Raw genomic sequence first — 221,581 nt, forward strand, 5'->3', positions numbered from 1 at the left:
GCGCTCGGCTTCGTCGATCAGGAGATTTTTGCGCCGGGTATTCAGCCCAAATCCGGCAAGCATGTCGCCTGAATGGCCGGCAACGGCGCGACGCGCAGGATCCTAGTCTTCCCTGATCGCGTAGCCGGCGCCGCGAATGGTACGGATGACATCCGGCATGCGGCCATTGTTGACGGCCTTGCGCAGCCGCCCGACATGCACGTCGACGGTTCGCTCGTCGATGTAGATCGTCTCGCCCCAGACATTGTCGAGCAGCTGGCTGCGCGAGAACACGCGGCCGGGATGCCGCATCATGAATTCGAGCAGCCGGAACTCGGTCGGTCCGAGCCTGATCTCGCTCTTCTTGCGGTAGACACGGTGCGACTCGCGGTCGAGCACGATGTCGCCGACCTTGAGCACGCTGGACAGCACTTCCGGCTTGGCCCGGCGCAGCAGCGCCTTCACGCGCGCCATGAACTCCGGCGTCGAGAATGGCTTGACCAGATAGTCGTCGGCGCCGGTGGACAGGCCGCGCACGCGATCGCTTTCCTCACCGCGCGCGGTCAGCATGATGATCGGCAGCCGCTCGGTTTCGGGCCGCACTCTAAGCCGCCGGCAGAGCTCGATGCCGGAAACAGCGGGCACCATCCAGTCGAGCACCAGGAGATCGGGCACGTTTTCCTGCAGGCGGATCTCGGCCTCGTCGCCGCGTGTCACCACCTCGACGTGATAGCCTTCGGATTCGAGGTTGTAGCGGAGGAGCACGCCTAGCGGCTCCTCGTCCTCCACGACCATGATGCGTGGCGCGATCATCGGCAGTTCACCCTCATCAGGCCGGCATGGCCATCGCCGTCTCGTCCTGCTTCGGACGATTGGCGGGCAGTTGCTGGCCGGTCAGCACATAATACGCATTTTCGGCGATGTTGGTGACATGATCGCCGATGCGCTCAAGATTCTTGGCGCAGAACAAGAGATGCGTGCAGGCGGTGATGTTGCGAGGGTCTTCCATCATGTAGGTCAAGAGCTCACGAAACACGGACGTGTATTTGACGTCGATGCGCTCGTCGTCATTCCTGAGTTTTGCAAGCGCTGCCGCATCGGTGGCGGCATATTCCTCGACGACGCCTTGCACCTGGATCAGCACCAGCTGCGCCATGGCGTCGATGGAGTGCGAGAGGTCGCGCGGCGTGACGCTCAAGCCCACGGTGCCGACGCGTTTGGCGATGTTCTTGGCGAGGTCGCCGATGCGCTCGAGGTCGCCGGCCATGCGGATCGAGCCGACCACGGCGCGCAGATCGTTGGCCATCGGCTGGCGCTTGGCGATCAGCGTGATGGCGCGGTCGTCCAGTTCGCGCTGGCGCGCATCCATGATGGCGTCGTCGGAAACGACACGCTGTGCCAGCGCATTGTCCGAATTGAGCAGCGCCCTGGTCGAGCCGCTGACCATCGAGCCTGCCAGATCGCCCATGTCGCGGATCAGCTTGCTGATCTGCCCGAGCTCTTCATCGAAGGAGGCGACGGTATGTTCACCCATGATCTTGGTCCTCGTGCCTGAAAATTCACCCGCCGGACGGCTCAGCCGAAGCGGCCGGTAATGTAGTCCTGGGTGCGCTTGTCGTCGGGGTTGGTGAACATCTTGTCGGTGGCGCCCTCCTCGACGAGATAGCCGAGATGGAACATCGCCGTGCGCTGCGACACGCGCGCCGCCTGCTGCATCGAGTGGGTGACGATGACGATCGTGTAGTTCTGGCGCAGTTCGTCGATCAGCTCCTCGACACGGGCGGTGGCGATCGGATCGAGCGCCGAGCAGGGCTCGTCCATCAGGATCACCTCCGGCGACACGGCGATGGCGCGCGCGATGCACAGGCGCTGCTGCTGGCCGCCGGACAGGCCGGTGCCGGGCTCCTGCAGGCGGTCCTTGACTTCGTTCCAGATCGCCGCCTTCTTCAGGCTCTGCTCGACGATCTGGTCCATGTCGGACTTGCGCTTGGCCAGCCCATGGATGCGCGGGCCGTAGGCGACGTTCTCGTAGATCGACTTCGGGAACGGGTTGGGTTTCTGGAACACCATGCCGACGCGGGCGCGCAGTTCGACGACATCGATGTTCTTGTCGTAGATGTCGTCTTCATCGAGCGTGATCTTGCCGGTCACCCGCGCCAAATCGATGGTGTCGTTCATGCGGTTGAGGCAGCGCAGGAAGGTCGACTTGCCGCAGCCGGACGGGCCGATCAGCGCCGTCACCTGGTTCTGACGCACGTCGAGATTGACGTCGAACAACGCCTGCTTCTCGCCGTAGAAGACGCCGACCTTGTCGCCGCGCATCTTGATGACTTCGTTCGACTTGGCGTTCATTTTGTCGCCCACTGCATTCTCAAGGGACTGTTCGGTCATGATGTTCATACCAAATTGCCTTTTTTCTACCAGCGCCGCTCGAAGCGGCGCCGGAGCACGATCGCGGTGATGTTCATGGCCATGAGGAAGACGAGCAGGATGATGATGGCGCCGGACATGCGCTCGACAAAAGCGCGCTCAGCCTCGTTTGCCCACATATAGATCTGAACCGGCAGCGCGGTCGCCGGATCGAAAGGCGTCGTCGGATAATCGGCGACGAAAGCGACCATGCCGATCAAGAGCAGCGGTGCTGTCTCGCCGAGCGCACGCGCTAGGCCGATGATGGTGCCGGTAAGGATGCCTGGGGCGGCAAGCGGCAGGATGTGATGGAACACCATCTGCATCTTGGAGGCGCCGAGACCTAGGGCCGCCGAGCGGATAGACGGCGGCACCGCGGCGAGGGCGGCGCGCGTGGCGATGATTATGGTCGGCAATGTCATCAAGGTCAGCACCAGGCCGCCGACGAAGGAAGCCGAGCGCGGCATGCCGAGGAAGTTGATGAACACGGCAAGGCCAAGCAGACCGAAGACGATCGACGGCACCGCCGCGAGATTGTTGATGTTGACTTCGATCAGGTCCGTAAAGCGGTTCTTCTTGGCGAACTCCTCCAGATAGATGGAGGCGGCGACGCCGATCGGCAGCGCCAGCAACAGCACGATCACCATCATGTAGAACGAGCCGATGATCGCCACGCCCATGCCCGACGTTTCGGGCCGGCTGGAGGCGCCATAGGTGAACAGGCCGGTGTTGAAATGCTCGGCCATCACGCCGTCGGCTTTAAGCTTGTTCATCCAGTCGATCTGCTGGTTGGACACCTTGCGGCGCGCTTCATCGACGCCGAGGTCGATCTGGCCCTTGAAGGCCGAGTCGAGGTTCGCGGCAGCCAGGATGTCGACGTCACGCGTCCTGCCGATCACCGACGGATCGGCGGAGACGATGTCGCGCAGATGGACGCGGGCGCCTTCCGACAGGAAGCCCTTGAGCTTCAGCATCATCGGCTTGTTGGCCGGATCGATGCCGAGCTTGGCCACCAGCGCGTTTTCGGCGAGCTTGGGATAGTTCGCCTTGATCAGCACGGTAGGGTCGGTCGCGCGCTTGCCGGAGGGATCGATCACCTTCTCGTCGAAGGTGACCGGCAGCGTCACCGTCGTCTGCCAGAAGGCGGTGTAGCCTTTCGAGACGATGGTGATCAGCATGATGGCCAGGAACGCCAGGCCCACCGAGATCGCAATCACGCCATAGATGCGGAACCGGCGTTCGGCGGCATAGCGCGCCTTCAGCCCGATGTCGCGGCGCGGTCGCGCGACGGCGCCCGCCATCGTGTCCAGGGGGATGTCGGTCATTCGTACTGCTCCCGGTACTTGCGCACGATGTAGAGGGCGACGATGTTCATCACCAGCGTCAGCGCGAACAGCGTCAGGCCGAGCGCGAAGGCGACCAGCGTCTGCGGCGAGTTGAACTCGAGGTCGCCGGTCAGCTGGTTGACGATCTTGACGGTGATGGTCGTCATCGCCTCGAACGGATTGGCCGTCAGATTGGCGGCGACGCCCGCCGCCAGCACGACGATCATCGTCTCGCCGATGGCGCGCGACGCCGTCAACAGGATGGCGCCGACGATGCCGGGCAGTGCCGCCGGCAGGATCACCCGCTTGATCGTCTCGGAGCGGGTGGCGCCGAGGCCGAGCGAGCCGTCACGCATTGCGCGCGGCACCGCGGTGATGATGTCGTCGGACAAAGAGGACACGACCGGGATCAGCATGACGCCCATCACCAGACCGGCGGTGAAGATGCTCTGGCCCTGGATGAAGGGCGAGCCGCCGGTGAGTGCCGCCGACAGGTCGCGCAAGAACGGTCCGAGCGTGACAACGGCGAAGATGCCGTAGACGATGGTCGGAATGCCGGCCAGCAGTTCCAACGCCGGCTTGACCACCGAGCGCACACCGCGCGAGGCATATTCGGACATGTAGACCGCCGACATCAGCCCGACCGGCACTGCGACCAGAAGCGCGACGGCGGCGATGTAGAGCGTGCCGGCGAGTAGCGGGATCAGGCCGAACTGACCCTGGCTGCCGCCGGAACCGGCGGCGGCGAAACGCGGATCCCACACCGTGCCGAAGAAGAAGCTCATCGGCGATACGCTCTCGAAGAAGGTGATCGTCTGGAACAGCATCGACAGCACGATGCCGACCGTGGTCAGGATGGCGATGGTCGAGGCCGCAAGCAGCCCCCACAGCATCAGCTTCTCGACATTGTTGCGCGCCCTGGCGCGCGGCGCGATCTGCCTCAGCGCATAGAAGGCGCCGGCGACCGACAGCGCGAAGGTCAGCACGGCGCCGAACAGGCCGAGCCGGTCCTGGACCTGGTTCGCCTCGACCGCGATCGGGATCATATAGTCCTGTGTGTCGCTGGCCAGTGCCACGCCCTTGGCGGCGAGCAGCGGCTGCAATTCGGCGAAAGTAGCGGGAAGTGCGGTATCGCCATCGAGCCGGCGCAGGCCCTTGGCCAGGCTCTTCACCAGGCTGGCGTCGAGCGCTTCGCTGGCCACCTTTGTGTCGGCGGTGCGCTCGGGCAAAGCGGCATGGATGTGCCGGTCGAGATAGAAGGAAGAGCCGATATCCCAGACGGCGAGCAGCAGGACGGCAGGCAGGACCGCGAGCAGAAAGGCCCACCAGCCATGATAATGCGCGCGCGAATGCGGCTTGACCTTGCCGGTATCCTGCGCCGCTGCGCGCTGGCGGCCGATCACAAAAGCGACCACGCCTATGGCGATGACTATGGCGAGTACGAGCAAGGACGACATCACCCACCCCAGGGAAAATTCAGATCGCCGCCACCGTTGCGGCAAGCGGCGAAATCAGGGCGCGGATTTGGTCCGCGCCCTGATCCGGTCGGTTGATTACATCGTCTTTCCGGCGGCGAAGGCGTCGCGCTGGCCCTGACGTTCGGCGTCGGGAGCGGAAACCAGGCCGTACTGGGCGAGCGGGCTTTCCGGGCCGATCATCTGGTCATCAAGGAAGAACTCGACATATTCCTTGAGGCCGGGAACGACGCCCAGATGCGCCTTCTTGACGTAGAAGAACAACGGCCGCGACACGGGGTACGTGCCATCGGCGATGGTCTGCGTCGAAGGCACGATGCCTTCCACGGTAGCGACCTTCAGCTTGTCGGCATTGTTCTCGTAGAAGGCGAGGCCGAACACGCCAACGCCGGTCTTGTTGGAGTCGATGCGGGCCAGCGTCTCGGTGTAGTCGCCATCGATGTCGACAGCCTTGCCGTCCTTGCGGATGGCGATGCAGGTCTTGCCGATTTCCTTGTCGTCGGCGATGCCGGCAGCCTTCAAAGCGGCCTTGTCGCAGCCGGCGTCGAGCAGCTTGGTCTCGAACACTTCACGGGTGCCGTGCTTCTCACCCGGGATATAGGCGGCGATATCCCAGTCGGGCAGCTTCGGATTGACCTGGTTCCACTTGGTGTTCGGGTTGTCGACCAGCTTGCCGTCGACCACCAGCTTGGCGGCGAGCGCCTTGTAGATGTCGGCGGGAACCAGCGCCCAGTCCGGACCCTTGATGTCGGTGGCAAAGACGATGCCGTCATAGCCGATGCGGACTTCCTGGACGTCCTTGACGCCGGCGTCGGCGCAGGACTTCAGCTCGTCCTTCTTGATCGGGCGCGAGGAGTTGGCGATATCGATCGTGTCTTCGCCGACGCCCTTGCAGAACTCCTTGATGCCGGCGCCGCTGCCGCCGGACTCGACCACCGGGGTCTTGAAGTTGGTGAAGGTTTCGCCGAACTGCTCGGCGACGATCTTGGCGTAAGGCAGCACGGTCGACGAACCGGCGACCTGGATCTGGTCACGCGCAGCGGCGACACCGGACGATGCGGCGAACGCTACCGCCACGGCCGATGCCGTAACGAGGAATTTCTTCATGTGGCCTGCTCCTGTTCGGAAGATGGTCTCTTGGCGCCCTCTTCAAACCGGCGCCCGCTGAGGCCAATAGCCTTCGATTATTACAGTCGCATGACAGTTTCGTGTCAGCCCGGTAACGTCGCACAGACGTCTTGTGGGCTGCACCCTTTAAGCCGGTTTGTGGGAATGGAAGTTGCCGCTGGAATCAGACGCTTGCGCAATTCGTGCTGGCATCAAGTCCCGGCACACCGCAGGCCGCGTTGCCGAGAAAGAAAAACCGGACGGGAGCGCGTTGCCCGTGACCAGAGCGAATCTTGGCCGAGCCATCGCCAAAAACAGGTCCGTTGGGGTAGATTCGACGCTGTTTCTTGTCGGCGGTCGCTTGCTCCCGCCCGTAACTGAATGAGCGGTTTCGTTGCGACCATTGTCCTGACTGGGCGCCAGCTTTGATATGGTGCGATCGCACCATATCCTTGGCTGTTGCGGCGCGGCCGAATCCCGGCGGCGCCGCAGGTTGCTATCCAGCGTCTCGTTGGGCTTCGCCTGATATGCCGACCCAGCGCTCGACCTTTTCGAGCAGCGCCCTGGGGCTGATCGGCTTGGGCAGATAGTCGTCCATGCCGGCTTCCAGGCAGCGCTCACGGTCGCCCTTCAAGGCATGCGCGGTGACGCCGACGATCGGGATATGCATACCCGTATGTTCTTCCAGCCGGCGAATTGCGGCGGTGGCCTCGAGCCCGTTCATCTCCGGCATCGAGACGTCCATCAGGATCATGCGCGGATTAAGCCGGCCGAAGGCGTCGAGCGCCTTGCGGCCGTTGCCGACGATTTCGAAACTGTAGCCGGTTTCGCCGATTATCTGGGTGAACACCATCTGGTTCACCTCATTGTCCTCGGCAACGAGAATGTCGAGCCGGCGTTCATCCCCGGCGGCCCGGGCGCGGGCACGAACCGGCGGCGGTTGCAGCAAGGCGCGTTCCGATGCAGCGAGCGGCGGCTTTGCCGGCGACGGTTCGTTCCTGCCGCCGCCGGAACCGCTGCTTGCCGCCGGCAGCACACGGCCGTCCGTGATATTGTGATGGTGCCGCTGGATGGTGGCGACCAGCGTTTCCAGAAGCACCGAGGAACGCGCCGGCTTGATCAGCTGGGCGTCGATGCCGAGATCGCGATAGCTGGTGTTGGCGAGCGACTGGTCGACCGAGGTCAGCATGATGATCGGCGTGTCGGCCAGCCCTGCGGTGTTGCGCACGACGCGCGCCATTTCGGCGCCGCTCATCCCCGGCATCTGATAATCGAGCACGACGCAGTCGACCGGCACGCCGTAGGCAGCCGCGGCGACCAGCACCTTGAGCCCTTCGGGTCCGCTTTCGGCGGCGCAGGAATCGAAGGTCCATGACGCCATCTGCTCGCTCAGGATCGATCGGTTGACGGCATTGTCGTCGACGATCAGCACCCGTGAGCCGGTCACGTCGACCGGCATGATCCGCCGTCCGGTCTGTTCCTCGGCCCTGGGCAATGTCACGGTGAACCAGAAGGTCGAGCCCTTGCCTTCGGCGCTCTCGACACCGATCTCGCCGCCCATCAACTCGACCAGCCGCGAGGTGATGGCGAGCCCGAGCCCTGTGCCTTCGTGGCGTCTGGTCGACGAGGTGTCGGCCTGACTGAATTTTTCGAAGACGAGCTTTAATTTCTGCTGCGGAATGCCGATGCCGGTGTCGGTGACCGAAACGGTAAGCTTTGTCCCCGTCGGCCCCCTTTGTCCGGTCACGTCGACCAGCACGTGGCCTTCGTCGGTAAACTTCACCGCGTTGCCGACCAGATTGGTGACGATCTGCCTGACGCGACCGACATCGCCGACGAACAGGCTTTCCAGGCCCGGCTCGACGCGCACGATGAGCTCGAGGTCCTTCTCCTTGGCGCGCGTCGATATCAGCGTCGCCACATCCTCGATCGCTTCGGGCAGGTTGAAGGGCGCAGGGTCGAGCACCAGCTGTCCGGCATCGATCTTGGAGAAGTCCAGTATGTCGTTGATGATGGTCAAGAGCGCGTTACCCGACTTGACGATGATATCGGTGAACGTCTTCTGCTTGGGATCGAGGTCGGATTTGGCCAGCAACTCGGCCATGCCGAGTACGCCGTTCATCGGCGTGCGGATCTCGTGGCTCATATTGGCCAGGAATTCCGACTTGGCGCGGTCGGCCAGTACGGCGCGCTGGCGCGCCTCGCGCAGTTCGGCCTCGCGCAGCTTCAGTTCGGTGATGTCGGTGGTCGACCCAATCAGATAGAGCGAACCGTCGGACGCGATCATCGCGCCCTTGCGGGCGAACTGGTGGCGCACGCTGCCGTCGGCAAGCGTCACCGTTTCCTCGATCTCCTGTGTATCGCCTGTGCGCAGCACGGCGAGATCGCTGTTGACGAAGGCTTCGCCGTCCTCGCCGAAAATCTCGATGTCCGTCTTGCCGATCGCGTCTTCCCTGCGGAGGCCGGTGAGGTCGCACCAGCCCTTGTTGACGTAGAACTGCCTGAGGTCGGAGCGCTTGGCGTAGATCGACACCGGCACGTTGTCGATGAGATTGCGGAACACCTCGTTCTCGCGCATGCTCTCTTCCAACGCCTGCTCGCGCGCCTTGACGTCGGTGATGTCGGTGCTGGAGCCGACCAGGTGCACCGACCCATCGAGCGCCACCAGCCGGCTCTTGCGCGTCATCAATTGCCGCACCGTGCCGTCGCGATGGGTAACGGGCTCCTCGATCTCGCGGCCGCGGCCGGTGACGACGACCTCGGTGTCGTCATGGGTGTAGGTTTCGGCGTCGTCGATGCCGAAAAGCTGGAGATCGGTCCGGCCGATGACCTCCTCCTTGGGGATGCCGGTCAGCGCGCACCAGGCTTTGTTGACGAATTCCATGCTCAGATCCTGCGCCTTGATGAAGGCGGCGACCGGCAGTTCGTCCATGACGTGACGGAACAGGTCGATCTGGCGCATGCTTTCCTGCAGCGCCTTTTCGCGGCTCTTGATCTCCGAGATGTCGACGCGCACGCCGATAAAGGTGCCGTCCTCGGTGCGCATATCGTAGACCTGATACCAGCGGCCGTCCGCATTGAGGCGCTCATAGGACGAGTTGGGCAGGTGATAGCGGGCGAGGATGGCATTGAGCCAGACATCGGGGTCGCCTTCATAGAGCCTGTCGATTTCTGGATCGCCGCTCGATCGGAAATAGCCGACCGAATGTCCGAGTTCCAGGGCCGCGCGGAAGCTGCGGCCAGGCTGCCATGCCGGTTTCAGCTCCGGCAGCGTGTCCTGCAGCTTGCGGTTTGCAAAGACGAACTTGTCGTCGCGGTCATAGATGATGACGGCCGCCGGCAGCGACTCCAGCACCGTGGTGAGGTTCTTGCGGGCGTCCTCGGCTTCGGTCTCGCGGCGCTTCATGTCGGAGATGTCGAACAGGAAACCGGCGACATAGTTGCGGCCGCTGGGCATGCCGACGCGGTTCTTGCGCACGATGCGCGAGCGGCTGGCGCCCTCGGCGTCGAAAGTCTCCTCGACCTCGTAGGGCGTGCCGGTCGCCAGCACGGCGCGTTCGCTGTCTTCGAATTGCGCGGCGTCCTTTTGCTTGAGGAAGTCGCCGCCGGGCCTGCCCAGCATCGCTTGCGGGCTCTGTCCGAACAGTGCCGAAAACGCCTCATTGACGAAGACGAAACGCAGATTGTCGTCCTTGACGAAGATCGGGTCCTTGACGCCGTTGATCACCGCCTCGGCCAGCCGCGATTTCTCCAGCGCTAGGGCGAGTTCAGCCTCGCGATCTTTCATGTTGGTGACGTCGACATAGGAGATCAGCCTTTTGCCGCCGGCGAGCGGCGCCAGCGATGCAATCAGCGTACGGCCGTCATTGCGTGGCAATTGCCTGGAGCCCACCAGGCCGGCCGAGATTTCTGCTTCGCGCTCGGCGATGTGGCCCTGCCACTCGGCATCGTCAGCACCGTAAGGGTCCATATCGCGGCTGGCCTGCATCAGTTCGCGGAAGCCGCAGCCGATGCCGGCGCGTCGGGGATCGATTTCCCAGAAATCATAGAAGGCGCGGTTGATCACCTCCGCGCGCATCTCCGCATCGAGGACGAGCACGCCGATCGGCATCTGGTCGACCATCGTGCGAAGATTGGCGAAGGTCTCCGTAATTTTGGCGTTGGCACTCTCGATCTCGGCGTCGCGACGCTTGAGCTCGGAGACGTCGTAGTAGGTCAACAGCCGCTTGCCGCCGGACAACGCCGTCACGGAGAACATCATCGTCCTGCCATTGGCATGGAGAAATTCGCGTGGCGCAACCGAGCCGGCGCTGATCTCCTCGATGCGGGTGGCTAGGTAGTGCTGCCACTGCTGTTCATCGAGATCGCCGTAGATGCCGTTGCGGCGGTTGAGTTCCATCAACAGGCTGAACGGCGCGCCGACCGTGACGGCGCCGTCGGGAATCCTGGAGAGCTCGCGATAGGCCTTGTTGACGATGAGCGTGTCGAACTTCGCGTCAAGCACCACGACGCCCATATGCATGGCATCCATCGTCCGCTCGAGATCGGCGAGGTGCTGCGTAGCCTCGCCGGCCGGCGGATCGCTCTCGTCCTGCCGCAGTTCGTCCAGCGCACCGGCCAGTGCCGTGACGTTGCGGCCGATGCCGCGATAGCCGATGAATTCGCCTTCGCCGTCGAACCGCGGGGAACCGGTGATCGAAACCCAGCGGCAGCCGGGACGGCCGCCCTTCAACTCGTAAACAAAGTCGCGAAACGGCCGATGCGCCTGCAGGTCCTCCAGATGCCCGGCGGCGTGCTTATTGCCGTGCACCATCTGCTTGAGGAAATCGAAGCGGAAACGGCCAAGAATGCTGGCGGGATCGATGCCGGTGGCGGCCTGGTAGTTCTCCGAAAGCCAGGAAAAGCGCAGCTCGGCGTCGGTCTCCCAGACCCAGTCGGCGCCGGCCCCGACCAGTTCGCGCAGCGCTTCGGGCGAACCCCCGACGGACGTATCCTCGCCGTTCACCACCCCTTTTCGGGAACCGCGTCCGCCGCGTGTTCCAACAGTCCCGTCAGCCATCCCGTTCCCACCCCGAAAGCCAAGGCCGAACCCCCTCAGCGGTTCGCCGGCGGAATGTGCCCGAGAAGCATTAATGATCCGCTAACCATAACCAATCCAGACTGCGGCCAGAGCCACATTGCCCTGCGGTATTCCGCCGGTTGTCGGCGGAACCCCGGCCGGGCTATAAGTCGGCGGGGGTGTTGCTGATGACCGGTTGGATCGTGCCTTGTTTCCTGTGCATGGCGCTGCTTGCGGGCAGCGGCTGCGCACGCAGCTATGACGGCACGGTGGTGATCCCGAAGCCGCTCGATATCAGGCGGGTCTGGGATCGCGATCCGTCGCAGACTGAGGCCAGCCGGATGCAGGCGGCAGCCGGTGTGTTTCCGACGCCGCCGCCGCAGGAGCCCTACCGGCCCGCGGCACGCAGGCACACGACACAAATAGCTGCGCCAAGGCGGCACGTCAGGTCCAGCCCTCCCAGCATGGCTTCCGAACCGGCCAATCCGCTCACCTGCAAGAATGTCAGCGAACCCGGCAAACGCTACAGGATGGTTTGCGAATAGCTGGTACTAGTGCAATTCCAGGAAAAGTGTGAAACGGTTTTCCGTCCGGAATTGCGTAAAACAAAGACATAGAGCGGTTCGCCGTTTCGGTGAAACGGTGAAACGCTCTAGGCGCAGGTTACTCCGCCGGGAAGAAAGCCGGCCCGACCACCCTGACCGGCCGCGAGCCGGCCAATGGCTCGACCGATTGTCGCTGGGCGGCGCCCCTGGCCTCTGCAGCGTCTGCGCCAGGCTGGAGAAGTTGCGCCACGGTGCCAAGATCCGGCTTCGCTGACGGCAAAGGAATGATCGCGTTGGCCATATTGGCTGGCGTCACCGTGCGCGCTCTCAGTTCGGCAACGCGCCGGTGATAGCGCTTGAGGTCGCAGGCCCTGAAGTTCGCATCATCGCGATATTTGAAGGCCGTCGGCAGGTCCTTGTAGGATGTGCGCGTATCGAGCGCGACCATCTCTTCGGTTTCAAGGCTTGGGTCACTGAGCATGTACAGGTCGACGCCGGCATCGTCGCAGATGTAGCGGCACTGATCGACCATCTCCTTGACATCGCCGCCTTGCACGAACTGCGATTTCGGCGCCGGGAAGAAATAGCCGTCGGAGAGACGAACGCAAAACAGCATCGAATTGCTGCCGATCATGGCACCAGCCGGACGCTGTCTTTGTTGCCCGGCGGCGGGCCTGCAGCCGAGCGCGACGAGCCTGGCCTGCAGTCCGGACGTATCCCGGCGCGAAATCGCGGCGCCGGCGATCTGGCGTTGCACCCGAGTGTATTATGCCGGTTCCTGTAAATTCGCTATTACACTTTTGTTTCAAGATGAGACGAAGCCAAGCTCGGGCGAGCCAGGCCGCCCGCAACCATCGATCCCGCGTTATCGGCCCTTGCGGATGAAACCTTTCTCCGGTGTCTCGCGTTGTGTGGGGCAAAGGAGACGAAGATGTCTATTCACTTCACTGTCTCTGGCCTGACCAGGAACCTGTTCCACTCGCTGGGGCTGGACCATGAGCGGGCGCCGAGAGCGCTCGATCCCGAACAGAGCCTGTTGCTGGAATGCTATCTGGCCGGACAGATTCCGGAATCCGCCTGGGCCGACTACGTCTTCGAGACGCCGGAACTGCAGCGGCATGTCGATATCAGACGCCCGCACAACTGATCAGAGCAACTTCAGGAAAAGTGTGAGTCGTTTTTCCGGGAAAAGCGCGTAGCGCTTTCCCCTGGGAATTGCGTCAAGACAACGAGAGAGGGGGTCGCCGTTTCTGTGAAAACGGTGAAACGCTCGCCCGCTCGCCTACTGCTTGGGCGAAGCGAATTGCACGGTGAAGACATTGCCCGCGACGCCTTGCGCCAGCGTCGGCGAGAAGCTCAACGGGAGGCACTTTTGCAGGGCAGTGGTTGCGGCGTCGACGAACGGCTTCCTGGTATCGGCATCGCCATCGACCTTGATCGCCGTCGGCCGCGGCGGACCGATCAGCGTGCCGTCGCGCTTGAAGCTGAAGCTCAAGGTGACGCTGGCATTTCCAACACCCGCCGGCGGCGTCCAGCACGCCTGGATGGCATCGCCGACCTCCGCCATCGTGTCGAGCGGCGCGGCATTGCACGGGTAGCCTCCGACCAACACAACACCGGCAATCGCAAACACTCTCGCTACGCCCTTCGTCGCAAAGCTCCTCGTGTGTCGTCCGCCGACCATGATGGTAGGGTCGAAGCAGACGATGGCAATATGCCTGATGCCAGACTTTACGGCATGAGACGCGCCTGATGGCGCATCGGCGAAAAGCAAAAGGCCGGCATTGCGCCGACCTTTCCCTTCACCCTTGCGCCAGTACATCCGTGGTCGCGCGGTGCCTTCAATAGACAGCGTTTTGGTTAATGAATCCTTAGCGTTGCGCGTTGGCCTGCGACTTCACATAGGCGATGTAGCCGCGCACGTCGCCGGCCGGCTCGGCATAGGCCTGGCCGAGTTTCTTCTCCATCGCAGCGACATACTCCATGGCCCATTTGGGCAGCGCATAGTCGATGACGGCCAGGAACTCCAGCGTCGATGCCAGGCGTATGTCGGCGATCGACGGGTGCTTGCCGCCGATGAACGGCTTGCCGTCCCTGAAGAAGGAGTGAAACACCTCCAGCGGCTCGGCAATCGCCGCCATGGCGGCCTTCTGCGCCTCGGACTTCTTCTCCGGATGAGCGTCGCTATGGCCGACCTCGCCGGCATAGTGCGGGAAACCCAGCGCCGGATAGGTGGCGCGCGCCACATACGGGTAGAGCGTGCCGATCAGGTAGAACATGGCGCTGTCGACCATCGCCCGCTTGGCCGGCGCCTTGGGATAGAATTTCTCCAGCCCGTGCTTGTTGGCGAGATACTGCATGATGGCACAGCTCTCCCACAGCACGCCGCGCGGCAGCCCCTTGTCCTCGATCATCGGCGTCAGATGCGCCGGATTGCGCGCCATATATTCGGGCGAGCGCGTGTGGCCCCAGGCGTCGGTCTCGGCGGCGTCGAACCCGGCCGCACGGGCAAACACCCGGACGGTCATGTTGTTGACGCTCGGCTTCAGCATCGAGAGCTTCAGCGCCGGTTTTTTCGCCGCCTTGACCTTCGGCGCGGATTTCTTGGCAGCCGGCTTTGTCGCGGCTTTCGCGGCCGGCTTTGCGGCTGCCTTCGGCGCGGCCTTTACGGCCGCCTTTGCGGCCGGCTTCGCAGCCGCTTTCGCCGCAGGCTTGGCCGTTGATTTCCCGGCGCTCTTGATCACTGTCTTTGCCATTATGGTCCTCCCCTTTTGCTGGCCGTCAGTATGGATTCTTCGGCGTCCGGTCGTCCGACAAGGTCGCGCGCGACCACTCGACCAGCGTCTGGATCGCGTCGGCAAGGTGCACTTCGGCGATGTTGTAGTCGCCGCGCGCAACGCGCAGCTTGTGCGCCTGCATCAGCACGTCGGCATGGGTGAAACCTGCCGGCGGATCGAAGCGATAGGAGGCGAGTTCGATCAAGAGGCCGAGCGGATCCTCGAAATAGATCGAATCCATGAAGCCGCGATCCTTGACGCCGCTGTGCTTGATGGCGCGTTCGTCGAGCCGGGCGACCGCCTGCAGGAAAGTGACGCGCGACACCGAGAACGCAATATGATGGACGCAGCCCGGTTCGGTGGGCGTGCGCCGCTTGACCGGCGTGCGGCTCTCGTCGGTGAAGACGGTGATCAACCTGCCGTCGCCGGGATCGAAATAGAGATGACTTTCGCTTGGCTTGTCGAGGTTGGGCTGCTCGAAGATGAACGGCATGCCGAGCACGCCCTCCCAGAAATCGATCGAAGTCTGGCGCCCGGCGCCGACGAGGGTGATGTGATGGACGCCCTGCGACTGCAGTTTCTGCATCGGTCTCCTCCTCGCCGACCCTCGCCTATGTTCCCCGGCGTCTTGCGCGCCGCAACGCCCTTTGGCGAGGCTTCGTACATGATGCTAGTGCAATTGGCAGCGCCGCGCCAGAAGCTCGCGGAGACTGCCGGCGCTGGATGGTGAAAGGGGTTTGAGTTGCATGACCTGAGGCTATGCAACGGCTCTGAGATCGGCTTCCGCCAGCGTTCCCAGGCCCGCGCATTCGGCGCATGCCATCGTCTGCCCGGGACAGCCGGCCCGGTGCGTGCCTTGCGGGCAGCAATGCCCTTTCGACTCACGCCATTTCAAGCAATCGAAAACCTGCCCGCTGCCGTGACAGCACGGGCATATCATTTTTGCCGAATTCATGCCTGCTATGCCAAACCAAATCCGCGTTGCCGCAGATGCTATCCCCGCACCGCAAGTAACAGAGATCGCTACGCTTTCAAGCGTCGCGGCCTGACTTAAATTGGGTGTATTCGGGTGCGCGGACTTGCCGAATTTCGCTGATGCGCCGACCCTCGCGGTCACACGCGATCCGCGCGGCTGCTGCCCGAAATTTTCGATGATGCGGAAGGAAAGTCGTTGCTTGGTACGCCCAAGGGGAATCGAACCCCTGTTCCCGCCGTGAGAGGGCGGTGTCCTGACCGCTAGACGATGGGCGCGTTCAAGAACCGGCGATATAGGCTGACGGTTTGGAAAAAGCAACTGGGCTTCGAACGGCCGGACCGCTTCTGTGCAATCTCGGTTTGCGGACTTAGCGTTTCGGCTCGATCAGGTCCCACAGATTGCCGTAGAGATCGGCGAAAACCGCCACGGTGCCGTACGGCTCATGGCGTGGCGTTTCATGGAAATCGACGCCGTTTTCCAGCATCGTCGCATGGTCCCTGGCAAAATCGTCGGTTTCGAGAAACAAAACCACGCGGCCGCCGGTCTGGTCGCCGACGCGGCTTTTCTGCACATCGTCCAACGCTTCCGCCAAAAGCAGCCGGGGGCCTTGCCCGGCCGACGGCGTCACCGTCACCCAGTGCTTGCCGTCACCGAGATCGATGTTGTCGCAGAGCGCAAAGCCAAGCTTGCCGACATACCAGGCAATCGCCTCGTCATAATCGGCGACGACGAGCGTAACGGTTGCTATGCGGCGATGGTCGGCAAACCCGGTCATTGTTTCGGCCCGCTCATTTGTTGCGGATGGCGAAGCGGCCGATGATACGGCGCTCGGCGATGTCGTAGACGAAGATGGTGCGGCTGCCGTCGCTGAGCTCGGCGTCGATTGAAATTCGATTGCCCGACAGAGCCTGGCTGATCACCTTGGCTCCGACCGGGAGCACTATGTCGGCCGCGAGCGGCTCGCCGGGCGGAATTGGAATGTCGTTGGCGAGCGGCGGGTTCGCGGGCGGCGCTTTGCGCGATTTGTAGACAATGGCCGCGATCACCACCATAAGGGCCAGCAAAAGCAGGCCGAGATTGATGGCCATGAAGCGGATGAGCCTGCCGCGCACCTTTTCGATCTCGGGATCGAGCGGCTTTTCTTCTTCATCGGCAACGGGCCGGGCCATGGCAGAACTTTCCGGAACTTTTTCGATGAGCGCTCATAACGAAGAGACCCCTGAATTGATAGAGGCTGGACAATTCATAGAGGCGGCGCCGACCGTGCTCGAAGCCGGCGCGGAAGCGGCCGGCCAGCGCCTCGACCAATGGCTGGCGAGCGCCCTCGGGCCTGACATGTCGCGCAGCCGGGTGCAGATGCTGATCCGGCAAGGTGCCGTTTCGATCGACGGCAAGCCGGTCGACGAGACCAAGCGCAAAATGAGTGCCGGCGAGCGCGTATCGGTCGTCATGCCCGAGCCCGAACCGGCCGAACCGCAAGGCGAGCCCATCGCGCTCGACGTGCTTTATGAGGACGAAGAGCTGATCGTCATCAACAAGCCGGCCGGCCTCGTCGTCCATCCCGGCGCCGGCAACTGGACCGGCACGCTGGTCAATGCCCTGATCCACCACTGCGGCGACAGTCTTTCAGGCATTGGCGGCGTCAGGCGGCCGGGCATCGTCCATCGGCTGGACAAGGAAACCAGCGGCGTCATGGTGGTGGCCAAGACCGACCGCGCCCACAAGGCGCTGTCGGAGGCCTTTGCCGACCACGGCCGCACCGGCGACCTCGAACGTGCCTATTTGGCGCTGGTCTGGGGAATCCCGTCGCGGCCGACCGGAACGGTCGACGCGCCGCTTGGCCGTGCCGCCGACCGCGTGCGCCGCGCCGTCGTGCCGGAAGGCCGTGACGATGCCCGCCACGCCGTGACCCATTTCACCGTCAAGGAGCGTTTCGGCGAGGGCCAGCAGGCGTTCGCCACCGCCAGCCTGGTCGAATGCCGGCTGGAAACCGGCCGCACCCACCAGATCCGCGTCCACATGGCCCATATCGGCCATCCCGTCATCGGCGACCCCGATTACGGCCAGGCCTTCCGCACCAAGGCCAACCGGCTGCCCGAACTGCTGAAGGGTCAGGTCAAGGCATTTTCCAGGCAAGCTTTGCATGCCTGGCTTCTTGCATTTCGGCACCCGGCTACCCATTTACCGATGAGGTTCGAGGCGCCGATACCGGAGGACATGGAGGAACTCGTCGGCGGCTTCCGCAAACTCTGAACCCGAGCAATTCCAGGAAAAGTGTGAAACGGTTTTCCGTCCGGAATTGCGTCTAAACAAGCCAGCTAAAACCTGAGCGGCATTGTTCACTTCAGCGTGACACACTGTTTCGTGTTGAACAAATGCCTGTCTTTTCTGGTTTTGTTCCTATATAAATCAGTTGCCGCGGGCGAGCCTTTTGGTGCTCGCGTCACATGCCCGCCGCGTTTCGGGGGCATCACTCCAATAGAGAGGGGGCGCAATCATGGCCCAGTCACTACCCAGTATTGTTTCCGGCGAAGGCGGCCTCAGCCGCTACCTGGAAGAAATCCGCCGCTTTCCGATGCTTCAGCCGCAGGAAGAGTACATGCTCGCCAAGCGCTACGCCGAGCATGAAGACACCAGCGCTGCGCACAAGCTCGTCACCAGCCATCTTCGGCTCGTCGCTAAGATCGCCATGGGCTATCGCGGCTACGGCCTGCCGATCGGCGAAGTGATCTCGGAAGGCAATGTCGGCCTGATGCAGGCCGTCAAGAAATTCGAACCCGAGCGTGGCTTCCGCCTCGCGACCTACGCCATGTGGTGGATCAAGGCCTCGATCCAGGAGTACATCCTGCGCTCGTGGAGCCTGGTCAAGATGGGCACGACCGCCAATCAGAAGCGCCTGTTCTTCAACCTGCGCAAGGTGAAGGGCAAGATCCAGGCGCTGGACGATGGCGACCTCAAGCCCGACCAGATCACCGAGATCGCCACCAGGCTGAACGTGTCGGAAGCCGAAGTCGTGTCGATGAACCGCCGCCTGTCCGGCGACGCGTCGCTGAACGCGCCGATCCGCGCCAGCGAAGGTGAATCCGGCGAATGGCAGGACTGGCTGGTCGATGACCACGAAAGCCAGGAAGACATGCTGATCGAGCAGGACGAGCTGGAAAACCGCCGCGGCATGCTGTCGGGCGCTCTGGCCGTGCTCAACGATCGTGAGCGGCGCATCTTCGAGGCCCGCCGCCTCGCCGAGGAGCCGCTGACGCTGGAAGAACTGTCGTCCGAGTTCGACATCAGCCGCGAGCGCGTGCGCCAGATCGAGGTGCGCGCCTTCGAGAAGGTGCAGGACGCGGTCAAGGCCGCCGCCAAGCGCCAGATGCAGGCGCTGCGCACGATCGAGGCGCAGCCGGCGGCCTAAGGCTGGGTTCGGTTAAGGAACAGAAGGCGGCGTCGGGAAACCGGCGCCGCCTTTTTTGTTTTGTCGTCCGTCGGCGGTTAGCGAAAGTCGGACAACAGCTGATCTCCCCCCTTGAGGGGGAGATGTCCGGCAGGACAGAGGGGGGCGTGACGGATCGCAGCTTGCGATTTTAACTATCCCCAACCTGGAATTGTTCGAGCACACAGCCAAAGGTCAGCGGGACAGCACCCCCCTCTGCCCTGCCGGGCATCTCCCCCGCAAGGGGGGAGATCGGCAGCTTCGCCACTGCCCTCTCAAAGCCCATCAAGCGGAAACTTCAGATACCGCCTCCCATTGGCCTCCGGTTCCGGCAGCCGTCCACCATTCATGTTGACCTGCAGCGCATGCAGGATCAGCCGCGGCATCGGCAGTGTCTTGTCGCGCGCTTCGCGCAAGTCGACGAACTCGGCTTCGCTGCGCGCCGCAACGAGGTGGATATTCTTTGCCCTCTGCTCGGCGACCGTGCTCTCCCAGCACGGCTCGCGCCCGCCGGCCTGATAGTCGTGGCCGACGAACACCCGCGTATCGTCCGGCAGCGCCAGAATGCCCTCAATCGAATGCCACAGCCGCGCGGCACTGCCGCCGGGAAAGTCCGTCCTTGCCGAGCCGCTGTCGGGCATGAACAGCGTGTCGTGGACGAAGGCTGCGTCGCCAATGACATAGGTGATCGAGGCGAGCGTGTGGCCGGGCGAGAACAGCACCTTGACCGGCAGGTTGCCGATCATGAACGTTTCGCCTTCCCCAAACAGCCGGTCCCACTGCGAGCCGTCTGCGGGGAAATCCGGCCAGTTGTAGATCGCCTTCCACAGCGCCTGGACTTCGATGATCCTGTCGCCGATCGCCGTCGGCGCGCCGGTCTTTTCCCGGAGATAGTGCGCCGCCGAGAAATGATCGGCATGCGGATGGGTGTCCAGGATCCACTCGAGCTCCAGCCCGTTTTCGCGGATAAAATCCAGCAAGGCGTCGGCATTCTTCGTCGCCGTCGCGCCGGATTTTTCGTCAAGATCGAGGATCGGGTCGATGACGGCGCAGCGTCTCGTCACCGGGTCGGTGACGACATACTGGATGGCGCCGGTCGGCTTGTCGTAGAAGCCGGCGACCTCAGGTTTGGCCGAAGCGATGTCCAATGTCCGGCCCCCCTGCCCCTTGCCCGACAGGAACCGTTTTCTCCGTCGGGTTGAACAAGAGCATGGTCATCTGGCAAAGCGCGCCGGTCAAGCACGCCTTGCCACAAATAGGACTGAAGCCCCAAATAGCTCCGACGGAGAAAACCTAGGCTGACGGCTGCTTGGTCTTCCTGAGATAGGGCAGGATCGTCTCGAAAGCGCCAAAACGCTTGACCGCATCTTCGTTCGAAACCGCGGCGGTGATGATCACATCCTCGCCCTGCTTCCAGTTGGCCGGCGTCGCCACCTGGTGCTTGGCCGTCAGCTGCATGGAATCGACCGCGCGCAGGATCTCGTCGAAGTTGCGGCCCGTCGTCATTGGGTAAGTCAGCACCAGCTTGATCTTCTTGTCCGGCCCGATGACATAGACCGAGCGCACCGTGGCGTTGTCGGCCGGCGTGCGGCCTTCCGACGTCTCGCCGGCGCCCGCCGGCAGCATGTCATAAAGCTTGGCCACCTTGAGGTCCTTGTCGCCAATCAGCGGGTAGTTCACCGTCTGGCCGGTCGCCGTCTTGATGTCGGCCTGCCACTTGTCGTGGCTCGCAACGGGATCGACGGAAATGCCGATGACCTTGACGTTGCGCTTCTTGAACTCGCCTTCGAGCCCCGCCATCGTGCCCAGCTCGGTGGTGCAGACCGGGGTGAAATTCTTCGGATGGCTGAACAGGATCGCCCAGCCGTCGCCGATCCAGTCATGAAACTTGATCGGCCCTTGCGTGGTCTCGGCGGTGAAGTCAGGCGCGATGTCGTTGATACGAAGGCTCATGGCATTATTTCCCCAGCAACAGATTTCGTCAGGAGCGGCCGTGGACGGCGTCAACGCTCCGGCATTCCCGCATCTTAGCGCAAAAATCGCGGCTGCAGGACAATAGAAAACTATTATTGGCGACGGAACGAGCACTTTCGTTCTACGGACCGACGTTGGGCCGACAATCTTTCGTTTGTGCGGGAAAGGCTCAGGCCTTGTTGACCGCCAGCGACGTGGCCAGGTCTTCCATGCGCTGGGCGAGCGCGCCGAGCGCGCTGGTCAGCACAGTGTCGTTCTTGTCGGCCTTGGTCAGCGCTTCGTCGCGCGTCTTGCGCAGCGTCTGCACTTCGGTCTCCATGCCCTTGACCCGCTTCTGCAGCTCCGAAAGCTCGTCCATCACCATGATGCCGGCCATCACCGTCAGCCGCTGGTCGCCGATCTCGCCGAACGAATCCTTCAGATGCGAGACATAACGGTCGAACCGCTCGGCGAGGTCGATCAGGTGCTCTTCCTGACCCTCGTCGCAAGCCATGCGATACTGCTTGCCGTCGATGGAAACCGTGACCTGTGCCATGGCCTGCAGCTCCTACCTGTCCAGCACCGCGCGGATGGTTTCCATGGCGGTCACCAAGCGGCGCGACACTTCCTTGTTGGCATCTTCCAGCCGTTCGGCGCGGGCTTCGGAATTGTCGAGTTCCTGCGCCAGCCGTGAACGGTCGGCGTTCATGCGCTGCACCTCAGCCTCGGCTTCGGAATAGTCGCGCTCGTGCTCGAGCTTGGCCGCGACGGCGTTTTCCAGCCCCTCGATGGCCTTGCCCAGCCTGTGGATGACTTCCTTGAGTGTGGTTTCGCCGGTCATGGCCTTCGTCCTGTGCCCTGCCCATCACCGAATCGCTTCGCGTTCAGAACGCGTTAACAAGGAAACATTAGGCACCGGGTGAAGGCAACGTCAACAAAGCTCTCGCGACTGTCCCCCGCTAACGCTAATGTAGGTCGCCCCATAAGGTCTCAAAGCCATCACAAGACCGGCAAATGTGCAGCCGATTTGTTGACTAAAAGCCCGTGGCTGCTATGTGTCGCGCACTCTTTCCTGGGCTCTGCCAAGCCCACAAATCCCCACCCCGGAGGTACCATGACGTCGCGTGAACAACATGACCGGATGGCCAATGCGATCCGTTTTCTCTCCATGGACGCCGTCGAGAAGTCCCAGTCCGGCCATCCCGGCCTGCCCATGGGCTGCGCCGACATCGCCACAGTGCTGTTCACCCGCTTTCTGAAATATGATCCGAAGAACCCCCATTGGCCGGACCGAGACCGCTTCATCCTGTCGGCCGGCCACGGTTCTATGCTGCTCTACTCGCTGCTGCATCTGACCGGTTACGAGGACATGACCCTCGACCAGATCAAGCATTTCCGCCAGCTGGGTTCCAAGACTGCCGGCCATCCCGAATACGGCCATGCCACCGGCATCGAGACGACGACCGGCCCGCTCGGCCAGGGTCTCGCCAATTCGGTCGGCTTCGCGCTCGGCGAGCGCATCATGAACGCCGCCTTCGGCAATGACCTCGTCGACCACTACACCTATGTCCTGGCCGGCGACGGCTGCCTGATGGAAGGGGTTTCGCAGGAAGCCATCGCGCTGGCCGGGCACCTCAAGCTCAACAAGCTGATTGTCTTCTGGGACAACAACAACATCTCGATCGACGGTCCGGTTTCGCTTGCAGACAACACCGACCAGGTCGCCCGCTTCCAGGCCTCGGGCTGGAACGCCAGCCACATTGACGGCACCGACCCCGAGGCAATCGCCTACGCCATCGAAGCCGCCCGCCATTCCGACAAGCCGACGATGATTGCCTGCAAGACGACCATCGGCTTCGGCGCCCCGACCAAGGCCGGCACCAACAAGGCGCACGGTTCGCCGCTCGGCGCCGACGAGATCGCAGGCGCGCGGAAATTCTTCAACTGGGACTCGCCGCCCTTCGAAATTCCGGCCGACATTCTCGACGCCTGGCGCACCGCCGGCAAGGCCGGCGTCAAGCCGCGCACCGACTGGGAAGGCCGCCTGGCCAAGGCCAAGCCTGAGTTGAAGGCCGAGTTCGAGCGCCGCCTTGCCGGCAAGCTGCCGTCGAATTTCGATGCCGTCATTGCCGACTACAAGAAGAAGCTGTCGGCCGACAAGCCGAAGGTCGCCACCCGCAAATCGTCGGAAATGGCGCTGGAAGTCATCAATGGCGCGGTGCCGGAAACCATCGGCGGCTCTGCCGACCTCACCGGCTCCAACAACACCAAGACCAGCCAGACCAAGAACATCACGCCGGACGATTACGGCCAGCGCTATGTCCACTACGGCATCCGCGAGCATGGCATGGCGGCCGCCCTCAACGGCCTGACGCTGCATGGCGGCCTCATCGCCTATGGTGGCACCTTCATGTGCTTCTCCGACTATGCCCGTCCGTCGATGCGGCTGGCGTCGCTGATGGGCATCCGCTCGATCTTCGTCATGACCCATGATTCGATCGGTTTGGGCGAAGACGGCCCGACCCACCAGCCGGTCGAGCACCTGGCGGCGCTCCGCGCCATCCCCAACCACAATGTCTTCCGCCCGGCCGACGCGGTGGAAACCGCCGAATGCTGGCAGATCGCCATTGAATCGGAAAAGACCCCGTCCACCCTGGCGCTGACCCGTCAGAACCTGCCGACGGTGCGCACCGAGCACTCGGCCAGGAACCTCAGCAGCCAGGGCGCCTATGAACTGGCCGCGGCGAGCGGCGAAGCGGCGGTGACGATCTTCGCCACCGGCTCCGAGGTCGAGATCGCGCTCGGCGCCCGTGATTTGCTTGAAAAGCATGGGCACCCGACCCGCGTCGTCTCGGTGCCTTGCTTCGAACTGTTCGACCAGCAGAGCGACGCCTACCGCAAGGAGACGATCGGCAACGCGCCGATCAAGATGGCGATCGAGGCCGGCATCCGCCAGGGCTGGGATCACCTGATCGGCTCCGACGGCATCTTCATCGGCATGACCGGCTTCGGCGCTTCCGGCACCATCGAGCAGCTCTACCCGCATTTCGGCATCACCGCCGAAGCCGCGGCCAAGGCTGCGGAAGCCCGCCTGCACGGCAAGTAAGATCAGGGTCAGTCCCGCGCACCTCCAAGGCGGATTCGCGGGGCTGGACTACCTAATCGATTTAAATTCGGCCTTCTGCGGCTGGATTCTTGTGCCATCCGCCGCTATGAAGCTGCGGACCCATCTGCCGCCTCCAGCTCCCAGGGAGAGTAAAATGACCGTCAGAGTTGCCATCAACGGATTTGGCCGCATCGGCCGCAACATCCTGCGCGCCATCCATGAATCCGGCCGCAAGGATATCGACGTGGTCGCCGTCAACGACCTCGGCCCGGTTGAGACCAACGCGCATCTGCTGCGCTATGACAGCGTGCACGGCCGCTTCCCGCACGAAGTGTCGGTCTCGGGCGACCAGATCACCGTCGGCAAGGAGACCTTCAAGGTCACCGCGATCAAGGACCCGGCGCAACTGCCGTGGAAGGAACTCGGCATCGACATCGCGCTCGAATGCACCGGCATCTTCACCGCCCGCGACAAGGCTGCCGCGCATTTGACCGCCGGCGCCAAGCGCGTCGTGGTCTCCGCGCCTGCCGAAGGTGCTGACCTCACCGTCGTCTACGGCATCAACCACGACAAGCTGACCAAGGACCACATCGTCATCTCGAATGCGTCCTGCACCACCAACTGCCTGGCGCCGCTGGCCGCAGTGCTGCACGAGACCGTCGGCATCGAAAAGGGCATGATGACGACGATCCACTCCTACACCGGCGACCAGCCGACGCTGGACACCATGCACAAGGATCTCTACCGCGGCCGCGCGGCTGCCCTGTCGCAGATCCCGACCTCGACCGGTGCGGCCAAGGCGATCGGCCTGGTGCTGCCCGACCTCAAGGGCAAGCTCGACGGCATCTCGATCCGCGTGCCGACCCCCAACGTCTCGGTTGTCGACTTCAAGTTCATCGCCAAGCGCGCCACCACCGTGCAGGAGATCAACGAAGCGGTGATCGCCGCCTCCAACGGCAAGTTGAAGGGCATTCTCGGCGTCACCCATCACCCGAATGTGTCGATCGACTTCAACCACGATCCGCGCTCGTCGATCCTGGCGCTCGACCAGACCAAGGTCATGGACGGCAACTTCGTTTCGGTGCTGTCCTGGTACGACAATGAGTGGGGCTTCTCTAACCGCATGGCCGACACCTCGGTCGCCTTTGGCAAGACCATCGCCTGACCTGAAGGCATCGTCTCGCAGCTTCGAACGCCCGGCTTGTCCGGGCGTTTTTCGTCAGGGCGGCGGGCAAGGCGCGCCAAGCCGCCAAACGCCGGAAAATCAGCGGCATCAGGCAAAAAGCCATCCTTGCGCCTTGCACCGGCCATGCCTTCGCCCCACTCTCCCGTGAATCGGTAGAAAGAGGAATTCGAGGGGCAAATCACGGATGGAGCATGCGATCTATCTCGTCACGCTGGTCGGCACAGCGCTAGTCGTCGCCGCAGCGTTCTCGAGCCTGATCGCCTTCCGCTTCGGCGCCCCTTTGCTGCTGCTCTTCCTCTGCATCGGCCTCGCCAGCGGCGTCGATGGTCTCGGCATCGAATTCGACAATGCGCGCGTGGCATATTTTGCCGGCTCGCTGGCGCTGGCGGTCATCCTGTTCGATTCCGGTTTCGGCACGCCGCTCAACGCGCTGCGCCAGGCGGCCGGACCGGCGGTGTCGCTGGCGACCTTCGGCGTAATCCTGACCACTGGCCTGTTCGGCGCCGCCGCCTATTACCTGCTCGACCTCAGCTGGCTGGAATCCTTCCTGCTCGGCGCCGCGGTCGCCTCGACCGATGCGGCGGCCGTCTTCTTCCTGCTACGCGCCGGCGAGATCAATCTGCGCGAACGCGTGCGCGCGACACTGGAAGTCGAATCCGGCACCAACGACCCGATCGCCATCTTCCTGACCATCACGCTGGTCGAGATCATCGCCGCCCACGCCAATCCCGAGACCCATGTGCTGGTCACCGACCTGATCCTCGGCTTCCTGCTCAATATGGGGCTCGGCGCCGTCGTCGGCGTGCTTGGCGGGCTCGGCATCGTGCGCCTCGTCGACCGGCTCAACCTTGACCATGGCTTGCTGCCGATCTTCGTGCTGACCCTGTCACTGATGGTGTTCGCCGCGGCCGGCGCCATTGGCGGCTCTGGCTTCCTGGCGGTCTATCTCGCCGGGCTCATTGCCGGCAACTCCGACATCCGCGCCGTCACCATCCTGAAGCGCTTCCAGGACGGCATGTCGTGGCTGGCACAGATCATCATGTTCCTGATCCTCGGCCTGTTCGCGACACCCTCGCAGTTTCCGGCGATCATGGTGCCGGCGGTGCTGCTCGGCCTATTCCTGATGTTTGTCGCGCGCCCTGTCGCCGTCTGGCTCTGCCTGATCCCGTTCCGCCTGCCGCGTCCCGAGATCGCCTTCGTCTCCTGGGTCGGCCTGCGCGGCGCCGTGTCCATCCTGCTTGCCATCACCCCGCTGCTCGGCGGACTGGAGAACGGCCGCACCATCTTCAACGTCGCCTTCATCATCGTGCTGGTATCGCTGGTGGTGCAGGGCTGGTCGGTCGGTCCGCTGGCGCGCCGGCTCGGCCTGATCGTGCCGGCGAGGCTCGGGCCGCTCGACAAGGTCGAACTCGAACTGCCGGGCTCCGCCCATCACGAACTGCTCGCCTACCGCGTGGCGCCCGGCAGCCCGGTGGCGCGCGGCGAGCGTATCCCGCGCTGGGCACGGCCCTCGTTGGTGCTGCGCGACGGCCGCTCGATGCGTTTCCAGGACATGGGCCGGCTCGCGGCCGGCGACCAGGTTTATATCTTCGTGCCCGACCGCTATCCGCGCCTGCTTGACAAGCTGTTTGCCAGCCGCGCCGTAGTCGACCGCGAGGATGCCGACTTCTTCGGCGCCTTCGCCGTCGATCCCGCCCGCTCGGCCGCAGAGCTCGAGGCCGCATACACACCGGGATTGAGCGAAGCCGAGCAGAAGCTCACCGTCGGCGCGCTGGTGACGGCAAGGCTTGGCGGCCATGCCGAATATGCCGACCGGGTGCTGATCGGCCCGATCGAATTGATCGTCCGCGACGTCGACGACAAGGGCAAGATCACCGGTCTCGGCCTCTCCTTCGAGCCGACCGCGCCGGTGGCGCGGGTTCCGGTGTTCCTGAGCGCCGGCGAGATCGGCGATCGTGTCTCCGCCTTCATCCGCAACTGGCGCAAGCCGACCGAGACGCAGACTGCAGAGGCGACAGCCAATGAGAAGGCCCTTGAGCCGACGGCGGAAAAGATAACGACAGAAGGCTGACAAGCGATCGGTTCACGCTGACGTCCCGCATCATCACGACAGCCTTCGCCTTGATCTCAAAATTTAGCTCGCACCCCGGCTCAAGCCTTGCATCGTCATCGATGCGAGGTATGGTCCCGGCGATTTTCCACGGAAAGGAACCCGCATGGCCGCCTTCAAGACACTCGACGATATCGGCAATATCAGCGGCAAGCGCGTGCTGGTGCGCGTCGACCTCAACGTGCCCGTCGCCGACGGCAAGGTCACCGACGCCACCCGCATCGAACGCATCGCGCCGACCATCGCCGAGCTGTCCGGCAAGGGCGCCAAGGTCATCCTGCTCGCGCATTTCGGCCGCCCGAAGGATGGTCCCTCGCCCGAATTCTCGCTGGAGCCGATCGCCAAGGCTGCCGCGGAGGTGCTTGGCCGCCCCGTCGGCTTTGCCGGCGACTGCGTCGGCGACACGGCGGGCAGTGCGGTCGCCGCCATGAACAAGGGCGATGTGCTGCTGCTGGAAAACACCCGCTTCCACAAGACCGAGGAGAAGAACGACCCGGCCTTTACAGAGCGGCTCGCCGCCAATGGCGATATCTTCGTCAACGACGCCTTTTCCGCCGCCCACCGGGCGCACTCCTCGACCGAAGGCCTGGCGCGGCTGTTGCCGTCCTATGCCGGCCGCACCATGCAGGCCGAGCTCGAGGCGCTGGAGAAGGGGCTCGGCAATCCGGTCCGCCCTGTCGTCGCCATTGTCGGTGGCGCCAAGGTGTCGACCAAGATCGACCTGTTGATGAACCTGGTGAAGAAGGTCGACGCGCTGGTCATCGGCGGCGGCATGGCCAACACTTTTCTCGCCGCGCGTGGCACCGCTGTCGGCAAGTCGCTGTGCGAGCATGACCTTGCCGCGACCGCCAAGCAGATCATGATCGAGGCCGCCGAGGCAGGCTGCGCCATCATCCTGCCTGTCGACGGTGTCGTCGCCAAGGAATTCAAGGCGGGTGCGGCCAGCGAGACCGTTGCCATTTCGGATGTCCCGGCTGACGGCATGATCCTCGATCTCGGCGAAAAGACCGTGAAGACGATCGGTGAATGGATCGACCGCGCCGCGACGCTGGTCTGGAACGGCCCGCTCGGCGCCTTCGAGATCGAGCCTTTCGACCACGCCACGGTGGCGGCGGCCAGGCACGCGGCGGCCCGCACCAGGGCCGGCAAGCTGGTCTCGGTCGCCGGTGGCGGCGATACGGTGGCCGCCCTCAACCATGCCGGCGTCGCCGACGACTTCACCTATGTCTCGACCGCCGGCGGCGCTTTCCTCGAATGGATGGAAGGCAAGCCGCTGCCCGGCGTCGACGTGCTGAAGAAACAAGCCTGACCGGATCGGGGGCGCAAAAACGGACGCCAGGAACTTTCAATCGATTCGAGCTTTCCGATCCCATTCCTTTGGCGGTAGACTTCCGTTACGCGCGGAACGTACCCCCTTAGGAGAAGAAAAATGAGCGAACGTCTCGAAGACATTGCCGCCGCGATGGTGGCCGGCGGCAAGGGCCTGCTGGCCGCCGATGAGAGCTCCGGCACCATCAAGAAGCGCTTCGACGTTATCGGCGTCGAATCGACGGCCGACAGCCGCCGCGACTACCGCGAGATGATGTTCCGCGCCAAGGACGCGATGACGAAGTACATCTCCGGCGTCATTCTCTACGACGAGACCATCCGTCAGAAGGCTGCCGACGGCACGCCTCTGGTCGACATCATCAAGGCGGCGGGCGCCATCCCCGGCATCAAGGTCGATGCCGGCGCCAAGCCACTCGCCGGCTTTCCCGGCGATACCGTTACCGAAGGCCTCGACGGCTTGCGCGAGCGGCTCGCAGATTATTACAAGCTCGGCGCCCGCTTCGCCAAATGGCGCGCGGTGATCGACATCGACACCGGCAAGGGCGTGCCCTCGGTCAATTCGATTGCCTCCAACGCCCATGCGCTGGCCCGCTATGCCGCACTGTGCCAGGAGGCCGGCATCGTGCCGATCGTCGAGCCGGAAGTGCTGATGGACGGCGCGCACGACATCGACACCTGCTACGACATCTCGAAGGCAACGCTGATCAAGCTCTATGACGAGCTGCATGCGGCGCGCGTTTTGCTGGGAGGCACCATCCTGAAGCCGAACATGGTGCTGGCCGGCAGGAAGTCGGGCAAGGTGAGCAGCCCCGAAGAGGTCGCGGAAAAGACCATAAAACTGTTCCGCGAAACCGTACCGGCAGCGGTGCCGGGCATCGCCTTCCTTTCGGGCGGGCAGTCGGACGAGGAGGCTACCGCCAACCTCAACGCCATCAACGCCATCGGCCCGCATCCGTGGAAGCTGACCTTCTCCTATGGCCGCGCCTTGCAGGCCGCCCCGCAAAAGGCCTGGAGCGGCAAGGCATCGAACGTCGCCGCCGGCCAGGCCGCCTTCACCCATCGTGCCCACATGAACCATCTGGCGGCGCTGGGACAATGGACGGCGAGCCTCGAACAGGCCGCCTGAGCGCAGTTCTCCCGTTGTCATACAACCCGGGCCGATGCGCCCGGGTTTGTTTATGCAAAGCCCGGCTTGGACGGAGTTCGTCCATCCTTATCTCCTTTTCGGCAAAAGCTGACGGCGATGTCGGTTTCTGCCCACCCCAAACGTCCTTGGGTGAACAGACAGGGAGAACTTCATGACTCGCAGCAAGGTGGTTTCGCGTGAAGACTGGTTTGAGGCGCACAAGGCGCATCTGGCGCGCGAGAAGGAATTGACACGGTTTCGTGAGCGCATCGCCGCCGAGCGGCGTGAACTGCCCTGGATGAAAATCCGCAAGGACTATGTCTTCGAGACCGAGCAGGGTCCGAAGAACCTGGCCGGACTGTTCGGCGCCAACAGCCAACTGATCGTCTACCACTTCATGATGACGCCAGGATCGAACCACCGCTGCGAAGGATGCTCCTTCCTTGCCGACCATATAGACGGCGCCGATCAGCATCTCAGGCACCACGACGTGTCGCTGGTGGTGGTTGCGCGCGCGCCGCTGGCGGAACTGCTGCCTTACAAGCAGCGTATGGGCTGGAAATTCGACTGGGTGTCGTCCTACGCCTCGGATTTCAACTTCGACATGCAGGTCTCCTTCACCGACAAGCAGATCGCGGCCGGCGACACCACCTACAATTTCGAGACGCGTCCGCGCACGTCAAAGGACCTTCCCGGCACCAGTGTTTTCTACAAGGACGAGAACGGCGACATATTCCTTACCTTTATGTCGCGCGCCCGCGGCGGCGAGGCCCAGATCGGCACTTACGACTATCTCGACATGACACCGAAGGGCCGCGGCGAAAATGGCCCTTATCATAGCCTGATGGACTGGGTGCGGCTGCATGAGGAATATCAGGACAAGCAGGCGGATAAGCCGAACTGCTGCGACTAGAAGCGCGTTCACCTGCGCCCAAACATGCGCTAAGGCTGCCGTTAACCTCTAACGGTATTGCCATGCGCTTCCCGGCCCTTCTTACCTGGCTCGCCTACCCCGTCTATGTCTGGCAGGGCCTCGGCGTGCGCCGCCGCACCACCCGCATGCTGCCGGCACAAGGGCCGGTCATGCACGAAATATCGGGCAAGGCGCCGGCCATCTCGCTGCTGGTGCTGGGCGATTCCTCGGCCGCTTCCGTCGGCATCGGCAATTCCGAGAACGGGCTTGCCGCGCAGCTTGCCGTCATGATCGCGCAACGAACCGGCCTTGCCGTGCGCTGGCGCGCCGCTGGCTTCAACTCGGCAACGTCGGGCCAGATCCGCGACCATGTGCTGCCCAATCTGTCGGCCGATCCGTGGACGCATATCGTGCTCGCCATCGGCACCAACGACACCAAGAATTTCCACTCGGTACCGCGCTTCAAGAAGGAGTTCGGTGGCCTGCTCTACGCCTCGCGTGCCAAATGGCCGGAGGCGCGCGTGGTGTGGTCGCCGGTGCTGGAGTTCACCCGCGCGCCGGCCATGCCGCCGCTGCTCGGCAAGATTCTCGAAATCCGCGCTACCGCAATGAACCGCATGGGCGAGCGCCTCTGTTTCGAGCGCGGCGCCGTGCCGGCGCCACGGCTGCCGATCACCAACCCGGAGGCCGGCTTTGCCTCCGATGGCTTTCATGCCTCGGAAGCCGGTTACCGCGCCTGGGCCGAACATCTGGTCGGATGGGTGCTCGCCGATTGACCTGAGGGGGCACAAGCTCGGACTGGTGGGCTTCAGAGAACTGACATGAGTATTTCCAAATACTGTTGATTGCAGCCTGCTTCCAATGGATCTGAGCCAGAATATCATCCAGCAGCAATGGATGAGCTACGGCCTGGATTCCGAAACCGGCAACGACACCTGCACGCTGACCGGCAACCGCGCCGAATCGAGCAAGCATGTCATTCCGGCCGGCCCGGCCAGCGCCACGCCTTTTATTGCGGCGAACCTGCCGGAATTCATGACGACGCGCGGTGGCGATTACTTCTTCGTGCCCAGCCTCAACGCCATCCGGATGATTGCCATGGGAACGGTGGACCCGACCTGACCCTCAAGGCTATGTCCAGTGCCCCAGCGCACCCGCCAGCGCGATGGCCGCCATGGCGATCAGGGCCAGCTTCCAGAAATCGCCGCGCCGCTTCAGGCCCGGCCAGCCGAGCGGCTTGATCAGCTGAATGGCCATCATGCCGATGATGACGAGCGCGAGGAGTTTCGACATGCCCGCCTTTGAGCAGCATCGCGACAGGCTGTCAAAGCGGTTCTTGCATGGTCTCGGTCGACTTGGCCATTCCTGACAAAAGGCTCGTTTCCGAACCGACCGCCAAGCACCTCGCAGCTTTCTTCAACGACCTGACATGCTCCTGACAGACTGCTGTCAGGAGGGGTATGCAATAGTGTCTCCATCAGAGAAGAGGAGATGGTCATGAACAGCTTTGGTATTTTGAACAGCGTACAGCACTATGTCGGCAAGATCCGCACGATGCGCAATGAAGTTCGTACCCAGCGCTTCCTGAACTCCTTGCCCGCGGACATCCGCAAGGACATTGGCTGGCCGGATATGTATGAGGGTCACAGCCGCATTCGCGAGATCTGAGGCGTTTTACATGACAATGCTTGGATGCGAACCCCGCAACGCCCGGATCATTGACATGGCACCCCGGGCGGCGACCCCTCGGGCTGGCGCAAAAACTTTGGCGCCTGCTACGGACAATGCTGAAGGCTCCTGACAGAATGCTGTCAGGAGCACCATGCCATAAACGTGTCAGGAGACATGAATGGTGAAAAGCTGGAACGACAGGCTGAACACGCCGGGCGTCAACGGCGTGAAGCCGACGCCACGCACAATGGGCGACGTCGTCGAGGGCCAGCCGATGCTGGTGCCGACGCCCCGTCAGGTCGATGATTTCATCCGCACGATCCCCAACGGCCTCGAGATGGATGTACGCGCCTTGCGCACCGCGCTCGCCATCGAGCATGGGGCGCAAGTGACATGTCCGGTCACCATCGGTTATCATCTGCGAACCGTCGCCGAAGCCGCCAATGAGGATCTCGAACGCGGCATGACGCTGAACGATATCACGCCGTACTGGCGTGTGCTCGACGTGAACACGCCGACAACGAAGAAGTTGTCCTTCGGCGCGGAATTCGTCGCCGTGCAGCGCAAGCGCGAAGGACTTAAACCATAATGCGTGTCGCCCAAAAGTGCGCAGCGGTTTTTGGGAGAACGACAAGCATAAAACAGGACATGGATGTCACCCGGAACCGGTTTCGGGACCATGACATTCATAGACAAGCAGCCGAGGGACCATACGATGCGACGTGCCGACAGGCTCTTTCAGATCGTGCAGCACCTGCGTGGCGGCCGGCTGGTCACCGCCCAGAAGCTCGGCACATGGCTCGAGGTTTCCGAGCGGACCATCTACCGCGACATCGCCGATTTGCAGTCGACCGGAGTGCCGATCGACGGCGAGGCCGGCGTCGGCTACATGATGAGGGAGGGTTTCGACCTTCCGCCGCTGATGTTCACGCGTGACGAAATCGTCGCGCTGGTCGCCGGCGCCCGCATGGTGCGGGCCTTTGGCGGCGCGGCTATGGCGCGTGCGGCCGACGAGGCGCTGGTCAAGATCGGCGCCGTCCTGCCCGACGCCGAGAAGGACCGCATCGCCCGCACCGAGATCCACACGCCGATGTGGGTGGTGAGCGACGCCGCGCGTGAGGCGATCGACGTGATCGAGCGCGCTGTCGAGAAGCGACAGGTGCTGACCATCGACTACCGCGACGAGGCCGGCCGCGGCACCGGGCGTGACATCCGTCCGCTCGGTCTGTGGTTCTGGGGCAAGGTATGGACGCTGGTTGCCTGGTGCGAGATGCGCGACGATTTCCGCGCCTTCCGCATCGACCGCATCGCCTCAGTGGTCATCGCCGGCCGCATCTTCAAGCCTGAGCGCGGCAAGCAGCTTGCCGACTTCTACCGCGCGGTCGAGCGCAGCGAGGATTATGGCATGACGCCGGACCGGGCGGCGCGCAGCTGAGATTTCGACAATCAGTTAAAAAGCCCGCTCGAAGCGGGCTTTTTTGTTGAACTGTCGCAAACCTCACTCGTCGTCCGCATCTTCCTTCTTGGACTTGAGCGCCGAAAGCTTGGCGAACACGGCGTTGGCGTCCAGTTCGGCATCCTCGTCCTTCGGCTTCTCCGGCGCCGGCACCAGGCGCTCGGTCACGGCAGCCGGCAGCAGCGTGTCGCCGACAGGCTGCGCCTGCTCGCGGCCGCGCGAGGCGCGGTTGACTTCCATGTCGAGGTCGATCTGCGAAGCGAGACCCAGCGTCACCGGGTCCATCGGCTGCAGATTGGCCGAATTCCAGTGCTTGCGCTCGCGGATCTGTTCGATCGTCGACTTGGTCGTGCCGACCAGGCGCGAAATCTGCGCGTCCTTCAATTCCGGATGGTTGCGGACCAGCCACAGGATGGCGTTGGGCCGGTCCTGGCGCTTCGACAACGGCGTGTAGCGGGGACCCTTGCGCTTGGATTCCGGCACCCGCACCTTGGGGTCGGACAGTTTCAGGCGCTGGTTCGGATCCTTCTCGGCGCGCGCGATCTCGTCGCGGGTCAGCTGTCCGGTCATGATCGGGTCCATGCCCTTGATGCCTTGCGCCGATTCGCCGTCGGCGATCGCCTTGACCTCGAGCGGATGCAACCCGCAGAACTGCGCGATCTGCTCGAAGGACAGCGCGGTGTTGTCGACCAGCCAGACGGCGGTCGCCTTGGGCATCAGCAGCGTATTGGCCATTTCAAAAATCCTTCTCGTTCGCCCGCGTTCCCGCGCGGGCGGTGGTTTAGAGCCACCAAAATGGGAAATTCGCGGCCTGTATAACCGCTCCGCTGCCGTTTCGCAATGTTTTTGGCGCAGGGCGCAGCCGTCGGACACCGGACAGCGGGGGAGGCCAGGAGGACCTCGGCTCCGGCGACCATTGATGCGGAGTTGTACAGGGGGTCCAAAACGACAAAACCCGCCGGACAGGGTCCAGCGGGCTCGGAACCGGCGACGGGATACCGTCTGCGGCGGCTCTTGCTTCTGCCGCGTGGTCAGGCCTCACTGGCCGACCATGCTTCGAATTAGATGGCCTTGCGGGCAATCCTCTCGATGTCGCCGCGGCTGATGCCGAGGTCGCTGAGCTGACGGGCGTTGAGCTTGTTCAGCTCGCGCACGGTTTCGTTGTACATACGCCAGTTACGGAAAGCGCGGATCGGGTTCATGGTTGTCCTCCAGTTGTTGGATCAAATCGTTTCGATGACGCTTAGATAGGCAGTGCTGCCCACGAATTGAACAGACGTCTTTGCATAGCCGCAATGCAAATGCTGCATTGCAGCATTAAGCTTCTGTTCATCTTGCCGACAGGCTGAGCGCGGAGGATGAGCGAGATTCAGGTCAGGCCGAGCCGAGAATGGCGGCTCCCGAGAACCGGCCTACGCCGGCCGTAGCCTTAACTGCCGCAACCCCTCATGGGGGCTTCGGCCGGCGGAGGCGGGAAGCGCAGGGAGCCGCCATTCGCAGGCCGGCCTCACCTGACTCTCGCCCATCTACCCGACGTCGAGAACGATCTTGCCTATATGCTCGCCCTCTTCCATGCGCTCATGCGCCCGCCATGCGTCGGTCAGCGGGAAGATCATGTCCATCACCGGCGCTACCTTGCGGGTGCCGAGCAGCGGCCACACCTGTGCTTCCAGTGCGGCGGCGAGCGCCGCCTTGAACTCGACCGTGCGAGGCCGCAGCGTCGAGCCGGTGTGGGTCAGCCGCTTGACCATGATTTTCGAGAAATCGGCGCTCGCCATCGCGCCGGCCTGGACGGCGATCTGGACGATCCTGCCCTCGACCGCGGCGGCCTCGTAGTTGCGCGCGATATAGTCGCCACCGACCATGTCGAGTATGACGTCTGCCCCGTTGCCGCCGGTCGCATCCTTGACCGCCGCGACGAAATCCTCCTCGCGGTAGTTGATCGCCCGGTCGGCGCCGAGCTTCAGGCATGCGTCGCATTTCTCCTTCGAGCCGGCGGTGGTGACGACATACGCGCCGAAGGCCGACGCCAGCTGGATCGCCGTGGTGCCGATGCCCGATGAGCCGCCATGGACCAGCAGCGTCTCACCCTTTTTCAAGCCGCCGCGCTCGAACACATTGTGCCAGACGGTGAAATAGTTTTCCGGAACCGCGGCCGCCTCAGTGTGGGTGAAGCCGGCGGGCAGCGGCAGCACGCTGCCGGCATGAACCTTGACATATTCGGCATAACCGCCCCCCGGCGTCAGCGCGCAGACCCGGTCGCCGATACGCCAGCGCGATATCTCGTCGCCAAGGGCGGCCACTTCGCCCGATGCTTCGAGGCCGGGCAGGTCGGAAGCGCCGGGCGGCGCCGGATAGGCGCCCTTGCGCTGCTGCACGTCGGGGCGGTTGACGCCGGCCGCACGCACCCGGATCAGGATTTCGCCGGGACCAGGCACCGGCACGTCGCGCGTTTCCGGTTTCAGCACCCGCGGCCCGCCCGGTTGCGAGATTGCGATGGCCGTCATCGTGGCTGGAATTTTATGTCCGCTCGCCATGAAATTTCCCGTCTCGGTCCGCCGGTCTGTCGCCGGCTGCCAGCTTCTTGCCGGCTGTTTGCATCTGCGCCCCTGCCCTATGTATGCTGATTGCCGGATCAGGCAAATGGCCAAATCAGCCCAATACTGAATAGGGAGGAGCGACGATGGCGATCTTCGACGACGAACCCAAAAAGAAAGCCCGCCCGCATGAGATCGGACAGGATCTGTCGCTGCTTTCGGTCGGTGACCTTACCGAACGGATCAGCATCCTGCGCGACGAGATTGCCCGGCTCGAAGCCGAGCTCCAGACCAAGGGCAGCACCAAATCGGCGGCCGAAGCCCTGTTTCGCCGCGGCTAGTTTTCGCGTTAGTTTCGGCGTTGAGCATCCGCCGCCGAAAAGCCCGAATGCGCCTGTCTTCAGACCCCGCCACCGAATCTCCAGACGGATCAAACAATGTTTGCAAGCTACAGGCCGATCCTCTCGCTGCTTCGCGGCACCGCTTTCCTGCTCGCGGCTTCGGGACTGCACGGCCTGTTGTTGCCGTTGCGAGGTCAACTCGAAGGGTTTTCGACCGCATCGCTCGGTCTGATGGGCACGGCCTGGGCCGGTGGCTTCGTCACCGGCTGCTTCTTCGCACCGCGCCTGGTGCGCCGCGCCGGCCACGTCCGGGCGTTCGGCGCCTTTGCCGCTTCGGGCGCCATCGTGGCGTTGCTTACCGGCCTGATCATCGACGAATATGTCTGGATCCTGCTGCGTGCCTTCACCGGCTTCACCATGGCCGGCGCCTTCATGGTCATCGAAAGCTGGCTGAACGAGAAGGCCACCAACGAGAACCGCGGCACCGTCTTCGGCCTCTACATGATGGTCACCTATGCCTCGATCATGGGCGGCCAGATGATCGTTGCCAGCGGCGACGTCAGATCGGCGTCGCTGTTCATGATCACCGGCATATTGTTCTGCCTATCACTGATCCCGACCGCGGTGTCGTCGGCTTCGTCTCCCAAGCCGCTGCAGGACGTCAAGCTCGACGTCAAAGGCCTCTACGCCAACTCGCCGGTGTCGGCGATCGCCTGCCTGTTGGTCGGCATCGCCAATGGCGCCTGGGGCACGCTTGGCGCCGTCTACGGCGCCCGTATCGGCATCTCCACCGCCCAGATCGCACTGATGATGAGCCTTGTCGTTATTGCCGGCGCGGCCATGCAGCTTCCGGCCGGACGCCTCTCCGACAAGACCGACCGCCGTTTCGTGCTGGCGGGCGCGGCTTTCGGCGCCGCACTGTTCGCCATCCTGATCTTCCTGTTCGAACCGCGTTCCGCCGTCCTCGTCATTGTCTTCGCCGCCACCTACGGCGCCTTTGCCTACACGCTCTATTCGATCGCCGTGGCGCATGCCAACGACCACGCCCGATCGGAGGATTTCGTCAAGGTCTCGGGCGGCCTGCTGCTTCTGTATGGCTTCGGAACCATGATCGGGCCCTTGCTGGCTGCCGCCCTGATGGGCTGGCTCCGCCCCGAAGGCCTGTTCCTGGCCACCGCGCTGGCGCATCTCAGCCTCGCCGCCTACACGCTGCTGCGCATCAGCCGCCGCGCGCCGGTGCCGATCGAAGACCGCGATGCCTTCAAGACCCAGCCGGCCGATCGCTCGGTCACCCCTGAAGCACTGCGGCTCAGAAAAGCGGAAGCCGACGGTTGAGATTTGAAAAGCTTTGCCCCACAAGTATAGGCATGATCTTTTCTGACGCCTTCATGGCGATTGCCGACCCCAACCGGCGCTATCTTCTGGAAGAGCTCCGGCGTGGCCCGAAAACCGTCAACGAACTGGCTTCGGGCCTGCCAGTCTCCCGCCCGGCCGTGTCCCAGCATTTGAAAGTGTTGCTGGACGCCGGTCTGGTTCAGGCCAGGGCCGAGGGCACGAGGCGGGTCTATACAGTCAGCAGTGCCGGCTTCCTCAAGCTCAATATTTGGCTTGATCAGTTCTGGGAAGCATAGGCCGAGATTCCAGCTCGCCTCCCTGGCTTTCAAGTGTCCGTTGCCAGCGCCTTGCCCAGCGCATCGAGCAGGAATCCGGTACCATGCTCGCGCGATGACGGTGTGTCGTGCCTATCGAGAAACGCGCCCTGCTCGGTCAGCACCAGACGCGTGCCCGTGCCTTCCGGGCGAAGCTCAATTGTCGCCAGCGAAACCGAGATTCTGACATCACCGAACAGCATGTCGTAGTTGTAGACGATGCGCTGGTTGGGCACGATGTCCTGATAGGTGGCGGTATAGGTGTGGATCGGCCCGTCCTTCGGCCCGCCGGCATTGACCTCCTGGCCGCCGACGCGAAAATCCATTTCGTGCCTGTGGGTCATCGGGTTGTCGGGGTCGGCGAACCAGCGCCGCTTAGCGGCCGGATCGCTGAGCGCGAAATAGACTTTCGCCGGTGCAACTGGATAGAGGCGCTCGAGGACGAAGGTGGAGTGGACGACGGATCGTTCGGCCATGTCAGGTCCTCTTGGTCAGCTTGATGGTTTCTGCGCGACGAAGACGCCGTCGCGATAGGACGCGCCGAAATAGACTTCGACGGCGCGCAACCTGTCGTCATGGAACAGATGCAGTTCGGTGTTGCGGAAGGTCTTTCCGTCCGCCGTCTCGCAGCGATAGAGGACAAAGGCGGCGTCCTCGTCCTCGCATATCCGCTCGATGACGATCGAGCTGAAGGCCGGGCTGTCCGGCCAGCAGCGCTCGAAATAGGTCGCACGGTCGATGGCGTCGTCATAGGGGCTGGTGAAGGTGAAATCGTCGGCGAGCACCGCCGCGACGGCAGCCTTGTTATTCGCCTGGTAGGCGGAAAAATAGCCGCGGATCAACTCCGCTCTGCTTTTGCCGGGCATGGTCATTTCTCCTCTGCTTCAGGTCATTCGGTCCCGGCGAGAAAATCGCCGAGCCGGTCGAGCCGACGCTCCCATGTCAGCCGCCGTTCGTTGATCCAGTGTTCTGCGCTGCGCAGCGCCTGCGGCGCGATCTGGCAGGTGCGCACGCGGCCGAGCTTTTCCGAGCGCACCAGCCCGCTTGCTTCGAGCACGTTGAGATGCTGGACGACGGCCGACAGCGACATCGCCAGCGGTTCGGCCAACTGGCTGACCGAGGCCGGCCCACGCGACAGCCGTTCGACCATGCTGCGCCTGGCCGGGTCTGCGAGCGCCTGGAACATCAGGTCGAGCTGGGCGGGATCGTGCAGCATCGCGATCAGCCGTTATTGTAGGGAAAGAACTTGAAGTAGGGCTGCGCCTCCTCGACCACCCGGGCGAAGGACGGCCGCTTGAGCAGGCGGTCGTGGTAGTGTTTCACGGCCGGATAGCTGTCGCCGAATGGCTCGACCTTGTTGGCGTAGAACAGCGCCGGCGAGGCCGCGCAGTCGGCCATGGTGAAGGTGGGCCCGGCCGCCCAGAGCTTCGAGCGCATCTCCTCCTCGATGATCGCATAGGCGTTGCGCAGTTGCGCGCGCGCCTCATCGACCCCGAACGGATCGGTCTTGTCCTGCGGGCGCAACCTGTCGCCGACGATCTTCTGCATCGGCGCCTGCACGTAGAAATCGTAGAAACGGTCGGCCTGGCGGACCTGGAGAGCAAGGTCGGCCTCGGCCGGGATGAGTTCGACCGGCCCGGGATAATGCGCCGCCAGATATTCGATGACGATGGTCGATTCCAGCACCGTGCGATTGCGTGCATCGTCACGCAGCGCCGGCATCTTGCCGGTCGGCGACACCTTCAGGAATGCTGCCCGCGACTGCTCGTCGCCGAGGTCGACGATAACCGGCGTGAAGGGCGTGTCGTTCTCGTAGAACGCAATCAGCGGTTTCCAGCAGAACGATGCCAGCGGATGGAAATGGAAGGTCAGGGACATTTTTTGCTCGTCTGTTTGTGGTTCGCCGATGCTGGAGCGGTGCCAGCCTGCGCCGACACTGAAGCAATTACTTAACTATTTCCGTGAGGCGAATGTGTCAAGGTTCCAGACTGCCTTCAGGGTTTGGTATGCGTGACGATGGCGGCAACGATCGTGCCCCAGTCGTCGGGATGCAGTTCGTGGCCATCGCCTTCGACGCGGACAAGCCGCCCGCCAACAGCGTCGGCAAGGGCTGCGCCATGCTCGACCGGAAAGATCGGATCCGATGTCCCGTGAATGACGAGCAGCGGAACCTTGATCTCGCGCAGGCGTCCTTTCAGATCCTCGCCGCCCTTCAGCATGAAATGGTTGGTCGCGCTCAGGAAGCCGCCGGATCGGTCGTAGTCCCGTTCGACGAACGCCCGCATCGCCTTCTCGTCGAACGGATGCGCGGTGCTGGCGATCGCACGCACGTCCTTGACGACGAAGCCGATCACCTGGTCGCGGTTCGACCAGTCGACCTTGGCGCCACCGGCCGAGTGCTCCATATAGGCTTCGGTCGCCCCCGGCAGCTGCGATGTGTCGATCACCACCGGCGAACCGCTGATCACCGTCAGCGAGATGACACGCGAGGGATGTTTCAACACCAGTCGTTGCGCGATCATGCCGCCCATCGACATCCCGACCACATGCGCCTTTCCTATGCCATAGCTGTCGAGGACGCGCACCGCATCGTCCGCCATGTGGTCGAACGTATACGGCGGCTCGCCCGGCGCATATTTGGTCAACAGGCCGGTATCGCGGTTGTCGTAGCGGATCACGAAGCGGCCTTCGCCGGCGAGTTTTTTGCAGAGCGCCTCCGGCCACCACAGCATCGAGGCCATGGCGCCCATGATCAGCAGAACGGCTGGATCGCCGGGATCGCCGAACGTCTGGGAGGCTATTTCGGGTGCCTCGGCGTTTGTCATGGAACTCTCCTCGCTCCGGCCATCAAACTGATTGCGTTTTGCAATCGATTGCACGATAATAAAACTGATACGATAATGCAACTGGTTTTTTGAGGAGAGTCGGATGAAAACCGAACACCGCTCGGGATGCCCGATCAATCTGTCGCTGGAAGTGTTCGGCGATCGCTGGAGCCTGATCATCCTGCGAGACATGATTTTTGGCGGCAAACGCCACTTTCGCGAACTGCTCAACGGCTCGCTCGAGGGCATCGCTTCCAACATCCTGGCCGACCGGCTGAAGCGGCTGATGGAACTCGGCATGCTGACCAAGGCCGACGACCCCTCGCACAAGCAGAAGGCGATCTACAGCCTGACCGAGATGGCCATCACGCTGGTGCCGATCATGGCGCATCTCGGCGCTTGGGGCCGCGTCTGGCTGCCGGTGAGCGAGGAGCTTTCGATCCGCGCCGAACTGCTGGAGAAAGGCGGGCCGCCAATGTGGGAGCAGTTCATGGACGAGTTGCGCCACGACCATCTGGGCACGCCTGTCGCCACACCCGCGCAGCCTTCCGTCCGCGCTACATTGCAGGCCGGATATGAGGCGGTGGTCGCCCGCAAGGCGTCGAGCGGCATCCAGGCCCCGGCCGCTTGACCAACTTATTTCCCCATTATCACGCCGGCTCTGCTATCAAGGGGCTGAAAAACATAATTTATGGGATGGATAACGCTCTTGGTCGAGAACTCTAAGGATACTGCCCGCGCCCGGGCGGATATGCGTTTCAAGAAGCAGGAAGAGGCCGCCACGGTGCGGCAAAAGGCGATGGCGGAGTATGTCGCCGAGGCCGACGCCCGCCAGGCCAAGACCAACAAGCTCCGGGCATTGCGCCTTGCCAAGGAAGCGGAAGACCTCGCCAACGCCCCCGCCGCTCCGGTCAAGAAAGCGGCCCGAGCCAAGAAAAAATAGCGCGGTCTTCTTCATCGACATCCGATCTGATGCCGGCGGGATCGTATCCGCCATGTGCCACGATCCGCAAAAGCCCGCCATTCCGCTTTCCCGCGCGAAGCAATTTCAACCGCAACCGGGATTTCGCATCCCGCATGTCAGGTCGATGATTGACGCGTTTTGATCAGGAGACAGCCATGACCGCACTGACCCTCGAAAAAGCCAAGCACATCATCGACGCCGCCTTCGCCAAGGGCGCCGAGATGAAGCTCAAACCGCTCGGCGTTTCCGTGCTGGATGCCGGCGCGCATCTCGTCGCCTTCCAGCGTCAGGACGGCGCCTCGTTCCTGCGCCCGCAAATGTCGGCCGGCAAGGCCTATGGGGCGCTGGCCATCGGCATGGGCTCGCGCCGTGTCGAGGCTTTCGCCAAGGAGCGGCCGCATCTCGTCGCCGGCATTTCCGACGTCTCGGGTGGACGCGTGTTGCCGGTCGTCGGCGGCGTGCTGATCCGCGACAAGGCAGGCCCCGTCATCGGCGCCGTCGGAATTTCGGGAGATACGTCGGACAATGACGAAGCCGCCGCCATCGCTGGCATCGAAGCGGCGGGCTTCACCGCCGATCCGGGCTGAGGGGGAGCTTCGTCATCCCAGGGCGAAGCAGGAGCGAAACTCCGTCGCGAAGACCCTGGGATCCATGCCGCGACCTTTGCCGCAAGTGTAAGCGGAGCAGAATTCTGAACCGTTGCAACGCCTTAGCTTCACGGAATGGATCCCAGGGTCTGCGCCGCGTCGCTTCGCTCCTTGCTTCGCCCCAGGATGACGACCAGAAAGAGCAGCCACGCCAATCGCGAACGGATGCGACCATCCAACGAAGGCGGCTAGTTCAAATTTATGTCTCTACTCGCCGACCGCATCGACACCGAAAACCCGGCCAGCACATCGAACAGGGCGATCACCATCAGCGTGAAGAAGACGGAGTGCGCCGCGCCCTTCACCAGCAGGAATTCGACCAGGAACGCCACGAAGACCAGCGTCGACAACAGATGGTCCATGATCGAGGCGTTCGTGGTGCGCACCGACTTCACCATTTCGAGGAACAGGAAGATCAGCCCGATCACCACCATCAGGTCGCCGAGCGTCATCGAGAACACCCCGCCCGACATCATGCTGAACGAGAAGATCTCGGTCGCCCACGGATCGTCGCCGCTGCCGAATATTCCGAGGAGTCCGAGATTGTAGGCCACGAAGGGCACGATCAGCAGCGGGATGGCACCGAACATCAGGCGTCTCCTCTAGCAATTCCAGGAAAGCGGTTTCCCAAGGAATTGCCTAAACAATGGGGGCACCTTCTGTAGAATGCCCCGCAGGCACGCCGTCAAGATTTTTCGCTAGCGCCCGCAAACACGGAAAAAGACCGCGCGAAACAACCCTGTCAGCCACAGTTGCCCCGGCTGACCACCGACACGCCGGATTCAGCGCTTGAACTGGCCTGTCCGCACGGCGGCGCCGATAGCGTTGAGGATGAAAAGGCCGGCGGTCATCGAGGTGATCTCGTTGACGTCGCGCGCCGGCGCGATCTCGACGATGTCGATGCCGACGACACGTCCCTTGGCGAACAGCCCCTTGATCAGTTCGATCGTCTGCCGGTAGCTGATGCCGCCAGGCGCCGGCCCTTCGACCGCCGGCATGACAGCGGGATCGAGACCGTCGGCATCGATGGTCAGGTAATAGCGGCCACGGTCCGGGATGCGCTTGAGCAGCGCCGCCGTACCGATATCCTGCCATTCATTGGCGGTGACGATGTTGGAGCCGTAGGCGCGGGCCGCCTCGACCTCCTCGAGCCGGGCGCTGCCCTGGCCGCGGATGCCGAGCTGGAAAATCCCGGCTATATGCGCCATCTCCGAAGCGCGGCGGATGGGGCTGGAATAGCCTTCCCTGACCCCGTTGACATTGTCGCGCCAGTCGAGATGGGCATCGATCTGAACCAGGGTGATCGGCCCTTCGCCGTCAAGCGCCCGCAGGATCGGGATCGGAATGCCGTGATCGCCGCCAATGGTGATCGGCAAGGCGCCGGCGACGCGGATCTTTCGGATCGCCGCTTCGGCCAACCTGTAGTGGCCGCCGGCGGCATCGCCGGCGACATCGCCGACATCGACCACCTTGACGTCCTGCCCGTCGAACAGGGTTCCGCCAATGTCGAAATCATAGCGGTCGAGCCCGAGGCTGATGCGCTGCGAGGCGCGCCGCACCGCCGTCGGCGCGTTGGTCTGGTCGTTGACCAACTCGTCGATCGTGTAGGGACTGCCGTAAGGCATGCCGATGATGGCGACATCCGCCTTCAGCGCATCGAGGTCCTCGACCAGCGGGAAGTTCATGAAGGTCTGGAAGATATCGCGCGGTGCTGTGGTGAGCTTGGTCATGCGGTCCCTCTGAAGCCGGCCGATCATCGCGCGGAAGCGCCGCGACAAGGCATCACTCAATACAGCACCGCCGCCGCAGCTTGTATCGCCACGGACGCCCGGTCTTTGGCATAGTTGGCGGCGCGACGCGCACCAAACGCAAAAAAACCGGCCAATGGCCGGTTCTTTTGGCATTCAAACCCTTCGAAAGCTGGTCTCAGCTTTCCTTGGGCGTCAGCACCTGGCGACCGCGATACATGCCGGTCTTCAGGTCGATATGGTGCGGGCGGCGCATTTCGCCGGAATTCTTGTCCTCGACATAGGTCGGGGCCTTGAGAGCGTCAGCCGAGCGGCGCATGCCGCGCTTGGACGGAGAGGTTTTTCGTTTCGGAACGGCCATGGATATGCTCCACTACATGGTCAAAATGCCCCGATAGCCCTCGTGAAAGGGCCGCGTCAGGGCCATAATCTGAGAAAGTCGGGTGCCTATACACGCCCTGCGCCGTTTTGGCCAGCACCGTGGCGATTTTTTTTGAGCCGGCAGCGGTTCGACCTAATCAAGACAACCGACATACGCGCCCGAACGGCCGGCGCGGCGTTCGATCAGCGACGCCAGCCGCCGCAGACCCGGACCGGGCTTGGCCGGATTGCGGGCGATCGGATTGGGCAGCGAGACGGCCAGCAATGCCGCCTGCCGCCGCGACAGCTGTTTGGCCGAAACGCCGAAATGGTGCTGCGCCGCCGCCTCGATGCCGTAAATGCCCGGCCCCCATTCGGCGATGTTGAGGTAGATCTCCATGATCCGCCGTTTCGACATCACCGCGTCGAAATAGACGGCCAGCGGCAGTTCGACCACCTTGCGCACCGAGCCCAGCGGCCGCGACCACAGGAAAAGGTTCTTCACCGTCTGCATGGTGATGGTCGAGGCGCCGCGCGTCGCCTCGCCGGCCAGCGCATCGTCGACGACGCCGCGCAATTCGCCGAGATCGATGCCGCGATGGAAGCAGAATTGCCCGTCCTCCGACATGATCACCGAATTGGCCAGCACCGGGGACACATCGTCGATCGACACCCAGCGCCGGTCGTAACCGGAGAAGGTCGCGAGGTCTTTGACCATCAAGGTCGATATCGGATGCACGAAGGACGGCAGATAGAGGAAGGTCAGCACAATGGGTATCGCCGCCAGCACGACGGCGACGACCAGGCCGCGCCGTGCCAGGCGCTTCAGACCGGCGCGGTTCACGCGCCTTGGTCGCGCCATCTCAAACCCTTCGGTTTCATGATCGACGATCGGTTCCGTCAAGCCGCCCCCACCCGCGCCACTCTCCCGCCTCCGGCATAATGGCGCGAGGCTTCTTGCGCAACGTCTGAGTGTCGGCTACCGCTCCCGGCCATGACGAAAGACGAGCAATTGGCCTTTGAGGCCGCACTTCTGGGGCGGGCGGCGGCGATCGAGGCCGGGCTCAGGCTGCTGCTCGACGGCCGCACGCTTGCCGGCGAGATCGCCCGACCGGAGCGTCTGATGGCGGCCATGCGCCATGGCGTGCTGAACGGCGGCAAGCGGCTGCGCCCCTTCCTGGTCATGGAAAGTGCCGCCCTTTTTGGCGCCGATGGCGAGGCGGCGATGCGCGTGGCGGCGGCGCTCGAATGCGTGCATTGCTATTCGCTGATCCATGACGATCTGCCTGCCATGGACGACGACGATCTGCGCCGCGGCCAGCCGACCGTGCACAAGGCCTTCGATGAAGCTACCGCCATACTTGCCGGCGATGCGCTTCTGACGCTTGCCTTCGATGTCCTCGCCGATGAGGCGACGGCGCTGCCGGCGGAGCGCAGGGCGGCGCTGGTGCTGGCGCTGGCGCGCGCCGCCGGCACGGGGGGCATGGTCGGCGGGCAGACGCTCGATCTCGAAGCCGAGCGCAACAGGCCGGACGAAGCCGGCATTATCCGGCTGCAGGCGATGAAAACCGGCGCGCTGATCCGCTTCGCCTGCGAAGCCGGCGCGATCATTGCCGGCGCCGCACCGCAGGACCGCGACCGGCTGGCCGAATTCGGCTCGGCGGTCGGGCTTGCCTTCCAGCTTGCCGACGACCTGCTCGACCTGACCGCCGATGCCAGCCAGATGGGCAAGGCGACCGGCAAGGACGCAGCCGCCGGCAAGGCGACGCTGGTGGCGCTGCATGGCGCGAACTGGGCGCGCAGCCAGCTCCATGGGCTGGTCAAGCAGGCCCATGAATTGCTCGAGCCTTACGGCGGACAGGCAGCCTTGCTGAAGGCAGCGGCAAGCTTCGTTGCAATCCGCAACAACTGAGGTTTGGGCGATCGGATGCCGAACCGTTTTCGGAATTTGTCGGCCTTGCGCTGCCTTGCTTTGGTGTCTCTCAAATGCCCCAAAGCAACTGGGCGCGCTATCTGACCTTGACGACGACCTTGCCCTTGGCGCGTCCTGTTTCGACGTAAGCCAGCGCCTCATTGGTCGCTTCAAAAGGAAAGACCCTGTCGACGACCGGGCGAATCGCCCCATCTTCGATGAGGGACGTGATTTTGCTCAGTTGCTCACCTTGCGCCGACATGAACAGGAACGAAAATCCCACGCCCCGGCGCTTGGCTTTGGTCCTGATACCACGGCTCAGCAGCCGCAGCAGCAGCCTTAGCACCACGTTCAGTCCCTGTTTCCTGGCAAATTCGGGATCCGGAGGACCGGAAATCGAGATGAGCTTCCCACCCGGTTTCAGCACAGTCAGGGATTTCTCAAGCGTCTTGGCGTCCTGGCTGTTCAGGACGACGTCGTAGCCCGACAGGATTTTCTCGAAGTCGTCCTTCCTGTAGTCGACGACGACATCGGCGCCGAGATCCCTGACCAGATCGTTGCTTGCCGCGCCCGCTGTTGTCGCAACGATCGCGCCGAGGTGCTTTGCCAACTGGATGGCGAATGTCCCCACGCCGCCGGAGCCAGCCTGGATGAAGATCTTCTGGCCTGTCTTCAGACCCGCCCTCTCGATGAGAGCCTGCCAGGCGGTCAGACCGACCAGCGGGATCGAGGCCGCCTCTTCCATGCTGAGGTTCGCCGGCTTCAGCGCCACGTCGGCTTCATCGATTGCGATGAATTCGGCGAATGTCCCGATCCGGCCGTCGCGCGGCCGCGCATAGACGGCGTCGCTGGGTTTGAATTTGCGGACTTTCGAGCCCACCCTGACAACCCTCCCGGCAACGTCGTGACCGAGGATGAAGGGCCGGCGATAGGGAAGGACGAGTTTGAATTCGCCGGTCCTGATTTTGGAATCCAGCAGGTTCACCCCGGCGGCATGGACCTCGACCAGGACGTCATTGTCCAACAGCTCCGGCTCCGGCATCTCGGCCAGCCGCAAAATGCCTTTCTTGTTATATTTATCGACAACGAATGCCTTCATGGCAGTGACTTTCTGAGAGTGTCCGTTGGTGTGCCGTTTGTGTGTGAAATTCTCCGTCCCACCGTTGTTCAGACCGGCAGGCGGAACTGCTTGCGCAAGGTCTTGTCGAACATCCCCGCGGGGGCGAAGCGGCGCAGCAGGCTGACCTGGCGCGCTGCCTTCCCTGCGGTATAGCGCCGTCGCGGACGGGCGTCGGTCGCTGCCTTGACGACCACATCCGCCACCACTTCCGGCCGATCGGCTTTGGGCATCACATCGGCAAGCAGCGCCTTGAGACCGGCGCGCGCCTGATCGTAGTCCTTCAACAGGGAATCCGGCTCGATGCCGTTCTGGTCGAAGACGGTGCGCACGAATGCCGGCTCGATGACCGAGACGCGAATGTTGAAGGCGCGAACCTCATGATCGAGCGATTCCGAATAGCCCTCCAGCGCGTGCTTGACCGCCGAGTAGTGCGCTGAGTATGGCGCAGGCACCAATCCTAGAATCGAGCCGATGTTGACGATGCGCCCTTGGCCGCGGCGCCGCATCGACGGCAACACCGCATTGGTCATGCGCATGACGCCGAACAGATTGACGTCGAACAGAACCTGCACCTGTGCGACCGAAGATTCCTCGGCGCCGCCAAGCAGGCCGACACCGGCATTGTTCACCAGCAGATCGATACGACCGGTCTGGGCCAGCACGGTTGCAACGAGGGCGCTGACGGACTCCCCGTCGGTCACGTCGCAGGTCAGCATGGACACCTTAGCCGGGCCGTTGCCGGCCTTGCTGCGGCTTGTCCCGAAGACGGTATACCCCGCCCGCGCCAAGGCCTCGGCAGTGGCGCGGCCGATGCCCGAAGAGGCTCCGGTCACGACTGCGGTTCTTCCCGAAAGGGTACTCATTTGATACTCCACAGACATGAGGGCTAGCTTTTTGCCGTTGATTGAGTTATGATCGTAATATCACATTACACCTATAATGCAATAGCAGAAAGGAAGAGCGCCATGCGCTACGAAAAGGGCCGAAAGGAAGCCTCTCGCGATCGCATCGTCGAGGTCGCAGCCCAGCGTTTTCGCGGTGACGGCATCGCCGCGTCCGGACTGGCAGCCATCATGGGCGACGCCGGACTGACGAACGGAGCCTTCTATCCGCATTTCCAGTCCAAGGCGGAGCTTGTGCGTGAAAGCCTTGTAGCGGCACTGGAGAGCCAGTCGCAGCAACTGCAGGAGGTATTGGCAGCCGGTGGTCCGGAGATGGGCATAGCGGCGTATCTGTCAGCTGAGCACCGGGACAATCCGGGAGCCGGCTGCGCGTCGGCCGCCCTGTTGCCGGAACTCGCGCGTCAGCCGCCCGAAACGCGCCAAGTCTATACCGAACGCTTGCTGGTTCTGGTGCGCCAGTTGTCTGCAGTACTTCCGCAGACCAAGGACCCGGAAGCCGCCGCCCTGGGCGTTTTTGCGACCCTCATAGGCACGCTTCAGCTGGCCCGCGCGGCAGCGGGGACGGAATTGTCGGATCGCATCCTTGCGGCAGGAGCAGACGCCGCGCGCAGCCTGATCCAGCCACGTGACGGCGAGAAGGCATCCTAGAGGTCGGTGGCGGCAGCGGCAAAGGGCCCTGACATCGTCCTGCGGGTCGCACACAGGAAAGGCCGGCCTTTGGAGCCAGGCCGAACCGCTATTTCGCCCGATTCAATCTCAGGTCTAGTGCAGATGCCTGAGCTTGTCGGGATTGCGCATGACATAGACGGCCGCGATCTTGCCGTCCTCGATGTCAAGCGCGGTGGTCTGCAATTCGCCATCGGCCTCCCGCGTGACGAACCCCGGCAGGCCATTGACGAAGCCGACGCGCACCAGCGTCGAGCGATTGTCGCGCAGCCAGGCCGCGACTTGCGCGTATTGCTTCATGACGGCGTCGAAGCCCAGCACCGGCGCCAAAGCCGCCGGACGCTTGCCGCCGCCATCGGCATGAGCGCTGACATCTTCCGTCAGCAGCGCGCCGAGCGCCTGCATGTCGCCGCTGCGCGATGCCGCGTAAAAGGCTTCGGCGATCTCCAGGCCACGCTGCTTCTCCACCTTGAAGCGGGGCCGCGCCTCGCGGACATGGCCCCGTGCGCGAGCGGCAAGCTGGCGGCAGGCGGCTGAATCGCGCTCGATGGCGGTCGCGACCTCCTCGAATTCCAGCCCGAACACATCGTGCAGGAGAAAGGCCGCCCGCTCGAGCGGCGAAAGCCGCTCCAGCGCCAACATCAGCGGCAAGGTGACATCTTCAAGATCGTCCTCTTCGACGATCGGCTCGGGCAGCCAAGGGCCGATATAGGTCTCGCGCTGGCGCCGCGTGGATTTGAGCTGGTCAAGGCAAAGCCGCGTCACCGTGCGGCGCAGGAACGCTTCTGGCTCACGAACCTGCGAGCGGTCGGTCCCCATCCAGCGGATGAAGGCATCCTGCACGACATCCTCGGCGTCGCTCACCGAGCCCAGCATGCGATAGGCGACCCGCATCAGCTTCGGACGCAGCGGGCCGAAGCCCGCTGCCGCGTCGTCGGGTGCCGTCGCCGTCATCAGGCCGCCTTGGCGCTGGCGCGTATCGTTGCTGCGTCGGTGTAGAGCCCGAAGCCAACGGCGATGCGGTTCCAGCCATTGATGATGTTGATCAAAACGGTGAGCTTCACCTGCTCCTCCTCGGTGAAATGCGCCTTAAGATCATCATAGGCGCTTTCGCGGTCCTGTCCTTCCGAGAGGCGCGTCAGCGCATCGGTCCAGCCGAGCGCAGCACGCTCGCGGTCGCTGTAGCAGGGCGCTTCGCGCCAGGCCGGCAGCAGATAGATGCGCTGCTCGGTCTCGCCATTCTCGCGCGCTTCGGTGGCATGCAGATTGATGCAGTTGGCGCAGCCATTGATCTGCGACGCCCGAAGCTTCACCAGCTCGTTGAGGCTGTGCTCGAGCCCGGCGGCGACGGAGAGTTCGGTCGATGCGCGCTGCCACTGCTTGATCAGCGCAGGGGCGGCGGCGAAGAGGTCGATTTTGGCAGTCATGATTGCAGTCCTTGTGTTGGGTACGCCATCATGACGAGGCAGGTCCGGCCGGTGTGACATTCAGGCTGGATTTTTTCGAAGGTGCTTTCCCGGCGCGTTCAATCGTCTTTGATCAGCACGATCTTCGCCGGATCGAAATCGATCCCGACCATCGTCCCTTCCGCCACGGCGGGTGTGACATCAGGCGATGTCGCGAACAGTTCGACCGCCGGATCGCTGATCGCGATCCGGTATTCCATGTGGTCGCCGAGATACGAGCTCTTGACCACCTGGCCCTTCATGGTGCCGGCTGGCTGGCCGGGCAAGATTCGCACGGCATTCGGGCGCACAGCGAGCATCGCCGGTCCCGGAGCGTTACCGCGACCCGGCATGTCGAGCAGCAAGGGTCCGACCTTGACCCTTGCACTGGTCGCATTGCTGGAAAGCACCTCGACGTCGAGCAGATTGGCGTCGCCCATGAAGTCGGCGATGAAACGGTTGGTCGGCTCGTTGTAGAGGTCGCGCGGCGTGCCGTCCTGGGCGACGCGAGCGGCGTTCATGACGATGATGCGGTCGGAGACGGCGAGCGCCTCTTCCTGGTCATGCGTGACATAGACCATGGTCAGTGCCAGATCCTGCTGCAGGCCGCGGATTTCGTCGCGCACCCGCCGGCGCAGCTTGGCGTCGAGATTGGACAGCGGCTCGTCGAACAACAGCACCTTCGGCTCCAGCACGATGGCGCGCGCCACCGCGACGCGCTGCTGCTGGCCGCCGGACAATTCGCTCGGCTGGCGCTTCTCGTAGCCGGACAGGCCGACAAGCGACAGCTTTTCGGCGGCGCGCTCGGCTGCCTGCGCCTTGCCAAGCCCCATAGCCCGCAAGCCGTAGCTGACATTCTCCATCACGTTCATGTGCGGGAACAGCGCATAGGACTGGAACACCATGGAGACATCTCGCTCGGCGGCGGACCGCAAGGTGACGTCCTTGTCGTCGATCAGGATGCGCCCGGTGCTGGTCTGTTCCAGCCCGGCGATCAGCCTGAGCGTCGTCGTCTTGCCGCAACCCGAGGGCCCGAGCAGCGTCACCAGGCTGGCCGGCGCGATGTCGAAGCTGACATTGTCGACGGCGATCACCGCGCCGTATTTCTTGGTGACGCCCTCGAACCGCACGGCCGGCCTGTCCGTGACAACCGGGGCAGCAGTCTTCGCCGTCTGATCCACGCCGCTTCTCCCCATCAGATTGCTGCCACCACGGCTTCCGCCCCAGGCCGGCGCCGGCCGAGCCGGCGTTCGCCGACCAGCAGCTGGATGCCGATGAGGATGACCATCATGACGACGATCATCACCGCCGAATAGACAATCGCGATGCCGTATTCGCCGACATCTGCGCGCCCGACAATGTAGACCGTGGCGAGATTGAACCGGCCGCTCGCCAGGAAGATGACGGCGCTGACCGCCGTCACCGCGCGCACGAAACTGTAGATCATCGCGGTCACGATCGCCGGCTTCAGGATCGGCAGGATCACCCGCCGCAAGGTGGCGAAGGATCGCGCCCCAAGCGTCAGCGATGCCTCGTCCAGGCTCTTGTCGATCTGTCCGAGATTGGCGAGCCCGGCACGGATCGCCACCGGCATGTTGCGGAAGATGAAGGAGATGACGATGATCAGCCCGGTGCCGGTCAACTGCACCGGCGGCACGTTGAAGGCAAGGATATAGCTGACGCCGATCACCGTGCCGGGAATGGCGAAACTCATCATGGCCAGGAATTCGAACATGGTGCGCCCGGCGAAACGCTGCCGGTCGAGCAGATAGGCCGTCAGGATGCCGAGCGCCGCGGTGAACGGCATGGCCACCAGCGCCAGGCCGATGGTCATCAGCAGCGACGGCCAGGCCGAGCCGCTGAAAAACCAGCCATTGACGCCTTTCTCGATCGAAAAGGCGGTGAGGAAATATTCGAGCGTCGGCGTGTTGTCGCGCCCGATCGATTGCACGAAACCGCCGCCCAGGATGATGCCGTAGACCACGATGGTCAGAACCAGCCACGGAACGACGGCGGCGTAGCAGCCGATCCGCAAGGCCTTGGGCAGCGTCGCCGGTACACCGCCATCGCCCTTGCCTGCGACTGTGACGTAGCTGCGGCTGCCGATCCAGCGGCGCTGGATGACGAAGGCTGCCAGCGTGAACATCAACAGCACGATCGCCAGCACCGCCGCGCGGCCCTGGTCGTGCGCCGCGCCAACCACCGCGAAGAATATATCGGTCGACAGCACGTTGAAATTGCCTCCCAGCACCAGCGGATTGGCGAAATCGGCCATGCTCTCGATGAACGAGATCAGGAAGGCGCTGGCCAGGCCCGGCCGGATCAACGGCCAGGTGACGGTGCGAAACGTCCGCCAGCGACTGGCGCGCAAGGTCTGCGACGCTTCCTCCATGCTTGGGCTGACCCCTTGCAGCACGCCGACCAGAACCAGGAAGGCGATCGGCGTGAAGGCCAGCACCTGCGCGATGGTGATGCCGGCCATGCCATAGATCCAGCGGCTGCGCGGAATGCCGAGATGCACCGACATGAGGTTGGTGACGATGCCGGCGCGGCCGAACAGCAGGATCAGCGCCAGGCCGATGACGAAGGGCGGCGTGATGATCGGCAGGATGGACAGGCCGCGCAGCAACCATTTGGCCGGCAGCTTGGTGCGTAGCGCGATCAGCGCCAGCGCTAGGCCGAGCGCCGTGCAGAAAAAGCCGACGAGGACTGCGATCGCCACCGTGTTCCACGCCACGCCGCAGGAGCCCTCGCCATAGAGGCAGCGCAGGCTCCATATGTTGGCGCTGAAGATCTTTTCGAAGAACAGCGCCGGCACGAGATTGCCGTCATTGTCCTTGATGGCCGAGGTGAGGATCGACAGCAGCGGATAGGCGACGAACAGGATCAGCGAAGCAATCACGATTGAGAGCGAGCCGACGACGAAACGGTCGCCCTTGCACCAGCCGCGCGCGGCGAGCGCCTCGGCGATGAACATCAGCATCGCCACGGCATAGAGCGCAGCGCCCCAGCCGAGCCCCGGCTGTATCGGTCCCGGCGTGCCGGCGATCCGGGTAAGCAAGCCAAATCCCCAGCCCGAATGGATGATGGAAAAGCCTTCGATGGCCAGCCACAGCAGGCCCGCCGCGCCTGCAACCGCCAGGCTCTTGGGGTTGTTGCGCGCCACCAGCCAGCTCGCCAGCAGAAGCGGCAGGACAAGCGGCAACAGCCAGGGCCGGCCACCGAGCGCCAGCATGATGGCCGGCGTCGCATCCGCCGGCTGTGCCAGCCACTCGAACGACAGGAAGCCGCCTTCGACCTTGTACCAAGGCAAGAGCACGAAGCTCGCCCACGCGGCCATCACCCAGGCGAGCGCGCTGCGTCCAGGAGCGGAACTGACCATGGAACCGGCCGCGGCCATTCAATGTCTTTCTGTGCCAAAGGATGGTGCGCCGGCTGCCGCGAGGGGCAGCCGGCGATCAGATGCTAGAGTGAGCGCGAAAGAACGCGCTCAGCCGCCATTGCGGACCTCATCGGTGAACTTCTTCAACAGCCGCTTGCGTTCGGCCGACGAGCCGTATTTGGCGAAGTCGTAGTCGATCAGCTTGATCTTCGAGAGGTCCGGCGCCTCGGGCGGCACCGGCGTGGCGGTGTTCGACGGGATCTGGAAGCTGCCGTTCGGCGCCGCGAGCTTCTGCGCTTCCGGGCTCAGCGCCCAGTCGTAGAATTTCTGCGCCTCTTCGACATGCTTGGCGCCCGTCACGATGCTCATCGAGCCGATCTCGAAGCCGGTGCCCTCGCAAGGCGAAACCACCTTCACCGCCGGGTTCTGCTTGGCCGCGTTGATGACGTCGTGCTGGAAGGAGATGCCGATCAGCGTCTCGCCCTTGCCGACGGCGAGCGCCGGCGCGGCCCCTGCCTTGGTGTATTCGGCGATGTTCTTGTTGAGCTGCTTGAGATAGTCGAATGCCTTGTCCTCGCCCATCAGCTGGACGATGGTGGCAAGCATGGTCCAGGCGGTGCCCGATGAATTCGGATCGGCCATCTCGATCTCGCCCTGGAATTCCGGCTTGACCAGATCGGCCCAGCACGCCGGCGCGGTCAGCCCGCGCTGCTTCAGATCTTCCTCATTGTAGCCATAGCCGAGCGCACCGAGATAAATGCCGACCGTGCGGTTCTTCGACCTGTCGGCCTGCTTCAGCGCCCAGTCGCGCAAGTTTGCCAGTTGCGGCGACTTGTATTCCTGGGTGAGGCCCTCTTCCGCCGCCTGCAGATGCGGGTCGCCGGTGCCGCCCCACCAGATATCGGCTTGCGGATTGTCCTTCTCGGCCCGGAGGCGGGCGTAGATTTCGCCGGCGCTCATGCGGGTCATGTCGACGCTGACGCCCGTCTCCTTCTGGTAGGTGGTCGCCATCGCCCGGCACCAGGCCTCGTCGACGGCGCAATACATTGTGAGGCTGCGGTCGGCCGCCTGGGCGGCACCCGCCAATCCGAACATGGCCAGCGCCGCGCCAAGGCCAAGCCAGGCGGCGCGCAAGCCTTGCTTACTGTCAAATGTCTTCATCGATATTCCTCCCTGTCTTCTCACTGGAAACGATCTACCCGTCGTCGAGCGGCACTCCGATCACCTGGGACAATGTCGCCGCGACACCGGGTGCTGCCGCAAGCACGGGATTGCCCTTCGCCATGCCGTCGCCGTCGAGGAACCGGTTCACACGGCCGCCGGCCTCCTCCACCAGCAGCAATCCGGCCAGGCAGTCCCACGAATTGATGTGCAGCTCGGCATAGGCATCCGAGCGGCCGTCGGCCACATAGGCCAGCCCAAGCGCTCCGGAGCCGGAGCGCCGCACATTGGCGCCGAGTGCCCAGACAAGGCTCACCTTGTCCAGATAGTCGCGATTGGGAATCCTGGGCGACCAGCCGAACTCGACAAAGGCGCGGTCGAACGCTTGCGTCGGCGACACATGGATCGGCGCGCCATTGCGCGTCGCGCCGTGCCCGCGACGGGCAAAGTACGTTTCGCCGATGGCCGGATTGGCAATGCCGCCGATCTCGCTGCGGCCGTCCTCGACGAAAGCTATCGAAATGCAGAAATGCGGAATACCGCGCATGAAATTGGCGGTGCCGTCGATGGGGTCGACGACCCACATGCGGGCAGAGCCGATGCCACCGCCTTCCTCGCCCAAAAACCCGTCCTGCGGAAAAGCCTCTGCCAGCGTCGCGCGGATGTGCTCCTCGACCTTGCCGTCGGTTTCAGTGAGAAAATCCTGCGGGCCTTTCATCGCCACCGGCTGGACGGCGCCCTGCCGGGCATAGCCTTCCATCGCCAGTTGCCCGGCCGTGACAAGCAGTTTCCGGCAGACCTCGGCACGCCTGTCCATCTCGGCCTCGGACAGCCGGTCCGCCTTCGGATGCGCCGCCGCCCTGCTCATGCAGCCGGTCCGGACAATCGCGCCCTCAATGCCGTCTTCGGCGAAATGGACAGGGTATTCCTCCGATGCCACTCTTGAGCCGGCTTGTATTGCACGGCTGTGCAAAGCTGTTGCATTCGGCCATGCCTGTCAAGTGCGGTGGGTGGCAATGGCAGAAGAGTTGCATTACATTGCACTGGCGTGCAAAGAATCACGAAAACAGCAGCGAGAGCGTTCGCTTGACGGTTCCGAGAATCCGCACCGGTTTTTCCAGCGCCCAGCAGGTTGCCGACCTCGCCGGGGTTTCACGTTCGGCGGTGTCACGTACCTTCACGCCCGGCGCTTCCGTTTCCGGGGAAACCCGCGAGCGGGTGATGCTGGCCGCCGAGCAACTCGGCTATCACGTCAACCATCTGGCTCGCGGCCTGATGCGGGCCTCGACCGGCATTGTCTGCCTCATCGTTGCCGATGGCGACACGCCCTATCATGCCCGCCTGCAGAAGGCGCTGACCCAACATCTGCGGGACGCCGGCAAAATGGCCATGGTGTTCAACACCTCCGGCCCCAGCCACCATGTCGACCAGGCGCTGCGCAACACGCTGAACTATCGCGCCGATGCGAGCATCGTTCTGTCCGGCTCGCCGCCGCAGTTGCTGATCCGCACCTGTCTTGAGAACGGCCAGCGGCTGGTGCTGATCAATCGCGATGACCGCTTCGACGGCCCGCACAATATCGGTGTCGACAACGCTGCAGCCGCAGAGGCAGCGCTGCATGCCTTCATCCGGGCCGGCTGTACCCGCCCCGCTTTGGTGACCTCGGCTGCCGGCACGCCCAGCCTGCTCTCCCGCGAAACCGCCTTCCTTACCGCCGCGCAGAAGGAAGGGCTGGAGGTGACCGTGTGGCGCGAGGGCCGCACCGGCTATGCCACCGGAGCCGATGGCGCCAGGCGGCTCTTTTCCGGCCGGCAGCGGCCGGATGCGGCGTTCTGCGTGACCGACCTGATTGCGTGCGGCTTTCTCGATGCGGCCCGCCACGAGTTCGGCATCAGCGTACCCCGCGATCTCTGCGTCATCGGCTTTGACGACATCGAACAGGCCGACTGGGCCTCTTACCGGCTGACGACGTTCTCGCCGCCGATCGAGGAGATCGCCAGGCGCGCCGTGCGGCTCGCGACCGGCGCGCGGGAGGAGGCTGGCAGCCGCCTGATCTGCCATGCGCCCATGGTCTGGCGCAGCACGGTGAGGCCGGGCCAGGGCTGATGCGAAACATGTGTCGGTCAAGACGGGAAACGTACTGATGTCCAAGAAAAAGGCCAGGAAGACCCGCCAGGCGGCAAGACCGGTGGAGATAGCTGTAGGCCCCGAAATCCGGAGCATGATGCGCAAGTTTGGCCTGACCGAGGAAGAAGCACTGCGCATGATGCGCGAATGCGATGCCACCCTCTATGGCGCCAACTCCGGGCACGTGCAGCCAGGATCTTGACGGCCCGCCAGGCGCGAACGGAATTTTAATGTAAATCAAGCGTAATCCCGACCGTTAAAATGATGCGTATGTGTTGGGGTTGCGCATGCCGGAATATTCTTTCTTCATCCGCTCGATCCGGATCCGCTACATCTCGGGATTGCTCATCTTTGCGCTGGCTTCCACCGCGGTGATGTTTGCGCTCAATCGCGTCAATTCCTTCCGCCACGACATCGACGCGCTGAGCAGCAATCTCGTCGTCTTCACCCGCGACCTGCGCAACGCCTCCAGCTTTGCCGAAACCGCCAGCACGACCTGGCGCACCGAAACCCGTGACGGCCTTGCCGCCGCCGCGCGCGGCCATTCGCAACGCCTGACCAGCGAGATCGAAACACTGTCCGCGGAGTTGGCCGCGATCAAGCCGAGCCTATCGGCCAAAACGCTGGACGAACTCTCGTCGGCCGCCGTCAACGGCGACCTGTTCTGGTCGTCGCGCGACATCGTCCGCAACTTCAACCTGATGTCGGCGGCGCAACAGACCGACGAATGGAGTTCGCGCGAAATCCTCAACCAGAACGACCTGTTCGTCCAGCCGATGCTGGTGCGTGTGCGTACCGCCATGGATGGCGAACGCCATCTGGCCGACGCCTCCAGCGACAGGCTGCTGTTTTGGGCAAGCGGCCTTCTGTTCGCGGTTCTTGCCATCGTTGCCCTCTGGATCTTCCGGCCAATGGAAAAGGCGATCCGCCGCGCCTTCACCGAATCCGCCGCATCCTTGTTCAAGGCCGAAGCGGCCGACCGCGCCAAATCGGAATTCCTGGCCAATATGAGCCATGAGATCCGCACGCCGATGAATGGTGTGCTGGGCATGGCCGAACTGCTCGCCAAGACCGAGCTTAACGCGCGCCAGAAAACCTTCACCGAAGTCATCGTCAAATCCGGCAATGCGCTGCTCACCATCATCAACGACATCCTCGATTTCTCCAAGATCAATGCCGGTCAGCTGACGCTCGATCCTGCACCCTTCCGGCTTGCCGAAGCGGTCGAGGACGTGGCCACACTGGTGTCGGCGCGCGTCGCCGAAAAGAACCTCGAGCTGATCGTGCGTGTCGACCCGAGCCTGCCTGCCCATGTCGTCGGCGATGCCGGACGGTTCCGTCAGATTGTCACCAATCTGCTCGGCAATGCGGTGAAGTTCACCGAGAAGGGCCATGTGCTGATCGATGTCGGCGGCGAGGTGGTCGACGGCATGGTCCAGCTCAAGGTCCGCGTCGAGGACACAGGCATCGGCATTCCTGCCGAGAAGCTCGAGAACGTGTTCGAGAAATTCGCGCAGGTCGACGGCTCGTCGACGCGCCGCCATGAAGGCACCGGCCTCGGCCTTGCCATCGCCGCCCGCCTCATCGACCTGATGGGCGGCAAGATCGGCGTCGAAAGCGAGATCGGCCGCGGCTCGGTGTTCTGGTTCGCCGTGCCGCTGCCGGCGCATCAGCAGGACACGCGCAACGAGATCGTGCCGGTCGATGTCACCGGCGCCCGCGTGCTGGTCATCGACGACAACCCGGTCAACCGCGAGATCTTGCTGGAGCAGCTCAGAAGCTGGAGCTTCGACTGCGCGGCCGCCGAAAGCGGCGCCGTCGGCCTCGCCTTTCTAGACCGGGCCAGCCAACTCGGTGCTGCGGTCGACTGCATCATCCTCGACTACCAGATGCCCGGCATGAACGGCGCCGATGTCGCCAAGGCGATTTCCGCCGACAGCCGTCTCTCCGCCATCCCGGTGGTGCTGCTGACCTCCGTCGACCAGGTCGATTTCGGCAAGATGGTCATCGATTTCGGCATCGCCGCGCATCTCACCAAGCCGGCACGCTCGGCCATCCTGCTCGGCACCGTCATCTCGGCCATCCAGAAAGCGCGGGCCCAGATCGGCAAGGCCCAGTTTGTTCGCGAGCCTGTCGTTCCGCAGGCGGCACCCGTGACGCCACCCGCCTTCACCGTCATTCGCGGCCCGGCAATTCCGGCGGCCACAGTGCCTGAATCGATCGCCACGCCAAACGGCCCGATCGATATTCTGATCGCCGAGGACAACGACGTGAACCAGCTGGTGTTCGGCCAAATCCTCAATGGGCTTGGCCTCAGCTACCGCATCGCCAGCAATGGCCGCACGGCCGTCGAGATGTACCGGGCGCTGCGGCCGAAGCTGATCCTCATGGACGTCTCCATGCCGGAGATGAACGGCTACGAGGCGACCCGCGCCATCCGGGCGGCGGAGGCAGCGAGTGGCAATCACACACCAATCATCGGCGTCACCGCGCACGCACTGAAGGGCGACCGCGACAAATGTATCGAGTCCGGCATGGACGACTATTTGCCCAAGCCGGTGTCGCCCGACCGCCTCGGCAGCAAGATCGGCACATGGCTCAGCGAAACGGTCGCGGTAAAGAGGGCTTGATCAAATCGCCGCGTCCAGACGATAGCGGCGCATCCAGTCCAGACTAATCTCGTCCGAGAGCTTGGCGACGCCCGGCTTTACGTCGGCGGCATTCGGCGCCGGAACGCCCAAGGCCTCGCAGATGGATGCCAATGCCGCTGCCGGATCGGCTGACAGGCGCTCATAGCCGATACGCAGCGGGACGATCCCCTGCTCAGCGAACCAGACGTTCCAGGCCGCGTCAAAGGCTTCGAGTTCGGCAAGCTCGCGCTGGATCCGCTTGAAGTCGTAGCGGGGTTCCTGCGGCGGTGCGGCCCGTTCGATCTCCGTTCCGTCGGGCGCGATGTGCCAAAGCCCGGTCTGCTCGGCCTTGATCAGCGACACCGCCTGCGCCAGCTTGTTTTCGCGCGAAAGATGGATGTAGAGGACCCGCCCGAAGGCCTTTTCAAAGCGTGCTTTGTCCGATGGCAGGTCTGGGTAGATCCGGTCGAGGATGGCCGAGAGTTCACCCAGGTTCTCCCGCATCAGGCGCAAGCCGAAGACGGCTGTTCCGCCCTTTCCCGCGCTGATTGCCGCCTTGAGGTAGGCGACATCGAAGTCATGCGCGCTCATCGTATCGGGATGCGGCAATTTCCACTCTTCTGCCCATTCCGCCTTGTCCTGCCGCCGGTAGAACGAGTGCGGATCGCCGGCTGTTTTCGTCGAGGCCAGAAGGCCGCACAGCAAGGTGCTTCCGGTTCTCGGCGTGCCGCAGATTATGTAGCCGTCACGCATCTCGGGGCTCTGTCGCTTGTCATGGATTGGGCTAACCTCGCCAGGCGCGGTGACACGCGCGCTTCGCGAAGGACTCCAGTCTAGCCGCGCCGGAAGGGATAGAGGAATTGCTGCCAGTATCCGTTCGGAACGGGATGTCCGTGAATGCCGTAGCCGTTCGGCCAGCGCCCTTCGGGCATATGGTGGGTACCGAACAGCCGGTCGAGCAGCGGGAAATGGATGGCGAAGTTTACGTCGATCGCTTCTTTCTCGAGGCCGTGATGCCAGTGGTGGTAACGCGGCGACACCAGCACCTTTTCGACTGGACCGAAACTGGTTCCGATGTTGGAATGGATGAAAGACGAATAGACGTAGACGATCAATATATACGTCTGGATAGCCGATTCATCGAACCCCAGCACGAACATCGGGGTGGCCGTCAGGCTGCGCAGCACGATGATTTCCAGGAAATGCATGCGCGCACCGGCAATCCAGTCCATCGACTTGGCGGAATGGTGCACGGCATGGAACTTCCACAGCCAGGGAATGCGATGAAAGGCCCGATGCACCCAATACTGGGCAAAGTCGGTCAGGAACATTACCGCCAGCAGTTGCACCAGCCACGGCAAGTCGTGGACCCAGGCGCGCACCGAACCAAGGGCGCCCTGCGCATTGACGAAGTTGGACGGCGCCAAGGTCAGGTAGGTCAAAATCTGCACCAGCAGCGATGAGACCAGATAGTAGAACAGGTCCTCGCGCCATTCGTCGCGGAACACGGTCTGATCCTTGTTGCGCGCGAAAAGACGTTCGAGCGGAACGAACAGCACACCCATGAACAGGGCGTTCAGGATGAAGAAATCAAGCCCGAAGAACACCCCTTCGATGTGCAGTTGATGGCGCACCGGAAGCATGCCGACCAGCGACGCCAGCAGCACAGTGAACATCGCTGCCGCGCCGAGCGTCTTTTGCCTGCGCAGCGTCATGCTGAGGATCGCCAGGATATAGCCGGAGATGAGGACGAAATAGAGCACCGGCTTGAAGAACAGCATCTGGTGGATGGGGGCCAGATCCGGCATCGATGTAAGCGACGGGTAGCGCAGCACGATGACCATCAGCAGGGCGGTGACCCCGGCAAGCAAGCCAATCGAGCCGGACAGCCAGCCAGAACCGAACGGCCGTTTGGCGCGCGGCGTTTCAAGTTCACTTACAACGCGTCTAAGGAAATTTGCCACCGCCATGATGCTCCCCCGTTAACGGCCTTCAAAAGGTCTCGCCGGAAATTTCCACCGTCTTACTACAGCAGGGCTCATAAATATTTAATCGACACGACTTTGCAGGCCAGAGACGGCTATCGGCTTTTGGGGCAATTGGTAAAAGCTGCGATCGTGTCAAAGACACCGGCCACTATAGTCGGAATCTTTCCTGGATGCGACGGGCGCATTCAAGCGGCGTCAGCCGGCTGGTGTCGACTTCGAGGTCGTAGTCTATGCCCCTGTGGATGCGTCCATATTGCCAGCGCGCCAGACCGGGCAGCCTGTCGGCGCGCGCGGCCTCGCGCGCTTCCAGCACCTCCAGCGGCGCCATGACGCCGACCAGATGCAGGTCAAAGCTCGACAGCAACTCGACATACTCCGCTATCTCGTCATTGAAGATCACGTCGTCGACAATGAGATTGTTGCCTTGCCCGGCCATGGCGGCGATGGCATGGCGCATGCCGCGCATGGCTCGCGCGCTGACCGGCCCGCTCCTGATCACCACCGACGGCTTGCCGTCTTCCAGCACGGTCTCAAAGGAAAACCCGTCGGCATGATCCTGCAGCGCCGGCGGCAGCATGTCGATGAAAGCATCCATCTGGACATGCAGGAACGGCTCGGTGGCGATCGTTTGCAGCGCCCTGGCGATCGAGCTTTTGCCGGCGCTGCCGACGCCATTGAGCAGGACGATTTTGGCCGTCATGTCGCCCCCTCGGCCTATCGGTTGCGCACGACGATACAGGCGCCGCCGACGCTTTGCAGTTTCTGGCAGATGACGTTGGCGGCGGCACGGTCGTCGACGCCGATCCTGACGGCGTAGATGCCGCGTCGGCCGATCGGCGTGCGCACCCGGCTGACCACCGGGTCACGACCGGACAGCAGCGCCGGAAACCGGCTCCTGACCCGCAGCCACTGATTGATCGCAGCTCCCCTGCGGAAATTGCCGGCCACCTGGACGCCCCATGGCTTCACATTGATCGAGGCCATCGCCACGGTTCTGGACATGATCACCGGCAGCTTGCGGCAGGCGACGGCAAAGCTGGTTTTCGCGTCGAGCGGCTCGATCGTTCCGGCGTAGGCGCTGTCGGAGAACTTGTCGGCCGGTTCGCCCATGATGTCGAAGACGTAGCTCTCGGTCTCCATGGGCAGGAAACCGCCGGAACCCAGCCAGCGCGAAACCCGGCTCTCGCCGGCATTGTAGGCAGCCGCCGCCAGGCCGAGATTGCCGAAGCCGGTCTTCATTTCGGCGAGATATTTCGCCGAAGCCGGGATCGCCTGCTCGATGTCGAAAGGATCGGCCAGCCCGCGCATCTTGGCGGTGCCCGGCATGAACTGGGCGATCCCTTCGGCACCGACCGGGCTAACCGCATTGGGATCGAAGCGGCTTTCTTTCCAGATCAGCCGGGCGAAGTAATCCTTCGGCAGGCCGTTCCGCTCGGCATGCGTCTCGATCAGGTCACAGACACGGCCAATCAATCGTTTCGCCGCCGAGCGCGATTGCGGTGGATCGGCGAGCGCCTGTCCGGCACCCAGCCCGCAGAGCAGGATCACACCGGCTTTGAGCAGCCCCCGCATGGCTTATTCGGCCGCAGCCTTGCCGTGTTGGCCAAACCGCTGCTCGATATAGTCGGCAACCATCTTCTCGAAATCGGCGGCGATCGACGGACCGCGCAGCGTCGCCGACTTCTTGCCGTCGACGAAGACGGGTGCGGTCGGCGTCTCGCCGGTGCCGGGCAGCGAGATGCCGATATCGGCGTGCTTGGATTCGCCGGGGCCGTTGACGATGCAGCCCATCACCGCGACCTTGAGGTTCTCGACGCCGGGATATTTCTCCCGCCAGACCGGCATGTTCTTGCGCAAATCGGCCTGGATGTTCTGGGCGAGTTCCTGGAACACGGTGGATGTCGTGCGGCCGCAGCCGGGGCAAGCGGCCACGATCGGCACGAACTGACGGAAGCCCATGGTCTGCAGCAGTTCCTGCGAGACCTGCACCTCGCGAGTGCGATCGCCATTCGGCTCCGGCGTCAGCGAGATGCGGATGGTGTCGCCAATGCCTTGCTGCAAGAGGATGCCCATGGCCGCCGACGAGGCGACGATGCCCTTGGATCCCATGCCGGCTTCGGTGAGGCCAAGATGCAGCGCATGGTTGGAACGCGTGGCAAGCTCGGTATAGACCGCGATCAAATCCTGCACGCCGCTGACCTTGGCCGACAGGATGATCTTTTCGCGGGCGAGGCCTATCTCTTCGGCCATTTCGGCCGACAGGATGGCCGACTGCACGATCGCCTCGCGGGTTACTTCCTGCGCCGTCAGCGGGAAGCCTTGGCTCTGGTTCTCGTCCATCAGCCGGGTGAGCAACTCCTGATCGAGCGACCCCCAATTGACGCCGATGCGCACCGGCTTGTCGTATCTGATCGCCATTTCGACGATCGCTGCGAACTGGCGGTCCTTCTTGTCCTTGAAGCCGACATTGCCGGGATTGATGCGGTATTTGGCCAGCGCCTCGGCGCAGGCTGGATGGTCGGCCAGCAGCTTGTGCCCGATATAGTGGAAGTCGCCGACCAGCGGCACATTGATGCCGAGCCGCTCGAGCCGTTCGCGGATGCGCGGCACGGCGGCGGCGCTCTCGTCACGATCGACGGTGATGCGCACGATCTCGGAGCCAGCGCGATGCAAAGCCGCAACCTGCGCGACGGTCTGGTCGATATCGGCCGTGTCGGTGTTGGTCATCGACTGCACGACGACCGGCGCGCCGCCGCCGACGACCACGCCGCCGACATCGACGCCGACCGATGTCCGGCGCGCAAAGGGGGAGGAAAAATACCCGGTCATGCCGGCAGCCTCTTGATCACCCGAGCGACACACGTCCACGTCGACGCACGCTCAATCAGCTATCAGCGCATAGCGCTGAGGTTCGGGCATGAGGTGGAGGAGCAAAGATGGCTTGTCAATGGCGACAGACAAGCAGAGCCGCCAAATCGCAGCAGCGCGGCGACCCCACAGACGGGTTTCGCCGGCCAACAGTATGGGAATTAGTAGCAAAAACAGGCCTCCGGCGGCATGTCGCCACCGGAGCGATAGTCACGCGCCAAGGCGGCGCGTCTAATCCTGGAAGGGCGTCAGTGTCTCGTCGGTTTCGCCTTCAGTTTTTCAATCTCGTCCTTGAGTGCCAGCTTGCGTCGCTTCAGATTCACGATTTCGAGGTCGTCGACCGATGGATGGTTCATCGCATCGTCGATCTCGCGTTCGATATCACCGTGTTTCCGCTGCAACTCATCAAGATGGGATGCAAGAGACATGATTGGTTCTCCCTTTCATGGTTTCCTCGATTGCAGCCGTCAAAGGCACGTCCACCGCAGGTCGCATCTGTGACGGCACCATGACAGTCTGCCACCATCCGGCTGCGATGTCGAATGCTGCGTGGTAGCATTCCACGACAATGTGATATGTGATATTGGCTGCGCGCCGGCGGCAATTGATGCCGCCCCCGCCCAATCATGCCCATTGCCGGGCGCCGCAGACATGCAGACGGTAGAGAATGTCCGACCAGGAAAAGGCCGATGTCCGCCTCGAATTTTCCCGCCTGAAGCAGGAGCATGCCGATTTCGACGCGGCCATCAATGCGATGATCGCCATGGGCTGCGACCCCTTGCAGATCCAGCGCATGAAGAAGAAGAAGCTTTTCCTCAAGGACCGGCTGATGGCGCTGGAAGACAAGATCATTCCGGACATCATCGCTTAGCCGACGGCCTCGGGGCCTAACTGCTCACCCCGCTATCGACAGCCGCGCCGCGCGATGGCGCAGCAACGTCAGCAATTCGTCGGTCTTCTCCGCTGAAGTGTCGATCGGCACCACCAGGCACATCGTCGCCTCGACCTTGCCGGCGGCCGCGAAGACAGGGGCGGCCAGGCATTTGGTGTAGGCGTCGACCAGCCCCGAAGTGATGCAATAGCCGGTCGTTCTGGCCGTCGCGATATCGGCAACGAAGTCGTCGAACTGCAGCCTGCGGCCGTCGGGCAGCAAAAGGTCGTCTTCCGAGACCATGTCCTGGATGGCGGCCCTTTCCAATCCGGCCAGAAGCAGCCGCCCCGATGCCGTCCATGGCAGCGGGATCTGCAGGCCGGTGGCCGAGCTGATGCGGAACGGCCTGGTGCCGGGGCTGGAATGGACGATGGTATAGCGCCCGCTTTGCAGCATGCACAATTCGGAGGTCTCGCCGGTCTCGCGCGACAGATTGTCGACCTCCTGCCGGCCCCGCCTAAGCAGGTCGTTGCCCCTGACATAGTCCATTCCATAGAGGTAGAGCTTCTTGCCGAAATAGACCCGGTTGCCGTCGCCCTCCATCTCCAGGAGACCCGCATCGACCAGCGAACGCACCAGCGTATAGGTGGTGGAGCGCGGCGCATTCACCCCCTTGGCGAGATCGCCAATGCCGATGGCGCGCTGCGTAACATGCAGGAAGTCCAGGATCTCCAGCACCCGGTTGAGGCCCTTCTCGCGCGAGCCGGAGGTCTTGTCGGGCGTCGGGCTCCCGGCTGGACCAAGCTCCGCCCGATCCGTGAGTCCATTGCTGTCTTGCATAACTGATTCCTGATGTTAGTATCTGTCTTGTATAGGATACATGTGTCTATTGTAAGAGACAATCAGGTCGGCGACACGTGTGTCTGTAAGGGGAACTCAAACAACAGGAGGTCGCAGTGAACGACGCATCCAAGCGAGATTTTCTGAAACTGGGCATGGCCGGGCTTGCAACGGCGGGCGTGATGACCGCTGTCAGCGCCGAAAAGGCGGCGGCACAAGCCGCATCCGACAGCGTTCTGCGCACCGCGCTTGACCGCGGAAAGCTGATCGTCGGCACCGGCAGCACCAACGCGCCATGGCATTTCGAAAACGATGCCGGCGAGCTGGTCGGCATGGACATCACCATGGGACGCATCCTGGCCAAGGGTCTGTTCGACGATCCGAGCAAGGTCGAGTTCGTCATGCAGGATCCGGCGCAGCGCATCCCCAATGTCACCACCAACAAGGTCGACATTACCATCCAGTTCATGACCATGACCGCGCAGCGCTCGCAGCTGATCCACTTCTCCAGGCCATACTATGTCGAGGGCGTCGCCCTGCTGACGCTGCCGACGGCGGAAAACAAGACCTTCGACAAGCTGCTCGCCGGTGGTTCGGCGACGCGCATCTCGATCCTGCAGAATGTCGATGCCGAAAGCTCGGTCCATTACGCCCTGCCGGAGGCGCAGGTGCTGCAGATCGACACCCAGGCCAATGTGCTGCAGGCACTGGAATCGAAACGCGCCGATGCCGCCGCTGTCGATCTTTCAACCGTGCGCTGGCTGGCCTCGCGCAACCCCGACAAATATTTCGATGCCGGCAAGAGCTGGTACTCGATGCTCTACGGCGCGGCGGTCAGGCAGGGCGACCTGGACTGGCTGACCTTCGTCAACCAGACCTTCACCATCGCCATGTTCGGCCATGAGACCGCACTCTACGACGCCGCCTTCAAGGACTATTTCGGCCAAGAGCCGCCGGCCCGCCATCCCGGTTTCCCGGTTGTCTGACAAGTGCTGGCGGAAGGGTTAGCCCTTCCGCCTTCTAGTTCGCATCCCCTTGGTTATTGCGGGAGACGCATGGGCTATACGCTCAACTTCAACCTGATCTGGCGCCATTTCGACAAGCTGTGGGGCGGCCTTCTGCTCAGCCTCGAGCTTGCCGTGATTTCGATTGCCATCGGCGTCGTCATCGGCCTGGTGCTGGCGGTCTGGTATGTCTCGGCCGGACGCGTGGTGCGCGCCATCATTGCGGCTTACGTCGAATTCATCCGCAACGTGCCGCTGATCCTGCTCGTCTATCTTGTCTTCTACGGCCTGCCGACGGTGATCGACGTCGCCTACGACGCGCCGACCTCGTTCGTGCTGACGCTGTCGGTCTATAGCGGCGCCTATCTGGTCGAGGTGTTCCGCTCCGGCCTGGAAGCCGTGCCGCGCGGCCAGCTCGATGCCGGCAAAGCCATCGGCCTGACGCCCTGGCAGCGGCTGGTTCATGTGCGCCTGCCGACCATGCTGCGCATCACGCTGCCGGCGCTGTCCAACACCTTCATCTCGCTGTTCAAGGACACGTCCATCGCATCGGTCATCTCGGTGCCCGAGCTCACCTTCGGCGCCCAGTGGATCAACTTCAACACCTTCCGCATTGTCGAGGTCTATCTGGTGACGACGGCGATGTACCTGGTGACCGGTTACACCCTGCTCTTCGGGCTGCGGCTGGTCGAACGCCGGTTCAGGGCTGCGCGCTGACATGCTGAGCCAGATCCTCTACGCCGTACCGTTCCTCGCCCAGGGCTTCGCCATCACTTTGTGGGTGTCGCTGCTGGTCGTGGTGCTGTCGCTGATTGCCGGCGTCGCGCTCGGCGTCGGCCTGGTCTACGGCCCGGCGCCGCTGCGCTGGGCCGTGCGCATCTTCTCCGACACCATCCGCGGCATCCCGATCCTGGTGCTGATGTTCTTCGTCTATTACGGCCTGCCGGCCATCGGCCTGCATCTGCAATCCTTCTCGGCGGCGGTGCTGGCGCTGACCTTGTTCAAGACGGCGCAGGTCATTGAGTATCTCCGGGGCGCCGTCGGCTCTATTCCCAAGGGCCAGTCAGAAGCGGCGATGGCCATTGGGCTGACTTTTCGCCAGCGGCTCACCTACGTCATCTTTCCGCAGGCCTTCCGGCGCTTCCTGCCGCCCTGGATCAACGGCGTCACCGATGCGGTCAAGGGCAGCGCCCTGGTCTCGCTGCTCGGCATCACCGACCTGATGCAGGCGATCAACCAGGTCATCGGCCGCACCTATGAGGCGATGCCGCTCTACATCCTCGGCGCCTTGATCTATTTCGCCGTCAACTATGCGCTTTCCTACGCCAGCCGGCGGCTGGAACGGCGCTTTGCCTTCATCCGGGACTAGCACGATGGCCACAAGCTCGAACGACAATGCTGCCCTTCTCGACATTGCCGGGGTCTCGAAAGCCTTTGGTTCGGTCGAGGTGCTTCGCTCGGTCAGCCTCAAGGTGGACAGGGGCGAGGTGGTCACCGTCATCGGCCCTTCCGGCAGCGGCAAAACCACCCTGCTGCGCTGCGTCAACTTTCTCGAAAGCTACGACTCAGGTTCGATCCGCATCGACGGCAAGGAGGTCGGTTTTCGTGAGGCCGGCGCGCGCCAGCGGCGCAGCGAGCGCGACCTTGCCAATATGCGCGCCGAAACCGGCATGGTGTTCCAGAGCTTCAACCTGTTTCCGCACCTCACCGCCGCCGGCAACATCATGCTCGGCCTCACCAAGGTGCGCGGCAAGAGCAAGGCCGAGGCGCGCCAGATCGCCGAGCATTGGCTGAGCCGCGTCGGCCTCGCCCACAAGGCCGACAGCCTGCCGGCGGAACTCTCCGGGGGCCAGCAGCAGCGCGTCGGCATAGCGCGGGCAGTCGCCATGGAGCCAAAGATCCTGCTGCTCGACGAGATCACCTCCGCGCTCGATCCCGAATTGGTCGGCGAGGTGCTGGCCGTTGTGCGCAGCCTGGCCGAAGACGGCATGACAATGGTGATGGTCACGCACGAGATGGCCTTTGCCCGCGACGCTTCGAGCCGCATTGTCTTCATGGCCGATGGCGGTGTCAGCGCTGTTGGCCCGCCGAAGGAGATCCTTGCCGAAGAGACCACCAATGAGCGCCTGCGCTCTTTCCTGGCGCGGTTCCGCGCCTCGCATTTCTGACATGGGCGGCCCGAAGCAATTCCAGGAAAAGTGTAAGCGGTTTTCCCGGGAAAAGCGCGAAGCGCTTTCCCTTGGGAATTGCGTAAAACAACAGGCCGGCCCAAGGAGAATTCTTCCATGACGCCTTACATCCGGCTCGCCGAGCTCGGCCTGACGCTGCCCGAGCCGCCGACGCCGATCGCCAATTTCGTCACCCATGCGGAAAGCGGCCGGCTGATCTTTCTTTCGGGTCAAGGGCCGCTGCGCGCCGACGGCACGCTGTGCACCGGCAAGGTCGGCGAGGACGTCACCGTCGAGCAGGCCTATGAGCATGCCCGCCTCACCGGCCTCAACCTGCTCGCCGTCATGCACGCCGCCGCCGGCGATCTCGGCCGCATCGTGCGCGTCGTCAAATTGCTCGGCTTCGTCAATGCGACGCCGACCTTCAGCGACCACCCGAAAGTGGTCAATGGCTGCTCGGACCTGTTCGCCAGCGTCTTCGACAAGATCGGCGGCCATGCACGCTCGGCGATCGGGGTCGGCTCGCTGCCTGGAAACATCACCGTCGAAATCGAAGCGGTCGTCGAGATCGCCGCCTGACCGTCAAGGGATTGCTGAACATGAAAACCTATTCCGACACCGGCTCCAACACCACGATCCGTGAACGGCTGGGACTGAGGCCGATCATCAACGTCTCCGGCACGATGACGACCCTCGGCGCCTCGATCATCGTTCCCGAGGCGATCAGCGCCATGGCCGAGATCGCCTCGCAATGGGTGGAGATGGACGATCTGCAGCGCGCCGCAAGCGTGATCACCGCCCGCCTCACCGGCGGCGAGGCCGGCTTCATCACCGCCTGCTGCGCCTCAGGCATCACAATGGCGATCGCCGGGGCGATGACCGGCACCAATTTGCTGGCGATCGAACGGCTGCCCGACGACACCGAAGGCCTGAAGTCCGAAGTCGTCATCCAGCTTGGCCATATCGTCAATTACGGCGCGCCGATCGACCAGTCGATCCGCGTCGCCGGCGCCAAGGTCATTCCAGCCGGTACCGTCAGCGTCACCCAGGACTATCACCTGCGCGAAGCGATCAATGAGCGCACGGCGGCAGCACTCTATGTCGTCGCGCACCACACCGTGCAGTACGGCATGCTTTCCCTCGAGGAATTCTGCGAAATCTGCCACGCCAGGGGCGTGCCGGTGATCGTCGACGCGGCTTCCGAATATGACCTGCGCAGCTTCCTGGCGCGCGGCGCCGACATCGTCGTCTACAGCGGCCACAAATTCCTTTCGGGGCCAACCAGCGGCATCGTTACGGGACGCAAGGATCTTGTCCGCGCCGCCTATCTGCAGAACCGCGGCGTCGCCCGCGCCATGAAGGTCGGCAAGGAAAGCATCGCCGGCACCATGGCTGCGCTCGAAGCCTGGGAAAAGCGCGACCATGCCGGCATCCGCCGGCGCGAGGAAGCGGCGCTCAATCTGTGGAGGGATTCGCTACAGGGAATACCCGGCATCGTCGCAAACATCATTCCCGACCCGACCGCCAATCCGCTCGACCGGCTGCAAATCTTTGTCTTGCCCAAAAGCCGCTTCACCGCCGCCGGCCTCGCCTCGGCATTGGCGGCCGGATCGCCGCCCATCATCGTGCGCAACCACGAGGCCGAGCGCGGCCATTTCTTCCTCGACCCGTGCAATCTGCACCCCGGCGAGGCCGAGATCGTCGCCGAGCAGCTGCGCGCCGTGCTCACCGCGGCCGACAGGCCGACGGATGCGATGAGACAGCCGCGAAAGGATTCATCCGGCGCCCTGCGCTGGCCGGACTAGGCTGCGGCGGCCGCCATCCTTGCGGGCCAGCCCGAATTCCGCTAAGGCGCGCCTTTACCGCCGGGAGCATGCGCTTGACCGACCACCGCGCCGACGTCGCCATCATCATGGGCAGCCAGTCCGACTGGGCGACGATGCGCCACGCCGCCGAAACGCTGGAGGCGCTGAGCATTCCGCACAAGCGGCTGATCGTCTCCGCCCACCGCACCCCGGACCGCCTCTATGATTTCGCCAAAGGCGCCAAGGCGGCCGGCTACAAGGTGATCATCGCCGGGGCCGGCGGCGCCGCCCACCTGCCCGGCATGACGGCGGCTCTGACGCCGCTGCCGGTGTTCGGCGTGCCGGTCGAATCGAAGGCGCTGTCAGGCCAGGATTCGCTGCTCTCCATCGTCCAGATGCCGGCCGGCATTCCGGTCGGCACGCTTGCCATCGGCAAGGCGGGTGCGGCCAACGCCGCCCTTCTGGCGGCCGCCGTGCTGGCGCTGAACGACGAAGAACTTGCCGCCCGCCTGGATGCCTGGCGCACCGCCCAAACCGCCAGGGTCGCCACCGAACCGACGGACGCGCCGTGAGCCTGCCCGCGGGATCGAGCATCGGCATCATCGGCGGCGGCCAGCTCGGCCGCATGCTGGCTGTTGCCGCAGCGCGCCTCGGCTACCGCACAATTATCCTCGAACCGCAGGCCGATTGCCCGGCGGCTCAGGTCGCCAACCGCCAGATCACCGCCGCCTATGACGATGCGGACGCCCTTGCCGAACTGGCGGCAGTCAGCGCCGTCGTCACCTACGAATTCGAGAATGTGCCGGTAGCGGCTGCCGGCGCGCTCGCCGCCAAGGTCCCGGTCTATCCGCCACCCAGGGCGCTGGAAGTCGCCCAGGACCGGGTGGCGGAGAAGCTATTCCTGAACGGCATCGGCATCAGGACAGCGGATTTCCGCTCCGTCGACAATGACGACGAGCTGACGGCGGCGCTGAGAGAGTTCGGTGGCAGCGGCATCTTGAAAACCCGCCGCATGGGCTATGACGGCAAGGGCCAGCGCGTCTTCCGCAACATGGAGACGGGCGGCTTTGCCGGCACATGCGAGACCATGGGCAATGTGCCGCTGATCCTCGAATCCTTCGTCGCTTTCGAGCGCGAAATCTCGGTCATCGCCGCGCGCGGGTTGGACGGCGCGGTCGCCGCCTACGATCCGGCTGAGAACGTCCACCGCGACGGCATCCTGCATACCTCGACCCTGCCGGCCCAGATCAGGCTGGAGACGGCGGCGACGGCACAGGGGTCGGCAGCGAAAATCCTGTCGGCCCTCGACTATGTCGGCGTCATCGGCGTCGAGTTCTTCGTTCTTGCCGATGGCACGCTGCTGGCCAACGAAATGGCGCCGCGCGTGCACAATTCCGGCCACTGGACGGAAGCCGCCTGCATCGTTTCGCAATTCGAGCAGCATATCCGCGCCATTGCCGGCCTGCCGCTGGGCAACCCTGGCCGGCATTCAAACTGCGTCATGGAAAACCTGATCGGCGACGATGTGCTGCGCGTACCCGCTTTGCTCGCCGAGCCCGATCTGATGCTGCATCTCTACGGCAAGGCGGAAGCGCGCCCAGGCCGCAAGATGGGCCATTTCACGCGCATCAGCCGCCGTAGCTAAGCCATTCCGGCACTTTGCGCGAGGGCGTGGCTCGAGCCCTATTGCAGCTCGTCGTTCAGATCTCCGTCCTCGTCGGGGCTGGCGCAACTCGCATCGCCTTCCCTACAATTGGCGCCCGCGGTGAGCTGTTTGATGCGCTGGTCCGTCAGTTCGGTCAGGCATTGTGAAACCTCCATCGGATGGATGGAGCCGCCCTCGCTGTCTGTCGTCGTATAGGCGCATTCGGCGTCGCGGAAGGCGATCCAGGCGCGTTGCGCGACCTGCAGCAGCTTCCTGCCCTTGTCGTCGTTGCGACCGACGAGATCCTTGTAGGCCTGGTTGAGCTTGGCATCGGCGGCCCGATAGTCCTCGCCGGCGCAGATGTTCATCATCTGCTGGCTGTCGTCGTTGCGGTCGCATTCCTGCGCCTGCGCGATGGAGGCGGCTGCCATAACGGCAAGGCTCGCGGACACAAACAACAGGCGCATGGAGGTCTCCAAATCGGCTTGCGGGTGCCGCACCATTCCAGCCCGCCTTCGGCCGCGCAATGGCGTGGAGCCGAGATGGCGGATATTTGATGGCCAAAGCCATTCTCGGCCTCTATCCAGCACGCTTGCGGTTGACACGGGCAAGGCTCCTCGTTTATGAGCCACCGCAAGTTCAAAGGCGCGCTTTTCAGGCGCGCCTTAATAATTCGGCCCGGACAGGGCCCAGACCGACGGGCAAGACCATGAAGATCAAGAATTCGCTCAAGGCGCTGAAGGCGCGTCACCGCGACAACCAGCTGGTTCGCCGCAAGGGCCGCGTCTACATCATCAACAAGACCGCTCCACGCTACAAGGCGCGCCAGGGCTGAGTGTTCGGCCGGAGGCTCGTTGCCTCCGTCCATACGATGGTAATTGCCTGGTTTCAGGCACTTTCACGCTAATTTCAGTTTGACGATCCGCCGTCCGGGGTTAGATTCCGGCGATGCGGATTCTTTTTGCATTTTTGGCGACCCTGTTTCTTTTCGGCGTCGCTCCGGCGTCGGCGGACGATCCGCCGGCAAAGCCGCCGGTTGCCCTGACCAGGGAAGCCAGGCTCGACCAACTGTTTGCCGAGCTGAAGCGCGAGCGCAACGAAAAGGCGGCCGAGCGCATCGCCGGGCGCATCTGGGGCGAATGGTTCCAGTCCGGCAGCGCCTCGATCGACCTGATGATGCAATGGTCGCAAAAGGCGATGGACGACCAGAAGTTCGACGTCGCCCTCGACTTCCTCGACCAGGTTGTCATCCTGCAGCCAAAATATGCCGAAGGCTGGAACCGGCGCGCCACCGTCCATTACATGATGAAGAATTTCGGGAAGTCGATGTCCGACATCGACCAGACGCTGCAGCTGGAACCACGCCATTTCGGCGCGCTTTCCGGCCTGGCCCAGATCATGTCCGCCACCGGCCACAAGCAATCGGCGCTCGAAGCCTGGCAGAAGGTGCTTACCATCTATCCGATGATGCGTAGCGCCCAGGACCAGGTCGCGGCAATTTCGGAAGAGCTTGCCGGCGAAGGAATTTGATTAGGCAGTAGGAATTAGGGATTAGTCAGTAGAGAGATTGGTCGAGACGCCACCTCCCTACTCCCTACTCCCTACTCCCTAGAACTTATCCCCCTCCACCCCCGTATCTCCGCGCATGAACCTCATTTACGCCGCCTGTGCTTTGCTCCTCGCGCTCGTCTTTGCCCTGGCCGGTGTCACCCGCGCCGGCGCGTGGCTGATCGAGTGGCGGAACCCGCCGGCCGGCGAATTTGCCGACATCGACGCCACCCGCATCCACTATGTCCACGTGCCGGCGCCACAAAATGCCGAACTGCCGGCGATCGTCTTCATCCATGGCGCCAGCGCCAATCTCAGGGATCAGATGCTGCCGATCAGGCCTTTGCTCGAAGGCCGCGCCGAGATGGTCTTCCTCGACCGGCCGGGCTTCGGCTGGTCGGCGCGCGGCCCCGGCAATGAGAGCCCGTCGGGGCAGGCCGACACCATCGCCGGGCTGATGGACCGTCTCGGCATCCACAAGGCGATCATCGTCGGCCATTCGTTTGGCGGCGTGATCACCGCCGCCTTTGGCCGCGAACACCCGGAGAAGACGCTCGGGCTGGTCTTTCTGTCGCCGGTCAGCCACCCCTGGCCGGGCGGCGCGACCGCCTGGTACTACAAGCTGACCGCCACCCCCGTCATCGGCTGGCTGTTCTCGGAGACATTGACCTATCCGGCAGGCACGCTGCAGATGGACGGCGCCACGGCCTGCGTGTTTTCTCCCAACAAGGTGCCGGAAGCCTATGTCGGCAATGCCTCGATTCCGCTGGTGCTGCGTCCCGGCGCTTTCCGCGCCAACGCCATCGATGTCGCCGGCCTCTACGACTATACGCTGAAGGCCGCGCCGCATTACCGCGACATCACAGCGCCGACGATCGTCATCTCGGGCGATCGCGACAAGGTGGTCTATGCCTCGATCCATTCGGTCGGCCTGGTCAGGGACATCCCCGGCGCCGAACTGATCTGGGTCCACAATCTGGGCCACAAGCCGGATTGGATCGCCTCCGACCTCGTCGTCGGCGCGATCGAGAAAGTCGCCGGCAAGGACGTCGACCTGCAGGCAATCGCGAAAACCGTGGAAGCGCGGATCGCCGGCGATGCCTACAACGATGCACAGTGCCCCGACATTACGGTGCCCGACGCGCAACTCGCCCCGACGTGACGGCCGCATGTATGTCCTGAAGCACGGAATCAAGAAAAACCCCGAAGCGTTCTGGGCGCTACCGGATCGCATCTTCTTCGGCTACGGCGCCTGCCACATCCTTGCGGGCACCTTCCTCAGCCATCCTCCCCTGGACGGATTCTACGGCGAACGGATCATTCCGGGCGAGGATTTCTACGGCAACCATATCTATATGACGAACGGCGTGATCGCCTTCGACTATCACGGCTATTCCAGCCGAGCGCGGCTTCTGCAGCAGCATGGAAGGGGATGGGCTTCGCATAGCGCAGGCTGGCACTGCACGCTGGAAAGGGTCGATTTCGACCTGCTCGACACCGCCGACCTCAACCGGCGAAAGATGCGCGGCCCAGATCAGTATCTCTATGACCCAATCCCTCGCGCACACCGCTTCCTTCGGCGCATCGATCACGCCGAAGGTGCGGCAAGAGCGCTGCGAACTGTGATGAGTTGAAGCCTCTGTCAACCTATGTTGCGGGTGGCCTGCACGTCCGACCCGACATAGGCGATGCGCAGCATGTTGGTCGAACCCGGCGTCCTCAGCGGCACGCCCGCCGTGATGATGACACGGTCGCCCGGCTGGCCGAACCCCTCTTCGAAAGCGATGCGGCAGGCGCGGTCGACCATGTCGTCGAGGTCGCTGGCGTCGGGCGAGACGACGCAATGCGTGCCCCACAAAAGCGACAGCCGCCGCGCCGTGTTGAGGATCGGCGACAGGGCGATGATCGGCACTTGCGGCCGCTCGCGCGCGGCGCGCAGGCCGGTGGTGCCCGAAGCCGTATAGGTGATGATCGCCGACAGTTTCAGCGTCTCGGCAATCTCGCGGGCGGCGAGCGAAATGGCGTCGGCGCCGGTTGCTTCCGGTTCCGAGCGCTGCGCGTTGATGATGCCGGCATAGGTCGGGTCGGTTTCGACCTTGGTGGCGATGCGGTTCATCATCGCCACCGCCTCGACCGGATAGGCGCCGGCAGCGGATTCGGCTGAAAGCATGATGGCGTCGGCGCCCTCGAACACGGCGATCGACACGTCGGACACCTCTGCGCGGGTCGGCACCGGCGCGGTGATCATCGATTCCAGCATCTGCGTGGCGACCACCACCGGCTTGCCGGCCCGGCGCGCGGCGCGCGTGATCTGCTTTTGGATGCCGGGCACCGCTTCCAGCGGCATTTCCACACCGAGATCGCCGCGGGCAACCATCAGCGCGTCGGAGAGTTCGATGATTTCGGCCAGCCGGGCGACGGCCTGCGGCTTTTCGATCTTGGCCATGATCAGTGCCCGGCCGCGCGCGATCTTGCGGGCTTCCGCCAAATCCTCCGGCCGCTGCACGAAGGACAGCGCCACCCAGTCGACGCTTTCCGCCAGCACCGCATCGAGGTCCTTGCGGTCCTTTTCGGTCAGCGCACCGACCGGCAGGTCGGTGTCGGGCAGGCTGACGCCCTTCTTGTCGGAAATGGTGGTGCCGGCGACGACGGTGCAGGTGATAGACTTGCCGTCGCTCTTCACCGCCCTGAGCTCCAGCTTGCCATCGTCGATCAACAGACGGTGGCCGGCCTCGACCGAGCTCAGGATTTCGGGATGCGGCAGGTAGACCCGGGTCGACGTGCCGGGCTCGGGATTGTTGTCGAGGGTGAAGGTCTGGCCCGGCGTCAGAACCTCCTTGCCGTTGGCGAACTTGCCGACGCGCAGCTTCGGTCCCTGCAAATCGGCCAGGATGCCGATTGGACGGCCGACCTTTTCCTCGACCGCACGGATGCGGCCGACCAGCGTGCGCATCAACTCGTGATCGGTGTGGCTCATATTGATGCGGAAGACATCGGCCCCGGCTTCGAACAGCTTCTGCAGCATCTCCTCGGACGAGGAGGCAGGACCGATGGTGGCGAGGATCTTGACCTTGCGGCTACGTCTCATTGACTGTTTGTTCCCGGGGCGGCTGGAGCGCCTCCCGTTGTGGACTCATCGGTCAGCTGGACCATCCAGCTTGCCTGCTCGCCCGTGTCATATTCCTGGAATCCGGCGCGCTGGAAGCCCCGGGCGACGCAATCGGTAACGCCTGCGATCTTGAACTCTTTTTCAGCCACGCACATGTTGATCGGGCCATCCCAGCGCCCGCCGCGCTCGGCGTCTTCTGCATAAAGATAGTAAAACCTTGATGACAGCGGACCTTCGATCAGCGTCTTGCAGCTCGATCCTTCGATGTGCCACCACCCCTCGGTGATCCAGCCTGCCTTGGCGCGGTAGCCGATGCCGACGCCGACCAGGTTCTGCGTGGCGTTGCAGACGCGGAAATCGGCGCGGGCAGGCGAAGCCGCGACCAGCGCGGTGAGCCCTAGCGTCAGGGTCAGGAGCGGCACGGCAAAGGCGGTGCGCGCACGCGGCCTGCCGGCGGAACCCATCCCGAAACCCCTCAATAACGTCATCTGCATCTCTCAACGCCCCTTTTCGGAAAAGTCCGGGCGCATGTCAACGCGCCGTTCTGTCCAATTCCAATCGATTTAGAAAGGCCCCCGACACGCGATCTGCCGCGCGTCACAGGATTTTCGCAGAAACCGTGGCCAAACAACGGCATTGCGCAACAGTCCTCTTCGTGGGAATGACGATACCACCCTCCCCGGAAGCCAGCGAACAGACCTTTCCAGCCAATGACCCGATCCACAGTTTTCGCGCCTTTCGATATCGTCGAAGGCGACCGCAAGCGAGGCATCGTGCTTGTCGCCGACCATGCCCGCCGCGACCTGCCGGAGGAGTATGGCAGTCTCGGCTTGCCGGCGGCGGAACTCGATCGCCATATCGCCTACGACATCGGTGTCGAGACAGTGACGCGCGAACTGGCCGCAGCGCTCGACGTGCCGGCGGTGATCGCCAATTTTTCGCGGCTGCTGATCGATCCCAATCGCGGCGAGGACGACCCGACGCTGATCCGCCAGCTCTATGACGGCACTGTCGTGCCGGGAAACTACCCTATGGCACCGGCCGAACGCGAAAGGCGGCTCGACGGCTTCTACCGGCCTTATCAGGACGCGGTCGGCGCCATGATCGCGTCGGTGGCGCACGCCTCAGGCAAAGCGCCGCTCATCTTCTCCGTACACTCCTTCACCCCTGTCATGCAGGGCTTCATCCGCCCTTGGCATGTCGGCATATTGTGGGACCTCGACGACCGCGTGGCGCGGCCGCTGATCGACATGCTGGCGCAGGATAAAAACCTCGTCGTCGGCGACAATGAACCCTATGACGGCGCGTTGCGCGGCGACACCATGTTCAAGCACGCCATCGTCAACGGCTTTGCCCATGCGCTGATCGAGATCCGCCAGGACCTGATATCAGACCGCAAGGGGGCGCTGGCCTGGGCGGAACGGCTGGCGCCGATCGTTGACGCCATCGACCGCCGTCCCGATATACATCAGGTGAAGATGTTCGGCTCGCGCACCGGGCCGCTGTGAGGACCCAAGGCAATGACCGAACTCAGCGATGACCAGAAACGCGATTTCGAGGCCGCGGCCTTCCGCCGGCTGGTCGAGCATCTGCGCGAGCGCAGCGATGTGCAAAACATCGACCTGATGAACCTCGCCGGCTTCTGCCGCAACTGCCTGTCGAACTGGTATCGCGAAGCGGCCGAGGCTGAGGGCGTCGATCTCGGCAAGGATCAGTCGCGCGAAATCGTCTACGGCATGCCCTATGCGCAATGGCAGGCGCTGAACCAGACCGAGGCTTCGGACGCCAAGAAAGCGGAGTTCGAGGCAAGACGGCCGAGGGATCACTGAAGTAGCGCGCGGTTCACAGGATTGACGTCGGCGGGACAGCGCCTAACGGTTTCCCCTTAGATGTGGCCCACAAGCTTTTCGCAGCCAAGCGCTTGACGAGAAATTGAATCGATCTAATTTGCCGCGCAAAGCCATTCCTTGACCGGATTCGGGCCATGAACGCGCAAGACACCATGCAGAGCGCCCTTCAGGGGCGATGGGCCGTAGCCGCGATCTTCCTCGCCAACGGCTTCCTGACCGGCAGCTGGGCGCCGCAGATTCCGGTGTTCCTGACCCGGCTCGACATCTCGAAATTCACCCTCGGTCTGCTGATCCTGCTGTTCGGCGTCGGCGCGGTCGCGGCCATGAGCTGGTGCGGCCATCTGATCTCCAGGCATGGCTCGCGCACCGTGTTGCGCTGGTTCGGCCTTTGCGGCAGCCTCGGCCTGCTGATCGTGGCGCTGGCGCCCAACGTGCCGCTGGCGGCGATCGCCATGATCATCTTCGGCGGCTCGATCGGCGGCATGGATGTCGCGATGAACGCCAATGCGGTGGTGGTCGAGCGCCGGCTGTCCCGCGCCATCATGTCGTCCTCGCACGGCTTCTGGAGCCTCGGCGGTTTCGCCGGTGGCGGTCTGGGCGGTTACGCCATCCAGACTTACGGCCACCTCGCCCATGCGGCTGTGGTCACGGTCATAGCTTTTGCCGTCATTGCCGTGGCGGTCGGCTACCTCATCGCCGAGGACAAGCCGCAGGCCGCCGAGCATCACAGATTAACGCTGCCGGCCAACCCGCTGGTCTATCTTGTCGGGCTGATGGCGCTGCTGACGATGATTTCCGAGGGCGCCGTGCTCGACTGGGCAGCGCTTTATCTCCGGCAGGAGCTCGGCGCCGACCTCGCCATCGCCGGCCTTGCCTACGCCGCCTTCTCCGGCGTCATGGCTGTCATGCGCTTTTTCGGCGACGGCGTGCGCAACCGCTTCGGCGCGGTGGCGACGCTGCGCGGCTCGGCGGTGGTCGCCGCCGCCGGCATGCTGGTCGCCGGCCTGTCGCCTTCGCCCTGGATCGCCATCGCGGCTTTTGCCCTGTGCGGCTTCGGCATCGCCAATATGGTGCCGATCATCTTCTCGGCCGGCGGCAACCAGGAAGGCATGTCGTCGGGCACCGGCATGAGCGTCGTCACCACCATGGGCTATTCCGGCATATTGGTGGCGCCGTCGGCGATCGGCTTCGTCGCCGAGCATTCCAGCTTCGGGCCGATCTTCGTCGCCATGTCGGGGCTGTTGATCGTCGTGCTTTTGATGGCCGGGCTCGCTCACCGCGCCGAATTCGCGGCCGCCCCCGCCGAATAGCGCTTCAGCTCCTCATAGAGGAAATCCGCGACGCGGCGGATGCGCACGCTGGTGCGCACGTCGCGATGCATGGCCAGCCACACCGGCAGGCTGGGCAGTGGCAGGCCGGGCAGCAGTTTCTCCAGCGACGGGTCGCTGTCCGTCAGCGGCTCCTGGCCAAGACCGACGCCGTTTCCCGCCCGCAGCGCTTCCCACAGCACGATCTGGTTGTCGGCCCTGAAGCGGAAGCTGCTTCGGGTGACGGGGATGCCGGCCTGGGTAAAGCCCCGGATCATCTCGTCGCTGCGGTCGAAGCCGATCAGCGGATGGTCGAGAAGATCGGCGGGCTTGAGCGGGCGGCCGTGCTGGTCGAGATAGGATTTCGCCGCGCAGCAGCAGAGCTTGATATCGCAGACCTTGCGCGCCGTCAGCTCGTTCTGCGCCGGCTTGACCATGCGGATGGCGATATCGGCATCCCTTCGCAGCAGGTTCTCGACCTGGTTCGAGGCGACGATCTCGACCTCGATGCCGGATTCCTCGATGCCGAGCCGCGCCGTCATCTTCGGCAGCACATAGGCCGCCACCACCTCGCTGGCGGCAATGCGCACCGTGCCTTCGATCGCCTCGACCGAGCCCAATGCCAATAGTGAGAACGCGCTCGCCTGCTCGCTCACGGCCTTGCCGCGTTCGAACAGCGTGGCGCCTGCTTCCGTCAGCGCATAGCCGCGCCGCCCGCGCCGGAACAAGGTGACGCCCAACGCCTGTTCGAGCTCACCGATGTGACGCCCGAGCGTTGGTTGGCTGGCCGACAGTTTGCGCGCTGCGGCCGACAGGCTGCCGGTCTCCGCCACGGTGACGAAACTCTTGATCAGGTTCCAGTCGATGTCTTCCATTCATTTATGAATAACAAAGCTGCATTGATAGTCAATTTTCATTCGCATATGGAGGCATCATATTCGCCGTGCAAACACCAACACGGAGAAGAAAAATGACCAAGATCGCAATTCTGGGGGCCAATGGCCGGCTCGGCCGCGTGGTTGGCAAAGCCTTCATCGACGCCGGTTTCGACGTCCGCGCCGTCACCCGCAGCGGCAAGGTCCCAGCCGAACTCAAGGGCGCCACCGCCGTCGCCGGCGATGCGCTCGACCGCGAGGCGCTGATCCGCGCCACGCAAGGCGTCGACATCATCTTCAACGGCCTCAACCCGATCTACACCGACTGGGGCAAGTGTCTGCCAATGGCGGAGAACGTCATGGCCGCCTGCCATGCCAATGGCGCGCTGCATCTTTTCCCCGGCACTGTCTACAATTACGGCTCGCCGATGCCTGAGGTGGTCACCGAAGACACGCCATTCCGTCCGACCACCGAGAAGGGCCGCATCCGCTGCGCCATGGAAGCGCTGTTTCGCCGCGAGGCCGATGCCGGCCGCGTCCGCACCATCATCCTGCGCGCCGGCGATTTCTTCGGCGGCACCGGCAGCGGATCATGGTTCGACCTCGTCGTCGCCGCCAAGATGAGCAAGGGCGTCTACACCGCGCCTGGCCCTGCCAACCTCGTGCACGAATGGGCCTATTTGCCGGACTTCGCCATCGGCTTCGTCGGCCTGGCGCGCAATCAGGGCAAGCTCGGCTTCTTTGAGGCGCTCAACTTCCCCGGCCACGCCGTCACCGACATGGACATCAAGGCCGCGGCCGAGAAGGCGCTTGGCCGGCCGCTGAAACTGACCTTCATGCCGTGGTGGGTGCTGCGCGCCGGCAGCCCGTTCGTGGCGATGTGGCGCGAGATCGTCTCGATGTCCTATCTGCGCTTCGAACCGCACCGGCTCGTGTCCGACCGGCTGGCAAGCATCATCGGCGAAGTCCCGCACACGCCGCTGGACGAGGCCGTGGCCGAGGCATTGAAGGACATCGGCATCAGCCTCGACAATGCAAAAGACGCCGCTTAAATGCATGTCGCCCAGAAGTGTGCGCGGTTCTGGGACAACGACATGCATCAAAACAAAGACTTTAGACAAAAATCTCTCTCGCGGTGCTGGCCCAATCGCTGGAAATCAGCAACCGGATGGTCATTATGAGGAGACTGTTTATAACGGTCGGCGAGATCACCATCACCAAGGGGAGACGATGCGTTACATACGTCCGCTTTCAATCGAAGACGCCGTTGGCCTGCTGGCCGACGCTTCCGGCACATCAGCCATTCTCGCTGGAGGCAGTGACCTCCTCGTTCGGATGAAGGGCGGGTTTGTCGATCCCGACCTGATCGTCGACATCAAGGCGATCGAGGGCTTGAGCGAGATCAGGGAGACGGCCGACGGCTTCAGCATCGGCGCCACCGTCCCCTGCGCCGTCCTGGGCGAGAGCTCGGTTCTGAAGAAGGCCTGGCCCGGTGTCGTCGAAGCGTCGAAGCTGATCGGCTCGAAACAGGTCCAGGGCCGCTGCACCATCGTTGGCAATCTGTGCAACGCATCGCCGGCCGCCGACAGCGTCCCGGCCTTGGTGGCCGCCGCCGCCAAGGCCGTGGTTGCCGGCCCCTCGGGCAAGCGCACCATTCCTGTCGAGGCCGTGCCGATCGGGCCCGGCAAGACCTCGCTCACCAAGGGTGAGATCGTCGAGGCGATCCTGCTCGGCAAGCGGGAGCCGCGTTCGGGCGACGCCTATCTCAGGTTCATTCCGCGCACCGAGATGGACATCGCCGTGGTCAGCGCCGGCGTGAAGCTGTCGCTCGACGAGCATGGCGTCATCACGGCCGCGCGCGTCGCGCTGGGCGCCGCGGCCCCGACCGTGCTTCTGGTGGAAGAAGCAGCCGAGGCTCTCATCGGCAGGAAGCTGGACGAGGCGGCACTTGAGCGGCTCGCCAAGATCTGCGCTGGGGCCTGCCGCCCCATCGACGACAAGCGCGGCACCATCGAGTTCAGACGAAAAGTTGCGGGCGTGCTGGCCGGACGGGCCGCGACGACCGCCTACGCACGCGCAGGAGGCAAATGATGGCCGGTGTAGCAGTTTCAACGACAATCAACGGCGATCACGTCGAATACCTTTGCCAGCCCGACGAGACGTTGCTCGACGTCCTGCGCGATCGGCTCGGGCTGACCGGCGCCAAGGAAGGCTGCGGCACCGGCGACTGCGGCGCCTGCTCGATCATTCTCGACAATCGGCTGGTCTGCTCCTGCCTTGTGCTTGGCGCTGAAGCCGAAGGCCGGCATATCGAAACCGTCGAGGGCATGGCGCATGGCGATCAGTTGCATCCGCTGCAGCAGAAATTCCTCGAGCATGCAGCCTTGCAATGCGGCATCTGCACGCCGGGCTTCCTGATCGCGGCGAAGGACCTTTTGGCCAAGAACCCCGATCCGACCGAGGAAGAAATCCGCTTCGGCCTCGCCGGAAACCTCTGCCGCTGCACCGGCTACGACAAGATCGTGCGCGCGGTCCAGGATGCGGCCAATGTGATGAAGGGAGCGCACGCATGAACTTCGATCCACGCTTTTCGGGCCGCAAATTCTCCTCCGTCGGCACGCGGCCTATCCGTCCCGACGGCGTCGACAAGGTGACGGGACGCGCCCGTTACGGCGCCGACTTCAACATGGCGGGACAGCTGGTCGGGCGTGTCCTGCGCAGCCCGCATGCGCATGCCAGGATCCTCAAGATCGACACTTCGAAAGCGGAAAAGCTGGCCGGCGTGAAAGCGGTGATCACCGCCGCCGACCTGCCCGACCTCACCGATGGCGACGCCGCCATGTATGACGTCCTCGACAATTGCATGGCGCGCGGCAAGGCGCTCTATGACGGCCACGCCGTGGCCGCGGTCGCCGCCGTCGATGCCCGCACGGCCAGGCAGGCGCTGAAGCTCATCGAGGTCGAATACGAGCTGTTGCCGCATGTGACCGATGTCGACGAGGCGATGAAGCACACCGCCCCCTTGATCAACGACACGATCTTCACCGAGGGTCTCGAGGAAAAGCCGGCAAAGCCGTCCAACGTCACCAAGCGCAGCCAGTTTGGCCATGGCGATGTCCATCAGGGCTTTGGCCACGCCGATGTCATTGTCGAGCGCTCCTTCAAGACCGAGCAGACGCATCAGGGCTATATCGAGCCGCATGCCTGCGTGGCGAGCGTCTCGTCGGACGGCACCGCCGACCTCTGGGTCTGCACGCAGGGCCATTTCGTCTACCGCCAGCATTGTGCGCAACTGCTCGGGCTGGAAGCCTCGAAGCTGCGCGTCACCTCCTCGGAGATCGGCGGCGGCTTCGGCGGCAAGACCCATGTCTGGGCCGAGCCGGTGGCGCTGGCGCTGTCGCGCAAGGCCGGTCGGCCGGTCAAGCTCGTCATGACCCGCGACGAGGTGTTCCGCGCCTCGGGTCCGACCAGCGCCACCTCGATCGACGTGAAGATCGGCGCCCGCAAGGACGGCACCATCACTGCCGCCGAAGCGACGCTGCGCTACACCAGCGGTCCCTATGCCGGCACCTGGGCCGAGATCGGCGCCATGACGGCCTTCGCCTGCTACAAGCTCGATAACGTCCAGACCGTCGGCTTCGAAGTGCTGGTCAACCGGCCGAAGACCGCGGCCTATCGCGCGCCCTCCGCGCCGATGGCGGCGTTCGCGGTGGAAAGTGCAGTCGACGAGCTGGCCAAGGAACTCGGCATGGACCCGGTCGAGTTCCGCATCAAGAACGCCGCGCAGGAAGGCACCCGCTCCTCCTACGGTCCGGTCTACGGCCCGATCGGCATCGGCCCGACGCTGGAGGCGGCCAAGCACCATCCGCACATGAAGGCGCCGCTGAGCAAGAACCAGGGCCGCGGCATGGCCTGCGGCTTCTGGTTCAATTTCGGCGGCCAGACCTGCGTGGACCTGAACATCGGCATGGACGGCTCGGTGTCGCTGGCCGTCGGCACGGTGGACGTCGGCGGTTCGCGCGCGTCGCTGTCGCTGGTGGCGGCGGAGGAGCTCGGCATCGACTATGCCCAGCTCAAGGCGGTGGTCGCCGACACCTCCTCGCTCGGCTACAACGACATGACCGACGGCAGCCGCGGCACCTTCTCGTCCTCGATGGCGACCATCTCGGCCGCCCGCAACGCCATCAAGATCCTGCGTGAGCGCGCCGCCCAGACGTGGGACATCCCCGTCGACGACGTGGTCTGGGAAAACGGCCACGCCATCGCCAAGGGCGAGAAGTACGGCAATCTTGCAGCCCTCTCGCTGAAGGAGATCGCCGCCGCGTCCGGCAAGACCGGCGGGCCGATCGCCGGCCACAGCGAGCTCGTCGCCGACGGCGCCGGCGTCTCCTTCGCCACCCATATATGCGACATCGAGGTCGACCCCGATACCGGCTCGACCAGGGTGATCCGCTACACGGTGATCCAGGATGCCGGCAAGGCGGTGCACCCCACCTATGTCGAGGGCCAGTACCAGGGCGGCGCCGCGCAAGGCATCGGCTGGGCGCTCAACGAGGAGTACATCTACGGAAAGGACGGGCGTCTCCAGAACGCCGGCTTCCTCGACTACCGCATCCCGGTCTGCTCGGACCTGCCGATGATCGACACGCAGATCCTCGAGATACCCAATCCCAACCACCCCTATGGCGTGCGCGGCGTCGGCGAAACCTCGATCGTGCCGCCGCTGGCGGCGATCGCCAACGCGGTCTCCAACGCCGCCGGCGTGCGCATGACCCACATCCCGATGTCGCCGCCACGGGTTCTCGCCGCGATCGAGGCGGAACGGGGAGGCTAGGGCAAAAATGAGGTTCTTGCCCTAATGGTCGAAGTCACGCTCTGGGGCGCGCTGGGCCAGCTCGCCGGCGGCCAGAGCAAGATCGAGGTCGAGGCCAAGGACATAAGGGAGCTGTTCAGGAAGCTGGCTGAACAGTATCCCGGCATCGAGCCCTGGATCGAGAAGGGCATTGCGGTGGCGATCGACGGTACGATCTATCGCGATACCTGGTCGAAGGAACTGCCACAGGGAGCGGAGATTTTCCTGCTGCCGCGGTTGGCTGGGGGGTGAAGTGGGGTGTCGCCCTACGTCCCAGAGCGGACCGGCATCCTCGGTCTGCGAACTTCAAGTGCAATGTCGGTCCTCGCCTAGATGCCAGTTTTGCTGACCGCGTCTTATCGGCGGCGGGTTGGCCAACAATCCAGAGAACCTGATTCGCTGGATTACTATCGGCAAGGGACATCAGTCCGCACACGGCTCTGAAGTGACTCGAGCGGGTCACCGTTTGACGGACAACACCGGCCCCTTTCTGGAGAGGCCGGCTATCGTTGATCCAGGATCATCAAGCTAGGTTTGGCGCTGAGACGTATCGGAAATTCGTTCGCGCACGGCATGCTCGGTCTTGTCTGCTGTGGACTTCACGATCTCGCCGAGCTGATCGGCTATCGTGTCTGCTTCCATATCTTGCCGGCCAGCTTCCTGCTTGATGGTCTCATAGGCGTCGGCGGCGACCTGCTTGGCCTCATCGAGGCCCCTGTCGAGCAAAGTTTCGGCGGAATCGCGAAGCTTGTCGCCATAGGCGCCTAGTTGCTCGTCCTCCGTTGCGGTATGGGGCAGCATTGCACCTATGGCGGCGCCGATGGCGAGACCGACGGCCGCTACGGCCAAGGGTTGATCCTCCAACAGATCTTGCGCGGAGCGGCTGGCTTTCGCCGCCATGTCCCCAGCCGTCGAGCTTGCATTGGCAGCGCTTCCCGTCAGACTCGCCGCAGCGGCTCTTGCGGTGCTCGATATGGTGTCGCCGGCGCTGGCAGCGCTCGAGGAGAGCGATTCCGCGGCATCGGAGAGCGTGCCGCCCAAGCCGCCGCGCTCCCCTGCTACATCATGTTGTCCCGGCGCTGAAGGCAATCGGTAGTCATCCGAACGTTGGATGGTGTTTGAGGTACCGCTGCCGAACATCAGCCAGGCCAGACCTGCGCCCACCATGGTGACCGGCAAAGGATTGTCTCGGACCTGCGTTCTGAGATTGCTGAGCATGGCCGCGCTCTCCCCTCCCGAGAACAGCCCGGTGAACTCATCCAGCAATTGTCCAGGCGTCATCTTGCCTCGAATGGATTCGGCGGTCTCCATCACCCGAGCGCGAGCCGCCTCGGCCTCGCGTTCAAGTTCGGCTGCGGATTTCTCGTTCATCTCACCTGTTCCTTAATCGCGCTCGCGTCGCGCTTGAGCTGTCCCTGGGTCCGGTCGGGGGTAAGTTCCGAAGGCGCCATGCTGGCCGTCCCGGTCCGCAGCAGGATGACGCCGAGGACCGCCACGACCACACCGACCAGCAGGGAAGACCACCCCGCGCCAAGCCCTGCCCGCGTCAGTGCGATAATGAGCGCCTGCAGCAACACCAAGAGCGCGGCGAGCAGGCAAATCGCGCCGCCCAGCACTTCCGCAGCACCTGCTCCGGCTTTGGTAAGCTTTTCAGAGAGCTCGGCCCGAAACAGCCTCGCCTCGGTTTGCACCAGAGTGGTGACATTCTGGGCCAAATCGGTGACTAGCCCGGCAAGGCTGGGATTGTCCTGGTTATTCATCTGTCCTGCTCCGCGATCTGCGTGGCGCCATCATCGCCGACCACGCCAAAATCTTGTGGACGATCAGCGGACCAACCCTGTGGCTGATCGGTGTGTGATCTGAGGCCTCCCGGAGCGGCCTCAGAATCGGGCCTTGCCGACGGAGAAGCCTTGATGAACCGCCCGAGAGCCAATCCGGCCAACACCGATCCCGCAAGCAGGACACCGGGATTTTGCCGGCCGAAGGACTGCACGTCATCAAGGACTTGGCTAAAGGGCTTCTGTTTCAAGGACGATGAAAGCCGCTCAAGGCCACTGGCAGCATCCAAAGCGAATTTCGATGCGTTCCTTTCATCGTTGCTGGCAAGGTGATCGCTGGCCGCTCGCAGTGCACCACCCAACGCCGCCAAGCTCGATCCGATGTCGCGCTGCGCCTCCTCCGCCTTGTCGGAGATGACCTGCGTGGCTTCAGATGCATAGTCGCCAGCCTTACGGGTCACCTCGTCCCGCGCGTCGTGAAGCAACTCGCTGGCACGCTCATTTTCCTGGCGAAGTCTGTCGGAGACGTCGCTTTTCGCCTTGTCGAAATCGGTGGGCTGTCCGCCCTGATCGTTCTCATGCTGCATGAGGCCACCTAGTGAAAACCGAGGAAGGAGAGGACCGCGAGCACGACAACGATAAGGCCGATAAGATAGATGACACTGTTCATGTGCACGTCCTCCGTAGCTTTCCAACTTCGACGAACCTGCGATGTTCCGTAAGTGAGAGCATTTATCTCAGCCGAAACGAAGAGCTTCGTCAGGCACGCACCCAGTCACCAGTGAGTTGCCCTGTCCCTCGTGCGGAGCGCCAGTTGCTCCGTACGAACGGGTGCGCCCGACCCTGCGGGAACGAGTGCCGGCTGCCTCCTCTATTGCAATCTTTGCCTATTCGGCGACCCCGCCTCGGCGTACCGGCGACCAAGGAGAACTCTCCCTTGCCATCAATTGATGGTCCATCGCTCCAACGGCCCCGCGCTGGTTCGGCACCTTCGACGAAGCAATGATGAAGGCATAGGATACGGCTTGAGGCGCAAAGCGGCCTGTCATGCATGCCTCAGCTAGGCTACTGGCGAACGCGTCTCCAAGGCCAAGTCTCTACTTTGCAGAACGCCTCCCTACGCCCCCAGCGTCGGCTCCGTGTTCACCTCCAGCGCCTCTTCCGCTTCATCCTCTTCACCCAGCACCTCGCCATGAACCCCCAGCGGCCGCCCGATCCAGATCGGATCGACGAGATGGTCGCGCTTGGGGTTGGTGGTGTTGGGGTGGATGAGGATGCTGAGGCCGCCGTGGTTCAGCATCAGCCAGGGGACCAGCGTGGCGAAGATCTCGGTGGCGAAGGAGACCTGGTACATGGCCTGTTCGTGCGGGCCGACCGGCTCGTCGCGCCAGTTGCCCAGGCGCACGCGGAAGCGTTCGCCGATGCGCAGGCGCAGCCATTCGGCGTGCTGCCGCTCGGCTTGCCCGTCATAGTAGATGTGGGCGTGATAGCTGGCGATCTCGGCGAGAGGCCTTGGCGGGCTGGCGGTGTTCACCTTGATGGCTCCCTCGGTGATTGTGGTGCGGGCAGCGTATACGCAAGCGGGCGGGGTGGCCAAGGGGGACCCAGCGTGTGCTCGTCATCTCGATTTCGGGCCAATCGCATATGGAGCTCCCCCACTCCGTCTCGGCTTCGCCCAGCCACCTCTACCCCCACATTCGTGGGGGAGAGGAAATGCTAATCGCCGAGGTCGCTGCCTTGAAAAGCTTGGCATTTCCTCTCCCCCATGGACATGTGGGAGAGGTGGCCGCGAAGCGGACGGAGTGGGGGCGGGCGCCGCCGTATGCCTATTGCCAGCACTTCATCGGGCGAGGACCCGCTGATCTCAGAGGTCTCTTGCCCCAATCAAACCCTGCCCATCAGCACCAGGATCAGCAGCACCACCAGCACAGCGCCGACTATTCCGGACGGCCCATAACCCCAGGAGCGCGAGTGTGGCCAGGCCGGGACGGCGCCGATCAGGATCAGGATCAAGACAATGATGAGGATGGTGCTGACGGTCATTAAGAGTCCCTCGCCTTGCTGGTCGGATATGAGGGGACAATGCAAAAGGCCGCCCGGTTGTTCCGGACGGCCTTTTGTCCGACTGGTTGAATGCAGCTATTCCGCGGCTTTCGGGAAGGCGATTGCCGGTTCATCGAGCGGGCTCGGCCCCACAGGCGCATCGGGCTTCTTGTCGCGGCCGAACAGCCGGCGGAAGAAGGCATAGAAGCGGCTGTTCTTGCTGCGCGTGAAGATCATCAGCATGGACGGCGTCACCACCAGCGTCAGCAGCGTGGCAAAGGACAGGCCGAAGACGATGGCCGAGGACAACGAAATCCACCATTGCGTCGACGGCGCGTTGATCGTCGTCTCGTGATGGAAGATTTCGAGGCCGAGACCAAAGGCGATCGGCAGAACGCCAAGGATGGCCGAGACCGCCGTCAGAACCACCGGGCGGGCGCGCTCGCGGCAGGTCTGCAGCACCGCTTCCATCTTGTCCCAGCCTTCTTCGCGCAGCCGGTCATAGGTGTCGATGAGCACGATGTTGTTGTTCACCACCACACCGGCCAGCGCGATGACGCCGATGCCCGACATGACGATGCCGAAGGCTTCGCCTGTCAGCAGCAGCCCCAGGAACACGCCGATCGTCGCCATGACCACGCAGGACAGCACCAGCAGCACGCTGGTGAACTTGTTGAACTGCATTAGCAGCACCAGGAAGATCAGGAAGATCGCGGCGCCGAAGGCTTTGCCGAGGAAGGCGCTGGCTTCGGCGCTGTCCTCGTTCGACCCCGCCAGCTTCCAGCGTATGCCGTTGTCGAGCTTCATGTCGGTGACCGCCTTGGTCACCTCCGCCTGCACCGCCGCGACCTGCGTGCCGGCGGCGACGTTGGCCTGGACGACCACGGTGCGGGCGCCATCGATGCGGTTGAGGATGCCGACGGTCGGCTCCGGCTTGCGCACGACGAAGTTGGAGATCGGCACCGAGCCTTGCGCGGTCTGCACCCGGAGCTCGTCGAGCGTCGACAGCGTGCGCCGGTCTTCAGGCAGCCGCAGCCTGATGTCGACGGCGTCGTCGGCGCCGGCGGGCCTATATTCCGAGAGCTTCAAGCCATTGGTCACCAATTGCACCACGGTGCCGACCGCGGTCGGGCTGATGCCGTACTGCGCCGCCTTGGCGCGGTCGACCTCGAGCGCCCAGTCGACGCCGGGCGGCGGCAGGCCGTCGGAAACGTCGATGACGCCGGGCACCTTGGCGATGCGCGCCGCGACCGCACGGGCCTGGTCGTCAAGCCCTTTTGGATCGATGGCCGAAAGCCGGAGCTGGACCGCCTTGCCCGTGGGAGGACCGGCCTCCGGCACGCGCACCTCGACATCGACGCCGGGAATGCCGGCCATGACAGTGCGCAGCTCGTCCAGGATATGGTTCGCCGATTTGCGCTCGCGCCAGTCGATGAACTCATACTGGATGACGCCGACGACGTCCTCCGGCACATCCTGGCCGCCGCCTTGCGTCTTGCCGACGCGGGTGTAAACCGATTTCACGCCGGGCCAGCCGAGCAGCCGGTTTTCGGCGATCCTGGTTGCCGTATCCATTTCGGCCAGCGAGAGATTGCCGCGGGCATGCACATAGAGCAGGCCGTAATCGGGCTCGACGCTGGGGAAGAACTCGACGCCGGCGCCATATTTCGAATAGGCGAAGCCGACGCCGGTGAGCAGCACGGCGGTGAGCACCAGCACGGTGATGGGGAAGCGCACCGCCTGCTTGACCAGCGCCATGTACCAGCCGTCGCGATTTTGTTCCTCGTGATGCTCCGGCGCCTTGGCGAAAAGCGCGCCCAGCGTCGGCGCGAACACCAGCGCATAAAGCATGGAGGCCGACAGCGTGACGATCAGCGTGATCGGCATGTATTTCATGAAGTCGCCGATGATGCCGGGCCAGAACAGCAGCGGCGAAAACGCCGCGATGCGCGTCATCGTCGCGGCGATGACCGGGCCGGCCATGCGCTTGGCGGCCAGCGTGAAGGCTTCCGCCTTCGGCATGCCTTCGCCCATGCGCCTTTCGGCGAATTCGGTGACGATGATGGCGTCGTCGACCAGCATGCCGACCGCCAGGATAAGGCTGAACAGCACGATCATGTTGATCGTGTAGCCCATCATCGCAAGCAGCAGGATGCCGATGAGGAAGGATGACGGAATGGCAAGCCCGATCAGCAGCGAGGCGCGTCCCGACAGTGCATAGAGGATGACGATGAACACCAGGATGACGGCGATCATCACGTGGTTCTGCAGGTCGCCCAGCAGCTGGTTGACGAAGACCGACTTGTCCTGCGTGTAGGTGATGTTCATGCCTTCCGGCATGGTCTTGACGTAGGCGTCGGACACTTCCCGCACCTTGGCCAGCGTGTCGATCAGATTGGCGCCGATGCGCTTCTTGACTTCGATGGCGATGGCCGGCTTGCCGTTGAGGCGGGTGATGGTCTCGGCGTCGGCGAAGGTCGAACGCACCGTGGCGATGTCCTTCGCCTGCACGACGGCATTGGGTCCGGCAACCACCGGCAAGGACGCGACATCCTCGGGTGTCTCGATCAGCGACGGCACCTTGACCGCGTATTTGCCTTCCGAACCCTCGATATTGCCGGCGGCGACCAGGCTGTTGGAAGCGCCGACCGCGCCGATCAACTGGTCGAGCTGCAGGCCGTAGGACGACAGCTTCATCGGGTCGATGACGACTTCGACAAGATCGTCGCGCGCGCCTTGTATGGTGCCCTCAAGAACGCCTGGTACTTCCTCGATGCGGTCGCGCAGTTCGCGCGCCGCCGCCGTAAGCACACGCTCGGGCACATCGCCGGACAGCGTGACGACCAGGACGGGAAACTCGGAAATGTTGACCTCGGTAACAACTGGTTCTTCTGCCGCTTGGGGAAGGTCAGCCTTCGCGTCCTGAACCTTCGAGCGTGTATCAGTCACCGCGGTGTCGACTTTTATAGACGGCAGAAACTCAAGAAAGACAAAGGCACCGCCCTGATAGGCGGATGATTTCATCTCCTTTAACCCCTTAAGACTCTTAAGCTTTGCCTCCAGCGGCCTAAGCAGAAGTCTTTCAGCGTCTTCGGGCGCGATGCCTTGATAGGCGACATTTATATAAACATAAGGAGTAGGAACGTCGGGTTCCGCTTCCTTCGGCGTCGACTGATAGGCGACCCAGCCCGCCAGCAGCAGGAACACCAGCACCGCAATGGTCAGCCGGGCATTGTTGATCGCGAGTTTGACGATATCCATGGCCTGTTCTCAAGATTTCAGGAGCCGCATTGCCGCCGGTTGTCCCCGCCCCGGCTGTCCCCGGCCGGGGCCGCTCCGGCGCTACTGCGTTGTCGCTTCGCCCAACAGTTTCTGGATGGTCGCCTGGTCGGCCTCGACCGGCTTGACGACATCGCCTTCCTTGACGAGCTCCTGGCCGGCGACGATGACGCGGGCATCGGCTGGAATGCCGCCAAGCACCAGGCCCTTCGGCGAGTCGTCAACGAGGTCGATCGGGAAGAACACCACCTTGTTGTCCTTGTCGACGGCGCGGATGCCAAGGTCGCCCTTGTCGCCCAGCGTCACCACGGAGCGCGGCAACATGACGGCATCGGTCGGCTGCGCGCTGAGCGAAATCTCGGCCGTCATGCCCGCCGGCACGGAGCCATCGGCATTGGGCACGGCAATCTCGACGCGGAAGGTCCGGGTGGCCGACGAGGCGTCGCGGCTGATGTAGCGCACCGTGCCTTCGACGGTCTGGCCGCTGACCAGCCGCACAGCAGCCTTGTCGCCGAGCTTGAGATAGCCGAGGTCGCGTTCGCTGACTTCGCCGCGCGCAATCACCGGATCGAGCTTGAGGATGGTTGCCACCTCGCCGCCCTGCATGATGGAACTGCCGAGCTCCACCGGCACCCGGTCGATGACGCCGTCGAAGGGCGCCTTGACCAGATTGCGCTCGAGTTCGGCCTGCGCCGTTTCCAGCTGCGACTGCGCAGCGGTCAGGTTCGAACGCGCCGTGTCGAGCTGCAGCTTGGGCAGATTGCCGGTCTTCATGAGCCGCAGCGATGCGTCGAGTTCAGCCTGGCGCTGCACGACGAGCTGCCTGGCATTGTCGACCATCGAGATCTTTTCTTCGGCCGCCAGCATCAGCACCAGGTCGCCGGTCTTGACGTGATCGCCCTGCTTGACCGGCAGCTTTTCGATGACGCCGGCGACGCGCGTCGCCAGCACGGCGCGCTTGTCGGCCTCGGTCAGCCCGGAAATGCGGATGGCGCGGGCATAGGTCTTGCGCGGCGGCGTCACCACAGCGACGGTGCGCAGCGGCGCCTTCGGTTCGGCCTCGGCGGTCTTGGTTGCATCCGGTGCCTTGGCCTGATCGCCCGGCTTGGCCTGATCGCCTGCCTTGCCAGCACCTTCGACAGCGGCGCTGCCGACGGACGAGAACGCGCCTGTTCCCATCCAGGCGGCGAAGCCGATGAGCACGACAATAGCGGCAAGCTTGTGAAACCTGATCTTCGGCATCATTGTTTTTCCACTGCGGGGTTCGGCCAAGTCGTTATCCAACAGGGTGTCCGTCGTCTAACAGCTACCGTGTCTTCCAACTCGGGCGCGTCGCCGATATGGGTGCGCGCCAGGCCGTGTTCAATTTGCCGTGAACGGCGAAGCCGCGCTTCTACATCAAAGTTGCATCGCAATACAGTCGAAAAGTTGCAGGAACATTGTGCCAGGCGATGTAGTGTGGCCAATGGGAAACGGTTTTGTCAGCGCCCCGTCAGGCGACAGAACCACAGTCTCGGAACCATACGGGTGTTGGAGGCGCTTTGTTTTCAAGGCGTTTTGAGCACTGACATTCTCCTGTGCCTGCACTAGTTTTTGACGCTCAAATGTGGGCGCGACCTGCGTAGCCACTCAGTGAATGGCAGCAGGCGTCAGTATGATTTTGTATACCGTCACACGCAACGGTTGTTCCGGGACGGAAAGTCATCGGCGCTACTCCGATTTGCCGAACACTTCGCTGATCGTCTTGATCGATCCGGGCGGACTCAGGCCCGCCGGCGTTCCGCCTCCGGCTTCTTGCGGGCGGCGAGGAATTCCTTCACCCGCCGTCCCGGTGCCGGCCCGCGCACCGGTTTGAAGCCGTCATCGAGTTCGCCGGAAAGATCGAGCGTCGGCCGCTTGCCGACGGCGTCGTAATTCTCCTCCAGCCAGTCGCTCGCCGCTATGCGGCCAAGGTCGCGCAAATAGGTCAAAAAAGCCCATTCGGCGTTGACCTTGGACGACGCCGACAGATCCTTGAACGCCTCGTCGGCATCGATGCGGTGCATGCGGATGTCGCGGTATTCGCCAGGCGGCAGCCGGCCGGCGCGATCAGCTCCTTGACGAAGGCGATCGAGCGGAATTCGTTCAGCAGCCCGGCATTGAAGGTGATCTCGTCGATGCGGTTCTGGATTTCGTTGGCGCTTTTCGGCGTGCCCTCGCGCACCACCGGATTGATCTGCACCAAAAGCACATCCTCCGTCGCCGCCGTCTTGAAGAACGGAAACAGCGCCGGATTGCCGCCATAGCCGCCATCCCAATAGGGCACGCCCTTGATCTCGACGGCGCGGAACAATTGCGGCAGGCAGGCCGAGGCCATCACCGTGTCGAGGTCGATCTCGCCGTCGGAAAAGACGCGCAGCTGGCCGGTCTCGACATTGGTCGCCGAAATGAACAGCTCCATCGACTTGCAGGCGTGAACATTTTTGAAATCGATCTCCTGCTCGACCACGTCGCGCAGCGGGTTCAAGCCCAGCGGATTGGCGACATAGGGCGAAAACACTCGCGACATGGTGTCGAAGAAGAAATAGCCGGGCGTGTTCTCGATCGACCAGTTTCCCCAGGCGACGTCCCACGGCATGCGCTGCACCGGGCTGAAGCGGCCCTTGGCCGCCACCGCGCGCCAGAAATCGTCGAGCTTTTGCCGTGCACCCTCGACGCCGCCGCGCACAAAACCATCGGCCAGCGCCACCGCATTCATGGCGCCGGCGCTGGTGCCGGACACGGCTGAAATGTCGAGCCTGCCATCCTCCAGCAGCCGGTCGAGTACACCCCAGGAGAAAGCCCCGTGCGAGCCGCCGCCCTGCAGCGCGATGTTGATCTTCTTCGTTTCCTCCGCCTTGCCGTTTTTGGTCATGGCGTTCCTGTTCGGTTTGGTCGCTGCTGCCTCATTCCGCCCGGAAATCGGGCGGGTTCGACGGCAGCGGACTTATATTGCAGTGCAGCATATAAGGGATGACCAAGGCAAGAACACGAACACGGTCGCGTGATCACATGAAATTTTGGTCATGGGGAATGGTCCTCCACGCCCAGGTCTTCGCCCTACGAATACCCCCACCCTTGATCCCTCCCCACAAGGGGGAGGGAGACTTGGTAGACGCTGATCTCAGCAAACCACCGACGTTTCGGCGGCGCGCGCCAGCTGCCCTCCCCTTGTGGGGGTCCGAAGGACGGGCGAGATTCGTGGCTCGCCCCGGCAAGCTAGGGTGGGGTCCTCTTCGCAACAATCTGAACTTGGAACCTCAGGCCACGAGGTCCGGCACCGGCCCGACATAGCGCGACTGTGGACGGATCAGCCGCCCCGTCGTCTGCTGTTCGCGCGCATGCGCGATCCAGCCGGCGACACGTCCGGCGGCAAAGACATTGCTGAACGCCTGTGGCGGAAAGCCAGCCGCCTCAAGCACAAGCGCTGTGTAAAACTCGACATTGGTCTGCAGCGAGCGCTGCGGCTTGGCGATCCGCAGCACTTCGAGCGCCGTGTGCTCGACCTTCTCGGCGAAGGCCAGGCGGCGGCCGGCTTCGCCCTCGCTGCCGAGCTGCCGCACGACGGCTTTCAGTACATCGGCGCGCGGATCGCGCACGCGGTAGATACGATGGCCGAAACCCATGATGCGCTCGCCATGCGCGACCTTCTCGCGCAGCCAACCGGCCGCGTCGCCATGCGCCTGGATTGCATCGAGCATCTCGATCACCGGGCCGGGCGCGCCGCCGTGCAGCGGCCCCTTGAGCGCGCCGAGCCCAGCCAGCACCGACGATGTCAGCCCGGCCAGCGTCGATGCGACGACGCGGGTGGCGAAGGTCGAGGCGTTGAGGCCGTGATCGCAGACGGTCACCAGATAGGTGTCGAGTGCCCTTGCCAGCGCCGGCGACGGGACGGATCCCTCGAGCATCCTCAGCATGTCGGCGGCATGATCGGCCTTCGCGTCAGGTGCGATCGGCTGCTCGCCACGCGCCAGGCGCAGCAGAGCCGGCGTCAGCACGGCGGGCGCCGCGATCAGCCGCAAGGCGTCCGTCGGTGTCTCGCCATCCGGCAGCAGCGCCATGCCGGCGCGCATGGCGCCATAGATCTCAATCGGTGCGAGCAGCGGCAGCGAGGGTGCAAGCCGCTCGAACAGCTCGACGCGAGCCTTGCCCAGCCTCGCTGCCAGTTCGGCATCGCCGGGAAGGCCGTCGAAGAAGCCGTCGAGCAACAGGCGAACCACTTGCGCATAGCGCCAGCGTCCCGCCAATTCCGGCAGCGAATGACCGCGGATCGTCAGGCGGCCGCCAAGGCCATCGACATCGGAGAGCACGGTCTCCGCCGCCACCACATCGTCGAGCCCGTTCGCCATATCTCATCTCCTTGCAGCTTTTCTGCATGGGAGATAAGGGTTGGGCTGCGCCTCGATCAATCTTGATCAATATAATCAATGTATGGGCTAAAAATGTCCGAATGGCTGTCGCGGGAAGAGGCGCTGGAAAGGCTCAAGGTGCGGCCGCAGACGCTTTACGCCTATGTCAGCCGTGGCCGCATCGGCATGCGGCCGGATGAGAGCGACCCGCGCCGCAGCCAGTACCGCGCCGACGACATCGCGGCATTGGCGACCCGCCGGGCGCGGGGCCGCAGTCCCTCGGCCATCGCCGAGAGTGCGATCGCCTGGGGCGAACCCTCGATTGTCACCGCGATTTCGACTGTGCTGCACGGTCGACTGATCTATCGAGGGCAAGACGCCGTTGCGCTCTCCAAAGCGGCGACGCTGGAGGAAACCGCTGCTGTGCTCTGGGCCTCGCCTGAACCGGTGGCTTTCAAAGCTCCGTCATCTGAAGCGCCTCATCCAGTCGGCCGCGCCTCGGCCTTTGCGCAGCTTGCCATGCTTGCAGGCCACGGGCGGCCTTCGCTAGGACGCAGCGCCGCCTCGCTGTGCACCGAGGCCGCGCGCACAGTCGGAGCGCTGGCGCAGTCGCTGGGCGCTGAAGCCGGCACAGCGCCCGTCCATAAGCGCCTGGCGCAGGGCTGGTCGGTGGATGATGCCGGCGCGGAAGCGATCCGCTGCGCCCTCGTCCTGCTCGCCGATCATGAACTCAACGCATCGACCTTCGCCGCCCGCGTCGCAGCGTCCACAGGCGCCTCGCCTGCCGCATGCCTGCTGGCCGGCCTGGCAACGCTGTCCGGCCCGCGCCACGGTGGTGCCGGCGAAGCGGTGATGCAACTGGCTGAAGATGCAGCAGCCCACGGCGCGGATGCGGCGATCCGGCGCTGGCTCGGCCATGATCGGCCCTTGCCGGCGTTCGGCCATCCGCTCTATCCCGACGGCGATCCCCGTGCCACCGCACTTCTGGAAGTCATCCCTGTCGACGAGACGCTGCAACAGCTGCAAAAAGCCGCCATGGCGGCGGTCGGTGCCCAGCCCAACATCGACTTCGCCCTGGCCACACTAACGCGCGGCCTTGGCTTGCCGCGCGATGCACCGTTCCAGCTGTTTGCGCTCGGACGCAGTGTCGGCTGGGCCGCGCATATGGTCGAACAGATCATTAGCGGCAGCATCATCAGGCCGCGTGGCCGCTATGAGGGGCGCGTGACTTAAGCCGACCTGGCCGTGTTCCCGAACCGCGCACGGTACGCGACGGGCGTCGTGGCGAACTGCTGACGAAAATGATGCCGCAGCGTGCCTGCCGCGCCAAAGCCGGCGGTCTCGGCAATCCGTTCGATCGGCATGGCGGTGTCTTCCAGCAGCGTGCGCGCCCGCGAAAGCCGTTCCGACAGCAGCCAGCGCGCCGGCGTGACGCCGGTCGCGGCCGCGAACCGGCGCAGGAACGTCCGCTCGCTCATCCCGGCAAGCTCGGCCAAGATGGCGACGGGATAGTCGGCAGAAATATCGGCGCGCATCCTGTCGATCAACGGTCCAAGCCGGCTGCGCTCATGTGGCTCGGGTACGGAACTCTCGACATACTGCGCCTGGCCGCCGTCGCGATGCGGCGGCACCACCAGGCGACGCGCCACCATGTTTGCCGCCTTGGTGCCAAAGTCGCGCCGGACCAGATGCAGGCAGAGGTCGATGCCCGCGGCACTGCCTGCCGATGTCAGCACATTGGCCTCATCGATGTACAAAACGTCCGGAATCACGGTGATGTCGGGGTACATCTCCGTCAGCTTCTCGCTGTAGCGCCAATGCGTGGTCGCTCTTTTGCCCGCAAGCAGGCCGGCGGCGGCAAGCACGAACACGCCCGAACAGATCGAAAGAATGCGAGAGCCGCGCTCGTGTGCCTTTCGAAGCGCCTCGATCAGCGCCGGCGGCACCGGAGCCTCCGACCCGCGCCATCCCGGCACGATCACCGTGCCGGCCTGGCCGATCAGATCGATCCCGCCGTCGGCAACAATACGCACGCCGCCCAGCGCGCGCATTTCACCGCCATCGATCCCGGCAACGGCAAAACGGTACCAATCCTCACCCATTTCCGGCCGGGGCAAGGCGAAGATCTCAACCGCCACGCCAAACTCGAACGTGCACAGCCCGTCATAGGCAACGGCAACGACAAGAGGGTTGGCAGGGCGCGGATTGGCAGAGGATGGCATGATCTTGACGATATATGGCAAAGCTGCCAGCTGCAATCGCCCTGCTTCCTGTCTTATCTCTCCGTCGCATCAGCAATGGAGATACGAGGATGAGCCACGTGACAGACATTCCGGCGGCATCGCCGAATATCGCCCGCGACCATTTTCTGCGCCGGCTTTCCGTCGAGACCGACTGTTCCGACGTCGCCGCCGCACTGCGTGCCGGGGAGCCGGACTTTGTTCTCCTGCATGTGGTCGGTTCGCCGGAAGCCTATGGACGCCGCCATGTGCCGGGCGCGCTGCATCTGCCCCACCGCGAAATATCGGCCGGGCGGATGGTGCAATGGCCCGAAAGGACGCTGTTCGTCGTCTATTGCGCGGGACCGCATTGCAATGGCGCGGATCAGGCGGCCTTCAAGCTGGCCAGCCTCGGTCGTCCCGTGAAGATCATGATCGGCGGCATAACCGGTTGGCAGGACGAGGACCTTCCTTTCGCTTCAGGCAAGGAGCCCGGTGTCTTGCACGCGTGAGGCCACGCGATATGGTCGGCCTTGAAGACTGAGCAAGCATGCAGAAGGCGATGGTTAGAATTCGTCCATTCGAGCGCCAGGATGTCGGTGCGGTGCTCGCCCTCATGCGGGCGCTAGCCGTCTTCGAGGGTTATGACGACAAGCTTCGCGTCACCGAAGCGAACCTCATCGAGCACGGGCTGGGGCCATCGCCCCGGTTCGGCGTGTTGGTGGCGGAGCGAGAGGGCGTGATCGTCGGCATCGCCGTCCACTACCTCATCCCCTGGACCTACGACCTGAAGCCGGTTGTCTGGCTGAAGGAACTCTACGTCACTGAAGCGACGCGCGGCATGGGGGTCGGCCATGCGCTTGTTGAACAGCTTCGCCAACACGCTTTGAGCATTGGCGCCTCCGCCATCAAATGGACGGTGCTGAAATCCAACTCGCCGGCCAAAGCCTTCTACCGCTCGCTCGACGGCCAGCCCGACGATATCTGGGAACCGTGGCAGCTGAAAATCGACCCGTGACAGCCGCCTCGACCAACTGAGGGCGGTCGACCATGCGGCGGTCGCTTACGACATGGTGTCAAGCTTGCGCTGCATGGCGGCGATCTGTTGCTTCAGTTCCTGAAGGTCGTCGCCGCTCTTTTCCGGGACATCCTTGCGGGCCGGCTCGGGTGCAGCCGCGGCCGCAGCATTTGTGGCGGCGGTCGGGAAGGGCGTGAACAGGCGCATCGCGTTCTGGAACATTTCCATGTTGCGGCGTGTCTGCTCTTCCAGCGCCTTGATCGGAGTGGCGATCTTCATTACATCCAGCGGCGACTTGCCGATCGCGCCCTTCATCTGCTCGCGGAACCGCTCCTGTTCCTTGGAGAAGGCCATCATCGACTGTTCGAGGAAGCTCGGCACGATCTGCTGCATCTGGTCGCCATAGAAAGCGATCAACTGGCGCAGGAACGGGATCGGCAGCATGTTCTGCCCATCCTTGTTCTCCAGTTCGAAGATGATCTGCGTCAGCACCGGATGGGTAATGTCGTCACCGGTCTTGGCGTCCTGGACGGTGAACTCCTCGCCCTTCTTGACCATCTCGGCCAGATCCTCGAGCGTCACATAGGTGCTGGTGCCGGTATTGTAGAGCCGGCGATTGGCATATTTCTTGATAATGATAGGGTCGTCTTTCGCGGCCATCAGCATCCTCCCGGGACACCGGCGCGCCTGAGTAAGCCGCCGGTAACGATTGCGCCATTTTTAAGGATATGCGCAAAAGCTCTATAATTCCAAGCGCTTTGTGCAGTGCGGCATCATTTATTGCTGCATGGCCGGCCAATTATGCTGCGCAGCAAAGGTTGGGCGATCCCGCCGGCCGCTCACGCCCTGCTTGCGGCGCTTGGCCGGCATGCCCATTTCCGGTTTGACTTGGGGTGTGGAACGAGCAAGAAAAGTCCCAACAAGCCCCCAAGAACACGACACCTCGAAGTCTGGAGAGAAAAATGTCCGCTTCCAATTCAATCGTCGTTGCCAGCGCCGCACGCACGGCTGTCGGCTCTTTCAACGGCGCCTTCGCCGCCACCCCGGCGCATGAACTTGGCGCCGTCGTCATCAGGGAGCTTTTGGCGCGCGCCGGCGTCGAGCCGGGTGAAGTCGACGAGGTCATTCTCGGCCAGGTGCTGACCGCCGCGCAGGGCCAGAACCCCGCCCGCCAGGCGTCGATCAATGCCGGCCTGCCCAAGGAGACCACCGCCTGGGGGCTCAACCAGGTTTGCGGCTCTGGCCTGCGCGCCATCGCGCTCGGCATGCAGCAGATCGCCGCCGGCGACGCCACGGTGATCATCGCCGGCGGCCAGGAATCGATGTCGCTGTCGCCGCATGCCGAGCACCTGCGCGCCGGCGTCAAGATGGGCGACTACAAGATGATCGATACCATGATCAAGGACGGGTTGTGGGACGCCTTCAATGGCTACCACATGGGCAACACCGCCGAGAACGTCGCCCGCCAGTTCCAGATCACCCGCGACGACCAGGACCAGTTTGCGCTGGCCTCGCAAAACAAGGCCGAGGCCGCGCAGAAGGCCGGCAAGTTCAAGGACGAGATCGTCGCCTTCACGATCAAGGGCAGGAAGGGCGACACTGTCGTCGACCAGGACGAGTACATCCGCCACGGCGCCACCATCGACGCCATGTCCAAGCTGAAGCCGGCTTTCGACAAGGACGGCACCGTGACCGCCGCGAACGCGTCGGGCATCAATGACGGCGCCGCCGGCGCGCTGCTGATGAGCGAGGCTGAAGCCACAAGGCGCGGCATCACCCCGCTGGTGCGCATCGCATCCTGGGCGACGGCCGGCGTCGATCCGGCGATCATGGGAACCGGACCTATTCCCGCCTCGAAGCGGGCGCTCGAGAAGGCCGGCTGGTCGGTCAAGGACCTCGACCTTGTCGAGGCCAATGAAGCCTTCGCCGCGCAGGCCTGCGCCGTCAACAAGGGCATGGGCTGGGATACGTCGATCGTCAACGTCAATGGCGGCGCCATCGCCATCGGCCATCCGATCGGCGCGTCGGGCGCCCGCGTCTTCAACACGCTGGTTTTCGAGATGCGCCGCCGCGGCGCCAAGAAGGGCCTTGCCACGCTGTGCATCGGCGGCGGCATGGGCGTCGCTCTGTGCGTGGAAGCGCTGTGAACAAGAAGTGAGTAGTGAATAGGGAGTAGTGAATAGGGAAGAAGGAGCAGCGCGGCGGGATATCGATCCCTACTCGCTATTCCCTACTCCCTATTCCCTTCTTCCGACCAAAGGGAGGAAGAACTTTCAATGACCAAAGTAGCGCTCGTCACCGGTGGATCGCGCGGCATCGGCGCCGCCATATCGATCGGCCTGAAGAATGCCGGTTACACCGTTGCCGCCAACTATGCCGGCAATGACGAGGCAGCGGGGAAGTTCAGCGCACAAACCGGCATCAAGGCCTACAAATGGTCGGTCGCCGACTACGACGCCTGTGCCGCCGGAATCAAACAGGTCGAGGCCGATCTCGGCCCGGTCTCGGTGCTGGTCAACAATGCCGGCATTACCCGCGACGCCATGTTCCACAAGCTGACGCGCGAGCAGTGGAAGGAAGTCATCGACACCAATCTGTCTGGGGTCTTCAACATGACGCATCCGCTGTGGGGCGGCATGCGCGACCGCAAATTCGGCCGCGTCATCACCATTTCCTCCATCAACGGCCAGAAAGGCCAGGCCGGCCAGGTCAACTATTCCGCCGCAAAGGCCGGCGACATCGGCTTCTCGAAGGCGCTGGCGCAGGAGGGCGCGCGCGCGGGCATCACAGTCAATGTCATCTGCCCCGGCTACATCGCCACCGAGATGGTCAAGGCGATCGACCAGAAGGTGCTGAATGAACGCATCATCCCGCAGATTCCGGTCGGCCGCCTCGGCGAACCGGAAGAGATCGCGCGTTGCGTCGTCTTCCTCGCTTCCGAAGACGCCGGCTTCATCACCGGTTCGACCATCACAGCCAATGGCGGCCAGTATTTCGCCTGAACGACAGCATTTCGCCCGGTAGGACGGGCCGGCTTATGGCCCGTTTTTTCATCGCCGGCCGGCGATGTTCCCGGGCTGCGCGCTAGACATTGACCCGTTCCGGCACGCAAAGATTAACGATTTCCAGGCGCCCTGTGCAAAACCCGGTTCGCAAGCTGTGAATTCTCGGTGGACAAGCTGTGGATAACACAACATGTTGGGGTGAACAAACCAGGAAAATCCCGCCATCGCTGATTCATCGCCGATTCGTTCCGGCTTTTAGCGCAACGTTAGCGACCAAGGCCGAAAATCACCGGCAAATGGTTAAGGCCGATTAAGAAAATTCAACAATTTCCTAATGTTGGCCGAGGCGTATCGGATCACGACGATGCCCCGCCGGCAAAGGTTAACGCCAATGGTCGCCTTGCAGGAATCGGGCCAGTTTCCGCGATTCAGCATATGGTGAGACTCAGGCTCGCAAAATCCACATGTAGCCGTGAACAAAAGCTGAATCTGCCGGAGTCACTGATTCGTCGCCGATTCGTTCCAGACTCGTTCCAACTGTTAATTGAGACCTCAAAGACGACCGTGGGATTGCCGGCCGGAACATTCCGCTTTCGCTTCGCGCCTGAAATCCCTATGTGTCGCCTGTCATACGCGCCACGCGAGGCGCGCTCCCGACAACACGATGCAGAAAGCCTCATCTCCAGGCCGATGAACATCCAGCCGAAACACACCGAGCCGCTGATCCTGTCGGGCCGCGACGTGACTGCCGTGCTGGGTCCGACCAACACCGGCAAGACCCATCTCGCCATCGAGCGCATGGTGGCGCATGAGAGCGGCATTATCGGCCTGCCGCTCCGCCTTCTGGCGCGCGAGGTCTATGCCCGCGTCTGCGAAAAGGTCGGCGCCCACAAGGTGGCGCTCATCACCGGCGAGGAAAAAATCCAGCCGCCCGGCGCGAAATATTCGGTCTGCACCGTCGAAGCCATGCCGCGCGAGACCGACGTTGCCTTCGTCGCCATCGACGAGGTGCAGCTCGCCGGCGACCTCGAGCGCGGCCATATCTTCACCGACCGAATCCTGCACCTGCGCGGGCGCCAGGAAACGCTGCTGCTCGGCGCGGCCACCATGCATGGCATCCTGCAAAAGCTGCTGAGAGGCGTCTCGGTGGTGACGCGCCCTCGCCTGTCGCACCTGGCCTATGCCGGTTCGAAGAAATTGACCCGCCTGCCGCGGCGTACGGCGATCGTCGCTTTCTCCGCCGACGAGGTCTATGCCATCGCTGAGCTGATCCGCCGCCAGCAAGGAGGAGCGGCGGTCGTGCTAGGCGCGCTGTCGCCCCGCACCCGCAATGCCCAGGTGGCAATGTTCCAGGCAGGGGACGTCGACTATCTCGTCGCCACCGACGCCATCGGCATGGGGCTCAACCTTGATCTCGATCATGTCGCCTTCGCCCAGAACCGCAAATTCGACGGCTACCAGTACCGCAACCTGACGGCGGCCGAGCTCGGCCAGATCGCCGGCCGCGCCGGCCGGCATCTGCGCGACGGCACCTTCGGCGTCACCGGCCAGGTCGATCCGCTGGACGAGGAACTGGTCAAGCGCATCGAGGGGCACGAGTTCGATCCGGTGAAGGTGCTGCAATGGCGCACCGCGCATTTCGACTTCGCCAGCCTCGACGCGCTGAAGCGCTCGATCGAGGCCAACGCGCCGGTCGAAGGCCTGACGCGCGCGCTGCCGGCGGTCGATGCGCAGGCGCTCGAACATCTCTCCCGCGACGAGGACATCCGCGCGCTGGCTACCAATGCCAAGCGCGTCGCGCTGCTGTGGGAAGCCTGCGCGTTGCCGGACTACCGCAAGATCGCGCCGGCCCAGCACTCCGACCTGATCGCTTCTATCTACACCGACCTCGCCAAACACGGCCATGTCGACGAGAACTACATGGCCGAGCAGGTGCGCCGCGCCGATACGACCGAGGGGGACATCGACACGCTGTCGCACCGCATTGCGCAGATCCGCACCTGGACATTCGTGTCCAACCGGCCGGGCTGGCTGGCCGATCAGGCACACTGGCGGGAAAAGACGCGCGAAATCGAAGACAGATTGTCGGATGCGCTGCATGAGCGGTTGACGAAACGGTTTGTAGACCGCAGGACTTCCGTCCTCATGCGGCGCCTTAGAGAAAATACAATGCCTGAAGCCGAAATCAGTCCTACCGGAACCGTCCTTGTCGAAGGCCATCATGTCGGCGAGTTGCAAGGGTTCCGTTTCACCGCCGACCAGAGCGCCGGCGGCGAAGACGCCAAGGCCGTGCGCACGGCAGCGCAAAAAGCGCTGGCCGCCGAGTTCGAGGCACGTGCCGAACGCTTCGGCGCCTGCGCCAATGGCGACCTTGCGCTTGGCTCCGACGGCACGCTGCGCTGGATCGGCGCGCCGATCGGCACGCTGGTTGCCGGCGAGGACGCGCTGAAGCCGCGCCTGGTGCTTTTGGCCGACGAGCAGTTGACCGGTCCCGCCCGCGACAAGGTCGCCGCGCGCGCCGAGCGCTTCGTCAATTTCCAGATCGAATCCTTGCTGAAGCCGCTGGTCGACTTGAAGAATGCCGAGCAGATCGCCGGCATCGGCCGTGGCATCGCCTTCCAGCTCGTCGAGCATTTCGGCCTCATCAACCGCCGCGACATCGCCGAGGAAATGAAGTCGCTCGACCAGGAGGGTCGCGCCGCCTTGCGCCGGCTCGGTGTGCGCTTCGGCGCCTACCACGTCTTCGTGCCGGCGCTGATCAAGCCGGCGCCCGCCGGACTGATCACGCTTTTGTGGGCGCTGAAGAACGACGGCAAGGACAAGCCCGGCTTTGGCGACGTCGTGCACGCGCTGGCCTCCGGCCGCACCTCGGTGGTCATCGATCCGGCTTTCGACAAGAGCTTCTACAAGCTCGCCGGCTACCGTAATCTCGGCCGCCGCGCCGTGCGCATCGACATTCTGGAACGGCTGGCCGACCTGATCCGGCCTGCGACCAACTGGAGGCCCGGTCTGGGACAGCGCCCGGACGGCGCCTATGACGGCCAGTCCTTCATGGTGACGCCGCCGATGATGTCCATCCTCGGCGCCACCGCCGACGACATGGAAGAGATCCTGAAAGGTCTCGGCTATCGCGCCGAGCCGAAGCCGCCGGCAGAGGTCAAGGCGCGGCTGGAAGCACAGGACAACGCGGCGCGGGAAGCGGCTGCCGCCAAGCTGGCTGCGGACGCGGCTGCAAAAGCTGAACAGGCCAAGGCGACGGAAGCCGCTGCAAGCGAAGCCGTCGCTGAAGCGCCGGCCGTTGGATCGGAGCCGGATGCGGTTGCCGCCGCTGAGCCTGCGGCTGAGCAGCCCGTCGCCGAAGCCGCAGCGGAGGCTGTTGCTGCGGACGCTCAGCCGGGCGCGCCTCCCGAGGGTTCGGAGCCAACTGCGGCCGTTGAAGCCACCGCCGAAGCTCCAGCCATCGCGGAAGCAACGGCAGAGCCCGTCGCGGAAGAACAGGTCGAAGCTCCCCAAGTCGAAGCCCCCATAGAAATCACGGAAGAAGCTCCGGCTGTTGCAGAAGCTGACGACACCGTCCCCGAAAGCGCCGACGCCACCGTCGCCGAAAACGCCGACGCCCTTACCTCCCCCTCGATGGGGGAGGTCGCGGCGCGAAGCGACGCGGGTGGGGGTGACAGCGCTGACGAAACCGATAGTGCAGACCGCGTAGCCGATGCAGGCGCAACCGCCGACGCCGGCGCTGCCCCCACCCCGGCGCTGCGCGCCGACCCTCCCCACGAGGGGGAGGGTGGAAGCGCTGAGCCTGTCCCCGAGGCCGAAGCGCCAAAGCCCATCTTGCTGTGGCGGCAGGGTCGTTTCGAGCAGCGCCCGCGCCATCGTCAAGGCCGGGACAATCGCCCGCGTAACGGCCAGGCTGGCCGCGCCGATGCGCCGGCCGACGCTGCCGGCGGACAGCCGGCACCGGGCGAACGGCCGGCCTATCAGGGCCGGCGCGACCAGCGCGACGGTGCCGCCAAGCCACGCTTCGACCGTTCGAAGTTCAAGCCCAAGCCGCAGGCCGAGGGCGAACAGCGCCGCGACGGCAAGCCGCAAGGCGAGCGTCCGCGCGAGGGCCGGCCTGACTGGAAAGGCGGCAGGCCGGAAGGCAAAGGCGGACCGCAAGGCGCCAAGCCGGCTTTCCAAGCCAAGCCACGCGAGGAACGCCCTGCGCGCTTCGATCCGGACTCGCCCTTCGCCAAGCTCGCCGCATTGCGCGACCAGCTGAAGAAATAAGCCCCAGGTTCGCTGCGATGGTTGCTGAAGGTCGTCAGCGCATCGACAAGTGGCTGTTCTTTTCGCGCGCGATAAAATCGCGCTCGCTGGCGGCCAAGCTGGTTGTCGCCGGACGCGTCCGCATCAACAGCGACAAAGCAGCGCAGGCCTCCGATCTGGTCAAGCCTGGCGACGTTTTGACCATTACGCACGAGCGCCGCATTTTCATTTGGAAGGTGCTTGGCACCGGCGTGCGGCGCGGTCCGGCCGAGGAAGCGCGCACGCTCTACGAGGACATGTCCCCGCCGCCGGCGCCGAAAGGCGAGGCTGTTGCCGATGCCATTCCGGCGCTGCGCGACGCCGGCAGCGGCCGGCCGACCAAGAAAGAGCGCAGGCAAACCGACCGGCTGTTCGGCGAAGACTGAAGCCTTGGCCGTCTGCGCCATGCCGGCGGTCTGGAATTTCATTCCGGACACGCGGGCCCCGCCTGCAATGGCTGCCCTTGCAAGCGGCAGGCAAAGGCGTTACCTCACCAAAAAAGCCGCCGCATCGGCCCGAAAATCGGAAATCGATTTTTCGGAAGGCACGATGCGCAGATTCAAAGTGTCAGAGCGTACTTTGTGCGTCCAATTGGACGCACGTCGCTCTAGCAAGAACGGGACGTCCCGGAGCCGACCAATGACCTATGTCGTGACCGACAACTGCATCAAATGCAAGTACATGGACTGCATCGAGGTCTGTCCGGTCGACTGCTTCTACGAGGGCGAGAACATGCTTGTCATACATCCCGACGAGTGCATCGACTGCGGCGTCTGCGAACCGGAATGCCCGGCCGATGCAATCAAGCCCGACACCGAGCCGGGCCTCGACAAATGGCTGCAGGTCAACACCGAATACGCCGAGAAATGGCCCAACATCACCGCCAAGAAGGAGCCTCCGGCAGATGCCAAGAGCTTCGACGGCGAAGCCGGCAAGTTCGAGAAATATTTCTCCGCCGAGCCAGGCGAAGGCGACTGAGCACATGACGCTGGAATCGGAATCGATTTCGGAAAGGGTGATGCGCAAAGCAAAAAAGTGCGGCCTATTGGATCGTCATAACGCTGCGTAACGCGCATCATACATTAACTGCCTTGACAGGCGGCGATGGCGCTCGACCTTCGCGTTTGCAGCAAAACCTTGATTCTTCCGACTTTTTGTGCTACACCAGTTGAAACATGCCGGTGACACAACGTCGATTTATGGCGCAAGCGCCCCAAATCACTGAAAGGTGAAATCCCCAATCGGACCAGAGCGATCTGGGCCAGGCAGTCGCTATGTATGCGGTTTGCCGGTCCCGGCTTTTTCCGATGGGTTCATCTGTTGTGCGGCTAACGATCGGTGTCCCCGGTCGCATGCGTTCGGACCGGCAGGCCGCCGGTGCCACAACAAGGAGTTCAGGGCGTAATGGCAACGATCACCCCGCAGAAGAAGTCCACCTCGGCACGCCACGGTTTCAAGACCGGCGAGTACATCGTCTATCCGGCACACGGCGTCGGCCAGATCGTCTCGATCGACGAGCAGGAAGTTGCGGGCCACAAGCTGGAACTGTTCGTCATCGACTTCCAGAAGGACAAGATGCGCCTGAAGGTTCCGGTCGCCAAGGCGACCTCCATCGGCATGCGCAAGCTGTCGGAAGAGGATTATGTCGAGCGCGCGCTGAAGGTCGTGCAGGGCCGCGCCCGCGTCAAGCGCACCATGTGGTCGCGCCGTGCGCAGGAATATGATGCCAAGATCAATTCGGGCGACCTGATCTCGATCTCGGAAGTCGTGCGCGACCTCTACCGTGCCGACAACCAGCCGGAACAGTCCTATTCCGAGCGTCAGCTCTATGAGGCGGCACTCGACCGCATGGCGCGCGAGATCGCGGCAGTCAACCGCATGTCGGAAACCGAAGCCGTGCGCCTGATCGAGGTCAACCTCAACAAGGGCCCGAAGCGCGGCGCCAAGGCCGACAATGAGGAAGCCGAGCAGGAAGAAGCTGCCTGATCGCTTTCACCGTCGAAATCATGAAAAACCCGGCCTTGTGCCGGGTTTTTGTTTTTACCCCCTTGTGGGGTTCCAAGGACGGGCGAGACCCGTGGCTCGCCCAGCCAGGGTCGCTGCGAAGCAGCGAGGATGGGGACGACACCAGACCGCACCCGGACCTTCCGTCCGACCTCCCCACAAGGGGAACGTAGAAGGCTCAGCCGCCGGCTTCCTTCTCCGCCTCCTGCTTCAGCGTCGCAATAAAACGCTTGGTCCGTTCCCGCTCCGGATTGCTGAACACCACGGTGGACGGCCCCTTCTCGACGACGACACCAGCATCGAGGAACACCACCTCCTGCGCGATCTTGGAGGCAAGGCGAAGGTCGTGCGTGGCCATCACCATGGTGGTGCCTTCGCTGGCGAGTTTTCCGAGCACGTCGACCACTTCCTGCGCCAGTTCCGGATCGAGCGCCGAGGTCGGCTCGTCGCAAAGCAGAACCTTGGGCGACGGCGCCAGGGCGCGGGCGATGGCCACACGCTGCTGCTGGCCGCCCGACAGCGTTGCCGGCCAATCGTCCGCCTTGTGCGCCATGCCGACCTTCTCGAGCAGCGCCAGTGCCCGCTCGCGCGCCTTTGCCGTCGGCCATTTGAGCACCGTCACCAGGCCTTCCATGACGTTCTCGATCGCGGTGCGATGCGGGAACAGCTGGAAGTTCTGGAACACCATGCCGGTCTGCAGCCGCAGGCGCTGGATGTCGCGGCTGGGGATCTTGATGCCGGGACGGAATTCCAGCGTCTCGTCGCCGATGCGCACCATGCCCGAGGTCGGGATCTCCAACAGGTTGATGCAGCGCAGCAGAGTGCTCTTGCCACCGCCGGAGGGACCGACAAGCGCGGTGACGCTGCCTTCGGCAATGGTGACCGTCACGCCCTTCAGCACCAGATTGTCGCCGAAGCGCTTTTCGATATCGGTGAGGCCGATCATGAGCGCGCCTCCAGGAAGCCGCCATAGCGGTTGAGCCGCTCCTCCAGCCGCGTCTGCAAGGCCGAAAGCACCGAGCTCATCGCCAGATAAAGGATCGCCGCCTCGACATAGAGGATCAGCGGTTCATAGGTGGTGGCGACGATGCGCTGCGCCGCCTGGAACATCTCCGGCACGGTGATGGCGGCGGCCAGCGACGTATCCTTGACCAGCGAGATGAAGGTGTTGGACAGCGGCGGCACGGCGACGCGGCCGGCTTGCGGCAGGATGGTGCGCCGCATCGCCTGGCTCCAGGTCATGCCGATCGAATAGGCCGCTTCCCACTGGCCCTTCGGCACCGAGCCGATCACGGCGCGGATAATTTCCGAACTGTAGGCGCCTATGTTGAGGGTGAAGCCAATCAGCGCCGCCGGAAAAGCGTCCAGCAATATGCCGACCGAAGGCAGGCCGTAAAAGATCAGGAACAGCTGCACCAGAAGCGGCGTGCCGCGGAAGATCCAGACATAGAAGCGGACCACGGCAACCAGAGGCTTGGGACCGAACAGCCGCACCAGGGCGACAACCAGGCCGACGAACAGGCCGAGTGCGAACGACAGCAATGTCAGCGGTACGGTGAAGATCAACGCCGCCCACAGCAGTGTCGGCAACGAGTCCAGCATCAGGTGTAGCCAGTGCGGCACGAACGGCTCCTCCCCCACAGACCGCCGCGGTGACGGCAGTGCGATTGTGTGCTTCTCATATCATGCGAAAAACGGCGAGCCGTCAAAGACGGCCCGCCGCTATTGGTCATTGCCGGCAAACCGCCGGGAGATGGTCTTTACTGCGAGACATCCTGGCCGAAATAGGTATCGGCGATCCTCTTGTAGGTGCCGTCGGCCTTGATGTCGGCCAGCGCCTTGTTGATCGCCGCGACCAGCTCCGGATCACCCTTGCGCACGATGACGCCGGAATAGTCGGCGTTCTCTTCCTGCGCGGCGATCTTCACATTGGCGTCCGGCTTGTGCTTCTTGAAGTCGAGGAAAGACAGGCTGTCATTGATGGTGGCGTCGGCGCGGCCGGTGAGCAGCAGCTGGATCGACTGGTCGAAGCCGTCGGTGCCGACGAGTTCGGCGCCGTTGGTCTCGGCGAGCTTGCCGAAATTCGATGTCAACGACTGTGCCGACTTCTTGCCCTTGAGGTCGGCGTCTTGATGTCGGTGTTGTCGCCGCGCACGATCAGCACGGCCTTGGAGGCGATGTAAGGATCGGAGAAATCGTACTTGGCCTTGCGCGCGTCGGTGATGCCGACCTCGTTGATCACGGCGTCGTAGCGGTTGGCGTCGAGGCCGGCGATCAGCCCGTCCCATTTGCCTTCGAGGAACTCGACCTTGACGCCGAGCTTGTCGCCGATCGCCTTGGCGATCTCGACGTCGAAGCCGACCAGCGCGCCGGAAGCATCATGATAGGTGAAGGGCGCATAGGTGCCTTCGGTGCCGACTTTGAGGGTGCCGGCCTGCTTGATCTGGTCAAGATTGGCGCCGGCATGGCCTGATGTAACAGCCAGAACCTGAAGCGTTCCGGCGACGATGAGCGAATTGAGCCATTTCATTTCTGTGTGATCCCGTCCTTGGCCGGTGTCCGGCGCTTGTGAGAGCCGGAAACTGACAGATACAGCGCAGCAAAATAAGGAACCAGATTTCAAAAAAACGGCGATCCAGAAATCAGATTCTCAAAGCAGCTCGGATCGGTGCCAATAGTCCCGATCTGCGGTGTCGATGCGCCCTGTCGGACCGCACAAAACAACCGCCATCGGCGGCGGAACCAATCCCCGGTGTGGCACGTTCATGGCTTGTTGTAGGGCGCCGCGTTTCCATTTCAAGAACCCTTGGCTGCGCTAGGCCCGAAGCAATTCCAGGAAAGTGGGAAAGCGGTTTCCTTCGGAATTGCGTCAAACAGAGATAACGGCCGCCAGGCCGTCCGAAAATGTCCGGGAGCAGGAGCGCGGCATGATCGAAGACACGGCAGGACGGACCATGGTCCGCACGGCAATGAAAGCCCCTTACCTCGAGCGCGATGAGGAACATGTTCTCGCCTTGCGCTGGAAGGAAGACCAGGATCAGCAGGCGCTGCATCAGATTACCGTCGCCCATATGCGGCTGGTCATCTCCATGGCTTCGAAATTCCGACATTACGGCCTGCCGCTCGGCGATCTGGTCCAGGAGGGCCATGTCGGGCTGCTGGAAGCAGCCGCGCGTTTCGAGCCGGAGCGCGAGGTGCGCTTCTCGACCTATGCGACATGGTGGATCCGCGCTTCGATGCAGGACTACATCCTGCGCAACTGGTCGATCGTTCGCGGCGGCACCTCTTCGGCGCAAAAGGCGCTGTTCTTCAACCTGCGGCGCCTGCGCGCCCGTCTTGCCAACGGCGCCGAGCCGATCTCTAACGCCACGCTCTACCGCGAAGTCTCGGTAGCCCTCGGCGTCTCCGAGGCCGATGTCGAGAAGATGGATTCCAGGCTTTCAGCACCTGACTCTTCGCTCAACGCACCCCTCGCCGATGAGGCCGGTACCACCGAGCGGATGGACTTCCTGATTTCGGACGATCCATTGCCTGACGAGGTCGCCGGCGACACCATCGACGTCGAACGGCGCCTGATGTGGCTGAAGACGGCGCTCCGCGCGCTCAATGCCCGCGAACTCAGGATCATCGAGGAGCGTCGGCTGACCGACGAAGGTGCGACGCTTGAGGCGCTCGGCGAGACGCTCGGCATTTCCAAGGAGCGTGTCCGCCAGATCGAGGCCCGCGCCATGGAAAAGCTCAAGCTCGCGCTGGTCAAGCAGAACCCCGAATTCATGGCAGCGTGAGATTGCCAGGAACAGGGGTACCGCCCCGAGTTATCTCAGAAAAGTTATCTCAGAAAAAAGCACTACGAAGGCTGGGGTTTCTGACGAAGACCGGCGCTATCTGTCCGTGACGATCTTGACCTTGTCGCCGGCCGAAACCGAGGCGCCCGGCGACATCGCGTTGAGCACGCGGAACAGATCGAGCTTGCGGTCGACGCCGACCATCTGCGCCGAAAGTGTGCCCATCGTCTGCCCGGCCTGTACCGTGACGACGCGGATATGCAGCGGCTTCAGTGCCGCTTTCTCGGCGGGGCTGAGCACGCGGAACGAACCGCTGACCGAGCGTGCCACCGGATCGAGTGTCGTGCTGGCCGAGGGGGCCGCTGTCAAAAGCCGGTAGACTTGGCCGCCGGCGCGGATCACCGCAATGTCGAACTGCCAGCCATCGGCGCCGGCGTGCGCTGTCGCCGCCTCGTTGCCGTCGATCGTCTCCTGGCGCACACTGGTCTCGTCGAGACCGGCCACCCAGCCGCTTCTGATGTAGTCGGTCAGCGCACGATCCTTGTCGATCGACACACCGTCGAAGCGGATCGCCATGTCGCCGGGACCGGTCGCCGTCACCGCCGCCGCCGAATTGTCGATGATGAAGCCGTCGGGCACCGTGAACGAAACGCCGAGGCCCGGATGCAGGAAGGTCTGGCCGCGCACATAGCCCTCTTCCGGCGTGTCGCCATAGAGCAGGCCGTCTATCCCGGCCAGGAAGGAATCGCGGTCGCGGGTGCCGATGCCCGGCGCGCCGAACTGGCGGGCGTGGCGCTGCGCCAGATCAATTCGCTGCGGCGTGTTGGGGTGCGTAGCCAGGAAGTCGAGGCTGGCGTCGGTGGCGCCGCTGATCGAGCGGAAATCGGTATAGGCCGACATCGACTGCAGGAAACGCCCGGCGGCATAGGGATCGTAACCCGCCTCGCCGATCGATTTGATGCCGATCGCGTCTGCCTCCAGCTCCTGGTTGCGCGAGAACTGCGCCAGCCTCAGCTTGCCGCGGATCAATGCCTGCTTGGCGGTCGGACTGTCGCCCAGCACATCGGAGACCACCTTGGTCGCCAGGCCTTCCTCGGCCTCGAGCTGCTGTCGCTGCAGACCGTGATTGGCGGTGACGTGGCCCATCTCATGCGCGATGACGGCGGCGAGTTCGGCCGAATCATTGGCCAGCGCCAGCAGGCCGCGGGTGACGTAGAGATAGCCGCCCGGCAGCGCGAAAGCGTTGACGTTTGGCGAATTGAGGATGGTGATGCGATAGGTCTGGGTCGGATTGGCCGACACCACGGTCAGGCTGCCGACAACCTTGGCCACCATGCGCTCGAGCTTGGGATCGGAATATTCGCCGCCATAGGTGGCAAGGATGCGCGGATGCTGTGCCTTCGCCAGTTCGGCAAGCTTGCTGTTGGCGGCGACATTGTCGACCGTGATCGGCTTGTCGGAAGGCTGGAAGCCAGATTCCTGCACTTCGGGAGGCGTGAACATCTGGCAGCTGGCCAGCGCCACGGCAAGGCCGGCCAGCGCGAGGAAGCGCACCAGCGGTCTGCGTTTCAAAGTGTCAGTGCCGGTCGGCAGCACGGCGTTCCTTCAGCTCTCGGCGCATGATTTGGACCGGGGTCCGCGCCAGCGAAAAATCGGTTTTCGTTGGCAATCCTGCACACATCAAAAAACCTACAGCGTTTACGCATCCGGCCGGATGCGGCGCTGTAGGGGGCAAATCACGGCTCGTGCCGGACCAGTACTAAGCGGACCTAGCCACATCAGCTGGACCATGGCAAGCAAGCGCCACATCACCTGTAGCCGGTTTGGTCGTAAATTATGTCCGCTTCCGGGCAATATCGCGTGATCCGCCCGAACTTGCGCCGATATAGCGCCGAAACGCTTCAGGGCCAGTGCCGTCGAAAAAATCGGCGGCAGGTCCCGTCGCGGCAACCCTGCCATTGTCCAGAAAAACCATCTGCTCGCCGATACGGCGAGCGTCTTCCGGCTGATGCGTGACGAACAGCACCGTCATCGCCCGCTCGGCATGAACGCCGGCCACCAGGTCGAGCATGTCGTCGCGCAGTGCTGGCCCGAGCGAAGCGAACGGCTCGTCGAGCAGCAGCACTGGCCGGTCGCGCACCAGAACGCGGGCGAGCGCTACGCGCTGCCTTTCGCCGCCGGAGAGTTCGCGCGGCAGGCGCATCTCCTTGCCGGCCAGGCCGACGCGGTCAAGCGCCTCGGCGATTGCGGCGCGATCGGCGTCGGTCAGGTTGAGCGATGGCGAGCGGCCGAGCCCGACATTCTTCTCCACCGAGAGATGAGCAAACAGATTGTTTTCCTGGAATACCATCGACACCGGCCGCGCCGAAGGCGGCTCGGCGCCGACATCGGCGCCGCCGATCAGCACACGACCGGACTCCGGCGTCTCGAAACCAGCCACCAGATTGAGCAAGGTCGATTTGCCCGAACCACTTGCCCCCATGATGGCGGTGATCTTAGATGTATGGAATTCGACATCGAACAGGAATGACGTTTCGCCATAGCTGAACGAGACCTTGTCCAGCCGGACAGTCGTGCCTTTCTCCACAGCGGACGTCACGATCTCTCTCCCCGTCCCAGCCAGTCTGCCGCGACCACCAATGCAAGGCAGACCGCCCCGAGCAGCAAAGCCAGCCCGGCAGCATCGGCCGTGCGATAGCTGCCCGTGCGCGCCAGCAGGAGATAGGGCAAGGTCTGTACCGAATCGCTGCCGAACAGCGCGATGACGCCGAGATCGCCGAGCGACAGTGCCATGGCGAAGGCAAAGCCGGTGGCCAGCGGCCGCCGGAGCGATGGCCAGTCGACCAGAAGCAGCCGGTTCCAGCCCGCAATGCCGAGCTGCGCGCACAGCTTTTCGTGGCGCTCGCTCGCCGCATCATAGGCCGGGCGCATCGCGCGGATGGCAAAGGGCATCGCCATCACCGCATTGACGATGACGACCATGACCGGCGCGATGGCAAAGACATCGCTGACCGTGCGCAGCAGGAGAAACCAGCCGGCGCCGATGACAATGGGCGGCACGACGAGGACGAAGCCGGCGCCGGTGTCGGTGGCATGTTCGAGCAATGAACGGGCACTGGACCGGCGGCGCAGCGACAGTGCCCGCCGAGCCATGATCAGCGACAGCGACAGCGCCACCGAAAGTAGCGCCGCCGAGAGGGCGAGACCGGCGCTGGTCAGGGTCGCCTGACGCACGGCACTCTCGCCCGCCAGCCGGCCGAGATCGGCGCCGAGGCCGGACGCGACGGTGGCCGCCATTGGTCCGGCGACGAACAGCAAGGCGAGCACGATCAGGACGGCGTTGAACGCTGTTTCTGCTTTGCCGGCCAAGTGATAGCGGCGCGGCGCGACAGGCAAATTGGCGTCGCCGGTCACATTGGCGCCGAGCCGCGTCAGCGCCAGCATGACGGCGAAAGTCAGCGCGATCTGTAGCACCGTCAGCGTCACCGCTCGCGCCGGATCGAAGTCGAAACGCAGCGCCTGATAGATGGCGACTTCCAGCGTCGTCGCCGCCGGCCCGCCGCCGAGGATCAGGACGATGGTGAAGGAGGTGATGCAAAGCATGAAGACAAGCCCGGCGACGCCCGGCAGCGCGGCGCGCAGCACCGGCCACTCGATCAGCCGGAAGGCTGGCCTCGCCCCCATGCCGAGCTGGCTCGCCAGCCGCCATTGATCGGCCGGCACCGTTCCCAGCGCTTCGAGGAACAGCCGGGTGGCCAGCGGCAGGTTGAAGAAGACGTGGGCGACGAGGATGCCCGACAGCCCATAGATGTCGGGCCAGCTCTGGCCACCGATCGCGGCGAAATAACCGGCGCGGCCATAGAGCGCCAGTATTCCCAGCGCTCCGACAATTGCCGGCAAGGCAAGGGGCACAGTGAATAGCTGCAGGATGAAGCCGCGTCCGAAGAAGCGCGGATGCCGCGACAGCGCCCGGGCGACGAAGAGCGCCGGTACGGCGGAAAGCAGAGTCGAGAGCGCAGCCTGCCAGAGCGTGAAGCGGACAACGCGCAGGAGATAGAGGTCAAAGGCGGACGCGGCGCCGGAAAGGTCGTGCGCGCCTTCGCGGATAAGGCCGGCGAAGGCGCCACCGATCAGCAGCGCGATTGCCGCAAGCGCGACAATGCCGGCCGTGATGCGGGGGTCAGAGCGTTGCACTCTTTACCGGGCGTCGCGTTCCTTCGCGCCCCCCTCTGTCCTGCCGGACATCTCCCCCACGAGGGGGGAGATTGGCGGTTTTAGCGCTCCGCTCATTCCTGCAGCTTCGGAGATTGGCGAAAGTCAACGTAAAGGCCAATCTCCCCCCTCGTGGGGGAGATGTCCGGCAGGACAGAGGGGGGCGCCGTAGAGCACTCATCTTTTGACTATACAGCCAAATCTACTTGCTCATCACCGCCAGCCATTCATCCACCCAGGCCTTGCGATTTGCCGCGACCTCTTCCGGGCTGAACAGCAAGGTCTTCGCCGGCTTGACCAGCCTATCAAAAGCCGGATTGAGCGGCTTGTCGGTTTTCCCGGCCGGGAACATCCAGTTGGTCTCCGGAATGACATCCTGGAATTTCGGCCCGGTCATGAAGGCCAGGAACTTCGCCGCCAGCGGATTCTTCGCGCCCGTGGTGGTGATGCCGGCGACCTCGACCTGCAGATACTCGCCTTCCTCGAACGAGGCCGCCTGGTAGCGCCCGGTGTTCTCGGCCACCATGTGGTAGGCCGGCGACGTCGTATAGGAAAGCACCATCGGCGCCTCGCCCTTGGAGAACAGGCCATAGGCCTCGCTCCAGCCCGGCGTCACCGTCAGCACTTTGCCCTTGAGTTTCGCCCAGGCTTCCGGCGCCTTGTCGCCATAGACCGACTTGACCCACAGCAGCAGGCCGAGGCCCGGCGTCGACGTCCTCGGATCCTGGATGACGATCTTGTCGGCGGCATCGCCCTCGACCAGTTCCTTCAGGCTCTTCGGCGGGCTCTTCAGCTTTTCGGTGTCGTAGACGACGGCGAAATAACCATAATCGTAGGGCACGAAAGTGTCGTCGCTCCAGCCGCCCGGCACGTTGTTTTCAGCCACCGCGCCATGTGGGACAAACAGGCCGGAAGCCTTGGCTTCCGCGGTGAGGTTGGTGTCGAGACCAAGCACGATATCGGCCTTGGTCGAGGCACCTTCGAGCTTGACGCGGTTGAGAAGTGCGACGCCGTCGGCGACCGAGACGAAGTCGACGCTGCAGCCACACTCGGCCTCGAATTCCTTCTTCACCTGGGGGCCTGGACCCCAGTCGGCAGTGAAACTCTCATAGGTATAGATCGTGAGTTTTTCCTGCGCGCACGCAGGGCTTGCCAGTAGCGAAACAGCAAGCCCCAGCGCTGGGACAAGACGGGACAAAAAAATGCGCATCGGCGCCTCCTTCATTCGTGTTGAAAGGAATTGAGGCGTCGGGCTGTCCGAAGCGTCTAATCCCTCCGCCGGTACAAACCGGATCAGGTTCAGCGGGTTGGCGAGACTGCCTCTCAGCCGGTCCGCGAAGATCGCGTCCGGCACCCCGTTAGAGCGTTTCGACACATAGGCCCGGCCAAGGTGCCACGCAAGCGGAAGTTTGCCCGAGCATGATCCCGGAAAGTGGAATCCGTTTCCGGAAAAAGATCATGCTCCAACAAAGAGTGACGGTGCCGCTCGGCCTTCCGTTTCGTCGGCGGGGCTGGTAAGGGCCAGCGGATATGAGCACATTCACCATCTTGCTTGGCGGCGATCTCGTCCGCACGCCGCGGCTCGACCGCCAGGTCGCGGGCACGCGCGTCATCGCCGCCGACGCCGGCATCGGTCATGCCCGCCTGATCGGCCTGATGCCGGAGCTGTGGGTCGGCGATTTCGATTCTGTGCCGGCGGACCTGCCTGCCGATCTCGCCGCCGTGCCGCGGGAGGTGTTTCCTCCCGAAAAGGACAAGACCGATGGCGAACTGGCGATCGCGGCGGCATTGGAACGCGGCGCCACCAGCCTGGTGCTGGCCGGCGCTTTCGGCGGCAAGCGCGCCGACCACGCCTTCCTCCATCTGGCGCTCAGCCTGCGGCTGGCCGAGGCCGGCACAAAAGTGCTGTTGACCAGCGGAGCGCAGGAAGGCGCCCCTCTGCTGCATGGCAAGGCCGGCTTCGACTATGCCGACGGAACGCTGTTTTCGGTGCTCGGCTTTTCCGATCTTTCGGGCCTCACCGTGTCCGGCGCGAAGTGGCCGCTCGACCATGTCGAGGTCTTGTTCGGCTCGTCGCTGACCATCTCGAACGAGGTCAAGTCCAACACGACCGGGGGCGGCCTCGAAATCGCGCTCGGCCATGGCCGCGCGCTGCTGCTCGCCCACCCCTACCCCTTGCCTGAAAGCTGACATGGCCCCGCCCCTTCTCAACCTCGACGGCATAAGACTGACCTTTGGCGGCACGCCGCTGCTCGATGGCGCCGAACTGACGGCGTCCGCCGGTGACAAGATCGCGCTCGTCGGCCGCAACGGCTCCGGCAAGTCGACGCTCCTGAAGATTGCTGCTGGTCTGATCGAGCCGCAAGACGGCGAGGTCTTCCGCCAGCCTTCGTCAACGGTGCGCTATCTCCCGCAAATGCCCGACATGGACGGCTTTGCCAATGTGCGCGCCTATGTCGAGGCGGGGCTTGGGCCTGCCGACGATCCCTACCGCGCCACATATCTGATGGAGCATCTCGGCCTCGCCGGCACGGAGAACCCCAACGATCTCTCCGGCGGCGAGGCGCGCCGCGCAGCACTTGCCCGCGTCATGGCGCCCGAACCCGATATTCTGCTGCTTGATGAGCCGACGAACCATCTCGATTTGTCGGTCATCGAATGGCTGGAAGAAGAGCTTGTCCGGACGTCTTCGGCGCTGATCGTCATCTCGCACGACCGTCGCTTCCTCGAACGCGTCTCGCGCGCCACTGTCTGGCTCGACCGTGGCCAGACCCGCCGCCTCGACAAGGGCTTTGGCCATTTCGAGGAATGGCGCGACCTTGTGCTGGAAGAGGAAGAGCGCGAACAGCACAAGCTCGGCCGCCAGATCGTGCGCGAGGAGCATTGGCTGCGCTATGGCGTGACGGCTCGCCGCAAACGCAACATGCGCCGCCTGGGCGAACTGCAGACCATGCGCCAGCGTTTTCGCGGCCATCGCGGCGCCGAGGGCTCGGCGACCATGGTGGCCAGCGACGCCGCCGAATCCGGCAAGCTGGTGATCGAGGCCAAGAACATCGAGAAGAGTTTTGGCGACCTGACCGTGGTCAAGGGCTTCTCGACCCGCATCCAGCGCGGCGATCGCGTCGGCCTTGTCGGGCCGAACGGCGCCGGCAAGACGACGCTGTTGAAGATGCTCACCGGCGAGATGAAGCCCGATGCCGGCTCGGTGCGGCTCGGCACCAATCTGGAAATCGCCACGCTCGACCAGAAGCGCGAGGCGGTCGATCCGGCCGAGACCCTGGCGCAGTATCTCACGGACGGGCGCGGCGAAAACCTCGTCATCAATGGCGAGCAGCGCCATGTCGTGTCCTACATGAAGGATTTCCTGTTCAAGCCGGAACAGGCGCGCACCCCGGTGCGCGAGCTGTCCGGCGGCGAACGGGCGCGGCTGCTCCTGGCGCGTGTTCTGGCGCGGCCGGCCAACCTTCTGGTGCTCGACGAGCCGACCAACGATCTCGACATGGAGACGCTGGAACTGTTGCAGGAACTTGTCGCCGGCTTTGCCGGCACGGTCATCCTGGTCAGCCACGACCGCGACTTCCTCGACCGCACCGTCACCAGCATCATCGCCCCGGACGGAGGCGGCCGCTGGATCGAATATGCCGGTGGCTATTCCGACATGCTGGCGCAGCGCGGCGGCACCCGGCTCGACGACCGCAAGGCGCGCGCCAAGGCCGAAGCCAGCGATGCGCCGGCGCCGGGCAAGAGCGAGCCGGCAGCGCCAAAAGGGCCGTCGAAGAAACTGTCGTTCAAGCAGAAATTCGCCCTGGAATCGCTGCCCAAGAAGATCGAGGCGGTAATGGCCTCGATCTCGCGTTTGGAAAACAACATCGCCGATCCCGCCTATTACGAGCGCGACCCGGCCTCGTTCCAAAAGACCATCGCCGCCCTCGACAAGGAACGCGCCACGCTGGCCGCACTCGAGGAAGAGTGGCTGGAACTGGAAATGCTGCGTGAGGAGATGGAGGGGTAGCATTGCCTGCGGTCTTTTATGCGCGTATATTGTGCGCATGAAAGGAGGCATCTCCGTGCTTCAATCGACGCCAAAAACTCAGCGGACCTCTGTCAACACGTCCATTGACTCTCAGTTGATCAAGGACGCCAAAGCGTTGGGCATCAACATCTCCCGCGCTGCCGAAGCAGGGATCGCGAAAGCGATTGCGGCGGAGAAAACGCGTCGATGGCAAGAAGAAAACAGGGAAGCCATCGAAAGCTCCAACGAATATGTCCGAAAGAACGGACTGCCATTGGCTAAACACCGGCCGTTCTGATGGCGCGTTACGATTTCTATCGGAGTACCGAGAGCGACGGTTATCTTCTCGACGTGCAGTCAGATATGCTTGAAGGGCTGAGCACGAGGGTGGTCGTTCCTTTGATGCCGCCCGAGATTGCCCCGCTTCCTGGCCGCCGCCTGAACCCGACCTTCGCTATAAACGGCAAAGATCTTGTGATGGTCACACAGTTTGTGTCGGCCTTCAGCGCGTCCGAATTGCGGATGCCAGAGGGAAACCTTTCTAGACATCACGACGACATCGTCGCCGCCCTCGACATGCTGTTCCAGGGCTTCTGAGCGAAGGCAGCCGCTACTGCCGCCCGTCAACCTGCCGTCTTGGCCTGCCAGGCCTTCAGCGCCTCGTCGAACACCTTCTCGCCCGGAATGCCCTTTTCCATGGTCAGCAGCGCCCGGCGTCCGGTCTTGTAGACCACCGGCACGTCGATCCAGTCCTGGCCTCGAAGCAAGGTCATATTGGCGTCCTCGTCGGCCTTGGTGTCGTTGAGCGCCACCAGGAAGAAGCCGTCGGCGATCTTGGCCGGAATGCCGATCAGCGGGCTGCCGGCATCCTGTTCCGAACTCTTCATGGCGACGCGCAGGATGTTGTCGACGCCACCGCCGTCAAAGCCCTCGGGCGTCAGGAAGATCATCTCGATGATGTGGCTGGCCGGCAGCGTCTGGTCGGTATTGCGGCGGATGGTCATGCGCAGCTGGATGTCCTTGCCGGGAATGGTCGCCTCGGCGCGGATCGCCGGCTCGGGCGGCAGGTCGCCGCCGGGCGATTCCTGCACCAGCGACCAGACGATGCTGCCGGGTTCGGCCGAACCTTGCGCGGTCGAGGTGCGTTCCTCGTAGAAGATCGCCTTCTGGCCGACCGCAACGGTCGGCGCGGGAGCGGCGGCCGCCGGCGCAGCGGGCGGCGTGGCGGCGGCATCAGCCGGTGCTGCCCCATTGGCCGGCGGTGCGACGCCATCGGCGGGCGGCGTTGCCGGTGGCGTGGCGGAAGCGTCGGGCGCCGGCGTGGCGGGCGCGCCCGTGGCTGCGGCGTCGCCGGCCGGCGGGGTCGCAGGCGCTGGAGCCGCAGGTGGCGCTGGAGCCGGGGGGGGCGGTGTGGTCAGCGCGGCGACGGACTCGCCCTCGCCGATGCCGCTTTGACCGGCCGCGGGACCGGGGTCGGTTTCACCGCCTTCGGGCGACAGGCGCTGGGTGAACTTCGTTCCCTCGCCGGCAGCGGCCGGTGCCGGTGCATCGGCCGCGGGCTTGGCCGGCGCCGGCTTTACCAGCGGTTCGGTCGAGACCGTCTTGGTGTCGCCGCCGAGGCCCAGCATCGAGCCAAAGGCATCCTTGTTCAGCCAGATGCCATAGCCGCCGCCGGCGACCACCAGAAGCGCGACGACAGCCGCGATCAACCCGCCATAGCTGCGCCTGCGCTCGGCTGGGCGCAGGCGCTGGAACGTGTCCGCGACCGGCTGCTCGTCATTGGCGAACACATCGGCGCTGTCGTCGTCGGCGTCCAGCTCCACGGCTTGCTTGTCGATGGTTTCTGCACGCGCCGCAGGCGACGGCGGTGTCGGCGCGGGCCTCTGCCAGCTCGGCTCTGTCCTGGCGGTCGGCGCCGGCTGCACGGGTTTCGCCGGCTGCCAGGCCGGCGCAGGCGTGGCGGAAGGCTTTACATGACTGGACTGGTTCTTGTTGCGGTCGATGGAGGAGAAGATGTGCTCCAGCTCCGCCAGCGGATCGGATGCCGGCACCGCCCTGGCATAGTCGCGCTCGACGCTCGAGATGGCATCTTCCAGGGATCGCTTCTGCGTGCTTATGGCTTCGGCGGCCAGCGGCGGCGAATACTCCGCAAGCTTCTTTGCCAGCATGGTACGAACGCTGTCATAGATCCGCGTACGCTTTTCGGGCGTTTCGTCGCCGTGCTTGTCGAGCGCCTTTTTCAGAATAGCAACGAAATCTGCCATGCTTCAGTCGACCTGTATTTTGTTTCCGCGCCGGCCCCCGCAAATCGGCCGCGATGCCCGGAAAGGCTTCAGAAAACTAGTCTTGAAACGGATCGGTCACAAGTATCGTGTCGTCCCGTTCCGGGCTGGTGGAAAGGAGCGCGACGGGTGCCCCGATCAGCTCCTCGATGTAACGGACATATTTGACGGCCTGCGCCGGAAGGTCGTTCCAGCTGCGCGCGCCGGCTGTGGTGCCTTTCCAGCCTTCGAGCGTCTCGTAGACCGGCTCGACACGCGCCTGCGCGCCCTGGCTGGCCGGCAGATAGTCGATCGTTTCGCCGTCGAGACGGTAGCCGGTGCAGACCTTGATCTCATCCAGCCCGTCGAGCACGTCGAGTTTGGTCAGGGCGATGCCCTTGATACCGTTGACGGCGACGGCCTGGCGCACCAGCACGGCGTCGAACCAGCCGCAACGGCGTTTGCGCCCGGTGACGACGCCGAATTCGTGGCCACGCGTACCGAGAAATTCGCCGATCTCGTTCTTCTGCTCGGTCGGGAACGGGCCTTCGCCGACACGCGTCGTATAGGCCTTGGTGATGCCCAGGACATAGCCGATGGCGCCGGGGCCCACCCCCGAGCCGGCGGCTGCCTGGCCGGCAACGGTGTTGGACGAGGTGACGAACGGATAGGTGCCGTGGTCGATGTCGAGCAGCGTGCCTTGCGCGCCCTCGAACAGGATGCGTTCGCCGGCGCGGCGCTTGTCGTCGAGGATTTTCCAGACGCGGTCCATATAGGGCAGGATCTCATCGGCGACCGAGGTCAGCTCGGTCATGATCGCCTCATGCGTGACTTCGCCATGGCCAAGCCCGCGACGCAGCGCATTGTGATGCGTCAGCAGCCTGTCGACCTTGAGAGGCAGCGTTTCCAAATCCGCCAGATCCATCACCCGAACCGCGCGCCGGCCCACCTTGTCTTCATAGGCTGGGCCGATGCCACGACGCGTCGTGCCAATTTTCGTCCCGGAATTGGAGGCGGCGTCCTCGCGGAATCCGTCCAGCTCCCGGTGCAGCGACAGGATAAGCGCCGTGTTTTCGGCTATTTTCAGGCGGTCCGGCGTGACCTCGACGCCTTGCGCCTTGAGTTTTGCCACTTCCGCGACGAAGGCGTGCGGGTCGAAGACGACGCCATTGCCGATGATCGACAGCTTGCCTTGCCGCACCACGCCCGACGGCAGCAGCGACAGTTTGTAGACCTTGCCGTCGACGACCAGCGTATGGCCGGCATTGTGGCCGCCCTGGAAGCGCACGACCACGTCGGCGCGCTCCGACAACCAGTCGACGATCTTGCCCTTGCCTTCGTCGCCCCATTGCGAGCCGACGACCACCACATTGGCCATGTTTCTTTTCCCTTGAGATGCCGCCCTGGCGGCCTGGATATGGTTCGAAACGACAGGCCTCTATAGCGTCAAGACCTCGCAAGCGCGACCTTTCTTTGCCGCCGAAAATGCCCTGAGGCACAACAATTTTCGGCTTTGACATCATTTACTTGCGTCGGCGGGGGCAATAGGCCGGCAAACACAACTTCCCAGGCGGCCGGAATCCCGCAATGCATCGACGCGCCTACCTGTTCCTGCTGCTGACCACCCTGCTGTGGGGCGGCAATTCCGTCGCCGGCAAGCTGGCGGTCGATCACGTCTCGCCGATGACGCTGGTCTTCCTGCGCTGGGTGCTGGCCGTCGCGATCCTGCTGCCGATCGGCTGGCGCACGATCAGGGAGGACTGGCAGGTGGTGCGCAAACACTGGTTCGTGCTGGCTGCACTTGGCGCCAGCGGCTTCACTCTGTTCAACACCATTTTTTACACCGCGCTCAACTACACGACCGCGATCAATGTCTCGATCGAACAGGCGGCAATGCCGGTCTTGATCATCATTGCCAATTTCTTCTTCTTCCGCCTGCGCGTGAGCTGGGCGCAGATTGCGGGCGTGGTGCTGACCATCTTCGGTGTCATCTTGACTGCCTGCCACGGCGATCCGCGCCGGCTGCTCCCATTGGAACTCAATTTCGGCGACGCCATCATGCTGGTCGCGGTCGTCCTCTACAGCGGTTATTCGGTCGGGCTGCGGCTGAAGCCGGTGATGCGCTGGCAGAGCCTGATGTTGTCCCTGGCGATCGCTGCCCTCATCACCTCGCTGCCGTTCTTCCTGTGGGAGGTCGCCGCCGGCAAGGTTATCGTCCCCGATATCAGCGGCTGGGTGGTCATCGTCTATACCGCGATCGGCGCTTCGGTCATTTCGCAGATCACTTACATCAGGGGCAACGAACTGATCGGCGCCAACCGTGCCGGGCTGTTCATCAATCTGGTGCCGATCTTCGGCACGCTGCTGTCAGTGCTGATCGTCGGCGAGACATTCCAGCTCTACCAGGCGCTGGCGCTCGTCCTGGTGCTGGGCGGCATTTCGCTCGCCGAATACAGCGGGCGCAAGATGGCGGCACCGAACCGCCGCGGATAACATTTGGCTGCTGCCGCGCTGCGCCGCCGTCGCGATAACTGCTGCCGCGCGCCGACCTGGAACATTTTACCTCTGGCGGAGTTTGCTTGCGTGGGAGGCAACAAGATGAGCCATAACCCTCGCAGCACGGCAAGCATTGCCGGTCACCCCATTCACCCAATGCTGATTCCGTTTCCGATCGCCTTCTTTGTCGGCACCTTCGTTTGCGATCTGATTTTCTGGCAAACAGCCGATCCCGGGTGGGTCACCGGATCGCTTTGGCTTCTCGGCGCCGGCCTGATCATGGGCGCCTTGGCCGCTCTTACCGGCCTGACGGATGTTCTCGGCGATGTTCAGATCCGCAATCTCACGACGGCATGGCTCCATGCCGGCGGCAACGTGCTCGTCGTGCTGATCGAGCTTTATAACTGGTACTCGCGTTATGCCGGTGGAGCGGCGGCTGTGATCCCGACCGGCTTTATCTTATCGCTGATCGTGGTTCTGATCCTGCTGTTTACAGGGTGGAAGGGCTGGGAACTGGTCTATCGGCATCGCGTGGGCGTCTCCGACGGCTCAGACGAATTGACCTGAACCGGCCTCTGCGACGGCCGCCCCAATGATGGGGGGAGGACCGCCGCATCCGCCACGCCGTCAACTACATTGCGTTGACGTCGAACTGCAGCCGCTTGGCCGAGTCGATGGACTTGTGCGCCTTGACCTGTTCCAGCACTTTCTCCGGGAACGGCGCGTCGAGATAGAGCAGCGCGATCGCGTCGCCGCCCGGCCGGTTGCGGCCGAGCTGGAAGTTGGCGATGTTGACGCCGTTCTCGCCGCACACCGTGCCGAGCAGGCCGATAATGCCGGGCGCATCGGCATTGGTTGTGTAGAGCATGTGCTGGCCGACCTCGGCGTCGAGATTGATGCCCTTGATCTGGATGAAGCGCGGCTTGCCGTCGGAGAAGCAGGTGCCGGCGATCGAGCGCGTCATGTGCTCGGTCTTCACCGTCAGCTTGATGTAGCCGTCGAACACGCCCGACTTGTCGCGCTTGACCTCGGCGACGATGATGCCGCGCTCCTTCACCATGATCGGCGCCGACACCATATTGACGTCGGCGACCTGCGGCCGGATCAGCCCGGCGAGCGTCGCACTGATCAGGGCGCGCGTGTTCATCGTCGCGGTCGAGCCGTCGAACAGGATCTCGACCTCGTTGATCGGGTCCTCGGTGACCTGGCCGACAAAGGCGCCGAGCACTTCGGCGAGCTTGACGAACGGCTTTAGCCGCGGTGCTTCCTCGGCCGTGATCGAGGGCATGTTGATGGCATTCGAAACCGCACCCTTGATCAGATAGTCGGCCATCTGCTCGGCTACTTGCAGCGCAACATTTTCCTGTGCTTCCGCTGTCGAGGCGCCGAGATGCGGCGTTGCCACCACATTCTCCATGCCGAACAGCGCGTTGTTCTCCGCCGGTTCGACCTCGAACACATCGACGCCGGCGCCCGCCACCTTGCCGCTCTTCAGCGCCGCGACCAGGTCGGCTTCGACGATGAGCCCGCCACGCGCGCAATTGATGATGCGCACGCCGTTCTTCATTTTGGCGATCGCCGCCGCGTCGATGATGTTGCGCGTCTTGTCGGTCAGCGGCGTGTGCAGCGTGATGAAATCGGCGCGGGCGAAAAGCTCGTCCAGCTCGACCTTGTCGACGCCGAGTTCCTCGGCGCGCTTGTCCGACAGGAACGGGTCGAAGGCAACGACATGCATCTTCAGGCCGACGCCGCGCGTGGCGACGATCGAGCCGATATTGCCGCAGCCGATGACACCCAGCGTCTTGCCGGTGATCTCGACGCCCATGAAACGGTTCTTTTCCCATTTGCCGGCATGGGTCGAGGCATTGGCCTCCGGGATCTGCCGGGCGAGTGCAAAGATCATGGCCACCGCATGTTCGGCCGTGGTGATCGAATTGCCGAAGGGCGTGTTCATCACGATGATGCCCTTGCGGCTCGCCGCGGGGATGTCGACATTGTCGACACCGATGCCGGCGCGGCCGACGACCTTGAGTCTTGTCGCTGCGTTGATCAGTTTTTCCGTGACCTTGGTCGCCGAGCGGATGGCAAGACCATCATACTGGTCGATGACTTCGAGCAGCTTTTCCTTGTCCTTGCCGAGATCGGGCAAATAGTCGACCTCGATACCGCGGTCCTTGAATATCTGGACGGCGGTGGTGGAGAGTTTGTCAGAGACGAGAACGCGGGGCGCCATGGCGGCCTCCTTGAACTGGATTGTCGGGAAAGGGCGGCCCGCAGGCCACCACGAAATCTCAGGCTGCGGCCTTCAGCGAAGCCTTCTGCGTGGCGAAGGCCCAGTCGAGCCAAGGCAGCAGCGCCTCGAGATCGGATGTCTCGACGGTGGCACCGCACCAGATGCGCAGGCCGGAAGGTGCATCGCGATAGGATCCGATGTCGTACGCGACGCCTTCCTTGTCGAGCATAGAGACGATCGCCTTGGCGAAAGCCGCCTGCCCGTCGGCGTCGAGCGCCGCGACATCGGCGTCGGTGAAGGACAGACATACGGACGTGTTGGACCGTGTCGCCGCATCGACCGCGAGATGGCCGAGCCAGGACGACTTGTCGACAAAGCCATCGAGCACGGCGGCATTGGCATCGGCTCTGGCAATCAACGCATCGAGACCGCCGATCGACTTCGCCCAATGAAGCGCATCGAGATAGTCCTCGACGCACAGCATCGACGGCGTGTTGATGGTCTCGCCGTTGAAGATGCCTTCGATCAGCTTGCCGCCCGAGGTCAGGCGGAAGATTTTCGGCAGCGGCCACGCCGGCTTGTAGGTTTCCAGTCGCTCGACGGCGCGAGGCGACAGGATCAGCATGCCGTGTGCGCCCTCGCCGCCCAGCACTTTCTGCCAGGAGAAGGTGACGACATCGAGCTTCTGGAAATCGAGCTTTTGCGCGAATGCCGCTGAGGTGGCATCGCAGATGGTCAGGCCCTTGCGATCCGCCGGTATGAAATCGCCATTCGGCACGCGCACGCCTGAGGTCGTGCCGTTCCAGGTGAAGACCACATCGCGGTCGAAATCGATCTTGGTGAGATCCGGCAGTTCGCCATAGCCTGCCTCGATCCTTCTGATATCGGCGAGCTTCAGCTGCTTGACGACATCGGTCACCCAGCCCGAGCCAAAGCTTTCCCATGCCACCATGTCGACACCGCGTTCACCGAGCAGCGACCACAGCGCCATCTCGACAGCACCCGTGTCCGACGCCGGCACGATGCCGATACGGTAATCCGCCGGAACCTGGAGAATTTCGCGAGTCAGCTCGATCGCCTGTTCGAGCTTGGTCTTGCCGATCTTGGCGCGGTGGGAACGGCCGAGCGCGGCATTCTTCAGCGCCTCGACCGACCAGCCGGGGCGTTTTGCGCAGGGACCTGAGGAGAAATTGGGATTTGCCGGACGGAGTCCGGGCTTCGTATGCGTCGTCATCGTGGTCTATCCTTCCAGATAGTGGCCCCTCGTTGGGGAGGGGTGGCCCACGGACGGCGATATGCGTTCAGCCCTCAGGCGTCAAGAGGAAAGTTTTTGTCGCTGACAAGATAGAAGCAGTCCGGGATCAGGATGTCGTGAGCCCAAACGCAAACGGCGGATCGAAGAGATCCGCCGTCGGGTTTCGTATCTGCAGCCAGCCTACCAGAGGTCGTAGCGCAGCCCGAGCTTGACCGTCTGATAATTGATGCCCTTGTGGATGTTGAAGGCGCCGCTGTCATAAGCGACGTATTTGGCGCCCGGCACCGAGAAATATTCGTAGCCAAGGTCAACCGACACGTTCTTGGCCACCTGATAGGAAAGACCGCCCCCGATCGAATAGGCAAGGTTGAATTTGCCCTCCTTATCCGTTGCACCCTCGTAACCGGCCGGATCATCACAAGAGAACCCGCCCGTGCCGGACGAATTGGGGGCCACTTCCACGCAATCCTTCGCCCCAATGCTCCTGTAATATTTATTGTATGCGACACCGACCCCTCCGCCAAGATATGGAGTGATTCCAACATAGGTGCCGAGATCGACATAGCCATTGGCCATGATGCTGTAGCCTTTGTTGGAAGCATTGTCGGAAAGATCGCATGCCTGCGTAGCCGCGACGGAATTGATGGTGCCAAAACCGTCGTCCACAAGCGTATGGCCGTCGCAAGTGGCTGCCAACTTGGCGTGTTCCCCGAATTTGTCGGTCGGAAGAATCCCGCCGTTCAGCTCGACCCGAAGATAGTCGTTGACATGATACCCCATACCGAAACTGCCTGTGAAAAGGCTGCTCTCATCGGTAAAGCTGTTAAGCGGGCCGGTTGTCGCTTCCTCATGCTCGAAGGGATGGCTGAACGCGTAGCCGACATCGCCGCGCAGATACCAGCCCGAGCCGACCTCGACCGGTTGATAGTCCGGCGCCTGATCGACATAGATCGGCGGATCGTAGTCCGCGGCTTGCGCCGGCGTCAGCAGCGCAAGCGCGAGTGCGGCAAGTGCCGGCGCTGTCAGCAATTTGAAATTCATGGGTCCCCGGCTCCTGAAATTGGCGCCCGTCCTTAATCGCGGGCGCCGTTTCAGCAAGCATTGTTAACCATAGTGGTTAAGTCAGGGTTAAGGATAACGGAGCGTTACCGAATTGATTTCGCCGGGCTTTTTCCTGGCGGTCAACGCCGTCTGGAAGGTCTCTTTGAGACCACAAACGAAACCGCCCGGCAAAAGCCGGGCGGTTCGCGAACTGGAAGTTTCGAAGCGTTTACTTGGTGTAGATCGGCTCGGGCTCGGGCTGGTAAGGCTCCGGCGGCGGGGCGCAGTCCGACCGGCCGAACTGGTAGCGCAGGCCGCCGCGCACTTCGTGCACATTGATGCCGCGATCGAAGCCCGGACCAGCGCCGGTGGTGCCGCCCAGTCCAGAAGCGTATTCGAACATGCGGCCGCCATTGATGTGGCTGTAGCGATAGCCGACATCGAGCTTGACGCGGTCGGTCAGGCAGTAGGAGGCGCCGGCCATGAGGGCGTAGGCGAAACGCCAGCCTTTGCCGCCGCGGTGCTCGAACGAACCGTCCCTGTCGGTGTTGTGCAGCGTATCCCACTTCAGCCATGCACCGCCGATGCCGGCGCCGACATAGGGCGTCACGCCGTGCCAAGTACCGATATCGACATAGGCATTGGCGAGGAGCAACAATGCCGAATAGGAGGAAGTGTCGACGGAAGTACAAGGAAGCAGATCGCCGCAGGTTCCGCTGGTCGAGCCGCGGAATTTGGACTTGCTCATCCAGTCGAGTGTGAGATCGGTACGGAAATGCTGGTTGATCTGGTAACCGACACCGGCGCCGGCCGAAAATGCGCTTTTGAGCTTGCCGGTGTCGAAGTCGTTCGTGCCGGGTCCGTAGGTAATATAGTCACCACCGCGGAACTTCGACCAGTGATAGTCGATATCGCCGCGGATGTACCAGCCGCCGAAATCGGCCGGCTGCTCATAGGCGATCGGCGCCGGCGCCTCTTCGACCACTGGCGGCTCCGCCAGATCGGCGGCGAATACTGGCCCGGCCACGCCTGCGAACAGCGCGGCAAGGAAAGCCATTTTTGCTGTATTGAACATGTTTGTCACCCCTGAGAACCCGTCGGAACTTTGAATCCGCTCGAATGTGTTTGACCTCAGTTGTGGATAATGAATTGCAAAAGTTAAAAGGCGTTTAACCCTGTCGATTAACCACGAATTCTCGACATTTTAGCAAACGGCCTCCGCCGGCATGACGCTGGGACCAACCCTGGCCGAAACAAAAAGCCCGCCTGCAGGCGGGCTTGAAGTCTTGAGCCGGCAGTCCGCCCCTGCCGTTGTAGGCAGCGCAATCAGGCGGCGCTGCGCGTTTCCGAAATGATGTCGACGATGTCGTTGACCACGGCCTCGACCAGCTGTGGGTCGTCGCCCTCGGCCATGACGCGGATCAGCGGCTCGGTGCCGGAGGGCCGGATGACCAGGCGGCCGGCCTTGCCGAGACGGTTGCGCGCGTCTTCGATCGCCGCCTTGACCGTGGCTTCCTCAAGCGGCTTGCCGCCGGCGATGCGGACATTCTTCAGCAGCTGCGGTACCGGCTCGAATTTCTTCGACAGTTCGCTGACCGGCCGGTTCTGCCGCTTGATGCAGGCCAGCACCTGCAGCGCCGAGACCAGCCCGTCGCCAGTGGTCGAGAAATCGGACAGCACGATGTGGCCCGACTGCTCGCCGCCGACATTCAACCCATGCGCGCGCATATGCTCAACGACATAGCGGTCGCCGACCTTGGTGCGATGCAGCTGCAGCTTCATGTCGCCAAGGAAGCGTTCGAGGCCGAGATTGGACATCACCGTCGAGACGACGCCGCCGCCGGCCAATCGCCCGCTCTGGTGCCAGGACTCGGCGATCAGCGCCATGATCTGGTCACCGTCGACGATGGCGCCGTTCTCGTCGACGATGACCACACGGTCGGCATCGCCGTCGAGTGCGATGCCGATATCGGCGCGCACTTCATGCACCTTCTTCTGCAGGCCGGCCGGATGGGTCGAGCCGCATTCCTTGTTGATGTTGAAACCGTTCGGATCGACATTGATGGCAATGACCTCGGCGCCCAGTTCCCAAAGTGCGGCAGGCGCCACCTTGTAGGCTGCGCCATTGGCGCAATCCACGACGATCCTGAGACCCGACAGCGACATCGAGCGCGGCAGCGTGCGCTTGGCGAATTCGATGTAGCGGTCATGCACGCCGTCGACGCGCTTGGCGCGGCCGAGCCCGTCGGAATCGGCGAGCGCCAGTTCGATATCCTTGTCGAGCATGCTCTCGATGCGCTCCTCGATCTCGTCGGAGAGCTTGTAGCCATCGGGACCGAACAGCTTGATGCCGTTGTCGTAATAAGGGTTGTGCGAGGCCGAGATCATGACGCCGATATCGGCGCGCAGCGAGCGTACCAGCATGGCGACCGCCGGTGTCGGGATCGGGCCGAGCAGGAACACATCCATGCCGGCCGCGCACAGGCCGGACACCATGGCGTTTTCGATCATGTAGCCGGACAGCCTGGTGTCCTTGCCGAGCACGACGCGGTGGCGATGGCTGCCGCGCTGGAACGACAGGCCGGCGGCCATGCCGACCCGCATCGCAATCTCAGCCGTCATCGGAAACTTGTTGGCGCGCCCGCGAATGCCGTCGGTGCCAAAATAACGTCCTGCCATGCTTGCCAGAATCCCCGTCGGTTTTCAGCCGGCTCGTAATGCCACAATTGGTCCGAGCCCGACTATCACATTGTGTGATTGTATATTACCAATTCTTAGAAAATCATTGTAGCAGGCTGTTCGGAGCGTTGGCAGCGTATCATGACACGGTGTTGCCGCAATATAGCATTCACACTGGGCCACACTGCGCAGATTGGGCCGGTAAGCCGGACTGTTGGAGGGGCAGATCGCAAGGGTCCATCACCTTATCGGGAGAACGCCGTTTAGCATCTGGCGCAGCCTAGCGTTGAGAGCTATTGATTGACACAGGTACAACCTATGGGCGCAGCAACGGGAGAACGCCATGCTCATCCACCGACTTGCAACTTTGACGGGTCTTGCCGTCGCAACCTTGTTCATGGCGGCGCCCGCCAACGCGCTGACCATGGCCCAGTGTAGTACCAAGTATAATGCCGCCAAGGACGCCGGCACGCTGAACGGGCAGACCTGGAATCAGTATCGGAAGGCCGAGTGCGGCACCGACGCGGCGGCCACCACCGAGACCGCAAAGCCGGCGGCCAAGAAGGCCGCTGCGGCCAAGACGGACACGACCAAGGCCGCCGCTGCTGATGACGGCGCCAAGGGTCTGACGGCCAAGGAATGCAGCGCTAAGTACCAGGCTGCCAAGGCCGCCGGTACGCTCAATGGCGCAAAGTGGAACGACTTCCGCAAGACCGAATGCGCCGCCGGCGCATCCGCCTCGGCAGAACCGGCCAAGGCCACGACCAAGGCCGCAGCCACAACCGACGATGGCGCCAAGGGCCTGACGGCCAAGGAATGCAGCACCAAATACCAGGCGGCAAAGGCCGCCGGCACGCTGAACGGCGTGAAGTGGAACGACTTCCGCAAGACCGAATGCGCCGCCGGGGCCTCGGCCGCGGCAGCACCCGCCAAGGCAACCACCAAGGCAGCTGCCGACAGCAGCGGCAAGGGCCTGAGCATGGCCGATTGCAGCGCCAAGTACCAGGCTGCCAAGTCTGCCAATACTCTGGGCGGCAAGAAGTGGAACGACTTCCGCAAGGCCGAATGCGGCGCAGGCGCAGATGACGACGACACCGTGCCCGCTCCGAGCGAGGCGACCTATACCATCGAGCCCGAGAAGCCCTCGGTCACCGCTCCCAAGGGCGTGAAGTTCCCGGCCGCGATCTCGAAGAAATACGCCGGCGAGACGCCGGCCAAGGGCCGCATGCACACCTGCCTCGAGCTCTACTACGCCAATAAGGACGCCAACACGCTGAATGGCCTGCGCTGGATCCAGAAGGGCGGCGGCTTCTACAGCCTCTGCAATGCCAAGCTGAAGAGCTGATCGCGTAGCCATATTCTCCAGACAGAGGCCCGCGCATCGCAGCATGCGCGGGCCTTTTTATTGCGCTCGAACACACCCGGCGTTGATCGACGTCTACATATCGCGGAAGCTGTCGGCATCATCTATTCGCCCACACTGCCCACCCCAGACATATCGGTGGTTCGCAAAGATTCCAACTGAACATATGCAGAACAAATGGTATACAAAAGGACATCGAACTTTTGTCAACCAGGAGGGTCTTATGTCCAGATTGAAATTGGCGGCATTGGCTGTGACGGCATGGATTGCGTGGAGCGTCACCCCTGCAAGCGCACTGACAATGAAGGAATGCGGCGAGGCTTATCGCACAGCCAAGGAAGGCGGCACTCTGAACGGCATGGATTGGACCGCTTTCCGCACAGAGAAGTGTGCGACGTCAGCTGCGGAGAGTGCCAATGCGGATGCGGTCAAAACCGAGCCGCAGCCGCAGAAGGAAACCAGCGCGGCGGTCGCCCTCGCTGTAGCGCCGACGGGCGTGACATTCCCGACCACCCTCGCCGCCGAATTCAAGACCGAGAAGCCCTCGAAGGCGCGGATGAAGACATGCCTGCAGGGCTACCACGGCAACAAGGACGCGGGTACGTTGAACGGCCTTCGCTGGATCCAGAAGGGCGGCGGCTATTACAGCCTCTGCAACGCCAAGCTGAAGAGCTGATCGACCAGCAGCGTTTGAAGATCGAAGGCCCCCAACCGCAAGGTTGGCGGGCCTTCTCTTGGGTCTTCCCCGTCAAGCGCCTTGTTTCGAGAGCAGTGCGACCAGGCTTGTAAGATCGGCATTGGCCTGGCCGGCAGCCACCCCGCGCTTCATCAGGCTTTGCATCGGCAAGACGAGTTCGGTGCTGACGTCAGCCGACCTGCTGGCATCGATGAGATTGACATAGGCATCAGCCTGCATGCCCAGGTTGGAAACGACATTGCTGGTGTGATCGCCACTGTCGATCTGTTCCGCCCACTTCGGCAGCAGGCCTTGCATCGACTGAAGCCAGGAGGCCAGCAACGGCATGAACTCGCCGGCCGGGATTCCTGCTGCGCCCGTCAATGCCAACGCCTGCAGAACGCCCGCGAACATGCCGTACATGCCGGTCAGAAGCGAGATATCATAGAGCGGCGCGAGGCCTGGATCCTCACCGAGGAATTTGCTGGTGCCGAGCGCTCCGAGCTGCCCCGAACAGGCATCGAACGCCTGGCGCGAACCGCTGTAGAGAATCAAGGCGTGCGGCCCGCCGATCATCGGCGGCACCGCCATGATGCCGCCGTCGATATAGCTGGCGCCCTGGCTCACCGCCCAGCCCGACATCGCCCGCGCCTGCTCGGGCGTGCCGTTGGTGAGATTGACCAATGTGCGGCCCGACAGCGCGGCTCGGCTTGGGCCGAGCACCTCACCAACGGTGTCATAGACAAGCAGGCACGCCACGATCAGTGGACTCGATCTGACGGCTTCCTCGACACTCTTGGCCACAATGGCGCCCTTGGCTGCCAAAGCCTCAGCCCTTGCCGGAGAACGGTTCCACACCGTCACCCCATGTCCCTGGTTCAGAAAGGCTTCGGCAAGCGCCGTGCCCATGGCGCCGAGACCGATCACTGTTATGTCGCTCATTCTGCTTCTCCTTGGTTTGGTTGCGCGGTTACGCCGGTGTCGGGCTCAGGTCCTGGCCAAGGCCACCGTCCACGGTCAGCCGCGCGCCCGTGGTGAAGGTCGCGTCGAACGCCAGGAACAGCACTGCGCGCGCCACCTCCTCCATCGTGCCGTGGCGCTTCATCGGCGTGACCGCGTCGCCGATCGCCATGAAGGCGGCCCGCTCCTCGGCCGAGGCGTCCGCCACACCCATCGTCGGCGTATCGATGAAACCAGGGCTGACCACATTCACGCGGATGCGGCGCGGCAGAAGCTCGGCGGCCAGGACCTTGGCGAAGGCGCGCAGTGCCGCCTTCGATCCGGAATAGACGCTCATGCCGCCGGTGCCGGATTCGTCGGCGATCGACGAGGTGAAGACTATGGCGCCACCATCCCTGATGAGGGGCAGCAGGCGCTGCGCGGTGAAGAATGCGCCTTTGGTGTTGATGTCGAAGGTGCGATCGTAACTGTCCTCGGTGACCCGCTCCACAGGTTCGAGATTGGCCACCCCGGCATTGACGTGAAGGAAGTCGATCTGGCCAAGCTTCTGCCCCACTTCGGCACCGAGCGTGACGATATCGGCCATGTCTGAGATATCGGACCGCACGACATGAGCTCGCGAAAGCAGCTTGGCTCGCGCGGCCTCGATGTTGCGCTGGTCGCGGCCGGTGACCAGGACCTCGGCGCCGCTTTCGATCAGGGCTTCGGCAACGGCGAGCCCCATGCCGTGCGTCCCGCCGATGACAACGGCCTTCTTGTTTGCATATCGTGTCATGATCCATCCGTTTTTGACAAAATCCGGCCGCCGACGGCCTTTGCAGGTCGAAGCGAGGTACCGATATGATGTTGTGGTGTTCGCCGATGCCGGCGAGCTGGTTTGAAGCTATGGACCGGCTTGGTTTTTCTCAAGTACCGACAAAAATGTAAGCTACCCACCGATTGCTCAGAATTGGATGAAACATGGGAAAGAAACAGCCAGATAGTTGCGGATTGGGGCCGGCGCTGGAGGTCATCAGCGGCAAATGGAAGGCGCTACTGCTCTGGCAGATTCACAAGGCGCCGGCACGATTCGGTGAGCTGAAGCGGCTGGTGCCTGACATCAGCGAAAAGATGCTGATCCAACAGCTGCGCGAAATGGAGGCCGACGGCATCGTCCATCGCGAAATCTTTCCCGAGGTGCCGCCGAGGGTCGAATACTCGATTACCGAATTCGGCATCGAGCTGGACAATGCCCTGATCCCGCTGGCCAGATGGGGCAAGCAACATGCTGGCCGGACTGACGGTGTGCGCCCCGGCAAAGCAAATGCATCCGTCCCGCATGCTCTTTGAGAGACCCTGAATAGCAAAACGCCGCGGATTGAGCCGCGGCGTTTTCTTGCATCAAGTGATGTCAGCTCAGCTCGACGGCTGAGGCTCCATGCCGCCTTCGGGCTCGGGACCCTTCTTGCGGCGGCCGGACTTCGGCACAGCCGAGCCGCGGCTTGTGGGGGTGTCATCCCCCAAATCTCGCGCGGGCTTCTTCCCGGCGATCAGCTGCTTGATCTCTTCGCCCGAAAGCGTCTCGTATTCGAGCAGGCCCTGCGCCAGAGCGATCCATTCCTTCTTCTTCTTGGTCAGGATGGACTTGGCCGTGACATAGGCCTCGTCGATCAGCCGGCGCACTTCGGCGTCGATGATCTGCGCGGTCTCTTCCGAGACGTTCTGCGTGCGCGCCACTGAATGGCCGAGGAAAACCTCTTCCTGGTTGTCGCCATAGGCGACATGGCCGAGCTTGTCGGAGAAGCCCCAGCGGGTGACCATGGCGCGCGCCAGTTTGGTCGCCTGCTCGATGTCCGAGGAGGCGCCCGAGGTGATGTTCTCCTTGCCGAACTTGAACTCCTCGGCAACGCGGCCGCCCATCATGATGGCGAGCCGTGAGATCATGTATTTGTAGCTCATCGAATAGCGGTCGCCTTCCGGCAGCTGCATGACCATGCCGAGCGCGCGGCCGCGCGGGATGATGGTCGCCTTGTGCAGCGGATCGGCCGACGGCACGTTGAGCGCCAGGATGGCATGGCCGGCCTCGTGATAGGCCGTGAGCTCCTTTTCGGCCTGGGTCATGGCCGACGAGCGGCGCTCGGCGCCCATCATGATCTTGTCCTTGGCGTCCTCGAACTCGGCCATGGTGACAAGGCGCTTGTTGCGGCGCGCCGCCATCAGAGCGGATTCGTTGACCAGGTTCATCAGGTCGGCACCCGAGAAGCCCGGCGTGCCGCGCGCGATCACCTTGAGGTCGACATTCGGCGCCAGCGGCACGTTGCGCACATGCACCTTGAGGATCTTCTCGCGGCCGACGATGTCGGGGTTCGGCACCACCACCTGGCGGTCGAAACGGCCCGGACGCAACAGCGCCGGGTCGAGCACGTCGGGCCGGTTGGTAGCGGCGATCAGGATGATGCTCTCGTTGGACTCGAAGCCGTCCATCTCGACCAGCAGCTGGTTCAGCGTCTGTTCGCGCTCATCATTGCCGCCGCCGAGGCCGGCGCCGCGATGGCGGCCCACAGCGTCGATTTCGTCGATGAAGATGATGCAGGGAGCATTCTTCTTGGCCTGGTCGAACATGTCGCGGACACGGCTTGCGCCGACGCCGACGAACATCTCGACGAAGTCGGAACCCGAAATGGTGAAGAACGGCACATTCGCTTCGCCGGCGACGGAGCGGGCGAGCAGCGTCTTGCCGGTGCCGGGAGGTCCGACCAGAAGCACGCCGCGCGGGATCTTGCCGCCGAGGCGCTGGAACTTCTGCGGATCGCGCAGGAACTCGACGATCTCTTCCAGATCTTCCTTGGCCTCGTCGACGCCGGCGACATCCTGGAAGGTGACGCGGCCATGCGCCTCAGTGAGAAGCTTGGCCTTCGACTTGCCGAAACCCATGGCGCGGCCGGAGCCGGACTGCATCTGGCGCATGAAGAATATCCACACGCCAAGGATCAGGATCATTGGCAGGTAGGAGATCAGATAGCTGAACAGCGAGTTGGAACCGTCCGACTCAGGCCGCGCATTGATGGTGACGTTCTTGTCCTGCAGCCGCGAGACCAGCTGCGGATCGCCAGGCGAATAGGTCTGGAAGCCATTGGCGTTGTCGGCGTAGGTGCCCGTGATGCGGGCGCCGGCGATGACCACCGTCTTGACCCGGCCGGCCGCGACCTCTTGCAGGAACTGCGAATAGGGAACGTCGGTCGAGGCCCCGCGAGTCTGCGGCGTCTGGAACAGATTGAAGAGAGCAATGAGCAGGACCGCTATGATCGCCCAGAGCGCGAGATTGCGATAATTCGGATTCATCAATTGTCCCGTTGGTGCCCGCTGGGACACGCGTCATGAGAGGAAACTTGCGCCTAACATAGGGAGAGCGCCCCCCCTTGCCAAGCATAACAGCACGTCTGGGTTAAGCTTTCGCGCCATGATCAACCGGCACGGTGGCGGCCAAAGGGCAAGCCGGAACAGGCGGTGCGCCGATCAACTCGGCGACGGCCTGCGCCAACACCAGATCGAAGCAAGGCAGGAAACGGGCAAAGGGGGCAGCGGCGGGGCTGACCGCGATTGCCGCCGCCGCCGCTACATCCCCTGCAAAACCACGGCATTCGCCGCCGCGCCACAGCGCCGGTTCCGCAGCCAGGGCGGCGCGCACAAGGCTTGGCGGCGCGCCATCCCCGGCAATCGGCGTTTTGGCGGCGGCAGCGGCGCCAAGCGGCGCGATCAACCATGCACCCGGACTGTCATCCAATGTGATCGCCCCGGCTTCGATGTCTGGCGTGATCCGCCGGCGACCGTCCCAGAGCAGAGTGCCAGCTGCCGGCGCGGAACGCGGCAGGTCGCGCGATTCACGGCGCAGGAAGATGCCGTTTCGCCTGATATCGACGACCGTCCGCGACAATGTGGCGCAAAGCGGTCCGGCCCGCATTTGCTCGAACAGCGCTTCGCCGCGCGCCTGGTCCGGCAACAAGGCGGTGCCGCCCGTCGCCGCCAGCAGAACACGCAGCGCATAGACCGCGGCTCGCGTTTCGTCAGCTTCGGCAAAACCGGGATCGAGACGGATGAGACCCCTCGCCGGCCGGCTGGCAAATTCACCGATCAGGGCGGCGGCGCGGCGACCGAGTTCCTCGCGATCGCCGGCAGCCCGCCCAGCCAGGCCGATTGCCTCGGCAAAACGCTGCCCGCTCCGGTCTTCGCCGAGCACGGCCCGGATGCGCGGGCGTTCGAAATTCGTGTCGATGTTGGTCGGATCCTCGACCCAGCCGACATGTTCGCGCTGCAGGAAGGCGCGCAACGCCGCGCGCCGAGCGCCGAGCAGCGGCCGCGCGATCCAGGTCCGCCAGTCATACAGAGTGGCAGGCGCCATGCCGGCCAGACCTCGGCCTGCAAGCTCTCGCCCATCATTCCGCGCGGCTCGCATCAGGACGGTCTCGGCCTGGTCGTCGGCGGTGTGGCCGGTCACGATCACACCAATGCCTTGCGCCTGCGCTGCCTCGGCCAGCAACCGGTAGCGCGCCTCGCGCGCCGCCGCGGGCAGGCCGGCCGACGGCTTGGCGCCGGACCAGTTGAGCGTCCGGTGCGCGATGCCGCGCTCGGCACAAAGCTTTGCCACGCTGCGCGCTTCGACTGCTGCTTCCGGACGCAGGCCGTGGTCGATCGTCACCGCCAGCAGCCGGGCTGTCGGGGCGCTGCGGTCGAGGTGAGCCTTGAGGAGAAGAAGGAGGGCGGTCGAGTCGCTGCCGCCGGACACGGCCGCAAGCGCGCCGTTGGTAAAGTCGATCTGCGAAAAATTCGAAAAGTCAGGCTCGGTATCGAGCATCAATGCATGTCGCGCAAAAGTGGTCCCGGTTCAGGGACGACACGGCAAAGACTAGCACGCCGCCAGCGCCCTCTCCTGCTTGACGCGTTCCTTGAGCGCGGCCGAAATATCGGGATAGCGCTTGCCGATCTCGCCGAAGGTGGCGCAGGCGACATCCTTCTGCTTGAGGCCGACCAGCGACACGCCAAGCTTCAGGAGCATGTCAGGCGCCTTCTTGGCCTTCGGATAGTCCTTGCTGGCGGAGAGGAAAACCTCGGCAGCGTCATGATACTTCTGCTGGCCAAGCAGCGATTCGCCAAGCCAGTAATGCGCGTCCGCCGCCTTGGCGTCCTTCGGGAACCGGGCGATATGGTCGCGAAAACCCTGCTCGGCGGTGCTGTAGTCGCCCGACAGGATGAACTGGTAGGAGTTGCGGTAGATCTCTTCCGGGTTGTTGGTGGCAGGCAGCGCCGCCACCACCGTGCCGTCGGACTTGCCGGTCTTAGCCCCGGTAGCCGGCGCCTCGGCGGCGGGAGCCGCACCTTCCGCCGGCGCGGTTGCCTGCGTGTTGCCGCCGGCGTCGATTACATTGCCGTTCTTGTCGACGGTGATGGTGCCGAAGGTCTTGGGCGGCGTGCCGTTGATCACCTTGCCGGGATCGCCGGTCTGCGATTCGACGATGACCTCGCCGACGCTCTGGCCGCCATCCGGCTGCGCGCCGGCATCGGCCGGCGCCTGGTCTGCCGGGGCCTCGGCGACGCCGGTGCCCGCGCCACCGTCCTGCGGCGCGGCCTCCGATTTCTTCTGGGCCGGCGGCTGCCCGCTGGAGCCGCCTTCCAACTGCTGGAAGCGGAACTCGTTGTCTTCCTGCTGCTTGCGCATCTGCTCCTGCATCTGCAGGATCTGGAAGTTGAGTTCCTCGAGCTTGCCGTTCATCTGCCGGAGCTGATCTTCCAGCCCCGCGGCGGCGGTGCCGTCCTGCTGCTGCGCGATCTGTTGCTGCTCCGGCTTCTCCTTCTTGCCGAAAATGCCGAGCGTCGGCAGATGGAAGGAAAAGCCGCTATCCGCGGGTTGTCCGGTGCCGCTCGCAGAAGCCGCGAAGCCTGATACGAGCAGCAGCGCAAGCGTGCCGCTCAAGACCGATCTGAAATGCATGTGCCTCTCGCCGTGAATATCGTGAGCCTGTTCGCGCCTTCCGATCACAGTGGGACCGGCACGACGCCCTCGGCTCTTAGCAGGAGGCGAGACTTCGGCCAAATTTTGTTTCCGGGTTTGTTTCCGGGGCCGAAACTGAAAAAGGCGGCCACAAGGCCGCCTTTCGCATGGAGGTGTTGCAATTATGCGACTAAGGCCGCCGTCTTACTCATCAGGAGCCGGCGCCGGAGAGCGTGGTGACGGCGCGGCGATTCTGCGACCAGCAGGAGATGTCGTCGCAGACCGCGACCGGACGTTCCTTGCCGTAGGAAATCGTCTTCAATCGGCTCGCCGAGACGCCCCTGGCGACCAGGAAGTCGCGAGTGGCGGCGGCGCGGCGGGCGCCGAGAGCCAAATTGTATTCACGCGTGCCGCGTTCGTCGGCATGGCCTTCGACGATGATGGCGTACTGCTTGTACTGGTTGAGCCACTGTGCCTGCCGCGACAGCGTCGTCTGCGCATCGGCGCGGATCGCGGTCGAGTCCGTGTCGAAGAAGATGCGGTCACCAATGTTGACGGTGAAGTCCTGCGCCGAGCCCGGCGTTGCGGCACCCGCGCCATTGAGACCGAGATCGGCAGCGTTGTTCGGGGTTTTCTTCGAGGCGCAACCGGTGATGGCGAGCATTGCGATCAGGGCGATCATCGCCGGGTTTCTGGTAAGTGCTGCGATACGGCCCATGCCGCCTCTCCTTCGTATTCGAGTGATCGTATTTCGAGTGATTTCGTTGATCACCCAGTAACCACGTTTGGGTTAACCGGCATTCAAGAAACACGGTTAAAATTTGGTTTCAGCCGCCGTCCCGGCCAAAATGACCTGATGCCACAATGGTCGCGGACCGTAGGCGGAAATGCGGCCAAAACGCGACTTTGGCGTGAAAAAAGCCCCAAAACGGGGCTTTTAAGGTAGTGTTGCCGAGTTGCAACGAAGCGAGCGGGCCAGGCCGAAACTTAGTTACTCCAGCAGCGGCGACCACGCCGGGTCGGAAGCAAAATTCGCGGTCGGGATCGACTGTTCGTTGCGGCCGGTGAGATCGACGGAAACCAGTTTTGGGCCGCCGGCGGAGTCGCGGAAGAACATCAGCACGCGGCCGTTGGGCGCCCAGGTCGGTCCCTCCTGCTGGAAGCCCGAGGAGAGGATGCGCTCGCCCGAACCGTCGGTCTTCATGACGCCGATCTGGAATTCGCCGCCGGTCTGCTTGGTGAAGGCGACGAGGTCGCCGCGCGGCGACCACACCGGCGTCGAATAGACGCCGTCGCCGAACGAGATGCGGGTCTGGCCCGAGCCGTCGGCGCCCATCACATAGATCTGCGCGCGGCCGCCACGGTCGGAAGTGAACACCACTTTGCTGCCGTCGGGCGAATAAGACGGCGAGGTATCGATCGCCGTCGAATTGGTGAGCCTGGTGGTCGAGCGGCTGCGCAGGTCCATGGCAAAGATGTTGGAATTGCCGTCGTCGCGCAGCAGGCTCATGATCACCTTCTGGCCGTCGGGCGAAAAGCGCGGCGCAAAGGTCATGCCGGGAAAATTGCCGACCAGTTCGCGCTGCCCGGTCTCGATCTGCAGCAGATAGACCCGCGGCTGGCCGCTTTCATACGACATGTAAGTGATTTCCTGCCGGTTGGGCGAGAAACGCGGCGTTAGCACGATCGAGCGGCCATCGGAGAGATAGCGCACATTGGCGCCGTCCTGGTCCATGATGGCGAGCCGCTTCTTGCGCGCATTCTTGGCGCCGGATTCGTCGATGAAGACGACGCGTGTGTCGAAATAGCCCTTCTCGCCGGTGAGCTTCTCATAGATCGCATCGGCGATGATGTGGGCGACACGGCGTTGATTTGCGTCGTTGGCGAAAAACTGCTCCCCGGCTATCTGCTGGTTGCCAAAAATATCCCATAGTCGGTACTGGGCGCGGATTCGGCCGTCCGCCTCCTTGCTCACGCTGCCGGTGACCAGCGCCTGCGCATTGATCACCTTCCAGTCGTCGAAACGGGGCTGCGCATCCGGATTGGCGATCTTCTCGATGAAGGCGTTCTTGTCTATCGGTGCGAAGAGACCGGAGCGCTTCAGGTCGGCGGTGACGATCTCGGAAATCTGCGCGCCGAGCCCTCCCTGGAAATCTGGGATGGCGATCGGCATCGGTTCGACATTGCCTTTGTTGACGTTGAGCTCGAGGGTTGCTCGAGCAGGCAAGGTGACGACGGCGTTCATGCCCATCGCCATCGCGGCGACCATCAGGAGCGGCTTGAGGATGGATTTCATGTCTTCTCGCTTCTCTTGCTGATTTCTGGGTGCTCAGGCTACAGGCCAAGCATCGCTCTGGGATCGAAGTTGACGCGAACGTCGGACCAAATGTCATGCTTTCCGGCGGGCACCTGCAGGCCGGCGACATCGCATTTCTGCACAGCGCGAACCGCGCTGCTGTCGAATTGGGGGTTGCCGCTGGACTTCTCGACGGTCGGACGGCCCTCCAGCTTGCCGGAGGCATCCAGGCTGAAACGGATCACCACGGTGAAATCCTCAGAACCCTCAAGCCCAACCGGGAGGGTCCAGCAGCCACCGAGCTGTTCTTCCAATGCCCCTTGCTCGGACTTCGACAGCTTCTGGCCTTGATCCTTGTCGCCGCCTAGCGATGCCTGCTGGGTCGAGCGCTTGGCGCCGCCGCCGGATGGCTTCTGCTTGTCGAGCAAAGCCTTGATGTCAGCCTCATTGAACTGCTTGTCATCCGACTTCGGCTTCGACGAGGCTTCCTTGACCGGCTTGTCGGTGTCCTTGCGGTCCGGAGCCTTCGCGCTTTCGGCCTGCGCCGGCTGCGGCTTCGGCCGTGCTTCGGGAGCAGGAGCGGAAGTCGGAAGCTGCGCTTCTTCCAGAGGCTGCTGATCCGATATGGCTTCGGCGACCGCATCGGGCTTCACGCGTGGCTTCGGCTCTATGGCGGCGGTCGTGTCCGGCTGCGGTGTTGGTGCAGGCTCCTTCACCGGGGTCGGCTTCGGTTCAACCTGCTTCACCGGCTCGGGCTTGACCTCTTCCTTCGGCTGCGGCTCCGGCGCCACCTCCGTCGCAGGTGTCGGCTTCGGCGCTTCCTTTGGCTTCGGCGTGTCCTCGGTCTTCGGCTTTTCGGTCGGCGTCGGCGCCGGAGCAGCCGTCGCTGTTTTCTCCACCGGCTTCGGCTTGGGCTCGTCCGTCACCGGCTTGTCGGTATCAACGCTGTTCTCGCCGATTTTCTGTGCATCTGGCACGATGTCGGGACGCTTGGTCGGCATCGGCGCCGGCTTTTCGTGCATCACCGCCTTCTTGTCGCCCTGCAGCGTCTGCGGAATGGCTTCCATGGGAACGATGTCGACCGCTATCGACTCCACATCCGTGGACGGCAGCGCGGCCGGCGCCGACAGGGTGAACAGGCCGAAAGCCAGTGCCACCGTATGCAGTATCACCGATGTGGTGAGGCCGGTCTTCATCGTGCGTCTACTGATCCTGTTGCTGCAGTGAAATCAGGCCGATATTCTTGTAGCCGGCGGCCTGGATGAGGGCCATCACCTCCATCGCGGCGCCATAGTTGGTCGCCTTGTCGCCGCGGATGAAGATGCGCTCTTCGTAGCCGGTCTTGGAAATCGCCTGCAGCTTGGCGACCAGCTCTTCCCTTGGGATTTCGGTCTCCTGCAGGAAAATCTTGCCGGCCGCGTCGATCGAAACGGTGATCGGCTGGGTGTCGGCGTTCATAGCCTTGGCCTTAGTCTCCGGCAGGTCGACCGGCACGCCGACCGTCAACATAGGTGCGGCGACCATGAAGATGATCAAGAGCACCAGCATCACATCGACCATCGGCGTGACGTTGATTTCCGACATCAATGCATGGTGGCGGCCGCGCCGCCTGTGTCCGCGTCCGCCGCGTCCTGCCATGCCAACCGACATACCCATCTTCTTACCTCAGCCCTTAGGCGCTACTTTTTCATCGATTTGGCGCGAGAGTATGGCGGAGAACTCGTCTGAGAACCCTTCCATCCGCACCGCGATCTTGTTCGCGTCGGATGACAGCTTGTTGTAGGCGATAACCGCCGGAATGGCGGCGAGCAGACCGATGGCCGTCGCCAGCAGCGCTTCGGCAATGCCGGGTGCGACAACCGCGAGACTGGTGTTCTTCGAACCGGCAATAGCTTGGAACGAGGTCATGATGCCGATGACGGTGCCGAACAGGCCGATGAAGGGTGCAGCCGAACCGGTGGTGGCGAGAAAGCCGAGACGGCCCTCCAGCTTCTCCATCTCGCGCGTCAACGCCAGGTCCATCGCCTTGTCGATGCGGGTCTGCAGGCCGAGCGGCGATTTGGCCCCCTTCTCGAAGCTCTTCTTCCATTCGCGCATGGCGGCGACGAAGATCGCACCCATGCCCGTGGTCTTGCGGTCGGCAAGCGTGCGATAGAGCTCTTCCAGCGACTGCCCCGACCAGAACACCTGTTCGAAGCGATTGAGCGACAGACGCATGCGGGCATAGCTGACCAGCTTGTCGACGATGATCGCCCAGGTCCAGACCGAGGCGCAGAGCAGACCGATCATGACCAGCTTGACCACCCAGCTGGCCTGTGTGAACAGCGCCCAAATCGACAATTGCGCTGCCGGATCGGCGAGTGCGGTAGTTTCCATGCTTCAGTCCTTAAGATTTTCCGGGCATCGCTGGCGGCTGGCCCATGGGCATCCCTTGTGGTCCGTTCGCGCTTGGCTTCCGGATTAACCCCAAAATGCACCGTTGGCGGCCTTTTCAGGGCAAATATTGGTGAAAGGAAGGCGCGCGGATTCTTCCAATCTTCACCGATCTCTTCATGAACCGTTATGGTTAAGGATGGGTTAGGAAATATGGCGCGGCGCATTGCCGCGCCAAGGCACGACGCGGGCCATCCATCCACAATCGAATGCGCTGCCGATTGGCCGCTCGTTGCCGGCCGGCAGGCCTGGATATCAGCTTGCTCCTGGTAGAAAGGCCGCGATCCATTCTTTCGGAAAGCGCTTCGGCCGGCCGTTCTCGCCGATGATCGCCGCCTCGACCTTTGCTTCGACCAGAACCTCTGTCCCGCGTTTCAATTGCTGCGCCATGACGATGCGGGCGCCGGAAATATCCTGCGTTGATGTGTCGATGGTCAGGATGTCGTCCATGCGGGCAGGCGAGCGGAAATCTATCTCCATCCGCCGCACCACCCAGACGATCCGTTCGCCGTGCTTGCCTTCGTGAAGTTCTGTGTGGTGGACGCCGGCCAGCCTGAGATAGTCCGAGCGGCCGCGCTCGAAGAATTCGAGATAGCGCGCGTGGTAGACGACGCCGGAGAAGTCGGTGTCGGCATAGTAGACTCGCGCCATCAGCCGATGGCCGAATTCCGTCAAGGCTCCGGAAAGCCCGGCAGCAAGCTGCGCCGATTCACCATGATCGTCCATCGCGCTTTCCTTTTTGCCCCCGGCGGGGCACCTGTCTTGCCAAAATCACCAGCGCAGCAAACCGGATGGCACTGTTGACGGCGATGATCAAGACCGTGATGGCAGCGCTGCTGGTGCTGGCGGCGTCTGCGCTGCCCGGTCAGGCCGCGAGCTTTTCGATGAAGCGCGGCCTCAACCTCGACCAGTGGACGACCTGGGTCGGGGAAGACAAATGGAACGACCGACAAGCCATCCTGCCCTATCCGGAATGGCGCAAGTTCCTCGACGAGGATGACCTCAAGGCACTGAAGGCCGCCGGCTTCGACTTTCTGCGCATGCCGATCGATCCCTCGCCGTTTATGTCAGATCAGACACTGGCGCTGCGCGACGACCTTTATGCCAGCGTGCGGGACTCGGCGCGCATGATCAACAGGGCCGGTCTGAAAGTGATCGTCGACATGCACCTGATCCCCGCCGGCGGCGGCCGCAAGATCGGCATGGGCCAGGTGATGGACGACCCCGCAACCTTCGACGCCTATGTCGAGGTCGTCCGCAAAATGGCGCGCACGCTTGCCACTGAGGACCCGGCGCAGGTCGCTTTCGAGCCGATGAACGAGCCTATCGTCGACTGCGACAGCGATGGCACCAGGCTGTGGCCGGAGCGTCAGCAAAAGCTGTTCGCGGCCGCGCGCGCCTCGGCCACCAGGCTGACGCTGATCCTGACCGGCGCCTGTTATTCCAATGCGGCTTCGCTGGTCAGGATCGACCCAAAGTCGATCCCCGACGACAACCTCATCTGGACCTTCCACTCCTACGACCCGTTCCTGCTGACGCATCAGGGCGCGACCTGGGCCGGCGATTTCATTCTTTATGTTACCGGGCTGCCCTATCCGCTGACCGCGGTGCCGCGCGCCGAGCTCGATGCGACGCTGGATGCGATCCGCGCCAAGATAAAAGCCGAGGCGCCATGGACCAGACGGAACGGCCTGCTCGCCTATCTCGATGAACAAGCCGCCAGCATGGACACGGACGAAAAGCTGCTCGGCGTCATGGATGCGCCGTTCGAAAAGGTCGAGGCCTGGGCGAAGGCCAACGCCATCAAGCCGGAAAACATCACGCTGGGCGAGTTCGGCATGATCCGCCAGGAGTATGGCAACCCCTATGTGATGCCGCCCAAATACCGCGCCGCCTATGTCAAGGACATGATCGCGCGCGCCGAGGCGCATGGCTTCTCATGGTCGGTGTGGAGTTTTGGCGGCGCCTTCGGCATCGTCGATGCCTTCAACGGCGAAAAGGCCGAACCCGCCGTGATGGATGCAATCCGCTCGCTCCATTCGCCCTAGGGCATGTCGAGATTTCAGGTCAGGCCGAGTCGGAAACGAGGGGTTCCGAGAACCGGAAGGGAGCGGACTTTGGTCCGTGACTACCGGAAGCGCAGGAACACCTCATTTGCAGGCCGGCATCACCTGAATACCGGCATGCCCTAACCGAGGTCGATCTGCAGGATCTCCGGCCGCATGCCAAAGCGCACCGGCGCGATGCTGAAGCCGAGTCCGCCTGACACGATCAAATTGCGGTCATTCTCGACGACATGGCCATAGGCAAAGCGGTTGCCGAAGCGGGACGGCACCACCGGTGAATAGCCGAACAGCCTGACCTGCCCGCCATGTGTGTGGCCCGACAGCGTCAGCGAAACCCGCCACGGCACTTTCGGGAAAATGTCAGGCTCATGCGCAAGCAGGATGATCGGTGCCTGGTCGGTGATCTTGGCCAGCGTGCCGTCGAGATCGTCCAGGCCTTCAAATCTGTCGCGGCCTGCGGCCATGTTCGGTAACAGTGCCAGCTGGTCGGCGAGCCCGGCGATCCAGAAGCCGTATCCATCCTTTTGCAGGCGCACGGCGTCGTTCTCCAGAACCGAGATGCCGGATTCCTCCAATGCCTTGCGCGCCACAGTCCCCGCTCCGGCCTGCTGCGCGAAAGGATCGTGCCACCAGTCGTGATTGCCGAGGATCGACAGCACACCAAGCGGCGCCTTCAGTCCTGACAAGGCCGGCGCCCATTCATGGGCCTCCACCCGGTTCGTCACCAGGGACATGCCTGAGAAATAGTCGCCGAGCAGTACGATCAGATCGGGCTTCAGCACGTTCGCATCTTCGACGAGCGAAGCGATCCGCTCAGGCGTCATCCAGGGACGGCAGGCGTGAATATCGGCAAGTGCTACGACGCGCAGGCCAATGCGGCGGCGTCAGCTGGTAGCGCTTCACATGCGTCAACAGCATCGGCTCGATGCCGACCGCATAGGCACTGAGCGAAGCCAGCGAGAGGAACGAACCTCCGGCGAATTTCAGGAACCCGCGTCTGGTGATCACTTTTCTGGCTCCGACCTTGATCGGAGCAGTTCGCGCCGACATTGCGACGCCCGATACAATCGAGGAATGCGCCTTCACGCTGGCAGGTTTGAGGAGATTCTGCACAGAAATCCGTTCCGAAGAACAAATGTCCGTTACTCTTCCTGGAACAGGTTGATCTGCTGCTGTGCCAGATCCTTTGGCGCGTCGAGGCCGAGATGGCGCCAGGCGTTGGCGGTCAGCACGCGGCCGCGTGGCGTGCGTTGGATGAAACCCTGCTGGATCAGATAGGGCTCGATAATGTCCTCGATGGCGTCGCGCGGCTCGGAGAGGCCGGCGGCGATGGTTTCGATGCCGACCGGCCCACCACCGAAATTGCGCGCGATCATCGAGAGATAGCGGCGGTCGAGTGCGTCGAGGCCGAGCGCGTCGACCTCGAGCCGGGTGAGAGCTTCGTCGGCAATCTGCTTGTCGACGTGGCCGTCGCCGGCGACGGAGGCGAAATCGCGCACGCGGCGCAACAGCCGGCCGGCGATGCGCGGCGTGCCGCGGGCGCGGCGCGCAATCTCAAGCGCGCCGTCGTCGCCGAGCGGCATTTGTAGGATACGGGCGCCGCGGCGCACGATCTGCTCCAGTTCCTCGACCGAATAGAAATTAAGCCGCACCGGAATGCCGAAGCGATCGCGCAGCGGGTTGGTCAAAAGGCCGAGCCTGGTGGTGGCGGCAACGAGCGTGAAGCGGGCAAGATCGATCTTGACCGAGCGTGCCGCCGGACCTTCGCCGATGATCAGGTCGAGCTGGAAATCCTCCATCGCCGGGTAAAGGATCTCCTCGACTGCCGGATTGAGCCGGTGGATCTCATCGATGAACAGCACATCGCGGTCTTCGAGATTGGTGAGAAGTGCGGCGAGATCGCCGGCCTTGGCGATCACCGGACCGGAGGTCGAGCGGAAATTGACGCCGAGCTCGCGCGCCATGATCTGCGCCAGCGTTGTCTTGCCAAGCCCCGGCGGCCCGACGAACAGCACATGGTCAAGCGCCTCGCTGCGGCCCTTGGCGGCCTCGATGAAGACTTTGAGATTGGCCCGCACTGCGGCCTGGCCGACGAAATCGGCGAGCGTCTGCGGCCGCAAGGTCTGCTCAGCATCCTCGCCGCGCTTTTCCGGGGCAATGAGGCGGGGTGAAAGGCTCATGCGGCCTTCCTCGCACAGGGCAAAGGACCGGACAAGCAATCACTCACCGCGCCAGTTCCTTCAGCCCGAAACGAATGAGCTTCGAGGCATCGGCGTCCTCGCCGGCCGTCTTCAGCGCCGCCGCGACAGCATTGGCTGCTGTGTCGCGCGAATAGCCGAGATTGACCAGCGCCGAGACGGCGTCGGTAATCGGCGCCGGCGCCACGCCTTCGCCGAGCTCCTGCTTAAGGCCGATGGTGCCGGAGGCGGTTCCGGCACAGGCCGGCGCCTTGTTCTTCAACTCGGTGACGATGCGCTCGGCCACCTTCTTGCCGACGCCGGGCGCGCGGCTGACCATGGCGATGTCGCGCAGCGCGATCGCATTGGCGAGGTCTGCCGGCGCCAGCGTCGACAGGATGGCCAGCGCCACCTTGGCGCCGACGCCTTGCACATTGCTCATCAACAGCCGGAACCATTCGCGCTCAAGCACCGACTGGAAACCGTAGAGCCGGATCATGTCCTCGCGCACATAGGTCTCGATGAACAGCACCACCGCCTCGCCGGGCGAAGGCAGCGCGGCCAGCGTGCGCGCCGAGCAATAGGCGACATAGCCGACGCCGTGCACATCGACGAGGCAGAAATCCTCCTCGATCTCGTCCAGCGTGCCTTTCAATTTGCCGATCATGCGTGATCCCTCATGCCAGCGCCATCCTGTAGGCGACGCTTTGCCGGTGATGCGCGTGGCAGATGGCGATAGCCAACGCGTCTGCGGCATGTTCGGTGTCGAAAACGGCTTTCGGCAACAGCACCTTTACCATCATGTGGATCTGCTTCTTGTCGCCATGGCCAACGCCGATCACCGCCTTTTTGACGGCATTGGGGGCATATTCGGCCACAACAAGGCCGGCGCGCGCCGGCACCAGCATGGCTATGCCGCGCGCCTGGCCGAGCTTCAGTGTCGCCACCGCATCCTTGTTGACGAAGGTTTGCTCGACGGCCGCTTCCTGGGGCATGGCCGCATGCAGGATCTCGGCCAGCCCGTCATGCAATTGGCAGAGCCGTGTCGCCAGCGCCGCCTTGTCGTCGGAGCGTACAGTGCCGGAGCTGATAAAGCGCAGCGAGTTGCCGAGGCTCTCGACGATGCCCCAGCCGGTGCGCCTCAGCCCCGGATCGATACCGATAATGCGAATCGCTTCCCTCATGCGCGAAGTCTACCTCCGGCGCACAGCGATGTCAGCGAAATGTGAACAAACCGGAAACGGAGGCGTTTAACCTCGAGCGAAAGCCGTGTTCAGCAGCGTGATCTGGTCGGAAACCGGATTGGCGCGGCGGGCGGCGGCAGGCGTCTCGGCAAACGCGCCGCCATAGATCTCTTCGTCCATGCGGCGCACCAGCGCCTGCAGGCGCAGCGAGCGGGTGACGAGGTCGAGGAAATCCTTCGGCAGTTCGCCCCAGCCGACCGCTTCGTCATGCGCCGAGGCGGTGTCGAGACGCACCTTGGATTTTTCCGAAGCGACCTGGTCGCGGGTCATCTCGCCGGAATTTGCCGCCCGCTGCAAAAGCAGCCAGGAGGCGACTTGCATCAACCTTGTGGTCAGCCGCATCGATTCGGCCGCATAGAGCGTCGCCGCCAGCCTGGACAGCTTCTTGGCCTCGGCCCGGCCCTTGCCGTCAAGATACTCGGCTGCCTGTTCGACCAGGCCCATGCCTTCCTGGTAGAGCGGTTTGAAGGATTGGGAGAAAACCCGGCGTTCCGCCAGCTTGATGGTTTTCGCGATGCCCTTCGAAGGCTCGTTCATCGATACGCCCCTGCACTGCCCCGTCGGCTGATTCGGCTTCTCGCCGTCACGCCGGCACCCTAGATGACTGAAGCTTGAAAATGCGCTTCGCCGCCGGCGAAGGCAAGCACATGTTTAACAAACGGTTAACGCCTGCGCAGGGGCGCCAAGCGGACCAAAAGCAGACAAAAAAAGAGCCGCGGATAAGGCGGCTCTCAGGAGTTTAACAGGGAGGCGTCAAACGAAGTGGCTCCAACCACTCGGTAAGAATCCAGATCACTGGACGGACATAGTAAACACCTGTAAAGCTTAATGAACCCTTAACGGCGCGGATATTTCTTGATCGACCGCTGCCCTTCTGTGCCGTATCAGCACAACGGTGCCCTAAGCCTGATCGTCGGCTTGTTCATGCCTTCTTCCACACAGCCGGCAAGGAAATGAAGGCGAACAGCAGCATTGCCGCATAAAACCCCATCGAGGAGGAAGCCAGCACCGGCTCGATCTCCGGATGGCCGGCAAGTTCAAAGTAAAGCCCAATCATCAGTGCGATGCCGCAGATTGCCGTCAGCCAGAAATGCACGACGGCAATCGTCTTTTGCCCGACCGCTGGAAACAGGTGGTAGAAGAAGGCAAACACCGCCGACATCAGCCAGCCCGCCACCATGGTGTGCGCGTGGGTCGGCATCTGCCCATGGTCATTGGAGATCGCCATATGCAGGCCGAGCGCCATGCCGCACAGGGAATAGATGACGGCCAGGGTGAAGAAATTTCGTGCTACGCCTTGCATGGAATACCCTCGTTGGTTGTTGCAGACTTGGTCCGACCGCGCGCGGCCAAAATGGAGCGTCGGTCGCGAGCGGCTTAGTCCCCGCAGGTTTCAGGATCATGCCGCGAAACCAGCCAATGCCGACACGGCGTCTATCCGGCAAATGCCGGGTATTGTGCGGGCTGGCGGTAAAATCCGGCGACGGCGCCACCGCAACAAGCCGGCACCCACGCGGCATCTTCTGGATACATGTACGGAGATAATCCGCCCTCCTTCGGAAGCAGACGCGCGATAGCAGCGTTTACCCCCGGAACGATGCACAAGGAGCGGCAATGGACTGGTATTCTCTCTTCAAATTCCTGCATGTCATGGCAGCGATCCTCTGGCTCGGCGGCGGTTTCGCCATGCTGCTGGTTTCGATACTCGCCGATCGCGACGGCGACGACGAGACGCTGATGGTCATGCTGAGAACGACGGACAAACTCGGCTTGCGTCTGTTCGTGCCGGCGTCTATCGCGACCCTGGCTTCTGGTCTGGTGCTGACTTCGCTATGGACCGGCTTCTCCGACCTTTGGGTCGTCATCGGCCTTTGCGGCTACGCCGCCGCGTTTCTGACCGGTATCCTCGTGCTCAAGCCTTCGTTCGAAAAGCTTGCCACAATGCTTGCCGCGGACGGCATGACCCCGGCTGCCATAGCGTTTGGGCGCCGCATGATACGGATCGTCAAGTTCGATTTCGTCATCATGATCGTCGTCGTCGCCGACATGGTGCTGAAGCCGACCGCGCACGATATCGCCACTCTCGGCGCAATGGCGGTCGTGGTCATGGGTGGTGCATCGCTGACCTTTGCGAGCGCCCCGCGAACCAAACCGGCAGCCGCCTGAGCGGGATTTAGAGCAGGCCGGCGATCCCGTCCCAAAGCAGCTTGACCGCGACCACGGCCACGGTCGCGTAGGTGAAGGGATAAAAAATCTCCGGCCGCATGCGCCGCACCAGCCAGGCGCCGGCGATGGTGGCCAGCGGCGCCAGCGGCATCAGCACGGCCGACGCCGTCAGGTTGGCGGTGTCGAACTGGCCAAGCGCGAAGTAGGGGATCAGCTTCAGCGCGTTGGTGGCGGCAAAGAAGATCGCCGATGTCCCCGACAGCACCTTCGGATCGAGCCGGATCGGCAGCGCATAGACCTGGAAGGGGGGCCCGCCGACATGGGCGACGAAGCTGGTGAAGCCGGCGACGGTGCCCCAGAAGGCGGCGGCGATGCGGTTGGGCGCCGCCGCATGGTCGGAACCGTGGCGGAACTGGAGATAGAGCCAGCGCAGCACGAAGATCAGCGCGACAGCGCCGACGATCAGCCGCACCATCTCTTCGGTTACGAGCGCTGCCGTCAGCCAGCCGAGCCCAATGCCGATCACCGCGCCCGGCATCATGTCGACCAGCATCTTTCTGTCATACACACCCCACCACGTCCACACCGAAACGATGTCCATCAGGCACAGGATCGGCAGCAGGATGGCCGCCGCCTGCACCGGCGGCATGGCCAGCGCCATCAAAGGCACGCCAACGAAGCCGACAGCGCCGCCGAAGCCGCCTTTCGACAGCCCGACAAGTATCACCGCCGGAATGGCGGCGGCATAAAACCACGGATCGGCGAGCAGACCTGACATGAACTGGAAATGCTGGAGGGAAGACGGTTGCCCTGCAATAGCCCAGAAACCCTTGCGCCGCGACCGGGAAAATGCCGGCCGTGTCGATCAACTGTGCGTAAAGCGACGGTTCCGGATTTACGGCAAGATCGCCGCCGATGCATAAGGGCGCCGTCCGATGCATCAGGTTTTGACCCCAGGTTTTGGCCCCAGGTTTTGACCCCAGGTTTTTGACCCCAGGTTTTTGACAATGAGCGAACCCCACATCCGCCGCGCCGAAGCGGCCGACCTGCCTGCCATCGTAGCCATGCTCGCCGACGATCCGCTTGGCCGCAGCCGCGAGGATGCGACCGAGCCACTCGCCAAGGCCTATCGCGACGCCTTTGCCGCCATCGACGCCGACCCCAACCAGTTTCTTGCCGTGATGACGGATAGCGGCCGCGTCATCGGCACGTTGCAGATCAGCTATCTCGCCGGGCTGTCGCTGCAGGGCGCCTTGCGCGGCCAGATCGAGGCTGTGCGCGTCGTCGCAGACCGCCGCGGCGAACGGCTGGGACAGCGTCTGCTGGAATGGGCGGTCGAACAGTGCCGTGAACGCGGCTGCAAGATTGTCCAGCTGACCACCAACAAGAGCCGCCAGGACGCGCATCGCTTCTATGACCGGCTCGGCTTCAAGGCCAGCCACATCGGCTACAAGCTGGAGCTTAATTCAGTGGCGGCGGACGGCGCCGGATCGGCTGCGCCTTGATGATGGCGGTGCTGGTCTCCGCCTTGTCGGCGATGCGGTCGAGAAGCTTGTCGAGCTCGCCGATGGAGCGCACGTAGAGCCGGGCCACGAAACAGTCGTCGCCAGTGACCTTGTCGCATTCGCCGAATTCCGGGATCTCCTCGATCAGCTTCTGGACGATATGCAGCTTGCCCGGCAGTGGCCGCACCCGCACGATCGCCTGCAGCGGAAACCCCAGCGCCTCCGGGTCGATCTCGATGGTGAAGGCGCGGATGACGCCGCGTTCCTCGAGCCGCCGCAGCCGTTCCGAGACGCTCGGCGACGACAGCCCGACCTGCTGCGCCAGATCCTTCAACGAAGTCCGCGAATCCAGGATCAGGATGTCGAGAAGCTTTCTGTCCAACTCGTCCAACTTTATCATCTCCTCGCAAAAGGGCTGCGCGCACCTTATTGAATAAGGTCCTGCCCCCCTATCACCTTTCATAGGGTATATAAACCCTCAAGACGGCATGAGATTATGGCCTCAACAGATAGAGGTATTGTCATGGACAACACGGTACGCGGCACGATCGAGATGACGGCGGCGATGACGATCGTCGGCACGATCGGCTGGTTTGTCGTCATGTCGGGCCAGCCCGTCATGGACGTGGTGTTCTGGCGCTGCGCTTTCGGAGCGGTGGCGCTGCTGATCACCTGCGCGGCACTCGGGCTGCTGCGCGGCAGGCTGACGCTGCGCATTGTTGCCATCGCCGCTCTTGGCGGCGCGGCCATTGTCATCAACTGGCTGTTGCTGTTCAGCGCCTTCTCCCGCGCCTCGATCTCGATTGCCACGGCGGTCTACAACACGCAGCCCTTCATGCTGGTCGGCTTCGGCGCGCTGTTCTTCGGCGAGCGGCTGACCCTGGCCAAGCTGACCTGGCTCGGCATCGCCTTCGCCGGCATGCTGCTGATCGTGCAGACAGGGCCCGATGCGGGTGTCGGTTCCGGCATAACCGGCACAGATTATGTCATCGGCATCGTCATGGCGCTCGGAGCGGCCTTCTTCTGGGCTGTCGCGGCAATCGTCGCCAAGAAGCTCAAGGGCACCCCGCCGCATCTGATCGCGCTGATCCAGGTCTGCGTCGGCGTCGTCATGCTGGCGCCCTTTGCCAACCTCTCGCATTTGCCCGCCGATGCCTGGAGCTGGGCCATGCTGGCCACGCTTGGCGTCGTTCACACCGGCCTGGTGTACATATTGATGTACGCCGCCATCCAGAAACTGCCGACGCATCTGCAGGGGTCGCTGTCCTTCATCTATCCTGTCGTTGCGATCCTGGTCGATGTGATGGCCTTCGGCCACCGGCTGCATCCGGCCCAGCTCGTCGGCGCAGCCGCCATCCTGATCGCCGCCGCCGGCATGAATCTCGGCTGGACTTTGTGGAGGGCCAAATCGCCGGCCGAAAGCCCGCAAGCCGTCAAATGAGCCGCAGAGCGTCGGCTCGCCGGCGATCGTAAACCAAAGCCATCGCATCGATCCCCGCCCGCCTGTTCAAGGCGGGCGCTTTGTTCTATGCCGCAATGCAACCATCTTCGCCCGGCATAGGCGAAACCCGGGATCGAAAGCCAATGAACGACGCAACACCCCCCAACCGCTGCCGCATCGTGCTGATCGCACCCAAGGACGCTCCGGCGCGCCGCATTGCGGCTGCCTTCGACGGCGGTGATATCGCTTCGCTGATCCTGCCTGAAAACGGCATGGACGAGGCTGCCTTCCAGGCTTTTGCAGAACAGATCGTACCGGCCGCGCAAGCGGCCGGCATCGCTGTCATCATCGCCGGCGATACCCGCATTGCCGGCCGTGTCCAGGCCGACGGCATTCATGTCGAGGTTTCCAAGGACGCGCTCGCCGAGACCATCGAACACTTCCAGGGCAAGATGATGGTCGGCGCCGGCGGCGCCAAGACGCGCGACGACGCGCTGGAACTCGGCGAAACCAGGCCCGACTACATCTTCTTCGGCCGCTTCGGCTACGACAACAAGCCGGAACCGCATCCGCGCAACCTGTCGCTCGGGCAATGGTGGGCGGACGTGATTGAGATCCCTTGCGTCGTCATGGCCGGTTCCGCCATCGCTTCGGTAGAAGCGGTGGCCGCCACTGGCGCCGAGTTCGTGGCGCTGTCCAGCGCCGTCTTGGCCGAAGGCGCCGATCCGAAGGCGGCGATTGCCGCCGCCAATGCGCTGCTCGACCAAACCGCGCCGCGCTTCGAGGGCTGACGTGCGCCGACCTGGACTTCCTCTGGCGGTTCTCGTTGCGGCCTTGATGAGCGGGGCAGCGATCGCGGCGGAAACCGTTCCGCTGCCGCAGCCGAGGCCGGACACCAGCGCGCCCGCCCTCAGCGTGCCGGATGCGGTCGCCCCCGATACGGGTGCCCCGAAAGCCGGTGCCACGGATTCCGGCGTCCATATCGAAAAGCCGATCGACACCCCGCTGCCGCAGCCCGCGACAACCGCGCCGCTGCCGTCGGCCGACGCGATCAACCCAGAGCGTTTCGGCGCCAAGCCGGCGGACCCCGCCTATGGCGCTTTCCAGCGCGGTCTTTACAAGACCGCCTACAATCTGGCGCTGGTGCGGGCCAAGAATGGCGACCCGGCGGCGCAAACGCTGGTGGCCGAGATCCTGTCGCGCGGGTTGGGCGTGCCGCTCAACCCAGCGGAAGCCGCCAAATGGTATGCGCAGGCCGCCGAGCAGGGGATTCCTGAATCGCAGTTCCAGTATGCGCTGATGCTGCTCGACGGCCGCTACGTCAAGAAGGACGAGAAGGGAGCTTATGCGTTGATGCAGGCCGCCGCCGAGGCCGGCAACCGGCTGGCGCAGTTCAACTTCGCGCAATTGCTCGTGCAGCAGGATCCGGGCGATGCCGGCATCGCCAGGGCTGTGCCTTATTATGAGCGTGCCGCGGCGACAGGGCTTGCCGACGCCCAGTATGCGATGGCGCAGGTTTATGCCAATGGCGTCGGCGGCAAAACCCGCGACGATGCAAAGGCCCGCAGCTTGCTGGCACAGGCTGCCAGGCAGAACTACGACACCGCGCAGATCGATCTTGCCGCCTGGATGATCGAGGGCCGGGGCGGTGTTCGCGACCTGAAATCCGGCTTCAACTGGATGAAGCAGGCAGCTGAAGGCGGCAATGTCGCTGCCCAGAACCGGTTGGCAAAGCTCTATATGGGCGGCATCGGAACCGACCCCGACCTGATCCTGGCCGGGGCCTGGTATGTGGTCGCCCGCCGCGCCGGCCTTATCGATCCGGAGATGGACGATTTCCTGCAAGGGCTGACCGACGATCAGACAAAGCAAGCCTTGCAGAAGGCCAACCGCCTGCCCTGACACGCAACGTCACTGTGTATGATCCAGCACAACCTTGCCGAAGGGAGAGCCGTGTTCGAGATGGCGAAAGGCCTGCGCTGCCTCTGCCCATGGGAAGACCCGGTCGATCACCGGCCGCAGCCGATTGACGGCGAGCGCCCGGTTCATCGCTTCGAAGGACTCGCGCGAGCCGACCGGTATGCCGCGTGCTTTCACCTGGCGTCGGAAGATGTCGAGCGGATTGATCACCCCTTCGCTGCCGCCGAGATAGCCGATGACGTTGATCTGGGCGCCGCGCGCCGACGCCTTGAGCGACTGCGCGAAACTTTGGGGACCACCGACTTCGATGATGTGGTCCGCGCCACGGCCATCGGTCAGCGCCAGCACGGCCGACGACCAGTCCGGATTGTCGCGGTAGTTGATGCCGTGATGCGCGCCGAGCTCTTTGGCCCGGACAAGTTTCTCATCGCTACTCGACGTAACGACGACCCGCGCGCCGGCCGCCTTCGCGAACTGCATGGCAAACAGCGATACGCCGCCCGTGCCGAGGCTGAGCACGGTCTCGCCCGGCTTGAGGTTGCCTTCCGTAAACAAGGCATGCCAAGCGGTGACGGCGGCGCAAGGCAATGTCGCCGCCTCTACGTCGCTGAGATGCGCCGGCGCGATGACAGCCGCCTGTTCGTCCAGCCGGGCGAATTCGCTCAGCAAACCGTCGATCGGGCCGCCGCGCTGGTAGGAAGGTTCGGCCATGGCGAAGCTGCCGCCGACCCATCGCTGCCAGAACGTGCCGCAGACCCGGTCGCCAACCTTGAAGCGGCTGACCTCGGGGCCAAGCCCGACGACCTCGCCGACGCCGTCGGAAAGCGGCACCAGCGGCAAGGGGAATGTCGTGTGATAGCTGCCGCGCGCGATCTCGACATCGCGATAGTTGAGCGCCGTCGCCTTGACGCGGACGATCATCTCCTGACGGCCGGGCTCCGGCATTGGTCGTTCGACCATCTTGAGATTGTCGATGCCGCCCGGCTGCTGCAGTTCGATTGCCTTCATTGTCGTCGTCCTTTCGTTTGAAAGGAAAATTGCTTGCCAGGCGATGGATTTCAAATTCATAATGTTTACAATGATTATGCTTACGAGACATGGTGATAGCTATGCTTGAGGAATTGCGCACGCTCGCCCTGTTTGCCGAGGAGGGCTCGATCCAGAAGGTCGCCCGGCGCCTGCCGCTGACGCAGCCGGCTGTGACCCGGCAAATCCAGCGGCTGGAGGACATGCTTGGCACGACGCTGCTCGACCGCCGGCAAAAGCCGCCGCGACTGACGCCGACGGGGCTGGAAGTGCTGGCGCGCGGACGCGATATCATCGCTTCCGTAGAAGCGCTGAAATCCTTCGCCGGAAAGACCGAGCCGGAAGGACTGTTCCGCCTGGGTCTCGCCCATGGCCTCTCGGACCGCGACATCGCCGGGGCCATCGCCAACGCCGCGGCGGCGTTCCCGAAAGTGTCGCTACGGCTCAAGACCGGCTGGAGCGCCGAACTGATCGATCAATTCGAACGCGGCGAGCTCGATGTGACGATTGTTCTGCGATCGTCGGACAAGCCAGGTCCGGAAGCGCTTGGCACTGAACGTCTTGGCGTCATAGCTGCGTCCACCGTCGCCGATCCGGAAGACGGTGGCCGGACACCCATGCCGTGGGTGCTTAGTCCGGCACCTTGCGACGCGCGCCAGAAGCTCACGTCCGTTCTGGTCGGCGGAAGGCGTTATTTCGAGATCGCGGCGGAGATACAGGATCCGGCCTTGCAGATGGAATGGATCCGTCGGGGGCACGGCCTTGGGCTAGTGCCGTTGCGTCTTGCAAGGCGCGGACTTCCCGACGGCCTCATGCTGGTCAACACGGAAGATGTCGACCTTTCCTTGCAGGTCGCCGCACTTCGTTCGCCTCATCTCAACCGGCAGACTGAGGCTGCGGACGCCATCGTCGAGGCCGTCGGCAAAGTCATTGCGGCCCAGGTTTGAGGCTACCAGCCCTTGTCGGGCGATCTGGCATCCCTTGCCTCTCCTGCCGATTTGTGGTCTTGGGAGCCCGAAATCGCTTATCCAGCGACCATCCTCATATCAACGGCCAAGCCGTTGCTAGCATCCCGGATCAATCTCATCATGGCCAAGATCAATGGCAACGAAATCCGTCCCGGCTATGTCATCGAGCACGATGGCGGCCTTTGGGTGGCGGTCAGGACCAACACCGTCAAGCCCGGCAAAGGCGGCGCCTACAACCAGGTCGAACTTAAGAACCTGATCAACGGCACCAAGCTCAACGAGCGCTTCCGCTCAGCGGAGACCGTCGAGCAGATCCGGCTCGATCTGAAGGATTTTTCCTTCCTCTACGCCCAGGACGACGCGCTGGTGTTCATGGACACGCAGAGCTACGAGCAGCTCGAGCTGGCGAAGGATTTCGTCGGCGACCGCGCCGCCTTCCTGCAGGACGGCATGATGGTGACGGTCCAGCTCTATGAGGACAGGCCGATCGGCATTTCGCTGCCCGACCAGGTGACGCTGACCATCACCGAGGCCGACCCGGTGGTGAAGGGCCAGACGGCCGCGTCCTCGTACAAGCCGGCGGTGCTGGAAAACGGCATCCGCGTGCTGGTGCCGCCATTCATCGGCGCCGGCGAACGCATCGTCGTCGACACCAACGAACTCACCTACATGCGCCGCGCAGACTGACGCGTAGGCAGGAACAGATACGATGGCACGCTCCGCACTTCTCAATGTCATGGTCCAGGCCGCCATGAAGGCCGGCCGCTCGCTGTCGCGCGACTTCGGCGAGGTGCAGAACCTGCAGGTGTCGATGAAGGGACCGGGCGACTATGTCAGCCAAGCCGACCGCAAGGCCGAGGACATCCTGTTTGCCGAACTGTCGAAGGCGCGGCCGGGCTATGCCTTCCTGATGGAAGAGCGCGGCATGATCGCAGGGGACGACGACCAGCACCGTTGGATCGTCGACCCGCTCGACGGCACCACCAATTTCCTGCACGGCATTCCGATCTTTTCCATCTCGATCGCGCTGGAGCGACAGGGCCAGTTGGTCGCCGCCGTCATCTACAATCCGGCAATGGATGAGCTCTACACCGCCGAGCGCGGCGGCGGCGCCTTCATGAACGATCGCCGGCTGCGCGTTGCCGGCCGCAGCAAGCTCACCGACTGCGTCATCGGCTGCGGCGTGCCGCATCTCGGCCGCGGCCAGCACGGCAATTTCCTCGTCGAGTTGCGCAATGTGATGGCCGAGGTCTCGGGCGTGCGCCGCCTGGGTTCCGCGGCGCTCGATCTCGCTTATGTCGCGGCCGGCCGCATGGACGGCTTTTGGGAAACCGGCCTGTCGGCCTGGGACATTGCCGCCGGCCTGCTGCTGATCCGCGAGGCCGGTGGCTTCGTCTCCGACATGGATGGAGGCCAGGATATGCTCGAGGCGGGTTCGCTCGTCGCCGGCAACGAGGTCATCCAGCGCGCGCTGCTCAAGGCGGTGAAGAAGCCGCTTTCGGCGCGCTGATCACTTGGCATGCCGGCGCGGCGTGCTGAAGCGCCGCGGTCGCAAAACCGCAATCAAAGCTTGAAATACTGCCCGGCGGCCGCCCAGATAAGGGTGACGCAGGATTTTTTATGACGAGCATACCTTCACTATCCTCGCGAGAAGCGCAGCCAGACCAGCCAGTTGAAATCCCTTATGTCGGGCGTTGGCACTACTCGCGTGCGGAGATGATCGCCGATGGCATCGTCCATGCGGTCGGCATCGTGCTGGCGATAGCAGCCGGCTCGGCCTTGCTGGCACTGGCCGCCTTCCATGCCGGTCCCGGCGAATACATCGCCGCCGCCTTCTTTGTGGTGTCGCTGCTGACTGTGCTGTCGATTTCGCTGACCTACAATCTGTGGCCGGTGACGTCGCCGGCGAAGTGGATCTTGCGGCGCTTCGATCATGCGGCGATCTACCTCCTGATCGCCGCGACCTACACGCCCTTTCTGGCCCAGCTCGACGGCTCGCCGCTGGCGCTGCCGATGATTGTCCTTGTCTGGACCGCTGCTTTGACCGGCATTGCCATGAAAGTGTTCCTGCCCGGCCGCTTCGACCGTCTGGCCATTGTCTTCTATCTCGCCATCGGCTGGAGCGGCGTCGTCCTGGTCAAGCCGCTGGTGGCGACGTTGCCGACGACTTCGATCGCGCTGATTGTCGCCGGCGGCATCGTGTACTCCTGCGGCGTCATCTTCTTCGCCTGGAAACGCCTGCGCTTTCACAATGCCCTCTGGCACGGCTTTGTCGTCACCGGCGCCGGGCTGCATCTTGCCGCCATGGTCGACTGCCTGGTCGTCAACCGCCTCTGAACGGCGTGGTGCGGCCCGACAGTCGGGCAATATTGCCAAGCGCCATTCAATTTGGTCACAATTCCGTTTAGAGTCGCGAATTACGTGATCGGCGGCACTGGAGCAGTTCCAGGGAAGTATGAGCGGCTTCCCGTTCGGAATTGCGTCAAGGCAAATAGAGCATCGGAAACGGGGCACGGATGGCTTTTCTCAGATCCTTCGGCGTGGGCAGGCGTTCTGATGTCCTGATGTACGATCCGCACAAACTGTCGAGCCCGCAGGTCTTCCTCCTGACCATGGTCATCTTCCTGGTCATCGTCGCCTTCATCGCCGCCATCCTCACCCGCCAGATCTCGACCGCTTTCGGGAGCAATCCCGGCCTCAATGGCCTCATCGTCGGCGTCCTTGTGGTCGGCATCCTGCTTGCCTTCGCCCAGGTCGGACGACTGTTTCGCGAAGTGCGCTGGGTCAATTCCTTCCGCGCCGGTTCCGAAACCACCGAGCCGGTGCTGCTGGCGCCGATGAAGGCGATGATCGGCCGCTCCTCGACGGTCGCCTTCTCGACGTCTTCGATGCGCACCATGCTGGATTCGATCGCCACCCGCCTCGACGAAAGCCGCGACACCTCGCGCTATCTCGTCGGGTTGCTGGTGTTCCTCGGTCTGCTCGGCACCTTCTGGGGCCTGCTCAACACCATCGGCTCGATCCGCGAAACCATCGAATCGCTCGATCCCGGCACCGGCGACGCCGCCGCCGTGCTCGATTCGCTGAAGCAGGGGCTGTCGGCGCCGCTGGCCGGCATGGGTACGGCCTTTTCGTCCTCGCTGTTCGGCCTTTCCGGGTCGCTGGTGCTAGGCTTCCTCGACCTGCAGGCCGGCCGCGCGCAGACCCGGTTCTATACCGAGCTTGAAAACTGGCTGTCCTCGGTCACCGATCTCTCCTCCGACATCGCCGTCGCCGACCCGGCCAAGACTGAATCCTCCGACGAGATCCGGGTCCTGTCGGAACGGCTGCGCAGCATGCAGGAAAGCGGCGGCGGCTCCAATCCGCGCGTCGCCACCGCCATGGCCAATCTCGCCGACGGCATTTCCGGCCTGGTCAAGAACATGCGCTCCGAGCAGCAGATCATGCGCGACTGGGTCGAGGCCCAGTCGGACGAGCAGAAGGCGATGCGCAACACGCTGGAAAAGATCGCCGACGCGCTGAAGAAACCCGGGGTCCACTAGCATGGCTCTCGCCAGGGGCCGGCGCACCGATCGCCGGATCGACTATTGGCCGGGCTTCGTCGACGCGCTGTCGACGCTGCTGCTGGCCATCATGTTCCTGCTCACCGTTTTCGTGCTGGCGCAGTTCCTGCTCGGACGCGAACTCTCCGGCAAAGATACGGCGCTCACGCGCCTCAACTCGCAGATCAACGAACTGACGCAGTTGCTGGCGCTGGAGCGCTCGAGCGCGCAGGACAAGGACGATTCGCTGGCCAATCTGCAGGCGTCGCTGTCGGCCGCCGAAGCTGAGAAGAGCCGGCTCGAACAGCTGCTGGCACAAGGTGCCGGCGCCGGCGACGCCGCCACCCAGCGCGCCGCGGAACTCGGCGGCGAACTCGACAGCCAGCGCCAGATCAGCCAGCAGGCGCTGAGCCAGGTCGAGATCCTGAACCAGCAGATCGCAGCACTGCGCAAGCAGATCGGCGCGCTCGAGGACGCCCTCAATGTGTCCGAAACGCGCGACCGCGATTCCAACACCAAGATCGCCGATCTCGGCCGTCGGCTCAACGTCGCGCTGGCGCAGCGCGTGCAGGAGCTGAACCGCTATCGCTCCGACTTCTTCGGCCGCCTGCGCGAAATCCTCGCCGACCGCGAGAACATCCGCATCGTCGGCGACCGCTTCGTCTTCCAGTCGGAAGTTCTGTTCCCGACCGGGTCGGAAGTGATCAACGATGCCGGCAAGGTCGAGATGAAGAAGCTCGCCGATGCCATCATCGAGTTGCAAAAGGAAATCCCGCCCGAGATCAACTGGGTGCTGCGCGTCGACGGCCACACCGACAACAAGCCGCTGTCCGGCGCCGGCCGCTATCGCGACAATTGGGAATTGTCGACGGCGCGTTCGACCTCGGTGGTCAAGTTCCTGATCGAGAACGGCGTCCCCGCCAACCGGCTGGTTGCGGCTGGCTTCGGCGAATTCCAGCCGCTCGACCCCGCCGACACCGAAGACGCCCGCAACAAGAACCGACGCATTGAACTGAAGCTCACCGAACGGTGATTTTCAGTCACGCGAAATTGTTTGCCGGATCAACTCTAGGGCGCAACGCCAGGTCGGCAAGGCCTGAAAACATTATCTTTCTTTAATTACACTTCGCGTTTCCGGGCTCCTACTTTGACGCGCAGGGCCGAGAACCGCCGGCGATGCCTCCCATCGCGACGCGACGGAACCGGACGGCCCGCTTCCGGAAGGCGGAGCGAAAGCGCTTGCCCCTTCCATAGCAGGAGGAGACGCACATCATGCGCTCTTTGAAGACTCTCAGGACCGCAACCCTCACGACACTTCTGATCACTGTTCCACTCGCCGGCGCCTATGCCGCCGGACATCACAAGGGCGCCCTCGACGCCAGCGACCCGACCGACATGACCGGTCCGCGCGTGACCGGCCTGATCGAGCAGGTGCGGGGCGTCGAACAGGGCATCACGGATGCGCGCGAGACGAAGGGCATCTCGACCTCGGAAGCGCAGTGGCTGCATCTGCGTGCTGCGCATATCGGCCAGGCCGCCGAACGGGTCGCCGCTTCGGACCATGGCCGGATCCCGGCCGCGCAATATCACGATCTGCTGCGCCGCCTCGACAATGTCGATCAGAGGCTGATGTCCGACACCGGCAGCGGCTTCATGATCGGTGATGGCTCCGACGGCGGAAATTATCCGAACGGCTGAGATCCGCTCTGATATCTCCAGGAATGAGGAAGGGACTGTCTGACGCCCCCGGATCTGGCTCCGAGGGCGTCTTTTTTGTCACCAGCCCTGCCACAGCGCAGCGAGGGCCAGCACCGCCGGCACGGTCTGAATATAGAGGATCTTCCGGCTGGCAGTCGCCGCGCCATAGAGCCCGGCGACGGCGATGCAAAGCAGGAAGAACACCTTGATCTGGAATCCCGCCGCGCCGAGATAGAGGCCCCAGATCAGCCCGGCGGCAAGGAAGCCGTTGTAGAGCCCCTGATTGGCGGCGAGCACCTTCGATGCGCTGGCGAAGTCCGGCTTGAGGTTGAACGCCCTGTGCCCGCGCGGTGTGTCCCACGCCACCATCTCCAGATAGACGATAAAGAGGTGGATCAGGGCCACCAGCCCGACCAGGAAATTGCCGATCATCTCAGTCTCCCCTCCGGCGGTGTTCCACCGCAAGCCAGCATTCCACGCACAAGCTCACCGGCGCAAGCTGCATCGGCGATAGCCACCTTTGAGGGTTGCCAATCCTGGCGCGTTGGTATCTTTTCCCGCCGTCCAAAACGCGGAACCTGCCATGTCCTTTCACAAACTCGATGATCTCGGCCACAAGCTCGAAGCGCTGGAACATGCGCTCGCTATCCTCGGCGCCGACGAGGCGACTCACATGGCTGTCGGCGGCGGCGAGAAGCGCGCCGAAGCCATGTCGTCCCTGGCCGGGATGCTGCATATCAGGGCAACGGCGCCGGAGATCGCCGACTGGCTCGCCGCCGCCGAACAGGAGTCGCTCAACGAGGAGCAGCAGGCGGCGGTCCGCGAACTGCGTCGCCAATACACCAACCTGACCTGCCTGCCGGTCGAATTCGTCGAGCGCCAGACGGTGGCCCGTATGCGCTCCGAGCAGCTCTGGCGCGACCTGCGCGCCAAGAATGACTGGGCCGGCTTCCTGCCGGCGCTCGAAGGTGTCATCGCGCTGGTGCGCGAGGAAGCCGCTTTGCGCGCCGACGCGCTCGGCCTCGATCCCTACGACGCACTGATGGAGCAATACGATCCTGGCAACCGCGCCGCCGACATCACGCCGGTGTTCACCGAGCTGAAGACATTCCTGAAGGGCTTCGTGCCGGAAGCCCTGGCCGCGCAGGAAGCGCGCCTGGCCGGGCATCCCGTGAAGCCGCTCTCCGGTAGCTATGCGATCGACCGGCAGCGCGAGCTTGGTCTCGCCATGATGGCTTCGGTCGGCTTCGACCTCACCCACGGTTCTCTGTCCGTATCGCACCATCCCTTCTGCGGCGGCGTGCCGAGCGACGTGCGCATCACCACCCGCTACAAAACGTCCGACTTCCTGTCGGCCTTGATGGGCGTGCTGCACGAGACCGGCCATGCGCTCTACGAGCAGAACCTACCGAAGGCCTGGGCGCACTGGCCGCTCGGCAAGGCGCGCGGCATGGCGGTGCATGAAAGCCAGAGCCTGTTCGTCGAGAAACAGGTCGGCCGCAACCCCGAATTCTGGCGCTGGGCGCTGCCCGTGGTCGAAAAGCATCTCGGCGAAGCCTGGTCGCTCGACGACATCCTGCCGCATGTGCACCGGGTCGAGCGCGGCCTGATCCGCGTCGACGCGGACGAGGTAACCTACCCGCTGCATGTCATCCTGCGCTACGAGTTGGAGCAGGAGCTGGTCTCGGGGCGGCTGCAGGCGGCCGACCTGCCCGAAGCGTGGGACGCCAAGATGCGGGAGTATCTTGGCCTTTCGACCATCGACAACCCAGCCGACGGACCGATGCAGGACGTGCATTGGCCGGGCGCCGCCTTCGGCTATTTCCCGTCCTATACGCTGGGCGCCATGATGGCGGCGCAGCAATGGGCTGCGCTGACGCGCGACCATCCTTCAGCCGACAGCGAGCTTGCCAAGGGCAATTTCGCCGCCATCAATGACTGGCGCCGCGACAAGATCTGGTCGCAGGGTTCGCGCTGGTCGACGCCCGAACTGCTTGAGCGCGCCACCGGCGAAAAGCTCAACGCCGCGTATTTCACCGAGCATCTCCGCAAGCGGTATGGTCCCGCCTGATTGCGGGTTGCTACTCCGCGGCACCCCTGAAGGCGCTTGCTCCGGTTTCGAACTGCAGCTTGGCCAGCCTTGCATAGATGCCGCCCTTGGCGACCAGGCTCTGGTGCGTGCCTTCCTCGACGAGGCGGCCGCCATCCATGACCAGGATGCGGTCGGCCTTCAGCACGGTCGCCAGCCGGTGGGCGATGACGATGGTGGTGCGGCCCTGCATCAGCCGTTCCAGCGCCGTCTGCACCAGCGTTTCGCTTTCGGCGTCGAGCGCCGACGTGGCTTCGTCGAGCAGCAGGATCGGCGCGTCGCGCAGGATGGCGCGGGCGATCGCCACGCGCTGACGTTGGCCGCCGGACAAGGTGACGCCGCGCTCGCCGACCTGGCTGTCGTAGCCCTTGTCGAGCCTGAGGATGAACTCGTCGGCCAGCGCGTCCCTGGCGGCGGCCTCGATCTCGGCATTCGTCGCGCCCGGCCGGCCAAAGCCGATATTGTCGCGCGCGCTTGCCGCAAAGATGGTGACATCCTGCGGCACGATGGCAATGCGCTCCCGCACTTCAGCCGGATCGGCTTTGCGCACGTCGACACCGTCAATGGCGATGCGGCCGGTTTCGGGATCGTAGAAGCGCAGGATCAGCGAAAAGACGGTGCTCTTTCCGGCGCCCGACGGGCCGACGATCGCCACCGTCTCGCCCGGCTTGACCTGAAAACTCAAGCCGTGGACGGCGGCACGGTCCGGCCTTGCCGGGTAGGAGAAGGAGACGTCGTCGAAACTGATCGCGCCTGTCGCCTTGGCGGGCAGCGGCAGCGGATTGGCCGGCGGTTGAATCGCCGGCGTCTCGTCGAGTATCTCGGTCAGCCTTTCGGCCGCACCCGCCGCCTGGGCAAGCTCGCCCCAGACTTCCGACAGTGCGCCCAGCGCGCCTGCGGCAAACACGGAGTAAAGCAGGAACTGGCCGAGCGTGCCGGGCGACATCGTGCCGGCAAGCACGTCACGCGAGCCGAACCACAACACCGCCACGACCGAGGAAAAGATCATGAAGATGGCAAAGAAGGTGAGCAGCGAGCGGTAGAAGATCGACGAGCGCGCCGCCTGGAAGGCGGCTTCCACCGCGGCCGAGAACCGCCCGGTGACCAGCGTCTCGTTGGTGAACGCCTGCAGCGTGCGCACCGCGCCGATCTGCTCGCTGGCATAGGCGGTCGCTTGCGCCAGCGTATCCTGCGCCTGCCGTGACCGGCGCCTCACCGAACGGCCGAACGCGACCAGCGGCAGCACGATGAGCGGAATGGCCGCGATCACCAGGCCCGACAGTTTCGGGCTGGTGACGACCATCATCGCCACCGCGCCAAGGCCGAGGATGACGTTGCGCAACGCCACGGAGGCAGTGGCGCCGACGGCGGATTTCACCTGCGTGGTGTCGGCGGCAAGCCGCGAGACGATCTCGCCCGACTGGGCGGTGTCGAAGAAGGACGGCGAAAGCGTCGTGACATGCGAAAACACGTCGCTGCGGATGTCGGCAACGACCCGCTCGCCGAGCGTGATGACGAAGTAGTAGCGTCCGGCCGACGCCGCCGCCAGAATGGCTGCCATCGCAACCAAAGCGGCGAAATACTCGGCGATGAAGACGGTGCCGGAAGCACTGAAACCGTGATCGATCATGCGCCGCACGGCCAGCGGCAGCGCCAGCGTCGTCGCCGCGGCGATGGCGAGCGAAATGAGGGCGCCTATGACCAGTTTGCGGTAGCGGAATATGTAGGGATATAGGCGCCTGAGCGGCCCGAGCGAGCGCCTGCGCCCGTCTTGCTCGCCGCTGATGTCCGCCATGACCGTTTCCTCTGGCCGCTTCCAGGTGGGCGCTTTCAATATGCGCCTGCCGCGGCCTTGTGATTCAATTCCGGCTGATGTATAGGCTCGCCGACCGTTTTAGAAGCCGTGGCTTTTCAATAGCTGCGGCTTCGAGTTTTAAAAAGGGGCGCATCGACGCAGGCCGCGGGCCCGTCTGTAGCGCCACAAGCCAGGAAGCACGACAATGAAGGCCGATATCCATCCCGACTACCACACCATCAAGGTCGTCATGACCGATGGCACCGAATACTCGACCCGTTCGACCTGGGGCAAGGAAGGCGATACGATGAACCTCGATATCGACCCGACCACGCACCCGGCCTGGACCGGCGGCCAGCAGACCCTGCTCGACCGCGGCGGCCGCCTGTCGAAGTTCAAGAAGCGCTTCGAAGGCTTCGGCCTCTAAAGTTTACCTGTATCGCTGAATCAAGAACCCGCCCTTGTGGCGGGTTTTTTGTTGCCGCCAAAGTCAGTCGCTTCAAGCTAACGCGCCCGATACCTCCCGCTTGTGGGGAGGTCGGCCCAAGGGTCGGGTGCGGTCCGACGCCTCCACCCTGCTGCTTCGAAGCGACCCTTCCCAGAGTGGTGCGAGCCTACCCGTCCACCAATTCCCGCAGCGCCATGCGCTTGTAGGCGGCGACCAGCCTGTCGCCCTCCTGCCGGTCGACCGAGATCGCCAGCCGCACGGCAGCCTCGCCCATCTGCCAGACCAGAAACGCTGTGGTCTCCAGCGCCACCGGATCGGCGCCGGGATGCAGCCGCTTCAGCACCATGGTCAGGAATTCGGCATTTGCCCGGCTGTCGGCGAGTTCGAGCTGGCGCAGCGCCTTGTCGGCCTGCGTGCCCGACCAGATGTCGCGCATCACCGGCTCGGCCAGGAACAGCTGATAGTAGATATCCACCAGCTCCGAAAACGCCTGCCGCAGGCCCTCGGCGTCGACGACATCCTTGAGCGCCGAGGAGATGCAGGCCTGGCTTTCGGCGGTGTAGCGCTCGGCCAGCGCCCAGACGATCGCCCGCTTGTCGGGAAAGAACTGGTAGAGCGAGCCGATCGACACCGCGGCCCGTTCCGCCACCTCGCCCATGCGCATGGCGTCGCTGCCTTGCTCGGCAATCAGCGCCGAGGCTGCGGCCAGCATGCGCTCGACCCGCTCGCGGCTGCGCTGCTGGGTGGGCGCCCGTCGCGGCGATGCGACCTGCTCCTGGGCAGATGCGGGCGTTGCTGTGTCTTCCATGACGGCCTCCGGTCTCGACAAAATCTGCCAACAGACGGCTTGACTCCCAAAATACGAGGGTTTATCACGTTTTGCAAATGTGAGGACTACTCATGTTTATGAACAGAGGAAAACCACCATGACCGACACCAAACCAGTCCTGATCCTCGGTGGCACTGGCAAGACCGGCCGTCGCCTCGCCGAGCGGCTGACCTCACAGGGCATTCCCGTGCGCATCGGCTCGCGTTCCGGCAGCCCCCGCTTCGACTGGGAGGTTCCGGAGACCTGGGAGCCTGCCATGCAGGGCGTGGGCGCCGTCTACATCAGTTACTATCCCGACATCGCCGTGCCGGGCGCCGCCGAGACCGTCGGCGCCTTCGCCAGGCTTGCGGTGGCAAATGGCGTCACCCGCATGGGTGCTGCTCTCCGGCCGCGGCGAGACCGAAGCCCAGCGCGCCGAAGAGATGGTCAAAGCCTCGGGCGCTGACTGGACGATCCTGCGTTGCGCCTGGTTTTCGCAGAATTTCAGCGAAGGTTTTCTCGTCGAGTCCCTGCTGCAAGGCGAAGTGGCCTTGCCTGTCGGCCCTGTTGGCGAGCCCTTCGTCGATGCCGACGACATCGCCGATGCTGCCTTCGTTGCGCTGACCGAACCGGGTCATGTCGGCCAGCTCTATGAGTTGACCGGGCCGCGGCTGCTAAGCTTCGCCGACGCGGTTGCCGAGATCGCCAAGGCGACCGGCCGCGACATCCGCTATATCAAGATCTCGCATGACGAATTCACCGCCGCGACGGCGGCATACGAACTGCCGCCCGAAATCGCCTGGCTGCTCAACGAGCTGTTCACCGAAGTGCTTGACGGCCGCAACGAGACGCTGACCGACGGCGTCCAGCGTGTGCTCGGCCGCGCGCCGAAAGACTTTTCCGCCTACGCAAATGAAACCGCTGCAACCGGCATCTGGAGCAACTGAGATGATCAAGCTTCTTCCCACCCTCACCATCATCGCCGCCATCGGCTCGGGCGTCGTCGGCGGCGTGTTCTTCGCCTTTTCCAACTTTATCATGTCGGCGCTTGCCCGGCTGCCGGTCCCCCAAGGCATCGCAGCGATGAATTCGATCAACATCACGGTGATCACGCCCACCTTCATGACGGCGCTGTTCGGCACCGGCCTGCTCTGTCTGGTGCTTATCGCCGCCGTTCTCATGGGGTGGAGCCAGTCCGGCTTATACTGGCTGCTTGCCGGTGCCGTGATCTATTTGATCGGCAACCCGATCGTGACCATGGTCTTCAATGTGCCGCTCAACGATGCGCTCGCCGCCGTCGACCCGGCCAGCGCCAATGGCGCAGCCGTGTGGGAGAACCATCTGAACCAATGGGTGATGTGGAACCACGTCCGCACCATCACCGCCATCGTGTCGATGGCCTGTTTCATCTTCGCATTGCTATGAAAAATGGCACTTCGCAAACGCAAGGACCTCGCCTCAAGAGGGGTCGTTTTGCGTGTGACCCTTGCGGTCGGAATGGCCTAGATCGCGGTCCGGATCGATGACGTCGCGCACCAGCTGCTTGAGCTTGGCTGCATCGGGAAAGCCGCCGTCGCGCTTGCGGTCCCAGACCAGCACATCGTTGCAGGAAACGGTGAAGATGCCGCCTGTGCCCGGCACCAGCGTCACTTCACCGAGATCCGTGCCGAAGGTGGATAGCAGTTCCTGCGCCATCCAGCCGGCCCGCAGCAGCCACTGGCACTGCGTGCAATAGGTGATGACGATCCGAGGTTTATCAGGGAGGCTCATTCATGTGTCTCGCGGGTGCGAACGGTTGTGCCGGCAACCCGATCATGGATCGGCTCATTGCCCAACGCTATCGTTATTCCGATCCAGACCTTCCAGACCAAAGACAAGCCGATCGCGACCAAGGCGGGCACGAATTCCAACCAGGCATTGCTCGGCGCAGGTCGCGGAAAGCTCCCCCAGGTCTGAAAGGCAAACCATGCCCCTGTCAGTACGACGGGGAAAGTGCCGAGAAACTTGATCACCTGTCGACGAAACGCCTTTCGCAAGGGCAAGCCTCTTCTCTGCCATTCATTCTCGTCATAAACGACGAGCACCAAAGCCCGCTTACCGACTGATCGGCCCGAGGCCATCTCCATAAGAAGAAGATAGATCGCCAGAGCGGGTACTTGGAGGGAAACTCAGATCCAACGCCGTAGGTCGAAAATTCCCCTTCGAATTAAGATCGATTGAAACCGTCTCGGGCTTCGCAGACTGGGTTTCCTTCGCAGTGCCAACTGCCCAATCGGCTACTGGAAAGCCGAAGAGAGACGACTTGCACACCTGCCAATCGTACCGTCCAAGCGACGGACCGCCGTGCACCTTGGCCGAGCTGCATATTCTTAGGAAGAGCCAGAAGTGACCTTTCACCGCACCGTCGGTCAGCGCGAACAAGCCAGCCACCAGAAAATAGAGAGGTATCAGCACGACAAGGTAGTCGATAAACGAAGCAAGGAACCGACGCCAGAAGCCACCGCGGCGAGGCCAAGCCATCGCACCGGCAAGTGGAATCCCTTCGCCGGTCATCTCCCCTCCCGTCGATCACTGACTGATCTATACATTGGGTGGGGAGTCCTTGGCTACGGCCTTCGCCTACACTTCCGTGTGACGGTCAGAAACTCATGCCGCGCTGAGCTTGGCCATGGTCTCGTCGTCGACCTCGAAATTGGCGTAGACGCTCTGCACGTCGTCATCGTCCTCGAGCGTTGCCACCAGTTTCATCAGCGATTGCGCCCGCTCTTCGTCGACCGGGACATTGTTCTGCGGCTGCCAGATCGGCTTCACCGATTCGGCCTCGCCAAGCGAGGCTTCCAGCGCCTTAGACACTTCGCCCATACTCTCGAACGCACAGTAGATGGTGTGGCCTTCCTCGTCGGACTCGACGTCATCGGCGCCGGCCTCGATCGCCGCGTCCATCACCTTGTCGGCGCTGCCGGCGGAGGCCGGATAGTAAATCTCGCCGGCGCGGTTCCACATGAACGACACCGAGCCGGTTTCACCAAGCGCACCCCCGGCTTTGGTGAAGGCGGCGCGCACGTTCGAGGCCGAGCGGTTGCGGTTGTCGGTCAGCGCCTCGACGATCAGCGCCACGCCGCCTGGCCCATAGCCTTCATAGCGCACCGCTTCGTAATTCTCGGCATCGCCCATCGATGCCTTGTTGATGGCGCGCTGGATGTTGTCCTTCGGCATCGACACCGCCTTGGCGTTCTGAATGGCCAGGCGCAAACGCGGGTTCATCGACGGATCCGGTGTTCCGCTCTTGGCGGCGACGGTGATTTCGCGCGCCAGCTTGGAAAACATTTTCGACCGCACCGCGTCCTGCCGGCCCTTGCGGTGCATGATGTTCTTGAACTGTGAATGGCCGGCCATGGCACCCCTGTCGTCTTCGGCTAGAGCATCCCGAAGCGAGGTGGTCTCACCTCGTCCTCCCGGGTACTCGAATTCAAATTTTCAGAGCCGTCCAAGGTGCAACGCGATGGATGCACGGCGTTCTCTGTCGGAATGGCCGGCTTATAGATAAATCGGCTCAATTCGTCCAGCCGCGCCGGTTCAGCCCTCCAGATCGGACTTCAGCCGGTCGATAATGCTGAGCGCATGGCCGGCATACTGGCTGATCCAGCGGTCGTGGATGTGCTTGATCGGCAGCGCGTTGAGATGGTTCCAGCGCTCTCGCCCTTGGCGCTTTGCCACCACCAGTTCGGCTTCTTCCAGCACCTTGAGATGCAGCATGACGGTGCAGCGATCGATGTCGGGAAACGCCTCGCACAACATGCCGGTCGTCTGCGGCGCATCCTTCAGCCGATCCAGCAATTCGCGACGGCGCGGATGCGCCAACGCCTTGAAAACGTGATCGTCTGCGGTTTGGCTTGACATGTTATGTTTCTATAACATATCGTCGAGCCAATCAAGGAGGAGCTGTGGATATGTCTCTTGGATTCAGAGTTTCCGGGCGCATCGGCAAACCGGTCGCCGAAGTCTTCGACGCCGTCGTCAATCCCAAAAAGCTGAGTGGCTATTTCACCATCATCGGCGGCGCCAGCGCGCCGCTGAAGGCCGGCACCGGGGTGGTCTGGTGGGGCAAGGTGCCCGTCGAAGTCGATGAGGTGATCAAGGACCGCCATATCGTGCTGCGCTGGGATGCCACCGATGCCGAAGGCAAGCCCGCCTACAAGACACGCATCGAGATGAACTTCGAGCCGCTGGACGATGGCGGCACCCTTGTGACCATTGCTGAATCCGGCTGGCCGGAAGGCGTGGTCGGCCTGCAGAAATCCTACCTCAATTGCGAGGGCTGGTCGCAGATGCTGGCCTGCATGAAGGCCTATGTCGAATACGGCATCAATCTGCGCGACGGCTACTACCGCGGCGAGATGAGGGGCGAGCCGGCCAACGAGACAAACAGATGAACAGCGCAACGGAGCCCGCAATAACCGCGAAAATGACAGGTGGAATCAACATCGCCATGAAAGTCCCGTCACATCAGTACGAGGCGACGATCGCCTTCTATCGCGACGTCGTCGGCTTGAATCCATTCACCGCCAAGACGCCGGCCATCGGCTTCGAGCTTGGCCCAAACCGTCTGTGGATCGACGAGGCGCCGATGCTGAGCCAGGCCGAAGTCTGGCTTGAGCTTTTCACCGACAATTCTGCAGCCATTGCGGATCATCTCGCCAAGGCCGGCGTCGTCCGTTGCGACGCGGTCGAGCCCCTGGGCGAAAGCTTTCGCGGCTTCTGGATCGCCAACCCGGCCAGCATCGTTCACATGGTGCGCGAGCCTTACGCCTGGTGAGCGCAAACCGGACAAGGAAAGGAGCATCGATGGAAATTCACAAAACGCCGACTGCCGAAGCCGGCATGCTGATCAGGCGGCCGGTCGCCGAGGTCTTCGAGGCGATCGTCGACCCGGCCATCACCACGAAATTCTGGTTTACCCACAGTAGCGGCCGGCTGGATAGCCGCAAAGAGGTTCGCTGGGAGTGGCGCATGTACGGGGCCTCGGCGATGGTCAATGTCAGCGAGATCGTCGAGAACAAGAAGATCGTCATGCAATGGAGCGATCCGCCGACCACTGTGGTCTGGACATTCACGGAGATGCCCGGCGCCGAAACGCCTGACGGTGCGACCTTTCTTGAGGTCAGCAATTTCGGCTTCGCCGGCACCGCCGACGAGCAGGTCAAGCAGGCGGTCGGCTCGACCGACGGCTTCGCACTCGTTCTTGCCGGCGCAAAGGCATGGCTGGAACAGGGCCTGTCGCTTGGCCTGATCGGCGACCGTTATCCGAAGGGCGTGCCGGGGCGCTAGGATCGCCCCGATCGCCCAGCCTCAATGCCCACCGCTGGATTTCTTCCTTCGCCGCGCCAGCATGTTGAGGCCCTCGACCAGGGCGGAAAAGCCCATCGCGGCGTAGATGTAGCCCTTCGGCACATGATAGCCCATGCCGTCGGCGATCAGCGTCATGCCGATCATCAGCAGGAAGCCCAGCGCCAGCATGACGATGCTCGGGTTCTTGGCGATGAAATTGGCCAGCGGCCCGGCCGCCAGCATCATCACGCTCACCGCCACGATCACGGCGATGTACATGATGGCAATCTCGTCGGTCATGCCGACGGCGGTGATGATCGAATCGATCGAAAAGACGAGATCGAGCAGCAGGATCTGGAAGATGGCGCCGGCAAGCGAGATCTGCAGCGTCTCGCCCATCATCGTATCCTTGTGGTCGTCGGGATCGACGGTGTGGTGGATTTCCTTGGTCGCCTTCCAGACCAGGAACAGGCCGCCGGCAATCAGGATCAGGTCGCGCCAGGAAAAGCCATGGCCGAACGCTGTGAACACCGGCGTCGTCAGCTGCACGATGATGGAGATGGTTGCGAGCAGCACCAGCCGCATGATCAGCGCCGCCGAGATGCCGAGACGGCGGGCGCGGGCGCGCTGCGCCTCAGGCAATTTGTTGGTCAGGATCGAGATGAAGATCAGATTGTCGATGCCGAGCACGACCTCGAGGACGATCAGCGTCAGCAACGCGACCCACGCGGTTGGATCGGAAACAAATTGAAAATGCGGCGCAAAGAACTCGATCAGCTGCATGGAGGTCGTCCCCTCTTTAACGATCTAGAGCAGTTTCGTCGCCAGTTAGGTACTTTACTCGACTATATCAATGTCAAGACCAGAAGGATGGCGCGGTTTCTTCGAGCCGCGGCCCGCGACGAAAAGGCGCGATCTTCTCGGTCAGGCCGGTGCGGTCGGAAATAGTGACGCCGACGCCGCACAATGTCGCCGGTCCGGTCGCCGCCTCGAAGCGGCCTTTCGGCACTTTCGACAGGAAGCGGTTGAGCGGCTCTTCCTTGTCCATGCCGAGCGAGGAATCATAGTCGCCGCACATGCCGGCATCGGACATGTAGCCGGTGCCGCCGTTGAGGATCTGGTGGTCGGCCGTCGGCTGGTGCGTATGGGTGCCGATGACGAGGCTGGCGCGGCCGTCGACGAAATGCGCGAAGCACATTTTCTCCGAGGTCGCTTCGGCATGGAAGTCGATGACCACGGCATCGGCCTGCTCGCCCAGCGGACAGGCGGCCAGCTCGCGCTCGCCGGCCTGGAACGGATCGTCGAGCTCGGGATGCATGAACACCCGGCCCATGATGTTGGCGACCAGCACGCGCGCGCCGTTTTTGGCGATATAGACGCCGGAACCGCGCCCCGGCGTGCCCTTGGGGAAGTTGGACGGGCGCAAGAAGCGCTCCTCGCGCGGCGCGAAGACCAGTGCGTCGCGCTGGTCCCAGACATGGTTGCCGGTGGTGACGACATCCGCACCGGCGGCGATGGTGTCGCGAAAAATGTCTTCGGTGATGCCGAAGCCGCCGGCGGCGTTCTCGCCATTGACGATGACGAAGTCGAGTTTGAAATCCGAGATCAGGCCGGGCAGTTGTTCCCACACCGCCGTACGTCCCGATTTGCCCACCATGTCGCCGAGGAAGAGAAGTCTCATGCCCACTTCTATCCAGAGGCACGGACGCTAGGCAAGCGCTACCCGGGCGATTGGCGCTAACGCCGGCCGAAAGTACCACGCTGCTGTTGAGGCGGCTTGGCGCTCGCGCCCGCAACGCGAACTGCCGAAGGCATCATCGGTGACGCCGGCGGTGCGGTGCGTCCGCGCAGCCAGAAGAACCACACGTAAAAAACAGTGAACCCACCAGTAGCGGCCAGGAGCAACAGCCCGCCGCGCCAGCCCTTCATCGCCGCGGTATCGAGGATCGATGGATTGGCAGGGTTGTAATACAACTTCACCGCGTCGCCTTTGGACGCCGTGTAGAGGCCGATGTCCTTTCCCTTGCCGGACCACGTCATCGGTGCATCGTTCGCGACATAGGTGACAGCGACGTTGATGCCTTTCGCGGTGAGGCCATTACCCTGGGCTTCGCTGTAGGAACTGACATCCGTCACTGTGGCAACCGTCTGATGCCAGGCGAACTGGTGGTGCAGGGCCGTTCCGGAAATGTGCAATGCCATCGCGAACAGCGTTACCGCGATGAGGACGAACGGCATCAGCAGGAAGCGTGCGAAGACAAACATGATGGCCGCCATCGGCTCGGACTGTGTTGCCGGAATACTATCCGGCACGTCTTGGAAACGCGTTAAGCGGGATCGCGGTCTTTTAAGCGATGTCGAAGCGGCGCAAACCGCTCTCGGTGAGTATTTCCGGGATGATGACGTCGTGCGCCTCATCCGGCACCAGACCCACCTCCTGGCAATCGAAGGCGATGCCGATCAGTCGTGGCGGCTGGCCCTTGTCGATCAGCCTGGCGATGGCGCGGTCGTAATAGCCGGCGCCATACCCGATGCGATGACCGCGGCTGTCGAAGGCCGCGAGCGGCACCAGCATCACCGCGGGATCGAGAACCTCGGCCTCCGCATGCGGACCGACCGTGCCAAAACCCATCTCGACCATCGGCGCGCCGCGCACCAGTTCGCGAAAGACGATGGTGGTCTTGTCGAGGATGGCCGGCAGGCAAAGCCTGGCCCCCTTCTCGCGCAAGGCGAACATCAGCGGCCTGATGTCGACTTCCGATCGCATCGGCCAGAAAGCTGAAACGATCTGACCCGGCTCGATGGCGAGGTGGTCGCGCGCCGTCTCGGCCATCTCAAGCGCGATCTCCACCCGCCACAGCGGATCGAGCGCATCGCGGCGGCCGAGTGCCTCGAGGCGCAGCTGCTTTTTCAGGGCTTTGGGAGATGTCATGCGCGGACGATAGAAAAGGTCGGATCTGGGTGACGTTTCATGAGCGACGTTTTCTACCACATCATCCGCCAAACTGGGCGGATACAGGTAAGTGACGATCCACACAACCGGTGGAGAGAGCGATCCCGGGAACCTACAAAGTAGGTGGGCGCCGTATGAGAAAACCCACGGGTCTTCCCAGGGACAGCTCCCTAAGGATCGTTAAGGCCCCGGGGAAAATGTTCTCCTGCCGGGAAGCGCAGACCGCCAAGCCCAATATAGGCGGCTGGTCGGTCAAGCGCTAGTGACATGAAGCCGATGTTTCCATTTCGATCTCACACGCTTTGGTCGCAGCCGGCTCGCCCTTGCACAGGTCAAGCAGCGTCCTTACGCTCGCGCTGACCAACCGAGGAGCAAGTATGCGTTTCGAAGGCACGGCGGCCTATGTCGCCGACAAGGATCTGATGGTGGCGGTGAACGCCGCGATCGCGCTGGAGCGGCCATTGCTGGTCAAGGGCGAGCCGGGCACCGGCAAGACCGAGCTTGCCCGCCAGGTGGCATCGGCGCTCGGCCTCGACCTGATCGAATGGCACGTCAAGTCGACCACCCGTGCGCAGCAGGGACTGTATGAATATGATGCTGTCTCGCGGCTGCGCGACAGCCAGCTCGGCGATGCCAGGTTCAACGACATCAAAAACTACATCAAGCGCGGCAAGCTCTGGCACGCCTTCGCGGCCGGTAAGAAGGTCGTGCTGTTGATCGACGAGATCGACAAGGCCGATATCGAATTCCCCAACGACCTTTTGCAGGAACTCGATCGGATGGAGTTCTTCGTCTACGAAACCGGCGAAACGATCCGCGCCGCTGTGCGCCCCATCGTCATCATCACTTCCAACAATGAGAAGGAACTGCCCGACGCCTTCCTGCGCCGGTGCTTCTTCCACTACATCCGCTTTCCCGATGTCGACACGCTGCACAAAATCGTCGACGTGCACTATCCCGGCATAAAGCAGAATTTGGTGCGTGCTGCCCTGACCCAGTTCTACGAGATCCGCGACGTGCAGGGGTTGAAGAAGAAGCCGTCGACCTCCGAGGCGCTCGACTGGATCCGCCTGCTGGTCGCCGACGACATCGCACCCGAGGATCTGCGCGCCGACCCCAGGAACGCGCTGCCGAAACTGCACGGCGCGCTGCTGAAGAACGAGCAGGACGTGCATCTGTTTGAGCGCCTTGCTTTCATGGCCAGGCGGCAGGGATAAGGATCGTCGGGCGGGCTGAGCGCTATGAGCGGGCTTCGGCCGATCACTCGGCCGCCGCAAGCCCTGTCTCCTGCGGCGCGACGCGCTTCGGCCCGAAGATGACGAAGCCGATGACCGACAGGGCGAGAACGCCGATCCCGCAATAGAGCATGACCCAGCCGAAACCGTTGACCAGGGCGGCATGCACGATGGCGCCGGATGGGTCGAGGGCTGCGAGCTTCGGCGTCCCCTGCGCAAGGCCCTCCAGATTGCCGGTGGCGACCCTTTCCGCCAGTGCCCGCAACTCATCCGGCTCCAAAGCCGCGCCGAGTGTGGCCCGCAGGTGGGAAACGATACCTTGCGTCAGCAGCAGGCCGAGCACCGCGATGTTGATGGCAAGCGTGATCAGGCGTGCGCTGATGTCGATGCCGGACGCCATGCCGGCACGATCCGGCGATACCGCGCCGGTCGTGGTATTGGTGGTCGGCGAATTGGTGAGACCGATGCCGATGCCGGCAATCAGCGTGCCGGGCAGCATGGTCAGCCAGGTCGCGCCCTCGAGCCCGGAGCCGATCCACATGGCGATGAAACCGATCCCTAGCGTCAGCAGACCGAGCGGGATGGCAATTCGCGCCTGATAGCGCGCGCGCAGGCGCTCGGCGATCGGCGGCATCACCATGAAGGGCAGCGTGTAGACGAGCAACAGCAGGCCGGTCGTCGTGCTGTCGTAGCCGAGAACGCCGGAATAATAGATCGGCAGATAGATGATGAACGGCCAGTAGCTGAAATTCATGCCGATGGCGCCCATGATCGCGCCGGAAAACTGGCGGATGCGGAACACGGCGAAATCGAACATCGGATAGGGATTGACCCTCTCGGCGACAAGGAAAGCGATGAACGCAGCCACGGAGGCTGATATCACGCCGATGCGGGCGCTGGTCCCGAGATCCGCACCCTGCGTGATCAGATAGGAGAAGCCGAACACAGAAGCCGACAGCGTCAGCATGCCGGCCCAGTCGAGCTTCTGGGCGTTGTGATCGCGCGATTGCGTGACACCGGCGCCGATAAAGGCGAGCGCCAGGAGCGCCAGCGGCACGTGGATGAGGAACACCCATTGCCAGTTCGACAGCGCCACGATCAAGCCACCGATGGCGGGACCGAAACCAAGCCCGATGCCTGAGACGACGCTCCAGGCAACAAAAGCCTTGCCGCGTTCGCGGCCGTCCTGGAACTGATGCGACAGCACGGCGACGCTGCAGGTCAGCATCGCGCCGCCGGCGAGGCCTTGCAGGAAGCGGGCGGCGATCAGCAGCGCCGCACTCGGAGCCAGGCCGCACAGCAGCGAGGCGAGGCCGAAGGCGACGGTGGTGATCACCATCACGCTCTTGCGGCCGAAACGGTCGGCCAATGTCCCCGTCGCCATCAGCACCGTGGTGCAGGCAATGGTGTAGGCGTTCATGATCCATTGCAGGTCTTTGAAATCGGCGGCGAGCACGCTTTCGAGTTTCGGCAGGATCATCGGCACGCTGGAGATTTCGAGCCCGAACAAGAGCGACGCCAAGCACACGCCGGTGAGCGCGATGGTGTTCGTTGAATTGGCATATCGATCTCTTTCCATCCGAGTATGAGGCGCTCTTCAAACCGCGACCAGTTTGACATAGAGGAGACTTGACCATGAAAAAAGACTATGCTCGGCTATATCAGAAATGACAAAATCGAATAGTTGGCCAATGGAGTGCTGCGATGACCAGTCTTGATGTGGACGCCGTACGAACCTTTGTGATGGTGGCCGATCTGCAGAGCTTCACCCAGGCGGCATCGGCGCTGGGCAGCACGCAGGCGACGATCAGCGTCAAGCTGCGCCGCCTTGAGGAGAAGCTCGGCGCGCGATTGATCGAAAGAACGCCGCGCCGCGTCAGCCTGTCGGCACGAGGCGCCGTCTTCCTCCCCGCCGCGCGTGACTTCCTTGCCGCGCACGAGCGCGCCATGGCGGAGTTTGCGTCAGCACCGTGCCGGCTTGCGCTCGGCTTTGTCGATCATGCCGCCGGTCCGGCGCTGTCCATTCTGATTGCCCAGCTCCATGCGCACGATCCATCGCTGACGCTCAGTTTGAGGATCGACACCAGCACGGTGCTCAAGGAAGCTTTCGATCACGGCGAGCTCGACGCAGTCATCGTGCACCGCGAAGGCGACAGCCGTCCTGGCCGGACCTTGTCGCGCAACCACTATGGCTGGTTCGCCGCACCTTCCTTCGAGTGGCAGCGCGGAACGCCGTTGCGCCTCGCGCTCTTAAGCACCGTGTGCAACTGTCCGGATCGTGTGCGGGCGCTCGAGGCGCTGGACAAAGCAGGCATCGCCTGGGAGGAGGCCTTCGTCGGCGGCGGCGGCGCGGCCGTCAACATTGCGATATCGGCGGGCTTTGCCGTTTCGGCGCTGGCTCACTGCGTCGCTCCGCCCGGCCTGATCGAGGTTGGCCGCAAGCTCGGCCTGCCGTCGCTTGACCCCTCCGAAGTGGTCCTGCATTCGCACAATCTGGCGCCGCGGGCGCGTGACGCGCTGCAAATGCTGGCGACCGCATTTCGCGAGTACAATTCGCCGGTGGATTAGGCGATGGTGTTTCCGATCTGATTCCGCCGGAATCCGATAAGGCCTTCGAGGAACCGAAATGACCGAGATCACCGTCCGCCCGCTGGCGCTGGCCGACCATGCCGACTGGCGGCGGCTGTGGACTGCCTACCTCACCTTCTACGAGACCAAGCTGCCGGACGAGGTCTACGACATCACCTGGAAACGACTGTTCACGGAAGGTGAATTCGAACCGAAGGGGTTTATCGCCACGCTCGACGGCAAGGCGGTCGGCCTGACCCATTATCTCTATCACCGCTCCGGCTGGTCGGAGAAAAACAACTGCTACCTGCAGGACCTGTTCGCAGACCCTGATGTGCGCGGCAAGGGCATCGGTGCGGCCCTCATTGAAGCGGTCAAGCAGGAAGCCGGCAAGATCGGCGTCAAGAACGTCTATTGGATGACCCACGAAACCAACGCCACAGCGCGCAAGCTCTACGACCATGTCGCGCGGCGGACAGGTTTTATCGAGTATGATCTGCTATGATGCGAGCGCGGTCGAAATAACGCGGAAGGAGCCGAATGATCCGCTATGTCGGAATCCTGGATGGCAGTGACGGCGTTTGGGGAGTGCGGATGCCCGATCTCGCCGGCTGCCACGGGGCCGGCGCAAACCCGGCGGAAGCGATAGCCGATGCCGCCTCGGCTATGCGCGAATGGGCGGAAGCCCGCATCGCAAAGCACTTGCCCATGCCCAACCCACGACTGTGGCAAATCTTCTGCAATCCGGCGAAATCGACAGTGCCCGTGGCGACTCCGCCGTGACCGTTCGGCATAGATAACGGCAAACCATGTTCCTCCCCTTCTTTCTCGAACTAAAGGCCGCGCGCGTTCCCGTTTCGCTCAGGGAATATCTGTCGCTGCTGGAAGGGCTGGAGGCCGGGCTGGTCGACTATGACGTCGAGGGTTTTTACTACCTCGCCCGCGCCGCGCTTGTGAAGGACGAACGCCATATCGACCGCTTCGACCAGGTGTTTGCGCATGTCTTCAAGGGGATCGAGGCGCTCACCGGCCCCGATGCCGTCGGTGTCGCCAACATCCCTGAGGAATGGCTGCGCCGGCTCGCCGAAAAGCACCTGACCGAGGAAGAGAAGAAACTGATCGAGGCGCTCGGCGGTTTCGACAAGCTGATGGAGACACTGAAGCAGCGGCTGGAGGAGCAGAAAGGCCGCCACCAGGGCGGCTCGAAATGGATCGGCACCGGCGGCACTTCGCCTTTCGGCGCCTATGGCTACAATCCCGAAGGCGTGCGCATCGGCCAGCATGAAAGCCGCAATCGCCGTGCGGTGAAAGTCTGGGACAAGCGCGAGTTCAAAAATTTCGACGACGCCGTCGAGCTCGGCACCCGCAACATCAAGGTGGCGCTGAAGCGCCTGCGTCGCTGGGTGCGCGAGGGTGCGGAGGAAGAGTTCGACCTGCCCGGCACCATCCATGCCACCGCCGAGCACGGCTATCTCGATGTGCAGACGCGCCCCGAACGGCGCAACGCCGTGAAGCTCTTAATGTTCTTCGATGTCGGCGGCTCGATGGACGACCACATCAAAAGCGTCGAGGAGCTGTTTTCGGCCGCCCGCGCCGAATTCCGCCAGCTCGAATATTTTTACTTCCACAACTGCCTTTACGAGGGCGTCTGGAAGGACAATCGGCGCAGGCATGCCGAGACCATCCCGACCTTCGATCTGCTTCACAAATACGGCCCCGACTACAAGGTGATCGTCGTCGGCGATGCCTCGATGAGCCCTTACGAGATCGCGCATCCCGGCGGTTCGGTCGAGCATTGGAACCCGGAAGCCGGCAGTGTCTGGCTTGGCCGCCTCATCCAGCAATGGCCGAATGCGGTCTGGCTGAACCCCGAAAACCAGAAAAACTGGGGCTTCACCCATTCGATCGCGATGATCCGCGATCTCTTCGGCGGCCGCATGTTCCCACTGACGCTGGCCGGGTTGGAAGCCGCGACGAAGCAGCTCTCACGCAAGCATTGATATGAGAGGAAAACCGATGACCTGCTTTCTTTGCCCGCAATGCGGCGTCCAGTTCGCGGCAACGCAGACCCCTCCAGAAAATTGCCCGATCTGCGAGGACGAGCGGCAATATGTGCGCTGGGAAGGCCAGGCCTGGATCACTGGGGAAGAACTCTCTGCCGGGCATAGGCTTGTGATGAAGGACGATGCCGGCGTTCTCGCTTTCGGCATCGAGCCGCGCTTTGCTATCGGCCAGCGGGCGCTGCTGGCGCAGACGCCGCACGGCAATGTGCTGTGGGATTGCATCTCGATGGTGAGCGACGAGGCGGTAGCCGAAATCAACCGTCGCGGCGGCCTGGCCGCGATCGCCATTTCGCACTGCCACTATTATTCGGTGATGGTCGAGTGGAGCGAGGCGTTTGGCGGCGTGCCGATCTATCTCCATGCCGACGACCGCCAGTGGATTATGCGGCCGCACAACGCCATCGTCAGCTGGGCGGGCGAGACGCTGGCCATAAACCCGTCGCTGACACTCGTGCGTTGCGGTGGCCATTTTGCCGGCGGCCAGGTGCTGCATTGGAAACGCGATGACGGTAACGCCCTGCTGTCCGGCGACATATTGCAGGTGACGCCGACGCGTCGCCATGTCAGCTTCATGTACAGCTATCCGAACTACATTCCGCTCAATGCGCCGGCCGTGCGACGCATCGCGGCGGCACTTGAGCCTTTCGAATTCGACGACATCTACGGCGCGTGGTGGCAGCAGAACATCATCGGCGACGCAAGAACGGCATTTCATGCGTCGATCGCCCGCTATCTTCAGGCGATTGGGTAGGAGCTCGGCTGAAAATGCGAGCAAAACACGTAACAAACGCCTATCTCTAAGCGAATATAGCTTGCAACCAACAACAAGCCGCCAAGGCTGAGGAGATCAAATGGACACCCACACCTACCCTGTCACCCGCACCGACGCCGAATGGCGCGCCCGCCTGACGCCCGAGCAATATGCGGTCATGCGCGGCCATGGCACCGAACGGCCCGGAAGCTGCGCGCTGCTCTACGAAAAGCGCGCCGGCACCTTTTCCTGCGTCGGCTGCGACCAGCCGCTGTTCGAATCCAAGCTCAAGTTCGAGAGCGGCACCGGCTGGCCGAGCTTCAATGATCCGGTGCCCGGTTCGGTCGAAAACACCGTCGACCGCAGCTACGGCATGGTCCGCACCGAATGCCACTGCGCCCGCTGCGGCAGCCATCTCGGCCATGTCTTCGAGGACGGCCCGCCGCCGACCGGCCTGCGCTATTGCATCAACGGCGTGGCGCTGAAATTCGAGCCGGCGGCTTAAGCCGCGGCTTGACCACCATCTTCAAAGGGCGGCTTCGGCCGCCCTTTTTCGTGTCAATCTTCTCAGACAACCACCACCAGGATCAGCCAAAGCGTAGCCCCGAGGGTCATCAACGAAGCCTTGGCGCCACTGGATTTTTCCGTGGTTCGCCAGACGGCAAAGGTCAGAAAGATGTTGTAGGGCACGGGCGCGAAATGCACCGCCAGGACGACGGCGAGCGGCAGCTTCAAGCCGAGCAGAATGAGCGCGGCCACCGACGAGGTGATGTTGATCGCCGTGCCGACAAGGACTAGATCGCGCCAGAACAACCGCTCGACCGGAACCGCGCCTTGCCAGCGCGAGCCGAAGAAGGATCCGATGCTTTGCACCAACACCTGATAGCTATCCCTCTCCCAGCACGTCGGTGACGGCGCGCTCGAAGCGCGAGCATTCCGTCACCAGCCAGTCGGCCATGGCCGGCCAGTTGTCCTCGGCATAGCAGTTCACCCGCCACATCGAATTGGTGCCGAGGGCCTCGCAGCTCTGCTCCGGCCTGAGCTTCAGCCTGTCTTCGATTGCCGGTTGGAACGGCTTCAGCCGCGACCAGACCCCGGTCGCGCCGAACTTCTCGTTACGGCCGAAAAAGACGCCAACTTGGCTTTGCGCCGGCGCGACATACATGGACAGGACCAGAGCGAAGTCGGGCAGCCCGCGCTGCCAGAACCAGGGTCCGCGCCGCGCCATGGAAGCGCGTTCCTCCGGATGCCGTTCGGCGAACAGCGCCCAGAAGCTGCGTTGGCGGAATTCAGAGGCGCGGCGGGCGCCGAAGTCGAATTCGCTCATGGTTCGATGCCCGTTCCAGCATCATTCCTTGGCCCGAGACTGTTTCGAAATTCGCTCCGGCGATATCAGCCGGAGTAGAATTTCCAGACAGCCTTACACCATGCCGAGCGCGGCCTTGTAGAGATCGAGGATGGTTTCCTCTTCCTGGCGCTCGGCCTGGTCCTTCTTGCGCAGCCGGATGATCGACCGCATCGCCTTGGTGTCGAAGCCGGTGCCCTTGGCCTCGGCGAACACTTCCTTGATGTCGTCGGCGATGGTCTTCTTTTCTTCCTCGAGCCGCTCGATGCGCTCGATGAAGGCGCGCAACTGGCCGGCGGCAACAGTCTGGCTGGTATCTGTGATGTCGTCGGCCATGTTTTTTCTCCGCTACTTTTTAAGCACCGCGATTCTGGGCGGTAAATTGGGAGCGGGTTCGATGCCCGAGCAGGCGCGGCGGGTCAAGCCATTATCGGCGCTTCGTGAACGGCTGCTGCCAGCCGTCCCCAGTGTGATGGATCCGCGCGTCAGCCAAACGCGATCAACAGATCCTTCGCATCGATCTGATCGCCGGCCTTGACCAGCACTTCGGCCACTGTGCCGTCGCGCTCGGCATGCAGGGCCGTCTCCATCTTCATGGCTTCGATCGACAACAGCACGTCGCCGGCCTTGACCGCTTGGCCGGCGGCAACCGAAAGGGCGGAGACCACGCCCGGCATCGGCGCGCCGACATGCGCCTCGTTGCCGGGCTCGGCCTTGCGCCGAGCCTTGGCCGCCGAGGCGCCATGCGCCCTGTCCGGCACCCGGACACGGCGCGGCTGGCCGTTGAGCTCGAAGAACACGGTGACCATGCCCTTCTCATCGACGTCGCCGATCGCAAGGCAGCGCACTACAAGCGTCTTGCCTTTTTCGATGTCCAGGAAGATCTCGTCTTCGGACTTCATGCCGTAGAAATAGGTCGGCGTCGGCAGCACACTGACCGGCCCGTAGGTTTCCTGCGCGGCGGCGAAGTCGGTGAACACCTTCGGATACATCAGCCAGGAGGCGAATTCGTACTCCGAGAGCTTGCGCTCCAGCTTCTGCTCGATCTCCTTGCGGCTGGCCTTGAGGTCGGCTGGCTTGAGCAGCGAGCCCGGGCGCTCGGTGATCGGCTTGCTTTCCTTCAGTGCCTTCTTCTGCAGCTTCGCAGGCCAGCCGCCGGGCGACTGGCCGAGATCGCCGCGCAGCATCGAGACGACCGAGTCCGGGAAGGCGATGTCCTTGGCTGGGTTTTCGACGTCGGCAACGGTCAGATCCTGGCTCACCATCATCAGCGCCATGTCGCCGACCACCTTGGACGACGGCGTCACCTTGACGATGTCACCGAACATCAAATTGACGTCGTGATAGGCTTGTGCCACCTCGTGCCAACGCGTTTCCAGCCCCAGCGAACGCGCCTGTTCCTTGAGGTTGGTGAACTGGCCGCCCGGCATTTCGTGCAGATAGACTTCCGAGGCTGGCCCCTTGAGGTCGCTTTCGAAGGCGGCATACTGGTTGCGCACCGCTTCCCAGTAGAAGGAGATTTTGCGGATCCATTGCGGATCGAGGCCGGGATCGCGCTCGGTTCCCTTCAGCGCCTCGACGATCGAGCCCAGGCAAGGCTGCGAGGTGTTGCCGGAGAAGGAATCCATCGCCGCGTCGATGGCGTCGACGCCACTTTCCACGCCCGCCAGCACCGTCGCCGCCGACAGGCCTGACGTGTCGTGGGTGTGGAAATGGATCGGCAGGTCGGTGGCCTCGCGCAGCGCCTTGAACAGCACGCGGGCGGCGGCAGGCTTCAAAAGCCCGGCCATGTCCTTGACGGCGATGATATGGGCGCCGGCTGCCTGCAATTCTTTCGCCAACCCGACATAGTATTTAAGGTCGTATTTGGCGCGCGCCGGATCGAGGATGTCGCCGGTGTAGCAGATCGCCGCTTCGACCAGCTTGCCCTCGGCGCCCACCGCGTCCATGGCGACGCGCATATTCTCGACCCAGTTCAGGCAGTCGAAGACGCGGAACAGGTCGACCCCACCGGCCGCTGCCTGGCTGACGAAATGTTGCACGACATTGTCGGGATAGTTGGTGTAGCCGACGCCATTGGCGCCGCGCAGAAGCATCTGCAGCAAAAGGTTGGGGGCCGCTTCGCGCACTTTGCTCAGCCGCTCCCACGGATCCTCGGTCAGGAAGCGCATGGCGACGTCGAAAGTGGCGCCGCCCCAGCATTCCAGCGACAGCAGCCGCGGCAGCGCCCGCGCATAGGTGCCGGCGATGCCGGCAATGTCATGCGTGCGCATACGGGTGGCGAGCAGCGACTGGTGGCCGTCGCGCATCGTCGTGTCGGTGACAAGCACCTCTTTTTGCTCACGCATCCAGGCAGCGAATTTCTCCGGCCCCAACGCGTCGAGCTTCTGCTTGCTGCCATCAGGCACATTGCCGTTGAGATAGGGCACGACAGGCGCTGCCGCATCGGCCTTGGGCATCGGACGGCCGCGGGTTTCGGGATGGCCGTTGACGCTGACGTCGGCCAGATAGTTGAGCAGCTTGGTGGCGCGGTCCTGCCGCTTCACCTGCGCGAACAGCTCCGGCGTCGTGTCGATGAACCTGGTCGTATAGGAATTGTCGGCGAAGCGCGGGTGGTTGATGATTGCCTCGAGGAAGGTGAGGTTGGTCGCCACGCCGCGGATGCGGAACTCGCGCAAGGCCCGGTTCATGCGGGCGATCGCCTCGGCCGGTGTCGGCGCCCAGGCAGTCACCTTCTCCAGCAGCGGATCGTAGAAGCGGGTGATGACCGCGCCCGAATAGGCGGTGCCGCCGTCGAGGCGGATGCCGAAACCGGCGGCTTCGCGATAAGCGGTGATGCGGCCGTAGTCCGGAATGAAACTATGCTCCGGATCCTCGGTCGTGATGCGGCACTGCAGCGCGTGACCGTTCAGCCTGATGTCGGCCTGCGCCGGCACGCCCGACTCTTTCGTGCCGATGGCAAAGCCGTCCAGTATGTGGATCTGCGCCTTGACGATGTCGATGCCGGTCACCTGCTCGGTCACGGTGTGCTCGACCTGGATGCGCGGATTGACCTCGATGAAGTAGAACTTGCCGGTGTCGGCGTCCTGCAGGAATTCCACCGTGCCGGCGCCGATATAGCTGGTCTCCCGCGCGATCTTGAGCGCATAGCCGCAAAGCTCCTGGCGCAATGCCTCGCTGAGGTAGGGCGCCGGCGCCCGTTCGACGACCTTCTGGTTGCGGCGCTGGATCGAGCAGTCGCGCTCGAACAGATGTACAGCGTTGCCATGCGTGTCGCCGAGCACCTGGACCTCGACATGGCGAGCGCGCTCGATCAGCTTTTCGAGATAGACCTCGTCCTTGCCGAAGGCGGCCTTGGCCTCGCGCTTGCCTTCCATCACCTCGCGGGAGAGGTCGGCTTCCGCGCGGATGGCGCGCATGCCGCGCCCGCCGCCGCCCCACGATGCCTTGAGCATCACCGGATAGCCGACTGTCTTGGCGAGCTGCTTGACTGCTTCCATGTCGTCCGGCAGCGGTTCGGTTGCCGGCACCACCGGCACGCCAACCTCGATGGCCAGATTGCGCGCGGCGACCTTGTTGCCGAGCCGGCGCATCGTGTCGGGCTTCGGTCCGATGAAGGTGATGCCGGCCTCGGCGCAGGCATCTGCGAATTCAGGGCTTTCCGACAGAAGGCCATAGCCCGGGTGGATGGCGTCGGCGCCGGACAGCCTGGCGACCCGGATCACTTCCTCGATCGACAGATAGCTTTCGATCGGCCCCATGTCCCTGGCCAGATGCGGCCCGCGCCCGACCTGGTAGCTTTCATCAGCCTTGAACCGATGCAGCGAATATTTGTCCTCCTCGGCCCAGATCGCCACGGTTTTGAGGCCGAGCTCGTTGGCCGCGCGAAAGACGCGGATGGCAATTTCGGACCGGTTGGCGACGAGGATCTTCGTGATGGCCAAGGAAGCAGGCTCCGGACAGGAGGGTGGGGCAGAGGCATGATTAACGCGAAAATGCTGCAGTGCAACCAAAATCGGGGAGAGGTTAAACCGATTTAAATGCGATTCTAGCACCACGGCTCGAAAAGCTGCGTGCGATTGGCGTCGCGAGGTGACGCTAATTGTCGTGCCCGCACAAATTCGACCCCGGCTAACGGCTTATCCAGCCACCCTCGCTGCCGCCCTGTCACCAAAGAAAAATGCCCGGCGCGAACGCCGGGCATTAAATAGAGCTGTGTTCCGAATTACGACTTCGGGAACCAGGAGATCTTGCCGTCCGGACCCTTCTTCCATTCGTACATGATATAGCCCGGGAGCTTCGGATCGCCCTTCGCGTCATAGGCGAGATCGCCCAGAACGGTCTTGAACGGGCCCTTCTCGTGCAGCGCCTTGGCCACTTCCACGGGGTCGTTCGACTTGGCCACGGCAGCAGCCTCGGCGATCACCTGCATGGCGGCGTAGGAGTAGAGAGTGTAGGCTTCCGGCTCGAAGCCCTGGGCGCGGAACTTCTCGACCAGTGCCTTGTTCTCGGGGATCAGACGCGGATCTGGACCGAAGGTGTTGAGCGTACCGATAACCGCATCGCCGGCGATCGCAGCCAGCTCGTCGGTCACGATGCCGTCGCCCGACATCAAGGTAGCCTTGAGGCCCTGGTCCGCCGACTGGCGGATGATCAGGCCGGCTTCGGTATGCAGGCCGCCCCAATAGATCAGGGTGACGCCGGCGTCCTTCATCTTGGCGATCAGCGCCGAGAAGTCCTTGTCGCCGACATTGACGCCTTCATACATGACTTCGGTCAGACCGGCTGCGTTCATCGCCTTCTTGGTCTCGTCGGCAAGGCCCTGACCATAGGGGGTCTTGTCGTGGATGACGGCAACCTTGGCGTCCTTGAAGTTGGTCGCGATATAGCCGCCGGCGATGCCGCCCTGCTGGTCATCGCGTCCGCAGGTGCGGAACACGTTCCACAGGCCGCGCTCGGTGAATTTCGGGTTGGTCGCCGCAGGCGTCACTTCGACGATGTTGTTGTCGACGTAGACTTCCTGCGAAACCGGGATCGAGACGCCCGAGTTGAAGTGGCCGATCACGAATTTCACGCCGTCGCCGACGAACTTGTTGCCGACCGAAATGCCCTGCTTCGGATCCGAGACGTCGTCGCCGACTTCGAGCTTGATCTGCTCGCCGTTCATGCCGCCTGCTGCGTTGATGTCGGCAACGGCCGCTTCCGCACCCTTCTGCAGCTGCGCACCGAAGGCCGCATTCGGACCGGTGATCGGACCTGCGACGCCGACGATAACGTCAGCCCATGCATTGCCACCGAACGCGACAAGCGCGGTCAGGGCAACGGCGGACAAAAGTGATTTCTTCATTTAAACGCTCCCATTTACGAGGTGGGCGTGGATGAAACTTTCATGCGATGCCCACCCTTATCGCAGAAAGCGTACTTTGCCGATTTTCAGGCCCTTGTCACGCCGATTCATCCCCGGAACGGCGTTAATGATGAACGTCAACCTTTCGGTTTCCAGCTTAAGATCGAAGCCCGTTCGTAAAGCCAATTATACTGCGTCACCATCTGGTTCGTACGCGTGTATTGATAGCCGACAAACCCCAATATCATGAGCACGATTGTGTCCACGACATAGTATTGTAGCGAAAACATCGTGCCGCCGAACAAGGCATGATGGATGAACCTGATGCCGATGCCGAGGCCCAGCAGATAGGCGAACAGCGCCGGCAGGCTGCGCCATGTCTGGGCGCTGGCCTTGCCGGTCATCCATGCCGCCCAGCCGCCGAGCAGACAGGTGACGAAGAAGAACTGCCAGATGGAAGGTTCCTCGTGAAGAATGCCTTGCATGATGAAGACTCCCTAGCATGATCCCGAAAAGTTGCAGACTTTTCGGACAAAGGTCATGCGACAAACAAACAAGTTGGAGCGGAATACCGTATGCATACATTCCGCTCCAAAATCAGTGATGGCCGCCTTCGAGATAGGCCGCCCGCACTTCCGGATTGGCGAGCAATTCCTTGCCTGTGCCGCTCATGGTCACGTTGCCGTTGACCATGACATAGCCGCGCGTGGCGAGCTTGAGCGCACCGAAGGCGTTCTGCTCGACCAGGAACACGGTCAGCCCTTGCGTGCGGTTCAGCTCGCGGATGGCATCGAAGATCTGCTTGACGATCAGCGGCGCCAGACCCAGCGACGGCTCGTCGAGCAACAGCAGCTTAGGCCGCGCCATCAGCGCACGTCCGATCGACAGCATCTGCTGCTCACCGCCCGACAGCGTGCCGCCGCGCTGGGCAATGCGCTCCTTGAGGCGCGGGAACAGCGCGAACACCTTCTCAGCATCTTCGTCATAGTGCTTGAGATTGTCGAGACCAGCGCCCATCTGCAGGTTTTCCATCACCGTCATGCGCGGGAAAATGCGCCTGCCTTCCGGCGACTGCGCAATGCGCATGCGGGCGATCTCGTGCGTCGGCATCTGGGTGATGTCGGTGCCGGCGAAAGTGATTGAGCCGGCACGAGCGCGCGGCGCACCGAAGATGGTCATCATCAGCGTCGACTTGCCGGCGCCGTTGGCGCCGATCAGCGCGACGATCTCGCCCTGGTTGACGTGGACATCGACGCCGTTCAGCGCCTTGATGTTGCCGTAGTAGGTCTCGACGCCCTTGATGTCGAGCAGCGTTGTCTCGGCCATCACTTACGCCCTCCGCGCGGCTTGCCTGTCGGGGATTTGGTGGCCGCCGGTTTGGACTTGGCCGTTAGACGCTCGGACGGTGCTCTTGGCGCGGAGTTGGCTCTTGTATCGTATTGGGTGGCCTTTGAAGCTCCCTTCGACACTGTGACCCGCTCGCCCTGGCTGTGGCCGATCGTGTCGCTTACCGGGCCGGCGAGATAGGAAGACGATGTGCCTGGTCCGTGAGCCGAATCCGGCCCGATGTCCAGCTGCTCGATGACGTCTTCATCGCCGACCTCGGTCAGCACCGTCTCGACCTCCTCGTCGTCGACGCCGAGATAGGCGGCGATGACGCGCGGGTCGGTACGCACCGATTGCGGGCTGCCGTCGGAAATCTTGCGGCCATATTCAAGCACCACGACATGGTCGGAAATCTGCATGACCACCGACATGTCATGTTCAATCAGCAGGATCGAGGTACTGCTCTTGATGTCCATCAGCAGCGAATTCAGCGCAGCCGACTCCTTCGGATTGAGACCGGCCGCAGGCTCGTCGAGGCACAGAAGTTCGGGCCCAGTGCACATGGCGCGCGCAATCTCGAGGCGCCGCTGCGCGCCATAGGGCAGGTCGCCGGCCGGATCGTCGGCGCGATCGACAAGGTCGGCCTTCTCCAGCCAGTGCTTGGCAAGCTCCACCGATTCAGCCGAGGCTCTGCGGTAGCCGCCGATCCCGAACAGGCCCAGGATCGTGTAGCCGGATGCCTTCATCAGCTTGTTGTGCTGGGCAACCAGCAGATTCTCCAGCAGCGTCATGCCCGAGAACAGGCGGATGTTCTGGAAGGTGCGCGCCACCTTGGCGCGCGCCGGGATCTCATGATTGGGCAGCCGTTCGAGCAGGAAGCTCGAGCCGTCGGCCCGGTTGAGCGTAATCATGCCTTCCGACGGCTTGTAGAAGCCGGTGATGCAATTGAAGACGGTGGTCTTGCCGGCGCCATTGGGTCCGATCAGAGCGGTGATCTCGCCGCGCTTGGCCTGGAACGACAGGTCGCCGATGGCGATCAGGCCGCCGAACTTCATCGAAAGATGCTCGACCTGGAGGATGGCGTCTTTCATACCCGGATTGGTCTTCTGAATGGAGGTCGCGCTCATCAGCCGTGCCCTTCCTTGGTGAAGGAGGCGGAGACCGCTTTTCGTTCACTGAGGAAGGCCGTCGGTTCACGGCTGCCGACAAAGCCGCGCGGCTTCCACAGCATGACGATGACCATCGCCATGCCGAACAAAAGCATGCGGTAAAGCTCCGGGGTGAAATCTTTTCCGAAGACACTTTTCAGGAAATCGAGTTCGCGCAGCGCCTCGGTGCCGCCGATCATCACCAGCGCGGCGACCGCGATGCCGACCAGCGAGCCCATGCCGCCGAGCACCACGATGGCCAGGATGATCGCCGATTCGAGGAAGACGAAGGATTCAGGGCTGACGAAGCCTTGCCGTGCGGCGAAGAAGGCGCCGGCAAAACCGCCGAACATGGCGCCGGTGGCAAAGGCGGTGAGCTTGGTGGTGGTGGTGTTGATGCCAAGCGAGCGGCAGGCAATCTCGTCCTCGCGCAGCGCCTCCCAGGCGCGGCCGACAGGCATGCGCCTGAGCCTGATGGTGACGAAGGCGGTCAGCAGCGCCAGCCCGAGAATGAGATAGTAGAGGAAGATCTTGTAGTAGGCGCTTGACTGGGCGATGTGCAGCACCTTGCCGATATAGTTCGGGTCGGTCGAATTAAACGTCATCAGGCCGAAGAAGGTGACCTTCGGGATGCCGGAGATGCCGGCCGAGCCGTTGGTGACTTCACGCCAGTTGATCAGCACCAGGCGGATGATCTCGCCGAAGGCCAGCGTCACGATCGCCAGGTAATCGCCACGAAGCCTGAGCACCGGAAAGCCGAGCATAACGCCCCAGAAGGCGGCCATGGCGCCGGCGGCGGGCAGCAGGATCCAGAACGACAGGCCGTATTGCGAACCGAGCAACGCATAGGCATAGGCGCCGACCGCGTAAAAGGCGACGTAGCCGAGATCGAGCAGGCCGGCGAGGCCGACGACGATGTTCAGCCCCCAGGCCAGCATCACATAGATCAGGATCTGGATGCCGAAATTGTCGACCCACTTCAACGAGCCCTGCAGGCCGCCGGTTATCGACCACGCGTAGATCGACAGCACCACGACGACGAGGATCGGGTATAGCACCAGCGCCGCAATCCCGAGCTTGGTGAAATTGGCGTGGATGAAGGAGCGGAAATAGAAGATCACGCAAGCGAGCGCGTAAATGACGGCCAATGCGCGCAGGAACTGAAGGTAGCCGGCCAGATCGGGTCCCACCAACACCGGCAGGGCGCTGCCGAACGCAACCAGGACAACCGCCAGCACGACGGCGACGATGAAGGCCGGAAGCAGGAAGAAGCGCGACGCGACGCTCGCCGGCAACAGGCCGGTGGCGACATTGGTGATCTTCTGATTGGCCATGAACGGCTGGCCATATGCAATGTAGAAGAAGCGGCCAAGCATGGTCAGCACGACCACGGTGATGAGCAGCAACCAGCGCTGCACCAGGATCAGCTGGTTGCTTATGTTCTGGTCGGTCTTCAGGCCGATGAAGAGAATGAACAACCCCAGCGAGATGGCGCCGGCATAGAACGCTTCGCGCAATGCACGCTGCACGGGGGAGGCGACGGTGTCGCGCTCCGAGGATACGGAAACCGCCATTGTCTCAGACCTTTTCGACTTCTGGCCGGCCCAAAATGCCGGAAGGCAGGAAGATCAGCACGATCGCCAGGATCGAGAACGCCGCGACGTCCTTGTAGTCGATCGAGAAATACGCCGACCACATGCTCTCGATGAAGCCGATCAAAAGCCCGCCAAGCACCGCGCCCGGCAGAGACCCGATGCCGCCGAGAACGGCCGCGGTGAAGGCCTTGACCCCCGGCACAAAGCCGTCGGAAAAGGCGATGACGCCGTAATACATCAGGAACAACGTGCCCGCGACGGCCGCAAGCGCTGCACCCATGATAAAGGTGATCGAGATCGTACGGTCGACATCGACACCGAGCAGCGCCGCCATCTTGCGGTCCTGCTCGCACGCCCTTTGCGCCCGGCCGAGGGAAGTCCTGTTGACCAGGTACCAGAACAGCGCCAGCAGCAGGGCGGTGACGACGACGATGATGATCTGCTTCAGCGACACGCTGATGCCGTTGATGTTGTAGACCTGGCTGACCATCGGCGGGATCGGCTTGTTGCGCGGGCCCTGCGTCACCTGGATGAAGTTCGACAGCGCGATCGACATGCCTATGGCGGTGATCAGCGGCGCCAGCCGGAACGAACCGCGCAGCGGCCGGTACGCCACCTTCTCGATCGTCCAGTTGTAGAGGCTGGTGAGCAGCATCGCCACGATCATCATGATCAGCAGCGCCAGGACGACCGGCACCGAATAGAACAAGGAGCCGAGGATGAGGAAGACGACGAGGGCGGCGAATGCCCCGACCATGAAAATGTCGCCGTGGGCGAAGTTGATCATGCCGATGATGCCGTAGACCATCGTGTAGCCGATTGCGATCAGCCCATAGATCGATCCCAGCGTCAGCCCATTGATAAGCTGCTGGACAAAGTACTGCATGTGTACATGGCTCCCCTGGAATGTCGCCCATGCAGACGCATTCCTTTTCGTATTTCCCCTAGTCGTAAAGTTTCGAGCCCGGATTGCAACGTGATTTTTCAAACGTCGAGCGTGTTTTGCCGGCACGCCTTCCGATTGCCCGTTTTTTTGCTCCCGACCCCTGGACTATCGCGGACCCTATCATTGGCATAACGCAATGTCTTTGACGATTCAGCCGGGCCAGCGACCTCATTTCGAAGAAATCCCGGTCAAAATTCGGCGATGAGACGAATCCTTGCGCTGTTGGCGGGCTTCGTTTTTTAGCCACATTCCGTACTGACCAGCTGCAACATGGGTTCCTTCCCGACTATGGCGGTGGATGCCTCGCCCAACGCGCTAACCTTTCGCTGACTGGTTTCGCCAAGAGGTCCCGCTCTGGGTCCAAGTCTTGGTCTCGGTGGATGATCGGCAGCCTACCGTATCACTTAACCACAAAACCGTGCGCGAACGGATCGCGGTCGTCGATGAAGATGGTGTTCAGGCCGGTCATCCGCGCCCAGCCGCCGATCGAGGGAATGATGGCCGGCTTGCCGGCAACAGTGACGTCCTTCTCGACCTTGCCCTTGAACAGCGAGCCGATGATCGATTCGTGGACAAAACTGTCGCCGGCCTTGAGCTTGCCCTTGGCATGGAGCTGCGCCATGCGCGCCGAGGTGCCGGTGCCGCAAGGTGAGCGGTCGATCGCCTTGTCGCCATAGAAGACGGCGTTGCGTGCGTCGGCCCCCTCCACCGTCGGCTCGCCGGTCCACAGCATGTGGGACAGCCGGTTGATGCCGGGGTTTTCCGGATGCACGAACGAGTACTTCTCGTTGAGCCGCTGCCGCACCACGGGGCTCCAGGCGACGAAATCGCCGGCGGAATAATCAGCCATGTCGCGAAAATTCGCCTGCGGCTCGACGATTGCGTAGAAATTGCCGCCATAGGCGACATCGACGGTGATCTCGCCAAGCTGCGGGCAGTCGACCGTCAGTCCCTCGGCATAAAGGAAGGACGGTACATTCGTGATGCGCACCTCCTCGACATAGTCGCCGACTTGCTTGTATTCGGCGATGACCAGCCCGGCCGGTGTGTCGAGCCGGAGCACGCCGGGTGTCTTCGGCTTGATCAGCCCATGTTCGATGGCCATCGTCACCGTGCCGATCGTGCCGTGGCCGCACATCGGCAGGCAGCCCGACGTCTCGATGAACAGGATGGCTATGTCGCAATCCTCGCGCGTCGGCGGATAGAGGATCGAGCCCGACATGACGTCGTGGCCGCGCGGCTCGAACATCAGCCCGGTGCGGATCCAGTCATACTCCGCCAGGAAATGCGCCCGCCGCTCCATCATCGTCGACCCCTCGAGCAAGGGACCGCCGCCGGCGACCAGCCGCACCGGATTGCCGCAGGTATGGCCGTCGATGCAAAAGAAGGATTTTTTGGCCATGATTTCCTCGAACTCAAAACCGTTGCGGGCTGAAGGGAGCAAGATCGATCCGCGAAGTTTGCCCGAGAACAAGATCGCGGATCAAGCGGCCGCTGGCCGCCGCCTGGGTGAGGCCGAGATGGCCATGGCCAAAGGCGTAGACGACGTTGGACGCGGTGCGCGCCGCGCCGATGACGGGCAGCGAATCCGGCAGCGACGGGCGACACCCCATCCACTCGCGGCCACCTGACGCGTCCAGCCCCGGAAGGAATTGTCTGGCCTTTTCCAGCATGGCCTTCGAACGCGCAAAATTCGGCGGCCGGTCGAGACCGCCCAACTCGACGGCGCCGCCGACGCGCAAGCCCGTCTCGAGTGGCGTGATGACGAAGCCATGGCCGGAAAAGATCAGCATCCGCTGCACGTCGAAAGCGGTCTTCGGCAGTGTCGTGTTGTAGCCGCGCTCGGTTTCGAGCGGGATGGTGTCGCCAAGCGCCTTCGTCAGCAGATGCGACCATGCCCCGGCGGCCACGACAAGATGTCTTGCCTGCCTGGTCGTGCCGTCCGTCAGCGTCAGCGTCGCGCCATCAGGATTGGCGGCGACGCGCTCTATGCGCGCCTTTTCGAAACGCGCGCCCAGCCTTTCGGCATAGGCCCACACCCCCTTGCCGAGCAGTTTCGGATCGGCGACGGTCTTCCAGCCCGGCACGAAGGTGCCCTTGATGAAGCGCGGCGACAGTCCCGGCTGCAGCCGCGCCAGTTCGTCGCCTTCGACATGGCGAAAGCCGATGCCGAAGCGCTCGCGCGCCGCCCAGCCCGGCAGCCCGGCCTGAAATTCGGCCTCGCTTTCATAAAGCTCCAGCGAGCCGTCCTCGCGCAGCATCAGCCGCGTGCCGGAACGGTCGAGCAGGCCCATCCATTCAGCCTCGGCGAGCTTCATCATGCCTGCCTGAGCAGCAAGGCTCGCCTCATATTTTTCTGGTGCGCCAGCGCGCCAGAAGCGCAACAGCCAAGGCAACAGCTTCGGCAAGTAGGCCGGCGGGATGCTGAGTGGCCCGAGCGGATCGGCAAGCCATTTCGGCAAGTGCCGCATCATGCCCTTATGCGCCAGCGGCAGCACGTCGGAGAAGGCGAAGGCGGCGGCATTGCCGGAGCTCGTCTCCTCGCAGATGCCGGTGCGGTCGAAGACCGTGACGCTGCGCCCGGCCTCGGCCAGCATGGCCGCCGCGCAGATGCCGACAATGCCGCCACCGACAATGGCGATATCTACCCCTTCTCCCCGTTCACGGGGGTGAGGAGTGGTCCGCGAAGCGGTGGAAAAGCCGACTGCTTGGCTTTCCGAACGACGAACGCCCGGAGCGCCAGCGAAGGGCTGCGGGGCCCGAAGGGCGGATGAGGGGCGGCGGCCCTCCTCTGTGTCCCTGGAATTTCCTTGCACGTCGGCGCTGCCCCTCATCTGGCTGCCGCCATCTTCTCCCCGTGCACGTGCACGGGGAGAAGAAAGCCTTCAGAACTGCGGCAGCTTCGGCCGTACCGCCAGCGCGTCCTTGACGATCTTCTCGACCGCTTTGCGGCGCTCGCCCGACAGCGGCTGGCGCGGCATGCGCACGCGGTCATTTGTGTCGATCGCGAGCACTTCGGCAAGCTTGATGTTTTGGACCAGATAGGTCGAGACATCGAGATCGAGCAGCGGCCGGAACCAGCGGTAGATCGAAAGCGCCTCCTCGCGGCGGCCCTGCTTCATCAGCTGGTAGATGGCGACGGTCTCGCGCGGGAAGGCGACGACCAGACCCGCCACCCAGCCGATGGCGCCCACCGACAGCGCCTCGAAGGCGAGATTGTCGACGCCGGTGAACAAATCGTAGCGGTCGCCGAAGCGGTTGATGATCTCTGTCGAGCGGCGGATGTCGTCGGAGGACTCCTTGATGGCGACGAAGCGCTTGTCGGCGGCCAGTTCCTCCATCTGGTCGACGGTGACGTCGACGCGGTAGGCGAGGCGGTTGGAGTAGATCATCACCGGCAGGTCGCCGGCCTGAGCGACGGCGCGCAAGGCGGCGACCGTCTCTTCCGGGTTGGTGTGATAGATCGGGCTCGGTACCACCATCAGCCCGTTGGCGCCTTCCCGGCTCGCGCGCTTTGCGATGCTCGCCGCCTCGCGGGTGCCCGCCTCGTTGACCGTCAGCAGCACCGGCTTGTTGCCTGCAACTTTCTGGGCAGTCTTCAGCACCTCGATCTTCTCGTCATGCGACAGCATCGGCCCTTCGCCGAGCGAACCGCAGACGATGATACCGTCGCAGCCTGCCTCCATCTGCAAAGCAAGGCAGCGCTCCATCTCGGCATGATCGAGGCGGTCGTCATCAGTAAACTTGGTCGTGACGGCGGGGAAAACTCCGGTCCACATGATCGTCTCTCCATCTGATATATCAGCCGTATATCTATTTGAAAACCGGCTGTCAACGCGGAATTCGTTATGATATATGTGAGATATATCAGGAGCCCACCTTTGATATCCAGTGAGACAGCATACCCCGAGCCGGCCGCCGCCAAGGCCTACCATGTACTCGAGCATATGATCGTGACGTTGGAACTGGCGCCGGCGAGCTTTGTCACCGAAGGCGCCCTCATCGAGAAGCTGGCGCTAGGACGCACGCCGGTGCGCGAAGCGATCCAGCGCCTCGCCTGGGAAGGACTGCTGGATGTCAGGCCACGCGCCGGCATCGCCATTGCCCCGCTTCATCCCGGCGACTGGCTGCGCGTGCTGGATGCCAGGCGCGGCGTCGAGGTGGTGCTGGCGCGCTCGGCCGCCCGCTTCGTCACCCGTGAGGCCGCCGACCTGTTTCATGAGGCAGCCCTTGCCATGCAGAAGGCCGTCATCTCGGGCAATGTGCTGGCCTTCATCCAGGCCGACAAGGCGCTCGACGAGGCCTTGGCGATGGCCGCCGACAACCCGTTTGCGGCCCGTCTGGCCGCGCCCCTGCAGACCCACAGCCGCCGCTTCTGGTTCCGCTACAAGGCCGACACAGGACTGGCCGAATCGGCCGAACACCACGTCGCGCTAATCCGCTCGATCCTGGCCGGTGACGAAGAGGCTGCCGCCAAGGACGCCAAACGCCTTATGGCACTGCTGCGCGGCCATGCCGAAGTGGCCGCCACACGCTGAACTCCGTCTCTGCTCCAGACTTCCGACCGGTCTTTATCAGGTGCCCGGCAAGACTGCTGCCATAGCCGCCCCGTCCCAGCCTTCGCCAGCCGTGATGATGCAGCTTTGGCCGCGTGTGTCGGTGGCCAGGATGGTCCAGGTGCCCTGGTCGGAGACGAAGATCTCAAGCACCACATTCGGGTTCACCAGGCCACGTGCGGCTTGGCTTTCGTGGAACTTCTCGCCGAGCGCCTTGACCAGGTCGGTCCGCGCCGCGCATTGATCGGCTTTGGCCTGGGCGATGCCGGACATCGCGAACACCGCAAAGAACATCGCCGCCACAAGACGTCGTGTCATCTGACACCTCCTTGCGCCAGACGAGAACCCCGGCTGCAACCGGCGCTATTTTGATGGCCTGCACCACGGCAGGAATGCAATTTAAGGCAGATGACAGGCTCTTGGTTCCATCGCTTTAACGTGATGGCCAATGTCGGTTTCGTACAAAGAAAGGCCCAGGACGTTGAACCCAGGCCTTCTTGCCGATCTTCGAAATCGTCCGGTCAGTTCATCGTCGGGATGACGAACTCGGCACCGTCCTTGACGCCGGAGGGCCAGCGCGAGGTCACCGTCTTGGTCTTGGTGTAGAAGCGGAACGCGTCCGGGCCGTGCTGGTTGAGGTCGCCGAAGGACGACGCCTTCCAGCCGCCGAACGTGTAGTAAGCGATCGGAACCGGGATCGGCACGTTGATGCCGACCATGCCGACCTGGACGCGCGAAGCAAAATCACGAGCAGCATCACCGTCACGGGTGAAGATGGCGACGCCATTGCCCATCTCATGATCGTTGGCTAGCTTGATGGCGCTCTCATAGGTCGGCGCACGCACCACCGACAGCACCGGGCCAAAAATCTCTTCCTTGTAGATGCGCATGTCGGCGGTCACATTGTCGAACAGGCAGCCGCCCATATAGTAGCCATCCTCGTAGCCCTGCATGGAGAAGCCGCGGCCATCGACGACCAGCTTGGCGCCTTCCTTGACGCCGGTGTCGACATAACCCTTGACGCGTTCCAATGCCTGCGCCGTCACCAGCGGGCCGAAATCGGCGGACGAATCCGTCGACGGGCCGACCTTGAGGCTTTCGACACGCGGGATCAGCTTTTCCATCAGCCGGTTGGCGGTGTCGTTGCCGACGGGAACGGCAACCGAGATCGCCATGCAGCGCTCGCCGGCCGAGCCGTAGCCCGCGCCGATCAGCGCGTCGACGGTCTGGTCCATGTCGGCATCGGGCATGATGATCATGTGGTTCTTGGCGCCGCCGAAGCACTGCACGCGTTTTCCCGCGGCCGTGCCGCGCGAGTAGATGTAATGCGCGATCGGCGTCGAGCCGACAAAGCCGATAGCCTTGATATCAGGATCGTCGAGGATGGCGTCGACGACATCCTTGTCGCCATTGACGACGTTGAGAACGCCAGCCGGCAGGCCAGCCTCGAGGAACAGTTCGGCGATGCGCATCGGCACGCCAGGGTCACGCTCGGAAGGCTTCAGGATAAAGGCGTTGCCGCAGGCCAGCGCCGGGGCAATCTTCCACAACGGGATCATCGCCGGGAAATTGAACGGGGTGATGCCGGCAACGACGCCAAGCGGCTGGCGCATCGAATAGACATCGATGCCGGGGCCGGCGCCGTCGGTGAACTCGCCCTTCATCATGTGAGGCGCACCGATGCAGACTTCGACCACTTCGAGGCCGCGCTGGATGTCGCCCTTGGCGTCGGCGATGGTCTTGCCGTGCTCGCGCGCCAGGAGATCGGCCAGTTCGTCATAGTCGCGAGCAACCAGTTCAAGAAACTTCATCAGCACGCGCACACGCCGCTGCGGGTTGGTCGCAGCCCATTTGATCTGTGCTTCCTTGGCGTTCAGCACAGCCGCACGCAGTTCCGCCGGCGACGCCAGCGCCACCGTGCCGCGCACCGAGCCGTCCATGGGCTGCATGACGTCCTGCTTGCGCCCGCTGGTCCCGGCGACATGCTTGCCGCCGATGAAATGACCGTATTCGATCATGGTTTCTCTCCCTGAGTTTGTGATGAAGCATTCAACGCCTTTGCAGGCGCGAAGGCAACGCGAGGGGAAACGCAACCGTTGTGCAAGAAATAGACAACGAAGGACGAGTGTGCATTAATTGCCGCAAATTACAGATTGCTGAAAGGCCCGAAGGTTGCGCTCCGTCACACCCCCCTCTGTCCTGCCGGACATCTCCCCCGCAAGGGGGGAGATCAGATGTGGCCGCCGCCTTCGCAAATCTTCAACGCAGCAAAAGAGACGCAGGCGGCGGAGCTGCCAATCTCCCTCCTTGCGGGGGAGATGGCCGGCAGGCCAGAGGGGGGTGGGCGGGAACGCCGCGTTCGCCGCTAGCCCGGACCACCCCCATGAACTGGGATGACGTCCGCATCTTCCTCGCCGTGGCCCGCGCCGGGCAGATCCTTGGCGCCGCCAAGCGGCTGGAACTCAATCACGCCACCGTCTCGCGCCGCATCGCAGCGCTTGAGGATGCGTTACGGACAAAACTGTTTCGCCGGCTTACCACCGGCAGCGAGCTGACGCCGGCCGGCCAGCGCTTTCTCGACATTGCCGAGCGCATGGAAGCCGACATGATCGCCGCGCGCTCCGCCGTGTCGGGCGAAGGCGACGATATCTCAGGCACCGTGCGCATCGGCGCGCCCGACGGGTTTGGCGTCGCATTCCTCGCCACGCGTCTTGGCGCGCTGACCGCGCTGCACCGCGAACTCACCATCCAACTGGTGCCGGTGCCGCGCTCCTTCTCGCTGTCGCGGCGCGAGGCCGACATCGCCATCACCGTCGAGCGGCCGAGCGAAGGCAGGCTGGTGGCGGGAAAGCTGGTCGACTACACACTCGGCCTGTTTGCCTCGCGCGCCTATGCGCAGGCGCACGGCTTACCCGAAACCGCTGCCGAACTCGGCCAGCATACGCTGATCGGCTATGTCCCAGACCTGATCGTCAGCCCGTCGCTCGACTATGCGGCAGAGTTCAGCCCGGACTGGCGCACCAGCTTCGCCATCTCCTCAGCGCTGGGCCAGGCCGAAGCGGTGCGGTCGGGCGCTGGCATCGGCATCTTGCACACCTTTGTCGCCCGCTCGATGCCGGAGCTGATCCCCGTCGACATCGTGACGCCGATCCGCCGCGCCTACTGGCTGGTCTATCATGAATCGGTCCGGCCGCTGCGCCGCGTGCAGATCGTCGCCAACTTCATCACCAAGGCGGTCGAGAGAGAGCGCGGGCTGTTTGTCTGATGGCCGCGCCGCCTTGCCTTCGCCACAAAATCGGCCAGTGTGGCAACAAGCGCGATGTCGCCTATCATTAGGGATTGGCTGCGCCGGGTGGGACACTTTTTTGCAAAGCTGGTGCGGATCAAAATGCGAGCGGTGCTCGCCATCTTGCCGCTTGTCGCGCTTTCCGCCTGCGCCAATCCATGGACCGCAGTTCCGGAAGCCGAACTGCCCAAGCCGGTCCGCATCGCAATGGCCCGCCCGTCGCCTTTCGTCTTCGGCAATTACTGCGGTCCCGGCACCCGCACCGGCGACCTCTCGGCTCGCCCTGTCAATCGCCTCGACAGCGCCTGCCAAATCCATGACGCCTGCTACATCGCGCGCCATAATCATTGCGACTGCGACGGCGCGCTCGTCGCCTCGGCAAAGGCGATCCGTGATGACAAGACAGCGCCGAAAAAGGTGCGCGGCGAGGCCGAGCTTTTGATCGCCACTTTCGCACTTCCCGTCTGCAAGGTCTTTCCGCAAGGCTTTATGCCGCCGCGCGACCCGGCTGAGCTGAAGACGATGAACGGGGCCACGGGATGAACCGCGCCATCTGCCTGGCTCTGGCCGGGCTGGGGCTGGCGGCCCTTGTCGGTTGCGCCGCCCCGATCCGGCACAGCTGCGATTTCTTCCCCGATGCGAAGGATTGCGGCCGGCCGTCGGTATCGGCCGGCACGCCCGGACCGCAGACTGCAGCAGCAGCGTTTTTCGGCGATGCCGGTGCCAGCGACTATGAAAGGCAGTTCCTGGCGCTGCTCGCCCACAACCAGATCGGCGCCATCGACAGGGCGAACGGCACCGGTCCGTTCGGCCATGACCGCCACGCCATCGCCAACCGCGATTTCCAGGCCACCTACCGGACGCTGGAACAGCTGGCGAAGCCGGTTAGCGCCGAACAGATGCCGGCAGGTAGGGGCACCGGCGAAGGCCATTTCAACGGCCGTTGGCGCGTGTCGCGGCAGACGCTCTATGTCAACGCCGCCGCGCGGCCCTCCGCGCCAAAGACGTTCAGCTTTTCCGGCCTGCAGGCGCGCTCGATCGAGATCGTGATGCGCCAGGCGGGAAAGCAGCCGGTTGAGATATCTGGCGCCTGCGACGGGGCGCTGGCGATTCGCGCCGGCGGTGGCTCGCGCAGCGTGGCGAGCGGTGCCGCCTTCCGCCTCCGCCTGTCGGCCGGGCAAACCGCCAGCCTGTTCCCCAGCGATGGTTTGAACCGTTGCAGCCTCAAGCTCAGCTCCAGTCTGGCGCCGGCAGGCGCCCCGCTCACCATCCTGCGCGAAGAGGTTGCCTATCCGGCGATAGCCGCGCTCGACAGCCGCTACGAGCGTTGTCCAGTGCCCGATCCATCCCGCCTGGATAAGCTTGCCAGCGTCTTTTACGCCGGCCGCTGGCTGTCGCAGAGCTGTTCGCTGCCGCTCGGGTCACCGCGCCTGTTACGCAAGTCGCGCGACGGCTTTAACGCCAAGGTCGAAGCGCTGCTCGGCGCGCCTTTACCCGACAGCGCCTTCGACAAGGCCGACCCCGAACTGCCGCTCGATTTCTCGCGCGCGCCGAAACTCAAGCTGGTCTATCTGTCGTCGCTGGAGTTCAAGGCCGATTTTTCCGGCCGCGTCATCGAGCGGCTGATCCGCCATCACGCAGCCCTCGGCACCAAAGTGCGCATCATGGTCACAGACGTGCTGGAGCGCGACAAGGACGATGCCCTGCTGCACCGGCTGGCGGCCGATTATCCCAATGTCGAGTTGCAGGAATATCGTTGGCGGGCCGACCACGGCGCGCCGGTCGACGAGCAACTGTCACAGCTGCACAAGACCCATCACGTCAAGATGCTGGCGACACTTGCCGAGGATCCCGCCCGCTCGCGCGTCATCATCGGCGGCCGCAACATTCATGACGGCTTCCTCTTCCACAAGCCAATCGACCTGTCGCGCTATCCGAACCTAGAGCAATACGGCAAGACCGACGGCCTCTCGCTCAACTACTATTCGAACTGGAGCGATTTCGACATCGAGTTTGCCGACCCGGCCACGGTCGAGACGCTGGCCGCGCATCTCTCGACATTGTGGCTGCGCGACGCCGACACCAACATCGCAAGACCCTTCTCCATTCCGGTGCGCTCCGACAGCCGGCGCCCGCCGGGCACGGTGCGCCATTTCATTTCCGTGCCCTACGAGGACAACCATGCGCTCGAGACCTATTTCGTCGAGCTGATCGACACTGCCCGGCACCATATCGAGATCGTCAATCCCTACCTTAATCTGACGCCGAAGCTCAGCCTGGCCATCGAGCGGGCGCTGGCGCGCGGCGTCAGGATCGACATTGTCGGCCGCATCGACCTCAAGGGCGATATTGGCGGCAAGCTGCTGACCGCGCTCAACAAGCTGTTCGTCGAGAAATATGGCGACCGCATCAACATCCGCGAATTCAAGGCGCCCGATGTCGTGCTGCACTCCAAGATCATGATGATCGACGAAAGGCTGGTGACGATCTCGTCGGTCAATCTCAACAACCGCAGTTTCTTCCACGATCTGGAGAACGGCATGACGGTGCTCGACCCTGCCTTCTACGCCAGGATGCAGCCGGTCTATGACGACTATGTCGCCCATTCGAACCAGGTATCGACCGAGGTGACGATACCGTGGGCCTACCGATGGCTGTTCTCGAAGGGTTGGGTGAAGGAGGCGTTTTGAAGGGCTGGCGAGGCTGAAGGAATGCCGTTCTGTAGCGATCCTTTACACCCCCTCTGTCCGGTAGGACAGAGGGGGTGCTGGCCCGCGAGCTTTAAAAAGCACCCCTACCTCAAATACCGCTCCGGTCCTAACTCCCGCACATCGATATCAGGCACCTTGCTGGAGATGATGTCGGACAGCACCTTGGCCGAGCCGCAGGCCATCGTCCAGCCAAGCGTGCCGTGCCCGGTGTTGAGATAGAGGTTGGAGAACTCGGTGCGGCCGACCAGCGGCGGCCCGTCCGGCGTCATCGGCCGCAGCCCGCACCAGAAGGACGCCGCCTTGAGGTCGCCGCCATCCGGGAACAGATCGCCGACCGAATGTTCGAGGGTGCGCCGGCGCGATTCATGCAGCCTGAGATCGAAGCCGGAAATCTCCGCCGTGCCGCCGACGCGGATGCGGTCGCCGAGCCTGGTGATCGCCACCTTGTAGGTTTCGTCCATCACCGTCGACACCGGGGCGGCGACCGCGTCCTTGATAGGAACGGTGATCGAATAGCCCTTGACCGGATAGACCGGGATCGGGCGCCTGAGCAGGCGCATGAAGCGCGCCGAATAGCTGCCCAGCGCCAGCACATAAGCGTCGGCCGCGCGCGAGCGCTGGTCGGTGCCGACGCTGACGATGCGATTGCGGTTCTTGGAGAAGCGCCGGATCTGCGTGCCGTACTCGAACGTGACGCCGCGCGCCACGCAGAGCTCGGCCAGCCGATCGGTGAACATCTTGCAGTCGCCAGTTTCGTCGCCGGGCAATCTCAGCCCGCCGACAAACTTTTCCCGCACGCCGGCCAGCGCCGGCTCGGCCCCAATGCAGCCTTCGGGATCGAGCAACTCGTAGGGAACGCCATATTTCTTCAGCACCTCGACATCGCCGCCGGTGCCGTCGAGCTGCTTTTGCGTGCGAAACAGCTGCAGCGTGCCCTTGGTCCGCTCATCATAAGCGATGCCGGTCGCCTCGCGCAGCGCCTTCAGCGTGTCGCGGCTGTATTCGGCGAGCGGCACCATGCGCGCCTTGTTGATGGCGTAGCGATCCGCGGTGCAATTGCGCAGCATCTTGATGAGCCATGTCCACATATACGGATCGAAGGCCGGCCGCACCACCAGCGGGCCGTGCTTCATCAACAGCCACTTGATTGCCTTCAGCGGAATGCCGGGGCCGGCCCAGGGCGAAGCATACCCCGGCGAGATCTCGCCGGCATTGGCGAAGCTGGTTTCCAGCGCCGGCCCTTTCTGGCGGTCGAACACCGTCACCTCGTGGCCGGCCTCAGCGAGATAATAGGCAGTGGTGACCCCGATAACGCCGCCGCCCAACACGAAGATCTTCATCGCATCACTCTCCACGACGACTTCCGTCAGAGGGCCGCCGCCTCCTGTCTGCCGGATTCTGCGGCGTCCGCCAAGGGGCGGCGTGTCGCGGCTCTATTCGTTGATATAGCGGCGGTGGAAGCGGGGGCCGAGACTGGTCAGGATTTCATAACCGATCGTGCCGGCATGACCGGCGGCGTCATCGACGCTCTGCGAGGGGCCCAGGAGTTCGACAAGGTCGCCCTCGCGCAGCCGGCCGGCCGGCAGGGCCGAGATGTCGAGGATGATCGAATCCATCGACACCCGCCCGACAAAGGGCAGTCGCACGCCGTCGAGCCAGGCAGCCGAAGCCGCGCGCCGGTGCCAGCCATCGGCATAGCCGAGCGAGATCGTGGCCGCCCGCAAGGGACCGCTGGCCAGAAACGCATGTCCGTAGCCGACGCCCGCGCCCTTATCGATGCCGCGTGTCTGGATGATCTTTGCCTCGAGCCGCACCACCGGCAGCATCGGGTTCGCCTCATCAGGCGTCGGATTGATGCCGTAGAGCGCAGCGCCCGGACGCGCGAGGTCGTACTGATAGCGCGGCCCAAGAAAGATGCCGGAGGAATTGTCGAGCGACGCCGGCGCCTTGGGCAGCATTTTGCGCAGCCGTTCGAACTCCCTGAGTTGCGCATCATTGGCCGCATTGGTCGGTTCGTCGGCGCGGGCCAGATGGCTCATGGCGAGGACGACATCGACGCCGGCGAAAGCATCGGCCGAAAGCGCCTCGACCTCTGCCGGCGCCATGCCCAGCCGCGACATGCCGCTGTCGACCTGGATGGCGGCCTTGAGCTTGCGGCCGGCCTTTTGGCCTGCCTCGCTCCACGCCTTCAGTTGCCCGGTGCTGTTGATGACGGGAACAAGGTCGGCGGCCACCGCTTCGGGTTCCGAGCCCGGCGGCAGGCCGTTCAGCACATGGATTTCCAGCTTCGGTCCGAGTGCGTCGCGCAGCGCGACACCCTCGGTGAGATGAGCGACAAAGAAGCTGTCGCAGCCTTCGGCAACCAGTGCCGCCGCCACTTGCCGCGCGCCGAGCCCGTAACCGTCGGCCTTGACGACGCCGGCGCAGCGTACGCCGCCGAGCTTTGCCTTGAGCCGCCGGTAATTCTCCCTGACCGCGCCGAGATCGATGGTGAGAATGGCGCCGGCCGCCGCTTCGCTGATCGTATCTTTGGCTTTATGCATTGCAGACCCGCTGAAGTCGGCGCTGCCCCTCATTGTCCTGCCGGATATTTCTCCCCGGCCCTATACGGGGAGTTGAGGAGCGGTCCGCGTAAAGCGGACGAAAAGCCAACTGCTTGGCTTTTCGAGTGACGAAAGTCGGCAGGCAGGTGAGGGGCAGCCCAGACGCTGCGCTAAGAGGCCATTGCCCGGCGTCGTTCATATGGGTCTCGTGGCTGCGGGTGTCGCGATCAATAAAGCACGAATCAGCTGCCGTGCGAACCGTCACATCCAGCTAGGCAAGATGACGGAACGCCGCCACCACATCCTCATAGACCTTGCGTTTGAACGGCACGATCAGATCGGGCAGGTCCTGCATTGGCCGCCATGCCCATTCATCGAATTCGGCGGTGTGGCCGCCCGGCGGCGGATTGATCTGGATCTCGCTGGTCCCGCCGTGAAAGCTGTAGGCGAACCATTTCTGCGTCTGGCCGCGATAACGCCCCTTGAGGGCTATGCCGACCAGATCGGGCGGCAGGTCGTAATTGATCCAGTGCGGCGCCTCGGCGAGCAGCGTGACCGAGCGCATGCCGGTCTCTTCATAGAGTTCGCGCCCGGCCGCCTGCAGCGGCTCCTCGCCCTCCTCGATGCCGCCTTGCGGCATCTGCCAGAGCTGCGTGGTGCCGGCGAATTCGCTGTCCGGCTCGGCGATGCGGTGCCCGACCCAGACCAGCCCGTCGCCATTGAGGATCATCAGCCCGACACAGGGGCGGTATGGCAGCGTCTCGGGGTCCACAGGTTTCTTCGTCATGATCAGCCTTTTTCCGGGTCGATGGCCACCGCCGAGATCGGCACGATCTCGATGCCGCGCTTTTTCGCTTCGACCGCCCAGGACGCCACGGTATCGACGGTGAGGTCGAAGGCCGAGCCGATGCCGACGGCGGAGCCTTTGGCGCGCGCGGTCGCTTCCAGCGCGTCGAGCTTTTTCAGGATGGCGCCGCGGTCCTGCACGGCGTCGATTGCCGTATCGCCGGCGACGAACGGCACACCGTCCTTCAAGGCGAGATCGGACGCCAGGCTCCGTGCGGACGAGCCGTCATCGACATAGGCAAGGCCGCGCTTGCCGAGTTCGGCCATGAACGGCCCCATCGCCGTCGCGTCGGCCGAAAAGCGAGCCCCCATATAGTTCATGACGCCGGTATAGTTGGTGGTCCGCGACAGCGCCCAGCGCAGATTCTTCAGATTCTCGTCCGGGCTTGCCGCCACTGTCAGCGTGTTGCGGCCAGGATTGACATTGGGATAGTCGAACGGTTCGAGCGGCACCTGCATGACCACTTCATGCCCGCTCTGCCGTGCCGCCTGCATCCACCGGCTAATGCTGTTGCCTTGCGGCGCAAAAGCCAGCGTCACTTCGGCCGGCAGCTTGGCGATCGCCGCCTGCGTGCCGGTCTGCGACACGGCAAGCCCGCCGATGACGATTGCCACGCGAGCGCCACGCGAACCCGACCACGGCCGCGCATAGACATCGAACGGCCGCCGGCCGTCAGCGGCGCGAACCGGCAACGGGCCGGTGTCGCTGGCCTCGATCAGCGCCCTGTCGGGGATATGCGCGATCTTCAGGTTCTGGCCGATCGTCGACGGGTCATGGATGACGATGGCTGCATTGGGCGGGCCGTCACCCTCCTGGGTTTGCACATGGATGATCTGCGGACCGCTGGCCTTGGGCGTTTCCGCCTTCGGCGCTGCCGCCGTCGCTTGAGCAGTGGGTGCTGCGGCCGCGGGCTCGGCCGCCGCCGTCACCTTTGGCGTCGAGACCGCGATTGCTTCCGTTTTGCGGAACGGCTTCTCGCGCAGCGCGATCGCGCCGGAGATGCCGACCGCGGCCAGCACGACCAGCGTCGCCGCGACGGCGCCAGCGCTGATCCCGCGCGACGCAGCACGCGGTCGGACGGTCTGTCCGAGCGGGCGTTCGATGTCCTTGCCGACGTCAGCCAAGCCGCATCCCCGGGCGCGTGATCAGCGAAATCTTTTCGCCATGCGCAGATCCAAAACTGACGGCGCGTCCCCTGCGCCTTTTGAGGCGCAGCGCCCAGCTGCCCCCGAATCAAACTGCCGGAACCTCACGGTCCCGGCAGCATTGCATCGCTTCGATTGGGCAGCCAGAGCTACCAGTCGATTTTATTGGTTAAGCACTGCCTTCTCCGGATTCGGCGGGAATGCCGGGTCGGTCTTCTGGCCGCGCAGCAGCTGTTCGGCATAGATCAGCTGCAGATCGTCCTTTGGATCCGGCGGCACATAGGCAGCCGAGCCCGAACCGGTATCGCTCTCGTCGGCGCCCTTGATGTGGCCCTTGAGGTCAGATTCACCGCGCGTCAGGTCCCTGCCCTGCAGTTCGGGCGGCAGCGGCTGGTCGACCTTGATGTCGGGCGTGATGCCCTTGCCCTGGATCGACTTGCCGGACGGCGTGTAATAGAGCGCCGTCGTCAGGCGCAGCGCGCCGTTCTCGCCAAGCGGGATGATGGTCTGCACCGAGCCCTTGCCGAAGGACTGCGTGCCGACCACTGTGGCGCGGCGCAGGTCCTGCAGCGCGCCGGCGACGATCTCGGAGGCGCTGGCCGAACCGCCATTGACGAGCACGATCAGCGGCTTGGCGCCGATGTCGTCGCCTGCCTTGGCGTCGAAGCGTGTGACGTCCTTCGGGTCGCGGCCGCGGGTCGAGACGATCTCGCCACGGTCGAGGAAGGCGTCGGACACGCTCACCGCCTGGTCGAGCAGGCCGCCCGGGTTGAGCCTGAGATCGAGCACATAGCCCTTGAGCTTGTCGTTCGGCACCTGCTTCTTGATGGTGTCGATGGCGTTCTCGAGGTCGTCATAGGTCTTTTCGGTGAAGGAGGTGATCTTCATGTAGCCGATGTCGTTCTCGACCCGGAACTTGACCGCCTTGACCTTGATGATGTCGCGCACCACCGTCAACTCGATCGGCTTGTCGGCGCCTTGGCGCAGGATGGTCAGCTTGATCGGCGTGTTGACCAGGCCGCGCATCTTTTCGACCGCATCGTTGAGCGTCAGGCCGCGAACCTCTTGGCCGTCGATCTTGGCGATATAGTCGCCGGCCAGCACGCCTGCCTTGGCAGCCGGGGTGTCGTCGATCGGCGTGATCACCTTGACCAGGTCGTTCTCCATGGTGACCTCGATGCCGAGGCCGCCGAACTCACCCTTGGTCTGCACGCGCATGTCCTGCGCCTGCTCGGCATTCATGTAGGAGGAGTGCGGATCGAGCGAGGTGAGCATGCCGTTGATGGCGTTTTCGACCAGCGACTTGTCGTCCGGCGGCGTCACATACTGCGCCCGCACGCGCTCGAAGATGTCGCCGAAGATCGCCAGTTGCTTGTAGGTCTCGGAGCCTGCAGCGTTCGCCGTCGAGCCGGGCGCGCCATAGACCAGGCTCATCGCTGACGCGCCCATCAGCGCACCGGCAATAAGAAGCGACAGTTTCCGCATCATTTCACGTCCTTCCAGAGAAGCGGTCCGCCCACCATGGGGTCGGATCGACGGGTTTTCCATCCTTGCGGAACTCGACATAGAGTTCCGGCGTGGCATTTCCATTCTTCGAGGCCGAGGTGCTTGCCACCCGGGCCTCTCCCATCGCGCCGACCGGCTCTCCTGCGAGCACCGACTGGCCAGACGCGACGCTGATTCTGCTCATCCCCGCCAGGACGACATGATAGCCGTCTCCCGCATTGAGGATCAAGAGTTGACCATAGGAGCGAAAAGGCCCCGCATAAAGCACATTTCCGTCCGCCGGTGCCGTGACGATGGCTCCCGATTGTGTCGCAACCATGTCGCCAAGCATCACCGCGCCGTTACCGTCATCGGCCCCGAAACGCAGCTTGATCTTGCCGGTGACCGGCAGCGAGACTTGTCCCTGAAGTGCCGAAAACGGCGCGGCGGCGGTGAGGCGGTTGCCTTCCGGCACGGGCAGCGAAGCCAGCTCCGTCGACGCGGTTGTGCCTGCATCGGCGTTATCGGCGTCCGGCTTATCGCTGTCGGCCGCTTTCTGTTCGCCTGCCTTGACGGCATCCGCCGCCTTGCGGCTCTTGTCGGCTTCAAGCGAAGCGATCAGCTCTTTCAGGCTGCCGGCCTTGGCCGCAAGCGCCTGGGACCGCTGCTTTTCAGCGGCCATCGCCGTCCAGGTGTCCGCCTCGAGCTTCTGCTTGGCTTCGAGCAGCATGGAGAGGCGTTTCTTTTCCGCCGTCTGCTCGCCGACCGCCGCCGTCAGCCTCGTCCGCTCGGCCTCGATCGAGGCCGTCACCCGGGTCTGTTCCCTGAGGTCGGCCAGCAATTTGTCGGTCTGCTGGCGCAGTTCCGGCACCACTGCGCCGAGCAGGATGGCGCTGCGCACCGACGACAGCGCGTCTTCCGGCTTGACCAGGATCGCCGGCGGCGGATTGAGCCCCATGCGCTGCAGCGCCCCCAGCACCTCGGCCAGCACGTCGCGCCGCGCCGCCAGCGAGACACGGATCTTCTGTTCCTCGCCCTTCAGTCCTTCGAGCCTGGCGCCGATATCCTCGATGTCCTGGCCGAGCTTCTGCTCGGTCATAGCCGACTGGATAAGCGCCGCGGTGATCGAGGCATGGTCCTTCTTGACCGAAGCAATGTCGGCGGCGAGCTTGGCCAGCCGTTCGGACGACAGCGTGATCTCGGCCGACACCTTCTCATATTCGGCACGGCTCAGATCGGGGTCGGGCGCCACGTCCAGCGTATTTTCGGCCCGTGCAAGCCCGAGCGACAGCAAAACCACCGCCGCAGCGATGCCGCAGCGCGCGTGCCGGAAGCCCGTTCGTGATTTCCCGTTGTCAGCCATTGAAGCCCGACTCTATGCGTGGCTTCGTTAACGAACCATCAACCATGATCGAACCGAAGCCTAGCACAAAACAGCCGCGCATTGGGGCGGAAATCCGGACGATTGACCCTCGACCCACTGATTTACGAACGGTGGTAGGGATGTCCCGAAAGAATCGTTGCCGCCCGATAGAGCTGCTCGCCCAGCATGACACGCACCAGTTGGTGCGGCCAGGTCGCCGCGCCGAACGAGACCATCAGCTCAGCCTGATCGCGAACCGACTGGTCGTGCCCGTCGGCGCCGCCAATGGCGATGACCAACGCCTTGCGTCCGCCATCGCGCAACTGGCCGATACGGTTGGCGAAATCGTCTGAGGACAGGTTCTTGCCGCGTTCGTCGAGCAGGAACAGCGCCGTGCCCGGCTGCAACTGTGCCTGCAGCTTCTGGCCTTCCTCGCGGCGGCGCTCATTGGGGTTCTGGGCTCGTCCCTCGGCGATCTCGGCGACACCAGAGAATTCGAACCCGATCGCCGGGCCGCTCTTGGCGAAACGCTCGAAATAGCGGTCGGCGAGCTCTCTCTCGGGGCCGGCCTTCATCCGGCCCACGGCATGAACTGCTATCTTCATCCCTGCCTCGGCGAGCTTTCAATCCATGTCGCACCCAGGATGGTTACGACATGAGACGGAGCTCAGTGCAAGGTCTCTTCCTCGAGGTCCGGCGCCTGCCACATCTTTTCAAGATTGTAGAATTCGCGGACTTCTGGGCGGAAGACATGGACGATGATGTCGCCTGAATCGATCAGGACCCAGTCGGCGCCGGACAGCCCCTCGACGCGCGCCGTGCCGAGACCGGCATCCTTGAGCGCCTTGAGCAGGTGGTCGGCGACAGCCGAGACATGACGGTGTGACCGGCCCGACGCGATGACCATATAGTCGCCGAGGCTCGATTTCCGCTGAATGTCGATTGAGACAATATTTTCGGCCTTGGAGTCTTCCAGACTGGCAAGGACTGTCTTGATGGCACGGGACACGGCGTCATCTACGCTGATCCTGGCCGGCGAAGGCATGATGTCAGCCTTCTTCCGCAATGCTGTTCTCAGTGTATTTCCTTTCGCAGCAAGAACAACCAAATCACCCACGAAATCAGGTGACACCCTATAGATAGGCAGAGTTCCCTTGCAGTTTCAAGACGGGAGGCCCTGCCACCGCGAACGCAGTGCACGACTTCCGGTTCCGGAGCCTTGAGAAAAATCGGAACCCATGGCCGCGGCAGGGGTTATCGACACACCCCCCAAACGGATTTTCCTGATGCCAATCGACCCCCAGAACACGCTGCTCACCGTGCAGGCTGGCCTTGCGCAACTCAGCACACTGATCGTTTCCTATTCCTTCTCCGCCATCGGCGCCATCATCCTGCTGGTCGTCGGCTATCTCGTCGCCGGGCTCGCAGAACGATCGATCTCAGCCGGCCTCGGCCATATCCATGGTTTCGACGCGACGCTGCGCCATTTCTTCTCGAAGATCGTGCGCTACGCCATCCTGATCCTGGTGGTCATCATGGTGCTCGGCCAGTTCGGCGTTCAGACGGCCTCGATCATCGCCGCCATCGGCGCCATCGGGCTGGCAATCGGCCTGGCGCTGCAAGGCACGCTGCAGAACATCGCCGCAGGCATCATGCTTCTGGCGCTCAGGCCATTCCGCATTGGCGAATATGTCGAGGTCGGCGCCATTTCCGGCACCGTCGAGGAAATCGGCCTGTTCGCCACCAAGCTCCGCACGACAGACGGCGTCTATGTGCTGGCGCCCAATTCGACGCTGTGGAACCAGCCGGTGCGCAATTTTACCCGCAACGGTGTGCGCCGCGGAGACATCACGCTGAGCATCGGCTCCTGGAACGACATCGACCTGGCGCAGAAAACCATGCTGGGCGTTGCCGGCGGCGAGCGCCGCGTCAAGCGAGAGCCGGCGCCGATCGCCTTCGTCGCCACGGTGGGCGATGCCAGCGTCGCCATCACCTTGCGCTACTGGACCACGGCGGCGGATTTCTTCGCCACCCAGATCGATCTCACCAAACGCGTCAAGCAGGCGTTCGACGCCGAAGCCATTTCGGTTCCCGCACCTCCGCCGGAGGCTCGACAGGAAACTGCCGCTACCAGGCAGTAGGAGCTGTGAAACCGTTCAGCGCTTATCTTCCGGGGCGTAGGCGAGCTCCACCGGCAGCGGCGCCTGCGCCGACATCGGCGCGAAACTGCTGGTCTCCGTAGCGGGGACGGCGCGCGTGGTGGCCACTCGCCACAGCACGAACAGGCAGAAGACAGTGGCGATGACGATGGCCACATAAATGAAGGCCTGCGTGCCATAGACAGCCGACAGGGCCGTCACGATACCCGGCACGATGAACCCCGACAGCGACCAGGCAAACAGCAACGAACTCGACAGCGCCACCATGTCGTCCTTGCCGGCGCGGTCGGCGGCATGCGCGCTGGCCAGCGAATAGATCGATTCCGAGGCGCCGTCCCAGACGATGTAGATCACCACGAGCACCATCAGCGCGCCGCCGTCGAAGCCGATGGCCAGAATACCGGCGACGATGGCCAGTGCCGCAGCGCCGGCCAGCACGTAACGGCGATCGGTACGGTCGGAAATCCAGCCGAGCGGTATCTGCAGGATCAGCGTGCCGACGGGCATCGCCGACAAAAGCAGCGCCACATCGGCCTGGCTATAGCCTTTGGCCGTGGCATGGATCGGTGCGAACCCGGCGATCGCCATCGACAGACCGCCGACGGCCAGCATGCCGGCCACGCCGACCGGCGAGATCCGCCAGGCGCGGCCAAGCGCCACGGAGGCTGCGCGAGGTGGCGGCGGTTGAGCCAACCGCGTCATGCCGACCGGCAGGATCGACACTGCGGTGAAGGCAATGCCGATCAGCGGCGCCTGCGCCGTCGCGATGTCGACCGCCGCCAGCAGGGCATAGCCGACGCCAAGTCCGGCGACATAGGCGACGTAAAACACCGCCATCACCCGGCCGCGAATGGCGTTTGCGACGGCATCGTTGAGCCAGCTCTGGGCGACGATGAACAGGCCGCATATGGCAAAACCGTAAAGCGCGCGCGCGGCGATCCACAGCAGCGGGTAGGTGCCGGCGCCAATGGCAGCATTGGACAGCGCAATCAACGCCGACAGCACCATGAAGGCCCGGGCATGCCCGACGCGGCGCACCAGCGGCCCGGTCAGGATGCAGCCGGCAAGGCCGCCGGCGGAAAGGCCGGTGATGATCAGCCCGGCCCAGGTCGGATCGAAGCGCTCGACCCCAAGCCGGACCGGGATATAGGCGAACATCAACCCATTCCCGACCGCAATCAGCGCCATCGACACGATTACGCTGGCAATGGCGATCACGGGCGCCGGCGGGGCGCCATGATTG

At 63.4% G+C, this 221,581-nt stretch carries 225 protein-coding genes, 1 tRNA gene, 1 other RNA gene, 5 pseudogenes and 1 riboswitch (2 of these 233 only partly in view); of the genes and pseudogenes, 99 read left to right on the top strand and 133 right to left on the bottom strand.

What is annotated here, in order from left to right; genetic code table 11:
• A protein-coding gene (locus tag NKJ64_RS06350) for an ROK family protein (RefSeq protein ID WP_352462176.1) crosses the window boundary here: on the top strand, positions 1–72 show its final stretch. Its footprint begins 1,164 nt before the window's first position; 72 of the gene's 1,236 nt are visible here — the last part of the coding sequence; the start codon falls outside the window, past its left edge; the stop codon is at positions 70–72.
• 30 nt (positions 73–102) lie between these two features.
• Here NKJ64_RS06350 and phoB read toward each other — a convergent pair whose 3' ends face one another.
• From phoB to NKJ64_RS06385, 7 genes are all read right to left on the bottom strand, one after another.
• Entirely contained in the window at positions 103–792 is a 690-nt protein-coding gene (phoB, locus tag NKJ64_RS06355) for a phosphate regulon transcriptional regulator PhoB (RefSeq protein ID WP_031193203.1), read from the bottom strand.
• 16 nt (positions 793–808) lie between these two features.
• Positions 809–1,513, bottom strand: coding sequence for a phosphate signaling complex protein PhoU (phoU, locus tag NKJ64_RS06360; RefSeq protein ID WP_352462178.1), 705 nt, complete (start codon positions 1,511–1,513; stop codon positions 809–811).
• Between the two features lie 41 nt (positions 1,514–1,554).
• Positions 1,555–2,379, bottom strand: a complete 825-nt coding sequence (gene pstB, locus NKJ64_RS06365; protein WP_023683970.1) for a phosphate ABC transporter ATP-binding protein PstB — start codon at positions 2,377–2,379, stop codon at positions 1,555–1,557.
• A 17-nt stretch (positions 2,380–2,396) separates the two neighbouring features.
• Positions 2,397–3,713: a phosphate ABC transporter permease PstA gene (gene pstA / locus NKJ64_RS06370; RefSeq protein ID WP_352462180.1), complete on the bottom strand. Its 1,317-nt coding sequence runs from the start codon at positions 3,711–3,713 to the stop codon at positions 2,397–2,399.
• On the bottom strand, positions 3,710–5,170 hold the full coding sequence (pstC, locus tag NKJ64_RS06375; protein ID WP_023706293.1) for a phosphate ABC transporter permease subunit PstC: 1,461 nt from the start codon (positions 5,168–5,170) through the stop codon (positions 3,710–3,712). Before pstC ends, pstA begins: the two co-directional genes overlap by 4 nt.
• Before the next feature lie 96 nt (positions 5,171–5,266).
• Positions 5,267–6,295, bottom strand: a complete 1,029-nt coding sequence (locus NKJ64_RS06380; protein WP_023670113.1) for a substrate-binding domain-containing protein — start codon at positions 6,293–6,295, stop codon at positions 5,267–5,269.
• A gap of 496 nt (positions 6,296–6,791) precedes the next feature.
• Positions 6,792–11,300 carry a PAS domain-containing hybrid sensor histidine kinase/response regulator gene (locus NKJ64_RS06385; RefSeq protein WP_352462181.1) on the bottom strand — a complete coding sequence of 1,503 codons (4,509 nt, stop codon included), beginning with the start codon at positions 11,298–11,300 and terminating at the stop codon, positions 6,792–6,794.
• 242 nt (positions 11,301–11,542) lie between these two features.
• Between NKJ64_RS06385 and NKJ64_RS06390 the strand changes: the two genes are divergently transcribed.
• Positions 11,543–11,899 (top strand): hypothetical protein, encoded by a 357-nt coding sequence (locus NKJ64_RS06390; RefSeq protein WP_023670115.1) that lies wholly within the window; start codon positions 11,543–11,545, stop codon positions 11,897–11,899.
• Positions 11,900–12,017: 118 nt separating this feature from the next.
• Here NKJ64_RS06390 and NKJ64_RS06395 read toward each other — a convergent pair whose 3' ends face one another.
• On the bottom strand, positions 12,018–12,533 hold the full coding sequence (locus NKJ64_RS06395) for a DUF2865 domain-containing protein (protein WP_352462183.1): 516 nt from the start codon (positions 12,531–12,533) through the stop codon (positions 12,018–12,020).
• Positions 12,534–12,830: 297 nt separating this feature from the next.
• Between NKJ64_RS06395 and NKJ64_RS06400 the strand changes: the two genes are divergently transcribed.
• Positions 12,831–13,046, top strand: a complete 216-nt coding sequence (locus tag NKJ64_RS06400) for a hypothetical protein (RefSeq protein ID WP_023690098.1) — start codon at positions 12,831–12,833, stop codon at positions 13,044–13,046.
• A gap of 135 nt (positions 13,047–13,181) precedes the next feature.
• Here the strand turns inward: NKJ64_RS06400 and NKJ64_RS06405 are convergent, their stop codons facing one another.
• The 6 genes from NKJ64_RS06405 to NKJ64_RS06430 all read right to left on the bottom strand — a co-directional run bounded on the left by NKJ64_RS06405 (position 13,182) and on the right by NKJ64_RS06430 (position 16,821).
• Positions 13,182–13,583 (bottom strand): UCP034077 family protein, encoded by a 402-nt coding sequence (locus NKJ64_RS06405; RefSeq protein ID WP_488505387.1) that lies wholly within the window; start codon positions 13,581–13,583, stop codon positions 13,182–13,184.
• A 187-nt stretch (positions 13,584–13,770) separates the two neighbouring features.
• Positions 13,771–14,655, bottom strand: coding sequence for a glutathione S-transferase family protein (locus NKJ64_RS06410; protein WP_352462184.1), 885 nt, complete (start codon positions 14,653–14,655; stop codon positions 13,771–13,773).
• A gap of 25 nt (positions 14,656–14,680) precedes the next feature.
• Entirely contained in the window at positions 14,681–15,262 is a 582-nt protein-coding gene (locus NKJ64_RS06415) for a VOC family protein (RefSeq protein ID WP_023683976.1), read from the bottom strand.
• A gap of 590 nt (positions 15,263–15,852) precedes the next feature.
• Positions 15,853–15,927 (bottom strand) — tRNA-Glu (locus NKJ64_RS06420).
• Between the two features lie 92 nt (positions 15,928–16,019).
• Positions 16,020–16,427 (bottom strand): VOC family protein, encoded by a 408-nt coding sequence (locus tag NKJ64_RS06425; protein ID WP_023818426.1) that lies wholly within the window; start codon positions 16,425–16,427, stop codon positions 16,020–16,022.
• A 13-nt stretch (positions 16,428–16,440) separates the two neighbouring features.
• Positions 16,441–16,821 (bottom strand): hypothetical protein, encoded by a 381-nt coding sequence (locus tag NKJ64_RS06430; RefSeq protein ID WP_023748342.1) that lies wholly within the window; start codon positions 16,819–16,821, stop codon positions 16,441–16,443.
• Between the two features lie 25 nt (positions 16,822–16,846).
• Between NKJ64_RS06430 and NKJ64_RS06435 the strand changes: the two genes are divergently transcribed.
• The gene (locus tag NKJ64_RS06435; protein ID WP_023828377.1) at positions 16,847–17,905 is read left to right on the top strand and encodes an RluA family pseudouridine synthase; all 1,059 of its coding nucleotides are present in this window, start codon (positions 16,847–16,849) and stop codon (positions 17,903–17,905) included.
• Between the two features lie 244 nt (positions 17,906–18,149).
• Entirely contained in the window at positions 18,150–19,061 is a 912-nt protein-coding gene (gene rpoH, locus NKJ64_RS06440; RefSeq protein ID WP_023670124.1) for an RNA polymerase sigma factor RpoH, read from the top strand.
• Between the two features lie 293 nt (positions 19,062–19,354).
• On the opposite strand, the gene NKJ64_RS06445 is transcribed toward rpoH, so the two are convergent.
• The 4 genes from NKJ64_RS06445 to NKJ64_RS06460 form a co-directional block, all read right to left on the bottom strand.
• Positions 19,355–20,227 carry an MBL fold metallo-hydrolase gene (locus NKJ64_RS06445; protein ID WP_352462186.1) on the bottom strand — a complete coding sequence of 291 codons (873 nt, stop codon included), beginning with the start codon at positions 20,225–20,227 and terminating at the stop codon, positions 19,355–19,357.
• 145 nt (positions 20,228–20,372) lie between these two features.
• Complete coding sequence (locus NKJ64_RS06450) at positions 20,373–21,032, bottom strand: peroxiredoxin (RefSeq protein ID WP_023670126.1); 660 nt, start codon at positions 21,030–21,032, stop codon at positions 20,373–20,375.
• Positions 21,033–21,222: 190 nt separating this feature from the next.
• The gene (locus NKJ64_RS06455) at positions 21,223–21,588 is read right to left on the bottom strand and encodes a cell division protein ZapA (protein WP_023670127.1); all 366 of its coding nucleotides are present in this window, start codon (positions 21,586–21,588) and stop codon (positions 21,223–21,225) included.
• A gap of 12 nt (positions 21,589–21,600) precedes the next feature.
• Positions 21,601–21,873: a DUF4164 domain-containing protein gene (locus NKJ64_RS06460; protein ID WP_023670128.1), complete on the bottom strand. Its 273-nt coding sequence runs from the start codon at positions 21,871–21,873 to the stop codon at positions 21,601–21,603.
• Between the two features lie 273 nt (positions 21,874–22,146).
• Between NKJ64_RS06460 and tkt the strand changes: the two genes are divergently transcribed.
• The 8 genes from tkt to NKJ64_RS06500 all read left to right on the top strand — a co-directional run bounded on the left by tkt (position 22,147) and on the right by NKJ64_RS06500 (position 31,924).
• Entirely contained in the window at positions 22,147–24,138 is a 1,992-nt protein-coding gene (gene tkt, locus NKJ64_RS06465) for a transketolase (protein WP_023670129.1), read from the top strand.
• A 154-nt stretch (positions 24,139–24,292) separates the two neighbouring features.
• Positions 24,293–25,303, top strand: coding sequence for a type I glyceraldehyde-3-phosphate dehydrogenase (gene gap / locus NKJ64_RS06470; protein WP_023683984.1), 1,011 nt, complete (start codon positions 24,293–24,295; stop codon positions 25,301–25,303).
• Between the two features lie 205 nt (positions 25,304–25,508).
• Positions 25,509–27,395, top strand: a complete 1,887-nt coding sequence (locus NKJ64_RS06475) for a potassium/proton antiporter (protein WP_352462187.1) — start codon at positions 25,509–25,511, stop codon at positions 27,393–27,395.
• Positions 27,396–27,540: 145 nt separating this feature from the next.
• Complete coding sequence (locus NKJ64_RS06480) at positions 27,541–28,743, top strand: phosphoglycerate kinase (RefSeq protein ID WP_352462188.1); 1,203 nt, start codon at positions 27,541–27,543, stop codon at positions 28,741–28,743.
• A gap of 120 nt (positions 28,744–28,863) precedes the next feature.
• A complete protein-coding gene (locus tag NKJ64_RS06485) occupies positions 28,864–29,889 on the top strand; it encodes a class I fructose-bisphosphate aldolase (protein WP_023708586.1) in 1,026 nt (341 codons plus the stop codon).
• Positions 29,890–30,061: 172 nt separating this feature from the next.
• Positions 30,062–30,802 carry a DUF899 domain-containing protein gene (locus tag NKJ64_RS06490; protein ID WP_352462189.1) on the top strand — a complete coding sequence of 247 codons (741 nt, stop codon included), beginning with the start codon at positions 30,062–30,064 and terminating at the stop codon, positions 30,800–30,802.
• Positions 30,803–30,864: 62 nt separating this feature from the next.
• Positions 30,865–31,578, top strand: a complete 714-nt coding sequence (locus tag NKJ64_RS06495; RefSeq protein ID WP_023737388.1) for an SGNH/GDSL hydrolase family protein — start codon at positions 30,865–30,867, stop codon at positions 31,576–31,578.
• An 85-nt stretch (positions 31,579–31,663) separates the two neighbouring features.
• Positions 31,664–31,924: a hypothetical protein gene (locus tag NKJ64_RS06500; RefSeq protein WP_023670136.1), complete on the top strand. Its 261-nt coding sequence runs from the start codon at positions 31,664–31,666 to the stop codon at positions 31,922–31,924.
• 9 nt (positions 31,925–31,933) lie between these two features.
• Here NKJ64_RS06500 and NKJ64_RS06505 read toward each other — a convergent pair whose 3' ends face one another.
• Complete coding sequence (locus NKJ64_RS06505; RefSeq protein ID WP_023670137.1) at positions 31,934–32,095, bottom strand: hypothetical protein; 162 nt, start codon at positions 32,093–32,095, stop codon at positions 31,934–31,936.
• Positions 32,096–32,299: 204 nt separating this feature from the next.
• On the opposite strand from NKJ64_RS06505, the gene NKJ64_RS06510 reads away from it, so the two are divergent.
• The 3 genes from NKJ64_RS06510 (at position 32,300) to NKJ64_RS06520 (ending at position 33,908) form a co-directional block, all read left to right on the top strand.
• On the top strand, positions 32,300–32,470 hold the full coding sequence (locus NKJ64_RS06510) for a hypothetical protein (RefSeq protein WP_023670139.1): 171 nt from the start codon (positions 32,300–32,302) through the stop codon (positions 32,468–32,470).
• Between the two features lie 181 nt (positions 32,471–32,651).
• Positions 32,652–33,062, top strand: coding sequence for a hypothetical protein (locus NKJ64_RS06515; protein WP_033001206.1), 411 nt, complete (start codon positions 32,652–32,654; stop codon positions 33,060–33,062).
• Positions 33,063–33,188: 126 nt separating this feature from the next.
• A complete protein-coding gene (locus NKJ64_RS06520; RefSeq protein WP_023683994.1) occupies positions 33,189–33,908 on the top strand; it encodes a helix-turn-helix transcriptional regulator in 720 nt (239 codons plus the stop codon).
• 63 nt (positions 33,909–33,971) lie between these two features.
• On the opposite strand, the gene NKJ64_RS06525 is transcribed toward NKJ64_RS06520, so the two are convergent.
• From NKJ64_RS06525 to NKJ64_RS06535, 3 genes are all read right to left on the bottom strand, one after another.
• Positions 33,972–34,664: a DUF1013 domain-containing protein gene (locus NKJ64_RS06525; RefSeq protein WP_023670142.1), complete on the bottom strand. Its 693-nt coding sequence runs from the start codon at positions 34,662–34,664 to the stop codon at positions 33,972–33,974.
• A gap of 326 nt (positions 34,665–34,990) precedes the next feature.
• Entirely contained in the window at positions 34,991–35,131 is a 141-nt protein-coding gene (locus tag NKJ64_RS06530) for a DUF1127 domain-containing protein (RefSeq protein WP_023670143.1), read from the bottom strand.
• Between the two features lie 324 nt (positions 35,132–35,455).
• Complete coding sequence (locus NKJ64_RS06535; protein ID WP_031196069.1) at positions 35,456–36,466, bottom strand: NAD(P)H-quinone oxidoreductase; 1,011 nt, start codon at positions 36,464–36,466, stop codon at positions 35,456–35,458.
• A gap of 146 nt (positions 36,467–36,612) precedes the next feature.
• Here NKJ64_RS06535 and NKJ64_RS06540 point away from each other — a divergent pair, with 146 nt between their 5' ends.
• The 3 genes from NKJ64_RS06540 (at position 36,613) to NKJ64_RS06550 (ending at position 38,438) form a co-directional block, all read left to right on the top strand.
• Positions 36,613–36,807: a DUF1192 domain-containing protein gene (locus tag NKJ64_RS06540; RefSeq protein WP_023748336.1), complete on the top strand. Its 195-nt coding sequence runs from the start codon at positions 36,613–36,615 to the stop codon at positions 36,805–36,807.
• A 96-nt stretch (positions 36,808–36,903) separates the two neighbouring features.
• Positions 36,904–38,142: an MFS transporter gene (locus NKJ64_RS06545; RefSeq protein ID WP_023748335.1), complete on the top strand. Its 1,239-nt coding sequence runs from the start codon at positions 36,904–36,906 to the stop codon at positions 38,140–38,142.
• A gap of 32 nt (positions 38,143–38,174) precedes the next feature.
• Positions 38,175–38,438, top strand: a complete 264-nt coding sequence (locus tag NKJ64_RS06550) for an ArsR/SmtB family transcription factor (protein ID WP_023690079.1) — start codon at positions 38,175–38,177, stop codon at positions 38,436–38,438.
• Positions 38,439–38,467: 29 nt separating this feature from the next.
• Here the strand turns inward: NKJ64_RS06550 and NKJ64_RS06555 are convergent, their stop codons facing one another.
• The 5 genes from NKJ64_RS06555 to NKJ64_RS06575 all read right to left on the bottom strand — a co-directional run bounded on the left by NKJ64_RS06555 (position 38,468) and on the right by NKJ64_RS06575 (position 41,281).
• Positions 38,468–38,932 carry an SRPBCC family protein gene (locus NKJ64_RS06555; protein ID WP_352462191.1) on the bottom strand — a complete coding sequence of 155 codons (465 nt, stop codon included), beginning with the start codon at positions 38,930–38,932 and terminating at the stop codon, positions 38,468–38,470.
• Between the two features lie 15 nt (positions 38,933–38,947).
• Complete coding sequence (locus NKJ64_RS06560) at positions 38,948–39,322, bottom strand: nuclear transport factor 2 family protein (protein ID WP_032887163.1); 375 nt, start codon at positions 39,320–39,322, stop codon at positions 38,948–38,950.
• A gap of 23 nt (positions 39,323–39,345) precedes the next feature.
• The gene (locus tag NKJ64_RS06565; protein WP_023699361.1) at positions 39,346–39,672 is read right to left on the bottom strand and encodes an ArsR/SmtB family transcription factor; all 327 of its coding nucleotides are present in this window, start codon (positions 39,670–39,672) and stop codon (positions 39,346–39,348) included.
• Positions 39,673–39,677: 5 nt separating this feature from the next.
• Entirely contained in the window at positions 39,678–40,334 is a 657-nt protein-coding gene (locus NKJ64_RS06570; protein ID WP_023690076.1) for a glutathione S-transferase family protein, read from the bottom strand.
• 116 nt (positions 40,335–40,450) lie between these two features.
• On the bottom strand, positions 40,451–41,281 hold the full coding sequence (locus NKJ64_RS06575) for an alpha/beta fold hydrolase (protein WP_352462192.1): 831 nt from the start codon (positions 41,279–41,281) through the stop codon (positions 40,451–40,453).
• A gap of 103 nt (positions 41,282–41,384) precedes the next feature.
• Between NKJ64_RS06575 and NKJ64_RS06580 the strand changes: the two genes are divergently transcribed.
• The 3 genes from NKJ64_RS06580 to NKJ64_RS06590 all read left to right on the top strand — a co-directional run bounded on the left by NKJ64_RS06580 (position 41,385) and on the right by NKJ64_RS06590 (position 42,832).
• Complete coding sequence (locus tag NKJ64_RS06580; protein WP_352462194.1) at positions 41,385–41,912, top strand: winged helix-turn-helix transcriptional regulator; 528 nt, start codon at positions 41,385–41,387, stop codon at positions 41,910–41,912.
• 78 nt (positions 41,913–41,990) lie between these two features.
• Entirely contained in the window at positions 41,991–42,224 is a 234-nt protein-coding gene (locus tag NKJ64_RS06585; protein WP_023670152.1) for a hypothetical protein, read from the top strand.
• Between the two features lie 176 nt (positions 42,225–42,400).
• The gene (locus tag NKJ64_RS06590) at positions 42,401–42,832 is read left to right on the top strand and encodes a GlcG/HbpS family heme-binding protein (protein ID WP_023670153.1); all 432 of its coding nucleotides are present in this window, start codon (positions 42,401–42,403) and stop codon (positions 42,830–42,832) included.
• A gap of 248 nt (positions 42,833–43,080) precedes the next feature.
• Here the strand turns inward: NKJ64_RS06590 and NKJ64_RS06595 are convergent, their stop codons facing one another.
• The 4 genes from NKJ64_RS06595 to NKJ64_RS06610 form a co-directional block, all read right to left on the bottom strand.
• Entirely contained in the window at positions 43,081–43,482 is a 402-nt protein-coding gene (locus NKJ64_RS06595) for a hypothetical protein (protein WP_023670154.1), read from the bottom strand.
• 192 nt (positions 43,483–43,674) lie between these two features.
• Complete coding sequence (locus tag NKJ64_RS06600) at positions 43,675–44,622, bottom strand: agmatinase (protein WP_023670155.1); 948 nt, start codon at positions 44,620–44,622, stop codon at positions 43,675–43,677.
• A 196-nt stretch (positions 44,623–44,818) separates the two neighbouring features.
• Positions 44,819–45,001, bottom strand: coding sequence for a 50S ribosomal protein L32 (rpmF, locus tag NKJ64_RS06605; RefSeq protein WP_008834724.1), 183 nt, complete (start codon positions 44,999–45,001; stop codon positions 44,819–44,821).
• A 153-nt stretch (positions 45,002–45,154) separates the two neighbouring features.
• Positions 45,155–45,862, bottom strand: coding sequence for a biosynthetic peptidoglycan transglycosylase (locus NKJ64_RS06610; protein WP_050587122.1), 708 nt, complete (start codon positions 45,860–45,862; stop codon positions 45,155–45,157).
• A gap of 132 nt (positions 45,863–45,994) precedes the next feature.
• On the opposite strand from NKJ64_RS06610, the gene NKJ64_RS06615 reads away from it, so the two are divergent.
• On the top strand, positions 45,995–46,912 hold the full coding sequence (locus NKJ64_RS06615; RefSeq protein ID WP_023693656.1) for a polyprenyl synthetase family protein: 918 nt from the start codon (positions 45,995–45,997) through the stop codon (positions 46,910–46,912).
• 97 nt (positions 46,913–47,009) lie between these two features.
• Here the strand turns inward: NKJ64_RS06615 and NKJ64_RS06620 are convergent, their stop codons facing one another.
• Both NKJ64_RS06620 and NKJ64_RS06625 read right to left on the bottom strand, forming a co-directional pair.
• Complete coding sequence (locus tag NKJ64_RS06620) at positions 47,010–48,011, bottom strand: NADP-dependent oxidoreductase (RefSeq protein ID WP_023702756.1); 1,002 nt, start codon at positions 48,009–48,011, stop codon at positions 47,010–47,012.
• 68 nt (positions 48,012–48,079) lie between these two features.
• Positions 48,080–48,895, bottom strand: a complete 816-nt coding sequence (locus tag NKJ64_RS06625; protein WP_023715037.1) for an oxidoreductase — start codon at positions 48,893–48,895, stop codon at positions 48,080–48,082.
• Positions 48,896–48,997: 102 nt separating this feature from the next.
• Here NKJ64_RS06625 and NKJ64_RS06630 point away from each other — a divergent pair, with 102 nt between their 5' ends.
• Complete coding sequence (locus tag NKJ64_RS06630) at positions 48,998–49,582, top strand: TetR/AcrR family transcriptional regulator (protein WP_023702758.1); 585 nt, start codon at positions 48,998–49,000, stop codon at positions 49,580–49,582.
• Between the two features lie 114 nt (positions 49,583–49,696).
• Here NKJ64_RS06630 and NKJ64_RS06635 read toward each other — a convergent pair whose 3' ends face one another.
• From NKJ64_RS06635 to NKJ64_RS06660, 6 genes are all read right to left on the bottom strand, one after another.
• The gene (locus NKJ64_RS06635; protein ID WP_023702759.1) at positions 49,697–50,554 is read right to left on the bottom strand and encodes a sigma-70 family RNA polymerase sigma factor; all 858 of its coding nucleotides are present in this window, start codon (positions 50,552–50,554) and stop codon (positions 49,697–49,699) included.
• Complete coding sequence (locus NKJ64_RS06640) at positions 50,554–51,027, bottom strand: carboxymuconolactone decarboxylase family protein (RefSeq protein ID WP_023673089.1); 474 nt, start codon at positions 51,025–51,027, stop codon at positions 50,554–50,556. The genes NKJ64_RS06635 and NKJ64_RS06640 overlap by 1 nt, the downstream gene beginning before the upstream one ends.
• Before the next feature lie 98 nt (positions 51,028–51,125).
• Complete coding sequence (locus NKJ64_RS06645; RefSeq protein WP_352462196.1) at positions 51,126–52,226, bottom strand: ABC transporter ATP-binding protein; 1,101 nt, start codon at positions 52,224–52,226, stop codon at positions 51,126–51,128.
• A 14-nt stretch (positions 52,227–52,240) separates the two neighbouring features.
• Complete coding sequence (locus NKJ64_RS06650) at positions 52,241–54,445, bottom strand: ABC transporter permease (RefSeq protein ID WP_502902857.1); 2,205 nt, start codon at positions 54,443–54,445, stop codon at positions 52,241–52,243.
• A gap of 90 nt (positions 54,446–54,535) precedes the next feature.
• On the bottom strand, positions 54,536–55,561 hold the full coding sequence (locus tag NKJ64_RS06655) for an ABC transporter substrate-binding protein (protein WP_023690065.1): 1,026 nt from the start codon (positions 55,559–55,561) through the stop codon (positions 54,536–54,538).
• Positions 55,562–55,622: 61 nt separating this feature from the next.
• Positions 55,623–56,456: an inositol monophosphatase family protein gene (locus tag NKJ64_RS06660; RefSeq protein ID WP_050587494.1), complete on the bottom strand. Its 834-nt coding sequence runs from the start codon at positions 56,454–56,456 to the stop codon at positions 55,623–55,625.
• Between the two features lie 218 nt (positions 56,457–56,674).
• On the opposite strand from NKJ64_RS06660, the gene NKJ64_RS06665 reads away from it, so the two are divergent.
• From NKJ64_RS06665 to NKJ64_RS06675, 3 genes are all read left to right on the top strand, one after another.
• A complete protein-coding gene (locus NKJ64_RS06665; protein ID WP_031208759.1) occupies positions 56,675–57,694 on the top strand; it encodes a LacI family DNA-binding transcriptional regulator in 1,020 nt (339 codons plus the stop codon).
• Positions 57,695–57,731: 37 nt separating this feature from the next.
• Entirely contained in the window at positions 57,732–57,917 is a 186-nt protein-coding gene (locus tag NKJ64_RS06670) for a hypothetical protein (protein WP_023684018.1), read from the top strand.
• An 85-nt stretch (positions 57,918–58,002) separates the two neighbouring features.
• Positions 58,003–60,345: a response regulator gene (locus NKJ64_RS06675; RefSeq protein ID WP_352462198.1), complete on the top strand. Its 2,343-nt coding sequence runs from the start codon at positions 58,003–58,005 to the stop codon at positions 60,343–60,345.
• On the opposite strand, the gene NKJ64_RS06680 is transcribed toward NKJ64_RS06675, so the two are convergent.
• The 6 genes from NKJ64_RS06680 to NKJ64_RS06705 all read right to left on the bottom strand — a co-directional run bounded on the left by NKJ64_RS06680 (position 60,346) and on the right by NKJ64_RS06705 (position 65,629).
• On the bottom strand, positions 60,346–61,098 hold the full coding sequence (locus NKJ64_RS06680) for a Stf0 family sulfotransferase (protein ID WP_352462200.1): 753 nt from the start codon (positions 61,096–61,098) through the stop codon (positions 60,346–60,348).
• An 80-nt stretch (positions 61,099–61,178) separates the two neighbouring features.
• A complete protein-coding gene (locus tag NKJ64_RS06685; protein WP_352462201.1) occupies positions 61,179–62,315 on the bottom strand; it encodes a sterol desaturase family protein in 1,137 nt (378 codons plus the stop codon).
• A 166-nt stretch (positions 62,316–62,481) separates the two neighbouring features.
• A complete protein-coding gene (locus NKJ64_RS06690; protein ID WP_352462203.1) occupies positions 62,482–63,033 on the bottom strand; it encodes a chloramphenicol phosphotransferase CPT family protein in 552 nt (183 codons plus the stop codon).
• A gap of 14 nt (positions 63,034–63,047) precedes the next feature.
• Positions 63,048–63,905, bottom strand: a complete 858-nt coding sequence (locus NKJ64_RS06695) for a transglycosylase SLT domain-containing protein (protein ID WP_352462205.1) — start codon at positions 63,903–63,905, stop codon at positions 63,048–63,050.
• 3 nt (positions 63,906–63,908) lie between these two features.
• Positions 63,909–65,162: a flavodoxin-dependent (E)-4-hydroxy-3-methylbut-2-enyl-diphosphate synthase gene (ispG, locus tag NKJ64_RS06700; protein WP_023742770.1), complete on the bottom strand. Its 1,254-nt coding sequence runs from the start codon at positions 65,160–65,162 to the stop codon at positions 63,909–63,911.
• A gap of 287 nt (positions 65,163–65,449) precedes the next feature.
• Entirely contained in the window at positions 65,450–65,629 is a 180-nt protein-coding gene (locus NKJ64_RS06705) for a YdcH family protein (protein ID WP_023684024.1), read from the bottom strand.
• A gap of 239 nt (positions 65,630–65,868) precedes the next feature.
• Here NKJ64_RS06705 and NKJ64_RS06710 point away from each other — a divergent pair, with 239 nt between their 5' ends.
• Positions 65,869–66,072: a YdcH family protein gene (locus tag NKJ64_RS06710; RefSeq protein ID WP_023673103.1), complete on the top strand. Its 204-nt coding sequence runs from the start codon at positions 65,869–65,871 to the stop codon at positions 66,070–66,072.
• A 24-nt stretch (positions 66,073–66,096) separates the two neighbouring features.
• On the opposite strand, the gene NKJ64_RS06715 is transcribed toward NKJ64_RS06710, so the two are convergent.
• Entirely contained in the window at positions 66,097–66,912 is an 816-nt protein-coding gene (locus NKJ64_RS06715; RefSeq protein WP_023698476.1) for an IclR family transcriptional regulator, read from the bottom strand.
• 155 nt (positions 66,913–67,067) lie between these two features.
• Between NKJ64_RS06715 and NKJ64_RS06720 the strand changes: the two genes are divergently transcribed.
• From NKJ64_RS06720 to NKJ64_RS06755, 8 genes are all read left to right on the top strand, one after another.
• Positions 67,068–67,898, top strand: coding sequence for a transporter substrate-binding protein (locus NKJ64_RS06720; protein ID WP_023673105.1), 831 nt, complete (start codon positions 67,068–67,070; stop codon positions 67,896–67,898).
• Between the two features lie 69 nt (positions 67,899–67,967).
• Complete coding sequence (locus NKJ64_RS06725) at positions 67,968–68,633, top strand: amino acid ABC transporter permease (protein ID WP_023693641.1); 666 nt, start codon at positions 67,968–67,970, stop codon at positions 68,631–68,633.
• A gap of 1 nt (position 68,634) precedes the next feature.
• Positions 68,635–69,285: an amino acid ABC transporter permease gene (locus NKJ64_RS06730; RefSeq protein WP_023684027.1), complete on the top strand. Its 651-nt coding sequence runs from the start codon at positions 68,635–68,637 to the stop codon at positions 69,283–69,285.
• Positions 69,286–69,289: 4 nt separating this feature from the next.
• Entirely contained in the window at positions 69,290–70,084 is a 795-nt protein-coding gene (locus NKJ64_RS06735) for an amino acid ABC transporter ATP-binding protein (protein ID WP_023673108.1), read from the top strand.
• Between the two features lie 117 nt (positions 70,085–70,201).
• Entirely contained in the window at positions 70,202–70,663 is a 462-nt protein-coding gene (locus NKJ64_RS06740; protein WP_023673109.1) for a RidA family protein, read from the top strand.
• A gap of 20 nt (positions 70,664–70,683) precedes the next feature.
• On the top strand, positions 70,684–71,889 hold the full coding sequence (locus NKJ64_RS06745; protein ID WP_031195646.1) for an aminotransferase class V-fold PLP-dependent enzyme: 1,206 nt from the start codon (positions 70,684–70,686) through the stop codon (positions 71,887–71,889).
• 74 nt (positions 71,890–71,963) lie between these two features.
• Positions 71,964–72,461: a 5-(carboxyamino)imidazole ribonucleotide mutase gene (gene purE, locus NKJ64_RS06750; RefSeq protein WP_023730826.1), complete on the top strand. Its 498-nt coding sequence runs from the start codon at positions 71,964–71,966 to the stop codon at positions 72,459–72,461.
• Positions 72,458–73,534, top strand: a complete 1,077-nt coding sequence (locus NKJ64_RS06755; RefSeq protein WP_023698471.1) for a 5-(carboxyamino)imidazole ribonucleotide synthase — start codon at positions 72,458–72,460, stop codon at positions 73,532–73,534. Before purE ends, NKJ64_RS06755 begins: the two co-directional genes overlap by 4 nt.
• Before the next feature lie 38 nt (positions 73,535–73,572).
• On the opposite strand, the gene NKJ64_RS06760 is transcribed toward NKJ64_RS06755, so the two are convergent.
• Positions 73,573–74,001, bottom strand: a complete 429-nt coding sequence (locus tag NKJ64_RS06760; RefSeq protein WP_023684031.1) for a lysozyme inhibitor LprI family protein — start codon at positions 73,999–74,001, stop codon at positions 73,573–73,575.
• A 242-nt stretch (positions 74,002–74,243) separates the two neighbouring features.
• Here NKJ64_RS06760 and ykgO point away from each other — a divergent pair, with 242 nt between their 5' ends.
• The 4 genes from ykgO to NKJ64_RS06780 all read left to right on the top strand — a co-directional run bounded on the left by ykgO (position 74,244) and on the right by NKJ64_RS06780 (position 76,716).
• Complete coding sequence (gene ykgO, locus NKJ64_RS06765) at positions 74,244–74,369, top strand: type B 50S ribosomal protein L36 (RefSeq protein ID WP_006327841.1); 126 nt, start codon at positions 74,244–74,246, stop codon at positions 74,367–74,369.
• Positions 74,370–74,482: 113 nt separating this feature from the next.
• Complete coding sequence (locus tag NKJ64_RS06770) at positions 74,483–75,064, top strand: tetratricopeptide repeat protein (protein ID WP_023754119.1); 582 nt, start codon at positions 74,483–74,485, stop codon at positions 75,062–75,064.
• Positions 75,065–75,179: 115 nt separating this feature from the next.
• The gene (locus NKJ64_RS06775; protein ID WP_023754118.1) at positions 75,180–76,244 is read left to right on the top strand and encodes an alpha/beta fold hydrolase; all 1,065 of its coding nucleotides are present in this window, start codon (positions 75,180–75,182) and stop codon (positions 76,242–76,244) included.
• Positions 76,245–76,251: 7 nt separating this feature from the next.
• Positions 76,252–76,716: a hypothetical protein gene (locus NKJ64_RS06780; RefSeq protein ID WP_023754117.1), complete on the top strand. Its 465-nt coding sequence runs from the start codon at positions 76,252–76,254 to the stop codon at positions 76,714–76,716.
• Between the two features lie 8 nt (positions 76,717–76,724).
• On the opposite strand, the gene pyk is transcribed toward NKJ64_RS06780, so the two are convergent.
• Positions 76,725–78,170, bottom strand: a complete 1,446-nt coding sequence (pyk, locus tag NKJ64_RS06785) for a pyruvate kinase (protein WP_023673117.1) — start codon at positions 78,168–78,170, stop codon at positions 76,725–76,727.
• Positions 78,167–78,655: a DUF1036 domain-containing protein gene (locus tag NKJ64_RS06790; RefSeq protein WP_023673118.1), complete on the bottom strand. Its 489-nt coding sequence runs from the start codon at positions 78,653–78,655 to the stop codon at positions 78,167–78,169. Before NKJ64_RS06790 ends, pyk begins: the two co-directional genes overlap by 4 nt.
• A gap of 246 nt (positions 78,656–78,901) precedes the next feature.
• Here NKJ64_RS06790 and NKJ64_RS06795 point away from each other — a divergent pair, with 246 nt between their 5' ends.
• From NKJ64_RS06795 to NKJ64_RS06805, 3 genes are all read left to right on the top strand, one after another.
• Positions 78,902–79,699, top strand: coding sequence for an N-formylglutamate amidohydrolase (locus NKJ64_RS06795; RefSeq protein ID WP_023690052.1), 798 nt, complete (start codon positions 78,902–78,904; stop codon positions 79,697–79,699).
• A 12-nt stretch (positions 79,700–79,711) separates the two neighbouring features.
• Positions 79,712–80,020, top strand: coding sequence for a DUF1244 domain-containing protein (locus NKJ64_RS06800; RefSeq protein WP_023690051.1), 309 nt, complete (start codon positions 79,712–79,714; stop codon positions 80,018–80,020).
• A 155-nt stretch (positions 80,021–80,175) separates the two neighbouring features.
• Positions 80,176–81,351 carry an MFS transporter gene (locus tag NKJ64_RS06805; RefSeq protein ID WP_023690050.1) on the top strand — a complete coding sequence of 392 codons (1,176 nt, stop codon included), beginning with the start codon at positions 80,176–80,178 and terminating at the stop codon, positions 81,349–81,351.
• On the opposite strand, the gene NKJ64_RS06810 is transcribed toward NKJ64_RS06805, so the two are convergent.
• Positions 81,315–82,223 (bottom strand): LysR family transcriptional regulator, encoded by a 909-nt coding sequence (locus tag NKJ64_RS06810; protein ID WP_023806502.1) that lies wholly within the window; start codon positions 82,221–82,223, stop codon positions 81,315–81,317. The genes NKJ64_RS06805 and NKJ64_RS06810 overlap by 37 nt on opposite strands.
• A gap of 95 nt (positions 82,224–82,318) precedes the next feature.
• Between NKJ64_RS06810 and NKJ64_RS06815 the strand changes: the two genes are divergently transcribed.
• The 5 genes from NKJ64_RS06815 (at position 82,319) to NKJ64_RS06835 (ending at position 87,327) form a co-directional block, all read left to right on the top strand.
• Complete coding sequence (locus NKJ64_RS06815) at positions 82,319–83,275, top strand: SDR family oxidoreductase (RefSeq protein WP_023834960.1); 957 nt, start codon at positions 82,319–82,321, stop codon at positions 83,273–83,275.
• A 178-nt stretch (positions 83,276–83,453) separates the two neighbouring features.
• Entirely contained in the window at positions 83,454–84,314 is an 861-nt protein-coding gene (locus tag NKJ64_RS06820; protein WP_023816392.1) for an FAD binding domain-containing protein, read from the top strand.
• Positions 84,314–84,796 (top strand): (2Fe-2S)-binding protein, encoded by a 483-nt coding sequence (locus NKJ64_RS06825; RefSeq protein WP_023684040.1) that lies wholly within the window; start codon positions 84,314–84,316, stop codon positions 84,794–84,796. Before NKJ64_RS06820 ends, NKJ64_RS06825 begins: the two co-directional genes overlap by 1 nt.
• Complete coding sequence (locus NKJ64_RS06830) at positions 84,793–87,057, top strand: xanthine dehydrogenase family protein molybdopterin-binding subunit (protein ID WP_023690045.1); 2,265 nt, start codon at positions 84,793–84,795, stop codon at positions 87,055–87,057. The genes NKJ64_RS06825 and NKJ64_RS06830 overlap by 4 nt, the downstream gene beginning before the upstream one ends.
• Before the next feature lie 24 nt (positions 87,058–87,081).
• Complete coding sequence (locus tag NKJ64_RS06835; RefSeq protein WP_023690044.1) at positions 87,082–87,327, top strand: MoaD/ThiS family protein; 246 nt, start codon at positions 87,082–87,084, stop codon at positions 87,325–87,327.
• 276 nt (positions 87,328–87,603) lie between these two features.
• On the opposite strand, the gene NKJ64_RS06840 is transcribed toward NKJ64_RS06835, so the two are convergent.
• From NKJ64_RS06840 to NKJ64_RS06880, 9 genes and pseudogenes are all read right to left on the bottom strand, one after another.
• On the bottom strand, positions 87,604–88,446 hold the full coding sequence (locus NKJ64_RS06840; RefSeq protein ID WP_352462207.1) for a hypothetical protein: 843 nt from the start codon (positions 88,444–88,446) through the stop codon (positions 87,604–87,606).
• Entirely contained in the window at positions 88,443–88,835 is a 393-nt protein-coding gene (locus tag NKJ64_RS06845; protein ID WP_023693628.1) for a phage holin family protein, read from the bottom strand. The genes NKJ64_RS06840 and NKJ64_RS06845 overlap by 4 nt, the downstream gene beginning before the upstream one ends.
• Positions 88,832–89,440 (bottom strand): hypothetical protein, encoded by a 609-nt coding sequence (locus NKJ64_RS06850; protein WP_023822303.1) that lies wholly within the window; start codon positions 89,438–89,440, stop codon positions 88,832–88,834. Before NKJ64_RS06850 ends, NKJ64_RS06845 begins: the two co-directional genes overlap by 4 nt.
• A gap of 530 nt (positions 89,441–89,970) precedes the next feature.
• The gene (locus NKJ64_RS06855; protein ID WP_023712827.1) at positions 89,971–90,387 is read right to left on the bottom strand and encodes a DOPA 4,5-dioxygenase family protein; all 417 of its coding nucleotides are present in this window, start codon (positions 90,385–90,387) and stop codon (positions 89,971–89,973) included.
• Between the two features lie 350 nt (positions 90,388–90,737).
• Positions 90,738–90,896, bottom strand: a complete 159-nt coding sequence (locus tag NKJ64_RS06860; protein WP_023707271.1) for a DUF3309 family protein — start codon at positions 90,894–90,896, stop codon at positions 90,738–90,740.
• A 96-nt stretch (positions 90,897–90,992) separates the two neighbouring features.
• Complete coding sequence (locus NKJ64_RS06865) at positions 90,993–94,157, bottom strand: efflux RND transporter permease subunit (RefSeq protein WP_352462209.1); 3,165 nt, start codon at positions 94,155–94,157, stop codon at positions 90,993–90,995.
• 81 nt (positions 94,158–94,238) lie between these two features.
• Entirely contained in the window at positions 94,239–95,417 is a 1,179-nt protein-coding gene (locus NKJ64_RS06870; protein WP_352462290.1) for an efflux RND transporter periplasmic adaptor subunit, read from the bottom strand.
• Positions 95,418–95,938: 521 nt separating this feature from the next.
• Positions 95,939–97,068, bottom strand: a pseudogene (locus tag NKJ64_RS06875) (patatin-like phospholipase family protein).
• A gap of 385 nt (positions 97,069–97,453) precedes the next feature.
• Positions 97,454–98,542: a citrate synthase/methylcitrate synthase gene (locus NKJ64_RS06880; RefSeq protein WP_352462210.1), complete on the bottom strand. Its 1,089-nt coding sequence runs from the start codon at positions 98,540–98,542 to the stop codon at positions 97,454–97,456.
• A gap of 93 nt (positions 98,543–98,635) precedes the next feature.
• Between NKJ64_RS06880 and NKJ64_RS06885 the strand changes: the two genes are divergently transcribed.
• On the top strand, positions 98,636–99,775 hold the full coding sequence (locus tag NKJ64_RS06885; protein WP_352462211.1) for a citrate/2-methylcitrate synthase: 1,140 nt from the start codon (positions 98,636–98,638) through the stop codon (positions 99,773–99,775).
• On the opposite strand, the gene ftrA is transcribed toward NKJ64_RS06885, so the two are convergent.
• Positions 99,772–100,764: a transcriptional regulator FtrA gene (ftrA, locus tag NKJ64_RS06890; RefSeq protein ID WP_502902859.1), complete on the bottom strand. Its 993-nt coding sequence runs from the start codon at positions 100,762–100,764 to the stop codon at positions 99,772–99,774. The two genes, NKJ64_RS06885 and ftrA, sit on opposite strands and share 4 nt — an antisense overlap.
• Before the next feature lie 89 nt (positions 100,765–100,853).
• Between ftrA and NKJ64_RS06895 the strand changes: the two genes are divergently transcribed.
• Positions 100,854–101,273 (top strand): rhodanese-like domain-containing protein, encoded by a 420-nt coding sequence (locus NKJ64_RS06895; protein WP_352462212.1) that lies wholly within the window; start codon positions 100,854–100,856, stop codon positions 101,271–101,273.
• A 50-nt stretch (positions 101,274–101,323) separates the two neighbouring features.
• Entirely contained in the window at positions 101,324–101,779 is a 456-nt protein-coding gene (locus NKJ64_RS06900) for a GNAT family N-acetyltransferase (RefSeq protein WP_031194243.1), read from the top strand.
• 45 nt (positions 101,780–101,824) lie between these two features.
• On the opposite strand, the gene phaR is transcribed toward NKJ64_RS06900, so the two are convergent.
• A complete protein-coding gene (gene phaR / locus NKJ64_RS06905) occupies positions 101,825–102,439 on the bottom strand; it encodes a polyhydroxyalkanoate synthesis repressor PhaR (RefSeq protein WP_023685813.1) in 615 nt (204 codons plus the stop codon).
• 302 nt (positions 102,440–102,741) lie between these two features.
• Here phaR and NKJ64_RS06910 point away from each other — a divergent pair, with 302 nt between their 5' ends.
• The 6 genes from NKJ64_RS06910 to NKJ64_RS06935 all read left to right on the top strand — a co-directional run bounded on the left by NKJ64_RS06910 (position 102,742) and on the right by NKJ64_RS06935 (position 111,060).
• Positions 102,742–103,926 carry an acetyl-CoA C-acetyltransferase gene (locus NKJ64_RS06910; protein WP_023673832.1) on the top strand — a complete coding sequence of 395 codons (1,185 nt, stop codon included), beginning with the start codon at positions 102,742–102,744 and terminating at the stop codon, positions 103,924–103,926.
• A gap of 129 nt (positions 103,927–104,055) precedes the next feature.
• Positions 104,056–104,781 (top strand): acetoacetyl-CoA reductase, encoded by a 726-nt coding sequence (phbB, locus tag NKJ64_RS06915; RefSeq protein ID WP_023673831.1) that lies wholly within the window; start codon positions 104,056–104,058, stop codon positions 104,779–104,781.
• Between the two features lie 693 nt (positions 104,782–105,474).
• The gene (locus NKJ64_RS06920; RefSeq protein ID WP_352462293.1) at positions 105,475–109,056 is read left to right on the top strand and encodes a helicase-related protein; all 3,582 of its coding nucleotides are present in this window, start codon (positions 105,475–105,477) and stop codon (positions 109,054–109,056) included.
• Between the two features lie 17 nt (positions 109,057–109,073).
• On the top strand, positions 109,074–109,460 hold the full coding sequence (locus NKJ64_RS06925) for an RNA-binding S4 domain-containing protein (protein ID WP_023673663.1): 387 nt from the start codon (positions 109,074–109,076) through the stop codon (positions 109,458–109,460).
• A 253-nt stretch (positions 109,461–109,713) separates the two neighbouring features.
• On the top strand, positions 109,714–110,052 hold the full coding sequence (fdxA, locus tag NKJ64_RS06930; protein WP_013529180.1) for a ferredoxin FdxA: 339 nt from the start codon (positions 109,714–109,716) through the stop codon (positions 110,050–110,052).
• 426 nt (positions 110,053–110,478) lie between these two features.
• Positions 110,479–111,060, top strand: a complete 582-nt coding sequence (locus NKJ64_RS06935) for a CarD family transcriptional regulator (protein WP_023673664.1) — start codon at positions 110,479–110,481, stop codon at positions 111,058–111,060.
• Positions 111,061–111,256: 196 nt separating this feature from the next.
• Here NKJ64_RS06935 and NKJ64_RS06940 read toward each other — a convergent pair whose 3' ends face one another.
• From NKJ64_RS06940 to NKJ64_RS06950, 3 genes and pseudogenes are all read right to left on the bottom strand, one after another.
• A complete protein-coding gene (locus NKJ64_RS06940; RefSeq protein ID WP_023673665.1) occupies positions 111,257–112,024 on the bottom strand; it encodes an amino acid ABC transporter ATP-binding protein in 768 nt (255 codons plus the stop codon).
• Complete coding sequence (locus NKJ64_RS06945) at positions 112,021–112,701, bottom strand: amino acid ABC transporter permease (protein WP_023693608.1); 681 nt, start codon at positions 112,699–112,701, stop codon at positions 112,021–112,023. The genes NKJ64_RS06940 and NKJ64_RS06945 overlap by 4 nt, the downstream gene beginning before the upstream one ends.
• A 137-nt stretch (positions 112,702–112,838) precedes the next feature.
• Positions 112,839–113,608 (bottom strand): annotated as a pseudogene (locus NKJ64_RS06950) (amino acid ABC transporter substrate-binding protein).
• Between the two features lie 397 nt (positions 113,609–114,005).
• Here NKJ64_RS06950 and NKJ64_RS06955 point away from each other — a divergent pair.
• Positions 114,006–114,863 carry an RNA polymerase factor sigma-32 gene (locus NKJ64_RS06955; RefSeq protein ID WP_023693606.1) on the top strand — a complete coding sequence of 286 codons (858 nt, stop codon included), beginning with the start codon at positions 114,006–114,008 and terminating at the stop codon, positions 114,861–114,863.
• A 96-nt stretch (positions 114,864–114,959) separates the two neighbouring features.
• Here NKJ64_RS06955 and NKJ64_RS06960 read toward each other — a convergent pair whose 3' ends face one another.
• From NKJ64_RS06960 to thiB, 4 genes are all read right to left on the bottom strand, one after another.
• Positions 114,960–116,366, bottom strand: a complete 1,407-nt coding sequence (locus NKJ64_RS06960; protein ID WP_245260366.1) for a M48 family metalloprotease — start codon at positions 116,364–116,366, stop codon at positions 114,960–114,962.
• Between the two features lie 331 nt (positions 116,367–116,697).
• Positions 116,698–117,462 (bottom strand): thiamine ABC transporter ATP-binding protein, encoded by a 765-nt coding sequence (thiQ, locus tag NKJ64_RS06965; protein WP_023835385.1) that lies wholly within the window; start codon positions 117,460–117,462, stop codon positions 116,698–116,700.
• Positions 117,459–119,057 (bottom strand): thiamine/thiamine pyrophosphate ABC transporter permease, encoded by a 1,599-nt coding sequence (gene thiP, locus NKJ64_RS06970; protein ID WP_352462214.1) that lies wholly within the window; start codon positions 119,055–119,057, stop codon positions 117,459–117,461. The genes thiQ and thiP overlap by 4 nt, the downstream gene beginning before the upstream one ends.
• 220 nt (positions 119,058–119,277) lie before the next feature.
• A complete protein-coding gene (gene thiB, locus NKJ64_RS06975; protein WP_023754101.1) occupies positions 119,278–120,285 on the bottom strand; it encodes a thiamine ABC transporter substrate binding subunit in 1,008 nt (335 codons plus the stop codon).
• 43 nt (positions 120,286–120,328) lie between these two features.
• Positions 120,329–120,443, bottom strand: a riboswitch (TPP riboswitch).
• A gap of 162 nt (positions 120,444–120,605) precedes the next feature.
• Here thiB and NKJ64_RS06980 point away from each other — a divergent pair.
• Genes NKJ64_RS06980 through NKJ64_RS06995 form a run of 4 tightly spaced genes read left to right on the top strand, consistent with a single transcriptional unit; the run spans position 120,606 to position 123,684 of the window.
• The gene (locus tag NKJ64_RS06980) at positions 120,606–121,265 is read left to right on the top strand and encodes a thiamine diphosphokinase (RefSeq protein WP_023737031.1); all 660 of its coding nucleotides are present in this window, start codon (positions 120,606–120,608) and stop codon (positions 121,263–121,265) included.
• A gap of 1 nt (position 121,266) precedes the next feature.
• Positions 121,267–123,087, top strand: coding sequence for an ABC-F family ATP-binding cassette domain-containing protein (locus tag NKJ64_RS06985; protein WP_023737032.1), 1,821 nt, complete (start codon positions 121,267–121,269; stop codon positions 123,085–123,087).
• Positions 123,088–123,142: 55 nt separating this feature from the next.
• A complete protein-coding gene (locus tag NKJ64_RS06990; RefSeq protein ID WP_023693600.1) occupies positions 123,143–123,385 on the top strand; it encodes a type II toxin-antitoxin system CcdA family antitoxin in 243 nt (80 codons plus the stop codon).
• Positions 123,385–123,684, top strand: coding sequence for a CcdB family protein (locus NKJ64_RS06995; RefSeq protein ID WP_023673676.1), 300 nt, complete (start codon positions 123,385–123,387; stop codon positions 123,682–123,684). The genes NKJ64_RS06990 and NKJ64_RS06995 overlap by 1 nt, the downstream gene beginning before the upstream one ends.
• A gap of 26 nt (positions 123,685–123,710) precedes the next feature.
• Here NKJ64_RS06995 and NKJ64_RS07000 read toward each other — a convergent pair whose 3' ends face one another.
• Entirely contained in the window at positions 123,711–125,351 is a 1,641-nt protein-coding gene (locus tag NKJ64_RS07000; RefSeq protein ID WP_027050813.1) for a hypothetical protein, read from the bottom strand.
• Between the two features lie 76 nt (positions 125,352–125,427).
• A complete protein-coding gene (locus NKJ64_RS07005) occupies positions 125,428–126,726 on the bottom strand; it encodes an adenylosuccinate synthase (protein WP_023684197.1) in 1,299 nt (432 codons plus the stop codon).
• A gap of 209 nt (positions 126,727–126,935) precedes the next feature.
• On the opposite strand from NKJ64_RS07005, the gene NKJ64_RS07010 reads away from it, so the two are divergent.
• On the top strand, positions 126,936–127,841 hold the full coding sequence (locus NKJ64_RS07010; RefSeq protein WP_023726194.1) for a DMT family transporter: 906 nt from the start codon (positions 126,936–126,938) through the stop codon (positions 127,839–127,841).
• Positions 127,842–127,946: 105 nt separating this feature from the next.
• Positions 127,947–128,411, top strand: a complete 465-nt coding sequence (locus NKJ64_RS07015; RefSeq protein ID WP_023726193.1) for a DUF2231 domain-containing protein — start codon at positions 127,947–127,949, stop codon at positions 128,409–128,411.
• 64 nt (positions 128,412–128,475) lie between these two features.
• On the opposite strand, the gene serA is transcribed toward NKJ64_RS07015, so the two are convergent.
• The 5 genes from serA to glmM form a co-directional block, all read right to left on the bottom strand.
• Positions 128,476–130,077, bottom strand: coding sequence for a phosphoglycerate dehydrogenase (gene serA / locus NKJ64_RS07020; RefSeq protein WP_023726192.1), 1,602 nt, complete (start codon positions 130,075–130,077; stop codon positions 128,476–128,478).
• 58 nt (positions 130,078–130,135) lie between these two features.
• Positions 130,136–131,311 (bottom strand): phosphoserine transaminase, encoded by a 1,176-nt coding sequence (locus tag NKJ64_RS07025; protein ID WP_023726191.1) that lies wholly within the window; start codon positions 131,309–131,311, stop codon positions 130,136–130,138.
• 201 nt (positions 131,312–131,512) lie between these two features.
• The gene (locus tag NKJ64_RS07030) at positions 131,513–132,373 is read right to left on the bottom strand and encodes an outer membrane protein (RefSeq protein ID WP_023694608.1); all 861 of its coding nucleotides are present in this window, start codon (positions 132,371–132,373) and stop codon (positions 131,513–131,515) included.
• 229 nt (positions 132,374–132,602) lie between these two features.
• Positions 132,603–133,448, bottom strand: a complete 846-nt coding sequence (locus NKJ64_RS07035; protein ID WP_023806565.1) for an outer membrane protein — start codon at positions 133,446–133,448, stop codon at positions 132,603–132,605.
• Positions 133,449–133,699: 251 nt separating this feature from the next.
• Complete coding sequence (glmM, locus tag NKJ64_RS07040) at positions 133,700–135,052, bottom strand: phosphoglucosamine mutase (protein WP_023728611.1); 1,353 nt, start codon at positions 135,050–135,052, stop codon at positions 133,700–133,702.
• Positions 135,053–135,395: 343 nt separating this feature from the next.
• Between glmM and NKJ64_RS07045 the strand changes: the two genes are divergently transcribed.
• Entirely contained in the window at positions 135,396–136,397 is a 1,002-nt protein-coding gene (locus NKJ64_RS07045) for a hypothetical protein (protein ID WP_352462216.1), read from the top strand.
• 241 nt (positions 136,398–136,638) lie between these two features.
• A complete protein-coding gene (locus tag NKJ64_RS07050) occupies positions 136,639–137,091 on the top strand; it encodes a hypothetical protein (protein ID WP_023829275.1) in 453 nt (150 codons plus the stop codon).
• A gap of 72 nt (positions 137,092–137,163) precedes the next feature.
• Here the strand turns inward: NKJ64_RS07050 and NKJ64_RS07055 are convergent, their stop codons facing one another.
• A complete protein-coding gene (locus NKJ64_RS07055) occupies positions 137,164–138,033 on the bottom strand; it encodes an NAD(P)-dependent oxidoreductase (RefSeq protein ID WP_352462217.1) in 870 nt (289 codons plus the stop codon).
• 28 nt (positions 138,034–138,061) lie between these two features.
• Entirely contained in the window at positions 138,062–138,826 is a 765-nt protein-coding gene (locus NKJ64_RS07060) for an SDR family oxidoreductase (RefSeq protein WP_023744988.1), read from the bottom strand.
• Positions 138,827–139,041: 215 nt separating this feature from the next.
• Here NKJ64_RS07060 and NKJ64_RS07065 point away from each other — a divergent pair, with 215 nt between their 5' ends.
• Positions 139,042–139,380 (top strand): winged helix-turn-helix transcriptional regulator, encoded by a 339-nt coding sequence (locus NKJ64_RS07065; protein ID WP_023673597.1) that lies wholly within the window; start codon positions 139,042–139,044, stop codon positions 139,378–139,380.
• Between the two features lie 66 nt (positions 139,381–139,446).
• On the opposite strand, the gene ftsH is transcribed toward NKJ64_RS07065, so the two are convergent.
• The 9 genes from ftsH to ybgC all read right to left on the bottom strand — a co-directional run bounded on the left by ftsH (position 139,447) and on the right by ybgC (position 149,471).
• Positions 139,447–141,372, bottom strand: a complete 1,926-nt coding sequence (gene ftsH, locus NKJ64_RS07070) for an ATP-dependent zinc metalloprotease FtsH (RefSeq protein WP_352462219.1) — start codon at positions 141,370–141,372, stop codon at positions 139,447–139,449.
• A 103-nt stretch (positions 141,373–141,475) separates the two neighbouring features.
• Positions 141,476–142,882, bottom strand: a complete 1,407-nt coding sequence (gene tilS / locus NKJ64_RS07075; RefSeq protein WP_352462220.1) for a tRNA lysidine(34) synthetase TilS — start codon at positions 142,880–142,882, stop codon at positions 141,476–141,478.
• A 51-nt stretch (positions 142,883–142,933) separates the two neighbouring features.
• The gene (gene ybgF, locus NKJ64_RS07080; RefSeq protein ID WP_352462222.1) at positions 142,934–144,016 is read right to left on the bottom strand and encodes a tol-pal system protein YbgF; all 1,083 of its coding nucleotides are present in this window, start codon (positions 144,014–144,016) and stop codon (positions 142,934–142,936) included.
• Between the two features lie 211 nt (positions 144,017–144,227).
• Positions 144,228–144,734 carry a peptidoglycan-associated lipoprotein Pal gene (gene pal / locus NKJ64_RS07085; RefSeq protein WP_352462224.1) on the bottom strand — a complete coding sequence of 169 codons (507 nt, stop codon included), beginning with the start codon at positions 144,732–144,734 and terminating at the stop codon, positions 144,228–144,230.
• A gap of 273 nt (positions 144,735–145,007) precedes the next feature.
• Positions 145,008–146,312 (bottom strand): Tol-Pal system beta propeller repeat protein TolB, encoded by a 1,305-nt coding sequence (gene tolB / locus NKJ64_RS07090; RefSeq protein ID WP_023673841.1) that lies wholly within the window; start codon positions 146,310–146,312, stop codon positions 145,008–145,010.
• A gap of 38 nt (positions 146,313–146,350) precedes the next feature.
• Complete coding sequence (gene tolA, locus NKJ64_RS07095; RefSeq protein ID WP_352462225.1) at positions 146,351–147,508, bottom strand: cell envelope integrity protein TolA; 1,158 nt, start codon at positions 147,506–147,508, stop codon at positions 146,351–146,353.
• A gap of 7 nt (positions 147,509–147,515) precedes the next feature.
• Positions 147,516–147,968 (bottom strand): protein TolR, encoded by a 453-nt coding sequence (tolR, locus tag NKJ64_RS07100; RefSeq protein ID WP_023673843.1) that lies wholly within the window; start codon positions 147,966–147,968, stop codon positions 147,516–147,518.
• A gap of 9 nt (positions 147,969–147,977) precedes the next feature.
• Positions 147,978–148,688: a protein TolQ gene (tolQ, locus tag NKJ64_RS07105; protein ID WP_023673844.1), complete on the bottom strand. Its 711-nt coding sequence runs from the start codon at positions 148,686–148,688 to the stop codon at positions 147,978–147,980.
• Between the two features lie 312 nt (positions 148,689–149,000).
• The gene (ybgC, locus tag NKJ64_RS07110) at positions 149,001–149,471 is read right to left on the bottom strand and encodes a tol-pal system-associated acyl-CoA thioesterase (protein WP_352462227.1); all 471 of its coding nucleotides are present in this window, start codon (positions 149,469–149,471) and stop codon (positions 149,001–149,003) included.
• Between the two features lie 65 nt (positions 149,472–149,536).
• Here ybgC and NKJ64_RS07115 point away from each other — a divergent pair, with 65 nt between their 5' ends.
• Complete coding sequence (locus NKJ64_RS07115) at positions 149,537–150,793, top strand: glycoside hydrolase family 5 protein (RefSeq protein WP_352462229.1); 1,257 nt, start codon at positions 149,537–149,539, stop codon at positions 150,791–150,793.
• A 140-nt stretch (positions 150,794–150,933) separates the two neighbouring features.
• Here the strand turns inward: NKJ64_RS07115 and NKJ64_RS07120 are convergent.
• The 6 genes and pseudogenes from NKJ64_RS07120 to NKJ64_RS07145 all read right to left on the bottom strand — a co-directional run bounded on the left by NKJ64_RS07120 (position 150,934) and on the right by NKJ64_RS07145 (position 155,535).
• Positions 150,934–151,819: pseudogene (locus tag NKJ64_RS07120) on the bottom strand (metallophosphoesterase).
• A 134-nt stretch (positions 151,820–151,953) separates the two neighbouring features.
• A complete protein-coding gene (gene ruvB / locus NKJ64_RS07125) occupies positions 151,954–152,991 on the bottom strand; it encodes a Holliday junction branch migration DNA helicase RuvB (RefSeq protein ID WP_023700287.1) in 1,038 nt (345 codons plus the stop codon).
• A 43-nt stretch (positions 152,992–153,034) separates the two neighbouring features.
• Positions 153,035–153,655, bottom strand: a complete 621-nt coding sequence (ruvA, locus tag NKJ64_RS07130) for a Holliday junction branch migration protein RuvA (RefSeq protein ID WP_352462230.1) — start codon at positions 153,653–153,655, stop codon at positions 153,035–153,037.
• 10 nt (positions 153,656–153,665) lie between these two features.
• Positions 153,666–154,172, bottom strand: a complete 507-nt coding sequence (gene ruvC, locus NKJ64_RS07135; RefSeq protein WP_023668769.1) for a crossover junction endodeoxyribonuclease RuvC — start codon at positions 154,170–154,172, stop codon at positions 153,666–153,668.
• 66 nt (positions 154,173–154,238) lie between these two features.
• Positions 154,239–154,769 (bottom strand): protease adaptor protein RcdA, encoded by a 531-nt coding sequence (gene rcdA, locus NKJ64_RS07140; RefSeq protein ID WP_023668768.1) that lies wholly within the window; start codon positions 154,767–154,769, stop codon positions 154,239–154,241.
• Between the two features lie 385 nt (positions 154,770–155,154).
• Entirely contained in the window at positions 155,155–155,535 is a 381-nt protein-coding gene (locus tag NKJ64_RS07145; protein WP_023668767.1) for a hypothetical protein, read from the bottom strand.
• A 311-nt stretch (positions 155,536–155,846) separates the two neighbouring features.
• On the opposite strand from NKJ64_RS07145, the gene NKJ64_RS07150 reads away from it, so the two are divergent.
• Complete coding sequence (locus NKJ64_RS07150) at positions 155,847–156,398, top strand: DUF2269 family protein (RefSeq protein ID WP_352444878.1); 552 nt, start codon at positions 155,847–155,849, stop codon at positions 156,396–156,398.
• 7 nt (positions 156,399–156,405) lie between these two features.
• Here NKJ64_RS07150 and NKJ64_RS07155 read toward each other — a convergent pair whose 3' ends face one another.
• Complete coding sequence (locus tag NKJ64_RS07155) at positions 156,406–157,176, bottom strand: sulfite exporter TauE/SafE family protein (protein ID WP_023668765.1); 771 nt, start codon at positions 157,174–157,176, stop codon at positions 156,406–156,408.
• Positions 157,177–157,405: 229 nt separating this feature from the next.
• Between NKJ64_RS07155 and NKJ64_RS07160 the strand changes: the two genes are divergently transcribed.
• Positions 157,406–157,903, top strand: a complete 498-nt coding sequence (locus tag NKJ64_RS07160) for a GNAT family N-acetyltransferase (RefSeq protein ID WP_023824263.1) — start codon at positions 157,406–157,408, stop codon at positions 157,901–157,903.
• On the opposite strand, the gene NKJ64_RS07165 is transcribed toward NKJ64_RS07160, so the two are convergent.
• Positions 157,860–158,303, bottom strand: a complete 444-nt coding sequence (locus NKJ64_RS07165) for an Lrp/AsnC family transcriptional regulator (protein ID WP_031199504.1) — start codon at positions 158,301–158,303, stop codon at positions 157,860–157,862. The genes NKJ64_RS07160 and NKJ64_RS07165 overlap by 44 nt on opposite strands.
• A 123-nt stretch (positions 158,304–158,426) precedes the next feature.
• Between NKJ64_RS07165 and NKJ64_RS07170 the strand changes: the two genes are divergently transcribed.
• The 3 genes from NKJ64_RS07170 (at position 158,427) to NKJ64_RS07180 (ending at position 161,246) form a co-directional block, all read left to right on the top strand.
• Positions 158,427–159,344, top strand: a complete 918-nt coding sequence (locus NKJ64_RS07170; RefSeq protein WP_023716071.1) for a DMT family transporter — start codon at positions 158,427–158,429, stop codon at positions 159,342–159,344.
• Positions 159,345–159,487: 143 nt separating this feature from the next.
• Positions 159,488–160,135, top strand: coding sequence for a thiamine phosphate synthase (locus tag NKJ64_RS07175; protein WP_352462232.1), 648 nt, complete (start codon positions 159,488–159,490; stop codon positions 160,133–160,135).
• A gap of 46 nt (positions 160,136–160,181) precedes the next feature.
• A complete protein-coding gene (locus NKJ64_RS07180) occupies positions 160,182–161,246 on the top strand; it encodes a tetratricopeptide repeat protein (protein WP_196814895.1) in 1,065 nt (354 codons plus the stop codon).
• A gap of 9 nt (positions 161,247–161,255) precedes the next feature.
• Here NKJ64_RS07180 and NKJ64_RS07185 read toward each other — a convergent pair whose 3' ends face one another.
• A complete protein-coding gene (locus NKJ64_RS07185) occupies positions 161,256–162,272 on the bottom strand; it encodes a zinc-dependent alcohol dehydrogenase family protein (protein WP_352462234.1) in 1,017 nt (338 codons plus the stop codon).
• A 101-nt stretch (positions 162,273–162,373) separates the two neighbouring features.
• Here NKJ64_RS07185 and NKJ64_RS07190 point away from each other — a divergent pair, with 101 nt between their 5' ends.
• The 7 genes from NKJ64_RS07190 (at position 162,374) to NKJ64_RS07220 (ending at position 168,498) form a co-directional block, all read left to right on the top strand.
• Positions 162,374–163,237, top strand: coding sequence for a LysR family transcriptional regulator (locus NKJ64_RS07190; RefSeq protein ID WP_352462236.1), 864 nt, complete (start codon positions 162,374–162,376; stop codon positions 163,235–163,237).
• 141 nt (positions 163,238–163,378) lie between these two features.
• Positions 163,379–163,945: an elongation factor P gene (gene efp, locus NKJ64_RS07195; protein WP_023668757.1), complete on the top strand. Its 567-nt coding sequence runs from the start codon at positions 163,379–163,381 to the stop codon at positions 163,943–163,945.
• 22 nt (positions 163,946–163,967) lie between these two features.
• Positions 163,968–164,768, top strand: coding sequence for an inositol monophosphatase family protein (locus tag NKJ64_RS07200; protein WP_023684166.1), 801 nt, complete (start codon positions 163,968–163,970; stop codon positions 164,766–164,768).
• A gap of 110 nt (positions 164,769–164,878) precedes the next feature.
• The gene (gene trhA / locus NKJ64_RS07205; protein ID WP_023688947.1) at positions 164,879–165,595 is read left to right on the top strand and encodes a PAQR family membrane homeostasis protein TrhA; all 717 of its coding nucleotides are present in this window, start codon (positions 164,879–164,881) and stop codon (positions 165,593–165,595) included.
• 179 nt (positions 165,596–165,774) lie between these two features.
• The gene (locus tag NKJ64_RS07210) at positions 165,775–166,800 is read left to right on the top strand and encodes a MotA/TolQ/ExbB proton channel family protein (protein WP_023668754.1); all 1,026 of its coding nucleotides are present in this window, start codon (positions 165,775–165,777) and stop codon (positions 166,798–166,800) included.
• A gap of 1 nt (position 166,801) precedes the next feature.
• The gene (locus NKJ64_RS07215; protein ID WP_023684164.1) at positions 166,802–167,833 is read left to right on the top strand and encodes a peptidoglycan -binding protein; all 1,032 of its coding nucleotides are present in this window, start codon (positions 166,802–166,804) and stop codon (positions 167,831–167,833) included.
• 239 nt (positions 167,834–168,072) lie between these two features.
• Entirely contained in the window at positions 168,073–168,498 is a 426-nt protein-coding gene (locus NKJ64_RS07220) for a hypothetical protein (protein WP_023688945.1), read from the top strand.
• Between the two features lie 78 nt (positions 168,499–168,576).
• On the opposite strand, the gene NKJ64_RS07225 is transcribed toward NKJ64_RS07220, so the two are convergent.
• Positions 168,577–168,930, bottom strand: coding sequence for a DUF1304 domain-containing protein (locus NKJ64_RS07225; RefSeq protein ID WP_352462237.1), 354 nt, complete (start codon positions 168,928–168,930; stop codon positions 168,577–168,579).
• Between the two features lie 151 nt (positions 168,931–169,081).
• On the opposite strand from NKJ64_RS07225, the gene NKJ64_RS07230 reads away from it, so the two are divergent.
• The gene (locus tag NKJ64_RS07230; RefSeq protein ID WP_352462239.1) at positions 169,082–170,569 is read left to right on the top strand and encodes a carboxypeptidase M32; all 1,488 of its coding nucleotides are present in this window, start codon (positions 169,082–169,084) and stop codon (positions 170,567–170,569) included.
• Between the two features lie 10 nt (positions 170,570–170,579).
• Here the strand turns inward: NKJ64_RS07230 and NKJ64_RS07235 are convergent, their stop codons facing one another.
• Positions 170,580–172,382 carry an ABC transporter transmembrane domain-containing protein gene (locus tag NKJ64_RS07235; protein ID WP_352462241.1) on the bottom strand — a complete coding sequence of 601 codons (1,803 nt, stop codon included), beginning with the start codon at positions 172,380–172,382 and terminating at the stop codon, positions 170,580–170,582.
• A 205-nt stretch (positions 172,383–172,587) separates the two neighbouring features.
• Between NKJ64_RS07235 and rpmE the strand changes: the two genes are divergently transcribed.
• Positions 172,588–172,809 carry a 50S ribosomal protein L31 gene (rpmE, locus tag NKJ64_RS07240; RefSeq protein ID WP_023668748.1) on the top strand — a complete coding sequence of 74 codons (222 nt, stop codon included), beginning with the start codon at positions 172,588–172,590 and terminating at the stop codon, positions 172,807–172,809.
• Between the two features lie 187 nt (positions 172,810–172,996).
• Here the strand turns inward: rpmE and NKJ64_RS07245 are convergent, their stop codons facing one another.
• Entirely contained in the window at positions 172,997–173,638 is a 642-nt protein-coding gene (locus tag NKJ64_RS07245) for a TetR/AcrR family transcriptional regulator (RefSeq protein ID WP_023684159.1), read from the bottom strand.
• 118 nt (positions 173,639–173,756) lie between these two features.
• On the opposite strand from NKJ64_RS07245, the pseudogene NKJ64_RS07250 reads away from it, so the two are divergent.
• Both NKJ64_RS07250 and NKJ64_RS07255 read left to right on the top strand, forming a co-directional pair.
• Positions 173,757–174,585, top strand: a pseudogene (locus tag NKJ64_RS07250) (NAD(P)H-binding protein).
• Between the two features lies 1 nt (position 174,586).
• Complete coding sequence (locus NKJ64_RS07255) at positions 174,587–175,063, top strand: anthrone oxygenase family protein (RefSeq protein WP_352462243.1); 477 nt, start codon at positions 174,587–174,589, stop codon at positions 175,061–175,063.
• A 33-nt stretch (positions 175,064–175,096) separates the two neighbouring features.
• Here the strand turns inward: NKJ64_RS07255 and NKJ64_RS07260 are convergent, their stop codons facing one another.
• The 5 genes from NKJ64_RS07260 to NKJ64_RS07280 all read right to left on the bottom strand — a co-directional run bounded on the left by NKJ64_RS07260 (position 175,097) and on the right by NKJ64_RS07280 (position 177,538).
• Positions 175,097–175,408 carry an Rdx family protein gene (locus tag NKJ64_RS07260; RefSeq protein WP_023755551.1) on the bottom strand — a complete coding sequence of 104 codons (312 nt, stop codon included), beginning with the start codon at positions 175,406–175,408 and terminating at the stop codon, positions 175,097–175,099.
• On the bottom strand, positions 175,405–175,725 hold the full coding sequence (locus NKJ64_RS07265) for a hypothetical protein (RefSeq protein ID WP_352462244.1): 321 nt from the start codon (positions 175,723–175,725) through the stop codon (positions 175,405–175,407). Before NKJ64_RS07265 ends, NKJ64_RS07260 begins: the two co-directional genes overlap by 4 nt.
• A 7-nt stretch (positions 175,726–175,732) precedes the next feature.
• The gene (locus NKJ64_RS07270) at positions 175,733–176,191 is read right to left on the bottom strand and encodes an RDD family protein (protein ID WP_155922484.1); all 459 of its coding nucleotides are present in this window, start codon (positions 176,189–176,191) and stop codon (positions 175,733–175,735) included.
• A 93-nt stretch (positions 176,192–176,284) separates the two neighbouring features.
• Positions 176,285–177,034, bottom strand: a complete 750-nt coding sequence (locus NKJ64_RS07275; protein WP_023668740.1) for a YebC/PmpR family DNA-binding transcriptional regulator — start codon at positions 177,032–177,034, stop codon at positions 176,285–176,287.
• A 180-nt stretch (positions 177,035–177,214) separates the two neighbouring features.
• Positions 177,215–177,538 carry an ArsR/SmtB family transcription factor gene (locus NKJ64_RS07280; protein WP_023668739.1) on the bottom strand — a complete coding sequence of 108 codons (324 nt, stop codon included), beginning with the start codon at positions 177,536–177,538 and terminating at the stop codon, positions 177,215–177,217.
• Between the two features lie 50 nt (positions 177,539–177,588).
• On the opposite strand from NKJ64_RS07280, the gene NKJ64_RS07285 reads away from it, so the two are divergent.
• The 3 genes from NKJ64_RS07285 to NKJ64_RS07295 are packed head-to-tail and all read left to right on the top strand — an operon-like array spanning position 177,589 to position 178,966.
• Positions 177,589–178,071, top strand: coding sequence for an SRPBCC domain-containing protein (locus NKJ64_RS07285; RefSeq protein ID WP_352462245.1), 483 nt, complete (start codon positions 177,589–177,591; stop codon positions 178,069–178,071).
• A complete protein-coding gene (locus tag NKJ64_RS07290) occupies positions 178,068–178,454 on the top strand; it encodes a VOC family protein (RefSeq protein WP_460221647.1) in 387 nt (128 codons plus the stop codon). Before NKJ64_RS07285 ends, NKJ64_RS07290 begins: the two co-directional genes overlap by 4 nt.
• A 29-nt stretch (positions 178,455–178,483) precedes the next feature.
• A complete protein-coding gene (locus NKJ64_RS07295; RefSeq protein ID WP_023698429.1) occupies positions 178,484–178,966 on the top strand; it encodes an SRPBCC family protein in 483 nt (160 codons plus the stop codon).
• Positions 178,967–178,987: 21 nt separating this feature from the next.
• On the opposite strand, the gene NKJ64_RS07300 is transcribed toward NKJ64_RS07295, so the two are convergent.
• The 5 genes from NKJ64_RS07300 to ssrS form a co-directional block, all read right to left on the bottom strand.
• Positions 178,988–179,749 carry a TerC family protein gene (locus NKJ64_RS07300; RefSeq protein WP_023694576.1) on the bottom strand — a complete coding sequence of 254 codons (762 nt, stop codon included), beginning with the start codon at positions 179,747–179,749 and terminating at the stop codon, positions 178,988–178,990.
• Positions 179,750–179,822: 73 nt separating this feature from the next.
• Positions 179,823–180,647, bottom strand: coding sequence for a TIGR00282 family metallophosphoesterase (locus NKJ64_RS07305; RefSeq protein WP_023668734.1), 825 nt, complete (start codon positions 180,645–180,647; stop codon positions 179,823–179,825).
• 56 nt (positions 180,648–180,703) lie between these two features.
• A complete protein-coding gene (locus NKJ64_RS07310) occupies positions 180,704–181,231 on the bottom strand; it encodes a DUF3592 domain-containing protein (RefSeq protein ID WP_196813862.1) in 528 nt (175 codons plus the stop codon).
• A gap of 82 nt (positions 181,232–181,313) precedes the next feature.
• Entirely contained in the window at positions 181,314–181,898 is a 585-nt protein-coding gene (locus NKJ64_RS07315) for a 5-formyltetrahydrofolate cyclo-ligase (RefSeq protein ID WP_023832606.1), read from the bottom strand.
• A 92-nt stretch (positions 181,899–181,990) separates the two neighbouring features.
• Positions 181,991–182,146, bottom strand: a non-coding RNA gene (gene ssrS / locus NKJ64_RS07320) — 6S RNA.
• Positions 182,147–182,296: 150 nt separating this feature from the next.
• Between ssrS and NKJ64_RS07325 the strand changes: the two genes are divergently transcribed.
• The gene (locus NKJ64_RS07325) at positions 182,297–183,136 is read left to right on the top strand and encodes an AAA family ATPase (protein ID WP_023694573.1); all 840 of its coding nucleotides are present in this window, start codon (positions 182,297–182,299) and stop codon (positions 183,134–183,136) included.
• A gap of 43 nt (positions 183,137–183,179) precedes the next feature.
• Here NKJ64_RS07325 and NKJ64_RS07330 read toward each other — a convergent pair whose 3' ends face one another.
• On the bottom strand, positions 183,180–184,733 hold the full coding sequence (locus NKJ64_RS07330; RefSeq protein ID WP_352462246.1) for an MFS transporter: 1,554 nt from the start codon (positions 184,731–184,733) through the stop codon (positions 183,180–183,182).
• Positions 184,734–184,858: 125 nt separating this feature from the next.
• Here NKJ64_RS07330 and NKJ64_RS07335 point away from each other — a divergent pair, with 125 nt between their 5' ends.
• The 6 genes from NKJ64_RS07335 (at position 184,859) to msrB (ending at position 189,041) form a co-directional block, all read left to right on the top strand.
• Positions 184,859–185,722: a LysR family transcriptional regulator gene (locus tag NKJ64_RS07335; RefSeq protein WP_023824273.1), complete on the top strand. Its 864-nt coding sequence runs from the start codon at positions 184,859–184,861 to the stop codon at positions 185,720–185,722.
• A gap of 58 nt (positions 185,723–185,780) precedes the next feature.
• Complete coding sequence (locus tag NKJ64_RS07340) at positions 185,781–186,227, top strand: GNAT family N-acetyltransferase (RefSeq protein ID WP_023668728.1); 447 nt, start codon at positions 185,781–185,783, stop codon at positions 186,225–186,227.
• Between the two features lie 35 nt (positions 186,228–186,262).
• Positions 186,263–186,505: a type II toxin-antitoxin system HicB family antitoxin gene (locus tag NKJ64_RS07345; RefSeq protein ID WP_031204429.1), complete on the top strand. Its 243-nt coding sequence runs from the start codon at positions 186,263–186,265 to the stop codon at positions 186,503–186,505.
• Positions 186,506–186,531: 26 nt separating this feature from the next.
• A complete protein-coding gene (locus NKJ64_RS07350) occupies positions 186,532–187,722 on the top strand; it encodes a vWA domain-containing protein (protein WP_023815246.1) in 1,191 nt (396 codons plus the stop codon).
• 16 nt (positions 187,723–187,738) lie between these two features.
• Complete coding sequence (locus NKJ64_RS07355; protein WP_023704917.1) at positions 187,739–188,536, top strand: MBL fold metallo-hydrolase; 798 nt, start codon at positions 187,739–187,741, stop codon at positions 188,534–188,536.
• A 100-nt stretch (positions 188,537–188,636) separates the two neighbouring features.
• The gene (gene msrB / locus NKJ64_RS07360) at positions 188,637–189,041 is read left to right on the top strand and encodes a peptide-methionine (R)-S-oxide reductase MsrB (protein WP_013529102.1); all 405 of its coding nucleotides are present in this window, start codon (positions 188,637–188,639) and stop codon (positions 189,039–189,041) included.
• Positions 189,042–189,103: 62 nt separating this feature from the next.
• Here msrB and NKJ64_RS07365 read toward each other — a convergent pair whose 3' ends face one another.
• The 13 genes and pseudogenes from NKJ64_RS07365 to NKJ64_RS07425 all read right to left on the bottom strand — a co-directional run bounded on the left by NKJ64_RS07365 (position 189,104) and on the right by NKJ64_RS07425 (position 204,022).
• Positions 189,104–189,415: a hypothetical protein gene (locus tag NKJ64_RS07365; protein ID WP_031196451.1), complete on the bottom strand. Its 312-nt coding sequence runs from the start codon at positions 189,413–189,415 to the stop codon at positions 189,104–189,106.
• A 7-nt stretch (positions 189,416–189,422) separates the two neighbouring features.
• Positions 189,423–189,863, bottom strand: a complete 441-nt coding sequence (locus NKJ64_RS07370; RefSeq protein WP_352462247.1) for a hypothetical protein — start codon at positions 189,861–189,863, stop codon at positions 189,423–189,425.
• Positions 189,864–189,956: 93 nt separating this feature from the next.
• A complete protein-coding gene (locus NKJ64_RS07375) occupies positions 189,957–190,217 on the bottom strand; it encodes a DUF2312 domain-containing protein (protein ID WP_023668722.1) in 261 nt (86 codons plus the stop codon).
• 149 nt (positions 190,218–190,366) lie between these two features.
• Complete coding sequence (gene pyc, locus NKJ64_RS07380) at positions 190,367–193,825, bottom strand: pyruvate carboxylase (RefSeq protein WP_352462248.1); 3,459 nt, start codon at positions 193,823–193,825, stop codon at positions 190,367–190,369.
• A 281-nt stretch (positions 193,826–194,106) separates the two neighbouring features.
• Positions 194,107–195,228: a branched-chain amino acid ABC transporter substrate-binding protein gene (locus NKJ64_RS07385; RefSeq protein ID WP_023668720.1), complete on the bottom strand. Its 1,122-nt coding sequence runs from the start codon at positions 195,226–195,228 to the stop codon at positions 194,107–194,109.
• Positions 195,229–195,365: 137 nt separating this feature from the next.
• A complete protein-coding gene (locus NKJ64_RS07390) occupies positions 195,366–195,713 on the bottom strand; it encodes a DUF6867 family protein (protein ID WP_023668719.1) in 348 nt (115 codons plus the stop codon).
• Between the two features lie 112 nt (positions 195,714–195,825).
• Positions 195,826–196,554, bottom strand: coding sequence for an ABC transporter ATP-binding protein (locus NKJ64_RS07395; protein WP_023668718.1), 729 nt, complete (start codon positions 196,552–196,554; stop codon positions 195,826–195,828).
• A gap of 20 nt (positions 196,555–196,574) precedes the next feature.
• Positions 196,575–197,681 (bottom strand): annotated as a pseudogene (locus NKJ64_RS07400) (ABC transporter ATP-binding protein); the annotation flags it as partial.
• Positions 197,681–199,276: a high-affinity branched-chain amino acid ABC transporter permease LivM gene (gene livM, locus NKJ64_RS07405; protein ID WP_023829295.1), complete on the bottom strand. Its 1,596-nt coding sequence runs from the start codon at positions 199,274–199,276 to the stop codon at positions 197,681–197,683. The gene livM and the pseudogene NKJ64_RS07400, both read right to left, overlap by 1 nt.
• Before the next feature lie 4 nt (positions 199,277–199,280).
• The gene (locus NKJ64_RS07410) at positions 199,281–200,183 is read right to left on the bottom strand and encodes a branched-chain amino acid ABC transporter permease (protein ID WP_023668715.1); all 903 of its coding nucleotides are present in this window, start codon (positions 200,181–200,183) and stop codon (positions 199,281–199,283) included.
• A gap of 460 nt (positions 200,184–200,643) precedes the next feature.
• A complete protein-coding gene (locus NKJ64_RS07415) occupies positions 200,644–201,645 on the bottom strand; it encodes a 4-hydroxyproline epimerase (RefSeq protein WP_023712006.1) in 1,002 nt (333 codons plus the stop codon).
• Positions 201,646–201,658: 13 nt separating this feature from the next.
• Positions 201,659–203,077 (bottom strand): NAD(P)/FAD-dependent oxidoreductase, encoded by a 1,419-nt coding sequence (locus tag NKJ64_RS07420; RefSeq protein WP_280940450.1) that lies wholly within the window; start codon positions 203,075–203,077, stop codon positions 201,659–201,661.
• Between the two features lie 51 nt (positions 203,078–203,128).
• Complete coding sequence (locus tag NKJ64_RS07425; protein WP_352462251.1) at positions 203,129–204,022, bottom strand: dihydrodipicolinate synthase family protein; 894 nt, start codon at positions 204,020–204,022, stop codon at positions 203,129–203,131.
• Positions 204,023–204,091: 69 nt separating this feature from the next.
• On the opposite strand from NKJ64_RS07425, the gene NKJ64_RS07430 reads away from it, so the two are divergent.
• Positions 204,092–204,781 carry a GntR family transcriptional regulator gene (locus NKJ64_RS07430; RefSeq protein ID WP_050588433.1) on the top strand — a complete coding sequence of 230 codons (690 nt, stop codon included), beginning with the start codon at positions 204,092–204,094 and terminating at the stop codon, positions 204,779–204,781.
• Positions 204,782–204,817: 36 nt separating this feature from the next.
• Here NKJ64_RS07430 and NKJ64_RS07435 read toward each other — a convergent pair whose 3' ends face one another.
• Both NKJ64_RS07435 and NKJ64_RS07440 read right to left on the bottom strand, forming a co-directional pair.
• Positions 204,818–205,117 (bottom strand): hypothetical protein, encoded by a 300-nt coding sequence (locus NKJ64_RS07435; protein ID WP_023728657.1) that lies wholly within the window; start codon positions 205,115–205,117, stop codon positions 204,818–204,820.
• A 203-nt stretch (positions 205,118–205,320) separates the two neighbouring features.
• Entirely contained in the window at positions 205,321–206,817 is a 1,497-nt protein-coding gene (locus NKJ64_RS07440) for a CoA-acylating methylmalonate-semialdehyde dehydrogenase (RefSeq protein ID WP_023684131.1), read from the bottom strand.
• A gap of 365 nt (positions 206,818–207,182) precedes the next feature.
• Between NKJ64_RS07440 and NKJ64_RS07445 the strand changes: the two genes are divergently transcribed.
• The 3 genes from NKJ64_RS07445 (at position 207,183) to NKJ64_RS07455 (ending at position 210,775) form a co-directional block, all read left to right on the top strand.
• On the top strand, positions 207,183–208,064 hold the full coding sequence (locus NKJ64_RS07445) for a LysR family transcriptional regulator (protein ID WP_023693153.1): 882 nt from the start codon (positions 207,183–207,185) through the stop codon (positions 208,062–208,064).
• 123 nt (positions 208,065–208,187) lie between these two features.
• Positions 208,188–208,628 (top strand): phospholipase A2 family protein, encoded by a 441-nt coding sequence (locus NKJ64_RS07450; RefSeq protein ID WP_023693154.1) that lies wholly within the window; start codon positions 208,188–208,190, stop codon positions 208,626–208,628.
• Entirely contained in the window at positions 208,625–210,775 is a 2,151-nt protein-coding gene (locus tag NKJ64_RS07455; RefSeq protein ID WP_023829297.1) for a phospholipase D-like domain-containing protein, read from the top strand. The genes NKJ64_RS07450 and NKJ64_RS07455 overlap by 4 nt, the downstream gene beginning before the upstream one ends.
• 104 nt (positions 210,776–210,879) lie before the next feature.
• Here the strand turns inward: NKJ64_RS07455 and NKJ64_RS07460 are convergent, their stop codons facing one another.
• From NKJ64_RS07460 to rsfS, 8 genes are all read right to left on the bottom strand, one after another.
• Positions 210,880–212,136, bottom strand: a complete 1,257-nt coding sequence (locus NKJ64_RS07460) for a D-amino acid dehydrogenase (protein WP_023668705.1) — start codon at positions 212,134–212,136, stop codon at positions 210,880–210,882.
• A gap of 93 nt (positions 212,137–212,229) precedes the next feature.
• Positions 212,230–213,339: an alanine racemase gene (alr, locus tag NKJ64_RS07465; RefSeq protein ID WP_031203235.1), complete on the bottom strand. Its 1,110-nt coding sequence runs from the start codon at positions 213,337–213,339 to the stop codon at positions 212,230–212,232.
• 271 nt (positions 213,340–213,610) lie between these two features.
• Positions 213,611–214,126 (bottom strand): RNA pyrophosphohydrolase, encoded by a 516-nt coding sequence (locus tag NKJ64_RS07470; RefSeq protein WP_352462252.1) that lies wholly within the window; start codon positions 214,124–214,126, stop codon positions 213,611–213,613.
• Between the two features lie 2 nt (positions 214,127–214,128).
• Positions 214,129–215,310 (bottom strand): divergent polysaccharide deacetylase family protein, encoded by a 1,182-nt coding sequence (locus NKJ64_RS07475; RefSeq protein ID WP_023829300.1) that lies wholly within the window; start codon positions 215,308–215,310, stop codon positions 214,129–214,131.
• Positions 215,311–215,493: 183 nt separating this feature from the next.
• A complete protein-coding gene (locus NKJ64_RS07480; RefSeq protein WP_023668701.1) occupies positions 215,494–216,819 on the bottom strand; it encodes a S41 family peptidase in 1,326 nt (441 codons plus the stop codon).
• 1 nt (position 216,820) lies between these two features.
• Positions 216,821–218,179: a murein hydrolase activator EnvC family protein gene (locus NKJ64_RS07485; protein WP_023668700.1), complete on the bottom strand. Its 1,359-nt coding sequence runs from the start codon at positions 218,177–218,179 to the stop codon at positions 216,821–216,823.
• A gap of 122 nt (positions 218,180–218,301) precedes the next feature.
• Complete coding sequence (gene rlmH, locus NKJ64_RS07490) at positions 218,302–218,784, bottom strand: 23S rRNA (pseudouridine(1915)-N(3))-methyltransferase RlmH (RefSeq protein ID WP_023829301.1); 483 nt, start codon at positions 218,782–218,784, stop codon at positions 218,302–218,304.
• 62 nt (positions 218,785–218,846) lie between these two features.
• Positions 218,847–219,224, bottom strand: a complete 378-nt coding sequence (gene rsfS / locus NKJ64_RS07495; RefSeq protein WP_023668698.1) for a ribosome silencing factor — start codon at positions 219,222–219,224, stop codon at positions 218,847–218,849.
• Positions 219,225–219,465: 241 nt separating this feature from the next.
• On the opposite strand from rsfS, the gene NKJ64_RS07500 reads away from it, so the two are divergent.
• Positions 219,466–220,320 carry a mechanosensitive ion channel family protein gene (locus tag NKJ64_RS07500; RefSeq protein ID WP_023736854.1) on the top strand — a complete coding sequence of 285 codons (855 nt, stop codon included), beginning with the start codon at positions 219,466–219,468 and terminating at the stop codon, positions 220,318–220,320.
• 15 nt (positions 220,321–220,335) lie between these two features.
• Here NKJ64_RS07500 and NKJ64_RS07505 read toward each other — a convergent pair whose 3' ends face one another.
• Positions 220,336–221,581 carry the 3' portion of an MFS transporter gene (locus tag NKJ64_RS07505; protein ID WP_023818237.1) on the bottom strand. Its footprint extends 35 nt past the window's final position, so the window shows 1,246 of its 1,281 coding nt (coding positions 36–1,281); its start codon lies beyond the right edge, outside the window — the gene reads right to left on this strand; it ends in the stop codon at positions 220,336–220,338.

Origin of the sequence: Mesorhizobium sp. M0062 (assembly GCF_040323125.1) — a bacterium.
Classification (GTDB): Bacteria; Pseudomonadota; Alphaproteobacteria; order Rhizobiales; family Rhizobiaceae; genus Mesorhizobium.

Excerpts from the sequence above, each read along its gene's own strand:
- phoB (WP_031193203.1), bottom strand. The coding sequence starts at position 792 with ATGATCGCGCCACGCATCATGGTCGTGGAGGACGAGGAGCCGCTAGGC.
- phoU (WP_352462178.1), bottom strand. The coding sequence starts at position 1,513 with ATGGGTGAACATACCGTCGCCTCCTTCGATGAAGAGCTCGGGCAGATC.
- pstB (WP_023683970.1), bottom strand. The coding sequence starts at position 2,379 with ATGAACATCATGACCGAACAGTCCCTTGAGAATGCAGTGGGCGACAAA.
- pstA (WP_352462180.1), bottom strand. The coding sequence starts at position 3,713 with ATGACCGACATCCCCCTGGACACGATGGCGGGCGCCGTCGCGCGACCG.
- pstC (WP_023706293.1), bottom strand. The coding sequence starts at position 5,170 with ATGTCGTCCTTGCTCGTACTCGCCATAGTCATCGCCATAGGCGTGGTC.
- NKJ64_RS06380 (WP_023670113.1), bottom strand. The coding sequence starts at position 6,295 with ATGAAGAAATTCCTCGTTACGGCATCGGCCGTGGCGGTAGCGTTCGCC.
- NKJ64_RS06390 (WP_023670115.1), top strand. The coding sequence starts at position 11,543 with ATGACCGGTTGGATCGTGCCTTGTTTCCTGTGCATGGCGCTGCTTGCG.
- NKJ64_RS06395 (WP_352462183.1), bottom strand. The coding sequence starts at position 12,533 with ATGATCGGCAGCAATTCGATGCTGTTTTGCGTTCGTCTCTCCGACGGC.
- NKJ64_RS06400 (WP_023690098.1), top strand. The coding sequence starts at position 12,831 with ATGTCTATTCACTTCACTGTCTCTGGCCTGACCAGGAACCTGTTCCAC.
- NKJ64_RS06405 (WP_488505387.1), bottom strand. The coding sequence starts at position 13,583 with ATGGTCGGCGGACGACACACGAGGAGCTTTGCGACGAAGGGCGTAGCG.
- NKJ64_RS06410 (WP_352462184.1), bottom strand. The coding sequence starts at position 14,655 with ATGGCAAAGACAGTGATCAAGAGCGCCGGGAAATCAACGGCCAAGCCT.
- NKJ64_RS06415 (WP_023683976.1), bottom strand. The coding sequence starts at position 15,262 with ATGCAGAAACTGCAGTCGCAGGGCGTCCATCACATCACCCTCGTCGGC.
- NKJ64_RS06425 (WP_023818426.1), bottom strand. The coding sequence starts at position 16,427 with ATGACCGGGTTTGCCGACCATCGCCGCATAGCAACCGTTACGCTCGTC.
- NKJ64_RS06430 (WP_023748342.1), bottom strand. The coding sequence starts at position 16,821 with ATGGCCCGGCCCGTTGCCGATGAAGAAGAAAAGCCGCTCGATCCCGAG.
- NKJ64_RS06435 (WP_023828377.1), top strand. The coding sequence starts at position 16,847 with ATGAGCGCTCATAACGAAGAGACCCCTGAATTGATAGAGGCTGGACAA.
- rpoH (WP_023670124.1), top strand. The coding sequence starts at position 18,150 with ATGGCCCAGTCACTACCCAGTATTGTTTCCGGCGAAGGCGGCCTCAGC.
- NKJ64_RS06450 (WP_023670126.1), bottom strand. The coding sequence starts at position 21,032 with ATGAGCCTTCGTATCAACGACATCGCGCCTGACTTCACCGCCGAGACC.
- NKJ64_RS06455 (WP_023670127.1), bottom strand. The coding sequence starts at position 21,588 with ATGGCACAGGTCACGGTTTCCATCGACGGCAAGCAGTATCGCATGGCT.
- NKJ64_RS06460 (WP_023670128.1), bottom strand. The coding sequence starts at position 21,873 with ATGACCGGCGAAACCACACTCAAGGAAGTCATCCACAGGCTGGGCAAG.
- tkt (WP_023670129.1), top strand. The coding sequence starts at position 22,147 with ATGACGTCGCGTGAACAACATGACCGGATGGCCAATGCGATCCGTTTT.
- gap (WP_023683984.1), top strand. The coding sequence starts at position 24,293 with ATGACCGTCAGAGTTGCCATCAACGGATTTGGCCGCATCGGCCGCAAC.
- NKJ64_RS06475 (WP_352462187.1), top strand. The coding sequence starts at position 25,509 with ATGGAGCATGCGATCTATCTCGTCACGCTGGTCGGCACAGCGCTAGTC.
- NKJ64_RS06480 (WP_352462188.1), top strand. The coding sequence starts at position 27,541 with ATGGCCGCCTTCAAGACACTCGACGATATCGGCAATATCAGCGGCAAG.
- NKJ64_RS06485 (WP_023708586.1), top strand. The coding sequence starts at position 28,864 with ATGAGCGAACGTCTCGAAGACATTGCCGCCGCGATGGTGGCCGGCGGC.
- NKJ64_RS06490 (WP_352462189.1), top strand. The coding sequence starts at position 30,062 with ATGACTCGCAGCAAGGTGGTTTCGCGTGAAGACTGGTTTGAGGCGCAC.
- NKJ64_RS06495 (WP_023737388.1), top strand. The coding sequence starts at position 30,865 with ATGCGCTTCCCGGCCCTTCTTACCTGGCTCGCCTACCCCGTCTATGTC.
- NKJ64_RS06500 (WP_023670136.1), top strand. The coding sequence starts at position 31,664 with ATGGATCTGAGCCAGAATATCATCCAGCAGCAATGGATGAGCTACGGC.
- NKJ64_RS06505 (WP_023670137.1), bottom strand. The coding sequence starts at position 32,095 with ATGTCGAAACTCCTCGCGCTCGTCATCATCGGCATGATGGCCATTCAG.
- NKJ64_RS06510 (WP_023670139.1), top strand. The coding sequence starts at position 32,300 with ATGAACAGCTTTGGTATTTTGAACAGCGTACAGCACTATGTCGGCAAG.
- NKJ64_RS06515 (WP_033001206.1), top strand. The coding sequence starts at position 32,652 with ATGGTGAAAAGCTGGAACGACAGGCTGAACACGCCGGGCGTCAACGGC.
- NKJ64_RS06520 (WP_023683994.1), top strand. The coding sequence starts at position 33,189 with ATGCGACGTGCCGACAGGCTCTTTCAGATCGTGCAGCACCTGCGTGGC.
- NKJ64_RS06525 (WP_023670142.1), bottom strand. The coding sequence starts at position 34,664 with ATGGCCAATACGCTGCTGATGCCCAAGGCGACCGCCGTCTGGCTGGTC.
- NKJ64_RS06530 (WP_023670143.1), bottom strand. The coding sequence starts at position 35,131 with ATGAACCCGATCCGCGCTTTCCGTAACTGGCGTATGTACAACGAAACC.
- NKJ64_RS06535 (WP_031196069.1), bottom strand. The coding sequence starts at position 36,466 with ATGGCGAGCGGACATAAAATTCCAGCCACGATGACGGCCATCGCAATC.
- NKJ64_RS06540 (WP_023748336.1), top strand. The coding sequence starts at position 36,613 with ATGGCGATCTTCGACGACGAACCCAAAAAGAAAGCCCGCCCGCATGAG.
- NKJ64_RS06545 (WP_023748335.1), top strand. The coding sequence starts at position 36,904 with ATGTTTGCAAGCTACAGGCCGATCCTCTCGCTGCTTCGCGGCACCGCT.
- NKJ64_RS06550 (WP_023690079.1), top strand. The coding sequence starts at position 38,175 with ATGATCTTTTCTGACGCCTTCATGGCGATTGCCGACCCCAACCGGCGC.
- NKJ64_RS06555 (WP_352462191.1), bottom strand. The coding sequence starts at position 38,932 with ATGGCCGAACGATCCGTCGTCCACTCCACCTTCGTCCTCGAGCGCCTC.
- NKJ64_RS06560 (WP_032887163.1), bottom strand. The coding sequence starts at position 39,322 with ATGCCCGGCAAAAGCAGAGCGGAGTTGATCCGCGGCTATTTTTCCGCC.
- NKJ64_RS06565 (WP_023699361.1), bottom strand. The coding sequence starts at position 39,672 with ATGCTGCACGATCCCGCCCAGCTCGACCTGATGTTCCAGGCGCTCGCA.
- NKJ64_RS06570 (WP_023690076.1), bottom strand. The coding sequence starts at position 40,334 with ATGTCCCTGACCTTCCATTTCCATCCGCTGGCATCGTTCTGCTGGAAA.
- NKJ64_RS06575 (WP_352462192.1), bottom strand. The coding sequence starts at position 41,281 with ATGACAAACGCCGAGGCACCCGAAATAGCCTCCCAGACGTTCGGCGAT.
- NKJ64_RS06580 (WP_352462194.1), top strand. The coding sequence starts at position 41,385 with ATGAAAACCGAACACCGCTCGGGATGCCCGATCAATCTGTCGCTGGAA.
- NKJ64_RS06590 (WP_023670153.1), top strand. The coding sequence starts at position 42,401 with ATGACCGCACTGACCCTCGAAAAAGCCAAGCACATCATCGACGCCGCC.
- NKJ64_RS06595 (WP_023670154.1), bottom strand. The coding sequence starts at position 43,482 with ATGTTCGGTGCCATCCCGCTGCTGATCGTGCCCTTCGTGGCCTACAAT.
- NKJ64_RS06600 (WP_023670155.1), bottom strand. The coding sequence starts at position 44,622 with ATGACCAAGCTCACCACAGCACCGCGCGATATCTTCCAGACCTTCATG.
- rpmF (WP_008834724.1), bottom strand. The coding sequence starts at position 45,001 with ATGGCCGTTCCGAAACGAAAAACCTCTCCGTCCAAGCGCGGCATGCGC.
- NKJ64_RS06610 (WP_050587122.1), bottom strand. The coding sequence starts at position 45,862 with ATGGCGCGACCAAGGCGCGTGAACCGCGCCGGTCTGAAGCGCCTGGCA.
- NKJ64_RS06615 (WP_023693656.1), top strand. The coding sequence starts at position 45,995 with ATGACGAAAGACGAGCAATTGGCCTTTGAGGCCGCACTTCTGGGGCGG.
- NKJ64_RS06620 (WP_023702756.1), bottom strand. The coding sequence starts at position 48,011 with ATGAAGGCATTCGTTGTCGATAAATATAACAAGAAAGGCATTTTGCGG.
- NKJ64_RS06625 (WP_023715037.1), bottom strand. The coding sequence starts at position 48,895 with ATGAGTACCCTTTCGGGAAGAACCGCAGTCGTGACCGGAGCCTCTTCG.
- NKJ64_RS06630 (WP_023702758.1), top strand. The coding sequence starts at position 48,998 with ATGCGCTACGAAAAGGGCCGAAAGGAAGCCTCTCGCGATCGCATCGTC.
- NKJ64_RS06635 (WP_023702759.1), bottom strand. The coding sequence starts at position 50,554 with ATGACGGCGACGGCACCCGACGACGCGGCAGCGGGCTTCGGCCCGCTG.
- NKJ64_RS06640 (WP_023673089.1), bottom strand. The coding sequence starts at position 51,027 with ATGACTGCCAAAATCGACCTCTTCGCCGCCGCCCCTGCGCTGATCAAG.
- NKJ64_RS06650 (WP_502902857.1), bottom strand. The coding sequence starts at position 54,445 with ATGGCCGCGGCCGGTTCCATGGTCAGTTCCGCTCCTGGACGCAGCGCG.
- NKJ64_RS06660 (WP_050587494.1), bottom strand. The coding sequence starts at position 56,456 with ATGAGCAGGGCGGCGGCGCATCCGAAGGCGGACCGGCTGTCCGAGGCC.
- NKJ64_RS06670 (WP_023684018.1), top strand. The coding sequence starts at position 57,732 with ATGTCCAAGAAAAAGGCCAGGAAGACCCGCCAGGCGGCAAGACCGGTG.
- NKJ64_RS06675 (WP_352462198.1), top strand. The coding sequence starts at position 58,003 with ATGCCGGAATATTCTTTCTTCATCCGCTCGATCCGGATCCGCTACATC.
- NKJ64_RS06680 (WP_352462200.1), bottom strand. The coding sequence starts at position 61,098 with ATGCGTGACGGCTACATAATCTGCGGCACGCCGAGAACCGGAAGCACC.
- NKJ64_RS06685 (WP_352462201.1), bottom strand. The coding sequence starts at position 62,315 with ATGGCGGTGGCAAATTTCCTTAGACGCGTTGTAAGTGAACTTGAAACG.
- NKJ64_RS06690 (WP_352462203.1), bottom strand. The coding sequence starts at position 63,033 with ATGACGGCCAAAATCGTCCTGCTCAATGGCGTCGGCAGCGCCGGCAAA.
- NKJ64_RS06695 (WP_352462205.1), bottom strand. The coding sequence starts at position 63,905 with ATGCGGGGGCTGCTCAAAGCCGGTGTGATCCTGCTCTGCGGGCTGGGT.
- ispG (WP_023742770.1), bottom strand. The coding sequence starts at position 65,162 with ATGACCGGGTATTTTTCCTCCCCCTTTGCGCGCCGGACATCGGTCGGC.
- NKJ64_RS06705 (WP_023684024.1), bottom strand. The coding sequence starts at position 65,629 with ATGTCTCTTGCATCCCATCTTGATGAGTTGCAGCGGAAACACGGTGAT.
- NKJ64_RS06710 (WP_023673103.1), top strand. The coding sequence starts at position 65,869 with ATGTCCGACCAGGAAAAGGCCGATGTCCGCCTCGAATTTTCCCGCCTG.
- NKJ64_RS06715 (WP_023698476.1), bottom strand. The coding sequence starts at position 66,912 with ATGCAAGACAGCAATGGACTCACGGATCGGGCGGAGCTTGGTCCAGCC.
- NKJ64_RS06720 (WP_023673105.1), top strand. The coding sequence starts at position 67,068 with ATGGCCGGGCTTGCAACGGCGGGCGTGATGACCGCTGTCAGCGCCGAA.
- NKJ64_RS06725 (WP_023693641.1), top strand. The coding sequence starts at position 67,968 with ATGGGCTATACGCTCAACTTCAACCTGATCTGGCGCCATTTCGACAAG.
- NKJ64_RS06730 (WP_023684027.1), top strand. The coding sequence starts at position 68,635 with ATGCTGAGCCAGATCCTCTACGCCGTACCGTTCCTCGCCCAGGGCTTC.
- NKJ64_RS06735 (WP_023673108.1), top strand. The coding sequence starts at position 69,290 with ATGGCCACAAGCTCGAACGACAATGCTGCCCTTCTCGACATTGCCGGG.
- NKJ64_RS06740 (WP_023673109.1), top strand. The coding sequence starts at position 70,202 with ATGACGCCTTACATCCGGCTCGCCGAGCTCGGCCTGACGCTGCCCGAG.
- NKJ64_RS06745 (WP_031195646.1), top strand. The coding sequence starts at position 70,684 with ATGAAAACCTATTCCGACACCGGCTCCAACACCACGATCCGTGAACGG.
- NKJ64_RS06760 (WP_023684031.1), bottom strand. The coding sequence starts at position 74,001 with ATGCGCCTGTTGTTTGTGTCCGCGAGCCTTGCCGTTATGGCAGCCGCC.
- ykgO (WP_006327841.1), top strand. The coding sequence starts at position 74,244 with ATGAAGATCAAGAATTCGCTCAAGGCGCTGAAGGCGCGTCACCGCGAC.
- NKJ64_RS06770 (WP_023754119.1), top strand. The coding sequence starts at position 74,483 with ATGCGGATTCTTTTTGCATTTTTGGCGACCCTGTTTCTTTTCGGCGTC.
- NKJ64_RS06775 (WP_023754118.1), top strand. The coding sequence starts at position 75,180 with ATGAACCTCATTTACGCCGCCTGTGCTTTGCTCCTCGCGCTCGTCTTT.
- NKJ64_RS06780 (WP_023754117.1), top strand. The coding sequence starts at position 76,252 with ATGTATGTCCTGAAGCACGGAATCAAGAAAAACCCCGAAGCGTTCTGG.
- pyk (WP_023673117.1), bottom strand. The coding sequence starts at position 78,170 with ATGAGACGTAGCCGCAAGGTCAAGATCCTCGCCACCATCGGTCCTGCC.
- NKJ64_RS06790 (WP_023673118.1), bottom strand. The coding sequence starts at position 78,655 with ATGGGTTCCGCCGGCAGGCCGCGTGCGCGCACCGCCTTTGCCGTGCCG.
- NKJ64_RS06795 (WP_023690052.1), top strand. The coding sequence starts at position 78,902 with ATGACCCGATCCACAGTTTTCGCGCCTTTCGATATCGTCGAAGGCGAC.
- NKJ64_RS06800 (WP_023690051.1), top strand. The coding sequence starts at position 79,712 with ATGACCGAACTCAGCGATGACCAGAAACGCGATTTCGAGGCCGCGGCC.
- NKJ64_RS06805 (WP_023690050.1), top strand. The coding sequence starts at position 80,176 with ATGAACGCGCAAGACACCATGCAGAGCGCCCTTCAGGGGCGATGGGCC.
- NKJ64_RS06810 (WP_023806502.1), bottom strand. The coding sequence starts at position 82,223 with ATGGAAGACATCGACTGGAACCTGATCAAGAGTTTCGTCACCGTGGCG.
- NKJ64_RS06815 (WP_023834960.1), top strand. The coding sequence starts at position 82,319 with ATGACCAAGATCGCAATTCTGGGGGCCAATGGCCGGCTCGGCCGCGTG.
- NKJ64_RS06820 (WP_023816392.1), top strand. The coding sequence starts at position 83,454 with ATGCGTTACATACGTCCGCTTTCAATCGAAGACGCCGTTGGCCTGCTG.
- NKJ64_RS06825 (WP_023684040.1), top strand. The coding sequence starts at position 84,314 with ATGGCCGGTGTAGCAGTTTCAACGACAATCAACGGCGATCACGTCGAA.
- NKJ64_RS06830 (WP_023690045.1), top strand. The coding sequence starts at position 84,793 with ATGAACTTCGATCCACGCTTTTCGGGCCGCAAATTCTCCTCCGTCGGC.
- NKJ64_RS06835 (WP_023690044.1), top strand. The coding sequence starts at position 87,082 with ATGGTCGAAGTCACGCTCTGGGGCGCGCTGGGCCAGCTCGCCGGCGGC.
- NKJ64_RS06840 (WP_352462207.1), bottom strand. The coding sequence starts at position 88,446 with ATGAACGAGAAATCCGCAGCCGAACTTGAACGCGAGGCCGAGGCGGCT.
- NKJ64_RS06845 (WP_023693628.1), bottom strand. The coding sequence starts at position 88,835 with ATGAATAACCAGGACAATCCCAGCCTTGCCGGGCTAGTCACCGATTTG.
- NKJ64_RS06850 (WP_023822303.1), bottom strand. The coding sequence starts at position 89,440 with ATGCAGCATGAGAACGATCAGGGCGGACAGCCCACCGATTTCGACAAG.
- NKJ64_RS06860 (WP_023707271.1), bottom strand. The coding sequence starts at position 90,896 with ATGACCGTCAGCACCATCCTCATCATTGTCTTGATCCTGATCCTGATC.
- NKJ64_RS06865 (WP_352462209.1), bottom strand. The coding sequence starts at position 94,157 with ATGGATATCGTCAAACTCGCGATCAACAATGCCCGGCTGACCATTGCG.
- NKJ64_RS06870 (WP_352462290.1), bottom strand. The coding sequence starts at position 95,417 with ATGCCGAAGATCAGGTTTCACAAGCTTGCCGCTATTGTCGTGCTCATC.
- NKJ64_RS06880 (WP_352462210.1), bottom strand. The coding sequence starts at position 98,542 with ATGGCGAACGGGCTCGACGATGTGGTGGCGGCGGAGACCGTGCTCTCC.
- NKJ64_RS06885 (WP_352462211.1), top strand. The coding sequence starts at position 98,636 with ATGTCCGAATGGCTGTCGCGGGAAGAGGCGCTGGAAAGGCTCAAGGTG.
- ftrA (WP_502902859.1), bottom strand. The coding sequence starts at position 100,764 with ATGCCATCCTCTGCCAATCCGCGCCCTGCCAACCCTCTTGTCGTTGCC.
- NKJ64_RS06895 (WP_352462212.1), top strand. The coding sequence starts at position 100,854 with ATGAGCCACGTGACAGACATTCCGGCGGCATCGCCGAATATCGCCCGC.
- NKJ64_RS06900 (WP_031194243.1), top strand. The coding sequence starts at position 101,324 with ATGGTTAGAATTCGTCCATTCGAGCGCCAGGATGTCGGTGCGGTGCTC.
- phaR (WP_023685813.1), bottom strand. The coding sequence starts at position 102,439 with ATGGCCGCGAAAGACGACCCTATCATTATCAAGAAATATGCCAATCGC.
- NKJ64_RS06910 (WP_023673832.1), top strand. The coding sequence starts at position 102,742 with ATGTCCGCTTCCAATTCAATCGTCGTTGCCAGCGCCGCACGCACGGCT.
- phbB (WP_023673831.1), top strand. The coding sequence starts at position 104,056 with ATGACCAAAGTAGCGCTCGTCACCGGTGGATCGCGCGGCATCGGCGCC.
- NKJ64_RS06920 (WP_352462293.1), top strand. The coding sequence starts at position 105,475 with ATGAACATCCAGCCGAAACACACCGAGCCGCTGATCCTGTCGGGCCGC.
- NKJ64_RS06925 (WP_023673663.1), top strand. The coding sequence starts at position 109,074 with ATGGTTGCTGAAGGTCGTCAGCGCATCGACAAGTGGCTGTTCTTTTCG.
- fdxA (WP_013529180.1), top strand. The coding sequence starts at position 109,714 with ATGACCTATGTCGTGACCGACAACTGCATCAAATGCAAGTACATGGAC.
- NKJ64_RS06935 (WP_023673664.1), top strand. The coding sequence starts at position 110,479 with ATGGCAACGATCACCCCGCAGAAGAAGTCCACCTCGGCACGCCACGGT.
- NKJ64_RS06940 (WP_023673665.1), bottom strand. The coding sequence starts at position 112,024 with ATGATCGGCCTCACCGATATCGAAAAGCGCTTCGGCGACAATCTGGTG.
- NKJ64_RS06955 (WP_023693606.1), top strand. The coding sequence starts at position 114,006 with ATGATCGAAGACACGGCAGGACGGACCATGGTCCGCACGGCAATGAAA.
- NKJ64_RS06960 (WP_245260366.1), bottom strand. The coding sequence starts at position 116,366 with ATGTTCACGCCTCCCGAAGTGCAGGAATCTGGCTTCCAGCCTTCCGAC.
- thiB (WP_023754101.1), bottom strand. The coding sequence starts at position 120,285 with ATGCGCATTTTTTTGTCCCGTCTTGTCCCAGCGCTGGGGCTTGCTGTT.
- NKJ64_RS06980 (WP_023737031.1), top strand. The coding sequence starts at position 120,606 with ATGAGCACATTCACCATCTTGCTTGGCGGCGATCTCGTCCGCACGCCG.
- NKJ64_RS06985 (WP_023737032.1), top strand. The coding sequence starts at position 121,267 with ATGGCCCCGCCCCTTCTCAACCTCGACGGCATAAGACTGACCTTTGGC.
- NKJ64_RS06995 (WP_023673676.1), top strand. The coding sequence starts at position 123,385 with ATGGCGCGTTACGATTTCTATCGGAGTACCGAGAGCGACGGTTATCTT.
- NKJ64_RS07000 (WP_027050813.1), bottom strand. The coding sequence starts at position 125,351 with ATGGCAGATTTCGTTGCTATTCTGAAAAAGGCGCTCGACAAGCACGGC.
- NKJ64_RS07005 (WP_023684197.1), bottom strand. The coding sequence starts at position 126,726 with ATGGCCAATGTGGTGGTCGTCGGCTCGCAATGGGGCGACGAAGGCAAG.
- NKJ64_RS07010 (WP_023726194.1), top strand. The coding sequence starts at position 126,936 with ATGCATCGACGCGCCTACCTGTTCCTGCTGCTGACCACCCTGCTGTGG.
- NKJ64_RS07015 (WP_023726193.1), top strand. The coding sequence starts at position 127,947 with ATGAGCCATAACCCTCGCAGCACGGCAAGCATTGCCGGTCACCCCATT.
- serA (WP_023726192.1), bottom strand. The coding sequence starts at position 130,077 with ATGGCGCCCCGCGTTCTCGTCTCTGACAAACTCTCCACCACCGCCGTC.
- NKJ64_RS07025 (WP_023726191.1), bottom strand. The coding sequence starts at position 131,311 with ATGACGACGCATACGAAGCCCGGACTCCGTCCGGCAAATCCCAATTTC.
- NKJ64_RS07030 (WP_023694608.1), bottom strand. The coding sequence starts at position 132,373 with ATGAATTTCAAATTGCTGACAGCGCCGGCACTTGCCGCACTCGCGCTT.
- NKJ64_RS07035 (WP_023806565.1), bottom strand. The coding sequence starts at position 133,448 with ATGTTCAATACAGCAAAAATGGCTTTCCTTGCCGCGCTGTTCGCAGGC.
- glmM (WP_023728611.1), bottom strand. The coding sequence starts at position 135,052 with ATGGCAGGACGTTATTTTGGCACCGACGGCATTCGCGGGCGCGCCAAC.
- NKJ64_RS07045 (WP_352462216.1), top strand. The coding sequence starts at position 135,396 with ATGCTCATCCACCGACTTGCAACTTTGACGGGTCTTGCCGTCGCAACC.
- NKJ64_RS07050 (WP_023829275.1), top strand. The coding sequence starts at position 136,639 with ATGTCCAGATTGAAATTGGCGGCATTGGCTGTGACGGCATGGATTGCG.
- NKJ64_RS07055 (WP_352462217.1), bottom strand. The coding sequence starts at position 138,033 with ATGAGCGACATAACAGTGATCGGTCTCGGCGCCATGGGCACGGCGCTT.
- NKJ64_RS07060 (WP_023744988.1), bottom strand. The coding sequence starts at position 138,826 with ATGACACGATATGCAAACAAGAAGGCCGTTGTCATCGGCGGGACGCAC.
- ftsH (WP_352462219.1), bottom strand. The coding sequence starts at position 141,372 with ATGAATCCGAATTATCGCAATCTCGCGCTCTGGGCGATCATAGCGGTC.
- tilS (WP_352462220.1), bottom strand. The coding sequence starts at position 142,882 with ATGCTCGATACCGAGCCTGACTTTTCGAATTTTTCGCAGATCGACTTT.
- ybgF (WP_352462222.1), bottom strand. The coding sequence starts at position 144,016 with ATGCATTTCAGATCGGTCTTGAGCGGCACGCTTGCGCTGCTGCTCGTA.
- pal (WP_352462224.1), bottom strand. The coding sequence starts at position 144,734 with ATGGGCCGTATCGCAGCACTTACCAGAAACCCGGCGATGATCGCCCTG.
- tolB (WP_023673841.1), bottom strand. The coding sequence starts at position 146,312 with ATGAAATCCATCCTCAAGCCGCTCCTGATGGTCGCCGCGATGGCGATG.
- tolA (WP_352462225.1), bottom strand. The coding sequence starts at position 147,508 with ATGAAGACCGGCCTCACCACATCGGTGATACTGCATACGGTGGCACTG.
- tolR (WP_023673843.1), bottom strand. The coding sequence starts at position 147,968 with ATGGGTATGTCGGTTGGCATGGCAGGACGCGGCGGACGCGGACACAGG.
- tolQ (WP_023673844.1), bottom strand. The coding sequence starts at position 148,688 with ATGGAAACTACCGCACTCGCCGATCCGGCAGCGCAATTGTCGATTTGG.
- ybgC (WP_352462227.1), bottom strand. The coding sequence starts at position 149,471 with ATGGACGATCATGGTGAATCGGCGCAGCTTGCTGCCGGGCTTTCCGGA.
- NKJ64_RS07115 (WP_352462229.1), top strand. The coding sequence starts at position 149,537 with ATGGCACTGTTGACGGCGATGATCAAGACCGTGATGGCAGCGCTGCTG.
- ruvB (WP_023700287.1), bottom strand. The coding sequence starts at position 152,991 with ATGAGCCTTTCACCCCGCCTCATTGCCCCGGAAAAGCGCGGCGAGGAT.
- ruvA (WP_352462230.1), bottom strand. The coding sequence starts at position 153,655 with ATGATCGGCAAATTGAAAGGCACGCTGGACGAGATCGAGGAGGATTTC.
- ruvC (WP_023668769.1), bottom strand. The coding sequence starts at position 154,172 with ATGAGGGAAGCGATTCGCATTATCGGTATCGATCCGGGGCTGAGGCGC.
- rcdA (WP_023668768.1), bottom strand. The coding sequence starts at position 154,769 with ATGAACGAGCCTTCGAAGGGCATCGCGAAAACCATCAAGCTGGCGGAA.
- NKJ64_RS07145 (WP_023668767.1), bottom strand. The coding sequence starts at position 155,535 with ATGCAAGGCGTAGCACGAAATTTCTTCACCCTGGCCGTCATCTATTCC.
- NKJ64_RS07150 (WP_352444878.1), top strand. The coding sequence starts at position 155,847 with ATGGACTGGTATTCTCTCTTCAAATTCCTGCATGTCATGGCAGCGATC.
- NKJ64_RS07155 (WP_023668765.1), bottom strand. The coding sequence starts at position 157,176 with ATGTCAGGTCTGCTCGCCGATCCGTGGTTTTATGCCGCCGCCATTCCG.
- NKJ64_RS07160 (WP_023824263.1), top strand. The coding sequence starts at position 157,406 with ATGAGCGAACCCCACATCCGCCGCGCCGAAGCGGCCGACCTGCCTGCC.
- NKJ64_RS07165 (WP_031199504.1), bottom strand. The coding sequence starts at position 158,303 with ATGATAAAGTTGGACGAGTTGGACAGAAAGCTTCTCGACATCCTGATC.
- NKJ64_RS07170 (WP_023716071.1), top strand. The coding sequence starts at position 158,427 with ATGGACAACACGGTACGCGGCACGATCGAGATGACGGCGGCGATGACG.
- NKJ64_RS07175 (WP_352462232.1), top strand. The coding sequence starts at position 159,488 with ATGAACGACGCAACACCCCCCAACCGCTGCCGCATCGTGCTGATCGCA.
- NKJ64_RS07180 (WP_196814895.1), top strand. The coding sequence starts at position 160,182 with ATGAGCGGGGCAGCGATCGCGGCGGAAACCGTTCCGCTGCCGCAGCCG.
- NKJ64_RS07185 (WP_352462234.1), bottom strand. The coding sequence starts at position 162,272 with ATGAAGGCAATCGAACTGCAGCAGCCGGGCGGCATCGACAATCTCAAG.
- NKJ64_RS07190 (WP_352462236.1), top strand. The coding sequence starts at position 162,374 with ATGCTTGAGGAATTGCGCACGCTCGCCCTGTTTGCCGAGGAGGGCTCG.
- efp (WP_023668757.1), top strand. The coding sequence starts at position 163,379 with ATGGCCAAGATCAATGGCAACGAAATCCGTCCCGGCTATGTCATCGAG.
- NKJ64_RS07200 (WP_023684166.1), top strand. The coding sequence starts at position 163,968 with ATGGCACGCTCCGCACTTCTCAATGTCATGGTCCAGGCCGCCATGAAG.
- trhA (WP_023688947.1), top strand. The coding sequence starts at position 164,879 with ATGACGAGCATACCTTCACTATCCTCGCGAGAAGCGCAGCCAGACCAG.
- NKJ64_RS07210 (WP_023668754.1), top strand. The coding sequence starts at position 165,775 with ATGGCTTTTCTCAGATCCTTCGGCGTGGGCAGGCGTTCTGATGTCCTG.
- NKJ64_RS07215 (WP_023684164.1), top strand. The coding sequence starts at position 166,802 with ATGGCTCTCGCCAGGGGCCGGCGCACCGATCGCCGGATCGACTATTGG.
- NKJ64_RS07220 (WP_023688945.1), top strand. The coding sequence starts at position 168,073 with ATGCGCTCTTTGAAGACTCTCAGGACCGCAACCCTCACGACACTTCTG.
- NKJ64_RS07225 (WP_352462237.1), bottom strand. The coding sequence starts at position 168,930 with ATGATCGGCAATTTCCTGGTCGGGCTGGTGGCCCTGATCCACCTCTTT.
- NKJ64_RS07230 (WP_352462239.1), top strand. The coding sequence starts at position 169,082 with ATGTCCTTTCACAAACTCGATGATCTCGGCCACAAGCTCGAAGCGCTG.
- NKJ64_RS07235 (WP_352462241.1), bottom strand. The coding sequence starts at position 172,382 with ATGGCGGACATCAGCGGCGAGCAAGACGGGCGCAGGCGCTCGCTCGGG.
- rpmE (WP_023668748.1), top strand. The coding sequence starts at position 172,588 with ATGAAGGCCGATATCCATCCCGACTACCACACCATCAAGGTCGTCATG.
- NKJ64_RS07245 (WP_023684159.1), bottom strand. The coding sequence starts at position 173,638 with ATGGAAGACACAGCAACGCCCGCATCTGCCCAGGAGCAGGTCGCATCG.
- NKJ64_RS07255 (WP_352462243.1), top strand. The coding sequence starts at position 174,587 with ATGATCAAGCTTCTTCCCACCCTCACCATCATCGCCGCCATCGGCTCG.
- NKJ64_RS07260 (WP_023755551.1), bottom strand. The coding sequence starts at position 175,408 with ATGAGCCTCCCTGATAAACCTCGGATCGTCATCACCTATTGCACGCAG.
- NKJ64_RS07270 (WP_155922484.1), bottom strand. The coding sequence starts at position 176,191 with ATGACCGGCGAAGGGATTCCACTTGCCGGTGCGATGGCTTGGCCTCGC.
- NKJ64_RS07275 (WP_023668740.1), bottom strand. The coding sequence starts at position 177,034 with ATGGCCGGCCATTCACAGTTCAAGAACATCATGCACCGCAAGGGCCGG.
- NKJ64_RS07280 (WP_023668739.1), bottom strand. The coding sequence starts at position 177,538 with ATGTCAAGCCAAACCGCAGACGATCACGTTTTCAAGGCGTTGGCGCAT.
- NKJ64_RS07285 (WP_352462245.1), top strand. The coding sequence starts at position 177,589 with ATGTCTCTTGGATTCAGAGTTTCCGGGCGCATCGGCAAACCGGTCGCC.
- NKJ64_RS07290 (WP_460221647.1), top strand. The coding sequence starts at position 178,068 with ATGAACAGCGCAACGGAGCCCGCAATAACCGCGAAAATGACAGGTGGA.
- NKJ64_RS07295 (WP_023698429.1), top strand. The coding sequence starts at position 178,484 with ATGGAAATTCACAAAACGCCGACTGCCGAAGCCGGCATGCTGATCAGG.
- NKJ64_RS07300 (WP_023694576.1), bottom strand. The coding sequence starts at position 179,749 with ATGCAGCTGATCGAGTTCTTTGCGCCGCATTTTCAATTTGTTTCCGAT.
- NKJ64_RS07305 (WP_023668734.1), bottom strand. The coding sequence starts at position 180,647 with ATGAGACTTCTCTTCCTCGGCGACATGGTGGGCAAATCGGGACGTACG.
- NKJ64_RS07310 (WP_196813862.1), bottom strand. The coding sequence starts at position 181,231 with ATGTTTGTCTTCGCACGCTTCCTGCTGATGCCGTTCGTCCTCATCGCG.
- NKJ64_RS07315 (WP_023832606.1), bottom strand. The coding sequence starts at position 181,898 with ATGACATCTCCCAAAGCCCTGAAAAAGCAGCTGCGCCTCGAGGCACTC.
- NKJ64_RS07325 (WP_023694573.1), top strand. The coding sequence starts at position 182,297 with ATGCGTTTCGAAGGCACGGCGGCCTATGTCGCCGACAAGGATCTGATG.
- NKJ64_RS07330 (WP_352462246.1), bottom strand. The coding sequence starts at position 184,733 with ATGGAAAGAGATCGATATGCCAATTCAACGAACACCATCGCGCTCACC.
- NKJ64_RS07335 (WP_023824273.1), top strand. The coding sequence starts at position 184,859 with ATGACCAGTCTTGATGTGGACGCCGTACGAACCTTTGTGATGGTGGCC.
- NKJ64_RS07340 (WP_023668728.1), top strand. The coding sequence starts at position 185,781 with ATGACCGAGATCACCGTCCGCCCGCTGGCGCTGGCCGACCATGCCGAC.
- NKJ64_RS07345 (WP_031204429.1), top strand. The coding sequence starts at position 186,263 with ATGATCCGCTATGTCGGAATCCTGGATGGCAGTGACGGCGTTTGGGGA.
- NKJ64_RS07350 (WP_023815246.1), top strand. The coding sequence starts at position 186,532 with ATGTTCCTCCCCTTCTTTCTCGAACTAAAGGCCGCGCGCGTTCCCGTT.
- NKJ64_RS07355 (WP_023704917.1), top strand. The coding sequence starts at position 187,739 with ATGACCTGCTTTCTTTGCCCGCAATGCGGCGTCCAGTTCGCGGCAACG.
- msrB (WP_013529102.1), top strand. The coding sequence starts at position 188,637 with ATGGACACCCACACCTACCCTGTCACCCGCACCGACGCCGAATGGCGC.
- NKJ64_RS07370 (WP_352462247.1), bottom strand. The coding sequence starts at position 189,863 with ATGAGCGAATTCGACTTCGGCGCCCGCCGCGCCTCTGAATTCCGCCAA.
- NKJ64_RS07375 (WP_023668722.1), bottom strand. The coding sequence starts at position 190,217 with ATGGCCGACGACATCACAGATACCAGCCAGACTGTTGCCGCCGGCCAG.
- NKJ64_RS07385 (WP_023668720.1), bottom strand. The coding sequence starts at position 195,228 with ATGAAGAAATCACTTTTGTCCGCCGTTGCCCTGACCGCGCTTGTCGCG.
- NKJ64_RS07390 (WP_023668719.1), bottom strand. The coding sequence starts at position 195,713 with ATGCAAGGCATTCTTCACGAGGAACCTTCCATCTGGCAGTTCTTCTTC.
- NKJ64_RS07395 (WP_023668718.1), bottom strand. The coding sequence starts at position 196,554 with ATGGCCGAGACAACGCTGCTCGACATCAAGGGCGTCGAGACCTACTAC.
- livM (WP_023829295.1), bottom strand. The coding sequence starts at position 199,276 with ATGGCGGTTTCCGTATCCTCGGAGCGCGACACCGTCGCCTCCCCCGTG.
- NKJ64_RS07410 (WP_023668715.1), bottom strand. The coding sequence starts at position 200,183 with ATGCAGTACTTTGTCCAGCAGCTTATCAATGGGCTGACGCTGGGATCG.
- NKJ64_RS07415 (WP_023712006.1), bottom strand. The coding sequence starts at position 201,645 with ATGGCCAAAAAATCCTTCTTTTGCATCGACGGCCATACCTGCGGCAAT.
- NKJ64_RS07420 (WP_280940450.1), bottom strand. The coding sequence starts at position 203,077 with ATGAGGGGCAGCGCCGACGTGCAAGGAAATTCCAGGGACACAGAGGAG.
- NKJ64_RS07425 (WP_352462251.1), bottom strand. The coding sequence starts at position 204,022 with ATGTGGACCGGAGTTTTCCCCGCCGTCACGACCAAGTTTACTGATGAC.
- NKJ64_RS07430 (WP_050588433.1), top strand. The coding sequence starts at position 204,092 with ATGATATATGTGAGATATATCAGGAGCCCACCTTTGATATCCAGTGAG.
- NKJ64_RS07435 (WP_023728657.1), bottom strand. The coding sequence starts at position 205,117 with ATGACACGACGTCTTGTGGCGGCGATGTTCTTTGCGGTGTTCGCGATG.
- NKJ64_RS07440 (WP_023684131.1), bottom strand. The coding sequence starts at position 206,817 with ATGATCGAATACGGTCATTTCATCGGCGGCAAGCATGTCGCCGGGACC.
- NKJ64_RS07445 (WP_023693153.1), top strand. The coding sequence starts at position 207,183 with ATGAACTGGGATGACGTCCGCATCTTCCTCGCCGTGGCCCGCGCCGGG.
- NKJ64_RS07450 (WP_023693154.1), top strand. The coding sequence starts at position 208,188 with ATGCGAGCGGTGCTCGCCATCTTGCCGCTTGTCGCGCTTTCCGCCTGC.
- NKJ64_RS07455 (WP_023829297.1), top strand. The coding sequence starts at position 208,625 with ATGAACCGCGCCATCTGCCTGGCTCTGGCCGGGCTGGGGCTGGCGGCC.
- NKJ64_RS07460 (WP_023668705.1), bottom strand. The coding sequence starts at position 212,136 with ATGAAGATCTTCGTGTTGGGCGGCGGCGTTATCGGGGTCACCACTGCC.
- alr (WP_031203235.1), bottom strand. The coding sequence starts at position 213,339 with ATGCATAAAGCCAAAGATACGATCAGCGAAGCGGCGGCCGGCGCCATT.
- NKJ64_RS07470 (WP_352462252.1), bottom strand. The coding sequence starts at position 214,126 with ATGACGAAGAAACCTGTGGACCCCGAGACGCTGCCATACCGCCCCTGT.
- NKJ64_RS07480 (WP_023668701.1), bottom strand. The coding sequence starts at position 216,819 with ATGATGCGGAAACTGTCGCTTCTTATTGCCGGTGCGCTGATGGGCGCG.
- NKJ64_RS07485 (WP_023668700.1), bottom strand. The coding sequence starts at position 218,179 with ATGGCTGACAACGGGAAATCACGAACGGGCTTCCGGCACGCGCGCTGC.
- rlmH (WP_023829301.1), bottom strand. The coding sequence starts at position 218,784 with ATGAAGATAGCAGTTCATGCCGTGGGCCGGATGAAGGCCGGCCCCGAG.
- rsfS (WP_023668698.1), bottom strand. The coding sequence starts at position 219,224 with ATGCCTTCGCCGGCCAGGATCAGCGTAGATGACGCCGTGTCCCGTGCC.
- NKJ64_RS07500 (WP_023736854.1), top strand. The coding sequence starts at position 219,466 with ATGCCAATCGACCCCCAGAACACGCTGCTCACCGTGCAGGCTGGCCTT.